The 185752-nt window shown below is 72.1% G+C and carries 207 protein-coding genes, 1 pseudogene and 1 riboswitch (1 of these 209 only partly in view); of the genes and pseudogenes, 58 read left to right on the top strand and 150 right to left on the bottom strand.

The features are described from left to right. Positions 1 to 493: 493 nt before the first annotated feature. On the bottom strand, positions 494 to 1765 hold the full coding sequence (gene tyrS / locus F7Q99_RS20910) for a tyrosine--tRNA ligase (protein WP_326847238.1): 1272 nt from the start codon (positions 1763 to 1765) through the stop codon (positions 494 to 496). A 294-nt stretch (positions 1766 to 2059) separates the two neighbouring features. Between tyrS and F7Q99_RS20905 the strand changes: the two genes are divergently transcribed. Beyond that, the gene (locus F7Q99_RS20905) at positions 2060 to 2575 is read left to right on the top strand and encodes an HNH endonuclease (protein WP_326846931.1); all 516 of its coding nucleotides are present in this window, start codon (positions 2060 to 2062) and stop codon (positions 2573 to 2575) included. A 62-nt stretch (positions 2576 to 2637) separates the two neighbouring features. Here the strand turns inward: F7Q99_RS20905 and F7Q99_RS20900 are convergent, their stop codons facing one another. The 7 genes from F7Q99_RS20900 to F7Q99_RS20870 form a co-directional block, all read right to left on the bottom strand. Beyond that, positions 2638 to 4530 (bottom strand): outer membrane protein assembly factor BamB family protein, encoded by a 1893-nt coding sequence (locus F7Q99_RS20900; protein ID WP_153463573.1) that lies wholly within the window; start codon positions 4528 to 4530, stop codon positions 2638 to 2640. Between the two features lie 78 nt (positions 4531 to 4608). Then, entirely contained in the window at positions 4609 to 4914 is a 306-nt protein-coding gene (locus F7Q99_RS20895; protein ID WP_153463570.1) for a 4a-hydroxytetrahydrobiopterin dehydratase, read from the bottom strand. Positions 4915 to 4952: 38 nt separating this feature from the next. After that, on the bottom strand, positions 4953 to 5132 hold the full coding sequence (locus F7Q99_RS20890) for a DUF1272 domain-containing protein (RefSeq protein WP_153463567.1): 180 nt from the start codon (positions 5130 to 5132) through the stop codon (positions 4953 to 4955). Between the two features lie 35 nt (positions 5133 to 5167). Continuing rightward, positions 5168 to 5926 carry a sulfite exporter TauE/SafE family protein gene (locus F7Q99_RS20885; protein ID WP_153463564.1) on the bottom strand — a complete coding sequence of 253 codons (759 nt, stop codon included), beginning with the start codon at positions 5924 to 5926 and terminating at the stop codon, positions 5168 to 5170. Between the two features lie 172 nt (positions 5927 to 6098). After that, positions 6099 to 7157 carry an SPFH domain-containing protein gene (locus tag F7Q99_RS20880; protein ID WP_326846930.1) on the bottom strand — a complete coding sequence of 353 codons (1059 nt, stop codon included), beginning with the start codon at positions 7155 to 7157 and terminating at the stop codon, positions 6099 to 6101. Between the two features lie 10 nt (positions 7158 to 7167). Beyond that, positions 7168 to 7578 carry an NfeD family protein gene (locus tag F7Q99_RS20875; RefSeq protein ID WP_153466452.1) on the bottom strand — a complete coding sequence of 137 codons (411 nt, stop codon included), beginning with the start codon at positions 7576 to 7578 and terminating at the stop codon, positions 7168 to 7170. A 131-nt stretch (positions 7579 to 7709) separates the two neighbouring features. Further along, the gene (locus tag F7Q99_RS20870) at positions 7710 to 8501 is read right to left on the bottom strand and encodes an ABC transporter ATP-binding protein (RefSeq protein WP_153463561.1); all 792 of its coding nucleotides are present in this window, start codon (positions 8499 to 8501) and stop codon (positions 7710 to 7712) included. Between the two features lie 147 nt (positions 8502 to 8648). On the opposite strand from F7Q99_RS20870, the gene F7Q99_RS20865 reads away from it, so the two are divergent. Further along, positions 8649 to 9452, top strand: a complete 804-nt coding sequence (locus F7Q99_RS20865; protein WP_153463558.1) for a hypothetical protein — start codon at positions 8649 to 8651, stop codon at positions 9450 to 9452. Between the two features lie 97 nt (positions 9453 to 9549). On the opposite strand, the gene F7Q99_RS20860 is transcribed toward F7Q99_RS20865, so the two are convergent. From F7Q99_RS20860 to F7Q99_RS20845, 4 genes are all read right to left on the bottom strand, one after another. Then, on the bottom strand, positions 9550 to 10386 hold the full coding sequence (locus F7Q99_RS20860; protein WP_153463555.1) for a hypothetical protein: 837 nt from the start codon (positions 10384 to 10386) through the stop codon (positions 9550 to 9552). 181 nt (positions 10387 to 10567) lie between these two features. Beyond that, positions 10568 to 11224: a response regulator transcription factor gene (locus F7Q99_RS20855; protein ID WP_326846929.1), complete on the bottom strand. Its 657-nt coding sequence runs from the start codon at positions 11222 to 11224 to the stop codon at positions 10568 to 10570. After that, positions 11217 to 12314 (bottom strand): GAF domain-containing sensor histidine kinase, encoded by a 1098-nt coding sequence (locus F7Q99_RS20850; RefSeq protein WP_153466451.1) that lies wholly within the window; start codon positions 12312 to 12314, stop codon positions 11217 to 11219. Before F7Q99_RS20850 ends, F7Q99_RS20855 begins: the two co-directional genes overlap by 8 nt. Before the next feature lie 355 nt (positions 12315 to 12669). Beyond that, a complete protein-coding gene (locus tag F7Q99_RS20845) occupies positions 12670 to 15225 on the bottom strand; it encodes an FHA domain-containing protein (RefSeq protein WP_326846928.1) in 2556 nt (851 codons plus the stop codon). 322 nt (positions 15226 to 15547) lie between these two features. Between F7Q99_RS20845 and serB the strand changes: the two genes are divergently transcribed. Next, positions 15548 to 16804 carry a phosphoserine phosphatase SerB gene (gene serB, locus F7Q99_RS20840; protein WP_153463548.1) on the top strand — a complete coding sequence of 419 codons (1257 nt, stop codon included), beginning with the start codon at positions 15548 to 15550 and terminating at the stop codon, positions 16802 to 16804. A gap of 72 nt (positions 16805 to 16876) precedes the next feature. Here the strand turns inward: serB and F7Q99_RS20835 are convergent, their stop codons facing one another. The 3 genes from F7Q99_RS20835 to F7Q99_RS20830 all read right to left on the bottom strand — a co-directional run bounded on the left by F7Q99_RS20835 (position 16877) and on the right by F7Q99_RS20830 (position 19053). Then, a complete protein-coding gene (locus F7Q99_RS20835) occupies positions 16877 to 17404 on the bottom strand; it encodes a SixA phosphatase family protein (RefSeq protein ID WP_153463546.1) in 528 nt (175 codons plus the stop codon). A gap of 158 nt (positions 17405 to 17562) precedes the next feature. Further along, positions 17563 to 17685: an SGM_5486 family transporter-associated protein gene (locus F7Q99_RS42655; RefSeq protein ID WP_268267556.1), complete on the bottom strand. Its 123-nt coding sequence runs from the start codon at positions 17683 to 17685 to the stop codon at positions 17563 to 17565. 81 nt (positions 17686 to 17766) lie between these two features. After that, positions 17767 to 19053 carry a CynX/NimT family MFS transporter gene (locus F7Q99_RS20830; protein WP_230210272.1) on the bottom strand — a complete coding sequence of 429 codons (1287 nt, stop codon included), beginning with the start codon at positions 19051 to 19053 and terminating at the stop codon, positions 17767 to 17769. Between the two features lie 130 nt (positions 19054 to 19183). On the opposite strand from F7Q99_RS20830, the gene F7Q99_RS20825 reads away from it, so the two are divergent. After that, positions 19184 to 19858: a FadR/GntR family transcriptional regulator gene (locus F7Q99_RS20825; RefSeq protein WP_326846927.1), complete on the top strand. Its 675-nt coding sequence runs from the start codon at positions 19184 to 19186 to the stop codon at positions 19856 to 19858. 64 nt (positions 19859 to 19922) lie between these two features. On the opposite strand, the gene fabI is transcribed toward F7Q99_RS20825, so the two are convergent. Then, positions 19923 to 20690 (bottom strand): enoyl-ACP reductase FabI, encoded by a 768-nt coding sequence (fabI, locus tag F7Q99_RS20820; protein WP_153463540.1) that lies wholly within the window; start codon positions 20688 to 20690, stop codon positions 19923 to 19925. A gap of 2 nt (positions 20691 to 20692) precedes the next feature. After that, positions 20693 to 21412: a 3-oxoacyl-[acyl-carrier-protein] reductase gene (fabG, locus tag F7Q99_RS20815; protein WP_153463537.1), complete on the bottom strand. Its 720-nt coding sequence runs from the start codon at positions 21410 to 21412 to the stop codon at positions 20693 to 20695. Between the two features lie 316 nt (positions 21413 to 21728). Between fabG and F7Q99_RS20810 the strand changes: the two genes are divergently transcribed. From F7Q99_RS20810 to F7Q99_RS20785, 6 genes are all read left to right on the top strand, one after another. After that, positions 21729 to 22874 carry an MBL fold metallo-hydrolase gene (locus tag F7Q99_RS20810; protein ID WP_195911127.1) on the top strand — a complete coding sequence of 382 codons (1146 nt, stop codon included), beginning with the start codon at positions 21729 to 21731 and terminating at the stop codon, positions 22872 to 22874. A 127-nt stretch (positions 22875 to 23001) separates the two neighbouring features. After that, entirely contained in the window at positions 23002 to 24558 is a 1557-nt protein-coding gene (locus F7Q99_RS20805; RefSeq protein WP_153463536.1) for a TldD/PmbA family protein, read from the top strand. Further along, on the top strand, positions 24558 to 25955 hold the full coding sequence (locus F7Q99_RS20800) for a metallopeptidase TldD-related protein (protein ID WP_153463533.1): 1398 nt from the start codon (positions 24558 to 24560) through the stop codon (positions 25953 to 25955). Before F7Q99_RS20805 ends, F7Q99_RS20800 begins: the two co-directional genes overlap by 1 nt. 31 nt (positions 25956 to 25986) lie before the next feature. Continuing rightward, the gene (locus F7Q99_RS20795) at positions 25987 to 26535 is read left to right on the top strand and encodes an RNA 2'-phosphotransferase (RefSeq protein WP_153466447.1); all 549 of its coding nucleotides are present in this window, start codon (positions 25987 to 25989) and stop codon (positions 26533 to 26535) included. A 126-nt stretch (positions 26536 to 26661) separates the two neighbouring features. Next, entirely contained in the window at positions 26662 to 27045 is a 384-nt protein-coding gene (locus tag F7Q99_RS20790; protein WP_153463531.1) for a DUF3099 domain-containing protein, read from the top strand. Positions 27046 to 27337: 292 nt separating this feature from the next. After that, the gene (locus F7Q99_RS20785) at positions 27338 to 27562 is read left to right on the top strand and encodes a hypothetical protein (RefSeq protein WP_153463528.1); all 225 of its coding nucleotides are present in this window, start codon (positions 27338 to 27340) and stop codon (positions 27560 to 27562) included. Here F7Q99_RS20785 and moaA read toward each other — a convergent pair. From moaA to F7Q99_RS20765, 4 genes are all read right to left on the bottom strand, one after another. Further along, on the bottom strand, positions 27559 to 28548 hold the full coding sequence (moaA, locus tag F7Q99_RS20780; RefSeq protein WP_326846926.1) for a GTP 3',8-cyclase MoaA: 990 nt from the start codon (positions 28546 to 28548) through the stop codon (positions 27559 to 27561). The two genes, F7Q99_RS20785 and moaA, sit on opposite strands and share 4 nt — an antisense overlap. Positions 28549 to 28628: 80 nt before the next feature. Continuing rightward, the gene (locus tag F7Q99_RS20775) at positions 28629 to 30239 is read right to left on the bottom strand and encodes a solute symporter family protein (RefSeq protein WP_153463525.1); all 1611 of its coding nucleotides are present in this window, start codon (positions 30237 to 30239) and stop codon (positions 28629 to 28631) included. Then, on the bottom strand, positions 30236 to 30562 hold the full coding sequence (locus F7Q99_RS20770) for a DUF485 domain-containing protein (protein WP_153463522.1): 327 nt from the start codon (positions 30560 to 30562) through the stop codon (positions 30236 to 30238). The genes F7Q99_RS20775 and F7Q99_RS20770 overlap by 4 nt, the downstream gene beginning before the upstream one ends. A gap of 334 nt (positions 30563 to 30896) precedes the next feature. After that, positions 30897 to 31940, bottom strand: coding sequence for a zinc-dependent alcohol dehydrogenase family protein (locus F7Q99_RS20765; RefSeq protein ID WP_153463519.1), 1044 nt, complete (start codon positions 31938 to 31940; stop codon positions 30897 to 30899). A gap of 159 nt (positions 31941 to 32099) precedes the next feature. Between F7Q99_RS20765 and F7Q99_RS20760 the strand changes: the two genes are divergently transcribed. Together F7Q99_RS20760 and F7Q99_RS20755 are read left to right on the top strand one after the other, a co-directional pair. Beyond that, complete coding sequence (locus F7Q99_RS20760; RefSeq protein ID WP_153463516.1) at positions 32100 to 33095, top strand: DEDDh family exonuclease; 996 nt, start codon at positions 32100 to 32102, stop codon at positions 33093 to 33095. A 31-nt stretch (positions 33096 to 33126) separates the two neighbouring features. Beyond that, the gene (locus F7Q99_RS20755; RefSeq protein ID WP_326846925.1) at positions 33127 to 33927 is read left to right on the top strand and encodes an SURF1 family cytochrome oxidase biogenesis protein; all 801 of its coding nucleotides are present in this window, start codon (positions 33127 to 33129) and stop codon (positions 33925 to 33927) included. A gap of 38 nt (positions 33928 to 33965) precedes the next feature. Here the strand turns inward: F7Q99_RS20755 and trxA are convergent, their stop codons facing one another. The 3 genes from trxA to F7Q99_RS20740 form a co-directional block, all read right to left on the bottom strand. Then, positions 33966 to 34298, bottom strand: coding sequence for a thioredoxin (gene trxA / locus F7Q99_RS20750; RefSeq protein ID WP_153463513.1), 333 nt, complete (start codon positions 34296 to 34298; stop codon positions 33966 to 33968). A gap of 3 nt (positions 34299 to 34301) precedes the next feature. Further along, a complete protein-coding gene (locus tag F7Q99_RS20745) occupies positions 34302 to 34727 on the bottom strand; it encodes a MerR family transcriptional regulator (RefSeq protein ID WP_153463510.1) in 426 nt (141 codons plus the stop codon). 87 nt (positions 34728 to 34814) lie between these two features. Beyond that, positions 34815 to 34964: a hypothetical protein gene (locus F7Q99_RS20740; RefSeq protein WP_153463507.1), complete on the bottom strand. Its 150-nt coding sequence runs from the start codon at positions 34962 to 34964 to the stop codon at positions 34815 to 34817. Between the two features lie 52 nt (positions 34965 to 35016). On the opposite strand from F7Q99_RS20740, the gene F7Q99_RS20735 reads away from it, so the two are divergent. Beyond that, positions 35017 to 35781: an SDR family oxidoreductase gene (locus F7Q99_RS20735; protein ID WP_153463504.1), complete on the top strand. Its 765-nt coding sequence runs from the start codon at positions 35017 to 35019 to the stop codon at positions 35779 to 35781. Between the two features lie 10 nt (positions 35782 to 35791). Here F7Q99_RS20735 and F7Q99_RS20730 read toward each other — a convergent pair whose 3' ends face one another. From F7Q99_RS20730 to F7Q99_RS20690, 9 genes are all read right to left on the bottom strand, one after another. Continuing rightward, the gene (locus tag F7Q99_RS20730; RefSeq protein ID WP_153463499.1) at positions 35792 to 36439 is read right to left on the bottom strand and encodes an alkaline shock response membrane anchor protein AmaP; all 648 of its coding nucleotides are present in this window, start codon (positions 36437 to 36439) and stop codon (positions 35792 to 35794) included. Continuing rightward, on the bottom strand, positions 36436 to 37050 hold the full coding sequence (locus F7Q99_RS42650; protein WP_153463496.1) for a DUF6286 domain-containing protein: 615 nt from the start codon (positions 37048 to 37050) through the stop codon (positions 36436 to 36438). Before F7Q99_RS42650 ends, F7Q99_RS20730 begins: the two co-directional genes overlap by 4 nt. Beyond that, positions 37047 to 37391, bottom strand: a complete 345-nt coding sequence (locus F7Q99_RS20720) for an Asp23/Gls24 family envelope stress response protein (RefSeq protein WP_153463491.1) — start codon at positions 37389 to 37391, stop codon at positions 37047 to 37049. Before F7Q99_RS20720 ends, F7Q99_RS42650 begins: the two co-directional genes overlap by 4 nt. Beyond that, positions 37391 to 37582, bottom strand: coding sequence for a hypothetical protein (locus tag F7Q99_RS20715; RefSeq protein ID WP_153463488.1), 192 nt, complete (start codon positions 37580 to 37582; stop codon positions 37391 to 37393). Before F7Q99_RS20715 ends, F7Q99_RS20720 begins: the two co-directional genes overlap by 1 nt. A 70-nt stretch (positions 37583 to 37652) precedes the next feature. Further along, positions 37653 to 38159 carry an Asp23/Gls24 family envelope stress response protein gene (locus tag F7Q99_RS20710; RefSeq protein WP_153463485.1) on the bottom strand — a complete coding sequence of 169 codons (507 nt, stop codon included), beginning with the start codon at positions 38157 to 38159 and terminating at the stop codon, positions 37653 to 37655. A gap of 157 nt (positions 38160 to 38316) precedes the next feature. Then, positions 38317 to 39123 carry an enoyl-CoA hydratase/isomerase family protein gene (locus F7Q99_RS20705; protein ID WP_153463481.1) on the bottom strand — a complete coding sequence of 269 codons (807 nt, stop codon included), beginning with the start codon at positions 39121 to 39123 and terminating at the stop codon, positions 38317 to 38319. A 264-nt stretch (positions 39124 to 39387) separates the two neighbouring features. Further along, a complete protein-coding gene (locus F7Q99_RS20700) occupies positions 39388 to 39621 on the bottom strand; it encodes a helix-turn-helix domain-containing protein (protein WP_030059940.1) in 234 nt (77 codons plus the stop codon). A gap of 327 nt (positions 39622 to 39948) precedes the next feature. Continuing rightward, positions 39949 to 41547: an ABC-F family ATP-binding cassette domain-containing protein gene (locus tag F7Q99_RS20695; protein ID WP_153463478.1), complete on the bottom strand. Its 1599-nt coding sequence runs from the start codon at positions 41545 to 41547 to the stop codon at positions 39949 to 39951. Between the two features lie 222 nt (positions 41548 to 41769). Further along, positions 41770 to 42801: a hypothetical protein gene (locus F7Q99_RS20690; RefSeq protein WP_153463475.1), complete on the bottom strand. Its 1032-nt coding sequence runs from the start codon at positions 42799 to 42801 to the stop codon at positions 41770 to 41772. A gap of 389 nt (positions 42802 to 43190) precedes the next feature. Between F7Q99_RS20690 and F7Q99_RS20685 the strand changes: the two genes are divergently transcribed. Further along, entirely contained in the window at positions 43191 to 44273 is a 1083-nt protein-coding gene (locus F7Q99_RS20685) for a glycoside hydrolase family 26 protein (protein WP_153463472.1), read from the top strand. Positions 44274 to 44280: 7 nt separating this feature from the next. Here the strand turns inward: F7Q99_RS20685 and F7Q99_RS20680 are convergent, their stop codons facing one another. From F7Q99_RS20680 to F7Q99_RS20640, 9 genes are all read right to left on the bottom strand, one after another. Beyond that, positions 44281 to 45453, bottom strand: a complete 1173-nt coding sequence (locus F7Q99_RS20680; protein WP_153463471.1) for a GNAT family N-acetyltransferase — start codon at positions 45451 to 45453, stop codon at positions 44281 to 44283. Next, positions 45450 to 46154 carry a YveK family protein gene (locus F7Q99_RS20675; RefSeq protein WP_153463470.1) on the bottom strand — a complete coding sequence of 235 codons (705 nt, stop codon included), beginning with the start codon at positions 46152 to 46154 and terminating at the stop codon, positions 45450 to 45452. Before F7Q99_RS20675 ends, F7Q99_RS20680 begins: the two co-directional genes overlap by 4 nt. 40 nt (positions 46155 to 46194) lie before the next feature. After that, positions 46195 to 47313, bottom strand: coding sequence for a glycosyltransferase (locus tag F7Q99_RS20670; protein WP_407697811.1), 1119 nt, complete (start codon positions 47311 to 47313; stop codon positions 46195 to 46197). Further along, positions 47307 to 48206 carry a polysaccharide deacetylase family protein gene (locus tag F7Q99_RS20665; protein WP_153463468.1) on the bottom strand — a complete coding sequence of 300 codons (900 nt, stop codon included), beginning with the start codon at positions 48204 to 48206 and terminating at the stop codon, positions 47307 to 47309. Before F7Q99_RS20665 ends, F7Q99_RS20670 begins: the two co-directional genes overlap by 7 nt. Next, positions 48196 to 49929, bottom strand: a complete 1734-nt coding sequence (murJ, locus tag F7Q99_RS20660; protein ID WP_153463466.1) for a murein biosynthesis integral membrane protein MurJ — start codon at positions 49927 to 49929, stop codon at positions 48196 to 48198. The genes F7Q99_RS20665 and murJ overlap by 11 nt, the downstream gene beginning before the upstream one ends. Beyond that, on the bottom strand, positions 49926 to 51290 hold the full coding sequence (locus F7Q99_RS20655) for an O-antigen ligase family protein (protein ID WP_326846924.1): 1365 nt from the start codon (positions 51288 to 51290) through the stop codon (positions 49926 to 49928). Before F7Q99_RS20655 ends, murJ begins: the two co-directional genes overlap by 4 nt. Before the next feature lie 7 nt (positions 51291 to 51297). Next, positions 51298 to 52818, bottom strand: coding sequence for an exopolysaccharide biosynthesis polyprenyl glycosylphosphotransferase (locus F7Q99_RS20650; RefSeq protein ID WP_195911126.1), 1521 nt, complete (start codon positions 52816 to 52818; stop codon positions 51298 to 51300). A gap of 333 nt (positions 52819 to 53151) precedes the next feature. Then, positions 53152 to 54306, bottom strand: coding sequence for a glycosyltransferase (locus F7Q99_RS20645; protein WP_153463453.1), 1155 nt, complete (start codon positions 54304 to 54306; stop codon positions 53152 to 53154). Positions 54307 to 54516: 210 nt separating this feature from the next. Further along, positions 54517 to 54957, bottom strand: a complete 441-nt coding sequence (locus tag F7Q99_RS20640) for an SRPBCC family protein (protein ID WP_153463451.1) — start codon at positions 54955 to 54957, stop codon at positions 54517 to 54519. A 113-nt stretch (positions 54958 to 55070) separates the two neighbouring features. On the opposite strand from F7Q99_RS20640, the gene F7Q99_RS20635 reads away from it, so the two are divergent. Continuing rightward, entirely contained in the window at positions 55071 to 55964 is an 894-nt protein-coding gene (locus F7Q99_RS20635; protein ID WP_326846923.1) for a HipA family kinase, read from the top strand. A gap of 110 nt (positions 55965 to 56074) precedes the next feature. Here F7Q99_RS20635 and F7Q99_RS20630 read toward each other — a convergent pair whose 3' ends face one another. The 3 genes from F7Q99_RS20630 to F7Q99_RS20620 form a co-directional block, all read right to left on the bottom strand. Next, the gene (locus F7Q99_RS20630; protein WP_153463449.1) at positions 56075 to 57565 is read right to left on the bottom strand and encodes a S8 family peptidase; all 1491 of its coding nucleotides are present in this window, start codon (positions 57563 to 57565) and stop codon (positions 56075 to 56077) included. Between the two features lie 243 nt (positions 57566 to 57808). Next, positions 57809 to 58927, bottom strand: coding sequence for an amidohydrolase family protein (locus F7Q99_RS20625; RefSeq protein ID WP_326846922.1), 1119 nt, complete (start codon positions 58925 to 58927; stop codon positions 57809 to 57811). 3 nt (positions 58928 to 58930) lie between these two features. Beyond that, positions 58931 to 60385 (bottom strand): type I glutamate--ammonia ligase, encoded by a 1455-nt coding sequence (locus tag F7Q99_RS20620; protein ID WP_153463447.1) that lies wholly within the window; start codon positions 60383 to 60385, stop codon positions 58931 to 58933. A 471-nt stretch (positions 60386 to 60856) separates the two neighbouring features. Here F7Q99_RS20620 and F7Q99_RS20615 point away from each other — a divergent pair, with 471 nt between their 5' ends. The 9 genes from F7Q99_RS20615 to F7Q99_RS20575 all read left to right on the top strand — a co-directional run bounded on the left by F7Q99_RS20615 (position 60857) and on the right by F7Q99_RS20575 (position 72439). After that, on the top strand, positions 60857 to 62632 hold the full coding sequence (locus F7Q99_RS20615; protein ID WP_153463444.1) for a 3-hydroxyacyl-CoA dehydrogenase family protein: 1776 nt from the start codon (positions 60857 to 60859) through the stop codon (positions 62630 to 62632). Between the two features lie 194 nt (positions 62633 to 62826). Further along, positions 62827 to 63744, top strand: a complete 918-nt coding sequence (locus F7Q99_RS20610; protein ID WP_153463442.1) for a TetR family transcriptional regulator — start codon at positions 62827 to 62829, stop codon at positions 63742 to 63744. 371 nt (positions 63745 to 64115) lie between these two features. Continuing rightward, on the top strand, positions 64116 to 65453 hold the full coding sequence (gene ccrA, locus F7Q99_RS20605) for a crotonyl-CoA carboxylase/reductase (RefSeq protein ID WP_153463440.1): 1338 nt from the start codon (positions 64116 to 64118) through the stop codon (positions 65451 to 65453). A gap of 10 nt (positions 65454 to 65463) precedes the next feature. Next, a complete protein-coding gene (locus tag F7Q99_RS20600; RefSeq protein ID WP_153463438.1) occupies positions 65464 to 67512 on the top strand; it encodes a protein meaA in 2049 nt (682 codons plus the stop codon). Between the two features lie 27 nt (positions 67513 to 67539). Continuing rightward, the gene (locus tag F7Q99_RS20595; protein WP_153463436.1) at positions 67540 to 68520 is read left to right on the top strand and encodes an HpcH/HpaI aldolase/citrate lyase family protein; all 981 of its coding nucleotides are present in this window, start codon (positions 67540 to 67542) and stop codon (positions 68518 to 68520) included. 3 nt (positions 68521 to 68523) lie between these two features. Then, positions 68524 to 69027: a MaoC family dehydratase gene (locus tag F7Q99_RS20590; protein WP_045704019.1), complete on the top strand. Its 504-nt coding sequence runs from the start codon at positions 68524 to 68526 to the stop codon at positions 69025 to 69027. 170 nt (positions 69028 to 69197) lie between these two features. Then, positions 69198 to 70400, top strand: a complete 1203-nt coding sequence (locus F7Q99_RS20585) for an acyl-CoA dehydrogenase family protein (protein WP_153463434.1) — start codon at positions 69198 to 69200, stop codon at positions 70398 to 70400. A 481-nt stretch (positions 70401 to 70881) separates the two neighbouring features. Then, positions 70882 to 71574: a phosphatidylserine decarboxylase gene (locus F7Q99_RS20580; RefSeq protein ID WP_153463432.1), complete on the top strand. Its 693-nt coding sequence runs from the start codon at positions 70882 to 70884 to the stop codon at positions 71572 to 71574. Next, the gene (locus tag F7Q99_RS20575; protein ID WP_407697810.1) at positions 71561 to 72439 is read left to right on the top strand and encodes a CDP-alcohol phosphatidyltransferase family protein; all 879 of its coding nucleotides are present in this window, start codon (positions 71561 to 71563) and stop codon (positions 72437 to 72439) included. Before F7Q99_RS20580 ends, F7Q99_RS20575 begins: the two co-directional genes overlap by 14 nt. 75 nt (positions 72440 to 72514) lie before the next feature. Here F7Q99_RS20575 and F7Q99_RS20570 read toward each other — a convergent pair whose 3' ends face one another. The 3 genes from F7Q99_RS20570 to F7Q99_RS20560 form a co-directional block, all read right to left on the bottom strand. Then, positions 72515 to 73738 carry an IS30 family transposase gene (locus F7Q99_RS20570; RefSeq protein WP_153460101.1) on the bottom strand — a complete coding sequence of 408 codons (1224 nt, stop codon included), beginning with the start codon at positions 73736 to 73738 and terminating at the stop codon, positions 72515 to 72517. Positions 73739 to 73881: 143 nt separating this feature from the next. Then, positions 73882 to 75315, bottom strand: a complete 1434-nt coding sequence (locus F7Q99_RS20565; protein WP_326846921.1) for a hypothetical protein — start codon at positions 75313 to 75315, stop codon at positions 73882 to 73884. Positions 75316 to 75601: 286 nt separating this feature from the next. Beyond that, a complete protein-coding gene (locus tag F7Q99_RS20560) occupies positions 75602 to 76717 on the bottom strand; it encodes an alpha/beta hydrolase family protein (protein WP_153463430.1) in 1116 nt (371 codons plus the stop codon). 544 nt (positions 76718 to 77261) lie between these two features. Next, positions 77262 to 77390, top strand: a riboswitch (cobalamin riboswitch). 108 nt (positions 77391 to 77498) lie between these two features. Here F7Q99_RS20560 and F7Q99_RS20555 point away from each other — a divergent pair. Genes F7Q99_RS20555 through F7Q99_RS20525 form a run of 7 tightly spaced genes read left to right on the top strand, consistent with a single transcriptional unit; the run spans position 77499 to position 84676 of the window. Next, positions 77499 to 78470: a cobalamin biosynthesis protein gene (locus F7Q99_RS20555; RefSeq protein WP_153463428.1), complete on the top strand. Its 972-nt coding sequence runs from the start codon at positions 77499 to 77501 to the stop codon at positions 78468 to 78470. After that, positions 78467 to 79987, top strand: coding sequence for a cobyric acid synthase (locus F7Q99_RS20550; RefSeq protein WP_153463427.1), 1521 nt, complete (start codon positions 78467 to 78469; stop codon positions 79985 to 79987). The genes F7Q99_RS20555 and F7Q99_RS20550 overlap by 4 nt, the downstream gene beginning before the upstream one ends. Further along, complete coding sequence (locus F7Q99_RS20545) at positions 79984 to 82026, top strand: putative cobaltochelatase (protein WP_153463426.1); 2043 nt, start codon at positions 79984 to 79986, stop codon at positions 82024 to 82026. The genes F7Q99_RS20550 and F7Q99_RS20545 overlap by 4 nt, the downstream gene beginning before the upstream one ends. A gap of 5 nt (positions 82027 to 82031) precedes the next feature. After that, positions 82032 to 82637 carry a cob(I)yrinic acid a,c-diamide adenosyltransferase gene (gene cobO, locus F7Q99_RS20540; RefSeq protein ID WP_153463425.1) on the top strand — a complete coding sequence of 202 codons (606 nt, stop codon included), beginning with the start codon at positions 82032 to 82034 and terminating at the stop codon, positions 82635 to 82637. A 4-nt stretch (positions 82638 to 82641) separates the two neighbouring features. Then, complete coding sequence (locus F7Q99_RS20535; protein WP_153463424.1) at positions 82642 to 84012, top strand: cobyrinate a,c-diamide synthase; 1371 nt, start codon at positions 82642 to 82644, stop codon at positions 84010 to 84012. Further along, positions 84009 to 84167, top strand: coding sequence for a phosphotransferase-like protein (locus F7Q99_RS20530; protein ID WP_153463423.1), 159 nt, complete (start codon positions 84009 to 84011; stop codon positions 84165 to 84167). The genes F7Q99_RS20535 and F7Q99_RS20530 overlap by 4 nt, the downstream gene beginning before the upstream one ends. Before the next feature lie 38 nt (positions 84168 to 84205). Then, entirely contained in the window at positions 84206 to 84676 is a 471-nt protein-coding gene (locus F7Q99_RS20525) for an OsmC family protein (RefSeq protein ID WP_326846920.1), read from the top strand. Between the two features lie 243 nt (positions 84677 to 84919). Here F7Q99_RS20525 and F7Q99_RS41250 read toward each other — a convergent pair whose 3' ends face one another. After that, the gene (locus F7Q99_RS41250) at positions 84920 to 85429 is read right to left on the bottom strand and encodes a TetR/AcrR family transcriptional regulator (protein WP_153463421.1); all 510 of its coding nucleotides are present in this window, start codon (positions 85427 to 85429) and stop codon (positions 84920 to 84922) included. Positions 85430 to 85435: 6 nt separating this feature from the next. On the opposite strand from F7Q99_RS41250, the gene F7Q99_RS20515 reads away from it, so the two are divergent. Beyond that, a complete protein-coding gene (locus F7Q99_RS20515) occupies positions 85436 to 85723 on the top strand; it encodes a hypothetical protein (RefSeq protein ID WP_153463420.1) in 288 nt (95 codons plus the stop codon). A gap of 86 nt (positions 85724 to 85809) precedes the next feature. Here the strand turns inward: F7Q99_RS20515 and F7Q99_RS20510 are convergent, their stop codons facing one another. Further along, positions 85810 to 85995, bottom strand: coding sequence for a hypothetical protein (locus F7Q99_RS20510; RefSeq protein ID WP_153463419.1), 186 nt, complete (start codon positions 85993 to 85995; stop codon positions 85810 to 85812). 8 nt (positions 85996 to 86003) lie between these two features. Beyond that, complete coding sequence (locus F7Q99_RS20505; protein WP_153463418.1) at positions 86004 to 86510, bottom strand: MarR family winged helix-turn-helix transcriptional regulator; 507 nt, start codon at positions 86508 to 86510, stop codon at positions 86004 to 86006. Positions 86511 to 86636: 126 nt separating this feature from the next. Here F7Q99_RS20505 and F7Q99_RS20500 point away from each other — a divergent pair, with 126 nt between their 5' ends. Continuing rightward, on the top strand, positions 86637 to 87563 hold the full coding sequence (locus F7Q99_RS20500; RefSeq protein ID WP_153463417.1) for an EamA family transporter: 927 nt from the start codon (positions 86637 to 86639) through the stop codon (positions 87561 to 87563). An 84-nt stretch (positions 87564 to 87647) separates the two neighbouring features. On the opposite strand, the gene F7Q99_RS20495 is transcribed toward F7Q99_RS20500, so the two are convergent. From F7Q99_RS20495 to F7Q99_RS20480, 4 genes are all read right to left on the bottom strand, one after another. Continuing rightward, positions 87648 to 88421 (bottom strand): hypothetical protein, encoded by a 774-nt coding sequence (locus F7Q99_RS20495; protein WP_153463416.1) that lies wholly within the window; start codon positions 88419 to 88421, stop codon positions 87648 to 87650. Between the two features lie 65 nt (positions 88422 to 88486). Then, positions 88487 to 89521 carry a TolB family protein gene (locus F7Q99_RS20490; protein ID WP_326846919.1) on the bottom strand — a complete coding sequence of 345 codons (1035 nt, stop codon included), beginning with the start codon at positions 89519 to 89521 and terminating at the stop codon, positions 88487 to 88489. Continuing rightward, positions 89518 to 90873: an MFS transporter gene (locus tag F7Q99_RS20485; RefSeq protein WP_326846918.1), complete on the bottom strand. Its 1356-nt coding sequence runs from the start codon at positions 90871 to 90873 to the stop codon at positions 89518 to 89520. The genes F7Q99_RS20490 and F7Q99_RS20485 overlap by 4 nt, the downstream gene beginning before the upstream one ends. Before the next feature lie 5 nt (positions 90874 to 90878). Further along, positions 90879 to 91793 carry an alkaline phosphatase family protein gene (locus tag F7Q99_RS20480; RefSeq protein ID WP_153463415.1) on the bottom strand — a complete coding sequence of 305 codons (915 nt, stop codon included), beginning with the start codon at positions 91791 to 91793 and terminating at the stop codon, positions 90879 to 90881. Positions 91794 to 92023: 230 nt separating this feature from the next. Here F7Q99_RS20480 and F7Q99_RS20475 point away from each other — a divergent pair, with 230 nt between their 5' ends. Beyond that, positions 92024 to 93241, top strand: coding sequence for a cobalamin biosynthesis protein (locus F7Q99_RS20475; protein WP_153463414.1), 1218 nt, complete (start codon positions 92024 to 92026; stop codon positions 93239 to 93241). Next, positions 93238 to 94284, top strand: coding sequence for an Rv2231c family pyridoxal phosphate-dependent protein CobC (gene cobC, locus F7Q99_RS20470; RefSeq protein ID WP_326846917.1), 1047 nt, complete (start codon positions 93238 to 93240; stop codon positions 94282 to 94284). The genes F7Q99_RS20475 and cobC overlap by 4 nt, the downstream gene beginning before the upstream one ends. A 55-nt stretch (positions 94285 to 94339) precedes the next feature. Here the strand turns inward: cobC and F7Q99_RS20465 are convergent, their stop codons facing one another. From F7Q99_RS20465 to F7Q99_RS20435, 7 genes are all read right to left on the bottom strand, one after another. Continuing rightward, entirely contained in the window at positions 94340 to 94864 is a 525-nt protein-coding gene (locus F7Q99_RS20465) for a hypothetical protein (RefSeq protein ID WP_153463413.1), read from the bottom strand. Between the two features lie 180 nt (positions 94865 to 95044). Continuing rightward, positions 95045 to 96067, bottom strand: coding sequence for a glutamine synthetase GlnII (gene glnII, locus F7Q99_RS20460; RefSeq protein WP_326846916.1), 1023 nt, complete (start codon positions 96065 to 96067; stop codon positions 95045 to 95047). A 177-nt stretch (positions 96068 to 96244) separates the two neighbouring features. Next, positions 96245 to 97204 (bottom strand): SCO1860 family LAETG-anchored protein, encoded by a 960-nt coding sequence (locus F7Q99_RS20455; protein WP_153463412.1) that lies wholly within the window; start codon positions 97202 to 97204, stop codon positions 96245 to 96247. A gap of 187 nt (positions 97205 to 97391) precedes the next feature. After that, complete coding sequence (locus tag F7Q99_RS20450; protein ID WP_153463411.1) at positions 97392 to 98069, bottom strand: uracil-DNA glycosylase; 678 nt, start codon at positions 98067 to 98069, stop codon at positions 97392 to 97394. Between the two features lie 46 nt (positions 98070 to 98115). Further along, on the bottom strand, positions 98116 to 99207 hold the full coding sequence (locus tag F7Q99_RS20445) for an amidohydrolase family protein (protein ID WP_153463410.1): 1092 nt from the start codon (positions 99205 to 99207) through the stop codon (positions 98116 to 98118). Positions 99208 to 99314: 107 nt separating this feature from the next. Next, a complete protein-coding gene (locus tag F7Q99_RS20440; RefSeq protein ID WP_153463409.1) occupies positions 99315 to 100955 on the bottom strand; it encodes an APC family permease in 1641 nt (546 codons plus the stop codon). Between the two features lie 254 nt (positions 100956 to 101209). After that, a complete protein-coding gene (locus F7Q99_RS20435) occupies positions 101210 to 101989 on the bottom strand; it encodes a GntR family transcriptional regulator (protein ID WP_326846915.1) in 780 nt (259 codons plus the stop codon). 350 nt (positions 101990 to 102339) lie between these two features. Between F7Q99_RS20435 and F7Q99_RS20430 the strand changes: the two genes are divergently transcribed. The 6 genes from F7Q99_RS20430 (at position 102340) to F7Q99_RS20405 (ending at position 107486) form a co-directional block, all read left to right on the top strand. Continuing rightward, complete coding sequence (locus F7Q99_RS20430; RefSeq protein ID WP_326846914.1) at positions 102340 to 103506, top strand: ABC transporter substrate-binding protein; 1167 nt, start codon at positions 102340 to 102342, stop codon at positions 103504 to 103506. A gap of 7 nt (positions 103507 to 103513) precedes the next feature. Next, positions 103514 to 104497, top strand: a complete 984-nt coding sequence (locus tag F7Q99_RS20425) for an ABC transporter permease (RefSeq protein ID WP_153463406.1) — start codon at positions 103514 to 103516, stop codon at positions 104495 to 104497. Beyond that, positions 104497 to 105306: an ABC transporter permease gene (locus F7Q99_RS20420; RefSeq protein ID WP_407697868.1), complete on the top strand. Its 810-nt coding sequence runs from the start codon at positions 104497 to 104499 to the stop codon at positions 105304 to 105306. Before F7Q99_RS20425 ends, F7Q99_RS20420 begins: the two co-directional genes overlap by 1 nt. 28 nt (positions 105307 to 105334) lie before the next feature. Further along, a complete protein-coding gene (locus tag F7Q99_RS20415; protein ID WP_153463404.1) occupies positions 105335 to 106420 on the top strand; it encodes an ABC transporter ATP-binding protein in 1086 nt (361 codons plus the stop codon). A gap of 65 nt (positions 106421 to 106485) precedes the next feature. Then, on the top strand, positions 106486 to 107160 hold the full coding sequence (locus F7Q99_RS20410) for an HAD family hydrolase (protein ID WP_153463401.1): 675 nt from the start codon (positions 106486 to 106488) through the stop codon (positions 107158 to 107160). 5 nt (positions 107161 to 107165) lie between these two features. After that, entirely contained in the window at positions 107166 to 107486 is a 321-nt protein-coding gene (locus tag F7Q99_RS20405; RefSeq protein ID WP_153463399.1) for a DMT family transporter, read from the top strand. A gap of 82 nt (positions 107487 to 107568) precedes the next feature. Here F7Q99_RS20405 and F7Q99_RS20400 read toward each other — a convergent pair whose 3' ends face one another. The 4 genes from F7Q99_RS20400 to F7Q99_RS20385 all read right to left on the bottom strand — a co-directional run bounded on the left by F7Q99_RS20400 (position 107569) and on the right by F7Q99_RS20385 (position 111548). Continuing rightward, positions 107569 to 109047: a hypothetical protein gene (locus F7Q99_RS20400; RefSeq protein ID WP_153463397.1), complete on the bottom strand. Its 1479-nt coding sequence runs from the start codon at positions 109045 to 109047 to the stop codon at positions 107569 to 107571. Positions 109048 to 109551: 504 nt separating this feature from the next. After that, entirely contained in the window at positions 109552 to 110064 is a 513-nt protein-coding gene (locus F7Q99_RS20395; RefSeq protein WP_153463395.1) for a pyridoxamine 5'-phosphate oxidase family protein, read from the bottom strand. Between the two features lie 147 nt (positions 110065 to 110211). Then, positions 110212 to 110880, bottom strand: a complete 669-nt coding sequence (locus tag F7Q99_RS20390) for a phosphatase PAP2 family protein (protein ID WP_153463393.1) — start codon at positions 110878 to 110880, stop codon at positions 110212 to 110214. Then, positions 110880 to 111548: a DedA family protein gene (locus F7Q99_RS20385; RefSeq protein WP_230210271.1), complete on the bottom strand. Its 669-nt coding sequence runs from the start codon at positions 111546 to 111548 to the stop codon at positions 110880 to 110882. Before F7Q99_RS20385 ends, F7Q99_RS20390 begins: the two co-directional genes overlap by 1 nt. Positions 111549 to 111663: 115 nt before the next feature. Here F7Q99_RS20385 and F7Q99_RS20380 point away from each other — a divergent pair, with 115 nt between their 5' ends. Together F7Q99_RS20380 and F7Q99_RS20375 are read left to right on the top strand one after the other, a co-directional pair. After that, positions 111664 to 112053: a BlaI/MecI/CopY family transcriptional regulator gene (locus F7Q99_RS20380; protein WP_153463389.1), complete on the top strand. Its 390-nt coding sequence runs from the start codon at positions 111664 to 111666 to the stop codon at positions 112051 to 112053. Positions 112054 to 112271: 218 nt separating this feature from the next. Next, positions 112272 to 113792, top strand: coding sequence for a GAF domain-containing protein (locus F7Q99_RS20375; protein WP_326846913.1), 1521 nt, complete (start codon positions 112272 to 112274; stop codon positions 113790 to 113792). Here F7Q99_RS20375 and F7Q99_RS40460 read toward each other — a convergent pair. Next, positions 113711 to 114211, bottom strand: coding sequence for an SsgA family sporulation/cell division regulator (locus tag F7Q99_RS40460; protein ID WP_195911125.1), 501 nt, complete (start codon positions 114209 to 114211; stop codon positions 113711 to 113713). The two genes, F7Q99_RS20375 and F7Q99_RS40460, sit on opposite strands and share 82 nt — an antisense overlap. 292 nt (positions 114212 to 114503) lie before the next feature. Here F7Q99_RS40460 and F7Q99_RS20365 point away from each other — a divergent pair, with 292 nt between their 5' ends. The 4 genes from F7Q99_RS20365 to F7Q99_RS20350 all read left to right on the top strand — a co-directional run bounded on the left by F7Q99_RS20365 (position 114504) and on the right by F7Q99_RS20350 (position 118426). Continuing rightward, positions 114504 to 115790 carry a hypothetical protein gene (locus tag F7Q99_RS20365; RefSeq protein WP_195911124.1) on the top strand — a complete coding sequence of 429 codons (1287 nt, stop codon included), beginning with the start codon at positions 114504 to 114506 and terminating at the stop codon, positions 115788 to 115790. Between the two features lie 229 nt (positions 115791 to 116019). After that, positions 116020 to 117264, top strand: a complete 1245-nt coding sequence (locus F7Q99_RS20360) for a TerD family protein (protein ID WP_153466435.1) — start codon at positions 116020 to 116022, stop codon at positions 117262 to 117264. A 64-nt stretch (positions 117265 to 117328) separates the two neighbouring features. After that, positions 117329 to 117904, top strand: coding sequence for a GNAT family N-acetyltransferase (locus F7Q99_RS20355; protein ID WP_326846912.1), 576 nt, complete (start codon positions 117329 to 117331; stop codon positions 117902 to 117904). A gap of 33 nt (positions 117905 to 117937) precedes the next feature. Next, on the top strand, positions 117938 to 118426 hold the full coding sequence (locus F7Q99_RS20350; protein WP_153463379.1) for a GNAT family N-acetyltransferase: 489 nt from the start codon (positions 117938 to 117940) through the stop codon (positions 118424 to 118426). Between the two features lie 18 nt (positions 118427 to 118444). On the opposite strand, the gene F7Q99_RS20345 is transcribed toward F7Q99_RS20350, so the two are convergent. The 10 genes from F7Q99_RS20345 to F7Q99_RS20305 all read right to left on the bottom strand — a co-directional run bounded on the left by F7Q99_RS20345 (position 118445) and on the right by F7Q99_RS20305 (position 126324). Beyond that, positions 118445 to 119137, bottom strand: coding sequence for an RraA family protein (locus tag F7Q99_RS20345; RefSeq protein WP_153463377.1), 693 nt, complete (start codon positions 119135 to 119137; stop codon positions 118445 to 118447). Between the two features lie 121 nt (positions 119138 to 119258). Next, entirely contained in the window at positions 119259 to 119387 is a 129-nt protein-coding gene (locus tag F7Q99_RS42645) for a hypothetical protein (RefSeq protein WP_268267555.1), read from the bottom strand. Between the two features lie 487 nt (positions 119388 to 119874). Further along, a complete protein-coding gene (locus F7Q99_RS20340; protein ID WP_153463375.1) occupies positions 119875 to 120390 on the bottom strand; it encodes a hypothetical protein in 516 nt (171 codons plus the stop codon). A gap of 163 nt (positions 120391 to 120553) precedes the next feature. Then, positions 120554 to 121729 carry a helix-turn-helix domain-containing protein gene (locus tag F7Q99_RS20335; protein ID WP_195911123.1) on the bottom strand — a complete coding sequence of 392 codons (1176 nt, stop codon included), beginning with the start codon at positions 121727 to 121729 and terminating at the stop codon, positions 120554 to 120556. A gap of 366 nt (positions 121730 to 122095) precedes the next feature. Next, complete coding sequence (locus tag F7Q99_RS20330) at positions 122096 to 123184, bottom strand: DegT/DnrJ/EryC1/StrS family aminotransferase (protein WP_195911122.1); 1089 nt, start codon at positions 123182 to 123184, stop codon at positions 122096 to 122098. 22 nt (positions 123185 to 123206) lie between these two features. Further along, on the bottom strand, positions 123207 to 124370 hold the full coding sequence (locus tag F7Q99_RS20325) for an NAD(P)/FAD-dependent oxidoreductase (protein WP_153463368.1): 1164 nt from the start codon (positions 124368 to 124370) through the stop codon (positions 123207 to 123209). A gap of 43 nt (positions 124371 to 124413) precedes the next feature. Then, on the bottom strand, positions 124414 to 125412 hold the full coding sequence (rfbB, locus tag F7Q99_RS20320; RefSeq protein WP_153463366.1) for a dTDP-glucose 4,6-dehydratase: 999 nt from the start codon (positions 125410 to 125412) through the stop codon (positions 124414 to 124416). A 185-nt stretch (positions 125413 to 125597) separates the two neighbouring features. Further along, complete coding sequence (locus F7Q99_RS20315) at positions 125598 to 125783, bottom strand: hypothetical protein (protein ID WP_153463364.1); 186 nt, start codon at positions 125781 to 125783, stop codon at positions 125598 to 125600. Further along, complete coding sequence (locus tag F7Q99_RS20310; protein ID WP_153463362.1) at positions 125780 to 125998, bottom strand: hypothetical protein; 219 nt, start codon at positions 125996 to 125998, stop codon at positions 125780 to 125782. Before F7Q99_RS20310 ends, F7Q99_RS20315 begins: the two co-directional genes overlap by 4 nt. Continuing rightward, a complete protein-coding gene (locus F7Q99_RS20305) occupies positions 125995 to 126324 on the bottom strand; it encodes a hypothetical protein (protein ID WP_153463360.1) in 330 nt (109 codons plus the stop codon). Before F7Q99_RS20305 ends, F7Q99_RS20310 begins: the two co-directional genes overlap by 4 nt. Before the next feature lie 131 nt (positions 126325 to 126455). Here F7Q99_RS20305 and F7Q99_RS20300 point away from each other — a divergent pair, with 131 nt between their 5' ends. The 4 genes from F7Q99_RS20300 to F7Q99_RS20285 all read left to right on the top strand — a co-directional run bounded on the left by F7Q99_RS20300 (position 126456) and on the right by F7Q99_RS20285 (position 129103). Then, the gene (locus F7Q99_RS20300) at positions 126456 to 127673 is read left to right on the top strand and encodes a helix-turn-helix domain-containing protein (protein ID WP_326846911.1); all 1218 of its coding nucleotides are present in this window, start codon (positions 126456 to 126458) and stop codon (positions 127671 to 127673) included. Between the two features lie 10 nt (positions 127674 to 127683). After that, positions 127684 to 128154 (top strand): hypothetical protein, encoded by a 471-nt coding sequence (locus tag F7Q99_RS20295; protein WP_153466433.1) that lies wholly within the window; start codon positions 127684 to 127686, stop codon positions 128152 to 128154. 46 nt (positions 128155 to 128200) lie between these two features. Further along, a complete protein-coding gene (locus F7Q99_RS20290; protein ID WP_153463359.1) occupies positions 128201 to 128455 on the top strand; it encodes a hypothetical protein in 255 nt (84 codons plus the stop codon). A gap of 393 nt (positions 128456 to 128848) precedes the next feature. Further along, positions 128849 to 129103, top strand: coding sequence for a hypothetical protein (locus F7Q99_RS20285; RefSeq protein WP_195911121.1), 255 nt, complete (start codon positions 128849 to 128851; stop codon positions 129101 to 129103). A 120-nt stretch (positions 129104 to 129223) separates the two neighbouring features. Here F7Q99_RS20285 and F7Q99_RS20280 read toward each other — a convergent pair whose 3' ends face one another. The 37 genes and pseudogenes from F7Q99_RS20280 to F7Q99_RS20105 form a co-directional block, all read right to left on the bottom strand. Continuing rightward, on the bottom strand, positions 129224 to 129496 hold the full coding sequence (locus F7Q99_RS20280; RefSeq protein WP_153463358.1) for a hypothetical protein: 273 nt from the start codon (positions 129494 to 129496) through the stop codon (positions 129224 to 129226). Next, complete coding sequence (locus F7Q99_RS20275) at positions 129493 to 129780, bottom strand: hypothetical protein (RefSeq protein WP_230210270.1); 288 nt, start codon at positions 129778 to 129780, stop codon at positions 129493 to 129495. The genes F7Q99_RS20280 and F7Q99_RS20275 overlap by 4 nt, the downstream gene beginning before the upstream one ends. A gap of 1 nt (position 129781) precedes the next feature. Further along, the gene (locus tag F7Q99_RS20270) at positions 129782 to 131377 is read right to left on the bottom strand and encodes a GH25 family lysozyme (protein WP_153463356.1); all 1596 of its coding nucleotides are present in this window, start codon (positions 131375 to 131377) and stop codon (positions 129782 to 129784) included. Positions 131378 to 131528: 151 nt separating this feature from the next. Beyond that, on the bottom strand, positions 131529 to 131978 hold the full coding sequence (locus F7Q99_RS20265; protein WP_230210269.1) for a hypothetical protein: 450 nt from the start codon (positions 131976 to 131978) through the stop codon (positions 131529 to 131531). Positions 131979 to 132395: 417 nt separating this feature from the next. Continuing rightward, complete coding sequence (locus tag F7Q99_RS20260) at positions 132396 to 132932, bottom strand: hypothetical protein (protein ID WP_153463354.1); 537 nt, start codon at positions 132930 to 132932, stop codon at positions 132396 to 132398. Between the two features lie 12 nt (positions 132933 to 132944). Continuing rightward, a complete protein-coding gene (locus tag F7Q99_RS20255; RefSeq protein ID WP_153463352.1) occupies positions 132945 to 135779 on the bottom strand; it encodes a hypothetical protein in 2835 nt (944 codons plus the stop codon). A 9-nt stretch (positions 135780 to 135788) separates the two neighbouring features. Beyond that, positions 135789 to 138620 (bottom strand): phage tail tape measure protein, encoded by a 2832-nt coding sequence (locus F7Q99_RS20250; RefSeq protein WP_153463350.1) that lies wholly within the window; start codon positions 138618 to 138620, stop codon positions 135789 to 135791. Positions 138621 to 138638: 18 nt separating this feature from the next. Continuing rightward, positions 138639 to 139073: a hypothetical protein gene (locus F7Q99_RS20245; protein WP_153463348.1), complete on the bottom strand. Its 435-nt coding sequence runs from the start codon at positions 139071 to 139073 to the stop codon at positions 138639 to 138641. Between the two features lie 16 nt (positions 139074 to 139089). Continuing rightward, positions 139090 to 139311, bottom strand: a complete 222-nt coding sequence (locus F7Q99_RS20240) for a hypothetical protein (protein WP_153463346.1) — start codon at positions 139309 to 139311, stop codon at positions 139090 to 139092. A gap of 26 nt (positions 139312 to 139337) precedes the next feature. Beyond that, positions 139338 to 139682 carry a hypothetical protein gene (locus tag F7Q99_RS20235; RefSeq protein WP_153463344.1) on the bottom strand — a complete coding sequence of 115 codons (345 nt, stop codon included), beginning with the start codon at positions 139680 to 139682 and terminating at the stop codon, positions 139338 to 139340. Positions 139683 to 139792: 110 nt separating this feature from the next. Continuing rightward, positions 139793 to 140974 (bottom strand): hypothetical protein, encoded by a 1182-nt coding sequence (locus F7Q99_RS20230; protein WP_153463342.1) that lies wholly within the window; start codon positions 140972 to 140974, stop codon positions 139793 to 139795. A gap of 3 nt (positions 140975 to 140977) precedes the next feature. Further along, positions 140978 to 141217, bottom strand: coding sequence for a hypothetical protein (locus F7Q99_RS20225; RefSeq protein WP_153463340.1), 240 nt, complete (start codon positions 141215 to 141217; stop codon positions 140978 to 140980). Between the two features lie 67 nt (positions 141218 to 141284). Beyond that, entirely contained in the window at positions 141285 to 141788 is a 504-nt protein-coding gene (locus F7Q99_RS20220; protein WP_153463338.1) for a hypothetical protein, read from the bottom strand. Continuing rightward, positions 141785 to 142249 (bottom strand): NUMOD3 domain-containing DNA-binding protein, encoded by a 465-nt coding sequence (locus tag F7Q99_RS20215; RefSeq protein ID WP_195911120.1) that lies wholly within the window; start codon positions 142247 to 142249, stop codon positions 141785 to 141787. Before F7Q99_RS20215 ends, F7Q99_RS20220 begins: the two co-directional genes overlap by 4 nt. Before the next feature lie 194 nt (positions 142250 to 142443). After that, positions 142444 to 143112 carry a hypothetical protein gene (locus F7Q99_RS20210; RefSeq protein WP_153463336.1) on the bottom strand — a complete coding sequence of 223 codons (669 nt, stop codon included), beginning with the start codon at positions 143110 to 143112 and terminating at the stop codon, positions 142444 to 142446. A gap of 52 nt (positions 143113 to 143164) precedes the next feature. Further along, positions 143165 to 144168, bottom strand: a pseudogene (locus F7Q99_RS20205) (IS5 family transposase). Then, positions 144165 to 144425: a hypothetical protein gene (locus tag F7Q99_RS20200; protein WP_153463334.1), complete on the bottom strand. Its 261-nt coding sequence runs from the start codon at positions 144423 to 144425 to the stop codon at positions 144165 to 144167. Before F7Q99_RS20200 ends, F7Q99_RS20205 begins: the two are co-directional and overlap by 4 nt. 70 nt (positions 144426 to 144495) lie before the next feature. Next, on the bottom strand, positions 144496 to 145872 hold the full coding sequence (locus F7Q99_RS20195; protein ID WP_153463332.1) for an SU10 major capsid protein: 1377 nt from the start codon (positions 145870 to 145872) through the stop codon (positions 144496 to 144498). 129 nt (positions 145873 to 146001) lie between these two features. Then, positions 146002 to 147498: a DUF6582 domain-containing protein gene (locus F7Q99_RS40455; protein ID WP_195911119.1), complete on the bottom strand. Its 1497-nt coding sequence runs from the start codon at positions 147496 to 147498 to the stop codon at positions 146002 to 146004. Between the two features lie 2 nt (positions 147499 to 147500). Then, positions 147501 to 147890, bottom strand: a complete 390-nt coding sequence (locus F7Q99_RS20185; RefSeq protein WP_153463330.1) for a hypothetical protein — start codon at positions 147888 to 147890, stop codon at positions 147501 to 147503. A 12-nt stretch (positions 147891 to 147902) separates the two neighbouring features. Then, on the bottom strand, positions 147903 to 148703 hold the full coding sequence (locus tag F7Q99_RS20180; protein WP_153463328.1) for a structural protein: 801 nt from the start codon (positions 148701 to 148703) through the stop codon (positions 147903 to 147905). 117 nt (positions 148704 to 148820) lie between these two features. Then, positions 148821 to 150422, bottom strand: a complete 1602-nt coding sequence (locus F7Q99_RS20175; protein WP_153463326.1) for a phage portal protein — start codon at positions 150420 to 150422, stop codon at positions 148821 to 148823. Then, the gene (locus F7Q99_RS20170) at positions 150401 to 151999 is read right to left on the bottom strand and encodes a terminase family protein (protein ID WP_153463324.1); all 1599 of its coding nucleotides are present in this window, start codon (positions 151997 to 151999) and stop codon (positions 150401 to 150403) included. Before F7Q99_RS20170 ends, F7Q99_RS20175 begins: the two co-directional genes overlap by 22 nt. Continuing rightward, positions 151923 to 152381 (bottom strand): hypothetical protein, encoded by a 459-nt coding sequence (locus tag F7Q99_RS20165; RefSeq protein WP_153463322.1) that lies wholly within the window; start codon positions 152379 to 152381, stop codon positions 151923 to 151925. The genes F7Q99_RS20170 and F7Q99_RS20165 overlap by 77 nt, the downstream gene beginning before the upstream one ends. Positions 152382 to 152396: 15 nt before the next feature. After that, positions 152397 to 152708 (bottom strand): hypothetical protein, encoded by a 312-nt coding sequence (locus tag F7Q99_RS20160; RefSeq protein WP_153463320.1) that lies wholly within the window; start codon positions 152706 to 152708, stop codon positions 152397 to 152399. Between the two features lie 32 nt (positions 152709 to 152740). Then, a complete protein-coding gene (locus tag F7Q99_RS20155; RefSeq protein ID WP_153463318.1) occupies positions 152741 to 153016 on the bottom strand; it encodes a hypothetical protein in 276 nt (91 codons plus the stop codon). Positions 153017 to 153148: 132 nt separating this feature from the next. Continuing rightward, positions 153149 to 153526, bottom strand: a complete 378-nt coding sequence (locus F7Q99_RS20150; RefSeq protein ID WP_153463316.1) for a DUF6221 family protein — start codon at positions 153524 to 153526, stop codon at positions 153149 to 153151. Further along, positions 153523 to 153750, bottom strand: coding sequence for a hypothetical protein (locus F7Q99_RS20145; RefSeq protein WP_153463314.1), 228 nt, complete (start codon positions 153748 to 153750; stop codon positions 153523 to 153525). The genes F7Q99_RS20150 and F7Q99_RS20145 overlap by 4 nt, the downstream gene beginning before the upstream one ends. A 266-nt stretch (positions 153751 to 154016) precedes the next feature. Then, positions 154017 to 154211, bottom strand: coding sequence for a hypothetical protein (locus F7Q99_RS20140; protein ID WP_153463312.1), 195 nt, complete (start codon positions 154209 to 154211; stop codon positions 154017 to 154019). Next, positions 154193 to 155023 carry a hypothetical protein gene (locus F7Q99_RS20135; RefSeq protein ID WP_153463310.1) on the bottom strand — a complete coding sequence of 277 codons (831 nt, stop codon included), beginning with the start codon at positions 155021 to 155023 and terminating at the stop codon, positions 154193 to 154195. The genes F7Q99_RS20140 and F7Q99_RS20135 overlap by 19 nt, the downstream gene beginning before the upstream one ends. Further along, positions 155023 to 155430, bottom strand: a complete 408-nt coding sequence (locus F7Q99_RS20130; protein ID WP_153463308.1) for a hypothetical protein — start codon at positions 155428 to 155430, stop codon at positions 155023 to 155025. The genes F7Q99_RS20135 and F7Q99_RS20130 overlap by 1 nt, the downstream gene beginning before the upstream one ends. 15 nt (positions 155431 to 155445) lie before the next feature. Then, complete coding sequence (locus F7Q99_RS20125) at positions 155446 to 156207, bottom strand: hypothetical protein (protein WP_153463306.1); 762 nt, start codon at positions 156205 to 156207, stop codon at positions 155446 to 155448. Next, the gene (locus F7Q99_RS42640) at positions 156204 to 156332 is read right to left on the bottom strand and encodes a hypothetical protein (RefSeq protein ID WP_268267554.1); all 129 of its coding nucleotides are present in this window, start codon (positions 156330 to 156332) and stop codon (positions 156204 to 156206) included. Before F7Q99_RS42640 ends, F7Q99_RS20125 begins: the two co-directional genes overlap by 4 nt. A gap of 2 nt (positions 156333 to 156334) precedes the next feature. Next, positions 156335 to 156484, bottom strand: a complete 150-nt coding sequence (locus F7Q99_RS20120; protein WP_153463304.1) for a hypothetical protein — start codon at positions 156482 to 156484, stop codon at positions 156335 to 156337. Between the two features lie 11 nt (positions 156485 to 156495). Next, a complete protein-coding gene (locus tag F7Q99_RS20115) occupies positions 156496 to 157515 on the bottom strand; it encodes a protein transporter Sec31 (RefSeq protein ID WP_153463302.1) in 1020 nt (339 codons plus the stop codon). Positions 157516 to 157584: 69 nt separating this feature from the next. Next, on the bottom strand, positions 157585 to 158058 hold the full coding sequence (locus F7Q99_RS20110; RefSeq protein WP_153463300.1) for a hypothetical protein: 474 nt from the start codon (positions 158056 to 158058) through the stop codon (positions 157585 to 157587). A gap of 50 nt (positions 158059 to 158108) precedes the next feature. Beyond that, on the bottom strand, positions 158109 to 158447 hold the full coding sequence (locus tag F7Q99_RS20105) for a hypothetical protein (RefSeq protein WP_153463298.1): 339 nt from the start codon (positions 158445 to 158447) through the stop codon (positions 158109 to 158111). A 169-nt stretch (positions 158448 to 158616) separates the two neighbouring features. On the opposite strand from F7Q99_RS20105, the gene F7Q99_RS20100 reads away from it, so the two are divergent. Beyond that, entirely contained in the window at positions 158617 to 158925 is a 309-nt protein-coding gene (locus F7Q99_RS20100; protein WP_153463296.1) for a helix-turn-helix domain-containing protein, read from the top strand. A 119-nt stretch (positions 158926 to 159044) separates the two neighbouring features. Here F7Q99_RS20100 and F7Q99_RS20095 read toward each other — a convergent pair whose 3' ends face one another. From F7Q99_RS20095 to F7Q99_RS20065, 7 genes are all read right to left on the bottom strand, one after another. Further along, on the bottom strand, positions 159045 to 159689 hold the full coding sequence (locus F7Q99_RS20095) for a hypothetical protein (protein WP_153463294.1): 645 nt from the start codon (positions 159687 to 159689) through the stop codon (positions 159045 to 159047). A 33-nt stretch (positions 159690 to 159722) separates the two neighbouring features. Then, the gene (locus F7Q99_RS20090; protein ID WP_153463292.1) at positions 159723 to 159908 is read right to left on the bottom strand and encodes a hypothetical protein; all 186 of its coding nucleotides are present in this window, start codon (positions 159906 to 159908) and stop codon (positions 159723 to 159725) included. Beyond that, positions 159905 to 160138, bottom strand: a complete 234-nt coding sequence (locus tag F7Q99_RS20085; RefSeq protein WP_153463290.1) for a hypothetical protein — start codon at positions 160136 to 160138, stop codon at positions 159905 to 159907. The genes F7Q99_RS20090 and F7Q99_RS20085 overlap by 4 nt, the downstream gene beginning before the upstream one ends. Continuing rightward, positions 160135 to 160458: a response regulator transcription factor gene (locus F7Q99_RS20080; protein ID WP_153463288.1), complete on the bottom strand. Its 324-nt coding sequence runs from the start codon at positions 160456 to 160458 to the stop codon at positions 160135 to 160137. Before F7Q99_RS20080 ends, F7Q99_RS20085 begins: the two co-directional genes overlap by 4 nt. After that, entirely contained in the window at positions 160455 to 160649 is a 195-nt protein-coding gene (locus F7Q99_RS20075; RefSeq protein WP_153463286.1) for a hypothetical protein, read from the bottom strand. Before F7Q99_RS20075 ends, F7Q99_RS20080 begins: the two co-directional genes overlap by 4 nt. 96 nt (positions 160650 to 160745) lie before the next feature. Beyond that, positions 160746 to 160895 (bottom strand): hypothetical protein, encoded by a 150-nt coding sequence (locus F7Q99_RS20070; protein ID WP_153463284.1) that lies wholly within the window; start codon positions 160893 to 160895, stop codon positions 160746 to 160748. Positions 160896 to 160947: 52 nt separating this feature from the next. After that, complete coding sequence (locus tag F7Q99_RS20065) at positions 160948 to 161247, bottom strand: hypothetical protein (protein ID WP_153463282.1); 300 nt, start codon at positions 161245 to 161247, stop codon at positions 160948 to 160950. 99 nt (positions 161248 to 161346) lie between these two features. On the opposite strand from F7Q99_RS20065, the gene F7Q99_RS20060 reads away from it, so the two are divergent. Further along, on the top strand, positions 161347 to 161520 hold the full coding sequence (locus F7Q99_RS20060) for a hypothetical protein (protein WP_153463280.1): 174 nt from the start codon (positions 161347 to 161349) through the stop codon (positions 161518 to 161520). A 62-nt stretch (positions 161521 to 161582) separates the two neighbouring features. Here F7Q99_RS20060 and F7Q99_RS20055 read toward each other — a convergent pair whose 3' ends face one another. The 23 genes from F7Q99_RS20055 to F7Q99_RS43675 form a co-directional block, all read right to left on the bottom strand. Continuing rightward, a complete protein-coding gene (locus tag F7Q99_RS20055) occupies positions 161583 to 162518 on the bottom strand; it encodes a hypothetical protein (protein WP_326846910.1) in 936 nt (311 codons plus the stop codon). Between the two features lie 142 nt (positions 162519 to 162660). Further along, positions 162661 to 163452, bottom strand: coding sequence for a hypothetical protein (locus tag F7Q99_RS20050; RefSeq protein WP_153463278.1), 792 nt, complete (start codon positions 163450 to 163452; stop codon positions 162661 to 162663). Further along, on the bottom strand, positions 163449 to 163682 hold the full coding sequence (locus tag F7Q99_RS20045; RefSeq protein WP_153463276.1) for a hypothetical protein: 234 nt from the start codon (positions 163680 to 163682) through the stop codon (positions 163449 to 163451). Before F7Q99_RS20045 ends, F7Q99_RS20050 begins: the two co-directional genes overlap by 4 nt. Then, positions 163679 to 163942 carry a hypothetical protein gene (locus tag F7Q99_RS20040; protein WP_153463274.1) on the bottom strand — a complete coding sequence of 88 codons (264 nt, stop codon included), beginning with the start codon at positions 163940 to 163942 and terminating at the stop codon, positions 163679 to 163681. Before F7Q99_RS20040 ends, F7Q99_RS20045 begins: the two co-directional genes overlap by 4 nt. A 10-nt stretch (positions 163943 to 163952) precedes the next feature. Continuing rightward, positions 163953 to 164174: a hypothetical protein gene (locus F7Q99_RS20035; protein WP_153463272.1), complete on the bottom strand. Its 222-nt coding sequence runs from the start codon at positions 164172 to 164174 to the stop codon at positions 163953 to 163955. A 15-nt stretch (positions 164175 to 164189) separates the two neighbouring features. Then, positions 164190 to 164366 carry a zinc finger domain-containing protein gene (locus tag F7Q99_RS20030; protein WP_153463270.1) on the bottom strand — a complete coding sequence of 59 codons (177 nt, stop codon included), beginning with the start codon at positions 164364 to 164366 and terminating at the stop codon, positions 164190 to 164192. A gap of 11 nt (positions 164367 to 164377) precedes the next feature. Next, complete coding sequence (locus tag F7Q99_RS20025; protein WP_153463268.1) at positions 164378 to 164920, bottom strand: zinc finger domain-containing protein; 543 nt, start codon at positions 164918 to 164920, stop codon at positions 164378 to 164380. Beyond that, positions 164917 to 165852 (bottom strand): hypothetical protein, encoded by a 936-nt coding sequence (locus F7Q99_RS20020; RefSeq protein WP_153463266.1) that lies wholly within the window; start codon positions 165850 to 165852, stop codon positions 164917 to 164919. Before F7Q99_RS20020 ends, F7Q99_RS20025 begins: the two co-directional genes overlap by 4 nt. Before the next feature lie 88 nt (positions 165853 to 165940). Then, a complete protein-coding gene (locus F7Q99_RS20015) occupies positions 165941 to 166396 on the bottom strand; it encodes a hypothetical protein (RefSeq protein ID WP_153463264.1) in 456 nt (151 codons plus the stop codon). A 139-nt stretch (positions 166397 to 166535) separates the two neighbouring features. Continuing rightward, positions 166536 to 166715 (bottom strand): hypothetical protein, encoded by a 180-nt coding sequence (locus F7Q99_RS20010; protein ID WP_153463262.1) that lies wholly within the window; start codon positions 166713 to 166715, stop codon positions 166536 to 166538. Continuing rightward, positions 166712 to 167593, bottom strand: coding sequence for a UBA domain-containing protein (locus F7Q99_RS20005; protein ID WP_153463260.1), 882 nt, complete (start codon positions 167591 to 167593; stop codon positions 166712 to 166714). Before F7Q99_RS20005 ends, F7Q99_RS20010 begins: the two co-directional genes overlap by 4 nt. Further along, a complete protein-coding gene (locus F7Q99_RS20000) occupies positions 167590 to 168342 on the bottom strand; it encodes an exonuclease domain-containing protein (protein ID WP_326846909.1) in 753 nt (250 codons plus the stop codon). Before F7Q99_RS20000 ends, F7Q99_RS20005 begins: the two co-directional genes overlap by 4 nt. Beyond that, on the bottom strand, positions 168339 to 168866 hold the full coding sequence (locus tag F7Q99_RS19995; protein WP_153463258.1) for a hypothetical protein: 528 nt from the start codon (positions 168864 to 168866) through the stop codon (positions 168339 to 168341). The genes F7Q99_RS20000 and F7Q99_RS19995 overlap by 4 nt, the downstream gene beginning before the upstream one ends. Further along, the gene (locus F7Q99_RS19990) at positions 168863 to 170032 is read right to left on the bottom strand and encodes an ATP-binding protein (RefSeq protein WP_153463256.1); all 1170 of its coding nucleotides are present in this window, start codon (positions 170030 to 170032) and stop codon (positions 168863 to 168865) included. The genes F7Q99_RS19995 and F7Q99_RS19990 overlap by 4 nt, the downstream gene beginning before the upstream one ends. A gap of 52 nt (positions 170033 to 170084) precedes the next feature. Next, positions 170085 to 170207, bottom strand: a complete 123-nt coding sequence (locus F7Q99_RS42635; protein WP_268267553.1) for a hypothetical protein — start codon at positions 170205 to 170207, stop codon at positions 170085 to 170087. Beyond that, a complete protein-coding gene (locus F7Q99_RS19985; protein ID WP_153463254.1) occupies positions 170204 to 170365 on the bottom strand; it encodes a hypothetical protein in 162 nt (53 codons plus the stop codon). Before F7Q99_RS19985 ends, F7Q99_RS42635 begins: the two co-directional genes overlap by 4 nt. Continuing rightward, on the bottom strand, positions 170362 to 170805 hold the full coding sequence (locus tag F7Q99_RS19980) for a hypothetical protein (RefSeq protein WP_153463252.1): 444 nt from the start codon (positions 170803 to 170805) through the stop codon (positions 170362 to 170364). Before F7Q99_RS19980 ends, F7Q99_RS19985 begins: the two co-directional genes overlap by 4 nt. Beyond that, entirely contained in the window at positions 170802 to 171125 is a 324-nt protein-coding gene (locus F7Q99_RS19975) for a hypothetical protein (RefSeq protein ID WP_153463250.1), read from the bottom strand. The genes F7Q99_RS19980 and F7Q99_RS19975 overlap by 4 nt, the downstream gene beginning before the upstream one ends. After that, entirely contained in the window at positions 171122 to 171562 is a 441-nt protein-coding gene (locus F7Q99_RS19970) for a hypothetical protein (protein WP_153463248.1), read from the bottom strand. The genes F7Q99_RS19975 and F7Q99_RS19970 overlap by 4 nt, the downstream gene beginning before the upstream one ends. Beyond that, the gene (locus F7Q99_RS19965; protein ID WP_153463246.1) at positions 171559 to 171912 is read right to left on the bottom strand and encodes a hypothetical protein; all 354 of its coding nucleotides are present in this window, start codon (positions 171910 to 171912) and stop codon (positions 171559 to 171561) included. Before F7Q99_RS19965 ends, F7Q99_RS19970 begins: the two co-directional genes overlap by 4 nt. Then, positions 171909 to 172679, bottom strand: coding sequence for a phage antirepressor (locus F7Q99_RS19960; protein WP_326846908.1), 771 nt, complete (start codon positions 172677 to 172679; stop codon positions 171909 to 171911). Before F7Q99_RS19960 ends, F7Q99_RS19965 begins: the two co-directional genes overlap by 4 nt. Before the next feature lie 103 nt (positions 172680 to 172782). Continuing rightward, complete coding sequence (locus F7Q99_RS41245; RefSeq protein ID WP_230210950.1) at positions 172783 to 173031, bottom strand: hypothetical protein; 249 nt, start codon at positions 173029 to 173031, stop codon at positions 172783 to 172785. Positions 173032 to 173057: 26 nt separating this feature from the next. After that, entirely contained in the window at positions 173058 to 173270 is a 213-nt protein-coding gene (locus F7Q99_RS43675) for a helix-turn-helix domain-containing protein (protein ID WP_407697867.1), read from the bottom strand. Positions 173271 to 173549: 279 nt separating this feature from the next. Between F7Q99_RS43675 and F7Q99_RS19950 the strand changes: the two genes are divergently transcribed. The 3 genes from F7Q99_RS19950 (at position 173550) to F7Q99_RS19940 (ending at position 176024) form a co-directional block, all read left to right on the top strand. Continuing rightward, positions 173550 to 173975: a hypothetical protein gene (locus F7Q99_RS19950; RefSeq protein WP_153463240.1), complete on the top strand. Its 426-nt coding sequence runs from the start codon at positions 173550 to 173552 to the stop codon at positions 173973 to 173975. A gap of 135 nt (positions 173976 to 174110) precedes the next feature. Continuing rightward, positions 174111 to 174416, top strand: a complete 306-nt coding sequence (locus F7Q99_RS19945; protein WP_153463238.1) for a hypothetical protein — start codon at positions 174111 to 174113, stop codon at positions 174414 to 174416. A gap of 18 nt (positions 174417 to 174434) precedes the next feature. Further along, on the top strand, positions 174435 to 176024 hold the full coding sequence (locus F7Q99_RS19940) for a tyrosine-type recombinase/integrase (protein ID WP_153463236.1): 1590 nt from the start codon (positions 174435 to 174437) through the stop codon (positions 176022 to 176024). A gap of 131 nt (positions 176025 to 176155) precedes the next feature. Here the strand turns inward: F7Q99_RS19940 and F7Q99_RS19935 are convergent, their stop codons facing one another. From F7Q99_RS19935 to F7Q99_RS19920, 4 genes are all read right to left on the bottom strand, one after another. Beyond that, positions 176156 to 177085 (bottom strand): proline dehydrogenase family protein, encoded by a 930-nt coding sequence (locus tag F7Q99_RS19935; RefSeq protein WP_153463234.1) that lies wholly within the window; start codon positions 177083 to 177085, stop codon positions 176156 to 176158. A 137-nt stretch (positions 177086 to 177222) separates the two neighbouring features. Next, entirely contained in the window at positions 177223 to 178851 is a 1629-nt protein-coding gene (gene pruA / locus F7Q99_RS19930; RefSeq protein WP_153463232.1) for an L-glutamate gamma-semialdehyde dehydrogenase, read from the bottom strand. Between the two features lie 212 nt (positions 178852 to 179063). Continuing rightward, on the bottom strand, positions 179064 to 180341 hold the full coding sequence (locus F7Q99_RS19925) for an FAD-dependent oxidoreductase (RefSeq protein WP_153463230.1): 1278 nt from the start codon (positions 180339 to 180341) through the stop codon (positions 179064 to 179066). Next, positions 180338 to 180934 (bottom strand): PadR family transcriptional regulator, encoded by a 597-nt coding sequence (locus F7Q99_RS19920; protein ID WP_153463228.1) that lies wholly within the window; start codon positions 180932 to 180934, stop codon positions 180338 to 180340. Before F7Q99_RS19920 ends, F7Q99_RS19925 begins: the two co-directional genes overlap by 4 nt. A 155-nt stretch (positions 180935 to 181089) precedes the next feature. Between F7Q99_RS19920 and F7Q99_RS19915 the strand changes: the two genes are divergently transcribed. Further along, positions 181090 to 182691, top strand: a complete 1602-nt coding sequence (locus F7Q99_RS19915; RefSeq protein ID WP_153463226.1) for a PucR family transcriptional regulator — start codon at positions 181090 to 181092, stop codon at positions 182689 to 182691. Between the two features lie 12 nt (positions 182692 to 182703). Here the strand turns inward: F7Q99_RS19915 and F7Q99_RS19910 are convergent, their stop codons facing one another. Then, on the bottom strand, positions 182704 to 183867 hold the full coding sequence (locus tag F7Q99_RS19910) for a hypothetical protein (RefSeq protein WP_153463224.1): 1164 nt from the start codon (positions 183865 to 183867) through the stop codon (positions 182704 to 182706). A 137-nt stretch (positions 183868 to 184004) separates the two neighbouring features. Between F7Q99_RS19910 and F7Q99_RS19905 the strand changes: the two genes are divergently transcribed. Then, positions 184005 to 184448 (top strand): VOC family protein, encoded by a 444-nt coding sequence (locus F7Q99_RS19905; RefSeq protein WP_153463222.1) that lies wholly within the window; start codon positions 184005 to 184007, stop codon positions 184446 to 184448. 8 nt (positions 184449 to 184456) lie between these two features. Here F7Q99_RS19905 and F7Q99_RS19900 read toward each other — a convergent pair whose 3' ends face one another. Continuing rightward, a protein-coding gene (locus F7Q99_RS19900) for a hypothetical protein (protein WP_326846907.1) crosses the window boundary here: on the bottom strand, positions 184457 to 185752 show its 3' portion. It continues 393 nt past the right edge of the window; only the last 1296 of its 1689 coding nucleotides appear in the window; its start codon lies off the right edge, out of view; it ends in the stop codon at positions 184457 to 184459.

Here is a 185752-nt window from a genome sequence, read left to right as displayed (position 1 = left end):
GACCGAGGCCGGGGATGTCAACATATCTGGCGTTGACTTTTGGCACGCTGTTGAGTTCTCAAGGAACGGACACTTCCTTCAGGCCGCCTTCCAGCGGGCCCTCCGGGCGCTTCGTTCTTTCGTGTTTCCAGCTTATCAGATGTTTTCCGCTCCGTTTTTCCGGAGTTTCATTCATCCGACTTTCCCGAACTGGTCGGGCCCACTTTCTGCGGCGGCTCCTACATTAGCGTATTCAGGCTGTCACCTGAAATTCACTCCCACCAACCGTCGACGGGAACGCCAACGAACCCAACCGAATGGGCGTTGAGGGTGAGAGTGGGACTTGCCGAGTAGGTGGCCGCTTCAGCGACTCGTTCAACACTAGGCCACTCGGACGTCATCGTCAAACGTCGGGAAACATCAAGGGCGGGATCCGGCTGGATCCCGCCCTTGGTCGACAAAGCCGCAGGTCAGCGGCGTCGGGTTTCGGTCACACCGTCGGTCATACCTGCGGTCACGCGCCGGCCGGGGCCAGCTCCGCCGCCGCCAGGTTGCGCTTGCCGCGGCGCAGCACGAGCCAGCGGCCGTGCAGCAGGTCGGCCTCGGTCGGGACCGCCTCCTCATCCGTCACCTTGACGTTGTTGAGGTAGGCGCCGCCCTCCTTGATCGTCCGGCGGGCGGCCGAACGGCTCGGCGCCAGGCCGACGGCGACCAACAGGTCGACCACCGGCTGGAGTTCGGCGACCTCGGCCTTCGGGACCTCGGCCAGCGCGGCGGCCAGGGTCGGGGCCTCGAGGTCGGCGAGGTCACCCTGGCCGAACAGCGCCTTCGACGCGGCGACCGCACGCTCGTACTGGTCGGCGCCGTGGACGAGGGTGGTGAGCTCCTCGGCGAGGGCGCGCTGGGCGAGGCGGGCGGCGGGGCGCTCGGCGGTCTCGCGCTCCAGCTCGTCGATCTCCTCCTTCGAGCGGAAGCTGAAGATCCGCAGGAAGTTGGAGACGTCCCGGTCGTCCGCGTTCAGCCAGAACTGGTAGAAGGCGTACGGGGTGGTCAGCTCGGGGTCGAGCCAGACCGTGCCGGACTCGGTCTTGCCGAACTTGGTGCCGTCGGCCTTGACGATCAGCGGCGTGGCCAGCGCGTGCACGGACTTGGCCTCGGCCTTACGGATCAGGTCCGTGCCGGCGGTGAGGTTGCCCCACTGGTCGCTGCCGCCGGTCTGCAGGGTGCAGCCGTAGCGGCGGTTCAGCTCCAGGTAGTCCATGCCCTGGAGGATCTGGTAGCTGAACTCGGTGTAGCTGATGCCCGCGTCGGAGTTGAGCCGCCGGGAGACAGCCTCCTTGGCGATCATGTTGTTGACGCGGAAGTACTTGCCCACGTCGCGCAGCAGGCTGATGGCGGACATCCCGGACGTCCAGTCCAGGTTGTTGACCATCCGTGCCGCGTAGGGGCCCTCGAAGTCGAGGAAGCGGGAGATCTGGCCCCGCAGGCGCTCGACCCAGCCGGCCACCGTCTCCGGGTCGTTGAGAACGCGCTCGGCGGTGGGCTTCGGGTCGCCGATCAGGCCCGTCGCGCCGCCGACCAGGCCGAGCGGGAGGTTCCCCGCCTGCTGGATGCGGCGCATGGTGAGGATCTGCACCAGGTTGCCGAGGTGCAGGCTGGGGGCCGTCGGGTCGAAGCCGCAATAGAACGTGACCGGGCCGTCCGCGAACGCCTTGCGCAGTGCGTCCTCGTCGGTGGACAGGGCGATCAGCCCACGCCACCGCAGCTCGTCGACGATGTCCGTCACGGTCACGCTTCTCCTTCGATCGGGCGCCCGCCCCGGTGCTGGCCCGGTTCGGTCGGGCCCGGGTCGGTACGACTCCAGCCTGATAGAGCCTACGCGGTCCCGGCCAGCGAGTTTTCCCCGAGGTTCCGCGTCGGCCCCGCGCCCGCCCGTCCTCGGGCCCCGCGCCGACACCGGAAATTCCGTTGTTCGTCGGCTATGGGCCCATTCAGAGTGGTCCCACCGCCGTGCGGCGGCAGTGACGTGTGTGGAGACGGTCGTGCCGCCGTGGCACGCCCGGGGAAAGGGTGTGCCGAGGTGCGCAACACGCTGGTTCTGAACGCGAGCTACGAGCCTTTGACAACGGTGTCGCTCCAGCGCGCCGTCGTCCTGGTGCTCCAAGACAAGGCCGTGGTGGAGCAGGCGCACCCGCTACGCACGGTCCGCGGTACGGGCATCACCGTCCCGGTGCCCCGGGTGATCAGACTGCAGCGGTACGTACGGGTGCCGTTCCGACAACAGGCGCCGTGGTCGCGGCGGGGAGTCCTGGCCCGGGACCAGCACCTGTGCGCCTACTGCGGGCGGCGGGCCACCACGGTGGACCACCTGCAGCCCCGGTCGCGCGGAGGCGAGGACAGCTGGCTGAACACGGTCGCCGCGTGCGCCGAGGACAACCAGCACAAGGCGGACCGGACGCCGGAGCAGGCCGGGATGAACCTGCTGCGCCGGCCCTTCGTGCCGACTCCGCAGGCGACCCTGATGCTGGCGCTCGGCCTGCGCGACTCGGAGGCCCGAGAGCTCGCCGACTGGCTGCCGGCCGTGCCCGCGGCCTGAGGGTGCCTCGAACCGGATCGGCGGCCGGCCTGCCCCTCGCCTCGGTCGGCCCTTCGCCTCGGTCAGCCCTTCGCCTGGTAGCCGGCCGCCGTGCCGAAGTTGGCCGAGTGCTCGGGTATCACGAGGACCTTGCCGGCGCCGATCAGCACCCGGCCGGAGATCAGCAGCGAGCCGGTGCCCTGCGGGAAGTTGCCGCCGGTCGACTCGTGGCCGCCGGTCAGCGAGAAGCGGCTGAGGTGGGCGGGCTGGTCGCGGCGTTCGTCGGCGGCGAGCACCAGGGAGCCGCCGTCGACCGCGACCGCCCGGACCGCGCCCTTCTCGGTGGCCGGGGCCTTCCAGCTCTGCTTGCCGCTGTCGAGGTCGTAGCCGACCGCGGCGACCGCTCCGCCGCCGTTCGACGGGACGAGCGTGGTGACCATCGTCCGGTCCTGGAAGAACACCCCGGGTGTGGCCGAAAACGTGCCGTGGGCGACGTCCAGCCGGCCGCCGTCGCCCACGACCGGGATCTCCGCGGCCGGGTCGCCGCCCGCGCCCCACGCGAAGACCCGGTCGTTGGCCGGCTTCTCGCCGGTGGTGAGGACGACGGCGGGCTCGGCGGAGAGCACCGTCACCGTCTTCGGCTTGTTGTTCAGGCCGCGCCACCAGCTGACCTTGCCGTCCGCGGTGTTCAGCGCGACGGCCTGGTCGGCGGGGGTCGAGTCGGCGCAGGAGGAGGCGACCAGCACGGTCTTGCCGGTGACGCCGCCGGAGAGCGTGCAGAACTTGCCCTGTCCGGTGTACTGCCAGACGTCCTTGCCGTCGGCGGCCCCCCAGGCGATCGCGCGGTCGTCGCCGACGGCTATGACCTTGTCCTCGGTGACGCCGATCCGCGCGGTGTAGGCGCCCTTGGCGTCCGAGACGCTCTTCGTCCAGGCGGTCTTGCCGGTCTTGGTGTCCACGGCCGCGACCAGCGTGCACGGGCTCTTCGGGTCGGCCTGCGGCCGGAACAGCGCCGCGCCCAGGCCGGACGGGTTCACGCCCGTCGACAGGCCGCACGGCACGGCCCCGGCGGCCGGCGGCTCGACGGACCAGACGGGCTTGCCGGCCGCGAGGTCGTACGCGCGCACGCCGGTGGCGTCGGCCCGAACCACCGCGTCGGCCAGCAGCCAGCTGCCGACCAGCGTGTCATCGCCCCCCGGCTGCCCGGCCGCCGCGGGCTGCGCGGCCCACGCCTTGGTGTGGGCGACGGTGAAGCCGGGCTCGCCGCCCCCGCCGGCCTCCGTGGACGCGCTGCCGCTTCCCTCGACGCCCACCGTCAGAGCGGCCACGACGAGCACACCGAGCGCGGCGACTCCGGCCCCGGTGCGCACCAGCAGCGCGCGCCGGCTGGGCACGTGCTCACCGGAGACGACCGCGTCGGCCGCGGCCCGGGCCTTGGCCGCGAGCGAGGAACTCCCGTTGCCGTCACCGGCACCCCGGCGGGCGCCGCCGCGGGACGAAGTGGCGGGCTCGGGGGCGGTCGGTGCCTCCGGCTCCTGCGGTACGACGGGCTCCGGTTCGGCCGGCTCGGCCTGCACGTACCCGTCGGCCGAGTACTCCGCGCCCGCCGGGACGTACAGGCCGTCCCCCGCGGGCTGCTGCGGGACGGCGTACTGCGCGTACTGCTGCTGCCCGGGGTCCGTGTACTGGTAGTACGGCTGGTGCTGCTCCTCGGCGTAGCCGCCCTGGGCGTAGCCGCCTTGCGTGTACTCGCCCTGCGCGTACCCGGTCTGGCCGTACTCGGACTGCCCGTACCCGGTCTGCCCGTACTCGGCCTGGGCCTGGCCGTAGCCGGCGGTCGTCTGCCACTGCTCCTGATACGGCTGGTGCGACTGCGGCACCTGCTGGGGCTCGTGGTACCCACCGTTCTGCCAGTCCTGCTGCTGCGCCTGGTGGTACCACGGCTGCTGGGCGTCTTCGAAGGGCTCCTGCGCCATCCGTTCCGTCCTCCCGCGCCGCCTGCACTGCGGCAGTCAGCATCTCACGCTCGCCGGAGTGCCCTGCTCCGGCCTCCGTCAGGCGGCGGACTCGGCGCGCAGGGCCTCGTCGATCCGGGCGGCCATGGTGAAGTCCAGGCCGGTGAGCCCGCCGGCGCTGTGGGTGGAGAGGACGAAGCGCAGGGTGCGCCAGCGGATGTCGATGTCGGGGTGGTGGTCCAGCGCCTCGGCCTGTTCGGCGACGGCGACGACCACCCGGACGGCTGCCGGGAAGTCGGGGGCATCGGCGGTGCGGGCGATGCTGTCGCCCTCCCGGGACCACTGCGGAAGCGCGGCCAGGGCCGCCGTGATCTCGTCCTCGCTCAGCCGTGCTCTGCTGCTCATCGAAGCGCTCCCGGTGCGTCGTCGGGTCGGGGTGCGGGTCAGGCGGCCTTCCGGCGCGGGCGGGTCACCAGCTCGCCACCGCGGTTGGGGCAGGTGGCCGCCATGGCATCGGTGCAGTCCGGGCAGAAGGTGCACTCGTAGGAACATATCGAGGCGGGGCCGTCCGCGGTGAGCGACACCTCGCAGCGCTCGCAGGTCTCGCGCATCTCCAGGGCCATGACGCGCTCCTCCACTCGGATCTTCTGACAGACGTTCAACTCATCAACAGCTTGGTGACGGCCGCCAGGCCCACCACCACGATGACCCCGCGCAGCACGGCCGGCGGAAGGCGGCGGCCGACCTTGGCGCCGAGCAGACCGCCTACCAGCGAGCCCGCCGCGATCAGCCCGGCTGCGGCCCAGTTCACCGTCGCGGTGAACAGGAAGAAGAGCGCGGCGACGGCGTTGACGGTCATGGCGAGCGCGTTCTTCACGGCGTTGATCCGCTGGAGGTCCTCCTGGAGCAGCATGCCCATCAGCGCCATCAGCAGGACGCCCTGCGCGGCGCCGAAGTACCCGCCGTAGACGCCGGTGAGGAAGACGCCGCCGAGCAGCACCAGGCTGCCGTCCGGGTCCCCGTCGGGGTGCCGGCGGGCGGCGACGGCCCTGGCCACCTTCGGCTGGATCACCACGAGGACGAGGGCCAGCAGGATCAGCACCGGGACGATCGCGTCGAAGGCGCCGCTCGGCAGGGTGATCAGCAGCATCGCGCCGACCAGACCGCCGAGCAGCGAGGCACTGCCCAGGCGCAGCAGGCGGCGGCGCTGGCCGGCCAGCTCGCGGCGGTAGCCGATCACGCCGCTGAGCGAACCCGGCACCAGGCCGAAGGAGTTGGAGACGTTGGCGGTGACCGGCGGGATGCCGACGGCGAGCAGCACCGGGAAGGTGATCAGGGTGCCGGAGCCGACGATCACGTTGATCATCCCGGCACCGACGCCCGCCACCAGGACGGCGATCGCCTCCCAGAGCGTCATGGGTCACCTCTCCTCTCGGTCCTGTCCGTCCCGTCCGAGAGGATCATGCCGGACGGTCCGCCGACCGGACCAGGGCCGACCACGATGCGAAACGTTCGTCCCGGACGCAGGGGGCCCGCCGGCGTACGTCTCGCGTACGGCGGCGGGCCCCTGGGCCGGAACGTTCAGCCGGTCACTCCGGGTCGATCTCGCGGTACTCGCGGCCCTGGTCCGCCCGGGGGCGGGCGGCGCCCTTCTCGGTGTCCACCGGGCGCGGGCCGGCCGCCGGGTCGAGCGGCACCTGGGTGGCCGACGGGGCCGAAGAAGCCGGCGCCGGAATGCTCGGGGCCGCGACCGCGCCGCCGTTCACCCCGCCGTTGCCGGTCAGGCCGTTGAACGCGCCGCCGAGGCCCTTGAGCGCGTCGCCGACCTCGCTCGGGATGATCCACAGCTTGTTGGAGTCACCCTTGGCCAGCTCGGGCAGGGTCTGCAGGTACTGGTAGGCGAGCAGCTTCTGGTCGGCGTCGCCGTCGTGGATCGCCTCGAAGACCGTCCGGATCGCCGCCGCCTCACCGTCGGCGCGCAGCACCGCGGCCTGGGCCTCACCCTCGGCCTTGAGCACCTCGGCCTGCTTCTCACCCTCGGCCTTGAGGATCTGCGCCTGGCGCTGGCCCTCGGCGGTGAGGATCGCGGCGCGCTTGTCACGGTCGGCGCGCATCTGCTTCTCCATCGAGTCCTGGATGGAGGTCGGCGGCTCGATCGCCTTCAGCTCGACGCGGTTGACCCGGATGCCCCACTTGCCGGTGGCCTCGTCCAGGACGCCGCGCAGGCCGGCGTTGATGACCTCGCGCGAGGTCAGGGTGGATTCGAGGTCCATCGAGCCGATGATGTTGCGCAGCGTGGTGACGGTCAGCTGCTCGATCGCCTGGATGTAGCTGGCGACCTCGTAGGTGGCCGCGCGGGGGTCGGTGACCTGGTAGTAGATGACGGTGTCGATGTTGACGACCAGGTTGTCCTGGGTGATCACCGGCTGGGGCGGGAACGGCACGACCTGCTCGCGCAGGTCGATCCGGTTGCGCACCCGGTCGATGAACGGGACGACGATGTTCAGGCCTGCGTTGAGCGTCCGGGTGTAGCGGCCGAAGCGCTCCACGATCGCGGCGCTGGCTTGCGGGATGACCTGGATCGTCTTGATCAGCGCGATGAAGGCCACCACGACCAGGACGACCAAAACGATAAGGACGGGTTCCACGGACTCTCCCCTAGACGACCAGGGCGGTCGCGCCCTGGATTTCGACGACGTCGACCTGCTGCCCCGGCTGGTACACGCTGCCCGGGTTGAGCGCGCGGGCCGACCAGATCTCGCCGTTCAGCTTGATCCGTCCGCCCTCCCCGTCGACGGTTTCCGCGACGACCGCGGTGGCGCCCTGGAGCGCCTCGATGCCCATCTTGATGTGCGGGCCCTTTTTGAGTTCCCGGTAGGCGATCGGGCGCAGGACGACCAACTGGGCGACCGAGACCACGACGAAGGTCAGGGTCTGCCAGACCACCCCCGCCCCGAGCCCGGCCACCCCGGCCGCGGCCAGCGCGCCGACGGCGAACATGGCGAACTCCGGCATCGCGGTGAGCACCAGCGGTATGCCGAGCCCGACGGCGGCCAGGAGCCACCACATCCAGCTGTCCACGAGTCCATCCTAGGGACGAAGGGCCTTCGTGGCGGACAGTTCCCGCAGGTCGAGGGGCGGAAACCGGTCGCGCGTGCGACCGGTTCCGGCGGCGTGCGGGACGGCGGCCTGACGGGGGCTCAGCCCAGCGGCAGACCCTGCGCCGACCAGCGGTCACCGTGGCGCTCCAGGGTCAGCGGCAGGCCGAAGCACTTCGACAGGTTCCGGGCGGTCAGCTCGGTGTCGATCGGGCCGGCGGCCAGCACCTTGCCCTGGCGGATCATCAGGACGTGGGTGAAGCCGGGGGCGATCTCCTCGACGTGGTGGGTCACCATCGCCATCGCCGGCGCGAACTCGTCCTGGGCCAGCGCGCCGAGGCGGCGGACCAGGTCCTCGCGGCCGCCGAGGTCCAGACCGGCGGCCGGCTCGTCCAGCAGCAGCAGCTCCGGGTCGGTCATCAGGGCGCGGGCGATCAGGGTGCGCTTGCGCTCGCCCTCGGACAGGGTGCCGAACTTGCGGGCGGTGAGCTTGGCCATGCCGAGGCGGTCCAGCAGCGCGAGCGCGCGGGACTCGTCCGACTGCTCGTAGGTCTCCTGCCAGCTGACCGTCATGCCGTAGGCGGCGGTCAGCACGGTCTGCAGCACCGTCTGCTCGGCCGGCAGCTTGTCGAACATCGCGGCGCCGGCCAGGCCGATCCGGGAGCGCAGTTCGAAGACGTCGACCTCGCCCAGCTTCTCGCCGAGCACCGAGACCTTGCCCGCGGTCGGGAACAGGTAGGTGGCGGCGATCTGCAGCAGGGTGGTCTTCCCGGCGCCGTTGGGGCCCAGGATGACCCAACGCTCGCCCTCGGAGATGGACCACGAGACCTGGTCGACCAGCGCGCGCCCTTCCCGGACCACGGATACGTCCACCAGCTCCAGCACGTCGCTCATGCCTACGCCTTCCCCAATACAAAATCTCGGCCGTCGGGTGCGGGCGGCGAGCCTACTCCGGCAGCCGGTGGGCACGGGTGGGTGCGCCGCACACGCATGGGCAAACCTACGCCACGCGGATGACCGCCGATTCCGTAGGCTGGCCGGATGCTCCCGACTCCTGCCGACAATCCGTACGAAGAGCCCCGCTCGGGGCGGCTGACCGCGTGGGGCAACGCCCTGCTCGCCGGACTGGTCCCGCCCGACAACGCCGCCGCGGCCGTCCTCGGCGACGACGAGAGCCATCGCGTGACCGGCCTGCCCGGGGACGCACCGGGCGAGCAGCACGGGCTCACTTGGGCCCTGGGTCGGCTTCGGGTGCTCGGCGTGCAGGGCCTGCGCCTGGCGCTGCCCTCCGCCGGACACCCCCTCGGGCTGACCGGCCCGGCGCCCTTCAACGAGCGCGCGATGGGCGCGGGCGAGGCCGTCCTCGCGGTGGGCGTGCCACTCGGGCTGGTGCCGGAGGTCGAGGTGTTCGGCCCGGCCGGGGACCGTTCGGCGACGGTGCTGTGGCGCTGCTCGGCGATCGAGGACGCACCGCCGGCGGACGTGCCGTCGCTGCACGAGGCCGAACGCGAGCTCGCCGACGGGCTGCGCGAGGCGACCGTCCTGCTCACCCGGCTCGACGTGGCCGGCGCCGGACCGGAGGCGCTGCGCTCGCTGGACGCGTACCGCCGGCGGGGCCACGCCGAACTGCTCGCCCCCGGTTACCCGCCCCGCGCCGTCCGCGTGCTGGAGTCGGCCCGCCAGGTGTCCGCCCTCCTGTCGATCGCCTCCGGCGGCCACGGCGCCGCCGTCAGCGCCTCGGAGATGGCCGCACGTCAGTCCGTCCTCGCCCCGCTGTGGCGCACCGCCCGCCGCGCCCAGGTGGCCGCCTACAACGCGCTCGTCGACGAACGCGAGGACCGCTGACGCCCGGTGGCCCTCCGGCCGCTCCGCCGGGACGAGCACCCTGCGGATGCGGCCGGGCGCACCCGGCGGGCCCGGCGTCATGCGGTGCCCGGGCCGCCTACCGCCATGGGTCGGCCGCGGCCAGCGCCATCACCTCCGCACGCTCGTACCGGCCGTCAGGCCCGCGGGTCAGGCCGCCCTTCTCCGTGACCGCCGCCAGGCGGCGGACGGACCAGCCCAGCTCCTCGGCCGCCTCCTCCGCCGACAGGCTCTCGGCCAGCCGGTGCCGCAGGGCCTCGGCGGCGGCCTCCGCCTCCGCCTCGGCCCGGCGCAGACGGTCGGTGACGACCTCCTCGACCGCGGCCTCCGGCACCGCCGCCAGGGTCTCCCGGCTGTACGTGGGATGGCCCCGGAACTCGCCGGAGGCCCGGAGTATGCCCGCCTCGGCGAGCCGCCGGACGTCCTCGGCCGCGACCGGCAGGCCGGTGGCGTGGCCCAGGACGAGGGCCGCCTTGCTCGCCCCGACCCGGGGGACGGCGCCCAGCGCGGCCGTGATCTCGGCGGCACGGGCCCGCAGCTCGGCCTCGACGGCGGCCGACCAGGCGTGGCCGTCGGTGTCGGGCTCGGGGATCAGCCCGCGCTCCCTGGCCTCGTCGAACTGCCAGCGCACCAGCCCGAGCCGGCGGCGCAGCACTTCCGGGCCGTAGGCCTCCCGCTCCCGGGCGGTCTCCCGCGCCAGCTTCGCGGCCCGCTCGGCGGCGTCAGCCGCCAGGGCGGCGCCGATCTCCGCACGGCGCTCCAGCAGCGGCTCCACCACCGCCCGGGACCACCGCCGGTCCTCGACGTCCGGTGGCGGCACCAGGCCCAGGTGCCTGGCCCGCTCGAACAGGCGGTACGTCAACTCCAGCCCGTTGGCGAGCACGACGGGCCCGTACTCACTGCGTGGCGCGTTCATCCGGCCTCCCCGAAGATCGATGTCGGCGCTCAGCCTGGCACACCGCCCTGACGGCCCGTCACCTCCGTGCGGCCCGACCCCTGCCGAACGACCCACGCACAGACCCCGCCTGACGCCCGCCCCGCCCGAATACCTGCCGAACGGCACAGCGCCCGCGAGAGCCACGTACGCCCCGAGCGCGCTACCTCTCCCGGGCCTCGCCGTGCCGGACGGCCCAGAGGGCGGCTTGCGTACGGTCCGCCAGGTCCAGCTTCATCAGGATGTTCGACACGTGCGTCTTCACCGTCTTCTCCGACAGGTTCAGGCTCCGCGCGATCTCCCGGTTCGAGCGGCCGTCGGCGATGTGCCCGAGCACCTCGCGCTCGCGCTCGGTCAGGGTGCCGCCGCGGCCCTGGGGGGCGCGGGGGCCGTCTTCGGAGAGCAGGGCCTCCGCGAGTTCGGGCTGGAGCAGGACGTGTCCGGCGTGGACCGAGCGGATGGCACCGGCCAGGGCCTCGGGATCGACGTCCTTGTACACGTACCCGGCGGCACCGGCCCGCAGGGCGGGGACCATCGTGCGGTGCTCGGTGAAGCTGGTGACGATCAGGATCCTGGCCCGGCTGCCCTCCCCCTTGAGGGTGCGCAGCGCCTCGATGCCGTCGACGCCGGGCATCTTGAGGTCCATCAGGACGACGTCGGGGTCGAGCTCCCGGGCGCGGTCGACGCCCTCCGCCCCGTCGGCGGCCTCGCCGACCACCTCGATGTCGTCCTGCACCTCCAGGAAGGTGCGCAGACCGCGCCGGACGACCTGGTGGTCGTCGACCAGCAGGACGCGGATCGGTGGCGTGCTGTCAGGCACCGGGGACCTCCATCTCGACAAGCGTCCCCCGGCCGGGGGCGGATTCCAGGGTGAGCGTGCCGCCGACGGCCGCGGCGCGGTCGCGCATCGAGGCGAGGCCGAGGTGCTTGCCGGCCCGGCGGACGGACTCCGGGTCGAAGCCGCGCCCGTCGTCGTGCACCCGCAGGACGGCCCCGCGCGCGGGCGTCCCGAGGAGGGTGACGGTGACGCGACGGGCGCCGGAGTGGCGCAGCGCGTTGTGCAGGGCCTCCTGGGCGACCCGCAGCAGCGCGGCCTCCTGGGCTGGCGGGAGGGCGCGGACGCCGTCGGCGGCGAACGCGACGTCGGCGGTGTGGGCTCGGTCGAGGACCTGGACCTGGGAGGCGAGGGTGGCGCTGAGCCCGTCCTCCTCCAGGGCGGCGGGCCGCAGTTCGACGACGACGGCGCGCAGTTCGTCGGCGGCCTCGGCGGCGAGCCGGGCGACTTCGGCGAGTTCGGCGCGGGCCCGGGCGGGGTCGCGGTCGACGAGTTTGGCGGCGGCCTTGGCGGTGAGCCGCAACGAGAAGAGCTTCTGCGAGACGGCGTCGTGCAGGTCGTGGGCGATCCGGGCCCGTTCGCCGGCGAGGGTGAGCTCGCGGCTGCGCTCGTACAGGCGGGCGTTGGACAGGGCGAGGGCGGCGTGCGCGGCGAGTATCCGCAGCAGTTCCTCGTCGTGGTCGGTGAACAGGCCGCCACCGCGCTTGTTGGCGAGGAAGATGACGCCCATCACCTGCGGTTCGTCCTCGGCGGCGTCGGTGTCGAGGATGGGCATGCCGAGGAAGGCGCCCATCTCGGGGTGGGCGGCGGGCCAGCCGCCGAACGCGGGGGCCTTGCGGACGTCGGCGAGCCGGGTGGGCCCGGTCTCGTGGAGCATCTTGGCGAGGACGCCGTGCTGTCGGGGCAGCGGGCCGATGGCGTGCCACTGCTCGTCGGTGATGCCGTCGACGACGAACTGGGCGAAGCCGCCGTGGTCGTCGGGGACGCCGAGGGCCGCGTACTCGGCGCCGAGGAGGTCGCGGGCGGAGGCGGTGATCCGGCGCAGCACCTCGCGGACCTCAAGGTGCCGGCTCATCGCGAGCAGCGCCTGGCTGACCGCCTCGATGCCGGCCAGGCAGGGTTCACAGGCGGGCAGCGGGCCGGTGTGCGGATGGACGTCGGGCCGGGCGGCAGGTTGGCCGACCGGTATCCGTCCGTCGGAGATCCGGCCGTCCGGGATCCGGCCGTCGGTGACGGGACCGACCGGCGGGCGGTGGTCCATGGGCGCGCTGGGCATACCGCCAACCTACCGCCGCCCCGCCCGCCTCCGCGTCCGTCCGCAGCCGCGCGGGACGCAGGTCCGGGGACCTAGGTCCGAGGGCCCCGGACACGCCGAGGGGCGGCCCTCCCGCGTGTGGGAGGGCCGCCCCTGGGACGGACGGTCGAAGGCCTCAGCCCTTCTGCATGACCTCGGGCTCGTGCCGGCGCTGGAGCCGCGTCACGAGGATGCCGATGACGACCGAGATCACGATCAGCACGCCCGCGTCGATGGACCACTGGGCGACGCTGTGCTTCCACAGCGGGTCGTAGTTCGGGTTCTGGAAGTCCTTGTTCCAGGGACCCAGGAGGTGCGACAGGTCGAGCGTGGTGGCGACGATGCCGGTGCCCCAGCGGGCGGGCATCAGCCAGGCGAGCTGCTCCAGGCCGGGCTTGCTGAAGATCTGGAAGAGGCAGCCGGTGAAGACGACCTGGACGATCGCGAACATGACCAGCAGCGGCATGGTCTTCTCGGCGGTCTTCACCAGCGCGGAGATCATCAGACCGAACATCATCGCGGCGAAGCTCAGCAGGATCATGCCGATGGCCATCTCGATGACCGGCAGGTTCTTCACCAGCAGGCCGCCGTGCTCGGGGAGCTTGCGCGGCAGGAAGCCGACGGCGGAGATGACCGCGCCCTGGATCACGCTGAAGAAGCCCAGCACGATGATCTTGGACATCATGTACGCCGAGCGGGAGAGGCCGGTGGCCCGTTCCCGTTCGTAGATCGCCCGTTCCTTGATCAACTCGCGGACGGAGTTGGCCGCACCGGAGAAGCAGGCGCCGATCGCCATGAGCATGATGATCGTCGCGGCCCCGTTGTTGAGACCCAGTTGCGACTTCGGATTCGGTGCGAGCCCTGGCGCGTTCGGCACCAGGACACTCACCGCGCCGATGACGGCGGGCAGGAGCACCGACAGCGCCAGGAAGCCCTTGTCCGAGGCGATGACGGACATGTAGCGGCGGATCAGCGTCCACAGCTGCGAGCCCCAGCTCTGCGGCTTCGGCGGCCTGATCGCCTCCTGGTTGATCTGGGCGTGCTGGACGTCGCCCGCCTCCACGTCGGCCGCGGAGTACTGCTGGTAGTGCACCGAGCCGCGGTAGCGGCCGGCCCAGTCGTGGTCGGGGTAGTTCTCAAAGGCCTGGAAGACGTCCGCCCAGGTCTCGTAACCGAAGAAGTGCAGCGCCTCGTCCGGCGGGCCGAAGTAGGCCACCGAGCCGCCCGGCGCCATCACCAGCAGCCGGTCGCAGAGCGCGAGTTCGGCCACCGAGTGGGTGACGACCAGGATGGTGCGGCCGTCGTCGGCGAGGCCGCGCAGCATCTGCATGACCTCGCGGTCCATGCCCGGGTCGAGGCCGGAGGTGGGCTCGTCCAGGAAGATCAGCGACGGCTTGGTGAGCAGTTCCAGGGCGACCGAGACGCGCTTCTGCTGGCCGCCCGAGAGTGCGGTGATCTTGTTGTCGGCGCGCTTGTCCAGGCGCAGCTCGTACAGCACCTCGTCGATCCGCGCCTCGCGCTCGCGGGCCTCGGTGTCGCCGGGGAAGCGCAGCCGGGCCGCGTACTTGAGGCCGGTGCGGACGGTGAGTTCCTTGTGCAGGATCTCGGACTGCGGCACCAGGCCGATGCGCGAACGGAGTTCGGCGAACTGCTTGTAGAGGTTGCGGCCGTCGTAGAGGACCTCGCCGCGGTCGGCGGGGCGGTAGCCGGTGAGGGCGCGCAGCAGCGTCGACTTGCCGGAGCCGGACGGGCCGATGACGGCGACCAGGGACTTCTCCGGCACGCTGAAGCTGACGTCGTTGAGCAGGACCTTCTTGGCGCCCTTGTGCTCGACCTCGACGGTCAGGTGGCGGGCGGAGAAGGAGACCGCGCCGGTGTCGACGAACTCCTGCAGCTGGTCGCCGACCAGGACGAACGTGGAGTGACCGACGGTCAGCCGGTCCTGCGCGCCCATCAGCTGGCGCTGCACCCGCTGGCCGTTGAGGAAGATTCCGTTGTGGCTGCCGAGGTCGACGATCTCCCAGCGGCCGTCGGGCAGCTGGCGCAGCTCGGCGTGGTGGCGGGAGACCTGGAGGTCGGAGACCACGATGTCGTTGTCGAGCGCACGGCCGATGCGCAGCGTGCGGGTCATCTCGGCCAGGCTGCGGATCATCGTCGGCTGCGCACCGCCACCGCCGTGCTGCGGAGCCTGCGAGAAGCCCTGTTGCTGCGGGAAGTCCTGGGGACCGCCCTGCTGGTGCGGGAAGGCGTTCGGCTGGCCCGCCCACGCGTCGGGCTGCTGCTGGTAGGCGGCCTGCGGCGTCCAGTCCTGCTGCGGGCCCGGCTGCTGCGGAGCCGGGGTGGCGCTGCGGCTGGTGGCGGCCTCGTGCCAGGCGGGCGCCTGCGGGGCGGCGGCCTGGGCGGGTGCGGAGAAGGCGAGCCTGGGGCCGTTCTCCGGGTTGCCGAGGTTGACGACGGCCCCCGGGAACAGCTGGGCCTGCTGGGTACGGGCACCGGCGACGTAGGTGCCGTTGGTGCTGCCGTGGTCGTCCAGCTGCCAGCCGGACCCGTTGAAGGACATGGTCCCGTGGTGCCAGGAGACGCGTGCGTCGTCGAACGGGAAGTCCGACTGCGGGTTGCGCCCGATGGTGTAGGACAGCCCCGGCTCCAGAGTCCGCTGTTGTCCGTTGATCTCAATGACGAGTTGCGGCACTGCTCGCCTGCCCCGCTCTCTCGGTCCCCCGATTGTGGCCCCCGGCCGGGGTGCTCTGTTCCTGCTAACTGACGGGGGGAATCATTCCAGCCCGCCGACCGCTGACGAAAGTCGGGCCCGGGGACTGTGACCAGGCGGCAACGATTCGCCGACCACCCGATGACCGGGGTTCGCCGCACCGCCACGGCGCCTCCCCGCCACCTGCACGTCAGCCGGTTTCCGCACACACCGTCCGGGCGTCCAGCTCGTTCCGGCCCCGCGCGTCCGCGAGGTGGGACGGGTGCCCTGCGTTCGCCGCCCGACGGGTAGCGTGGGAGACACCATGAACGCATCGCCCTTGGCCGCTGAGCCTCTCCCCGCCTCGCAGCCCCGGACCGAGGACGAGCGCACCCTGCTCGTCAAGGTGTTCGGCAAGGACCGCCCCGGCATCACCGCCGGCCTCTTCGCCACCCTGGCCGGCTTCGGCGTCGACGTGATCGACATCGAGCAGGTCGTGACCCGGGGCCGGATCACGCTGTGCGCCCTGGTCACCCCGCCCACCGAGCCCGGCGCCGAGGGCGGTCTGCGGGTCACCGTGCACCGCTGGGCGGAGGAGCAGAAGCTCCAGGCCGAGGTCATCTCCGGCATCGGCGACAACCGGCCGCGCCGGGAGGGCCGTTCGCACGTCACGGTGCTCGGCCACCCGCTGACCGCCGCCGCGGTGTCCGCGCTGACCTCCCGGATCACCGCCGCGGGCGGCAACATCGACCGTGTGTTCCGGCTCGCCAAGTACCCGGTGACGGCGGTCGAGCTGGCCGTGTCGGGTGTGGCCACCGAGGAGCTGCGGGGCGAGCTGGCCCAGGAGGCGGCCGCCCAGCGGGTGGACGTCGCGGTGGTGGCGGCCGGGCTGGAGCGCCGGGCCAAGCGCCTGGTGGTGATGGACGTGGACTCCACGCTCATCCAGGACGAGGTGATCGAGCTGTTCGCGGCCCACGCGGGCTGCGAGGAGGAGGTCGCCGAGGTGACGGCCGCGGCGATGCGCGGCGAGCTGGACTTCGCCGAGTCGCTGCGCGCCCGGGTGGCGCTGCTGGCCGGGCTGGACGCCTCCGTGACCGACAAGGTGCGTGAGGAGGTCCGTTTCACGCCGGGAGCGCGGACCCTGATCCGTACGCTCCAGCGGCTGGGCTTCCAGGTGGCGGTGGTGTCGGGCGGGTTCACCCAGGTCACCGACCATCTGGTGGAGCAGCTGGGGCTGGACTTCGCGGCGGCCAACACCCTGGAGGTGGTGGACGGCCGGTTCACCGGCCGGGTGGTCGGCGAGATCGTGGACCGGGCGGGCAAGGCCCGCTGGCTGGCCCGGTTCGCCGAGCAGGCCAGGGTGCCGCTGGAGCAGACGGTGGCGATCGGCGACGGCGCCAACGACCTGGACATGCTGAACGCGGCCGGGCTCGGGGTGGCGTTCAACGCCAAGCCGGTGGTCCGCGAGGCCGCCGACACCGCGGTGAACGTGCCGTTCCTGGACACCGTGCTGTACCTGCTGGGCATCACCCGCGAGGAGGTCGAGGCGGCGGACGCCCTGGACGGCAGCGTGACCGAGTAGGGCCCACCGACCTACGCGAGGGGCGCGCGGACCTGGTCCACACGCCCCTCACGTCTGCCGTCACGTCCGTCGTCAGTCCTGCGGCGTGTGGTACGAGACCAGCTCGGCCGCGCCCGGCTCGACGCCCTTCCACGAGCCGCTGAAGCTGAGCACCGCGATCGCCGCGGTCGGGAAGCCGCCGAGGCGCAGCCGCTCCAGCGCGTCCCGGTCGCCCGCGTCCCCGGCGAGGATCTGCGTCAGGCCCAGCACGCCGGGGTTGTGCCCGACCACCACCACGTCCGCGTACTCCTCCGAGGTCTCCTGGAGGACGGCGATGATCTCCCCCGGGCTGGCCTCGTAGATCCGGTCCTCGTAGACGGTCCTGCGGGCGCGCTTGGGCAGCTCGTGCGCGGCCAGCTTCCACGTCTCGCGGGCGCGCAGGGCTGTGGAGCAGAGCACGTAGTCGGGGTTGATGCCGGAGTCGGCGAGCCAGCGGCCGGCGTCCGGGGCCTGGTGACGGCCCCGGTCGGCCAGCGGCCGATCATGGTCGTCGACGCCGTTCGGCCAGTCGGCCTTGGCATGACGGAGAACGATGATCCTGCGGGGCGTGTCGGCGCTCATATCCAGCAAGCTTGGCAGAAAAGCCGCTGCGGGGCGCGACGCTCCCGGTCGCCGCCACCCCCAGGGGTGGCGGGTGCCATCATGCGCCGTTCACCCGGGCTTCACCCGGTGTACGGCGTCAGTGTGTACGGCGTCAGTGCGGAGTGAGCGGGGCCGGGTCAGCCCATGGCCGAGGCGGCGGAGGCGATGATCGCCACCAGCACCACGATGGCGGCGATCGCCAGGGCGATCCGGCCGAGCTGCTTGCGGCCGTCGGTGGGGTTCGGTTCGAGAACGGGCATGTCCGGAATTCTCCCATCCCGAACACGCCCGTTTGCGTCCGGCCCCGCGTGCTTGGCGAGCCCTTGACCAAGACCGACCGCTCAGGCCTCGACCTCGGCCGGCTTCGGGCGCACGGCCTCGTCCTCGATGTGCCGGGCCATCGCGGCCCGCAGGCCGAACAGCATCTGCGGCACCAGCAGCAGGGCGAGGAACCCGAGCGGCCCGTACCACTCGCCCGTCACCTGGTAGATCCGGCCGATCAGGATCGGCCCGGGGATGGAGATCAGGTAGCCGACGCCCTGGGCGAAGGCGGACAGCTGCACCACCCCGCCCGCCGTCCGGGCGCGCAGCCCGATCATCGTCAGCACCAGCGGGAAGGCGCAGTTGGACAGGCCGACCAGGATGGCCCAGACCCACGACAGCGTGGCGGGGGCCAGCGCGAGGCCCGCGTACCCGGCGATGCCGCAGGAGCCCAGCACGAGGACGAACAGCCGCTGGTCCCCGCGGCGGGCGGCCAGGTTGGGCAGCACGAAGGAGACCGGCACGCCGATCACCATGGTCAGCGCGAGCAGCACCCCGGAGGTGCCCTTGTCGACGCCGGAGTCCTGGAAGATCTTCGGCAGCCAGCCCATCGCCACGTAGGCCCCGGTGGCCTGGAGGCCGAAGAAGCAGGCCATGGCCCAGGCCGTGCGGCTGCGGGTGATCGGCAGCCGGTCGGCGGCGGGGCCGCCGGCCCGGTCCCCGCGCTCGCGCTTGACCAGCGCGATCATCACCCAGAGCACCAGCGCCAGCGCGCCGAGAGCGGCCCAGATGCCCAGGCCGTAGCGCCAGTCGCCGCCGAGCGCGCCGGTCAGCGGCACGGTGACGGCGGCGGCCAGCGAGGTGCCGGCCGACAGGGCCATGGAGTACAGGCCGATCATCGGACCGACCCGGTCCGGGAAGTAGCGCTTGATCACCACCGGGATCAGCACGTTGGAGACCGCCACCCCGGCCAGTGCGAGCGCGGTGAGCAGCAGGAACACCGCGGTGCCGCCGGCGAAGGACCGGGCCAGCACGCCCGCGGTGATCGCACCCATTCCCGCGGTGACCACCGCGATCGGGCCGACCCGCCGGGCCATCGCGGGCGCGGCGAATCCGAACAGGCCGAAGCACAGCGAGGGGACGGCGGTGAGCAGCCCGGCCACGGTCGGGTTCATCCCGAGGCCGGCGCGGACCTGGTCGAGCAGCGGCCCGAGGCTGGTTACGACGGGGCGCAGGTTGAACGCGGCGACGGCGATCGTGACGGCGAACAGCCATCCGGAGTACGTGCCGGACGCCGGGGAGGGCCGCTCGGTCTGCGACCGGGCCCCGGTTCGTGGGGAGGCGGTGGTGTCTGCTGCGGGAGGCATGGGCGCCATCATAGAATGATGGGATGAATTGACGCACCTCGAAATTGGCATGATGGGCCGACCGTTCATCCACCGGCCGCTTCCATCCCGGAGCCCGCTGCCCGCCGACCCGTAGCCGCAAGGAGTCCCCGTGGCGCTGTCCTCGCCGAGGCGCACCCCGCTGTCCGACCAGGTGATCGCGCAGCTGCGCGCCCAGATCACCTCCGGCGAGTGGCCCGTCGGCTCGCGCATCCCGACCGAGGCCGCGCTGGTCGAACAGCTCGGCGTCGCGCGCAACACCGTCCGCGAGGCCGTCCGCGCCCTGGCCCACAACGGACTGCTCGACATCCGGCAGGGTTCCGGCACCTACGTCCTCGCCACCAGCGAGCTGGCCGGCGTCATGCACCGCCGCTTCGCCGACGCCGACCACGCGCAGGTCGCCGAGCTGCGGGCGGCCCTGGAGAGCTCCGCCGCCGGTCTGGCCGCCGTCCGCCGCACCCGCCGCGACCTCGACCTGCTGGACGCCGCGCTGGCCCGTCGCGAGGCCGCCTGGCAGTCCGGCGACACCGAGGACTTCGTCCAGGCGGACGCCGCGTTCCACCAGGCCGTGGTCGCCGCCGCGCACAACGACGTCCTCGCCGCCGTCTACGCCGACCTCGGCGAGGTGACCCGCGCCCACCTGCGGCACGACGTCGGCCCCGAGCTGATCGCCGAGCGCTACCTCGGCCACGACACCATCGTGGACGCCATCCGGGCCGGCGACGCCGCACGCGCCTCCGTCGAGGCCGGCCGCGCGATCGGCGCCTGCTCCCCGACCGAGGCCTGACCCCGCAAAACGCCGCTGCCCGGCACCCCCTTCGAGGGAGTGCCGGGCAGCGGCGTCGGGCTGATCAGGCGCCGATGGCGTGCAGACCGCCGTCGACGTGGACGATCTCGCCGGTCGTCTTCGGGAACCAGTCCGACAGCAGAGCGACGACGCCGCGGCCGGCCGGCTCCGGGTCGCTCAGGTCCCACTTCAGCGGGGAGCGGCTGTCCCAGGTGGCGGCGAGGTCCGGGAAGCCCGGGATGGACTTGGCGGCCATCGAGCCGATCGGGCCCGCCGAGATCAGGTTGCAGCGGATATTCCGCTCGCCCAGGTAGCGCGCCAGGTAGCGGTTGGTCGACTCCAGGGCGGCCTTGGCCGGGCCCATCCAGTCGTACTGCGGCCAGGCGAACTGCGCGTCGAAGGTCAGGCCGACGACCGAGCCGCCGTCCTGCATCAGCGGCAGCAGCGCCATGGTCAGCGACTTCAGCGAGAACGCCGAGACCTGCATCGCGGTGGCCACGGACTCCCACGGGGTGTCCAGGAAGTTGCCGCCCAGGGCGTCCTGCGGGGCGAAGCCGATCGAGTGGACGATGCCGTCCAGCGTCGGCAGGTGCTCGCGGACCTGGTCGGCGATGCCGGCCAGCTGCTCCTCGCTGGAGACGTCCAGCTCCAGCACCTTGACCGGCTTCGGCAGCTTCTTGGCGATGCGCTCGGTCAGGCTCGGCCGCGGGAAGGCGGTGAGGATGATCTCCGCGCCCTGCTCCTGGGCGAGCTTGGCGGTGTGGAAGGCGATGGAGGACTCCATCAGCACACCGGTGATCAGGATCCGCTTGCCCTCAAGGATTCCACTCATGATCAGTGACCCATGCCCAATCCGCCGTCGACGGGAATGACGGCTCCGGTGATGTACGCGGCCTCGTCCGAACCGAGGAACCGCACGGTGGAGGCGACCTCGGCGGGCGCTGCGTAGCGGCCCAGCGGCACGCCCGAGACGATCTCCGCACGGCGCTCGTCGCTGAGCACCGCGGTCATGTCGGTGTCGACGAAGCCGGGGGCCACCACGTTGACGGTGATGTTGCGCGGGCCGAGCTCGCGCGCCAGCGACCGGGCGAAGCCGACCAGGCCCGCCTTGGACGCCGCGTAGTTGGCCTGGCCCGGCGAGCCGGAGAGGCCGACCACGGACGAGATCAGGATCACGCGACCCTTGCGCGCGCGCATCATCAGCTTGGAGGCGCGCTTGACCACCCGGAAGGTGCCGGTCAGGTTGGTGTCCAGGACGGAGGTGAAGTCCTCCTCGGACATGCGCAGCAGCAGGGTGTCGTTGGTGATGCCCGCGTTCGCGACCAGCACCTCGACCCCGCCGTGCTTGGCCTCGATCTCGGTGAAGGCGGCGTCCACCTGCGCGGCGTCGGTGATGTCGCAGCGCACCGCGAGGGCGTCATACTTCGCCAGGGCCTCGGGCAGCTCGCCCGAGCGGCTGGTGATGGCGACCTTGTCACCCGCCTCGGCGAAGGCCAGGGCGATCGCGAGGCCGATGCCCCGGTTTCCTCCGGTGACGAGAACCGAGCGGCTCAACGATCCACCTCTCTCCGTTGGGGTGCGCGTACGGCGGGATGCGCACGCAGTGTGACGGTATCGGTCGGTCGGCGGTGTCGACGAATCGTTCTCCCACAGCGCCTCACCGAAGGTTCTGTGGCAATCCGACAATCCTTACCCTGGCCTGCCCCGTAGCTCGCTGCGCACCGCACCGGAGGCAGGCCCTCGGCACCCGGAGCACCCCGGACGGGAACACCCGGGCCGGTGCGCCCGTTGCCCCCGTGGTGCGGGCCGACCCGGGGCCGGCCGTACCCTCTTCCCCGAACAGTCCCGGCGAGGAACGAAGGCAGGGCGCATGACCAAGGCACGGCCCGGGAGCACCCACCGGCGCGGACGACTGCTGGCCCTGACCGCCCTGGCGGCCGCCGCGGGAGCCGCCGCCTGGTCGCTGCGCGACCTGCCCGCCGCGTTCGGGCGGCGGCCGGACGGCGAGCGCGAGGAGCGGGTGCGCAACTCGCCGCAGTACCGCGACGGCGTCTTCCACAACGCGCCCTCCACCCTCGCCCGGGCCACGACCACCCCGGACTTCGACCGCGACACCGTCCGCCGGATGCTCTTCCAGCGTGAGGGCCGCGTCCCCGCGCACCCGGTGCCCACCGTCCGCCCGGCCGGCGGTCCGCGCCCGGCCGCCGAGGGCGTCGAGATCACCTGGTACGGGCACGCCTCCGCGCTGGTGGAGATCGAGGGCTCGCGCGTCCTGCTGGACCCGATCTGGAGCGAGCGCTGCTCCCCCGCCGCGCACGTCGGCCCCAAGCGGCTGCACCCGGTGCCGGTGGAGCTGGAGGAGCTGCCGCAGGTCGACGCGGTGCTGATCTCGCACGACCACTACGACCACCTGGACATGGCGACGGTCAAGCGCCTGGTGCGCACCCAGTCCGCGCCGTTCGCGGTGCCGCTCGGCATCGGCGGCCACCTGCGCCGCTGGGGCGTCCCCGAGCACCGGATCATCGAGCTGGACTGGGACGAGACCTGCACGCTCGGCGAGCTGGTGCTCACGCTGACGTCGGCGCACCACTTCTCCGGCCGCGGCCTGGCCCGCAACACCACCCTCTGGGGCTCCTGGGTGATAGCCGGCCCCACCCGCAAGGTCTTCTACACCGGCGACTCCGGCTACTTCGAGGGCTACACCAGGATCGGCGAGCAGCACGGCCCGTTCGACGCCGCCCTCGTCCAGATCGGCGCGTACGACGCGGCCTGGGCCGACATCCACATGACCCCCGAGGACGCCGTCCTCGCCCACCGGGACCTCAAGGCAGGCCTGCTGGTGCCGGTGCACTGGTGCACCTTCAACCTGGGCCTGCACCCGTGGGCCGAGCCGGTCGAGCGTCTGCTGAAGGAGGCCAAGGTGCAGGCCGTCCCGCTGGCGGTGCCGCGCCCCGGCGAGCGGGTCGACGTCGACAACCCGCCGGAGCTGGACGGCTGGTGGGAGACCATCGCCTGAACGCCGCGTCAAAACGGCGGCGCACCGGCCGAAATGAGCTGGCCGAAAGTGCGTGGACGGGCAATGATGCGGTGCGGGCGCCCCTGTGCGGCGCCGCACCGCCACCCCCCGCGACCAGGGAGCTCGCTTGCCTCCGATCCCTCCGGCCGACGGCGCCGAGCCCGCCCACGCCGTCGACCCGCTGTTCCTCGCCCTCCCGCTGCGCACCCTCGCCGACGCCGCCCTCACCCGGGCCCGTGAACTCGGCGTCAGCCACGCCGACTTCCGCCTGGAGCGGGTCCGCAGCGCCTCGTGGCGGCTGCGCGACGCCCGCCCGGCCGGCACCTCCGACAGCGTGCAGCTCGGCTTCGCCGTCCGGGTCCTGCTGGACGGCGCCTGGGGCTTCGCCGCCGGAGTCGACCTGACCACCGAGGCCGCGGCGAGGGTCGCCGAGCAGGCCGTCGCGGTGGCCCGCCTGGCCGGCGGGATCAGCCGGGCCGCCGGCTCCACCGAGCGGGTCGAGCTGGCCGACGAGCCGGTCCACCGGGACGTCACCTGGGTCTCCTCGTACGACGTGAACCCCTTCGAGGTGCCGGACGCCGAGAAGACCGCCCTGCTCGCCGACCGGAGCTCGCGGCTGCTCGCCGCCGAGGGCGTCTCGCACGTCCTGGCGAGCCTGATGACCGTCCAGGAGAACAAGTTCTACGCGGACACCGCGGGCACCGTCACCACCCAGCAGCGGATCCGGCTGCACTCGGATCTGGAGGCCACCTCGGTCGACGAGCGCACGGGCGCCTTCGACTCGATGCGCACCCTGGCCCCGCCGGTCGGCCGCGGCTTCGAGTACGTGCGCGGCACTGGCTGGGACTGGGACGCCGAACTCGCCGAACTGCCCGTCCTGCTGGCCGAGAAGATGCAGGCGCCGAGCGTCGAGGCCGGCCGCTACGACCTGGTCATCGACCCGTCCAACCTCTGGCTGACCATCCACGAGTCGATCGGGCACGCCACCGAGCTGGACCGCGCGCTCGGCTACGAGGCCGCCTACGCCGGCACCTCCTTCGCCACCTTCGACAAGCTCGGCTCGCTGAAGTACGGCTCCGGGCTGATGAACGTCACCGGCGACCGCACCGCCGAGCACGGCCTGTCCACCATCGGGTACGACGACGAGGGCGTCGCCACCCAGTCCTGGGACCTGGTCAGGGACGGCGTGCTGGTCGGCTACCAGCTCGACCGCGGCATGGCGAAGCTGAAGGGCTTCGACCGTTCCAACGGCTGCGCCTTCGCGGACTCCCCCGCGCACGTCCCGGTGCAGCGGATGGCCAACGTCTCGCTCCAGCCGGTCGCCGGCGGCCCCGACACCGAGGGCCTGTTCGCCGGGGTGGAGAACGGCCTGTACATCGTCGGCGACCGTTCGTGGTCGATCGACATGCAGAGGTACAACTTCCAGTTCACCGGCCAGCGCGCCTACGCCATCAGGAACGGCGAACTCGCGGGCCAGGTCAAGGACTTCGCCTACCAGGCGACCACCACCGACTTCTGGGGCTCGATGGCGGCGGTCGGCGGCCCGCAGACCTACGTCCTCGGCGGCGCCTTCAACTGCGGCAAGGCGCAGCCCGGCCAGGTCGCGGCGGTCAGCCACGGCTGCCCGTCGGCGCTGTTCCGCAACGTCAACGTGCTCAACACCCAGCAGGAGGCGGGTCACTGATGACCGGGATGCAGCCCCACGAACTCGTCGAGCTGGCGCTCGGCCTCTCCCGCGCCGACGGCTGCGTGGTGATCGCCGACGAGGAGTCCACCGCCAACCTGCGCTGGGCCGGCAACTCGCTGACCACCAACGGCGTCACCCGCGGCCGCCGCCTCACCGTGATCGCCACCCTGGACGGCGCAGAGGGCACCGCCTCCGGCGTGGTCTCCCGCGAGGCCGTCACCCCGAACGAGGTGGAGGGTCTCGTCCGGGCCGCCGAGGAGGCCGCCCGCGCGGCCGGCCCGGCCGAGGACGCCCAGCCCCTGGTCGCCGGGCAGCCGTCCTCGCCGCACTTCACGCAGCCGCCCGCCGAGACCTCCATCGAGGTCTTCGACGACTTCGGCCCCGCCCTCGGCGAGGCCTTCGCACGGGCCGCCGCGCAGAACGAGCTGCTGTACGGCTTCGCCCGGCACGAGCTCGTCTGCAGCTACCTGGGCACCTCCACCGGCCTGCGGCTGCGCCACGACCAGTCGACCGGCATGGTCGAGATCAACGCCAAGACCGCCGACCTGTCCGGCTCCGCCTGGGTCGGTGCCGCCACCCGGGACTTCTCCGACGTGGACGTCGCCGCCCTGCACGCCGAGCTGACCAAGCGGCTCGGCTGGGGCGCCCGCAAGGTGGACCTGCCTGCCGGCCGGTACGAGACTCTGCTGCCGCCCTCCGCCATCGCCGACCTCATGGTCTACCTGCACTGGTCCTCCGGCGGCCGGGACGCCCACGAGGGCCGTACCGTCTTCTCCAAGCCGGGCGGGGGCACCCGCGTCGGCGACAAGCTCGGCGGGCTGCCGCTGACGCTGCGCGCCGACCCGCGCGAACCCGGCCTGGAGGCCGCGCCGTTCGTCCTCGCGCACGCCACCGGCGGGGACCTCTCGGTGTTCGACAACGGCCTGCCGATCACCGCCACCGAGTGGATCCGCGAGGGCGTGCTCACCAACCTGGTCACCAGCCGCCACGCCGCCGGCCTCACCGGCCTGCCGCTGCGCCCGGCCGTCGACAACCTGGTGCTGGAGACGGCCGACCAGGAGTCCGCGCCGACCCTGGACGAGATGATCGCCCGCACCGAGCGCGGCCTGCTGCTGACCTGCCTCTGGTACATCCGTGAGGTGGACCCGGCGACGCTGCTGCTCACCGGCCTCACCCGGGACGGCGTCTACCTGGTCGAGAACGGCGAGGTGGTCGGCGCGGTGAACAACTTCCGGTTCAACGAGTCCCCGGTCGACCTGCTCGGCCGGATCACCGAGGCGGGCCGCACCGAACGCTGCCTGCCGCGCGAGTGGAGCGACTACTTCACCCGCACCGCGATGCCACCCGTGCGTGTCGCGGACTTCAACATGAGTTCGGTCAGCCAGGCCTCATAGCCGCTGACCTACGGGGGATACGAGAGACATGATGGACGAGAAGCGGCTGGTCAAGACCAGCAAGATGCTGTCGCGCATCCTGCGGCACGAGCCCGAGCGGGTGGGGATCACCCTCGACGGGGCCGGCTGGGTCCGGATCGACGCGCTCCTCGCCGCGCTCGCGGCGAAGGGCAACCGGCTGACCAGGGCCGATCTGGACCACGTGGTGGCCACCAACAACAAGCGCCGCTTCGGCTACTCCGCGGACGGTCTCTCGATCCGCGCCAACCAGGGCCACACGGTGGCGGTCGACCTCGGCCTGACCGCCACCGTGCCGCCCCCGGTGCTCTACCACGGCACCGCCGACCGCCACCTGGCGTCGATCTTCCGCGAGGGTCTGCTCCCGATGGCCCGCCAGGACGTCCACCTCTCGGCGGACACCGAGACCGCGGTGCGGGTGGGTGCCCGGCACGGCCGCCCGGTCGTGCTGACCGTGAACGCCGCCGCGATGGCAGCGGCCGGCCACGAGTTCCGGATCAGCGAGAACGGCGTCTGGCTCACCGAGGCCGTCCCTCCGCAGTACCTCTCTCGGCGGCCCTGAGGCCGGCTGCCGTCCCCCGTCTGCACGCGTCCTCCCGCCCCGGTCTCGTCGCGGGCCGGGCCGCGGCGTACGGTGAACTGGCCGCGCCGTGAGACGCGCGGGGTGCTGGGACGAGGGCGGTAGGACATGCGCAAGAGCGCCGGCGATGAACAGGTCTTCCGGATCACGGGAGCGCGGAGCAGCCTCACCGAGGACGTCCGCGGACGGCAGCGCCGCTATGTGATCTCGATGCTGCTGCGGACGGTCTGCGTGCTGCTCGCGGTGGTGCTGTGGGACGTGCAGCGCTGGCTCGCCATAGCGGCACTGGCGGCCGGCGTGCTGTTGCCGTACTTCGCGGTGCTGATCGCCAACGCGGGCCGGGAGCGGGCGCCGGGCCTGCCGAGCACCTTCGACATCCCGCTCGACACCCCGCTGATGCTCGGCCCCGGTGGTACGGGTGGGGCGGGCGCGGCTGCTGGTGCGGCAGGGACGAAGACCGCCAACACCGATTCTTCACAGAGCCCGAACTGACTGCCTGGATTGCCCGCCTTCATGGCGATTTGACCGGGGGAAAGCTCAAAACAAGCTCAGATTAATCATGCAAGACCTCCCCATCCGAGGGTCCGGGCGTGACATACTGCGTACGCGCTCCGCATCCCCCGTCGGAGCGACGGACCGACGCCGGGCGGCTCCCCCCGTGGCTGCCCGGCGTCGCCATGCCCGGATCCGGACGGCCGGAGAAGCGGCGGGCGACCGCGGCGTGACGTACCGCGCGTGAAAGACTGGCGGTGCAGACCACCCGCCAATCGCTGAGGACGGCCCGATGGACACCCCGCAGACGCCGATCTGCTCCGCCAAGGGCTGCCGGGCGGACGCCCGCTGGGTGCTGGTGTGGAACAACCCCAAGCTGCACACCCCGGACCGCCGCAAGACCTGGCTCGCCTGCGACGAGCACCGCGAGCACCTGTCCCAGTTCCTGGGCGTGCGCGGCTTCCTCAAGGAGGTCGTCGCCTTCGCCGACTGGACCCCGCAGACCGCCGAGGCCTAACCGCCGATCGCCGACATCGGCCGCTCGGGCTGGTGGAACGCCGGATCGTCGATCCCGGCCCCGGCCTTCTTGCCCCACATCGCCGCGCGCCACAGTGCGCCGATCTCGGCGTCGTCCGCGCCCGAGCGCAGGGCGCTGCGCAGGTCCGTCTCGCCGGTCGCGAACAGGCAGTTGCGCACCTGCCCGTCGGCGGTCAGCCGGGTGCGGTCGCAGGCCCGGCAGAACGGCCGGGTGACGGAGGCGATCACGCCGACCCGGGCCGGCCCGCCGTCCACCAGCCAGCGCTCCGCGGGCGCCGCGCCCCGGCGGGCGGACGGCTCCGGGGTGAGCGTGAAGCGCGTGGCGAGCCGCTCCAGGATCTCACCGGCGGTGATCATCTCGGAGCGGTCCCAGCCGTGCTGGGCGTCCAGCGGCATCTGCTCGATGAACCGCAGCTCGTAGCCGTGCTCCAGGCACCAGGCGAGCAGGTCGGGCGCCTCGTGGTCGTTGACCCCGCGCATCAGCACCGCGTTCAGCTTCACCGGCGCCAGCCCGGCGGCCTCGGCGGCGGCCAGCCCGTCCAGGACGTCCTGGTGGCGCCGCCGGCGGGTGAGGGTGTGGAACACCTCGGGGTCGAGGGTGTCCAGGGAGACGTTGACCCGGTCGAGCCCGGCCTCGCGCAGCGCCGTCGCCGTCCGGGCCAGGCCTATGCCGTTGGTGGTGAGGGACAGCTCGGGGCGCGGTTCGAGCTCGGCGCAGGCGGCGACGATCGCGACCAGCCCGGGGCGCAGCAGCGGCTCACCGCCGGTGAAGCGCACCTCGCGCACGCCCAGGTCGCGCACCGCGACGGTGACCAGCCGGACGATCTCCTCGTCGGTGAGCAGGTCGGGCTTGCCGAGCCACTGCAGCCCCTCCTCCGGCATGCAGTAGGTGCAGCGCAGGTTGCACCGGTCCGTGAGGGAGACGCGCAGGTCGACGGCCTGTCGTCCGAACGTGTCGAGCAGCACGGCGGTCCCTTCACCAGAAATGCGGCCGGCCCGGCCCACCGTCACGGCGGGGCCGGGCCAGCATAGTCATCGCCGGATGATCAGTGGGCGCCCAGTCCGGTGAGTGAGCGGACCTCCAGTTCAGCGTACTTCGCCGGGTCGGGGCGGTCCTTCGACAGCAGGGTGGCGATCCACCCGGCCAGGAAGCCGATCGGGATGGAGACCAGACCGGGGTTCTCCAGCGGGAACCAGTGGAAGTCGGCGTCCGGGAAGAGCGAGGTCTTCCCGCCGGAGACCACCGGGGAGAAGACCACCAGCACCACCGAGCTGATCAGGCCGGCGTAGACCGAGCTGACCGCGCCGGTGGTGGTGAAGCGCTTCCAGAACAGCGAGTAGAGCAGGGTGGGCAGGTTGGCCGAGGCGGCCACCGCGAAGGCCAGGGCGACCAGGGCCGCGGTGTTGAGCTTGCCCGCGAAGAGGCTGAGCACGATGGCGACCGCGCCGATCGCCACAGCGGCCCACTTCGCCGAGAGCACCTCCTCCTTCTCGGTGGCCCTGCCGCGCCGGATCACGTTGGCGTACAGGTCGTGCGCGAAGGAGGCCGAGGAGGCCAAGGTGAGTCCGGCGACCACGGCGAGGATGGTGGCGAAGGCGACCGCGGAGATCACGGCGAGCAGGATCGCGCCGCCGGTGGAGCCCGCGCCGCCGCCGAGTTCCTCGGCCAGCTGCGGGGCGGCGGTGTTGCCGGCGGCGTTGGCCGCCTTGATCGCCTTGGGGCCGACCAGTGCCGCCGCGCCGAAGCCGAGCGCCAGGGTCATCAGGTAGAAGCCGCCTATGATGCCGATCGCCCAGAGCACCGACTTCCGGGCCGCCTTGGCGGTGGGCACGGTGTAGAAGCGGACCAGGATGTGCGGCAGGCCGGCGGTGCCGAGCACCAGCGCGATCCCGAGGCTGATGAAGTCGAGCTTGCTGGTGTTGCTGACGCCGTACTTCAGCCCCGGTTCGAGGAAGGCCGCGCCTTTGCCGCTCGCGTCCGCGGCGGCGCCCAGCAGCTCGGACGGGTTGAAGTGGTACTTGGCCAGTACCAGGACGGTCATCAGCGCGGTGCCGGCGATCAGCAGCACCGCCTTGACGATCTGCACCCAGGTGGTGCCCTTCATCCCCCCGATCACGACGTAGACGACCATCAGGGCGCCGACCGCGACGATGGTCCAGCGCTTGGCTGCGTCCCCGCTGACGCCCAGCAGCAGGGCGACGAGCGTCCCGGCACCGACCATCTGGGCGAGCAGGTAGAAGATCGACACCACGATGGTGGACACGCCCGCGGCGGTGCGCACCGGGCGCTGCCTCATCCGGAACGCCAGCACGTCCGCCATGGTGTAGCGGCCGGAGTTGCGCAGCGGCTCGGCGACCAGGAGCAGCGCGACCAGCCAGGCGACCAGGAAGCCGATCGAGTACAGGAAGCCGTCGTAGCCGGAGAGGGCGATGGCGCCGGCGATGCCGAGGAACGAGGCGGCGGACATGTAGTCGCCGGAGATGGCCAGGCCGTTCTGGAAGCCGGTGAACCCGCGACCGCCGGCGTAGAAGTCGGCGGCGTCCTTGGTCTGCCGCCCGGCCCAGACGGTGATGCCGAGGGTGGCCAGCACGAAGAACCCGAACAGGGTCATCGTGAGGCCGCGGTGCTCGGTGGCGGAGCTGGCGAGCAGGATCATTCGGCGGACTCCCGGGGAGCGTGGACGGCGGCGCCGTGGGACTCGCGGATCGCGGCGGCGGGCGGATCGATCCGCCGGTCCGCGTACCGGGCGTACCACGCCGCGATGGCGAAGGTGGAGACGAACTGCAGCAGCCCCAGCACCAGTGCGACGTTGACGTGGCCGACGACCTTGGTGCCCATCAGGCCGGGCGCGTAGCCGGAGAGCAGGACGTACAGCAGGTACCAGAGCACGAAGCCGATGGTGACCGGGAAGGCGAAGCTCCGGAACGAGCGCCGCAGCGTCCGGAACTCCTGGCTCTCGTCGATGAGTTGGGCATCCATGGGGGGTGTGGTGATCGGCGGCGGTTCCACTCTGTACTCCTCACTCCTTCGGCACGGCGGGTCGCACAAGGGGGACGGTCGAGGGTGACGATCGGAAGTGAGGGCCGTCACAATCCGTATGCGCGCCGCGCAATGCTAGGAGCGTCACGCCCGCCCCGGAAGGGGTCGGGAGCGATCAGTCGGGTGTTCACCCCATCCCACTATCCAATTGGCCGAAAATCACCACTGGCGTCACATCGAAAGACCTCCATCCCATGCGTGAGGGGCGCCACCGCTCAGCGGTGACACCCCTCATGACGAACTATCAGTTTCGGAGATATCCGATCACGGTCGATCAGAAGGCGATACGGACCTTCAACGCCGAACGGTCGTCCATCGCCCGGTAACCGTCCGGAACGCCGTCCAGATCCACCGTCCGGTCGAACACGAGGCCCGGCTCGATGGCGCCCGAGAGAACGTCCGGCAACAGCTCGGGGATGTACGCGCGGGCCGGCGCCACCCCGCCGTTCAGCGAGACGTTACGACCGAACATCTGGCCGATGTCGACCCCGGCGCTCCCGCCGTGCGGCACCCCGACGTACCCCACCGCGCCGCCGTCCCGCGCGATCGAGACGGCCGTCCGCATCGACTCCTCCGTCCCGACCGCCTCCAGCACCGCGTGCGCGCCCTGCCCGCCGGTCAGCTCCTTCACCGCCTCGATCGCGGCCTCCCCGCGCTCGGCCACCACGTCGGTCGCACCGAAGCGCCGGGCCAGCTCGGTGCGGGCGGTGTGCCGGCCCAGCGCGATGATCCGACCCGCGCCCAGCCGGTGCGCCGCCAGCACGCCGCACAGGCCCACCGCGCCGTCGCCCACCACCGCGACCGTCGCCCCCGGACGCACCCGCGCCGAGACCGCGGCATGGTGCCCGGTGGCCATCACGTCGGACAGCGCGAGCAGGCCGGGCAGCAGCTTCTCGTCCCCCGCCGCCTCCTTCGGCAGCTTCACCAGCGTCCCGTCCGCGAACGGCACCCGCACCGCCTCGCCCTGGCCGCCGTCCGAGCCCACCTGGCCCCAGAAGCCGCCGTGCGCGCAGGAGGTCTGCAGACCCTCGCGGCAGAACTCGCACGTGCCGTCCGACCAGACGAACGGCGCGACGACCAGGTCGCCCTTCGCGAAGCCGCGCACCTCGGAGCCGACCTCCTCGACGACCCCCAGGAACTCGTGCCCGATCCGCTGCCCGGCCACCCGCTGCGCCACCCCGCGGTACGCCCACAGGTCGCTGCCGCAGATGCAGGCGTTCACCACCCGGACCACCACGTCCGTCGGATGCTGGATCACCGGGTCCGGCACCTCTTCGATCCGGATGTCGTTGGGGCCGTGGATCACGGTGGCACGCATGGGATCTTCGTCCTTACGGAGACGGCCTCCGGGGCGTCCCGGCGGCCGGTGGATGTTGTCGACCGGATGTACGACGCCGATGCGGACCACTCTATTCCGGCCGGTCGGACGGAACATGTCGACCGGCGGCGCCCCGAACGGCGCTTATCCTGTTGGACCATGCAACCGATCCAGCCCGAGACGTACGGCGCGCCGCGGACCGCCCCGGTCCCCGCCCAGCGCACCGCCGCCCCCGCCGAGGGCTTCGCCGTGGTCGACGTCGAGACCACCGGCCTCGGCCGCTCCGACCGCGTCATCTCGGCGGGCGTCTACCAGCTGGACCACGACGGCGAGATCACCGACTACTGGTACACCCTGGTCAACCCCGAGCGCGACCCGGGCCCGGTCTGGATCCACGGCCTCACCGCCGAGCTGCTCTCCGGCGCCCCTACCTTCCCGCAGATCGCCGACGAGTTCGCCGAGCGCCTCGACGGCCGGGTCATGGTCGCCCACAACGCGCTCTTCGACTGGAACATGATCTCCCGCGAGTTCTCCCGGGCCGGCCGCCGCGCCCCGGTCGAACACCGGCTCTGCACCATGGTGCTCTCCCGCGACCTGCGGCTGCCGCTGCCCAACGGCAAGCTCGCCTCGCTCGCCGCCCACTTCGGCGTGCAGCAGCGCCACGCGCACAACGCCCTGGACGACGCCCGGGTGCTCGCCGAGGCGTTCCGCCCCAGCCTGCACCTCGCCCGCCTGGGCGGCGTCCCGCTGCCGTTGCAGGCCTGCGTCGCGGTCACCGACCTCGGCGAGGACGAACCCGCCGCCCCCGGCCGCAGCACCTGGACCGGCGCCAACTACCGCCAGGCCAGGAAGCGCCCGCCGTGCCCGTACCCCAACCCGGGGCGCTGGCAGGACGGCAAGCCGCTGGTGCAGGGCATGCGGGTGGCCTTCACCGGCGACACCGCCACCGACCGCGAGCTGCTGGAGGACCGCGCCGTCGAGGCCGGCCTGCACATCGCCACCTCCGTGAGCCGGCTCACCAGCCTGCTCGTCACCAACGAGCCGAACAGCTGGAGCGGCAAGGCCCGCAGGGCCCGCGAGGTCGGCACCCCCGTGGTCGGCGAGGACGCCTTCCTCCAGCTCCTGCGCGAGGTCGCCCCGCACCCCGGTGCGTGAGCCGCTTGTGAGGTCGGCGTACCGTTCCCATGTGTACCGTTTTCTGCTGACCCGACAGTGGCTGATCACCATGCTGATCGCGCTGCTGCTGATCCCCGCAACGATCAAGCTGGGATTCTGGCAGCTGCACCGCCACGAGGCGCGGGTGGCCCGCAACGAGCTGATCGGCAAGGCGCTCACCGCCGCGCCGACGCCGTTCGACAGCCTGTCGACCGCCCCCGGCTTCGCGGTACCCAAGGACCTCACCTGGCACGCGGTGACGGCCACCGGACAGTACGACCCGGCCCACGAGTTCGTGGTCCGCAAACGGACCGACTCCAGCGGCGACAAGATCGGCTACTTCGTCGTCACCCCGCTGAAGCTCTCCGACGGCAAGGGCACCGTCCTGGTCAACCGCGGCTGGGTGGCCTCCGGCGACACCGCCACCGTCTACCCGCCGGTCCCGGCCGCCCCCACCGGCGAGGTCACCGTCACCGGCCGGCTGCGCGCCGACGAGACCTCGGCCGGCAGCGGCATCAAGGACAGGGGCGGCCTGCCCGACCGGCAGTTCAACCTGATCAACACCGACCAGCAGGCCAAGGAGACCGGCGCCGCCCTGCTCGGCGGCTACCTGGAGCTCGCCGCCACCACCCCGGCCCCGGCCGACCAGCCCGAACTGCTGCCCGAGCCCAACCACTCCGACATCGGCCCGCACATGGCGTACGCGATCCAGTGGTGGCTGTTCACCGCGATGATCCCGGTCGGCGTCTGGATCCTCGTCCGCCGCGAGGTCAAGGACCGGGCCAAGCAGGCCGCCGAGGCCGAGGCGTCCCCGGAGCCCGTCCCCGCCTGACGCTCGCCCGCAGGACGCCCAGGACCGCCCGAAGGCACCTAAAGGACGTCGTCCAACTCCCGCAGCAGCCGCGCCTTGGCCCGCGCGCCCACCACCGACCGCACCGGCTCCCCGCCGCGGAACACCATCAGCGTCGGCATCGACAGCACCCCGTACGCGGCCTGCGTCTGCGGGTTGCGGTCCACGTCCAGGCTCACCACCGTCAGCCGGTGCGCCTCCTCCCGGGCGATGTCCGCCAGCACCGGCGCCATCATCCGGCACGGCGGGCACCAGTCCGCCGTGAAGTCCACCAGCACCGGCCCCTCGGCCGCCAGCACCTGCGCGGCGAACGTGTCGTCCGTCACCGCCGGCACTCCCGGAATCCCCGCCATCGCCTACTCCTTCGCCCACTCGGTCGCCAACTCGCACAGCGGCGGCTGCGCGGAGGCCCCGGCCGCCAGCTCGTCCCGCGCCCGCACGGCCCGGTCGAACTGCCCGGCCACCTGCGCCCGGACGTCCTGGAGTCGCGCAATGCACTCGTCCAGCTCGGCCAGCTTGCGCCGGTACACCTCCAACGAGGCCGGGCAGGAGTCCCCTTCGGGGTGCCCCGCCTGCAGGCACTCCACGAACGGCCGGGTCTCCTCCAGTTCGAAGCCGAAGTCCTGCAGCGTCCGGATCTGCCGCAACAGCCGCACGTCGTCCTCGCCGTACGACCGGTACCCGTTGCCCGCGCGCCGGGCCGGCAGCAACCCGAGCTGCTCGTAGTACCGCAACGCCCGCGTGGTCGTCCCCGCCCGCTGCGCCAACTCCCCGATCCGCATGCACCGCTCCTCCCGGCTCGCCTGCGCGCGCCGCCGGAACCGACGGTAGACCTTGACGCGGACGTCAACGCCAGCGGCCGGCACGCCTCAGTGCCGCGAGTTGTAGAAGCCGATCAGCACGGCGCCCCACCAACCGCCCTGCGGGACCAGCGCGGACACCGCCCCGCGGGTCAGCAGCCGTGCCGGCGGACGGAGTTCACCGTAGGCCGCGAGCTTGGGGTGCAGCGTGCCTGCCAACTTTCGTCCACGTCCACCCCTGCCACTCCGGCCGCCAGGCAAGATGTCCCTCATGGATCTAGGACTGAAGGACAAGGCGTACATCGTCACCGGCGCCACCCGCGGGCTCGGCCTCGCCACCGCCCGGGAGCTGGCCGCCGACGGCGCCCGCGTACTGGTGACCGGCCGGACCAAGGAGTCCGTGGACGCCGCCGTCACCGAACTCGGCGCCCTCCCCGGCACCGTGCACGGCCTGGTCGCCGACAACGCGGACCCGCAGACCGCCGAACGGCTCGTCGCGGAGGCGACCGCGCACTTCGGCCGGCTCGACGGCGTGCTGATCAGCGTCGGCGGCCCGCAGGCCGGCCCGGTTGAGACCGTCCCCGAGGAGGCCTGGCGCAGCGCCTTCGAATCGGTCTTCCTCGGCGCCCTGCGGATCGCCCGCGCCGCCGCCGCGGCCCTGGGCGAGGGCGGCGTGATCGGCTTCGTCCTCTCCGGCTCGGTCCGCCAGCCGATCCCCGGCCTTGGCATCTCCAACGGCCTGCGCCCCGGCCTGGCGATGGCCGCCAAGTCGCTCGCCGACGAGCTCGGCCCGCGCGGCATCCGGGTGGTCGGCCTGCTCCCGGGCCGGATCGACACCGACCGGCTCCGCGAGCTCGACGCCCTCGGCGGCGACCCGGACGGCGCCCGCGTCCGGGCCAGCGCCACCATCCCGCTCGGCCGCTACGGCGCCGCGGAGGAGTTCGGCAGGGTCGCGGCCTTCGTGCTCTCCCCCGCGGCGTCCTACGTGACGGGCGTGATGATCCCGGTCGACGGCGGCGCCCTCCGCAGCCTCTGACCCGTCTGCCTCACTCGACCCTCGGATGCCTCCGCCGCCGTCGCGGCAGCCAGTGCCGCGGCTCGGCGGGGGCGGCCTGGAGCACCCGGATCCGCAGGTCGGCGGGAAGCTCCGGCACGCCGAGGCTGCCGAGGGCATCGGCCCTCGGCCCGGTCTCGAAGTGCTCCACCAGCGCGGCCGGGTCCCCGCCGGGGGTGAGCCGGACGGCGCCCCGCAGGCGCGGATGCCCCGGCGCCCGTACCAGGCGGACGCCAGCGCGCTCGACCTCGGGGAGCACGGCGGTACCGGTCTCCAGCGCCTCCTCCAGAGTCCGGGCGCTGACCCGCACCCGAAGCCCGGTCACGCCGGACGTCGGAACGGCGATGCTCGAAAGGCCTGTGCGGCGCAGCTGCACCACCAGCCACGAGACCATGACCACGACCAGCACGGACAGGCCGCCGATCACGGTCGGCCACCACCAGGACGACTCCACCCAGCGCGTGCGCGACGTCGCGCTGACCACCGGCTGATCCGGCGAGGTCAGCGGCCACCAACCGGGCGGGTCCGCCCCGAGCCGCCCGTACAGGTCGAGCCCCCCGGCCAGCACCAGCACCCCGGCCGCCAGCAGCGCCGCGCCGACGATCCCGAGCAGCACCCGGTTGACGATCCCCCGCCTCATCCCGCCGCCCTTGCCGTCCTACGCGACGACCGGACGTCCAGCGGGATCGGCCGGGCCAGCGTCACCCGCGCCAGCTCGTCCCGCAGTTGCCGCTCCAAGGCCGCCGGGTCGGCCGGCCCGATCAGCGTGACGCGGACGCGGCGGCGGCCGATCCGGATCTTGAGGTGCTCGATGCCGGTGAGCCCGGCTGCGCGGTCGGCGAGCAGATGGCCGATCCCGGCCCGCTCGATGGTGGCGCCGGTGCCGCCGTGCGGGCGCAGCGGCAGCCAGCGCCGCATGCCGGGCGCGAACGCCAGCCAGAGCAGCCAGCCGCCGAGCAGCGTGGCCGCCCCCGCACCGACCAGTACCCACAGGTCGTCCAGGTGACGGGTGGCCAGCTCATCGGCGATCTCGGCGCGCCACCGGCGAGCCGGGTGCCCGGTCCGGACGGCGATCACGTCGTAGAGCAGCGCCCCCGCGACCACGAGGACGGCGGTGGCCACCATCGCCGCCACCACGGTCCGCGCCGCCCGAGGCCGGTGCACCTTCACCGCCACCACGTCGGCGTCGGGCCCGGCTCCACCGCCCTCGGGCTCCGCCTCCGGCTCCTCTCCTCCTGCCGGTGTGCTCACGCCCGACCTCCCGTCACCAGCCGCTCCACGACCACCACCACCTCCGACACCCGCGTCCCCGTCAGCCCGTTGACCTGCGTGACGACGCGGTCCCGGACGGCACGGGCGAGGCCGGCGACGTCGGCGGGGAAGGGCAGTTCGACGGCCACCCGGACGGTCACCGTGCTGCCGGGGACGGCGACGGAGACCGTGGGCGGCTTGCCCCTGGCCGTGCGGCCGATCCAGGCGCCGGCGAGGGCCTCCCGGGCGGCGCGGGCGGCGATGCGGGCGTAGACGCGGTCGGCGAGCCGGAGGCGGCCGCGGATGGCGGACTCGCGGCGCGGGGCGGTGAGGGCCGCCATCAGCGGCGCCGGTCGCGGCCGCGGAACAGGTCGCCGAGCTCGCTGATGTCGATGTCGCCCTCCAGCAGGCGTCCGAGCACGAAGCCGGCCAGCCCGAGCGCGGCCACCAGCAGGAAGGCGGCGAACCCGCCGAAATACCCGGCGAAGCCGAGGGCCATGCCCGCTACCAGGCCGACGATGGCCAGGTTCATCCGCTACTCCTCGTCCTGCGCAGTCTGCCGCTTGTCTGCCGCTGTGATCCGATGGGATCCGCGCTACGCGCTACTTGAGCTTGGGCCGCTGCCCGGGGGCGAGCACCTGCTCCTCCTCCTCGAACTCCGGCTCGTCGGGGAGGTGGACGTCGTTGACCGCGATGTTGACCTCGACGACTTCGAGACCGGTCATCCGCTCGACCGCGTCGATGATGTTCTCCCGTACCTGGCGGGCTAGTTCGGGGATGACCACGCCGTACTCGACGACGAGGGCGATGTCGATGGCGGTCTGCTTCTCGCCGACCTCGGCCTTGATGCCGCGTCCGATGCTGGACTTGCCGCCGGGCACCCGGTCCCGCATCGCGCCGAAGGTGCGGGCGAGGCCGGAGCCGAGGGCGTGGATGCCGGCGACCTCGCGGGCGGCCATGCCGGCGATCTTCTCGACCACGCCGACGGCCATCGCCGTCCGGCCTCGCTCGGCCAGCGGCTTGCCTCCGTCCGACGGGGACGAGGCGGCGTGGGCCGGGGCGTTGGCGGGGTTCTTGTGGATGCTCGCGGGCGTCGGAGTGTCAGGCATGGGGCGGGTCTCCCGTCGTACGGCTCCAGCTATATCGCAGATCCCCACAACTCTGACATTTCGCCACGTTTCGCGCCTGCCGGGAAGGCCGAAGGCCCGGCTCCGGGGTGGATCCCCGGGGCCGGGCCTTCGACGGACGTGCCCGAAAGGCGGGAGGTCAGTCGCCGATCCCGGCGAGGTCCCGCAGGCGGCGGGCCTGGGCCACCCGTTCGGCGGAGCGCTGCTCCTCGAAGGAGCGTCCGGAGGCACCCTGGAGCAGGGCCTTGGTCTCGATGGCGGCGCCCCGCGGCGCGGCGAGCAGGGCGGCCGCGAGGTCGCGGGCGGCGGCGTCGAGCTCCGCGCCGGGGACGGCCAGGTTGGCCAGGCCGATGGCGACGGACTCCTCGGCGCCGACCCAGCGGCCGGTCACGCAGATCTCCAGCGCCCGGGCGTAGCCGACGAGGTCGGTGAGCGGCTTGGTGCCGGCGAGGTCGGGGACGAGCCCCAGGGACGTCTCCTTCATGGCGAACTGGACGTCGTCGGCGACGACCCGCAGGTCGCAGCCGAGGGCGAGCTGGAAGCCGGCGCCGACGGCGTGGCCCTGGACGGCGGCCACGGAGATGAGGTCGGGGCGGCGCCACCAGGTGAAGGCCTCCTGGTAGGAGGCGATGGTGTCGTCGAGGTCCTTGTCCTCGGCCGCGGCGAGCTGGAGGAAGTTGGGCTCGCCGGGGATGCCCTCCGCGGTGAACATGGCCCGGTCCAGCCCGGCGGAGAAGGAGACACCCTCGGCGCGCAGCAGCACGACGCGGACGGTGCCGGGCAGTTCGCGGCCGGCGGCGGCGAGGGCGCGCCACATCGCGGGCGACTGGGCGTTGCGCCGCTTGGGCTGACACAGGGTGACGACGGCGAGCTCGCCGTCGATCTCCAGGCGGACGCCGTCCTGCTCCCCGCTCGGGGTCTGCGGGTCGGTGGCGGGGGCGGTCATGCGGGGACCTCCGGTGGCGAGGGGCTTGGCTACCGGAGAGTAACAAACCTGGGCGCGCAGTGGCAGACCACTGGGCGGAAAGAACCGACGAAATGAATGCGGAAGGAATACGAAAGGAACCCGGCGGAAACGAGAAGCGGTCCGGACATGACGATCGGCGGCCGGTCCACTCGACCCGAGGGCGGACGATCAGCTGACGATCAACTGACGTCTCCTCGACCGGCGCCCTGCCGCCGCGTCATCCAGCCGTAAACTGACGGACCGTCAGGAACCGGCCCCGGCAGTCGCCTTGTTCTTGCCCCGCGTGGCACCGCCGCGGCCCCGGAGGATCACTCCGGACTCGCTCAGCATCCGGTGCACGAAGCCGTACGAGCGACCGGTCTCCTCCGCGAGAGCGCGAATGCTCGCCCCGGAGTCGTACTTCTTCTTGAGATCGGCCGCGAGCTTCTCACGCGCGGCACCGGTCACCCGGCTGCCCTTTTTCAGAGTCTCGGCCACCCGTGCCTCCTCGTAGCGTTGCTCGGTCAGATTCCCATGATCACCCATCCACCGCGTCCTGGCCACCCATTCGACAAGGTCGATGTCGGGAATGCGCAGTCCTTCGGTGGTGATCAGAGCGCGCCAGGGCGCTCACTCAGAGTGCACGCCCCCGGGGCGCTTCCACCGTCCGCCGAGAAAGGGCTGATCAGCAGCGTCGGCCCGACCACGATCGAGTGGCGGGCCGACGGAAGCTCCTTAAACGGAATCCGGGACTGCTTCATTCCCGGACACGCCGTAAGGACTAGATTTTCTGGTCCGGAAAGCGGATGTGGCGTCTACTCCCGATCAGGCGAGAGAGACCAGGTCGGCGTAGGCCGGACTCCACAGGTCCTCCACGCCGTCCGGCAGCAGGATGATCCGCTCCGGCTGGAGCGCGTCGACCGCGCCCTCGTCGTGGGTGACCAGCACGACCGCACCGGCGAACTCGCGCAGCGCACCGAGGATCTCCTCGCGGCTGGCCGGGTCCAGGTTGTTGGTGGGCTCGTCGAGCAGCAGCACGTTGGCGCTGGAGACCACCAGGGTGGCCAGCGCGAGCCGGGTCTTCTCACCGCCGGAGAGCACCCCTGCCGGCTTCTCCACGTCATCGCCGGAGAACAGGAACGAGCCCAGGATCTTGCGGATCTGGACCAGGTCGGTGTCCGGCGCGGCCGAGCGCATGTTCTCCAGGACCGTGCGGTCCGGGTCGAGCGTCTCGTGCTCCTGGGCGTAGTAGCCGATCTTGAGGCCGTGGCCCGGGATGACCTCGCCGGTGTCCGGCTGCTCCACCCCGGCGAGCATCCGCAGCAGGGTGGTCTTGCCGGCGCCGTTGAGGCCGAGGACGACGACGCGCGAGCCGCGGTCGATCGCCAGGTCGACGCCCGCGAAGATCTCCAGCGAGCCGTAGGACTTGGACAGGTCGCTCGCGGTGAGCGGGGTCTTGCCGCAGGGGGCCGGGTCCGGGAAGCGCAGCTTGGCGACCCTGTCGCTCTGGCGCGCCTGCTCCAGCCCGGAGAGCAGCTTCTCGGCGCGGCGGGCCATGTTCTGCGCGGCCACCGTCTTGGTCGCCTTGGCACGCATCTTGTCGGCCTGGGCGTTGAGGGTCGCGGCCTTCTTCTCGGCGTTGGCCCGCTCGCGCTTGCGGCGCTTCTCGTCGTCCTCGCGCTGCTGCTGGTACTGCTTCCAGCCCATGTTGTAGACGTCGATGCGGGAGCGGTTGGCGTCCAGGTAGAAGACCTTGTTGACGACCGTCTCGACCAGGTCGACGTCGTGCGAGATGACGATGAAGCCACCCTTGTAGGTCTTCAGGAAGTCCCGCAGCCAGGCGATCGAGTCGGCGTCCAGGTGGTTGGTGGGCTCGTCGAGCAGCAGCACGTCGGAGTCGGAGAACAGGATCCGGGCGAGCTCGACGCGGCGGCGCTGACCACCGGAGAGGGTGTGCAGCGGCTGGGCGAGGATGCGGTCCGGCAGGCCGAGGGCGGCGGCGATGGTGGCGGCCTCGGCCTCGGCGGCGTAGCCGCCCTTGGTGAGGAACTCGGTCTCCAGGCGGGCGTACTTCTTCATCGCCTGGTCCCGGGTGGCGCCCTTGCCGTTGGCCATCCGGTCCTCGTTCTCGCGCATCTTCTTCAGCACGGTGTCGAGGCCGCGCGCGGAGAGGATGCGGTCCTTGGCGAGGACGTCGAGGTCGCCGGTGCGCGGGTCCTGCGGGAGGTAGCCGACCTCGCCCGAGCGGGTCACCGTGCCGGCGGCGGGCAGGCCCTCGCCGGCCAGCACCTTGGTGAGGGTGGTCTTGCCGGCGCCGTTGCGCCCGACCAGGCCGATCCGGTCACCGGCGGCGACCTTGAAGCTCGCGGACTCGATCAGAATGCGGGCACCGGCGCGCAGCTCTAGGGCGTTGGTGGAAATCATGGCCGGGTACTACTCCTGGGACGTGGGCGGGCGCCTGGGCGGAGCACAGGGCCGGGCGGCGGGTTGGTGGGCTCGTCGGCGGTCGGCACAGCGCACGGGGCGGCGCCGCTCGCCCGCTATTGCCCGGAGAGAACAGCCATGGCGGCAAGTCTACCGGGCCGCGCGGCGACCCCCGGAGGATTACCGTCCCGGGGTACCGGCGGCCCGGCAGAAGCTCCGGCGCTACTGCGGCTGGTCCGTCGACTGCGCGCTGGGCTGGTCGGTGGCCGGAGCCGACGGCTGCACGGTGGGCTGGTCCGCCGGTGGGGCCGGCGTCGGCGTCGCGTCCGCCGTCGGGGTCGTCCCCGGGTCCGCGCAGGCGCCCCGCGGACGGACGGCGGCGAACGGCGCGGCCGGGCTGCCGCAGGCGACCTCGGGGGCCGCGGCCTTGGTGTCGAACACCTTGGGCGGGACGATCGGACCGTCCGTGATCAGCACCCGGCTACCGTCCACCGCCTTGATCTGCACGGCCGGGCCGGCGTTCAGCTGCCAGCCGGTGCTGTCCAGCCGGTAGCCGCTGATGCCGCCGGAGACGGGCTGCCCGTTGCTGCCCGGGCAGCTGCGCGGGATCAGCACCGCGTAGTCGGTGCCCACCGTACGCAGCGGGTCGTAGACGCAACTGCCCGGCGGCTTGGAGTTGTAGCGCAGGTCGCCGTCGGCGTCGCGCAGACCCATGGTCAGGTTGGGGGTGACGACGGCCACCCACGGGGAGTTCTTCTGGACGGTGTGCAGCGCCGCCGCGGCCCGCGCCTGGGCGAGCTGCCTGCGCTGCTCCTCGGTCCGCTTCTCGGCGCCCGGCTCGCCGTCACTGCGCAGCCAGTCCGCGAGGCCGGGCACCGCCCGGTGCCAGCGCACCTCGTGGTCGCCCGGGCGCACGGACGTGACCAGGCCGTCGTCCCAGAGCACGATGGCGTTCTCCCCGGCCATCGCCAGGTACAGCGCGGTGGCGCCCTCGCGGCGGTACGACCACGCCTGCTCGCCGCTCTGCTTGTGGTAGGCCTCCAGGCCGGGGCCGACCTTCAGGTCCAGGTCCGCCGCGTTCAGCGACTGGGAGTTCACCGGGGTGGCCTCCGCGTCGCCCGGCCCCGCCACCCGGTCGCCGAACGGCACCGGCTTGTTGGCGTGCGCCGCCGCTCCGGCCGCAAGGACCAGCATCACCGCCAGGGCGGGCAGGATCGAGCGGGGGGTCAGTACACGCAGCGGCTTCCAGGACACGTGCGGAGGTTACCTTTCGGCGGGCACGCCAGTCAGCCGGGAAACGCCACCGGTCCGTCGTACGGACCGCACGTCCCGGCGCTCGCGCCCGCCGCGCGCACCCGCCCGCCGACCTGCGCCGTCGGGACCGCCCGGGTCCGGCGCCGGCCGGTACGGCCCGCCGGGTGTAGGGGCTGAAGCCGGTCCGGACTGTTACCGAGGTGATACACGACGGGCGACCGGCCGCCGTCACATCAGCAGCCGTTCGAATATATCGCCCACTTTAGGGTGACATTCGGCCATTCGGACGCCCGCCGGGCCTACTGTCGGCGAGCGGGGCGCCACGGTCCGTCCACCCCTCGACCGGCCCCGCCCGCCCAGCCCCGCTCCGCTCCGCCCGAGGAGAGACCATGCGATTCGGCCGCCTGACGCTGGCCGCCGCCGCCCTGCTGTTGCTGATGGCCACCGCCAGCGTCCCGGCCGGGACGCCGCTCAGCCGGACGGAAGGGCAAGCCCTCTCCTCGGACGCCTTCGAGCCGCGCGGCGCCGCGCCCCGCCCGGCCGTCCAACGGCCCCACCACGAGCCGCCGTTCGGCGCCTTCGTCGGCTCCTGGGACGACCACATCCCGCAGATCGGCCAGTACGCGCAGTGGCTGGGCGACGCCAACCTCCAGGTCGGCCACACCTATCTGGCGGGCAACAGCTGGGCGGACGTCGAGGGCGAGCCGGTGGTGCTCGGCATGTGGTCGCAGTGGCGGCTGGCCGACCCGTTCCGGGTGCTCGTCCTCGGCGTGCCGATGCTGGTGCCCAGCGAGGCGAACGTGCCGGACGGCGAGGTCGCCAGGCTGCTCGGCCAGGGCGCGCGCGGCGACTTCGACCGGCACTTCCTCAAGCTCGCCTACCGGCTGGTCGCGCTCGGCGGCGCGGACACCGTGCTCACCCTCGGCTGGGAGATGAACGGCGTCACCTACACCCACCGCTGCAAGCCCGACCCGGCCGCCTGGAAGGCGTACTGGCGGCGGATCGTCACGGTGATGCGCTCGGTGCCCGGGCAGCGCTTCCGCTTCGACTTCACCCCGAACCGGGGGCTGGACGCCATCCCGTGGACCAGGTGCTACCCCGGCGACGACGTGGTCGACATCATCGGCATGGACAGCTACGACCAGCCGGCCGGGGGCACCTTCGACGACTACGTGCGCGAACCCTACGGGTTGCAGGACCAGGTGGAGTTCGCCGCCAGGCACGGCAAGCCCGTCTCGTACCCCGAGTGGGGACTGTTCCGGAACGGGGACAACCCGGAGTACGTGCAGCGGATGGTCGAGTGGATGCGCACCCACGACACCGCCTACCAGACCGTCACCGACTACTGCCCGCACGGGTTCTTCCAGTGCGACCGCAATCCGCGCTCCAGCGCCCGCTTCCGGGAGCTGATGTCGGGCTCGAAGGGCGCGTCCTCGACCGGCCCGGAGACGGCGAAGCCGGCCCGCCCGTAGCGGGCCGTCAGCTGAGGCGGTGGGCCACCAGCGCCTCCTTGAGCCGCGGGAAGCGGGTCCGCAGGACGTGCACCGCCGACTGCCGGGCCCGTACCGTGGCGGCCCGGGCGGTGGTTGCCGGGGCCGGCCCGGCGGGCCCGAACAGCAGCCGCTGGTTGGACAGTTGCTCCGGCCGCCAGCGCTGCTTGTACGGCTCCTGGCCGCGCAGCAGGCTGAGCACCGGAATGCCGGCGCCGACCGTCGCGTCCAGCGCCGCGCCGAAGAGCAGCCCGGCGATGTCCAGCCGCTCGCGCAGCGCCGGGTGCACACCGTAGAGGTACAGGCCGCCGAAGGACGGGCAGAGCAGCAGCAGGGTCACCGCCATCAGCTCGCCGTCCAGCCGGAACTGGTGGACGGCGGCGCCGCCGGAGGCGACCAGTGCGGTGGTGGACTCGGCCAGGTGCCGGGCGAAGCGCTCGGTCCGGTGCTCCGGTGTCACGCCGCGCTCCCGCCACTGCAGGAAGTGCAGCCGCAGCAGGCTCTCCACCGCCGCCGGCACCTCTTCCACCGGCGTCGAGCGGACCTCGACCCCGGCCTCGGCGATCTTGCGCAGCTTGACCCGGTTGCGCTGGGCGGTCTTGCCGGGCAGCCGCTTGAGCAACTGCTCCATCGGGACGGCCGGCAGGTACTGGCAGAGCGAGTCCTGGAACCGGCGGCGCCGGCCCCGCCAGTGCTCGAACACCCGCTGCACCGCCGCCTCGGGGTGGACCTCGCGCAGTTCCAGGGTGTGCCAGGGACGGGTGAGCGGGAGGGCGGCGGCGAACTCGGCGGCGGCCCGGTCGGCGCAGTCGTCGTCGAGCAGGACGTCGGTGAAGTCGATCAGCCCGTCGCCGAGGCCGGTCAGCCCGCCGAGCGGGCCGCCGAGCCGCCGGAAGGCGCCCGCGCCGACCAGCAGGCCGCCCCGGCGGACCAGCACCACCAGCAGGCCGCCCGGGGTGCCGTAGTGGCGCCACCAGGAGCGCTGCCAGTGCGTGGACTGGAAGAAGGTGGCCGTCCGGCAGCGGGCGGCCAGGGCGTCCCACTCCTCGGCGAGGGTCTCGAGGGCGTCGTCCTCGCGGCGCAGCTCGGTGGTCCAGCGGGCCCCGCGCGCCGGCTCGCCGGCCGGGGCGGGCAGGGCGGCGGGCCGTGCCCCGGTGTTCATCGCCCGCTCCCGGCGGCGGCCTCGTCCTCGGCTGCGGCGGCGGCCCTGGCGACGGGTACGGCCGCCGTCCGCGGGCGCGGGGTGCTCGGGGCGGCCGGGGCAGCGGTGGCGGCGAGCGTCTCGGGCACGTCCGCGGCGCCGGCCTCGCCGCGGCGGCGGGCCATCATCACCAGTGCGCCCAGCAGCAGTCCGGCCGCGCCGCCGACCGCGACGTCCAGCTGGGCGGACGGCGTGGTCGGCTTGTCCGGTTCGGCGGCCGGGGCCAGCGACACCAGCCGGACGTTGGTGTCCCTGCTGCTGGTGTTGGCGAAAGCCACCAGCGACCGGGCCACCGCATCCGCGGTCCTGGCGGCCTCCTGCGGCCGCGCGCCGGTGCCGGTGATCTCGATCATCGGGGCGTCCGGCGAGGTCGTCCCGTGCACCACGGACGCCAGCTCGGCCCGGGTGTGGCCGGTCTCGGCGGCCGCCGCGGCGAGCACCTGCGGCTGCCCGGCCAGCCGCCCGTACGCCTGGGCGAAGCTGGTCGCGGTGGCGGCCTCGCCCGGGCTCTGCGGCACCACGAGCACGTAGGAGCTGGCGGCGTACGAGGGGTGCGAGACGGCGGCGTACCCGCCGCCGGCCACGGCGCCCAGCGGCACCGCGAGCGCCACCGGCCACCAGCGGCGGGCCAGGCGGCGCGCGCTTCCGTGCGGTGTGGTCATGGGTGTGACTCCTTGGAGATGAGGGCCGGCGACCGGCCGGTCAGGCGCGCGCCAGGCGGTCGTACAGGGCGCCCAGGTCGGCGGCGACCCGGGCGATGTCGTAGTGGCCGACCGCGGGCGGGTGCGGCAGGGGGTCGGCGGTGTGGTCGTTGAGGTGCCGCAGCTCGCGCAGCGCGGTGACGTACGCGGCGGCCTCGGACGGGACGCGGCGGGCCTGCGGGGCGGCGCTGGGCGGCAGTTCGTCGAGCGCCGGGCAGGCGCTGTGCCGCACCGGCAGGCCCGCCGCGAGGCCCTCCAGGACGCCGAGGCCGAAGGTCTCCTCGGTGGAGGGGGCGGCGAGCACGTCCAGCGCGGCGAGCAGGTCGGGCACGTCGTCGCGCTCGCCGGTGAGCACCAGGCGGTCCCGGACGCCGAGTTCGGTGGCTCGTCGCTCCAGGGCGGCGCGTTCCGGGCCCTCGCCGATCAGCACCAGCCGGGTGGCCGGGTCGAGTTCGGCGAGCGCCTCCAGCAGGACGTGGAAGCGCTTGCCGGGCACCAGCCGGCCGATCCCGCCCACCGCCCAACTCCCCTGCGGCAGGCCGAGTTCGGCCCGCACCCGGTGCCGGGCGGCGACTCGGTCGGCGTCCGGGCGGCGGTAGCGGGCGGCGTCGATGCCGTTCGGGATCAGCTCGACCCGGGCCGGCGGGACGCCCCAGGAGTGCAGCGTCTGGGCGACCTGCCGGGAGACCGCGACGGTCGTGGTGCCGAGGCGTTCGGCGGCCAGGTAGAGGCCCTTGACGCCGCGGGTGACCGGGCGGCCCTCGATCACCCCGGCGTGCAGCGAGTGCTCGGTCGCGACCACCGCGCGGACCCCGGCCAGGCGCGCCGCGAGCCGGCCGTACAGCTGCGCCCGGTAGAGGTGGGTGTGCACCAGGTCGTAGCGGCCGGTGCGGACCAGCCGGACCAGCCGGGGCAGCGCACCGAGGTCGCGGTTGCCGCGCATGCCCAGGTGGTGGACGGTGACGCCGTCGGCGCGCAGCGCGGCGGCGACCGTGCCGGGGTTGGTCAGCGCCAGCACCTCGCACTGCTGGTGCGGCGGCAGGTGCCGGATCAGCAGGTGGAGTTGGCGCTCGGCGCCGCCGGAGGCGAGGCCGGTGACGATGTGCAGGACTCTCACCACGCGGCCCTCCGGCGGGCGGCGAGGCGGCTGCGGCGCAGCTCGGTGACGGTCTCGCGCAGCTGGTGCCGGCCGCGTTTGGCGCGCAGCCGCCAGGCGCCGTCGCGGTCCCCGACGTAGCAGCGGGGCAGCGCGTAGCGGCCGGTCAGCTGGGAGTGGGCGATCGCGACGGCGTAGTCGTAGCCGGCGTCCCGGACGGCCAGGGTGGCGGGCAGGTCGACGTGGCCGTACGGGTAGCAGAAGCCGGTGACCGGTCCGCCGACGACCTCCTCCAGGACCCGGCGGCTCTCCCGGGTCTGGACGGCGAGCACGCGGGCCGGCAGGCCGGGCAGCGACCGGTGGCCGAGGCCGTGCGAGCCGATCTCCCAGCCGGCGGCGGCGAGTTCGGTGACCTCCTGGACGGTGAGGAGCTTCTTGCGCGGCCCTTCCGTGTCCCAGTCGTTGGCCCGGCCGAGCAGGTCGGCGACGACGTACGCGGTGGCGGTGAAGCCGTACGCCTGCAGGATCGGCGCGGCGTGCCGGGCGAAGTCGGCGTAGCCGTCGTCGAAGGTGAGCCCGACCAGCTTGTCGTCCCGCCCGGCGGCGCGGGCCCGCATCAGCTCGCGGACCGAGACGCCGCGCCGGCCGCGCCGGTGCAGCCAGGCGATCTGCTCGGCGAACCGGTCGGGGCTGACGGTGAGCCGGTACGGGTCGTCCTTCTCGACCGCCACCGAGTGGTACATCAGGATCCACGGCCAGGAGGAGCCGTGGCCGGGCGGTTCACCAGGCGGACGGTGGCTTCCGGGCAGGCGCGCCTGAGGGTTCCGGGCCTCGCGGGGGGCGGCTGCTGCGGCCGGCACGGCGGCGCGGCGTACGCCCGCCCGGGCCGAACGGACGGTTCCCCGTTCAGTGTCCATGGGGAAGCTTCCCTTCATCGGCGGCAGTTGGCGGTTTCAGGGCCCGGACGGCGGCGAGGACCGGGTCGCGCACCTCGCGGGCACCGAGCGCGGTGCCGAGGGCGGCGAAGGCCAGCGCCACGGTGAGGCCCCCGAACAGGGTCGAGAGCAGAGGATCGGCGAACAGCCCGGCGGCGGCCGTGCCGAGGACGGCGGCTCCGGCGGCGGTGGCCAGCAGCCGGGCGTGGCCGCCGAGCACCCGGTGCAGCCGCAGCGGGATGCCGCGCAGGACCAGGCCGCGCAGCAACAGCGCCGCGGTCGCGGTGATGCCCGCCGCGTTCCCGGCGGCGAGCCCGACGGCGCCGAAGCGGGGGGTGGCGAGCAGGCCTACGGTGACGGTGACCACCAGGCCCAGCGCCATGGCGGCGACCGGGTACCAGTCGAGGAGGCGCCGCCCGCCGCCGTCGGGCCCCGGGTCGCCGGCCCGGCGCACCACCGGGCGCATCGAGAAGAAGGGCCGGATCATGACGCCGATCAGGGCCTGGGCGGGCAGGCCGAAGCTGTAGACCCGCATGACCGCGGCGGTGGCGGCGGTGTCGTGCGCACCGAACTGGCCGTGCTCGAAGACCATCGCGACGACCGACGGCGCGCAGGCCATCAGGAAGGCGGTGCCGAGCAGGACGAGCGCGGCGCCCTGGCCGAGGTCCTTCTCCACCCGGTCGCGGGCGGCTTCCATGTCCCCGGCCGCGAGCGCGCGGGCGACCAGCGGGAAGGTCACGGTCACCAGCAGGATGGCCACGGTCATGGCCAGTTGGGAGATCTTGGCGGCGTAGTTGAGGTGCGAGATGCTGCCCGGGGGCAGCGCCGACCCCAGGTACCGCTCGACGAAGACCTGCGCCTGACGGGTCAGGGTGAAGGCGACCATCGGGAGGACGGCCAGCGGGATCAGTACCAGGCCCTGGTCGGCGAGCGAGGACCGTACCCGGGTGCGGCGCCCCTGGCGCAGCCGGCGGCCGATCGGCACGGCCACCACGCCGGCCATCAGCACGCCGCCCACGGCCACCCCGATCGCGGCCGACTTCACCCCGAGCAGCTCGTGGCCGCTGAGCAGCGCGGTGAGGATGGTGAGGTTGTACGCCACGTAGATGCCGGCCGGTGCGAGGAAGCTGTGGTGCGCACGCAGGGCGGAGCCGAGATAGCCGGCGAGGCCGAACGGCAGGATGGTGAGCGCGGTGATCCGGGTGCAGGTGACGGCGAGGCCCGGGTCGGCGAGCCCGGGGGCGAGCAGTTCGACGAGCCGGGGGGCACCGAGGGCGGCGCCGAGGGTGAGGGTGCACAGCACCAGCAGCAGACCGGGCAGCGTGACGCGCGCCAACTGCCGTACCGGGTCGGGGCCTTCGGGCCGCTCGTCGCGCAGCACCAGGGCGAGGCTGAAGGCGGGCACCATCAGGAAGGCCATGCAGTCCTCGATCAGCAGCGGCGCCGCCGTCTCCGGCACCGTCCAGGCGACCAGGAAGGCGTCGGTGCCCTGGTTGGCACCGAAGAAGCTGGCGAGCAGCAGGTCGCGGAGCATGCCGAGGACGGAGCCGGCCGCGGTGAGCACGGCGGTGACGCCGAAGGCCCTGGCGACGAAGCCGCGCCTGGGGGCGGCCGCCCGGGGCTCCGCGGCGGCCGCGGCACGCGGCCCGGGGACCGGTCCCGTGGTGGGTTCGGCCGCGACTGCCGCGGGTTGTTCGGTGGTCATGTCGCTTGCACCCCGGTGGACTTGGGAGTGGAGTCGGCCGACCGCTCCGCGGCGGGCCGGGCCGCACGCGCGGCGAGGCCGAGGACGACCGAGGTCAGCACGGTGGTGGTGCCGCCGATGTCCGCGTACAGGAAGTCGACGAGCACCCAGGTGAGCAGGGCCTGCGCCGCCAGGCCCGGGCCGCGGGAGCGGCGCAGGCAGCCGAGCAGCAGGCCGAGGAAGAGCGCGCCGTAGGCGACGATGCCGATCAGGCCCTGCTCGCTGAGCACCAGGAAGTACATGTTGTGCGGGGAGAGCAGCGGCTCGCGCTGGAAGCCGATGGTGGAGTCGGCGGCGTCGCTCCCGGAGGAGAGCCGCAGCGGGGCGTGGCTGTCGCGCAGCTGCTGGAAGGCCTTGGGGCCGGCGCCGTGGACGGGGTGGTCCTGCCAGATCCGTCCGGCGGTGGCCCACAGGTCGTAGCGATCGGAGACGGACTGGTCGGGGGCGGCGGAGACGGAGCCGATCGAGCTGAGCCGCCGGGTGACGCCGGAGGCGTCGAGGCCGAGGCCGCCGATCAGGACGACCGCGGCGGCCAGGCCGAGGACGGCGCCGCGGACGAGGAGGCGGGCGTCGGCGCGCAGCAGCAGGACGGTGGCGGCGACGCCGGTGGCGATCCAGCTGCCGCGGCTGAACGAGACGGCGAGCGGGAGGACGAGGAAGGCGGCGGCGCCGAACATCGCTCGGCGCAGCCGGGCGTTCCCGCCGGGGTGGCGCTCGCCGAGGGCGACGGCCAGCGCGGCGAGCAGGCCGTAGCCGACGACCGTGGACATCGCCATGATGTCGAGGGCGCCGAAGGTGCCGACGGCCCGGATCGGTTGGCCGGTGTAGGAGGCGCCGGTCCGGGTGAGGTACTGGTGGGCGCCGACCACGCCCTGGATCAGCGCGGCGGCCACGAAGGAGCCGAGGACCAGCCGCTGGTCGGTGCGGTCGCGCAGCGAGCAGAGCACCGCGGCCGGCACCAGGACGAACACCTGGGTGAGCCGGACGAAGCCGGTGACGCTGGCGGCCGGGTCGATCGAGCCGACGGTGGCGACGGCGGCGGCGACCACAATCCCCGCGAACTTTACACAGGTGGCCGTGCTGACGGCGGGCAGCCGCCCGCGCAGCAGGTTCAGCGCGGTGAGCGCGACCAGCGCCAGCGAGGCGAGGTCGGCGGCGGTGACGTGGACGGCCGCGGTGACGTCCTTCTCGCCGGTGGGCACGCAGACCAGCAGCACGGTGGCGGCGGCGAGCAGGCTGGGCCGGTCGGCGAGCGCGGGCAGCGCCTTCCGCAGGGCCGGCCCGCGGCAGGCCCCGAGGACGGTGGGGATGGTGAGGGCCACGCGCTGGTCAGCTTCCGTCCGGGTGGAGCATCAGGGCCGCGGTGCGGCACAGGATCTTGACGTCCTGCCAGAGGCTCCAGCTCTCGATGTAGCGGTTGTCGAAGCGGGCCCGGTCCTCGATCGAGGTGTCCCCGCGCAGGCCGTTGACCTGGGCGAGGCCGGTGAGGCCGACCGGGACGCGGTGGCGGTCCGCGTACTCGGGGTAGGCCTGGCCGAACCGCATGACGAAGTAGGGGCGTTCGGGGCGAGGCCCGACCAGGCTCATGTCGCCGCGCAGGACGTTCCACAGCTGCGGCAGTTCGTCCAGCGAGCTGCGGCGCAGCAGCCGGCCGACGGCGCCCATCCGGTGGTCCTGGGCGATGTTCCAGCGGGTCGCCGACTCGTGCTCGTTGCTGGGGCGCAGGGTCCGGAACTTGAGGACGGTGAAGACCCGGCCGTCCAGCCCGGTGCGCTGCTGGCGGAAGAGCACGCCGGGGCCGGTGTCGAAGCGGACGGCGAGCGCGCACAGGATCAGGACGGGGGCGAGCAGCAGCAGGCCGAGCGCGGCGGCGGTGACGTCCAGGGCGCGCTTGGCGGCCCAGCCGGGGCGGCGCATCGCCGGGCGGCCGACCTGCAGGCAGGGGAAGCCCCACAGGTGGTCGCCGCCGGCCGGCCCGCCGATGGGCAGCGAGCCGTACTCGCGCAGCGCTGGCACCAGCCAGACCTCGCAGCCGAGCCGGGCGGCGTCGCGCAGGGCGGCGGCGGTCTCGGCCTCGTCGGCGGCGCCTCCGGTGGCGACGACGTGCTGGACGCGGTGGCGGCGGATCTCGCGCTCCAGGACCTCGCGGCCGCCGAGCACGGGCAGATCGGTGTCGCCACCCAGCAGTGGCGGGTCGGCGTCGAGGAAGCCGACCGGGCGCATCCCGTACTCGCCGCGCTCGCGCAGGGCGGCGGCGACCCGGCGGCCGAGCCGGCCGGCGCCGAGCACCAGCACCGGGCTGGGGCGGCTGCAGCGGACCCGCCGGACGAGGTGGTAGAGCACGGCCCGGCCGAGGGCGGCGATCAGCAGCAGGGCGCCGAGCAGGGCGGTGAGCCGGGCCGGGGTGGCCGGGCCGGAGTCGGGCCAGCGGCCGTCCAGGCAGCCGGTGAGGGTGATGGCGAACGCGGTGGCGACCACGGCCCGGACGGCCAGCGCGGGCAGTTCGTCGAGGACGGACAGGGTGAGCCGGGTGCGGTAGAGGCCGCCGGCGAGGTTGAGGAGCAGCAGCAGGGGGAGCACGCCGGCGGCGCCGGCCAGGGGCGCGACCCGCAGGGCCGGGTCGAGCACCCGGTTGGCGATGCCGATGGCGGCGCAGAGCGCGATCGCGTCGACCTGGACCAGCGCGAGCGGCAGGGCGAGCCGGGAGGGGACCGCCCTGCGATGCCGGCGTGGCGGCGGCACCGCCTCCGTGGGCGCCGATCGGGCCGGGCGGTCGAGCAGCCCGGTGCCCGGCCGCAGGCCGGAGAGGGTCCGGTCGGATCGCGGCACGCTGTCGTGGTCAATGGTCATCAGCGCACGAACTCCCCTGCTGTGTGCCCGGGGTGACGACGCCCCGGCTCCGGCTGGCGCGCAGCGGCCGTCCCGGCCCGGCGGGCGCGGTCCCGACAGCACTCGCTGCCTTCGGCGGCTCTCGGTTCTCTCGCGAACTTCCGACATGACATCGACACGAAGCAGGCAGAATCAGACGGTGCCGAATCGGGACTTGCATGCCGGAAGTCGACTTGCCATTTCATGCCAGCCGCCCATGAATAGGTCAATTCGGATGTGACGCCTCGCCCTTGTCCGGCTGAGGGTGGAATACGACAGCGCCTGAGCGGCGGGCATTCACGGCATGTGAAACGATCAGATTCGCTCCGGGACACGGGTGCGGCGACGCCCGGCCGCCGGACCGGCCCCCAGCAGGTGCCGGTACAGAGCATCCACCTGTTCGACCACCGTGCGGACGTCGTGCCGGGCGACCACGTGATCACGCAGACGGGCACCGCGCCGCCCGCACTCGATCGCGTCGGACAGCGCCTCGGCCATCCGGACGGCCAGCGCCGTCGCGTCCCCGGCCGGGACGACCGCGTGCTCGCGCTCGGCCGGGGGCAGGCACTCGCGGGCCCCGGGCACGTCGGTCAGCAGCACCGGACGGGCGGCCGCCATCGCCTCCAGCGGGGCCAGCGCCATCCCCTCCCAGCGCGAGGGCAGCACCACCAGATCGGCCGCCGCCAGCCACGGCCGCGGATCCGGCACGTCCCCCACCAGCCGGACCCGGGACGGTTCGGCCGACTCCCGCACCAGCTCCGCCAGCCGCTGCTCCTCCGGCCCACCGCCGACCAGCGCCAGCCGGGCCTGCGGCACCCGGCCCAGCACCTCCGGCCAGGCGGCCAGCAGCACGTCCTGGCCCTTCTGCCGGCACAGCCGCCCCACGCAGACCGCCAGCGGGGCGTCCAGGTCCAGGCCGAGCGCGATCCGGGCGGCCCGACGGTCGGCGGGCGCGTAGTGGCGGACGTCCACACCGTTGGGCACCACTGCCCAGTCGGCGTGCACCCCGGCGGCGACGCCGTCGGCCCGCTCCTGGACGCTGACGCAGAGCACCCGGTGCGCCCAGCGGGTCGCGAACCGCTCCCAGCGCAGGGTGGCGGTGGCGAGCGCGCCGTCCACGGCGGCGAAGGACCAGGCGTGCGGCTGGAAGACGGTCGGCACCGCACCGCGGACGGCCAGCCGGCCCGCCAACCCGGCCTTGGCGCTGTGCAGATGGACGACGTCGGGCGCGGCGGCCCGGACGATCCGGCGAAGCCGCCAGGCCTCGGCGACGGTGCGCGGCCCGGGCGAGCGCTCGGCGGGCCAGTCCCGGACCAGCGCGCCCACGGCGGCGGCCTCCTCGGCCAGCCGCCCGCCTCGCGGACAGGCCACCAGCACCCGGTGACCGGCCTCCCGCTGGCCCCGGACCAGATCGACGACGACGCGGGCGACTCCGCCGTCCACCGGCTGCGAAATGTGAAGGATCGTCATATGCACGGCGGCGAGCCTAGGCTCGCTCCCCCGCACCGGGCCGCCCCCGTCACCCACAGGTGGCGGCCCGTCCACCCGTACGGCTCGTGGCTCGTACGGGTGGGCGAACTCCTCGAATCGCCAAGCGAATTACCGGCTGGATTCCGGCCGGATGGAACGGCCGGATCAAAGGGCCGGATCACCGCGGAACTTCCGGACGGTACCGCGGGCTCAGCGAACCTCGGCGGCCAGGTTGGCGAGCACCTGGTCGTGGATCCGGTTCAGGCCCTTCGGGGCGAAGGTGCGCTCGAAGAAACCGCCGATGCCGCTCGCGCCCTGCCAGGTCGCCGAGACGGTGACCTTCGACCGGCCCTCGCCGGCCGCGGCGACGGTCCAGGTGATCACCATGCTGGAGTTGGCGTCCGTCTCCACCAGCTGGTCGGGCTTCGGGGCGGAGACGGTGAACAGGCAGTCCCGCACCCGCTTCTCGGTGGCCTGGAGCCTCCAGTGCACCTGGGTGCCGGCGCCGGTGCCGCCGGCCCGGACCTCGTACTCGCTGTACTGCGCGGGCAGCAGCTTCGGGCGGGTCACCTGGTAGTCGGCCAGCGCCTCGTACACCCGCTCGGGGGCGGCGTCGTAGACCCGCTCGGTGGTGGCCAGCACCTGTCCCATGACCTTGCTCTCCTCGTGTGGTGGTTCCGTTCTCAGCGGCAAGCCAACCACAGCGCCCGGCTCCGGGCCTTCCGGGGCTCGCACTCCGGCGGGCAGGCCGTAGGGTGGCCGGTGTGCTCGAACAGGTGACAGCAGTGCGCTACGTCGACCCCCTGCGGGCCGGCGGCTCGGTGCCCGGCGTCGTGGAGACGGACGACCTCGGCACGTACGTCGTGAAGTTCACCGGCGCCGCGCAGGGCCGCAAGGCGCTGGTCGCCGAGGTGATCGTCGGCGAACTCGCCCGACGGCTCGGCCTGCGCGTCCCGGAGCTGCGGCTGGTGGACTTCGACCCGGCGGTCGCCGCGGACGAGCCGGACACCGAGATCCAGGACATGCTCAAGGCCAGCGGTGGCCTCAACCTCGGGATGGACCTGCTGCCCGGCGCGCGGGACTACCGGCCCGGCCTGGCCCCGGTGGACTCCGCCGAGGCCGGACGGGTGGTCTGGCTGGACGCCCTCACCGGCAACGTCGACCGCACCGTGCACAACCCCAACCTGGTGGTCTGGCACGGGCGGCTCTGGCTGATCGACAACGGCGCCGCGCTGATCTTCCACCACCGCTGGGCAACCGCCGAGGCGGCCGTCGGCAAGCGGTACGACCTCAGCGCGCACGCGCTGGGCGGCTGCGCCCCGGACGTCCGGCTGGCCGACGAGGAGCTCGGCCCGCTGGCCACCGTCGGGCTGCTGGAGGAGGTACTGGCGCTGGTCCCGGACGAGTGGCTGGCCGACGAGCCCGGCTTCGACTCGGTGGACGCGGTGCGGCACGCGTACGTCACCCACCTGGCGGCGCGGGCGGTGCTCTCGTCCCAGTGGCTGCCGGAGGGCTTCGCCACGCCCGAGCAGCTGCGCGAGGCGGAGCGGCGGCGGGCGGCGCGGACCAGGGCCGGACGGCCTGCCTGGCTCCAGGAGGTCCCGGACCTGCACGGCAAGCCGTCCGTCGAGACGGTGTGGGAGCACCGTTTCGAGTGAGTGCCGGGGTCTGTCCGACCGTGGGCACGGGTGCCTAAAGAACGGCCGGGGAGCGGGACCAAAGGGCCCGCTCCCCGGCTCAGTGTTCAGGTGTCGCCGCGGTCAGCGCGTCAGCGCCACCACTGGACCGCCTTCTCGGCGTTGATGATGCCCGCGCCGTAGAAGCCGTTGTCGTTCTCGCCGCCCTCGCAGGTGGCCTTCCACTCGCCGGTGCCGCCCGGGCTGAACGCGCCGGTCGGGCACGGGTGCGACTCGGCCTGGCTGGTCAGCATCTCGGTCAGCTCCTCCGGGCTGGCCCACGGGAAGGTGCTGGCGAGCAGGGCGAGCACACCGGTGGCGTGCGGGGAGGCCATCGAGGTGCCCTGCATGTAGCCATACTTGCCACCGGGGATGGTGGACAGGATGCGGCCGTTCTTGTCCGGGGTGTCCGGGATCTGGAAGCGGCGGTCGCCACCCGGCGCGGCGACGGTCACGACGCCCTTGCCGTAGCTGGAGTAGTAGGCCTTGTCGCCCTTGACGCCCACCGAAGAGACGGCGATGACGCCCGGCAGCTCGGTCGGCAGCGACAGGCAGTCGTTGGTGACCGGGCGGGTGCCCGGGGTGGTGTCGTCCGGGCTGCTGACGTCGGTGGTCTTGTGGGCGAGGTCGATGTTCTCGTTACCGGCCGCGGCCACGTTGAGGACGCCCTTGCGCTGCGAGAACGCGACGGCCTTGCGGACGGCGTCCGAGATGGCCGCCTGGTCCTTGTCGTTCGGGCAGTTGAACATCCACGGGTCGACGTAGTAGCTGTTGTTCGTCACCTTGAACTGGTGCTCACCGGCCCACACGAAGCCGCAGATCGCGTACTCCGGGTAGATGAACCCGCCGTTGTCCACGACCTTGACCGCGGCCAGCTTGACGTTCGGCGCGATGCCGACGATGCCCTTGCCGTTCTTGGCGGCGGCGATGGTGCCGGCCACGTGGGTGCCGTGGTCACCGTCGGGGCCCGGCTGCCAGGCCTTCCAGTCGGTGTTCGGCTTGCCGCCGTCGATGCAGGAGACCGACTGCGAGGCGTCCACGTTGGCGGCCAGGTCCTCGTGCGTGGCGTCGATGCCGGAGTCCAGCACGCCGACGGTGACGTTGCGGCTGCCGAGCGAGATCTTGTGCGCCTTGTCGACGCCGATCATGCGCATGTCCCACTGGTTGGCCTCGTACGGCTCCTGACCGGGAGCGGGCGCGGCGGTGGGGGCGTCGGCGACCTCGGCCTTCTGCGAGTCCGCGGCGGTGATGCCCTTGGTGCGGCTGGCGCCGACGGAGTCGACACCCTTGGCCAGGCGCAGCTTCTCGGCGAACTTGGTGTCGTTCGAGCGGGCGATGACGACGCCGATCTGCTCGTACGAGTACACCACCGTGCCGCCCAGCGAGGTGACGGCCTTCTCGACCTTCTGCACCTGGCCGTGGTTGGCCTTGGTGTTGACCACGTAGCTGAGCAGCGGACCGGTCGTCGAATCGGCCGCCGGGGCCGCGACGGCGGTGCCCGCCGGCAGCGCGAGGGCGCCGGCGGTGGCGAGCACGAGGCCCACCGCCGCGTACCGGGTCCGGCTGATCCGGGAAACACTCATAGGGGTTGGCCCTCCCGCGTCGTCATGCAGCTGCGTTGGCAGGTGCGATGGAATGATCGGGACGCTAATGAATATGCGTTGATATGCGCAAGAGGTAGTCATCCAATCGTCACAACCAGATTGGCAACAGAGGCCTGACGACTGCGGATTAACAAGGCAAACAGCACGTCATATTGTTAAAAAGTGATGGCCCGCCATGCGCCAGGGTCGCACTGGCACGGCGTCAGGCGCCGCAGGGGCACTCTAAAGCGCGTACAGCCGACGTGCGTTGTCCGCGGCGACCAGCCGCACCACCCGCTCGGCGTCCGCCTCCGAACAGGCGCCGACCGCCCGCCAGCGTGTGAGCAACTCGCCTATTCCGTGTCGGAACTGAGCCGAGCCCACCAGGTACAGCTCGGGCAGCCCGTACGCGTCGGTGGAGAACAGGAGTTTGCCGAACGGCGCCAGCTCCAGCATCTCGCCGAGCACCTCGGCCACCCGGGGCCCGGTGTAGGAGGCGGTCAGCCCGAGGTCGGTGTACACGGTCGGGAAGGCCTGCGCCAGCCAGGCGGCCTGCCGGTGGTAGGGGTAGCCGTGCAGCAGCACCAGCGGGACAACGCTCGGCTCGGCCGCCCGGACGAAGCCGGTGAGCAGCGACGGGTCCGCCAGGTGCAGGGTGAGGTCCGGATCGCCGAAACCGGTGTGGAGTTGGAGCGGCAGGCCCAGCTCGGCGCACACGTCCACGGCGGTCCAGAGCAGGTGGTGCAGCAGGACCGGGTCGGTCAGCCGGCCGTGCCCGGAACGCAGCCATGCCCCGGCCGCGGCCACCACGGCCGCCGTCGCGGGCCGTTCGGGCGGGACGGCCAGGCCGTGCCGGTAGGCGAGCACCGACTTGACCGCGACGGCCCCGGCGGCGGCCCCCGCCAGCGCCTCGCGGACGGCCCGCGGCCAGTCCCCGGCCGTCGCCGGCACCGCCTCGGCGACCGACTCCAGCCGCACCACCTCGCGCACCCGGGCCCCGGCGGCCTCGGCGAACTCGGTGAGCGGGAGCAGCGGACGGCCCGCCGCGGCGGTCAGCCCGGTGTCCACCAGGCAGGTGTCCAGCGCGGCGGCGGCCAGCAGCCGGCGGGTGGCCTCGGCGGCGCCCAGCTCGCGCCGCCGCGCCAGGTAGTCGGCGGCCGGGGCGTGCACCGGCAGGCCGAGTGCGGGCGGGCACCAGCGCCGGACGGCCAGGCCGAGCGCGCTGTCGAACGGCGAGGTGCCGGGCGCGGGCGGCCGGTCGGACTCGGTGAGCAGCCCGGCCAGGGCGTCGTCCGCGAGGTCGGCCGCGACCACGCTGTGGCAGTGGTGGTCGACGAGCGCGGGAACGTCCAGCGGCGGCACCGGTCAGAACCGCCAGCGGGTGGCCGCGACCAGCTGCTCGGGGGTGGCGTCGGCGTACTGCTCGGCCTCGGCCCGGCGGACCGCCAGCACCGCCTGGTACAGCGGCTCGCCGAGCGCCTCGCGGAGCACCGCCGAGTGCTCGTACGCGGCCAGCGCCTCGGCCGGGCCCGCCGGCAGCCGGGGCACCGTGCCGGGTGCGGCGGCGGCCGGGTCGCCGGTGAACTCCGGTGGCAGGGCGAGCCGTTGGTCCAGCCCGGCGAGGCCGGTGGCGACCACGGCGCCGACCGCGAGGTAGGGGTTGGCACTGGCGTCGAAGCACTTGATCTCGGCGTTGGCGGTGGCGGACCGCTCTCCCGTCGAGCCGGTCACCAGGCGCAGGGCCGCCTCCCGGTTCTCCAGGCCCCAGCACTGGTAGGCGCCGGCCCAGCGCGAGGGCACCAGCCGCAGGTAGCCGGCCGGGCTGGAGCAGCCGAGCACCAGCAGCTCGGGCATCGCGCCGAGCACCCCGGAGAGGAAGCCCTCGGCCTCGGCGGTCAGACCGTGCGGGCCGGAGCCGCCGCGGCCGAGGTTCTGCCCGTCCCGCCAGAGGCTCAGGTGGAGGTGGCCGCCGTTGCCGACCGTGCCGGCCTCGACCACGGGGGCGAACGAGACCCGCAGGCCGTACCGGGCGGAGACCGCCCGGATGGTGTGCCGGACCAGGACGGAGGTGTCGGCGGCGCCGACCAGGTCCTCGGGGGCGAGCGAGACCTCGAACTGGCCCGGGGAGTACTCGGGGTGGATCTGCAGGACGTTCAGCCCCTGCTCGCCGAGGGCGCGCAGGACGTCCCGCAGGTAGTCGGACAGGTCGGTGAGCCGGTGCATCCCGTACGCCGGGCCGTGCGTGGGGTACTGCGGTTCGTCCTGCGGCGCCCCGGCGAGGGCGACCACCCACTCGATCTCGATGCCGGCCTTGAGGCCGAGCCCGCGCGCGGCCGCGGCGGCCGCCATGCGGCGGGCGAACAGCCGCTGGCAGCCGGGGTGCGGGGCGCCCTCCTGGGTGTGGCGGTCCCCGGGGGCCCAGGCCCAGCCGGGCTGGGCGGCCAGCGGGACGGCCCGGTCGACGTCCGGGTAGAGCCGCAGGTCCCCGGTGGGGCCGCCGATCACCGGACTGGTGGTCATCGCGTCGTCGGCGAGGAACACGTCGAAGCAGGGTGCGGCGCCGATGCCCCACTGGGCCGCACGCACCAGGCCGCTCAGCGGGACGGCCTTGACCCGGGCGATGCCCGCGTTGTCCACCCAGGTGACGGCCACCGCCTCGACGCCGGCCGTGCGCAGCCGGTCGGCGGCGGCCTCGGCTCGTTCGGCGCGCTCGGCGCGCGGGGGCAGCGCGACGGCGGCGAGGTGGCCGTCGAGGCCTCCGGTGGGACCGGAGGAGGACGCGCCCGCGGCGGAGTCGGCGGTGACGGTTCCGATGCTCATGTCTTCATGCTGCCCCGCGCGCCGGGTCCGCGTAACTCCCCTATCGAGTGATGGGAACGGACGCCCGTGCCCCCGTTCACCCGTTCGGGGCGGCCGCACTCTTCGCGGCCGCCCCTCTTCCTACTCGGCAGTAGCTTCGCTACAGTGGCCGCACGCACCGCCGTCGGGCTTCGGGAGCCGCACCGACGGGTACCGGGTGCGTCTTTCACCGGCCGGTGCCGCCAACCGCGGCGGCCGGATTCTCTCCTCGTATCAGCGTCGCTTCCTTTCACCTCGAGCGCCTGAGCACCACGGCACACCCGCAGTTCGGCCGGAGCGGACCGGCCGCTGCGCCGGTGGGCCGTAACCGTCACCTCCCCAGCCCCCGCGCGCGGACCCTCCTCCGGCGGCGGCCGCCCCCGGCATGCGTACGGGCGCGGCGGCGTGCCCGCCGGAGCGCGCGCGGCCCCTCATGACTAGGAGTCAGGACAGATGGAGCGTCCCTTCCCCACGGTCGCCGTGGTCGGCCTCGGCACGATGGGTGCCGGTGTCGCCGTGGCGGTCGCCAAGAGCGGCCGCCGGGTGATCGGCATCGAGGCCACCGAGGACTCGGCCGCCCGGGCGCTGGCCCGGATCGAGGAGGCCACCGCGCACGCCGTCGACCGGGAGCGGATCACCGCCGAGGAGCGCGCCGCGCTGCTCGCGCTGATCTCGGTCGGCCACGAGCTGCCGGCCGCCGCCGGGGCCGACCTGGTGATCGAGGAGGTGCCCGAGCAGCTGGAGCTGAAGCGGGAGATCTTCGCCGAGCTCGACCGGATCTGCCCCCCGGAGACGGTGCTGGCCACCGGCACCACCGCGCTCTCGGTGACCCGGATCGCCGCCGCCACCGCCCGCCCGGACCGCGTGCTCGGCCTGCACTTCTTCAACCCGGTGCACACCATGAAGCTGGTCGAGGTGGTCCGCACCGTGCTGACCGCCCCGCAGGTGGCGGTGGACGCCGCCGCGCTCGCCCGGGACCTCGGCAAGGAGCCGGTCGCGGCCGGCGACCGGGCCGGGTTCGTGGTGAACGGCCTGCTGTTCGCGTACCTGAACCAGGCCGCGGCGATGTACGAGTCCAAGTACGCCTCCCGCGAGGACATCGACGCCGCGATGCGGCTCGGCTGTGGCCTGCCGATGGGCCCGCTGGCGCTGCTCGACCTGATCGGCGTGGACACCGCGCGGACCGTCTTGGAGGCGATGTACGAGCAGTCCAAGGACCGGCTGCACGCGCCCGCGCCGATCCTCGGCCAGCTGGTCTCGGCCGGGCTGCTGGGCCGCAAGTCCGGCCGCGGCTTCTACACCTACGAGGCGCCCGGCTCGTCCAAGGCCGTCGACGCGGCCACCGGGCCGGCGCAGCCCAAGGTGGCGGGCCGCGAGGTGCGGACGGTCGGCGTCTGCGGCTCGGGCACGATGGCGACCGGCATCGCCGAGGTGTTCGCCAAGTCCGGCCACCCGGTGCTGCTGGCCGCCCGCAGCCAGGAGAAGGCGGAGAAGGCCAAGGCGCAGCTGGCGAAGTCGCTGGATCGCTCGGTCGCCAAGGGCCGGATGTCCGAGGAGCAGCGGGACGCCACGCTGGCCCTGGTGACGCCGGTCGGCCAGTACACCGAGCTGGCCGAGGTCGACCTGGTGGTCGAGGCGGTGGCCGAGGACCTGGCGGTCAAGCGGGAGCTGTTCGCCACCCTGGACAAGATCGTCAAGCCGGGTGCGGTGCTCGCCACCACCACCTCCTCGCTGCCGGTGATCAGCTGTGCGACCGCCACCTCGCGGCCGCGGGACGTGGTCGGCATGCACTTCTTCAACCCGGCGCCGGCCATGAAGCTGGTCGAGGTGGTCTCCACCGTGCTGACCGCGCCGGACGTCACCGCGACCGTCCTGGAGCTGTGCGCCAAGGTGCGCAAGCACCCGGTGGAGTGCGGCGACCGGGCCGGCTTCATCGTCAACGCGCTGCTCTTCCCCTACCTGAACGACGCGGTGCGGATGCTCCAGGAGCACTACGCGACGGTGGACGACATCGACACCGCGATGAAGCTCGGCTGCGGCTACCCGATGGGCCCGTTCGAGCTGCTGGACGTGGTCGGCCTGGACGTCTCGCTGACCATCGAGCAGGTGCTGCACCAGGAGTTCCGCGAGCCGGGCCTGGCCGCCGCGCCGCTGCTGGAGCACCTCGTCGCGGCCGGCTGCCTGGGCCGCAAGACCGGCCGCGGGTTCCGCGACCACGCGCGCCGGTGACCACGTCGCCGACCGGGGGCGCCGCTCCGCGTGGAGCGGCGCCGGCCGGGATCGCCGCAGGCCAGCCGAGGACCGCCTGGAGCCCCGGGGCGGGGACCGCCCACTGGCCCAGACCGGCCGTGACCGGCCCGGTCGCGCCGGTCCGCCGGGGAAGGGCGGCCGGCACGCCGCCGGGGCCGTGTAGCGTTCCGGACATGGATCGGGTTCAGTCAGCCACCCCGCAGCACACCGCCGTACCGCGCGGCGCCGACCGGCCGGCGTCGGCCGGGGGCACCGGGCCGGACGGCGGGCCGGGCAGCCGCCGGGCCGCGGCGCAGCGCCAGCAGATGCGCCAGGACCTGGCCACGGCCGCGATGGACCTGTTCGCCTCGCAGGGCTACGAGGAGACCACGGTCGACCAGATCGCGGCGGCGGCCGGGGTGGCCCGGCGCACCTTCTTCCGGTACTTCCGGTCGAAGGAGGAGGCGATCTTCCCGGACCACGACGACACGCTCGTCCGGGTGGCCGACCTGCTGGCCAGCGCCGAGCCCGAGGAGCACCCGCTGGACGTGGTCTGCCGGGGCATCAAGGAGGTGCTGCGGATGTACGCCTCCACCCCCGGGGTGTCGGTCGCGCGGTACCAGCTGATCCGCCAGGTCCCGGCGCTGCGCGAGCGGGAGATCGCCGTGGTGGCCCGGTACGAGCGGCTGTTCACCCGGTACCTGCTGGGCCGGTTCGACACCGGCGAGGAGATCCCCTCGGGCTGGCAGCGCGGCAGCGAGGACGACTCGATGCTGGCCGAGGTGTCGGCGGCGGCCGTGGTGGCGGCGCACAACCACGTGCTGCGGCGCTGGCTGCGGGCCGGTGGCCGGGGGGACGTGGAGGCGCAGCTGGACCACTCCTTCGAGGTGATCCGGCGGACGTTCTGGGCGTCCAGCGCGCCGGGTGCCAGGCGCCGGGGGCCCCTGGTGGCACCCGGTGCCAGTGGGGGCACCGATGAGGCTGTGGCGGCGAGCGCACTGAGTGCCACCCCCGGAGGTGAGGTGCTCATCACAGTCGCCCGGACGGACGCTCCGCTGGACGTGGTGGTGGACAGCATCCGGGCCGCGCTGAGCGGCTCCCAACCAGCCTGACGGCCGTATTTTCGCAGGTCGAAGCGGTATCGAGGGCCCGCGCCGAGGAATCGGCGCGGGCCCTTTTCGTACCCCTTCGACACCTCTCGACCGGCACTCGAACTCGCCGGAATTCATGACACCCGGTGTCTTTACGAGTGGCACAGGGTGCCAGTAACTTGTTACCCACCAGTCAGCGGCGCCGCGGCTCCCCACCTCGGCGCGCCGTCGTCCGGCGTTCCCACACCCCGGGAGCAGAGCCAGTCCCGTCGGCCCACCCGGGCCGTCCGCCTGACCCGCCCACCACCCACCTCAGCGAAGCCGGTGTCCGCTCCCGGCTCCCCCAGACGCCCTGTGCGCCCTCACACAGGTACGCCTTCGGAGGCAGAGCCATGCAGCAAATCCTCGACGCGATCCTCAGCAACGACGCCACGTCGGAGGACTACGCCGCCATCAAGCTCCCCGAGTCCTACCGAGCGGTGACGCTCCACAAGGACGAGGAGCAGATGTTCGCGGGACTCGACAGCCGCGACAAGGACCCCCGCAAGTCCCTCCACCTCGACGACGTCGCCCTGCCCGAGCTGGGCCCCGGCGAGGCCCTGGTCGCCGTCATGGCCAGCGCGGTGAACTACAACACCGTGTGGAGCTCGATCTTCGAGCCGGTCTCCACCTTCAACTTCCTTGAGCGGTACGGCCGTCTGTCGCCGCTCACCAAGCGCCACGACCTGCCGTACCACGTCGTCGGCTCCGACCTGGCAGGCGTCGTCCTGCGCACCGGCGCCGGCGTCAACGCCTGGAAGCCCGGCGACGAGGTCGTCGCGCACTGCCTCTCGGTCGAGCTGGAGTCCCCGGACGGCCACAACGACACGATGATGGACCCGGAGCAGCGCATCTGGGGCTTCGAGACCAACTTCGGCGGTCTGGCCCAGCTGGCCCTGGTGAAGACCAACCAGCTGCTGCCCAAGCCCAAGCACCTCACCTGGGAGGAGGCCGCCTCCCCCGGTCTGGTCAACTCCACCGCCTACCGCCAGCTGGTCTCCCGCAACGGCGCCGGCATGAAGCAGGGCGACAACGTGCTGATCTGGGGCGCCAGCGGCGGCCTCGGCTCGTACGCCACCCAGTACGCGCTGGCCGGCGGCGCCACCCCGATCTGCGTGGTCTCCAGCGCGCAGAAGGCCGAGATCTGCCGCGCCATGGGCGCCGAGGCGATCATCGACCGCTCCGCCGAGGGCTACAAGTTCTGGAAGGACGAGAACACCCAGGACCCGCGCGAGTGGAAGCGCCTGGGCTCGAAGATCCGCGAGTTCACCGGCGGCGAGGACGTGGACATCGTCTTCGAGCACCCGGGCCGGGAGACCTTCGGCGCCTCGGTGTACGTCACCCGCAAGGGCGGCACCATCGTCACCTGCGCCTCCACCTCCGGCTACATGCACCAGTACGACAACCGGTACCTGTGGATGTCGCTCAAGCGGATCGTCGGCTCGCACTTCGCCAACTACCGCGAGGCCTTCGAGGCCAACCGCCTGATCGCCAAGGGCAAGATCCACCCGACCCTGTCGAAGGTCTACTCCCTGGAGGAGACCGGCCAGGCCGCCCTCGACGTGCACCACAACAAGCACCAGGGCAAGGTCGGCGTGCTCTGCCTGGCCCCCGAGGAGGGTCTGGGCGTGCGCGACGAGGAGTTCCGCGCCCAGCACGTCGACGCCATCAACCGCTTCCGGAACGTCTGAGGCCCTTCCGATGACCGATCAGCAGAAGCGCGACCGCCCGTGGCTGATGCGCACCTACGCCGGGCACTCCACCGCGAGCGACTCCAACGCGCTCTACCGGCGGAACCTGGCGAAGGGCCAGACCGGCCTCTCCGTCGCCTTCGACCTGCCGACCCAGACCGGCTACGACTCCGACCACATCCTCGCCCGCGGCGAGGTGGGCCGGGTCGGCGTCCCGGTCGGCCACGTCGGCGACATGCGCACCCTGTTCGACGGCATCCCGCTCGAACAGACCAACACCTCCATGACGATCAACGCCACCGCCATGTGGCTGCTGGCGCTCTACCAGGTGGTCGCCGAGGAGCAGGGCGCCGACATCGCCAAGCTCACCGGCACCACCCAGAACGACATCGTCAAGGAGTACCTGTCGCGCGGGACGCACGTCTTCCCGCCCGGCCCCTCGGTGCGCCTGATCACCGACATGATCGCCTACACGGTCGGCAACATCCCCAAGTGGAACCCGATCAACATCTGCAGCTACCACCTGCAGGAGGCCGGGGCCACGCCCGTCCAGGAGATCGCCTACGCGATGTGCACCGCCATCACGGTGCTCGACGCCGTCCGCGACTCCGGCCAGGTGCCGGCGGAGCGGATGGGCGAGGTGGTCGCCCGGATCTCCTTCTTCGTGAACGCCGGCGTGCGCTTCATCGAGGAGATGTGCAAGATGCGCGCCTTCGCCCAGCTGTGGGAGAAGGTCACGCTGGAGCGCTACGGCGTCCAGGACCCGAAGCAGCGCCGCTTCCGCTACGGCGTCCAGGTCAACTCGCTCGGCCTGACCGAGGCGCAGCCGGAGAACAACGTCCAGCGGATCGTCCTGGAGATGCTCGCCGTCACGCTCTCCAAGGACGCCCGCGCCCGGGCCGTCCAGCTGCCCGCCTGGAACGAGGCGCTCGGCCTGCCCCGGCCGTGGGACCAGCAGTGGTCGCTGCGCATCCAGCAGGTGCTCGCCTACGAGTCCGACCTGCTGGAGTACGGGGACATCTTCAACGGCTCCGAGGTGATCGAGGCCAAGACCGCCGAGCTGCTGGCCGGCGCCGAGGCCGAGATCGCCAAGGTGCTGGAGATGGGCGCAAAAGCCGGCGATCGAGGCATCATCCCGGCCGTGGAGTCCGGCTACCTGAAGTCCAACCTGGTCGCCTCGCACGCCGCCCGCCGGGCCCGTATCGAGTCCGGCGAGGACAAGATCGTCGGCGTCAACTGCTTCGACACCACCGAGGAGAGCCCGCTCACGGCCGACCTCGACACCGCGATCATGGTCGTCGACCCGGCGTCCGAGCAGTCCGTCCTCGCCGCCCTGGAGGCCTGGCGCGGGGCCCGCGACGAGGTCGCCGTCCAGGAGTCGCTGGCCGAGCTCAAGGCCGTCGCCGCCACCGACGCCAACCTCATGCCGGCCACGCTCGCCTGCGCCCGCGCCGGCGTCACCACCGGCGAGTGGTCCTTCGCCCTGCGCGAGGTCTTCGGCGAGTACCGCGCTCCCACCGGCGTCGGCGGCGCCCCCGTCGCCGTGGCCGCCGAGCCCGGCGGCGAGCTGGCCGCCGTGCGCGCAGCGGTCGCCGCCACCGCCGAGGAGCTGGGCGCCGGCAAGCTGCGCCTGCTGGTCGGCAAGCCCGGCCTGGACGGGCACTCGAACGGCGCCGAGCAGATCGCCGTCCGGGCCCGCGACGCCGGATTCGAGGTGGTCTACCAGGGCATCCGGCTGACCCCGGAGCAGATCGTCTCCGCCGCCGTCGCGGAGGACGTGCACTGCGTGGGCCTGTCCATCCTCTCCGGCGCCCACTGCGAGCTGGTGCCCGACGTCCTGCAGCGGCTGCGCCGGACCGGGGTGGAGGATGTCCCGGTGATCGTGGGTGGCATCATCCCGGCAGCGGACGGCGAGGCTCTCAAGGCCGCCGGCGTCGCCGCCGTGTTCACCCCGAAGGACTTCGGCATCACGACCATCATCGGCCGGATCGTGGACGAGATCCGGCTGGCCAACAAGCTTCAGCCCTGGACGCCCGCACCCACCGCGACCACCAGCTGACCACTGGGAAGGAACTGAACCACCCTCATGAGTACCGTCAACCGCCTGCGCCCGCGCCGCTCCTGCCTCGCCGTACCGGGCAGCAACCCGCGCTTCCTGGAGAAGGCCCAGGGCCTGCCCGCCGACCAGGTCTTCCTCGACCTGGAGGACGCCTGCGCCCCCCTGGTGAAGGAGAGCGCCCGCCACAACATCGTCGACGCGCTCAACAACGGCGACTGGGGCGGCAAGACCCGCGTCGTCCGGGTCAACGACTGGACCACCCACTGGACCTACCGCGACGTGATCACCGTCGTCGAGGGCGCCGGCCCCAACCTCGACTGCATCATGCTGCCGAAGGTCCAGGACGCCGAGCAGGTCAAGGCGCTCGACCTGCTGCTCACCCAGATCGAGAAGACCATGGGCTTCGAGGTCGGCAAGATCGGCATCGAGGCGCAGATCGAGAACGCCAAGGGCCTGATCAACGTCGACGCCATCGCCGAGGCCTCGCCCCGGCTGGAGACCATCATCTTCGGCCCCGCCGACTTCATGGCCTCGATCAACATGAAGTCCCTGGTCGTCGGCGAGCAGCCGCCCGGCTACCCGGCCGACGCCTACCACTACATCCTGATGCGCATCCTGATGGCCGCCCGCGCCAACGACCTCCAGGCGATCGACGGCCCGTACCTGCAGATCCGCAACCAGGAGGGCTACCGCGAGGTCGCCGGCCGCGCCGCCGCCCTCGGCTTCGACGGCAAGTGGGTGCTCCACCCGGACCAGGTCGCCGCCGCGAACGAGATCTTCTCGCCCTCGCAGGAGGACTACGACCACGCCGAGCTGATCCTCGACGCGTACGACTACTGCACCTCCGAGGCGGGCGGCGCCAAGGGCTCCGCGATGCTCGGCGACGAGATGATCGACGAGGCCAGCCGCAAGATGGCCCTGGTCATCGCCGGCAAGGGCCGGGCCGCCGGCATGCAGCGCACCAGCAAGTTCGAATTGCCCGAATCCGAGAAGAAGGCGGAGAGCTGAGCCATGCAGTTCGGACGCACCTACGAGGAGTTCGAGGTCGGCGCGGTCTACAAGCACTGGCCCGGCAAGACGGTCACCGAGTACGACGACCACCTCTTCTGCCTGCTGACCATGAACCACCACCCGCTCCACATGGACACCAACTATGCGGAGAAGACGACGGACTTCGGCAAGAACGTCGTCGTGGGCAACTACATCTACTCGCTGCTGCTCGGCATGTCCGTCCCGGACGTCTCCGGCAAGGCGATCGCCAACCTGGAGATCGAGTCGCTGCGGCACGTCGCGCCGACCTTCCACGGCGACACCATCTACGGCGAGACCACCGTGCTCGACAAGTGGCCGTCCAAGTCCAAGGACGACCGCGGCATCGTCTACGTCGAGACCAAGGGGTACAAGCAGGACGGCACGGTCGTCTGCATCTTCCGCCGCAAGGTGATGGTGCCGACCGAGACGTACATCAAGGAGCGCGGCGGCGAGCAGCCCGGCCGTCCCACTCCTCTCTCCTGACCTCCTCAGACCCCGGAGGGGCAAGCCGCCGTCATCGGCCGACCCCCACCCGGAACGGGGGCCCTGCTGCCGCAGCCACGCCGGCAGGGCCCCCGGCAATCCCCCCCCCCCGGATCTTCGGGGGACCCCCGGACTTTCCCCTGACCCTCAGACCTTTTCGGAGCCGCACGATGGGACGCCTCGCACAGACCGACGGCCTCACCGAGATCCAGCGGGACATCCTCGCCACCGTGCGGGATTTCGTCGACAAGGAGATCATTCCGGTCGCGACCGAGCTGGAGCACAAGGACGAGTACCCGACCGCCATCGTCGAGGGAATGAAGCAGCTCGGCCTCTTCGGGCTCACCATCCCCGAGGAGTACGGCGGCCTCGGCGAGTCGCTGCTCACCTACGCCCTCGTGGTGGAGGAGATCGCCCGCGGCTGGATGTCCGTCTCCGGCATCGTCAACACCCACTTCATCGTGGCGCACATGATCAACGCCCACGGCACGCAGGAGCAGAAGGACTACTTCCTGCCGAAGATGGCGGCCGGCGAGATCCGCGGCGCATTCTCGATGTCCGAGCCGGGCCTCGGCTCCGACGTTTCGGCCATCTCCACCAAGGGTGTCAAGGACGGCGATTTCTACGTCCTCAACGGCCAGAAGATGTGGCTCACCAACGGCGGCACCTCCACCCTCGTCGCGGTCCTCTGCAAGACCGACGAGGGCGGCAACAGCCCGTACAAGAACATGACCACCTTCCTGATCGAGAAGGAGGCCGGCTTCGGCCCGAACCCGGCCGTTCCCGGCCTCACCGTGCCCGGGAAGATCGAGAAGATGGGCTACAAGGGCGTCGACACCACCGAGCTGGTGCTCCAGGACGTCCGGATCCCGGCGAACCGGATCCTCGGCGGCGTCCCCGGCCGCGGCTTCTACCAGATGATGGACGGCGTCGAGGTCGGCCGCGTCAACGTCGCCGCCCGCGGCTGCGGCGTCGCCCGCCGCGCCTTCGAGCTCGGCATCTCCTACGCCCAGCAGCGCTCCACCTTCGGCAAGAAGATCGCCGAGCACCAGGCCATCCAGTTCAAGCTCGCCGAGATGGCCACCAAGGTCGAGGCCGCCCACCAGATGATGGTCATGGCCGCCCGCAAGAAGGACTCGGGCGAACGCAACGACCTCGAGGCCGGCATGGCCAAGTACCTCGCCTCCGAGTACTGCAAGGAGGTCGTCGAGGACGCCTTCCGCATCCACGGCGGCTACGGCTTCTCCAAGGAGTACGAGATCGAGCGCCTCTACCGCGAGGCCCCGATGCTGCTCATCGGTGAAGGAACTGCGGAGATCCAGAAGATGATCGTCGGACGCCGGCTCCTGGAGGAGTACCGGATCGCGGAGTGAACCTCCGGGTCGTCCCGGCTCCACGGGGCGGCCCTCCAAGCGCCGGTCGACGGGCGTGCGGGCCCGTCCCGGCAGTGCGCCGTGCCATCGAGGCCCCGGCCTGGTCCGCCAGGGGTCCGGCACGGCCCCGGAAGCGGCCGCAGGGCGTAAAGCTGTAGGAACGCGCCCTGCGGCCGCTTCCGCACACCCTGCCGGGGCTCTTGCCACGGCGCCCTGCCGTCCTCCGGTTCCAGCCGGGTGTCCGCTGAGAGAAGCGTCACCAGCCCCGCCCGGACCCTTGGGAACCGGACCGGGTCGAGCTACGGTCGTATGCGTGGGTGGCGCAGCCGCACCTCCCACCGGACACATGAACGAGCAGGCGGGTTGCCCACCCACCGTGTGCTCCCGATAGCATCCACCGGGACAGCAGCCGTCCCTCTCTTACCCGATCCCGCGGTGGCCCCCGTCCAGCGGCCATGATCCCCCGCGACAAAGGTCTTCGATGCCCATCAGCCCGTCCCCTCACACCTCCGTCACGGACCGCGATGCCCTCGCAGGCCCGACGGCCGGTCGGCGACCCCGCGTGACCATCGCGCGCGGAGCCACCCCCTGGTTCGTCCCCACCCTCGCCACGGCCGCCGTGACCACCGCCCTCACCCGGCGCAGCGGCAAGTGGGCCCTGGCGGCGGTACCCGCCTGCGCGCTCGGCGCCGGCATGCTGTGGTTCTTCCGCGACCCCGAGCGTGAGATCGGCACGGGCAGAGTGATCTCCCCCGCCGACGGCGTGGTGCAGAGCATCGACGCCTGGCCGGACGGCCGCACCCGGGTCGCGATCTTCATGAGCCCGCTCAACGTCCACGTCAACCGCGCGCCGCTGCCCGGCACGGTGACGTCGGTCGAGCACGTCGCGGGCGGCTTCGTGCCCGCGTTCAACAAGGACAGCGACCAGAACGAGCGGGTCGTCTGGCACTTCGACACCGAGCTCGGCGACATCGAGATGGTGCAGATCGCGGGGGCCGTGGCCCGCCGCATCGTGCCCTACGTGGACGCCGGAACCAAGGTCGAGCAGGGCGACCGGATCGGCCTGATCCGGTTCGGCTCCCGGGTCGACACCTACCTGCCGGCCGGCGTCGAGGTCGGCGTCGAGGTCGGCCAGAAGACCACAGCCGGGGTGACACGCCTTGACCGTGACTGATCCTGAGACGATCGTCGGCCTGGACGACGAGGAGACGGCCCTGCGCCGCCGCCGCTGGGCACGCGACCGCGAACTCCGCGCGCCGCGCTCGCCGCAGCACCTGTCCACCGCCGACCTGCTGACCCTGGGGAACGCCGTCTGCGGCTTCCTGGCGATCTACTCGATCACCACCGGGGTCCTGGTCCCGCACATCACCAATCCGGACGCCGCTCCGGACCGGCACAGCGCCGCCACCGCGGTCACGCTGCTGCTGATCGGCTCGATGTGCGACCTCTTCGACGGGCTGGTGGCGCGCAAGCTGCGCTCCTCCGCCCTCGGGGCCGAACTCGACAACCTGGCCGACCTGATCAGCTTCGGCATCGCGCCGGCCTACTTCGTCGCGGTCTGGGGCATGGTCTCCCAGGGGTCCAACCGGACCCTCTCGGCCCTCATCGCGCTCACCGTGCTGCTGTCGGTCGTCCTACGGCTGGCCCGCTTCTCCGCCGTGAAGATGCGGCCCGGGGTCTTCCAGGGCATGCCCTGCCCGATGGGCGCCATGACGGTCATCGCGATCGTGCTCCTCGACCCGCCGTTCCTGCCCGGTCTGCTCGCCATCTTCGGCGCCGCGTACCTCATGGTCAGCCGGATCGAGTACCCCAAGCCGCAGGGCCTGCTGGCCACCGCCACGCTCTGCTGGATCGTGGTCTCCATCGGCTGCCTGGCCGCGTGGGCGACCGGCCTGCCCGGCGGCGACTCGCTCCTGCACGTCGGCGCCTTCGCGCAGATCACGCTCGCCGCGATGGCCCCCCTGCTGGTCATCCGGCGCAAGGTCGGCCAGAAGGTCGGCGACGTCCGCGCCCGGCGCGCGGAGTCGCGGATCGGCTGAGGCCGCTCCTGACACCGGAAGGGCCCGGATCCGTTTGGCGGTTTCTAGTGGTCGTTGCAACACGTGGTCGGTTGTCTAGGCCGCGAGGAGTTTAGCCAGACGCTCGGCTGGGGTTTCCCAGCCGAGCGTTTTGCGTGGGCGGCGGTTGAGCTGGTCGGCGACGGCGGCCAGGTGCTCGGGCGTGTGGACCGACAGGTCGGTGCCCTTGGGGAAGTACTGCCGCAGCAGGCCGTTCGTGTTCTCGTTGGAGCCGCGCTGCCAGGGACTGGCCGGGTCGCAGAAGTAGACCGGGATGTCGGTGGCCAGGCTGAACTCCGCGTGCCTGGCCATCTCGCTGCCCTGGTCCCAGGTCAGGGACCGCTTCAGCTGGACCGGGAGTGTCCGGGCGGTGGCCACTAGGGCGTCGCGGACGGTCTCGGCGGTGTGGTCGCCGGGCAGGTGCAGCAGCATCACGTAGCGGGTCGAACGCTCGACCAGGGTGCCGATCGCGGACTTGTGCTCCTTGCCGAGGATCAGATCGCCCTCCCAGTGGCCGGGGACGGCCCGGTCCTCGGCCTCGGCGGGGCGCTCGCTGATCATGACCATCGGGTCGGTGAAGCGGGAACGCCGGCAGTTGGCCTGCCGCTGGGGCCTGCGGCGGGCCCGGCCTGAGCGCAGGGCACCGGCGAGCTCGCGCCGCAGCTCGCCGCGGCCCTGGACGTAGAGCGCCTGGTAGACGGTCTCGTGGACCACGTGCATCTCCGGCCGGTCGGGGAACTGTCGACGTAGAGCGTGGCAGATCTGCTCCGGGCTCCACTGCTCGTCCAGCATCGCCTGGACGGCGGCGTGCAGCTCGGGGTTCTCGGTGATCTTGCGGGCCTTGGGGCGGGGCCGGCGAGCGTCCGCCCTGGCCTGGGCGGCGTGCGGACGGTAGTGCCACTGCCCGCGAGTGCCCTCGGTGCGGTTGCGGCGGATCTCCCGGCTGATGGTGGACGGACTGCGGCCCAGCTCCGCGGCGATGGCCCGCACGGTGGCCTTCTCCCGCAGCCGGTCGGCGATGTGGATCCGCTCGTCCTCGCTCAGATACCGGGAGACACCGGAAGGCGGCACCACCATGCGAATCGGTGGTGCCGCCTTCTGCCGCTGCTCGGCTCCGCGGCCGTGACGCCACTTCTGGCCGGTCCGGCGGGCGATGCCGACGATCCGGCACGCCTCGGTGTTCGTGTAGCCCTGCTGCATGAGCCGGGAGTATGCCTCCCGTTCCCGGCGCAGCTTCACAGGCCCCTGGGCCGTCCGGTCCTTGCGGATCTCGAAGTCCAATGCATCCCCTGAACTGGGGTGTTGCAACGACTCCTAGAACCCAAGTTTCGTACGGATCCGGGCCCTTTCGCGTTCTCGGGGGTTCTCGGGGGTCCCAAGGTTCTGGGAGCCCGAGGTTCTGGGCGTTCTCGGGGCTTTCCGCGTCACGCCCCGCCGGTGTGGACGCTGAAGGCCGAGCGGCGGGCCGCCCGGGCGACGCCCGGGTCCGGGTGCACGCCCGACACCGCCGTGAGCACCGACGCCGCCCGCGGGTGCCCCGACTGCCGGGCCCGGGCGAACAGCCGGACCGGATCGCCCGCCGAAGCGCCCTCCACGTGGCCGACCAGCAGCTCCGTCTCCCCGTGGTCCAGCACCGCCGCCGCCGTGTCCACCCACAGCCAGGCCGCGTCCTCGGCGCCCAGCACGTCCGCCGGCGACACGCCCTCGTCCGACTGCTCGGCCAGCCACAGCAGCGCGTACGGGCGCAGCACCGGCTCGTCGACGGCCGCCCGCACCGCCTGCTCGGCCGTGCCGCCCGCCACCCGCAGCGCCTCGAAGGCCAGACCGCGCACCAGCGCGTCGTCGCCCTGCGCCGCGTCCAGCAGCTCCGCCACCGCCCGGTCCGCCGGACGGGCCGCCACCCAGGCGCGGAACTCCGCCCGGGCCGGGCCCGGCGAGTAGTCGGCGCAGGCGTTCAGCAGCTCGAAGGCGCTCTGCTCGATGTGGCCGGCGGCGGTCTGCGCGACCGTGCAGATCTCCTCCAGCTTCGCCCGCACCGCCCAATGCCCCAGCGGCGACAGCTCGGCCGCATCGTTCCTGCGGACCACGGCGCCGACCGCCGCCAGGCCGTCCAGCATCCAGTCCAGGACGGCGGCGACGTCCGCGGGCGAAGCCGGGGTGTCGATCTGCGGCTCCCGGCAGGTGCCGCGGACGGCGGAGACGGCGGAGGCGGCGTGCGGGACGGGCGACAGGCTCGGGCCCCCGTTGCCTCCGCCGACACGGCGCTCGTCCAGGCCGCGGCGCAGCAGCTCCAGCAGCTCGCTGTCGGCGACCGGGCCGTCCACCAGGTGGAGGAAGGAGAGCAGCTGCGGGGCCTGGTCCACGGCCTGCCCGGCGAGCACGGCGAAGACGCCGCGCAGGGCGGCCGGCGGCACCGGGGCGAGCAGCGTCCAGGCGTCGAACAGCGCGGACCAGCCGCGCACCACGGCCTCGTCGTCGTGGTCCCAGGCGTGCAGTCGCCAGCCCGGGCCGGCCCCGCCGTCCCGGGCCTCCACGAGGCCGACCAGGAGCGCCTGCCCCCACGCCTTGGCCGCGGCGCCGACCGTCATGGCCAGCGCCCTGCCCGCCGCGCGGGCATCCTCCGCGAGCAGTTCGCCACGCTTGTCGACCTCGGCCAGCTCCCCCGCCCAACGGGCGATGCGAACGGCGTCCACCAGCATCCGGCGGGCCAGCGGCGCCAGCTCGGCGGGCGCGGGGAAGCCGTCCGGCACGGGAACCCGGCCGCGGCCGGGCGCGGGTGCGGGGCCTCGTCGGCGGGGTACGCCGCCGCCCGGCCCGGCCCCGGCGGGCCGGTGGGCCGTACCGGGGAGACGGGTCACCGTCGCACCGGTACCGATCGTCGGTGGGAGCGGGGCATCACGGTCGCGCGGGTTCCGAGACGTCACGTCGAGCAGTCTTCCCCTTGCACGGGCCTTCTGTCACATCCGGTTGGCCGTACGGACGGGCCGGTGCGGACGGCGCCTCCGCAAGATCGGGCAACAGCGGCAAACCGCCTGGCCGGAATCGTGTGGCGGTGCCATGCCAGGGCGGTCGGCGGGGCGTCGAGCGTGGTCACGGCGGGCGACGGATCGAACACGGACAGCCCGGAGAAGCGGTACGGGGCGGTCACAGGAGAGGGGTGAGCCAGCGGCGGAGGAGTTCGGTGTAGTGGGCCGGGGCGGAGTTCCAGAGGGCGGTGTGGTCGGCGCCCGCGAAGGAGTGGAGGCTGACCACGTCGGGGCGGCTGGCGGCGAGGTGTTCGGCGGCGCGGAACGGGGCGACCGGGTCGTCGGGGCTGTGCAGGACCAGGGTGGGCGCGCGCAGGTCGGCGCCCTCGGCGATGCGGGTGAAGTCGGCCAGGTCGACGCCGGTGCGGCCCTCGGCGGCGAGGGCGCCGAGTTCGGCGGCGGCGCCGGTGTAGCCGGCCCGGGCCGCGCCGCGGCGGGCGGTGGCCGGGAGGTCGAGGACGGGCGAGTCCAGGACGAGGCCGCGGACGGCGTACGCCCAGGCGGAGCGGGCGGCGGTCTGCAGGCACATCGTGGCGCCGAGCGACCAGCCGTACAGGACGACCCGGCCGGCGCCGCTGTCGAGGGCGAGCCGCACCGCCGACTCGACGTCCCGCCATTCGGTCTCGCCGAAGTGGCCGAGCCCGCCCGGGGAGGCGGGGGCGCCCTGGTCGCCGCGGTAGGTGACGGCGAGGGCGGGCAGGGCGAGGCGGTCGAGGACGGGCAGGACGGCGAGGGCCTGCTGGCGGTCGGCGCCGGGGCCGTGCACGAGGATCACCCAGGTGCCGCGTTTGCCGTCGAGCCGCCAGGCGGGCAGGGCGCCGAGTTCGCCGTCGACGGTGGTCTCGGCGTAGTGGAGGCCGAGTGCGGAGGTCGGGTCGCCGAGGTGGACGCGCGGGGTGAAGCGGACCTCGGTGCCGGGGACGAGCGTGCCCCGGTCGGCGCGGACGAGGCGGCGGGTGACGCCCTGTTCGTCGCTGCCCAGGATGTCGTCGACGACGGCGTGGCCGTTGTCGTCCCACTCGACGGCCCAGCGGCCGGGGCGCAGGCTCTCGGCGCTGCGGGTGAAGGTGATCCGGCCGGCGGCGACGCTCCGTACCCGGACGGGGCGGGACTGCGGCACGACGGCGGTCTCCGGGTGGACGATCCGGTCGGACGCCCGGCGGCCGATCACGACGACGGCGACCCCGGCGCCGACGGCGGCTGCCGCCACGACGGCTGCGGTTCCCCAACGCATATCGCTCCCCGCTCTGTGAGTCGCTGGCTCGGTGAGTCCCCGCTCGGTCCGCCCCGGTCCGGTCGGTGTTCGGTCACCAGTTCACTGGGGGCCGGGGCGTGCGGCCAGCCGGCTGGGCCGTCCGGGGTAGAAGGAGGGGGCCGGGGTCACACGGGGAGGTCGGTCCGGCGGCGGCCGAGGAGTTCCCAGAAGCGGTCGGCGAGGGGGCGGTCCCGCGGGGTGTCGGTGCGCGGGGTCGAGGATGGGGTGCCTCAGGTGCCGGCGCCCCAGTGGGTGGAGATTTTGTTCTCCTGTTGCAGGACCGTCAGGACGGCGGCGAGATCGTCCTCGTCGACGGGGACGAGACGCGCGACGGCGTGGACGTGGGCCTGCCAGTCGACGCACCGGCGGGCCGCTGGGCGATCGCACAGGGTGTCATGCCCCTGCGGCGGGGCGGATCGGAGGTGGCGACGACGGGTGCGACTGTGACCAACCCCTCCGTGACCTCGGTTGACTCCCGCTCCGGCCGCGTGATGGGATCCCAGGGCCAAACGGAGGCATGCAGAGGAAGCCGGTGCGAGTCCGGCGCGGTCCCGCCACTGTCACCGGGGAGCACGCCCGGAAAACGCCACGGCGGACCGTCAGTTGCCGCTGGAAGGCCCGGGGGTGCGTTCGACCCGGAAGCCAGGAGACTCTCGCCCCCGCTACGTCGATCCAGGGCGCGGACCCTGAGTGAGGACTCGCACGCGATGCAGGCTGCCCCGACCCGCCGAGCCCTCTGCTGCTCCCCGCCGTGCGCCCGATGACCACGAGACCGCTGACCCGCGCCGCCGCGTTCGCGCTGGGCGCCGTCGCGGGCTACCTGGCGGACGCCCGCTTCGCCGATCCGCGCCGCGGCCACCCGGTGGCCGTCTTCGGCGACGCGGCGGCGCGCCTGGAGCGGCGGATGTGGCGGGACGACCGGGCCGCCGGGGCCGCCTACACGGCGCTGTGCGTGGGCACGGTCGCCGCGGGCGCGGTGGCGCTGGACCGGACGGTCGGCCGCCGCCCGCTGGGCCGGGCCGCGCTGGCCGCCGCCGCGACGTGGACGGTGCTCGGCGGCACCTCGCTGACCCGGGAGGCGCGCACGATCGGCCGCTCGCTGGCGGCCGGGGACCTGACGGCGGCCCGGGAACGGCTGCCGCACCTGTGCGGCCGGGATCCGAGCGCGCTGGACGGGCAGCAGATCGCCCGGGCGGTGGTCGAGTCGGTGGCGGAGAACACCGCCGACGCCGTGGTGAACGCGCTGACGTGGGGCGCGCTGGCGGGGACGCCGGGCCTGCTGGCGTTCCGGGCCGTGAACACCTTGGACGCGATGGTGGGCCACCGCTCGCCGCGCCACGCCCGGTTCGGCTGGGCGTCGGCCCGGCTGGACGACGTGGCGGGCTGGCCCGGCGCCCGGCTGACGGCGCTGCTGACGGTGGCCGCCTCGCCGGAGCCGCGAACGGCCTGGCGGGTGTGGCGGCGCGACGGTACGGCGCATCCGAGCCCGAACGCGGGCCAGGCGGAGTCGGCGTTCGCGGGCGCGGTCGGCGTCCGGCTGGGCGGCACGCTGCAGTACGGGGAGCGCGTGGAACACCGGCCGGTACTGGGCGCGGAGCTGCGGCCGGTGACGGTGGACGACATCGAACGGGCGTGCACGCTGTCGAGGCGGGTGGGCGCGCTGGCCGTGGGTACGACCGTCGCGGGGCACCTCCTGCTGCGGGCGGCCCTGAGCAGGAGGGGAAGGGCATGAGCAACGCGCTGCTGGTCGCCGGGACGACCTCGGACGCGGGCAAGAGCGTGGTCACGGCGGGCATCTGCCGCTGGCTGGCCCGGCAGGGCGTCCGGGTGGCGCCGTTCAAGGCGCAGAACATGTCGCTGAACTCCTTCGTCACCGCGGACGGCGCCGAGATCGGCCGCGCCCAGGCGATGCAGGCGCAGGCGGCCCGGGTGGCGCCGGAGGCGGCGATGAACCCGGTGCTGCTGAAGCCGGGCGCGGACGGCCGCAGCCAGGTGGTGCTACTGGGCAGGCCGGTCGCCGAGGTGGGCGCGCTGGACTACCGCGAGCGCAAGCCCGTCCTGCTGGAGCGGGCGCTGGAGTGCCTGGCGGACCTGCGCCGCCGCTACGACGTGGTGGTGTGCGAGGGCGCCGGCTCGCCCGCCGAGATCAACCTGCGGGACCGCGACATCGCCAACATGGGCCTGGCGACGGCCGCCGGACTGCCGGTGGTGGTGGTCGGGGACATCGACCGCGGGGGCGTCTTCGCGGCGATGTACGGGACGCTGGCGCTGCTGTCGGCCGAGGACCAGCGGCACGTGGCGGGCTGGTTCGTCAACAAGTTCCGCGGCGACGCGCGGCTGCTGGCGCCCGGGCTGGAGATGCTGCACGACCTGACCGGCCGTCCGGTGCTCGGCACGCTGCCGATGCTGCCGGGGCTGTGGCTGGACGCCGAGGACTCCTTGGACCTGTCGACGGTGGTGGACCGGGTGGACGGCCGCGGGCCGCTCGGCGCGGACGTGCTGCGGGTGGCCGTGGTGCGCTTCCCCCGGCTGTCGAACTTCACCGACGTGGACGCGCTGGCGCAGGAACCGGGCGTGCTGGTGCGCTGGGCGACCCGGCCGGAGGAGCTGGCCGACGCCGACCTGGTGGTACTGCCCGGCACCCGGGCCACCGTCGCCGATCTGGCCTGGCTGCGCGAGCGCGGGCTGGAGCCGGCGCTGAAGGCGCGGGCGGCGGCCGGGCTGCCGATCCTCGGGGTGTGCGGCGGCTACCAGATGCTGACGCGCTCGATCGTCGACGAGGTGGAGTCGAAGGCCGGGTCCGTCGACGGTCTGGGCCTGCTGCCGGCGCACGTGCGGTTCGGCGCCGAGAAGGTGCTGGCGCGGCCGGTCGGCGAGGCGTACGGGCAGCGGGTCGAGGGCTACGAGATCCACCACGGGGTCGTGACCGTCGAGGGCGGGGAAACCTTCCTGGACGGCTGCCGGGTGGGCGCGGTGTGGGGCACGACCTGGCACGGCGCGCTGGAGAACGACGGGTTCCGCCGTGAACTGCTGTGTGAGGTAGCTCAGTTGGCCGGGCGGGCGTTCGTCCCGGCGCCGGACACCTCGTTCGCCGCGGCGCGCGAGGCCCGGCTGGACCGGCTGGGGGACCTCATCGAGGAGCACGCGGACACCGACGCGCTGTGGAAGCTGATCGAGGGCGGGGTGCCGGCGGCCGGATCGCTGCCGTTCCTGCCGCCCGGGGCGCCTGAGGAGGCTGGCAAGGCATGAGTGACGTCCGGTACCCGTTCACCGCGGTCGTCGGGATGGCGGACCTGCGGCTCGGGCTGCTGCTCAACGCGGTCTCCCCGGCCGTCGGGGGCGTGCTGGTGCGCGGCGAGAAGGGCACCGCCAAGTCGACGATGGTGCGCGCGCTGGCCGGCCTGCTGCCGTCCATCGCCACCGTCGACGGCTGCCGCTTCGCCTGCGACCCGGCCGCACCCGACCCGCAGTGCCCGGACGGTCCGCACTCCGGCTCGTCCGCCTCCGAACGGCCTTCGCAGCTGGTCGAGTTGCCGGTCGGCGTGGCCGAGGACCGGATCGTCGGCTCGCTCGACCTGGAGCGGGCGCTCGCCGAGGGCGTCAAGGCCTACGAGCCCGGGCTGCTCGCCAAGGCGCACCGCGGGGTGCTCTACATCGACGAGGTGAACCTGCTCCAGGACCACGTGGTGGACCTGCTGCTGGACGCGGCCGCGATGGGCCGCTCGTACGTCGAGCGCGAGGGCGTGTCGGTGCGGCACGCGGCCCGGTTCCTGCTGGTCGGCACGATGAACCCGGAGGAGGGCGAGCTGCGTCCGCAGCTGCTCGACCGGTTCGGCCTGACGGTGGAGATCGCCGCCACCCGGGATCCGGTGGAGCGCGCCGAGGTGGTGCGGCGGCGCCTCGCGTACGACGCGGATCCGGCGGGCTTCGCGGCCCGGTTCGCCGACGAGGAGCGCGCGCTCGCCGAACGGATCACCGCCGCACGGGAGTTGCTGCCGAAGGTGGAGCTCACGGATGTGGCGCTCCGTCAGATCACCGCCGTGTGCGCAGCGTTCGAGGTGGACGGGCTGCGCGCGGACATCGTGATGGCGCGCACCGCCGTCGCGCTGGCCGCGTGGGACGGCCGGACGGAGGTGGAGGAGGAGGACGTCCGCAAGGCCGCCCAGCTGGCGCTGCCGCACCGGCGCCGCCGCAACCCGTTCGACGCGCCCGGCCTGGACGAGGAGCAGCTGGACCGGACGCTGGAGGAGCACGCGCAGTCGGAGCCCGAGGGCGACGGCGACGGCGACGGGCCCGAGGACGACGGCCCGGGCCCGGACGGCGGCCCCGGGGGCGGTCCGGACGGCGGCGGGGCTCCCGAGCCCGCCGACGGTCCGGCGGAGGCCGCCTCGGAGACGGGAACCCCCGAGCAGCCCGTCCCCGCCCAACACCCCTCCCCCGCCCGGGAGTCGGCGCCGGTCTCGGCCGGCGATCCGTACCGCACCCGACTGTTCACCGTGCACGGCACCGGCCGCGGCGCCCAGGGCCGCCGCTCCCCCGCCGAGACCGACGGCGGGCACACCGTCCGCTCCCGGCGCCCGCGGGGCACGCTCAGCCGGCTGCACCTGACCGCCACCCTGCAGGCCGCCGCGCCGCACCAGGTGGCGCGCGGGCGCGCCGGCCGCGCGCTGGTGCTGCAGAAGGACGACTTCCGCGAACAGGTGCGCCAGGGCCGGGAGTCCAACCTGGTGCTGTTCGTCGTCGACGCCTCCGGCTCGATGGCGGCCCGGCAGCGGATGACCGCCGTCAAGGGCGCCGTGCTGTCGCTGCTGATGGACGCCTACCAGCGGCGCGACAAGATCGGCATGATCACCTTCCGCGGCGCGGGCGCCGAGCTGGCGCTCCCGCCGACGTCGTCCGTCGAGGTCGGCGCGGCCCGGCTGGAGTCGCTGCCCACCGGCGGGCGCACCCCGGTGGCCGCCGGGCTGCTGCGCGCGCACGAGGTGCTGCGGGTCGAGCGGCTGCGCGACCCGAACCGCCGCCCGCTCGTCGTCGTCGTGACCGACGGCCGGGCCACCGGCGGCCGCGACGCGCTCGCCCGGTCGCACCGCGCGGCCGAGCTGTTCGCCGCCCAGGGCGTCGCGTGCGTGGTGCTGGACTGCGAGTCCGGGCCCGTCCGGCTCGGCCTCGCCCGTACCCTGGCCGGGCGCCTCGGCGGCACCGCCGTCACCCTGGACGAGCTGCGCGCCGAGGGCGTGGCCTCGCTCGTCCGCGAGAACCGTGCAACCACGATGCGAAAGGCGGCCTGAGCGCCATGCCCAAGGGAGTGCCCGAGAACGTCCCCGACGACGGCATGACGACCCGTCAGCGCCGTACGCTGCCGATCACCGCCGTGCACACCGGCCCCGGCAAGGGCAAGTCCACGGCCGCGTTCGGCATGGCGCTGCGGGCCTGGAACCAGGGCTGGCCGGTCGGGGTGTTCCAGTTCGTGAAGTCCGCCAAGTGGAAGGTCGGCGAGGAGAACGCGCTGCGCGTGCTCGGCGCCTCCGGCGAGGGCGGCACCGTCGACTGGCACAAGATGGGCTCCGGCTGGTCGTGGATCCAGCGCTCCAGCGAGATGGAGATGGACAGCGAGGCCGCCGCCAAGGAGGGCTGGGAGCAGGTCAAGCGCGACCTCGCGGCCGAGACCTACCGCTTCTACGTGCTCGACGAGTTCACCTACCCGATGCACTGGGGCTGGGTCGACCCGGAGGAGGTCGTGTCGGTGCTCAGGGAGCGTCCGGGCAGCCAGCACGTCGTCATCACCGGCCGGTACGCGCCCGAGCCGCTGACCGAGTTCGCCGACCTGGTCACCGAGATGACCAAGGTCAAGCACCCCATGGACGCCGGCCGCAAGGGCCAGCGCGGTATCGAGTGGTAGATCGTTGAGCACCGTCCCCCGCCTCGTCGTCGCCGCGCCCTCCTCGGGCGCCGGCAAGACCACCGTCGCCACCGGCCTCATCGCGGCGCTCGCCGCGCGCGGGCTGGCGGTGTCGCCGCACAAGGTCGGCCCCGACTACATCGACCCGGGCTACCACGCGCTCGCCGCCGGGCGCCCGGGCCGCAACCTGGACGCCTTCCTGTGCGGGCCGGAGCGGATCGCGCCGCTGTTCCTGCACGGCGCGGCGGGAGCCGACGTCGCCGTCGTCGAGGGGGTCATGGGCCTGTTCGACGGGGCGTCCGGGCGCGGGGAGCTGGCGTCCACGGCGCACGTGGCCAAGCTCCTGCGGGCACCGGTGGTGCTCGTCGTGGACGGCAGTTCGCAGTCGCGGTCGGTGGCCGCGCTGGTGCACGGCTTCGCCTCCTGGGACCCTCAGGTGCGGCTCGCCGGGGTGATCCTCAACCGGGTCGCCTCCGACCGGCACGAGCAACTCCTGCGCGAGGCCCTGGAGGAGGGCTCCGGCGTGCCCGTCCTCGGCGCGCTGCGCCGCTCGGCGGCGGTCGCCACACCCTCGCGCCACCTCGGGCTGATCCCGGCCGTGGAGCGGTCGGCTGAGGCGCTGAAGGCCGTCGCGGACATGGGCGAACTCGTCGCCTCCTCGGTCGACCTGGACGCCGTGCTCGAACTCGCGCGGACCGCGCCCGAGTTGGACGCGCAGCCGTGGGATGCGGCGGCCGAGGTCACCCCGGTTTCCGGGCGGCCGCGGATCGCGGTGGCGGGCGGTGCCGCGTTCTCCTTCTCGTACGCCGAGAACGCCGAACTGCTGGGCGCGGCGGGCGCGGAGGTGATTCCGTTCGACCCGCTGCACTCCGCGTCGCTGCCCGAGGGGACGGCCGGCCTGGTCATCGGCGGCGGCTTCCCCGAGCTGTACGTCCGGGAGTTGAGCGGGAACACCGAACTGCGGCGATCCATCGCCGAGTTCGCGACATCCGGCGGTCCGGTTGCCGCCGAGTGCGCCGGACTGCTCTACCTGGGGCGGGAGTTGGACGGCAAGCCGATGTGCGGCGTACTCGACACCACCGCCCGGATGACCGAACGGCTCACCCTCGGCTACCGGGAGGCCGTCGCCCTGCACGACTCCCCGCTCGGCCCGGCCGGCACCCGGCTGCGCGGGCACGAGTTCCACCGGACGGTCTGCGAGCCCGGCGCGGGCGAACTCCCCGCCTGGGGCTGGCGGTTGCCCACCGGACCGCGCACCGAGGGCTTCGCCGGCGGCAACGTCCACGCGTCCTACCTGCACCTGCACTGGGCCGGATCACCGGAGCTGGCGGCCTCCTTCGCGGCCGCGGCGGCGCGGTTCGCCGGAGCCCGGTGAACGTCATCGCGCTCAACGGTGCCGTCGGACCGGCCGCGGCGCAGGCGTGGGCGGTGCACGTGGGTGTCACGTGCGACCTGCTCGTCGACACCTCGCGAGCCTCCGCGGCCGAGTGCGCCCGGATCGCCGTCGGCCGGGTGGCGTCCTGCGGTTGACTGGTCTTCAAGGAGTCCACAAGAGAAAGGGCACGAGCGTGGCCAAGCTGCACACCTACACCACCGAGATCACCTGGACCGGCAACCAGGGCGCCGGCACCAGCGACTACCGCTCCTACGCCCGCGACCACGACGTCGCCGCCGACGGCCGGCCCACCATCCCCGGCTCCTCCGACCCCGCCTTCCGCGGCGACCCGACCCGCTGGAACCCCGAACAGCTGCTGCTCGCTTCCGTCTCGCAGTGCCACCTGCTCTGGTACCTGCACCTGTGCGCCGTCAACGGCGTCGTCGTGACCTCGTACGTCGACAACCCCGTCGGCACGATGGCCGAGACGCCGGAGGGCGGGCACTTCACCTCGGCCGTCCTGCACCCGCGGATCGAGGTCGCGTCGGACGGCATGGTCGAGAAGGCGCTCACCCTGCACGCCGAGGCGCACCGGTCCTGCTTCATCGCCAACTCGGTCAACTTTCCGGTGCGGCACGAGCCGGTGGTAACAGTCGCGGGATGAGGCTTTTACACCGGCTTCTACAGCGGCTCCGCGGCGGCTTTCACAGCGCGAGGGCCTGCCAGCCCCGGGTGGCGGCGCAGAGGAGACTCACCGCGAGCTCGCGGTGATCGCACCCGGGCCACCCTGCTCGCCAACACCAGAGGCCACCAACACCCGTCGGCTCATGACTCTTTGGGCACGCAGCAACAGAGGCAGTGTCGCCGGCTGCAGGAGCAGCGCCGGGCCGGCGGCGACCGGCGGTTCCTACTCCTGCTCCTGCCGCGCGAGCAGCGATGCGAGGTAGCGCGTCACCTCGTCGTGCAGATCGGCCGGGGTCAACGGGTGGCCATGTCCGCTGCCGGCCGTCGCGTTGAACAGCACGCCGTCGCACCAGCGGATCAGGCGACGGGCGTCGGCGGCGGGCTCGGGCGAGCCGCAGCGGGCGAGGAGCTGCACCGCGAAGTCGAGGAAGCGCGCTCCCAGGCGGTCGTAGACGTCGCGCAGTTCGGGCCGACGGGCCGCCTCCAGGGCGAGCTCGATGCGCGCGATGGTGAGGGTGCGGCCGGTGGTCAGCGCCTGGTGCAGGCCGTCGGCGGCGACCTGGGCGAGCAGTTCGCGCGGCGGTGCCGCGCACTCGGCCAGGGCGTCGGCCGGGTCGAGGAACCCGGCCGACTCCAGTTCGGCGATCCGGGTCAGTGCGAGTTCGAGCAGGGCGGCCCTGGTCCGGGCGAGGTTGGACGTCGAGCCGGTGGGCAGCCCCGCCGCCTCGTCCACCGCGCGGTGGCGTCGCTCCTGGCCCCCGGCAGCGATCCGGCGGCACCCCTCCCCGCCTACACCGTCGCCCGCCTCCCCCGCACCACCCGCATCGTCACCGGCTCCCGCCGCATCGGCGCCCTCGTCACCCTCCGCTCCCCCGCCGCCGTCCTGCTGCGGGACACCGCCCTGACGATCGGCGGCCTCCTCCCCGACCGCTTCCTGCTGGGCCGCTCCGCCCCCACCTACAACTGGCAGGCCCCGGCGCTCGGAGGCCAGGCGTCAGTGCCCTTCGAATGCCAGGGCGGGGCATAAATCGTCGAATTCATGGCGATCGAACAGCCTGCGGCCCGCCGGGGCTGGAGTCCGCGTTCCGCTCGGTCGCGGAGCAGCTCAGCCGGTTACGACCTGTCGCCGGCGAAGGTGCCGTGCAGGGGATCGGCTCGGTAGCAGGCCTCGCAGCGGAGGCGGGTGTAGATCGCGACCGGGCCCATGAAGACGTCCTCCCGGCCGTCCACCGAGGAGGCGGAGGCTGCAGCCTTGCCGACAGGGGCGTGAGAAGTCGACCCCTCCGACTTCTCACGCACCGGCCGCCCTACAACCGCTCGGTGTCGCCGTGGGCGATGAGCAGCTTCTTCAGCAGCGCCTTGAGCTGGTCGCGCTCCTGCGGATCGAGGGCGGCGAGGATGCGTTCCTCGTTGCGGACGTGGCCGGGCATGGCCGCGTCGATCAGTTCCTTGCCGGCGGGGGTGAGGCGGACCAGGACGGCGCGGCGGTCGTTCGGGCAGGGGCTGCGCTCGACGAGGCCCTTCGCCGAGAGCCGGTCGACGCGATTGGTGATCGCGCCGGACGTCACCATGGCCGACTTCAGCAGTGCGCGGGCGTTGAGTTCGTACGGCTCGCCGGACCGCCGGAGCGTCGCGAGGACGTCGAACTCGGAGGAGTCCAGGCCGTGTTCGGCGAAGTACTCGCGCAGGGCGGTGTCGACGCGGACGTTCAGGCGGCGCAGCCGGCCGATCACGGCGATGGGCTCGCTGTCGAGCTCGGGGCGGGCCCGGGCCCACTGGTCGACGATGTCGTCGACGGTGTCGCGTTCCTGCATGGCCCTCCGCCTTCCCGCAGCCTGTATCGACGGGATTTATCTTAACCTTCACATACTTGACGTTCACAGACCCTCGAGCGTAGAACTTATCTCAACGTTCAGATAATCAACGTTGAGGGGGATGTCATGGATCGGAAGCGCGTCGCAGTCGCCGTCACCGCGGCCCTCGCCCCGGCCGCCTGGGGCACGACCTACCTGGTCACCACCCAGTTCCTGCCCGAAGGCCGTCCGCTGCTGCTCGCCGCCCTGCGCGCGCTCCCGGCCGGGCTGCTCCTGCTGCTCCTCGGCCGCAGACTGCCCAAGGGGCGCTGGTGGGGGCGCGCCGCCGTCCTCGGCATGCTGAACATCGGGCTCTTCTTCCCGCTCGTGTTCGTCGGCGCGTACCGGTTGCCCGGCGGGGTCGCGGCGACCATCGGCGCGATCCAGCCGCTGCTGGTCACCGGATTCTCGATCGGCGTGCTCGGTGTGCGGCCCGGACGGCGGGCCGTCCTCGCCGGACTCGCCGGGGTCGGCGGCGTCGCGCTCCTCGTCCTCAAGAGCGGCGCGCGGCTGGACGGCGTCGGCATCGCCGCGATGGTCACCGCGATCGCGCTCATGGCCATGGGCACCGTCCTGACCCGTCGCTGGGGCCGGCCCGACGGCGCCACCCTGCTCGACCTGACCGCCTGGCAGCTCCTCGCCGGCTCGCTCTTCCTCGTACCGCTCGCAGCCGCCGTGGAGGGCGCGCCGCCCGCCCTGAGCGCCACCAACCTGGCCGGCTTCGCCTACCTCGGGCTGTTCGGCACCGCCCTCGGGTACGTCCTCTGGTTCCGCGGCATCGACCGCCTCGGCGCCGGCCCGGCCTCCTTCCTCGGCCTGGTCAACCCGGTCGTCGCCACGGTCGGCGGCCTCGTCGCCCTCGACCAGACCCTCACCCCGTGGCAGGTCCTCGGCCTCCTCATCGCTCTCGGAGCCCTCGTCGCCGGCCAGTCCCCCACCCGCAGGCCCTCCCCGGCACCCCAGGCACCCCTCGCCCCGACCCCCACCCCCGAACCGGCCCACGCCGGCCGCTGAACCCCTGCCCCGCCGAGCTCCCCGCTCGGCGCGGCACGGCGTCGAGGCGACACCGAGGGGGGACGGCGCATTGCCGATGGGGTGTCACCCCGTGGCGCGGACGTAGATGTCGGCGGCGCCGGGGAGACCGCCGGGGATGGTGGATACGTAGATGCGGCGGGTGGTGGGGGTCGCCGTGGTCGGGGCCGCCGTGGGGGTGATCGGGGTTGCCGTGGGTGTGATCGGGGTTGCCGTGGGTGTGGCGGATGGGGTGGGTGACGGCTCGGGGGCGTCCGTGGTGTCCTCGCCGGGGGCCTGGTCGGCGGCTGGGAGGCTGTCGGCGGCGAAGTCTGCGGTCGGCGAGGCGGTGGGTGAAACGGCCGGCGAAGCGGCTGGCGAAGCGGTGGCAGTAGGCGACGGCGACGGCTCGGGGAGTTCGGGGGCCTCATCCGGTTCGTCGCCGCCGAGGGCGGTGGCGAGGTCGGGCGGAAGCGGAGCGGCGGGGCCCGGGGCGGGGAGGTCGTAGGCGCGGAGGAAGTCGCCGAGGCCGACGTCCTTGCCGCCGGCGACCCGGTAGTGCAGGTAGGCGACGGCGGCGCCGTCCGCGGTGTGCGCGTACACGGCGCCGACCGGGACGTAGTAGCGGTCGGCGCCGGGGTGCTGGGAGGGGTGGAGGCCGGCGAGGCGTTCGGCGCGGTCGCGGTCGGTTTCGCGCACCCCGCGGCCGAGGGTGAAGGTGTTGATGCCGCGTACGAGCAGGGCCGCCGCGACGGACACGCACAGCACCAGACCGACGGCGACGGTGCGGCGCAGCACCGGGCGGCCGTGCAGGGCCGGCCAGGAGTCGGTGACCATGCGCTCGGGCGGGATCCCGTCCACCGTTGTCGCTCCCCGTTCGATCCGGACGTCACTGCGTTCGACGAGGGACGGTAGCCGAGAGTTCCTCAGCCCACGTAGGCGGGTGCGACGGCGGCCCCCGTGACCCGTCGGGCGGCGCCGCCGCCGTCGGCCGGGACGGTCCACAGGTCGGCGCCGTAGTCGCCGGGGAGGGCGTACAGCAGGGCGCCGTTGTCGGTCCAGACGGCCTGGTCGTCGATGTCGCGCTGTTCGGCGGTGGGGGTCTCGGTCATGGTGGCGAGGTCGAGGACGTAGAGCCGCCAGGGGGCGTCGTCGGGCAGGCCGGGGACGCGCTTCTTGTAGGCGACGCGGGTGCCGTCCGGGGAGAGGGAGGGGCACTCGACGTTGTCGTGGAGGGTGGTAAGGGTGCGGGAGGCGAGGTCGCCGCGGACGAGGTGGGTCCGGCCGGCGGTGGCGAGGGTGGCGTAGAAGGTGTTGTCGTCGGCGAAGGTGACGCCCCAGATGTTGACGTCGTGCGCCTGGTAGGGCCGGCCGTCCTTGACGATGTCGAAGCTCTCCAGGTTGTCGCGCAGGTTCCAGTCGCGGACGTCGACGACGGAGGTACGGGTGGAGAAGTTGGTGCCGGCGTAGGAGTCGCCGCTGACGAAGACGGTCCATGCGGCGAGGTGGCCGGAGGGCGAGACCCGGGAGCGGGTGGGGATGCCGGCGACGGGGAAGGAGCGCTTCTCCTTCAGGTGGTCGTCGAGGACGACGGCCCGGTAGGTGTCGTCGAGGGCGCCGTGTTCGGCCTGGAGGCAGATGCCGGTGCCGCCGGCGGCGTGGAAGCGCAGGCAGTGGACGCCGGAGGCAGTGCGCGGGCCGTCGGGGCGGTCGGCGGGGACGGCGGTGAGTTCGTCGCGGTGCGGGCCCCAGGCCATGTTGCGGAACACCAACTGCCGTCCGCTGGTGGGTTTCTGCAGCGAGACGTCGCCGGAGTCGACGGCCGGCGCGCCGGGCTGGGCCTGGTCCCGGCGGGCGGTGCGGTCGGCGGCGTGGAGGACGGCTCCGGTGCCCACCGCGCCGAGCAGCAGGACGGCGATCAGGAGGATGAGCACTCTGGTCCGGTTCCGGAGCTGGTTCACGAGGACACCTCACGGGCGGGTTCGCGGAGGACGGCGGCCGCGCCGAGGACGCACAGCGCGAGCGCGCCGGCCGACCAGGCGAGCGCGGTGGTGCCGCCGACTGCGGACCACAGCGCGCCGAACAGCAGCGAGCAGGCGAACCGGGCGAGCGCCTGCCCGGTGCCGACCAGGGCGAGGCCGGCGCCGCGCTGTTCGGCGGGCACGGCGTCGGCCGCGGCGGCGGCGAGCACGCCGTCGGTGGCGGCGTAGAAGGCGCCGTGCAGGACGAGGACGCAGACGGTGGCGGGCAGTCCGTGGAGCGGCGAGAGCAGCAGCCCGTACGCGAGGAGGAGCACCGCGTGCCCGGCGGTGAAGAGCCGGCGGCGGCCGATCCGGTCGGCGAGCGCGCCCAGCGGAACGGCGAGCAGCAGGAACGCCGCGGCCGTGCCGAGCGGCAGCAGCGGGAAGAGGTCGGTGGCGAGGCCGAGGCGGCGCTGGACGAGCAGGTAGAGGAACGAGTCGCTGACGGTGGTGAGTCCGAGCAGGACGGCGCACAGGGTGAGCCGGCGCAGTCCGGGCAGCCGCAGCAGCGACAGCCCGTCGCGCAGCGAAGGAGCCGAGGTTGACGTCGCATCACCGCCGAGCCGGCTCGGCACGAACAGCAGCAGCACCAGCACCCCGAGCGCGGCGATGCACGCGCTGACGGTGAACACCGCGTCGTAGCCGTGCCGTTCACCGCCGTCGGCGAGCAGCGGGCCGCCGGCCAGCCGGAGCACCAGGAACGCGGTGAGCGGCCCGAGCAGGGCGCCGGCGGTGTCCATCGCGCGGTGCACGCCGAACGCCCGGCCGCGGTGCTCGGGTTCGGTGGCGAGCGAGATCATGGCGTCGCGCGGGGCGGTGCGCAGGCCCTTGCCGGTGCGGTCGACGGCGATGACGGCGCCGATCAGCGGCACGGTGTGGGCGAACAGCAGCAGCGGCTTGCACAGGGCCGACAGGCCGTAGCCGACGGCCGCGACCGCCTTGTGCCGGGCCGCGCCGTCGCCGCCGCGCCGGTCGGCGAGGTGGCCGCCGGCGAGACGGACGAGCGCGCTGAAGCCGTTCTGCAGGCCGTCCAGCAGTCCGAAGCCGAGCGGGGAGAGGCCGAGCCCGGTGAGCAGGTAGAGCGGGAGGACGGCGCTGACCATCTCGGAGGAGATGTCGGTGACGAGGCTGACGGCCCCGAGGGCGACCACCGCCCCGGGCACGGCGGCACGCAGGGCGGCCCTCCCCCCGTGCCCGCCGTCGGCCTCCTGGCAGGGGGAGGCGGGCCCGTGCCCCGGCGCGGTGGCCGGGGCGACGGGAGCCTTGGAGCGTCGGGAATCCGCGACGTACACGGGCGTCAGTTCCAGATGCCGGTGATGTCGTTGGCGGTGGCGGCGTTGCCGGCGTGGGCGTTGACGCCGGTCAGGTCCTCCAGGGTGCGCAGCACGTCGTAGTGGTTGTACGAGGTGGCGGTGCTGCTGCCGGGGGCGACGTGCGCGCCGTAGACGACGGTGGGGATGCGGTTGCCGGACAGCTTGTTGTCCTCGTCGAAGGTCATGACGAGCAGGCTGTTGTTGTTCTTCGCCCAGTCCGCGTAGGCGGCGAGGTTGGCCTTGATCCAGGAGTCGCCGGTGGCGACCGAGCAGTCGTGCATGTCGCTGCAGAGGTCCGGGATCACGAACGACACCTTGGGCAGGGTGGTGAAGTCGGTGGGGAACGCGTCCATGCCGTAGGCGCTGGAGGTGGGGACGTTGCCGAAGCCGAACCACGGGTTATGCTTCTGCGCGTAGTTGTCGACGCGGCAGTCGGTGGCGCCGACGCCGGGAATGCTCTCGTTGTAGCTGGCGAAGGTCTGGCCGGTGGCCAGGAGTTCGGAGGCCAGGTTGGGCCCCTGGAGGGCGCCGACGTCGACGCAGCTGTCGTCGGTGATGCCCTGGGAGCTGCCCGAGAACAGCATGTAGTAGTTGGGCTGGCTGGGGTGGGTGAGCGCGTACGACTGGGTCAGGGTCGCGCCACCGGCCACCAGGGTGTTGTTGATGTAGGGCGCCCTGGAGCTGCCGATCACCTGCGAGTAGGCGTGGTTCTCCATGACCACGACGACGATGTGGTCGGGCGTCGGCAGGCCGGCGGCAGTGTCGGCGGCGGCGCTGCCGCTCGCGGCCCAGAGGCCGAGTGAGCCGGCGGCGAGGCCGAGTGCGGCGGCGAGAGCGGTGAGGGTCCGGCGACGGGGGGTGCGGGGCGTGCCGGCGGTGCGGAGTCGTGCGAAGGCCATGGGGGTCCTCCGGGCGTCGAATGTGCTTCGGGCTTCCTGGGGGTGGAGCGCCGAAAACAGTAGGATCGCCCCATGTCGTGTACGGCACAAGACAAGTGAAGAACAGAAGAACAGCTGTCACTCGCGGGCGGGCGGCAGCCGGTCGACGTCACAGCCGCGCCGATTGACCCGTTCCGGCCGGGCATGGTGGGATCACCTGGGCTTTTGGGCGCCGAGTGAAGGAGCGGGACGTGATCGGGCTGGTGGCCGTCGACGGGACGGTCGGTCCGCTCGCCGACGAACTGCACGCCGCCTGGCCGGACAGCAGCAAGGCCTACAAGGCGAAGCGCGGCAGCTGCTTCGGCCCGCCCGAGGCGCTCGGGTTCGCCCTCCACGAGTCCGAGCACGTGATCCTCTTCGCGCCGCTCGCGACGGCCCTCCACCTGATCGATGATGTGGGCCTCGGCAGGACGAAGGACAAGGGCCTGCTGTGCGTCGACCCGCAGCGGCGGTACGTGATCCCGCTGAGCGCTGACGCCGGCACGAAGGAACTGGCCTGGGAGGTGGCGGCCGTCCTCGGCGTCCTGCCGGTGTTCACGGACCGCCCGTCACCGCGCGAGAGCGCCCTCGCCGAACTGGCCCGGCAGGCCCCGCGGCCACCTCTCGACACCCCCACGGCCACGCCTCCCGCGCAAGAGCCGATCCTGCGGCTCCCCGACCCCGAGGACCCGGAGTACGGCGACGACCTCGAAGTGCTCCCGCGCACGCTCGTCCTCGGCATCGGCGCGAGCAGCCGCACCGAACAGACCGAGGTGATGCGGCTGCTGGGCGCGACCCTGAAGGAGACCGGTCTCAGCCGGACGTCGATCGCCCGCATCGCCACCATCGCCGGCAAGGCGGACCACCCGGCCGTGATCTGGGCCCACTGGTGCCTCGGCCGGGCGCCGGTGGACGAGCACCTTGCGGACGCGCTCGCGGTCGTCCCCGTGCCGAACCCGTCCGCCGCGGTAGACTCCGCCGTCGGCACCGCGAGCGTCGCCGAGGCGGCGGCCCTGGCGAGCGCGCCGGGCGGCGAACTCGTCGTCGCCAAGCGGAAGTCGGCGACGGCGACGATCGCGATCGCACGGACGGCACTGCGCGGACGGCTCACACTGGTCGGCCTCGGCCCTGGCCCGCACGACCTGCTGGTGCCGCGCGCACTGGAGGAACTGCGCAGCGTCTCGGCGGTGGTGGGCCCGGAGGCCGCCGTCACGGCAATCGCCGCACTGCTGCGGCCCGCCACGCGACGCGTCGCGACGGACGACTTCACCGAGGCCGCCGTCACCCTGGCCTCGCACGGCCACGCCGTCGCGCTGGTCGCCCTCGGCGACGGCACTGCGCTGGACGCGCCCCCCGGCCCGTACGACGTGCTCCGTATCCCCGGCCTGCCCGCCGCTCCCGAGAACAGCCGCCAAGGAGACCCCGCGTGACCGCCGCCGAACCCGACCTCCGCCACCACGGCGACGCCGAGGTGCGCGCCGACGGGCTCGGCCTCGTCGACCTCGCCGTCAACGTGCGCACCGGCACGCCCCCGCTCTGGCTGCGCGAGCGGCTCGCCGCCACCCTCGGCGAGCTCGCCGCCTACCCCGACCAGACGGCCGCGCGCGCCGCCGTCGCCGCGCGGCACGGGCGGCCGACCGACGAGGTCCTGCTCACCTCGGGCGCCGCGGAGGCGTTCGTCCTCCTCGCCCGTGTTCTGACGTCACGCCATGTCGCCGTCGTCCACCCGCAGTTCACCGAACCCGAGGCCGCCCTGCGCGATGCCGGACACGAGGTGCACCGGGTGCTGCTGTCACCGGAGGACGGCTTCCGCCTCGGCGCCGTCCCCGAGGAGGCCGACCTGGTCGTCCTCGGCAACCCGACCAACCCCACCTCCGTCCTGCACCCCGCCGCCGCCGTCGCCGCGCTGGCCCGCCCCGGGCGCACCCTGGTGGTGGACGAGGCGTTCATGGACACCGTGCCCGGCGAACGCGAATCCCTGGCCGCCGTACGGGACTTGCCGGGCCGGGTGGTCGTGCTGCGCAGCCTCACCAAGACCTGGGGCCTGGCCGGGCTGCGGATCGGCTACGTGCTCGGGCCGGCCCCGCTGGTCGCCGCGCTCGGCGCCGCGCAGCCGCTGTGGCCGGTCTCCACCCCGGCCCTGACCGCCGCCGAGGCGTGCAGCACGCCGGCCGCGCTGGCCGAGGCGGAGGAGGCGGCCGCGGAGCTGGGCCTGTGGCGCGCGCACCTGCTGAAGGGGCTGGCCGGGTTCCCGTCCGTACGGGTGTACGGCGAGCCGGCCGCGTCGTTCGTGCTGGTCCGGCTGCCGGGCGCGGCGGCCGTCCGGGAGCGGCTGCGCGAGCACGGCTTCGCCGTCCGGCGCGGGGACACCTTCCCGGGGCTGGGCGAGGAGTGGCTGCGGATCGCCGTCCGCGACGAGGCCACGACGGACCGCTTCCTGGACGCGCTCGCGGCGGCGATCACCACGGCGTGACGCAGTCACCCGCCGAAATCCGCCCGGCGCAGGCGTTCCACCGCGCCGACGGTCCTCACTCCTGCGCCCATTCCCGGAGCAACGCGAAGTGCAGATCCCCGAGGCCGGCCCGGGGGTCGACCCAGAGGGGCAGGGCCGGGGCCGGGTGGTTGGCGGCTATCCACTCGATGTCCTGCGGCCCGAGTTCGTCGTCCAGCCAGACGAACGGGCGCCCGGCCGCCCAGGCGACCAGGTCCCGGGTCTTCCAGTGCAGGCCGTCCGGGTCGTCCCGGAAGACCTCCGTCCAGCGGACGTAGGGGAGTTCGGGCAGGCCGATCCGCGGGCCGATGAAGGTGTTCGCCTCGTCCATCCACGTGGTGGCCCACACGAGTTCGTACGGCAGCGCCAGCAACTGCGGCCCGTGCTGCGGGTTGAGCCACACCCGCAGCGGCTTCACGCGCTGCCCCGGCTGCTGGGCCTGACGGGCCACCCAGGACGCGGGCCGGACGCGGTGGGTGTCGTAGCCGTCCGGCCGGCGCTGCTTCGGCGCGGCGTAGGGGTTCAACGGTCCGTCGACGTCGATCAGGAGAAGGGGCGTCATACCTGTTCATCCTGGCCCGTGACGGGCGGGTTGACTACTGGCTTTCCGGCCTCCGGGTGCTGGCGTCACCGCGGCCCCGACGTCCGGGCTCATCCGTGCGCACAACGGCCGCAGGCCCTTCCCCGGTGCGGGGAAGGGCCTGCGGCCGTACGCCACTTCGTGCGGACCGGATCTACCGGATCAGACCTGGCCGGCCTTCTCCAGGGCCTCGCAGCAGGTGTTGATCAGGAGGCGGGTGACGACGTAGGGGTCGATGTTGGCGTTCGGGCGACGGTCCTCGATGTAGCCCTTCTGCTCCACCTCGACCTGCCACGGGATGCGGACGGACGCACCGCGGTTGGAGACGCCGTAGCTGTAGACGTTCCACGGGGCGGTCTCGTGCTTGCCGGTCAGGCGGGACTGGATGTCGTCACCGTACTGGTTGACGTGCTCCAGCACCTTCTCCTGGGAGGCACCGAGCGACTCGCAGGCGGTGATGATGGCCTCGTAGCCCTCGCGCATCGCCTTGGTGGAGAAGTTGGTGTGCGCACCCGCGCCGTTCCAGTCGCCACGGGCCGGCTTGGCGTCGAGGGTGGCGTCGATGCCGAACTCCTCGGCGGTGCGGTACAGCAGGTAGCGGGCGATCCACAGGTCGTCCGAGACGGTCAGCGCGTCGACCGGGCCGATCTGGAACTCCCACTGGCCGGGCATGACCTCGGCGTTGATGCCGCAGATGGCGAGGCCCGCGTCGATGCAGCGGTCCAGGTGCAGCTCGACGATCTCGCGGCCGAAGACCTCCTCGGCGCCGACACCGCAGTAGTAGCCACCCTGCGGGGCCGGGTAACCGCCCTCCGGGAAGCCCAGCGGGCGGGAGCCCTTGAAGAAGGTGTACTCCTGCTCGATGCCGAAGATCGACTCCTGGCTGGCGTACTTCTCGGCGACCTCGCGCAGCAGGGCGCGGGTGTTGGACTCGTGCGGGGTACCGTTCGTCTCCAGGACCTCGCACAGGACCAGGATGTTGTCACCGCCGCGGATCGGGTCCTTGACGACCTTCACCGGCTCCAGCACGCGGTCCGACGCGTGGCCCTCGGCCTGGTTGGTGGAGGAACCGTCGAAGCCCCAGGTGGGGATCTTGTCCGCGTTGGCCAGGACACGAGTCTTGGAACGGAGCTTCGCGGTCGGCTTGGTGCCGTCGATCCAGATGTACTCGGCCTTGATTGCCACGGCGGTGTACCTCGCATTGCTGGGTGGTGGGTGCCCGCGTAGCGTCGCAAGCCGCCGTTTCCCGGTTGTTCCTCTCATGTAACGCGCATGTGAACCAACCGTCCGCGTTGGCACCATCACGGTGCGGGAGTGCCGGGGGCGGCACTCCCGCACCGGTGCCGGCCCTTCGGGCGTGCCTCAGTGCCGGCGGGCGTGGGCGGCCCGGCGGCGCCGGGTGGCCCACAGGGCGCCGGCGCCGCCCGCGACCAGGGCGGCGGCCCCGGCGGCGAGCGGGCCAGTGGCGCTGCTGCCGCCGGTCGCGGCCAGTCCGGCGGCGGGCTTCCCGGTGGCGGCCTGCGGGGCGGCGGCGCGCGTGGTGGTGTCGACCACCGGCTGGACGGTGGGCGCGGACGTGGCGGCCGTCGGAGTACCGGACGGCGCGGACGGCTTCTCGCAGCTCACCGAGGCGACGGTGATCGTACCCGTGACCTTGGCGACGTTCAGGTTCAGCGGGTTCACCTCCACCTTCACCTCCAGGGCGGAGGCCGCGGCCGTCGTCGAGGTGGTGGTGCGCTTGGAGAACTCCACCGAGACGCTGCCGATCATCGGCACGTCCACCTTGGTCGGCCCGTAGAGGCCGACGGTGACCGGCTTGCCGAGGACGGTCAGCCCGGCGGGCGCGACGACGTTCGCGGTCGGCCGCCCGTCGACCGGGCAGGTCGCCTCGGCGCTCATCGCCTCCAGGCCGAGCAGTGCGGTGGCCGGCAGGCCCGGGGCGTGCACGTCGGCGTTGACCAGCTGGACGGAGGCGGCGGTGCCCTTCGCGTCCGAGCGTGTCACGGACTTGCCGACGTCCGCCTTGACCAGGGTGACCGGGCCCTGCTGGGCCACGCCGTCCACCTTCGCGGTGAGCATCGACGTGTCGCTCTGCGCTGGCGTCTCCACCTTGTTCAGCGCGATGTTCACCGGGACGTTCACCGCCTTGTTCAACAGGCTGACGTCCAGGGCGAGTTCGGCCGTGACGGCACGCGCCTTGCCGGGCGACGGCGACGGGGCCGGGCCCGACTCGGCGGCCCGCGCCGGCGGGACGGTGAGCAGCGTGCAGGCCGCGACGGCGGCGGCTGCGGAAACGGTTCGGCGAGAAGGCCGGGAAGACATGGCGGTACCCCCACAGGTGCGTGTTGCTCCGGAGCGCGCCCACGACGTCACCCGCGACAGGGCGGGGATGGGCAGGCGCTCCGAACGGTGAGCCGCCAGTCTTCTCTAACGGTGCGTCACATGCGCCACACGGACCGCCATTTCACCCGTCAGGGTGAGTTTGACGGCTGCCGGTGGCAGGTGTCTGCTACGGCAGCCGCCAGTCCACCGGCTGCGCCCCCTGCCGCACCAGCAGCTCGTTCGCCCGGCTGAACGGCCGCGAGCCGAAGAAGCCGCCGTTCGCCGAGTACGGGCTCGGGTGTGCCGACTCGATCGCCGGGACGTCCCCGAGCAGCGGCCGCAGGTTCCTGGCGTCCCGGCCCCACAGGATCGCCACCAGCGGGCCGCCGCGCGTCACCAGCGCACGGATCGCCTGCTCGGTGACCTCCTCCCAGCCCTTGCCCCGGTGCGCGGCGGGCTTGCGCGGCGCGGTGGTCAGCGCGCGGTTGAGCAGCAGCACGCCCTGCTGCGTCCACGGTGTCAGGTCGCCGTTGGACGGCTGCGGGAGGCCGAGGTCGTTCCCGTACTCCTGGAAGATGTTGATCAGGCTGGCCGGGATCGGCCGCACCTCGGGCGCCACCGAGAAGCTCAGCCCGACGGCGTGGCCGGGGGTCGGGTACGGATCCTGCCCGACGATCAGCACCCGCACGTCGGCGAAGGGCTGCTGGAACGCGCGCAGCACGTTCGGCCCGGAGGGCAGGTAGGTGCGGCCGGCGGCCAGTTCGGCGCGCAGGAAGTCGCCCATGGCGGCGACCCGCCCGGCGACGGGCTCCAGGGCGGTGGCCCAGCCGGGCTCGACGATCTCGTTCAGTGGACGCGGTGCCATGGTCGCAACCTTATCGGCCTACGCCGACAACGCGTTCAGCGGATGATCATGCGACCGGCCGGCCCCGCAGGACCACCAGCCGGGGTGCGGCCAGCACCCGCACGTCCGCCCGCGGGTCCTCGTCGTACACCACGAAGTCCGCCGGCGCGCCCTCCACCAGCGCCGGCCGTCCCAGCCACTCGCGCGCGCCCCAACTCGCCGCCGACAGCGCCTCGGCAGGGCTCAGACCGGCCTTCACCAGCTCGGCCACCTCGTCCGCGACCAGCCCGTGGGCGAGCGAGCCGCCCGCGTCCGTCCCGACGAAGATCGGGATGCCCGCGTCGTGCGCGGCACCGACCGTGTCGTAACGGCGCTCGTGCAGCCGGCGCATGTGCGCGGCCCAGGCCGGGAACCTGCCCTCGCCGCCCGTCGCCAGCTCCGGGAAGGTGGCGATGTTGACCAGCGTCGGGACGATCGCGACGCCGCGTTCGGCGAACACCGGGATCAGCTCCTCCGTCAGCCCGGTGGCGTGCTCGACGCAGTCGATTCCGGCTGCCAGCAGGTCCGGCAGCGACTCGGCCGAGAAGCAGTGCGCGGTCACCCGCGCGCCCTCCTCGTGCGCCGCCGCGATCGCCTCGGCGAGCGCGTCCCCCGGCCAGCAGGCGGCGAGGTCGCCGCGCTCGCGGTCGATCCAGTCGCCGACCAGCTTCACCCAGCCGTCCCCGCGGCGGGCCTCGGCCCGGACGTACGCGATGAGGTCGCCGGGCTCGATCTCGTGCGCGTAGTTGCGGATGTAGCGACGAGTGCGGGCGATGTGCCGCCCGGCCCGGATGATCCGCGGCAGGTCCTCGCGCTCGTCGATCCACCGGGTGTCGGCGGCCGAGCCGGCGTCGCGGATCAGCAGCGTGCCGGCGTCACGGTCGGTGAGCGCCTGCTTCTCGCTGGTCTCGGCGTCGACGGCGCCGTGCGCGTCCAGCCCGACGTGGCAGTGCGCGTCCACCAGGCCGGGCAGCACCCAGCCGGTCACCGTCCGGACGTCCTCCGCGCCCGACGGGCGGGTGAAGGTCACCCGGCCGTCGACCACCCAGAGATCGTCCCGGACGTCCTCCGGACCGACCAGCACCCGACCCCGGACGTGCAGCACCGCGCCATCGCTCATGGCCCGCACTCTACCGACGCGGGCGCCGCGTGTAAGGGGGCGCCGTGGGCGAGCAGCAGGAGAGCGGCCCCCGAGCCCTCGGAGGCCGCTCTGCCGCAAGGCCGGCGTCAGTGACCGCCCGCCTCCACCACCTCGACGCCGCGGATGTTCCGGTCGATCTCCTCCGCGGGCAGGGCGACCGCCAGGGCCCAGTAGTAGATCACCAGGGCGAACACCACGACGACGAGGATGTCCCACCAGAGGGGCAGGTTGCCCTGCGAACCCTCGCCGAAGGTGCCCTGCCAGGAGATCAGGCCCATGCCGACCAGGTAGACCGGCAGCCACTGGCCCGCCCTGAAGTCCATCCGGGGCGCGTGCGGCACCCCCTTCGACACGGCGTACGCGGAGTACGAGCCGAGCAGCACGTAGCCGATGATGATCGCCAGGCCCAGCCGCCACAGCGTGTCCCAGCCGGACCAGTAGATGACCAGGCTCGCCACCGCGAAGGCGATCGGCGAGATGATCGTTCCGGCCGGCAGGTGGTACGAGCGCTCCATCGCCGGCAGCCGCTTGCGCAGCACCCCGAAGGCCAGCGGCGCGCCCGCGTACATCAGGACGACGGCCGACGTGATGAACCCGACCAGTCGCTGCCAGCTCGGGAACGGCAGGAAGCAGAGCACCCCCGCGACCCACGCGACGACCAGGCCGAGCCACGGCACCGAACGCTGGTCCGTGTACTGCAGGGTCTGCGGCGCGTAGCCGTTGCGGCTCAGGCCGTACGTGACCCGCGAGCTGGAGGTGATGTAGACCAGGCCGGTGCCGGCGGGCGAGATCACGGCGTCGACGAAGAGGATGGTGGCGAGCCAGCCCAGGCCGATCAGCGTCGCGAGGCCCGCGAACGGTCCGCTGATGCCGGGGTAGGTGAGCTTGTCCCAGCCGCCGGCGAAGGTCGACGGCGGCAGGGCCCCGATGAACACCACCTGGAGCATGACGTAGACGATCGTGCCGATCACCACCGACCCGAGCACGGCCCGGGGGATGTCCCGGCGGGGGTTGCGGCTCTCGCCCGCCCACTGGATGGCCTGTTCGAACCCGAGCAGCGCGAAGATCACCCCGCTGGTGCTGATCGCCGCGAGCACACCCTTGGCCCCGGCCGGCGCGAAGCCGTGGACGTTGAAGTTGGAGCCGTGGAACTCCGTGATGCCCAGGGCGAAGATGGCCAGGACCGGGACGGCGACCTTCCACACGGTGGCCACGCTGTTGGTGTGCGCGAGGATCCTGACGCCGAGGAAGTTGATCGCGACGAAGGCGGCGAGCAGGGCGGCCGCGACCACGAACCCGCTGCCGGTCAGGGTCAGGTCCTCGTTCAGCAGGCCGCGCGCCCAGGACCAGTGCCGGGCGTAGTTGATCATCGCCTGCACCTCGATCGGCGCGATGGTCGCGGCCTGCAGCCAGGTGAACCAGCCGAACGACATCCCCGCGAAGCCGCCGAAGGCGTAGTGCGGATAGCGCGCGGTGCCGCCGGCCACCGGGAACAACCCGCCCAGCTCGGCGTGGACCAGCGCCAGCAGGATGATCGCCAGAGCACCGATGCCCCAGGACACCAACGCCGCGGGACCGGCCGCCACCGCCGCCTTCTGCGCCCCGAACAGCCACCCGGAGCCGATGATCGCCCCGACCGACGCCCAGAGCAGGCCGATGACCCCGACCTCGCGCCGAAGGCCGGTATGCCCCGAACCAGTCGGGGTCGAAGTAGTGGAGTGAGCCATGCACGGCCGCCTCTCGCATGTCGGGAAAATCCACCCCGACAGTGCCGCAGCTCAGCTGTCTCACCCGCGCCGAAACGCGCTCCGAACCGCCCCCCTCACCTGAACGGCCGACACCGCCGCACGACGCGGCCCGCCCCGGGAACGTTTCGGGGCGGGCCGTCAGCTGCTCGGAGGAATCGGCCGACGGCGGCGACCGGTCCCCTTCCGCGGCGATGCCACCGGGGTGGTCCGTTCCCGCCCCGACGGCACCAGGCTCAGTCCATCTCCCGCGCGTGCCGCGAAAGCGCCGACGTGGCCAGCGAGTTGTGCACGCTGAACGCCACCGTCCCGGGCAGGTAACGGTCCTGGGACCACTCGACCGGGGTGCCGGTCGGGTCCGTCGTGCGCCGCCGTTCGCGCAGCAGCGGGCCGCCGCGGCGGCAGCCGAGCAGGCGGGCGTCCTCCGCGTTGGCGGCGACGATGTCGATGGTGTGGTCGGCGTCCGTGAACAGGATGCCGTGCTCGCGCAGGACCTCGGTGTGGGAGACGACGTCCGGCGGAAGCTCCGCGATGATCTCGCCGACCCGCGGCGGGTAGACGGTGCGCTCGACCATCACCGGCGTGCCGGAGAGCGTCCGCAGACGGACCATCACGTACACCTCGGCGCCCGGCTCCAGCCGCAGCTGCTCGCGCTCGGCGGCGTCGGCCGGGCGGCGCACCAGCGAGTCGAGGATGCCGCCGGGCTCCTCGCCCATCGAGTACGCCCAGTGCGTGAAGCTGAGCAGTTCGGAGAAGCTCTGCACCCGCGCGCCCCCGAGCACCACGCGCCGGGTGCCGCGGCGGGAGGTGACCAGGCCGTCCGAGCGGAGCACGGCCAGCGCCTGCCGGACGGTGCCGCGGGAGACGCCGTACTGCTCGGCCAGCGCGCCCTCGGCGGGCAGCCGGCCGGCCTCGCCGTACACGCCGGTGGTGATGGCCTCGCGGAGGTCGGCCGCCACCTTCCGGTAGAGCGCTCCGGCGGTGCGTTCGGCGGGGCGCTCGGGCTCAAGTGCCACGTCAGTCAATGTCCCTCCTGGGGCGGTGTCCTGCGCAGCCGTACCGGCGCGGACGGCCCGACCGTATCCCGCTGCGCCTTCGCAGCATCGCACCGAACGGATCACGCGCCACCTGCCGGATTCCACCGTTCCCACAGCCGACCCCGGTTCTGGGCCGCCCGTTCACCTTCCCGTCACCGAACTCCGGCGTACTTACCCCCGTCAGCGAAGTTGGCTAGTCAACTCGGACGAATCCGAACGGCTTTCGGACAACTCCGCAGAACGTCACTCGCACGATCCCCCGATCCGACACCGCTGTACCTCACCCCGCAGCAGCCCTCGCAGTACACCCCCGATCAGGAGACTGACCAGTGTCCGTGCACCGCGCCCGTTCCGCCGCCTTCGCGGCCGTCCTGACCGCCGCCGCGCTCTCCCTCACCGCCTGCGGCTCCGCCGGCTCGTCCACCGCGAAGTCCGGCGACGCCGCCGGCGGCAAGGACGCGAAGACCGCCAAGTCCCTCGCCGACTTCGGCGGCATGGACGCCCTGGTCGCCGCCGCCAAGAAGGAGGGCAAGCTGCACGCCATCACGCTGCCCCGGGACTGGGCGAACTACGGCAAGCTGATGGACGACTTCAAGGCGAAGTACGGCATCGAGATCGAGGACGAGAACCCGGACGGCTCCAGCCAGGACGAGATCAACGCGGTCACCTCCCGCAAGGGCCAGGACCGCGCCCCCGACGTCGTCGACCTCGGCTCCGCGTTCGCGCTCAGCGCCGCCAAGCAGGGCCTGCTGGCCCCCTACAAGGTCGCCGACTTCGACAAGATCCCGGCCACCATGAAGGACCCCGAAGGCCTGCGCTACAACGACTACGGCGGCTACATGTCGATCGGCTGCGACGCCAAGAAGGTCGCCGCCTGCCCGAAGACCTTCGCCGACCTGCTGAAGCCCGAGTACAAGGGCATGGTCGCCCTGAACGGCAACCCGACCAAGGCCGGTGCCGCGTTCGGCGCCGTCTACGCCGCGGCCCTCGCCAACGGCGGCTCGCTGGACAGCATCCAGCCCGGCATCGACTTCTTCGGCAAGGTCAAGCAGGCCGGCAACTTCAACCCGGTCGAGGTCACCCCGGCGACCATCGAGAAGGGCGAGACCCCGATCAGCATCGACTGGTCGTACCTGAACGCCGGCTACGCCGTGAAGTTCAAGGACAAGGGCATCGACTGGCAGGTCGCCATCCCGTCGGACGGCTCCTACGCGCAGTACTACAACCAGGCGATCAACAAGGACGCGCCGCACCCGGCAGCCGCCCGCCTGTGGGAGGAGTACCTGTACAGCGCCGAGGGCCAGAACGGCTTCCTCGGCGGCTACGCCACGCCGGCCCTGTTCGACGCGATGAAGGCCGCCGGCACCCTCGACGCGGCCGCCGCCTCGAAGCTCCCGCCGGTCGAGAAGCCCTTCACCACCTTCCCGACCCAGGAGCAGACGGACGCGGCGAAGAAGACCGTGACCGAGAACTGGGCCAAGGCGATCGCGGGCTGACCTGACGATGACCACGGCTCCCACCCCGGTGCCGGCCCCCGCCTCCGCCGCCCAGAGCGGCGGGGGCGCCCCCGGCTCCGTCACCCCCGTTCCCACGGCCGCCACCGACGCGGCCACCGAGGCCCCTCGCCCCGGCAGGCGCCGCGGCACCCGCGGGCGCGCCTGGCTGGCCGCCCTCCCCCTCCTGCTGTTCTTCGTGATCGGGTTCGGCCTGCCCGCGATCGCGATCGCCATCGGCGCGTTCACGACCTCGACGGACGCCCTCGACGGCGGCGGCACCTTCACCACGGACAACATCACCGGCTCGCTCCAGGGCGCGTACTTCACCGCCCTGTGGGGCAGCGTGAAGCTCTCGCTGCTGACCGCCGCGATCGCCACGGTCGTCGGCCTGCCGCTGGCCCAGGCGGTGGCCACCTCGCGCTTCGGGATGTTCCGCGAGGCCGTGATGTCCGCCTCCGGCGTGCTCGCCAACTTCGGCGGTGTGCCGCTCGCGTTCATGTTCGTCGCCACCCTCGGCAACTCCGGTGAGATCACCAAGCGGTTCGGCCTCGCCAAGCACGGCTGGAGCCTCTACACCTTCTCCGGCCTCTCCGTGGTCTACCTGTACTTCCTGGTGCCGCTGATGGTCATCACCATCACCCCGGCCCTGGAGGGCCTGCGGACGCAGTGGCGCGAGGCCGCGTACAACAACGGCGCGACGGCCGTGCAGTACTGGCGCCACGTGGCCCTGCCGGTGCTGGCGCCCTCGCTGCTCGGCGGGTTCGTGCTGCTCTTCGGCGCCTCGTTCGCGGCGTACGCCACCGCCGAGGCCATGGTGGGCAGTTCGGTGCCGCTGATCTCGATGCAGATCGGCGACGCACTGTCCGGCAACGTGCTGGTCGGCCAGGGCAACCTCGCCCTCGCCCTCGGCCTCGACATGATCGTGGTCGCCTGCCTGGTGATGGCCGTGTACCTGCCCCTTCAGCGCCGGAGTGCCAAGTGGCTCGCCTGATCAATCGCATCCGTTTCGGCCGCGGCCTCGTCCTGCTGATCTGCGGGATCTACTTCGCCGTCCCGATGGCCGCGTCGCTGTGGTTCAGCATCGACGACAACAAGGGCGGCACCACCTTCCGCGCCTACACCGAGCTGCTGAACGCCCCCGGCTTCAGGGACAGCCTGGTGCTGAGCCTCGAACTCGCCGGCGTCTCCGTGGCCGTGCTGCTGCTCCTCCTGGTGCCGGCGATGCTCGCCGCCCGGCTCGGCGCGCCGAAGCTCCGCCCGGTGATCGAGATCATCTGCTCGATGCCGCTGGTCGTCCCGGTGGTCGCGCTCACCACCGGCATCATCGGCGTGCTGCGCTGGGGCCCTGACTACCTCCAGGACACCCCGTTCTTCCAGACCATCGTGGCCGTCCAGGACCCGAACTTCCCGATCGTCCTGGTCATCGCGTACGTGCTGATGGCGCTCCCGTTCGCCTACCGGGCACTGGACGCCGGGCTGCGCGGCGTGGACGTCGTCACCCTGGTCGAGGCCGCCCGCAACTGCGGCGCCGGCTGGCTGCGCGCGGTGTTCACCGTCGTCCTGCCGAACCTGCGCAGCGGGCTGCTGAACGCGGCCGTGCTCACCGTCGCCCTGGTGCTCGGCGAGTTCACCACCGCGTCGATCCTCGGCTTCGCCCCCTTCTCGGTGTGGATCAACTCCAACGGCAAGAGCGACGGCCAGATGTCCGTCGCCGTCTCGATGCTCAGCCTGCTGATCGTCTGGCTCGTCCTGCTGCTGATGTCCGCCGTCGGCCGCGGACGCAAGACCGCGCGGTCCTGATCACCTTCGCTTTCCAGGAGCTTCCCCCATGACCACGGTTACCGCCCCCGCCCCCGGCACGGCCTCGGCCACCGGCGGCGCGACCGTCGAATTCCGTTCCCTCCGCCGCTCGTTCGGCGCCACCACCGCCCTGGACGGCCTGGACCTCACCGTCCGGCCCGGCGAACTGCTCGCCCTGCTCGGCCCGTCCGGCTGCGGCAAGACCACCGCGCTGCGCATCCTGGCCGGCTTCGAGCAGCACGACTCCGGCGAGGTCCTGGTCGACGGCCGGGACATCACCGCGATCCCCGCGCACAAGCGCGACGCGGGCATGGTGTTCCAGTCCTACAGCCTCTTCCCGCACCTGACCGCGCTCGACAACGTCGCCTTCGGCCTGCGGATGCGCGGCACCGGCAAGGCCGCGCGCCGCAAGCGCGCCGAGGAGCTGCTGGAGCTCGTCGGCCTGCCGCACCGCGCCGAGCACTACCCGCACCAGATGTCCGGCGGCCAGCAGCAGCGCATCGCGCTCGCCCGCGCGCTCGCCCTGCAGCCGCGCGTCCTGCTGCTCGACGAGCCGCTGTCCGCTCTGGACGCCAAGGTCCGGCTCTCGCTGCGCGAGGAGATCCGCCGGCTCCAGCAGGAGCTGGGGATCACCGCCCTGTTCGTCACCCACGACCAGGAGGAGGCGCTGTCCATGGCCGACCGCGTCGCCGTGCTGCGCGCGGGCCGGCTGGAGCAGTGCGCCTCGCCGAACGAGCTGTACTCGCGCCCGGCCACCGCGTTTGTCGCCGAGTTCGTCGGCACCATGAGCCGGATCCCGTGCACCCGCACCGCCGACGGCGTCGAGGTGCTCGGCCGCCGGCACGCCGTGGACGGCACCGTGCCGGCCGACGGCGAGCTCCAGGTGCTGGTCCGCCCCGAGAACGTCACCCTGACCCCGGCCGCGGACGGCCCGGCCCTCGTCGTCACCGCGTCGTTCCTGGGTGCCGTCACCCGGCTGACCGTCCGCCTCGACGACGGCACCGAGGTCAAGGCGGACCTGCCCACCGAGGCCGCCGCCGCGCTGCCGGCCGGCTCGCGCGCCGGGCTCACCCTGCCGGAGCGCCCCGTCCTGGTGGACCGCCGTGCGGCCTGACGGCTGCCGTCGCATACCCTCCGAACACGCCGAGAACCCTCCGAGGATCCACCGAAGGTACCGCCATGCCTGAATCCCGCTTGCCCGCAGCCGTCCTCTTCGACATGGACGGCACCCTGGTCGACACCGAGCAGCTCTGGTGGCAGGCCGCCGCCGAACTCGCCGACGAGCTCCACCACGCGCTCACCGACCAGGACGCCCCCGAAGTGCTCGGCCGGGCGATCGAGCACACGGCCGCCCACCTGCACAGGGTCAGCGGCACCGAGCGCACCGAGGCCGAACTCGCCGACCGGCTCGGCGACTCCTTCGCCGGCAAGGTCGCCGCCGAGACCGTGCCCCGCCCCGGCGCGCTCGCCCTGCTCGCCTCGCTCCGGGACGCGCGGGTGCCCACCGCGCTGGTCTCCGCCTCCCCGCGCCGGGTGGTCGAGCTCGTCCTCTCCGCCATCGGCCGGGACTGGTTCACCACCACCCTCGCCGCCGAGGACACCGAGCGCACCAAGCCCGCGCCCGACCCGTACCTCGCCGCCGCCGAGCGCCTCGGCCTGGACCCGGCCGCCTGCGTCGCCGTCGAGGACACCCCGACCGGCGTCGCCTCCGCCAGCGCGGCCGGCTGCGCGGTCCTCGCCGTCCCGTCCACCGCGACCCCGATGCCCGACGGCTCCCGGATCACGCTGCTCGACAGCCTGGAACAGGTCGATCTCGCCCTGCTCGGCAAGCTCGCCGCGCACCAGGCCGTCTGATCGTCATGTCGTATCTCCTGCTCTCCCTCGCCATCCTGAGCGAGGTCTGCGCCACCAGCTGCCTCAAGCTCACCGAGGGTTTCTCCCGGTTCTGGCCGAGCGTCGGCGTCGCCGTCGGCTACGTGCTCTCCTTTGCGCTGCTCGGCCGTGCGCTCAAGCACATACCGGTGTCGGTCGCCTACGCCGTCTGGTCGGGCGCGGGGACGGCGGCGGTCGCCGGGATAGGCGTCGTCGCCTTCGGCGAGTCGCTGGAGCGGCTCCAGCTGCTGGGGATCGCGCTGATCATCGTCGGGGTGGTCGTGCTCAACCTCAAGGGCGGTCACTGAGGTTCACCGGCGGCGCGGAAAGTCGGCGGGCCCGACTTTCCGCGCCGACGCCAACTTCCCGCTCCCGTGAGGTGGCGCGTGGTCAGTGCTTACGGTGCTGGGCGGTCCGGCGGCGGCGGAGCAGGATCGTGGCCGAGCCTCCGACCGCGACCAGAGCCGCGCCGATCAGTCCCGGGGTGGCGACCTTCGCACCGGTGGACGCGAGTGCGGAGTCACCGTTGGCGGTGGGGCTCGCGGACGCGGTGGTCGGGGCGGCGGGCCGCGGGCTGCCGGTGACACCGATGGCCGTCACGTCCTCGGCCGGCTTCGTCGCCGAGGTGGGCGCGGGCGCGGTCGGGGCCTGCTGGGTCGGCGTCGCGGAGCCCGGCTTGGGGGTGGCAGTGGCGGTCGCCGTGGCCGTCGGAGCCGGCGCGGTGGGCGAGGCCGTGACCGAGGTCGGGGTCGGGGTGGGGTTCGGGCCGGCACCCAGCTGGATGCGGACGTCCGCGCCGTCGGCCGTCATCCCCACCACGCTGACGGACAGCCCCGAGGCCGTGTCCGTCAGGGCGGCGGAGCCCGTGAACGATCCGACGACGGACTTCTCGTCGTGCCGGCCGTTGCCGATCATGACGGAGTGCTCGTAGTTCCCGTGCGGGGCACGGAAGACGTCGACGCCCTGCGCGACGTCCTTGTCCAGCGTGCCGGCGTCCGGCGTGCGGTACTCGACGACGATCCGGTCGCCGGTCGTGCCCAGCGGCAGGTCGACGGCCCGCACCCCGGAGGCGCCCGCGGCGTGCAGCGGCGTGAGGTGCACGGTCGTGGTGGACGTGGGCGCGGCGATCTGCTGCTCGGTCAGCCACTTCCGGGACATCAGCTCGGGCGCCGACAGGCCCTTCTTCTCGCCGCCCCCGCCCATCGGGGTGCGGTCGCTGTAGCCGTCCTCGCTGCACGAGGTGAAGGCGCCGGCCGGGCACACCTGCCGTTCCTCGTGGGCGAAACCGAGGTTGTGGCCGATCTCGTGGAAGATGGCCGCCTGGGACTCGACCGCCCCTTCCTGGAACCAGGTGACGTTGCCAGGCTGCATGCCGAGACCCCACCACTGGCACGCGTCGGTGCTGGGCATGACGATCGACAGGTGGTCGTAGGTCACGTCGGGGATGGTCTTGCGGGCGAGCTCGGCCATCTTGCTCGTCTCGCACCCGGAGCCGTCCATGTCCAGGGTGAACGGCCCGAACACGCCGTCCCCCTTGGCCGGCACCACGCCGAACCGGTTCCCGGAGTTGGCCGCGTAGTAGGTGGTGAGGGAGTCGGCGGAGCCGAAGAAGTTCTTCCGGGCCGCCTCGCGGTCGGCGTCGGCGTGGGCCAGGCTCGCGTTGCGGAAGTTGACCAGGACGACGACGTGCCGGTCGGTGGTCTGCGGGCCGGGATCGGCCAGTGCGGGGGTGGTGAGCACGGTACCGGAGAGCGTCAGCACGGCCGCGGCGGTGGCGGCGAGGAGCGGCGCGACCCCGCTCTTCCGGCGCTGCGAGAGCTCGGCGGAGCGGCCGGCTGCACTGCGATGCGAGGACGTGCTATGTGACATTGCTCTGGTCCCTTGACTCGTCGGGTGGTCTGTACGGGGCGGCTCCCCGTGCTGCGGACTGTCTCTCACCTGCCGTGCGCGGCAGGCGAGTTCACCGGGTCCGGGACTCTCCCCGGACCTCCGGTGGACGGCCGCCCCGGCAGTCCGCGGCCGCAGGAGTGCCCCACGGACTGCCGGGGTGTGCCGACCGAAACGGGGAAACCGGACGGCACGGCGGACGACGAACACGGTCGCGGGCGGCGCTGCCCGGTGGCCGCCCCCTTCCGGCGGAGCGGCCCGGCTCGAAGCCCCGCACCTCGTCGCCGCCTTGCCTGCGGCGACGGCCCGTGTTCGTTCCCACGCCTCGGAGACCACCCCCGGCCGGCCGGATAACACTTTTCTCGGCACGCCTCGCGTCAGGCCGGGGCGGGGCGACTTCGAAGCACGAGTGCCCCGGGGCCGTCGGATCGTCGTCCGCGGATGAATCAGCCGAAACGTCGTACGGCCGACATGAGCCCGCCGGGCTCAGCGCACCACCCGGGCGCGCAGGTAGTTGCGCCGCCCGAAGTTCGGCTCGTCCACCGCCGTCAGCTCGTCCACCTCGAAGCGGTACAGCGCCCCCGCCCCGGCCCCGGTGAGGTACTGCCGCCGGACGTCCTCGTCCTGCGCGAAGGACGGGTACCGGCCCTGGTACGCGGCCAGCGCCGCCTCGGCCTGCCTCCCCCACGCCTCGCCCGCGCTCCCGGTGAGCTGGAGGCCGCGCAGCTGCTCGCCGAAGACCGGCGGCGGCAGGAAGACGGTGGCGGCGGCCCGGGCCTCCTCGGCGAGGTGGTGGCTGTGTCTGGTGGAGCGCTCGCTGACGAAGTACAGGACGAGGTCGTCGTCGTACGCGAAGAAGGCCAGGTTGGCGTGCGGCCCGCGCTCGTGGCCCGAGGTGGCGAGGGTGAGCACCATGGCCTCGGCGAGCAGGCCCTCGACGCCCTTGCGCAGCAGGTCGGCCGGCCAGTCCCCCTGCGTGATGTCGAGTCGGTACGGCATTGGCGCTCCCTCCGCTGGCACGTCCGAGGCGCTCCCCGCGCCCGGACACGACTGAGCCGGGCGGGTTCCCCTCAGGAGGGGCCCCACGCCCGGCTCACATGCTCCACCCGCCACCCCGTACGGACAAGGGTCGGGCGAGCCGCGGAATCAGTACCGTCGCGCCTCGTACGACGCCTGCCCACGGATCACGACGGGCAGCGCGCCCGGGCCGAGCAGCGGGCGCAGCGCCCCCGCCCGCATCCGGTCGACGAGCGGCGCGCAGCGCCCGGCGAGCGGAGCCAGCACCACGGCGGCCACGATGCCGACCAGCGCGCCGACCGCCACGTCGTGCGGGTAGTGCACGCCGACCCAGACCCGGGAGGCGGCCATCAGGGCGGCGAAGATCCCGGCGATCCAGCCGAGCCGCCGGTCGGCGAACCAGAGCGCCCCGGCGGCGGCGAAGGCGATCACCGAGTGGTTGCTCGGGAAGGACCAGTCACCGGTGCCCGGGCAGGTCTCCAGCGAGACGCTGCCGGGGATCTGGGCGCACGGCCGGACCTCCTCGACCAGGCTCTTGAACACCGAGTTGACGGCGTACGCGACGACCACGATCGCCGGCGAGGCCAGCACCTTGGCCATCACGGCCGAGTCGGCGCCGCGCGCCCGCCACCAGGCGAACACCATGAAGACCGCGAACAGGCCGAGGCCGATCGCCGACCAGATCCTGATCAGCTCGTCGAGCCAGTACGGGGCGGCCTCGGCCCAGCGGTTCACCTGGCTGTAGAGGCTGCCGTCGATACCACTGCCGTCGTACACGGCGAGAGCCCGGTAGGACATCACGCGTCACCTCCGTGACGGCGCGCCTTACGGGCGCGGAACAGTTCGAGAACAATGGGGAGCACGGAGACAACTACTACCAGACCGACGATCGGTAGCAGATAACGGTCGATGTTGGGGACCGAGGAACCGAGGGCGTACCCGGCCAGCACGAGCCCGACGGTCCACACCGCGCCGCCGACCACCTGCCAGACGGTGAACGTGCGCACCGGTACGTCGAGCACGCCGCACAGCGGGTTGAGCACCGTCCGGACCACCGGGATGAAGCGGGCTAGCACGATCGCCTTGCCGTGGCCGTACTTGGCCAGCAGCCCCTCCGCCCGCTCGACGCCCTGCAGCAGGCTCTTGCGGCTGGTGCGGCGCAGCAGCGCTCGCCCGCCGCGCCGTCCGATCAGGTAGCCGGTCTGGGCGCCGGCCACCGCCCCGACCAGGGCGGCGGGCAGCACCTGCCACAGCTCCAGCTGCGGGCCCTTGGTGACGCCGGGCGCGCAGAGCACGCCGGCGGTGAACAGCAGCGAGTCGCCGGGCAGGAAGAAGCCCACCAGCAGGCCGGTCTCGGCGAACAGCACCACGGCGATGCCGAGCGCGCCGAAGGCGGCGAGCAGCGAGGAGGCGTCCAGCGGGTTCACCGCGAGGTGAACGGCCGGATCGCCGGGGAACTGGAGCAAGGCTGGCGGACCTCCCGTACGTTGGAGGGCGGCTCGCAGCGGGGACCGCCCCGACCGTCTACAGTGACGTAGACGGTCTACGTGACTGTAGACGACATCTGGAGGAAACGCCGTCATGTCCGACGCACCGTCCGCCCGCCGGCCCGCCGGCGAGCTGGAGGCCGAGGTGCTGGCCGCCCTCTGGTCGGCCCAGCACCCGATGACGCCGCAGGACGTCCAGACGGCGCTCGGCGGGGACCTCGCCCGCACCACCATCGCCACGATCCTCGCCCGGCTGCACGACAAGGGCACCGTGGAGCGCACCCGGGCGGGCCGCGCCTACGCCTACACCCCGACCGTCCAGGACCCGGCCGGCCTCGCCGCCCGCCGGATGCACACCGAGCTCGGTCGCGAGGCCGACCGGTCCACCGTCCTGGCCCGCTTCGTGTCCGACCTCTCCGCCGAGGACGAGCAGCTGCTCCGCGAACTGCTGGGCGACGGCGCTCCCGGGGCGCACGCGCCGTGATCCTCGCCGTCCGGACCCCGCCGCCGCTGACGCTCCCGGCCACCCGGCAGCCCGAACCCCGCGCCACCGGTTAGTCATAGCTCCTTGGCATGCCCACTCTCATACCGGCCGGTATGCCGAGTTCGCAGACCCCATCCCCAGAAACCCACCGCACCCGTACTCTTTCGTCAGCGCGTCGGCCCCGGCGCGACCTCGATCGGCGGCGAGGAGCAACCCGAGTGCGGCAGACCGGACGGCAGACCCGGCGAGCAGAACGTCGAATCCCGCCGACCGCGGCCGAACTGGCCCAGGTCCACGACCACACCCTCGCCGAAACCGCCGCCCGCGAACCCGACCACGACGGCTTCCCCGAACCCGCCGGCCCTGGCCCGCTCGCACCCCGCCCCGAGATCGGCGACTCATGGGCCCGGCTGCGCCGCCTCGGCCTCGACCCCGACGCCGGCGCCGCCGCCGTCCACCTCAGCCCTGCCGAGATCGAGTTGCGCCGCCGTGCGAGCGGCCTCGAAGCGGTCATACCCGTCCTGCGCGAGACCCTTGTCCAGCCCCTCGACCAGACGCCGCTGATCCTCGCCATCGCCGACGCTGAGGGCCACGTGCTCTGGCAGGACGGCGAACGCACCCTGCGCCGCAGCGCCGACCGGATCGGCTTCCTGGTCGGCGCCCGCTGGGTGGAGGAGAACGTCGGCACCAACGGCATCGCCGTCGCCCTGCGCACCCAGCGCCCGATGCACGTCCACTCCGCCGAGCACTACCTGCGCAGCCACCACTCCTGGACCTGCGTCGCCGCCCCCGTCCACGACCCCGGCACCGGACAGCTGATCGGCGCCGTCAACCTCAGCGGCCCCGCCCACAGCGTCCGCCCCTACCTGCTCCGGCTCACCGCCACCGCCGCCCGGCTCGCCGAGACCGAACTGCGCGCCCACCGGCTGGAGTCCCTCCACCAGCTGCGCACCCTCGCCGCCCCGCTGCTCGCCCGGGTGGCCGGACCGGCCCTGGTCGTGGACGGGGCCGGCTGGACCGCCGCCGCGGCCGGGCTCCCGCCGCCCACCCGGCTGCGGCTGCCCGCCGAGGGCTGGGGCGGCGCCGCCGTCCAGTGGGTCCCGGGCCTCGGCGAGTGCGTCCTCGAACCGCTCGCGGACGGCTGGCTGGTGCGGCCGGTCCGGCCGCCGGAGGAGGGCGGCTCCGGCGCGCCCGGCGCCGAGCAGGCCGAGGGCGCCCGGCTCCGGCTCGACCTGCGCCGCGCCGACCGCCCCCGGCTCTCCGTCGAGGGCGCGGCCGGCGGCTGGTCGCACACGCTCAGCCCGCGCCACGCCGAGTTACTGCTCCTGCTCGCCACCAGGCGCGACGGCAGCACCGCCGCACAGCTCGCGGACGCCCTGTTCGGCGATCCGGCCCGGACCGTGACGGTCCGCGCCGAGCTGTCCCGGCTGCGCCGCTACCTGGGCGGCCTGCTCGCCCACCGGCCGTACCGGTTCGCCGAGCCGGTGCTGGTCACCGTGCTCGGGCCGGACGACCCCTACGACCTGCTGCCGTCCTCCTCGGCCCCGGCCGTACGCCGGCTGCGGGCCGGACTGGCCGCGGGGACGGTCCGGCTGCCGGGCGCGCCGGTGCCGGCGCCACGCGGTCCGAGGAGCGCGGCGCTCCCGCCGGCGGCGCCTCAGCCGCCCGCGAGCAGCGCGGCCAGCTGGGCGTCGGTAGGCCCGCAGGCGCGCTCCGCCTCCTCGGAGACCAGCGCGTAGGTGCGGTCCAGCCAGTCCTGCACCCGGGGCCTGGAGACCTCCAGCAGCGCGCTGCCGTGCGGGGACTCCAGCGCGAGGTGCAACGTCGAGCCGTGGCACGGGCAGTAGGCCGGCCACAGCTTGACGTCGCCCTGGCCGCTCAGCGTCCGCAGGCCGTCGCGCAGCAGTTCGCGCGAGAACACCCAGTCGGCCTCGTCCGGCCGGCCCAGATGGAAGGTCAGCAGCACCTCGTACGGCCGCGCGGCGTCGAACCGGAACCTGGTGCGGACCTCGCCGACCACCTCCTCGCCCAGCGAGATCCGCAGCGTCAGAACCTCCTCCACCGCCGCCGGGGCGGCGGTGGAGCGTTCCCCATCGCCGCCCGTGGGGGTGGCGGCGAGGGGTGCACTGGAGGCTGCAGACAGCGGGTCGGGCGGCATGACGGTCTCTCCGGGACGGCGTGGGATGACCTCAGCGTGCGCCACCTCCGGCCCGGCGGGCAAGGGTTGCAAGGAGGTTGCAATAACCCTCGCCCACGAGCGCCGGTCCTTACCGGTCCTTGTCAGACGGTATGTCAACTTCCGCTTGTCGAACGGGTGTCCACGAAATGGATGGAATCCGTCCGAAGCGTGGCCGTCCGCTGGTACGCTCGCCCCCTCCCAGCGCGGGCGCCGCGCGGCACATGGGAGAATGCGGCGACCGCGACGGCGACTTCGGGGAGGGAGGGGTCCGGTGGCTGTGCGCGAGGACGCTGTGCACAAGGGTGCTGTGCGCGAGGATGCCGTGCACCAGGGCGCGACACGGGACGTGCACCACGAGCCCGCACCGCACGGCCGGCACGGCCGGCCACGCCCGTTCGGCGGCCGGCTCCGGCTGCCCACCCTGCGCTTCTCCGGCGCCGCGATGGCCATGTCCACCGTCGTCGGCATCAGCATCGCCACCACGCTGCTCCTCCACGAGCAGCAGGGCATCGGCCGGCGGGCCGGGGTCGCCCGGGTCGGCACCACACCGCCGCCCACCCCGACCGGCGGCGAGCAGGCCGACGCGTCCGCCGACCGGGCCCCGACTGCGCCCCCGACCACTGCGGCGACCGCTCCCGCAACCACTCCCGCGACCGGCGGACGGCCGTCGGCGGCCCGCTCGGCGGCGCCGCTGTCCGGAACGGCCTCGCCCGGCGCCTCCGGGTCCCGCAAGCCCACGCCCGGCCCGACCGGCACGCCGTCGGCGGGCAACGAGCCCGGCACGCACGACGGCGGGCTCGCCTCCACGGACGACCCGTCCGCCCAGGCCCACGGCCCGGCGGCTGCCCAGCAGCAGCCCGTCCCGCAGCAGCCCGCGCAGCCCTGCGAGCAGCCGTCCCCCTCGCCGCACGCGAACCGGCCGTCCCTCGGCACGCCTCTTGCGCCCACCCTTCCGAGCGGCCCGTCCGTCCCGCCCGCTCCGACCCCGGCCACCGCACCCGGAGCCGGAGCCGCCGGGACGACCGACACCCCCGACACGGGCGGCGACCACGAGGCCGACCAGGTCCTGACCGGCACCGCGCTGGTCACACCGCTCGGCCCCGACGGCACCCGGCACGTGCTCGGCCTCGGCGTCACCGAGCCCGTCACCGCACTGCAGGCCGAATTCCGGCTCACCGCAGGCGAGTTGGCCCCCGGCAGCGGCACCGCCTGGACCGACCTGCCCGGCGCCGTCGTCACCGCCCACCAGGAACGCGGCACCCTGGTCTACCGGTTCACCACCCCGGCCGGCACCGACGTCCGCCCCGGCCACTACACCTTCGCCGTCCGCGGCACCCGCCCGGCCGTCCCCGCCGGCGCCGTCACGGTCACGGGAGCGCGCAAGCCGGCGGCGGCGGAGAGCTGGAACGCCGCCGCCTTCGGCCTCACCCACCCGCGCGCCGTCGCCGCCCTCGGCTCCTTCGCCACGGCCGACGCACATCAGACGGCCCCGCAGCCCGCCACCGCGCAGCAGCCGGCACCCCGACCCGGCGCCCTGAAGCCCCCCGCCGCCCGCTGAAGCGACACCGCTGTCGCACCGCTCGGCCCTTCGCACCGGCTCCTGCCACGACCAGCAGTCGGCGCAGCGCTTCGACCCGACGGGCCGACAGGTCACACCAGGTCACCGCGGAGCCGGGGCTCATCTCCGCCACCCCGTTCGTTACTGTGGGCAGCATCCGGCACGGCGGCCCGATCGGCCCCCGCACGGCCGCAGTCCCGCATTCGAGGAGGAGTCCGTGTCCACCGTCCTGACCCAAGGCGGCAACGCACCGCTGACCGCCGCGCGGGTGACCGTCGAGGTCACCGCCCCCAAGGCGCTGGACGTCTCCGGCCTGCTGCTGACCGCCGCCGGGAAGGTCCGCTCGGACGCCGACTTCGTCTTCTTCAACGCCCCGCACGGCCCCGGCGTCAGCCACCGCCCGGCCACCGCCGACGTGCCGGACGCGATCACCGTCGACACCCGGGCCGTCCCGGACGGCATCACCACGGTCGTGGTCACCGCCAGCCCCGCCGACCAGGACAGCACCTTCGCGGGGATGGAGCCGACCGCGACCGTCCGCGACGCCGACACCGGCGAGGTCCTGGCGTCCTTCACCCCGCCGCCGCTCAGCCGGGAGACCGCGCTCATCGTGGTCGAGATCTACCTGCGCAACGGCGCCTGGAAGGTGCGCGCGGTCGGCCAGGGGTACGCCGACGGCCTCGCGGGCATCGCCACCGACTTCGGCGTCACCGTGGACGACGCCCCCGCCGCCCCGCCGGCGCCCGCGGCTCCGCCCGTCCCGCCCGCGGCCTCTCACGCGGCTCCTGCGGCTCCGCCCGCCGCCCCGCTCGACCCGCGGATCGCCCTCGCCACCGCTCCCCCGATGCCCCCGGCCCCGCCCGCTCCGGCCACTCCGCCCGCCCCGCCCGCCCCCGCGAAGGTCACCCTGGACAAGGGCCGGGTCAGCCTGGTCAAGGGCAGCTCGGTGTCCCTGGTGAAGAACGGCCGCCCGTTCCTCTCCTCCGTCCGGATGGCGCTCGGCTGGGAGCCCGCCGGCCGGGGCCGCAGCATCGACCTCGACGCCTCCTGCATCGCCTTCGACGACCGGCACCGGAAGCTGGAGACGGCCTGGTTCATGAAGCTCACCGTCTTCAACGGCGCGATCGCCCACTCCGGCGACAACCTCACCGGCGACGGCACCGGCGACGACGAGTCGATCACCGTCCACCTGGAGGGCCTGCCGCCCGAGGTCGCCGGCCTGGTCTTCGTCGTCAACTCCTTCTCCGGCCAGCGCTTCACCGAGGTGCAGAACGCCTACTGCCGCCTGCTGGACGCCTCCACCGGGCAGGAGCTGGTCCGCTTCGACCTCACCCGCTCCGAGCCGCGCACCGGCGTGGTCATGTGCAAGCTGGTCCGCCAGGCCTCCGGCGAGTGGGTGATGACCGCGCTCGGCGAGTACGTCGACGCCAGGACCGCCCGTGCGATGGTCGAACCCTCGGCCGCCCTGCTCTGACCCGCCGGACCGGGCGGGGCGAAACCCGTTGCCCCGCCCGCCCCGCCGGTGCTCCAATCCCCCGGTGCCGATCCTCATCACCGACCGCCTGATCCTCCGCCACTTCACCGAGGCGGACGCCGACGACCTCGCCGCCCTGCACGCCGACCCGGCCGTGATGCGCCTCATCGACGACGGCCGGCCGGTGCCGCCCGCCGTCACCGCGACCGTGACGCTTCCTTCGATCCTCCGCGACTACCGGGAACTCCCGCCCGGCCAGGGCCAGTTCGCGGCCGTCACCCGCACCGGGTACCGCTTCCTCGGCTGGCTCTCGCTCCGCCCGGCGAGCAGCGTCGGCCTCACTGCCGCCACCGGCGACCTCGAACTCGGCTACCGCCTCCACCCGGCCGACTGGGGCCGCGGCTACGCCACCGAGGGCGCGCGAGCCCTCGTCCGGCACGCCTTCCTGAACCTCGACGCGGCCCGGGTCGTCGCCACCACCATGACCGTCAACACCGCCTCGCGCCGCGTCATGGAGAAGGCGGAGCTCCGCCACGTCCGCACCTTCCACGAGGACTGGCCGGACCCGCTCCCGGGCGCCGAGCACGGCGACGTCGAGTACGCCCTCGCCCGCGCCGACTGGTCGGCCGAAATCCGGTAGCGGCCCCACGCCGCCGGAGCCCAAGCTGTCCGCATGCAGATCAGAGAAGCCACCGCCGAGGACTGGCCGGCCATCTGGCCGTTCTTCCACACCGTCGTCGCCGCGGGCGAGACCTTCCCCTACCCGCTGGACCTCTCCTCCGAGCTCGGCCGCGAGTGGTGGCTGCTGCCCGCGCCCAACCGCACGGTGGTCGCGGTGGACGACGCGGGCACGATCGTCGGCACCGCCAACATGTGCCGCAACCGACCGGGCAACGGCGCACACGTGGCCAGCGCCAGCTACATGGTCGATCCGGCCCACCACGGTCGGGGCATCGGGCGGGCCCTGGTCGAGTACACCCTCGACTGGGCCCGCCGCAGCGGCTACCGCGCCATGCAGTTCAACGCGGTGGTGGCCAACAACCGCCACGCCGTGAAGCTGTACGAGTCGCTCGGTTTCCGGATCGTCGGCACCGTCCCCGAGGCCTTCCACCACCCCACGGACGGCTACGTCGGCCTGCACGTCATGTACCGGCCGCTGTAAGGCACTTGCTCGACGGGCCTACTCCTCGATCGCCCCGCCGACCCGGCGCAGGTGCTGCCGGAAGCTGTACGACGGATCGGCGGCGCGCCGCTCCAGGTACTCGTCGAACGCGGTCTGCCGGCGGAGCGTGTCGCCGGAGCGGATCCGCTCGGCCTGGGCGCGCTCGGTGCGGGCGATCCCGGCGGCCGTCGCCAGGACCTCCTCGACGCGGTCGAACGGGACGAACAGCACGCCGTCGGCATCCCCGAACACCACGTCGTCGGCGCCCACCAGGTGCGGTCCGAACCGCGCCGTGACCAGCGCCTCCGGCTCCCGCCCGTCCAGCCGCACCGGCCCGAGCGGCAGAGCGCCGTAGCTGAACACCGGCAGCCCGATCTCCACCAGCTCCGGCGTGTCCCGGTGCAGCCCCCACACCACGATCCCGGTTACCCCGGCGGAGCGCGCCTCGAGCACCGCGAGGTCCCCGATGCAGGCCTCGTCCGTCCGCCCGCCGTTGTCGATCACCAGCACGTCCCCGTCCCGGGCCGCGCCGTACGCCTCCAGGAACACGTCCACGCTCCCGTAGTGCCGCACCGGCAGCACCCGCCCCGCGACCCGTCCCCCCGCGACCACCCCGGAAACCCCCGCCGGCGCGGCCCGCAGCTCCACTCCCAACCGCACACAGGCATCCGCCACCAACGGCGTCGACAGCCCCTCGAACTCCTTCAGCATCCCCAACTCCTCCCACCGACAGCGCAGTTCACGACACCGCTGATCCTAAGGCGGGGGAACGCGTACGGCCCGCACCCCCCTTCCACAAGGGGTGCGGGCCGTACGGGTCGTGCGCAGCGCGTCAGTTGCGGGTGGCCATGGCGCGCAGGAAGAAGGTGAGGTTGGCCGGGCGCTCGGCGAGGCGGCGCATGAAGTAGCCGTACCACTCTACGCAGCGCCCCCGCTTTCCTCGGGCGATGTCATCGATCATGGTGCCGACGGTGCAAAGTGGCTTTGACCTGCTGTGATGCAGTGAGACGTCTTGAGACGCAGTACTACCGTCCTATGACCGCTGAGCCCCTATGGGCCCCCTACGGGAAGCTCCACCCTACGTAGGCTCTACGGCGACTGCTCCCCTGGGACGTACGGCCAGCCGTACCGGTGAGCGGCCGCCTCTCGCTGGCTCTCAAGGGAGACCGTGCAGTCCTCGCAGGCTCGGATCGGTACGCGACCGTGCTGCTGCACGAGCTGGCCGACAACCGCGCTCCGCCCAGCCGCCCGGCATCGGTAGCACTTGCCCGGCGACCACTCGTAGGCAGCAATCACCTCGTTACGGGATGTGAGGGTCAGGTCGCGCACTTGTCCGTCCCTTCGGTTCCGTCGTTAGGCCGCGTGGCCGAGTTGCATGATTTCGAGATCGCCAGCCAGGCAGTCCTGTGGGCCGCATCGCCAGCCCCACCTGCCAGGAGCGCCAGGTGTTACACGCCCGACGTGGGCGCCACGAGATCGCCGAACTGAGCCTCCAGGCCGACGACGCCAAGCTCGGGCTGGCTGCTGATGATGACCAGGTCCGCGACGGCGTCCAGGATCGGCTCGCAGGCCAGTCGGCTGCGGTGATCGAGGACGGCGGGCGCGGTCGCAACGAGGATGCCGCGGAACTCGGCGAGCGGGGCGGTGACGCGGGTGATGCCGTGCCGTTCTGCTCGCGCGGCGATGGCGGTGTCCTCGCCGGCGGCCGGGCCGAGGTCGAGCCAGTGGGTGCCGGGATCCATGGCGGGCAGTGCGCTCGCCATGGACGCCGCCACCGCCGCGGCGGAGTCGAACACAGCGAGGACCGCGACAGCACCCGCCACGGCCTCCTGGACTGTCGACGCGGTGGATGAGTCGTCAGTGCCGAGGAGGCCGTGGGTGCGTACGGTGTGGCCGGCGCGCGTGAGGCGGTTGGCGATCTGGGTCGTGAGGGTCGTGTTGCCGAGGACTGCGAGCGTGCTCACCGTATGCCTCCAGGCTGGCTGAGATTCATTGATCTCCTGCGCGAGGGATCTACGGTAGGCGCACACACCCGGCACGCGAAACGGCGTTTATGCACCACTTTCGGGGTGCCCGACCGTCGTTTATGCACCATTTACTACCATGAGTGACAGTCGAGGGGCGTAGCTAACTCTTCGTATCGGCTTGTTGTGAACATTTCGGCCACTGCGCCATCGTGATGTCCCCGAGAACCACGAGAGCCAGATAGACGTCATGGGCGCCTGAGGTCTCACACGGCTTCGGATCATGCCCGTGAACGAGACGACGCGCGAGCAGCCTCTCCGCGATCCGGATGTGCTCGCGCACGGTCGCATCCCTGAGGCACAGGTCCTTGGCCGCACCCGTCGCGTTGCCGTCATGCTCCAGCCACGCGATCAAGGTCCGGCGCAGAGGGCGCTTGCTCCGCTCCATACGCCGCATCAGCGCTTCCGCCCACCCGCGAACCGCAGGGGTGTCAAGGAGACCGGTTCCGTCCGGGCTCGTCAGGTGGACGGGCCCGGGCTCAGGGTCCTGGGTGTTCGTGCCCACGGCCTCCACGTCCAGGGCGAGGCTGACCACGGCGCGGTCCGGGTAACCGTTGAGATCCAGGTGAAGGAGCTCCCCGACCGTGGACATGTGCCGGCCGATCGTGTTGCGGTGCCGCCCGAGGAGCTTTCCGGCGCCATCAGCTCCGAACGCGAGCCCGTTCAGCACACCAGACATCAGTTCATCGCGGCGGCCTCGCCTCAGACGGAGCAACGGCTCCAGAACGCCGGTAGCCCATGCATCCGCGCGATGATCGAGGACGTGTGCCAGTCGCGTCTCGGTGATGGACAGAGCTATCCGGCCGGGGGTGACCTGTGCGTGGAGGATGCCGCTGGCGGCGTCCTGGTAGGCGCTGGCGGTGTCCGCGAGAGTGGACGGCCCGGAGCCGCCGAGGTACCGGGCGGCGGCGGCCTCAACCACGGTTACCAGCGCCGTCTCGACCGCGGCTCGGTACTCCTCGCTGGCCACCACGATGGTGTCCTCATCGTCGGCCGGGCACCTGGTGACCAGGGCGATGGTGCCGATGGCGGCGTGGCACGTCGTGGCGATGCGGTCGCGCTCGCCGGCGGGGCCCTTCAGGATGTAGACGCGAGAAGCGCCGGCGTCGAACGCGTCGAGGTTCAGGTGGCCGGTGATGACGCGTCGAAAGGCGTCGACCTGGCCGAGCATGAGGAACTGCAGGGCCGATGCTCGTACAGTTGCCGCGCTTGCTTCGAGCGCTTCTTCCTGCTGTCGAAGGATGGCCTGGAGGCGGGCCGCCTCGTCTGTCGTTGGCATCGTGTTGCTCCTTCTGGCTGGTGAGAGGGTCCGTCCTGCCGGGGTGTTGGGGCCAGCGGTAACAGGCGACGGCTCTGTAGCCAGTAGGTGTGAGGTGGCGTGGTGGCTGCGGTCTGTGGGGCGAAGCAGCCTGTTGTCAATGGGTCTCCTGTGACATCGGGACCTGCGGACATGCGCTGGAGTTCGAACAGATATTCCCATGCGTCTGGTGTCAGTGCCTAGTGATCTTCCAAACGAATGATCAAGATTGAGGGGTTCATCTGGTAACAGCTGGGCGAACGGCGGGTGCTGCCCGCAACAACGGGGGCCGTCCAGCTGTATCGGCTCGGAGTTGTCCTTGTCCGGCCGCTGACGGCCGGACAAGGATCACGCGGCGGGCGGGTTCCAGGCGTTGACGGTGTCGATGACGCGATGCTGCTGGTCGGGCGTGAGACCGAGCCACAGGGGCAGGCACAGATGGGTGTCGGCGAAGTGATCGGCGAGGGGATAGGCGCCGGTGAGGCCGAGGGCAGGCTGGTGGTGGAGGGGGTTGTCATAGACGCCGCGGGCCGGGGTGATTCCGGCCGCAGTGAGGTGGCGGCGCAGGTGGTCGCGCAGGGTGCGGCTGGGGAGTTGGATGATCGCCTTGTGGCCGCTGTAACGGTGTCCGGGTTCGAAGGGGACGGAGACCTGGGGGTGGCGGATGCGCTGGGCGTAGGTGCGCAGGAGGTCGTGGGCGCGCTGCATGGGGGTGGGGGTGGTGGTGAGCTGGACGAGGCCGAGGGCGGCGGAGAGTTCGGGCAGGCGCCAGGCGCTGCCGAAGACCGTGTTGTGGCCGTCCTCGTTCTTGCCCTGGTCGCGGTACTGGCGGGCAAGGTCGGCGAGGTGGGGGTCGTCGGTGGTGATGAGGCCGCCTTCGCCGGTGGTGAGGATCTTGGTGGCGAAGGTGGAGAACGCGGCGGCGGCGCCGAGGGAACCGGCCGGGCGGCCACCGGTGCTGGAGCCGTGGGCGTGGGCGGCGTCTTCGACGACCAGGAGGTTGTGGGTGGTGCAGTAGTCGGTGATCTTGTCGAGGTCGGGGGTGATGTGGCCGCCGAGGTGGACGAGGATGACGGCGCGAGTGGCCGGGGTGCGGGCGGCGTCGATCGCGTCGAGGGTGGCGGCGAGTCCGGCGTCGTACAGGACCGGGCGGGCACCGGCACGCAGGACGGCTTCGGCGGTGGCGTAGTTGGTGTTCGCGGGGACGAGGATGTCGGCGCCGGTGAGGCCGAGGGCGCGCAGGGTGATCTCGATGGCGGTGGTGCCGGAGGAGACCGCGATCGCGTACTGGGTGCCGGCGGTCGCGGTGAAGGCCGTTTCGAGGCGGCGGGTGTAGGGGCCGAGGGTGAGGCGGCCGCTGTCGACGATGCCGGCGGCGGCGGTGAGGAAGTCGGCCTTCTGCGCGGTGGTGAACTCGGTGCGGAACGGCGGAATCACGGTGCTGTTCTCCTTGCCGGGTTCAGGCGGCCAGGGCCGGGGCCCACGGCTCGACGGCGACCAGGCCGGCGGGCACGTCAACGGCGGGCCGGGGCTGGATGAGCAGGGGCACGGGGTGGCCGAGGATCTGCGCGGCGCAGTCGGCGGAGGCGCGACCGGCGAGGGTCATCTTGCCGGGGAAGACGGTGTGCAGGCCGGTGATGCCTTCGCTCTCGGCGTGGTTGATGATGTGCCAGCCTGGGTTGAAGCGGCCCGCGAGGGCGTCGGCGGTGGCGACGTAGTCGGTCTTGCCGACCGTGTAGGCGGTCGCGGAGGGCAGGTCGACGGTGCCGGGCTCCAGCAGCTGGCCGAGCTGGTGCAGGAGCAGCTGGGTGCGTTCCAGGGTGACGGGGTAGCGGCGGCAGCCGGTGACGGGGGGCTGGATACCGCCGTAGAGGGAGGCGAGGACGGCGCCGTGCGCGGGCATGGCGACGGGGCCGGACTGGTTGGTGAAAATGATGCCGCAGGGCAGGTTGCCGGGCAGGTGCATCATCATGTCCAGGCGTGAGCGTAGGTCGGCGGCGTGGGCGGAGTCGAGGCCGGCGAGGAGTCGGGCGGTGCCCAGCCCTGCGGCGAGGACGATGTGGTCGGCGGCGAGGTGTTCGCCGCCGCCGGTGATGACGGCGGTGGCGCGGTTGCCGGTGCGGTGGATGGTGTGGGCGGCGGTGCCGAGGATGAAGCGCACGCCGGCGGCCAGGCATTGGGCGGTGGCGGCGGTCAGCAGGCGCCGGGAGGAGATGGCGCGTTCGGCGACGGCGATCAGGTGCTGTCCGGCGACGGCGTCGGGGCGCAGGTGGGGGAGGTCGGCGGGCTTGACGGTGTGGTGGGGCAGGTGGTGGGTGTCGAGGGCGGTGCGGAAGGCGCGTTCGTCGGCGTCGTTGAGGACGTAGACGGCGTCGGCGGCGGTGACCTGGGCGTCGGGGGCGAGGAGGGTGAAGAACTCCTGGGCGTTGCGGCAGTCGGCGACGACGTGCGGGGACTGGCGGGCGTACATGGCGCCGGAGTGGAGCATGCCGTGGTTGGCGCAGGTGGCGCCGGAGCCGATGCGTTCGGCGTCCAGGACCGTGACCTGGTGGCCGGCGTGGGCCAGGCGCAGGGCGGTGAGCAGGCCGGTGATGCCGGCGCCGACGATGAGGGTGGAGGACACGGGGACGGTTCCTTTCCCGGGCGCCGTCCCCGCGCCTTGGGGGTCAGCGTCCGATCTCGGTGTACTTGGTCTCGGTGGTGGTCTTCTGGGCCTGCCACCAGGGCTGGTTGTCCTGGTACCAGGCGATGGTGTCGGCGAGGCCCTGGCGGAAGTCGCCGTAGACCGGGGCCCAGCCCAGGGCGCGGAGCTTGGAGCTGTCGTTGGCGTAGCGCAGGTCGTGGCCGGGGCGGTCGGCGACGTGGTCGTAGGCGTCGGCAGGGTGGCCGAGGAGTTCAAGGATGAGCTGGACGATCTCCCGGTTGGAGCGCTCGTCGCCGGAGCCGATGAGGTAGGTCTCGCCGGGGGTGCCGCGGTCGATGATCGCGTGGACGCCAGCGTTATGGTCGTCGACGTGGGTCCACTCGCGGACGTTGGTGCCGTCGCCGTACAGGCGGGGGCGGGCGCCGGTGAGGAGGTTGGTGACCTGGCGGGGGATGAACTTCTCGGGGTGCTGGTACGGGCCGTAGTTGTTGGCGCAGTTGGAGATGGTGGCCTGGACGCCGTAGGAGCGGGCCCAGGCGCGGACCAGCATGTCGGAGCCGGATTTGGTGGCGGAGTAGGGGCTGGAGGGGTTGTGCGGGCTGTCCTCGGTGAACAGGTCGGTGCTGTCGACGGGCAGGTCGCCGAAGACCTCATCGGTGGAGATGTGGTGCAGGCGCTTGCCGTGTTGGCGGACGGCCTCCAGGAGGCTGAAGGTGCCGTGGACGTTGGTGCGGACGAACGGTTCGGGGTCGTGCAGGGAGTTGTCGACGTGGGACTCGGCGGCGAAGTGCGCCACCACGTCGGCTTCGGTGACGAGCCGGTCGACGAGTTCGCGGTCGCAGATGTCCCCGACGACCAGGTCGACCTCGTCGAGGCCAGCGAGGTTGTCCTTGTTGCCCGCGTAGGTGAGCGCGTCCAGAACCCGGATGCGGTACTCGGGGCGGTGGGCGGCGGTGTAGCGGACGAAGTTGGCGCCGATGAAGCCGGCTCCGCCGGTGACGAGGATGTTCTTCAGGCTCATGGGGCCGCATCATATGCTGTCGTCGACGAATCTGATTTCCAGTCATATATGCGTTTAGCTATGGAAGTTGTGCTGAAAATCTGCGCGCTTAGCCCGACCGGGAAGGTAGGCGAACATGGGGTGTGCGCCCGCAGGGGAGAGTCTGCCGGGTGCCGCCGGCGCGACCGTTCTGGGCGTCGCGACGGTCAGCCGTTGTACGTACAGGCCCGGACCTCCGTCGGCGGCGATCCCGGGCAGTCATCGTGCTGGATCAGCTCGCGCCGCTCGTCCACCGTCCTGAGCAGGCGCCCGCGGGTGTACGCGTAGCAGCGCGGGCAGTGCCCCATCGTCGTGTAAGTCGACTCGCTGGGCGTCCCGCCGACGACGCTCACTCGGCATCACCGCCGGGCAGGTTGCGGGCGCAAGAGCATCCGGCGTGGCCGCAGAGGCACACCAGCACCCGGGCGCCGCCCTCGTCCCAGATCCCGCCAGGGCACCCGTGGTGGGCGTCCAGCTGGCATTCGGCCGAGATGTACCGGCCAGCCTTGGACGTGTCCAGAGTGATGACGATGCCCGTTGGCGTGTCGGGCCTGACAACCGTGGTCACGGCGTCTCCAGCCCTTCCGCCCCCGCACGGCAGACACGGACGACAGCAGTACCGCCTCCAGTGAGGTCGAGCCGCAGTTCCATCGAGCCAGTGCCGTCGAGCAGACGCTCCATCTCCAACGTGCGACCCGCGCCCAGCAGGCGGTGCATCGCCCGGTGCTGATATTCGCCGATCGGAAGCTGGCGCACGACCTGCCACAAGGTGGTCAATGCCACGTCGAACGGCAGCATCATCGGCTCCAGGTACCCGTCCACCGTGACCGTCAGGTCACTGGTGCCTGCCAATTCACGCGTCCACGGGCGGCTCGGCTGGTTGGCAGTCGTCATGCGCGCTCCTCTGTGCTGGGCGGCTGCGTGACAGACAGTCAACTAGCGATCACCTCCGTGGGAGAATCGCATAGGCGGTACACGCATGCGGGTATGCGGGAGGCGCATACGGGCACAGGCAACCAAGGGGCGTGCTGGTGGACTGGCGGAGCGCAATTCAGGCAGCGTCGCGGAACGGGGACTACGGCAGAGTGGTGGAACTGTGTCGCCAGGAACGGCGTCTCACTCAACGCCAACTCGGCGACGCCATCGGTCTGTCCCAGTCGGCAATCTCCCGCCTGGAGAAGCGCGGTGCGGGCGGCGCTTACGACATGGCGTTACTCGGACGCGCAGCAGCCCATCTGAACATCCCCGCCGGCCTCGTAGGCCTGGCGGGCGCCCCAGCAGGATCGGCAGTGGAACGACGCGAGTTTCTCGGCGGTGTCGCCGCAGCGGCGGCGGCACCCGTCCTTGCAGCGCTCCCCGCTCAGCCTGAGACCGGCCAGCCAGCAGCCTTGCGGCTGGGTACCGCCGCATACCGCCGCCTGGACGGATCGACACCGTCCAGGGATCTTGCCGACGCCGTCCGCAGCCACATTCAACTGATCCAGCGGCTAAGCGTCGGCGGGGACCGGGCCCGCCTGGCCGCAGTAGGGTCCGAGGCAGCCTCGTTCGCGGGATGGCTGGCCTGGGATATGGGTGACCACGGCTCTGCCCGATCCTGGTATGGCCAGGCAATCAACTCCGCCCGTACGGCGAAGAACTCCCTGCTAGCCGCCTACCAGATCGGCAGCCTTGCCCAGTTCGAGGCCCACGCGGGCAACGCCGCTCAAGCGCTCAACCTCGTTGGGAAAGCTCGAACGGTGCAGGCCGAGGAGGCGCCAGCCATCGCGGACGCCTGGCTCACCTCGGTGGAGTCGTTGGCGCACGCAGCAGGCGGGGACCGCGAACGTGCGGACCAAGCGCTCGACCGCAGTCGGAAACTCGCGCTTCGCCTCGACCGCGCGCATACACCTCCGTGGCCATGGGTCTTCACGTTCGACGAGTCCAAGGTCGCAGCCGTCCGCGTGACGTGTGGGGCGCGGCTGGGCCTGTCGGACTGGGTGCTGTCCGCCGACACACAGGCTCTGGCCACGGGTCACACGAAACAGCGAGCCCTACTGATGCTGGACATCGCCGCTGGCCACCTGGCCGCCGGGCGCATCGACGGCGCATTCGCTATCGCCGACCGAGCCCTTGACATCGGGCTCACCTACCGGTCCGGACGGATCGTGGAACGTGCCAGAGCTCTGCGGCGTACCCTCACCACCACGACACCGCCCCGCGTAGTGCGGGACTTCGATGACCGTCTACACGACGTGTACCTGTAGGAGGGGCAGCATGCGGATCGGAATCACTGGCCATAGGGGTCTCAACGGCGATGTGGAGCGGAAGGTCCGCCAGTTCCTCGCTGCGGCTCTGGACGAGCAGATGGGGCCACTTACGGGAATTTCCTGTATCGCGGACGGGCCCGACGCCTGGTTCGCAGAGATGATCCTGGACCGGGGCGGATCACTTGAGGTCGTCGTCCCCGCTGAGGAATACCGTGACTCACTCCCCGCTGACCATCATCCGCTGTACGACCAGCTGCTGAACCGGGCGGCGGAGGTCCACCACACCGGCATCACCGTCTCGGACTCAGCTGCCCACATGGCAGGCAGCGAAGTCTTGGTCGGATTGGCGGACCTTGTGCTGGCCGTGTGGGACGGACTCCCCGCGCGCGGCTACGGCGGCACAGCAGATGTCGTTGCCTACGCCGAGCGCTGCGGAGTCCCAGTCCGGATTCTCTGGCCAGAAGGCGCGAAAAGGTAGGAGCACCGCTCCAGGCCAGTTCGATCACAGTCGTACGATGGGCGCCATGGCCGATCTTGATCTCCCCGCCGACCTGCTGCCCCTCCATGTCGCCGCGCTGCGGGCGGACCGGGCGATGACGACGGCGCGGGAGCAGGGCGGGGACGTCGACGCCGCGCGGGATGCGTACGTGGAGGCGGCGCTCGCCCTCCGCGCCCACCCGATCTGGGAGCCGGCCCGGCAGAACGGGAAGCACCACAGGCTGTGGCAGGCCAGCCTCGACGCGGCCAAGGCAGCGCTCGACGCCGAGACCGCTGCCTAACCGAGCACGATGAGAGCGCCCCCGCCCTCCTGAAGGAGAGCGGGGACGCTGGCATGTCAGCTGGCCGGCCACCCCGCGCTGCCTGTCGATGTGCGGCGACGTCGAGTTTCTCGTCGACACGCGGCCACTGCGGGCGGAATTACGGGCAGCGCCATGACGCAGGGCAACTGCCTAGAAGGCATCGTGGTTGACCCGAGCCGAGCCGAGTGGCGTCCTGAAAGTAGGGCTACTCGCATTCGACTGGAGGCGGCCATGTCCGACCATCAACCTTCTGGAGAGCCTCAATCCAAGACCCCGCTGCCTCCCCGTGGCGGAGGCGGCGATGGACGGTGGACTCGCCGGGACGAGGAAGCCCATCCCTCACAGCCCGCGCCCCGCACGAGGCCCCGCAGGGTGTTCTTTTGGATCTTCCTCGCTGTTCAGGCGCTGTTCGTGATCTGGATCATCGCCGGAACCGTGAGCAGTACCAAGTCGGCCAGCAGGAGCTGCGCCGGCTTGACTGGCCAGGACTTCACCAACTGCATCAGCGCAGGGCACGCGGGCACAACCATCGGCATCGGTCTGATCATCGGTCTTTGGGCTGCAGTCGACATCATCCTCGGAATCACCTACCTCATCTATCGCCTCAGCCGCAGAGACCGGACATAGCTCGCGGGGTCCCAGCCGGGCCGCCGTTGCCGCAGCTCTGCCCCGGGTTCATGCGGCGGCTCGCCGCCACTCACGACGAAGCGCCCCCGCCCGGCCGGAGCCGAGCGGGGGCGTGGTGGTTCAGGGGTGGAGCGCCGCGTACACAGCTGCGACTGCCCCGACGACGCCGCCGAGCGCGCCGATGGTGGGCAGCGGCCAGCGGTGGCGCTTGAGGGCTTCGACGTCGGCCCGGAGCTGGGCGATGTCCGTCTCGGTGACGGCGGACTGCTCGACCGTGCGGAGCCGAATCTCGTGATCGGCGATACCAGCCGTGGCGGCGTCGAGCTTCGTTTCGAGTCGAGTCAGCACCACCAGCAGATCCACCGTCGTCGGGGTAGGGGCCGGGCTGGTCACTCGCGGCTCCCGGGCGAGGGCTCGGTCGTCGTCGGCACGGTGGTGGCCGTCGGGTCGAGCAACGGCGCCTTGGTCGGCGTCATCTGGAGCCAGTCGGGCAGCCGCCCGTTGACCTGCGGCAGGGCCATGGCACGGGTGATGGCCGCGGCGACGGCCAGCACGGTGCCAAGGCCGGGCAGCGTGTCTGGCAGGGCCGCGGTGCGGACGAGCAGAGGCAAGCCGGCGAGGAGCGCCAGGGCGACGGCGACAACCGTACGGATCGTGCGACGTGCGGAGTCGGACATGTCAGTTTCCCTTCGGAGTGGTGGGGGTGCCGGCCACGTCCACCTGGACGTGCACCGTCGCGCTCGCGATGGCCTGCTGCACAGCGGCAACGACCGCGGCCGTGTCGACGCCCTGGTGCTGCTCGCCGAGCTGCGAGGCGAGGGTGGTGATCGCGGCGGACTGGGCGGCCAGCGTCACCTGGAGCTCGGCGAACGCCCGCGCCGTGGCCCGGTCGCTGACGTCCTTCCCAGCGACGTACCAATACGCCTCCAGGTCGCCGTCCGCCGTCCAGTCGTCCCGCAGGTGCGGGAGCTTGTGGTCCCAGACCTGCTGGGGCAGCGAGCGGATCAGGGTTCGGATGCCGTCCGGGTTGTCGTCGGTGTAGTGGACGGCGAAGGCGATGGCGTCGCGCACGGGCTGGCTGCTGACGGTGCTGGCGACGGCAGCGCTGATGCGCGCGATGTCAGCGTCGCTGAGGGGCATGTCGTCCTCCGAGGCGGGAGCGGGTGCGGTGGGGCGGGGGGCGCCGGCCTGCACCCACGCATACAGGGGCCCGCCGGGGCAGTCGGTCTGGTAGCCGTCCTTGTGGCCCTTGATCTCGGGGCCGGCAGGGCCGTGCTGCTGGCAGTACTCGATGGCGTCACGCAGCCCCTGAAGCTGTTCAGGCGTGGGCTCGGTGGAGCCGCTGGAGCCGAGGAGCGCGCACACGGCGTAGTGGGCTTCGTTCAGCGGGACGTCGCCGTTGGCACTGTTGCGGCGGGTGAGCCCGCGGCCCTCGAACGTGTAGCCGTGCTCGCAGATGACGAACGAGTAGCCGATGTCGGACCAGCCATTGCCGTCCATGTGCTCGGCCTGGATCTTGCGGACGTAGGCGGGACAGGTGGAGTGGTCGCCGAAGTCATAGGGACTGCCCAGGTAGTGGATCTTTACGCCCTGCCGGGGGCCCGCGTACGGGATCGAGCCGTTCGGCTCCCGCCACGGGCGGGCGCCCCACTGATCACGGGTGACCAACTGCAGGCCCTGCCACGGGGCGGCGTGCGGTGGAACCGGGACAGGCGCCGCAGCACCGGCCCATGCCCGCAGGTCGTCGGTCGTGCCGTTGTACACGTCGCTGTCGAGCGGGCTGTCGGTGTACTGGTGGAACCGCCAGGGTGCCTGGATCCGCGGAGAGCCGGCCTGGACGTAATCGGCGATCCACAGGAAGTCCCCACAGCCGTCGTTCGTCCTGCGCCACCAGTCGACGCTCGTGTACAGGCCCACCTTGTTGTTCGGGTAGCGGGCTTTCACCGCCGCGAGCCAGGCGTTCTTCGCCGCCGTCGCCTGGGCGTCTGAGACCGGCTGGCCGTACGGCTCGAAGTCCAGCACCAGGAGTTCTCCGGGTGGAACATCGCCGACCACCCGGCAGAAGTGTTCGACCTCGCCCGCAACATCGTTCTCGGCGTGCAGGAAGTGGTAGTGCCCTAGGAGGATCCCACGGCGGCGGGCCTTGTCCCGCTTGGCCACGTAGCCGCTCTGCTCGGTGCGAGCCCCTTCGGAGGCCTTGATGAACACGAAGTCGGCGTCCGACGGGATTGAGGACTGGTAGTCGGAGACGTCGTAGCCCCGCGCGTTCGTCATGACGACTCCTCCCCCTTGGCCAGGGCCGCATGAATGCGCCGCAGGTGACGCCGGACGAGCAGGTGGTGGGTGACGACCGCAGGCGTGGCCCAGATCGCGGACGCGGCAAGGTTGGGCCAGATCTGCGACCACGAGCTCAGGAGCCAGGCCATCAGCTGATCAGCCCCCGGACGTAGACCGACGCCTCGAAGTCCGAGGCGCTGGCCGTGTGGACGCCACCGTGGCCGCGGTGGTGCCGTTCGCAGTACCAGACCAGGTTCGCGGCGGACTCCACCCACTCTCCGACCTGGTCCGGATTGCTGATACCCGGGTAGTCGGCCTCCAGGACGGCGAGATCGACCCCATTCTGCAGGCTGAACTCGACGTGTGCATGGTGCAGTTCGAGGCCGCCAGCACACTCGGAAGTGTCACCGCGCCGACGTTCGGCGAAGCGGCAGACCGCGGTGTCCTTGGTGGCCTTCCGGTAGTGCTCGAAGTCGCGGTAGTGCGGGTCACCCTCGCGGGGCGGATGGGCGGGGTAGTGGACCGTGTAGTGATGGGCGACGGCCTGGCCGTGGGCTGCGATCTCGCCGTGGTGGGCGGTCATTGTGACTCCGGACATGGGAAAGCCCCCGGCCGACGGCGCGGAGGCGTGAGCTGATGGAGGGACCTGAGCTACGGAGCCATGCCGGCCGGCCTGGGGGGCTGGGCAGGAGAGGGCGACGGCGGCTTTTCAGCCTCCGACTTGGCCGGTATCGACCAGCCGGTCGGCAGGGTGACCGATGCCGGAGGTGCCGGCGGGGCGGGCAGCGGCTCCGGCGTGCACCCGCATGACGGGAGGCGCGCAGGGTCCGGGACGCACGATGGCTGGTGGACGTGTCCGGCGCCGTCACGGGAGATGGCGTGAGCCGCGCACGCGTACACCGGCGTGGTGTCCGCCGAGTTGACGTTGGCGCGCTGAGCCCACTGCACCGCCACCTGGCCGGTGCAGGCATGGGCCCAGCAGGCGGGCATTGCGTTGGCCATGTGGACCTCCCGATCAGGCGTGGATGAACCAGACGACCATGCCGGACCCCTGCCCTGAGCCGACCGCGGTGTTGAGGGCGGTGCCGGAAGACTGGTAGGCGACGGTCTCGACGTAGTCGCCTACGGCCATCAGAACCGGCACGGCGACCGAAACGGTCGTGTAGTAGGCGGTGTTGCCGCCATTTGAGCCGAAGCCGCCGGCAACGGTGGAGCCGTTCTTGTTGATGGCTGCCGTACGGATGCCGGTGGAGTTGGTCGAGTACGAGATGTTCCCGTAGACCCAGTACCAGCCCGCGACCTGCGCGGTGTAGCGGCTGCTGTTCGTGGTGTTGGAGTGACCGCCGTAGGTGTCCAGGTTGGTGGAGTCGAAGAGGATCGGGGTGTTCGTTGCGTTGGGGACCGACTGCGCCGCGTTCTGCCACACACTGCACAGCGGCCGGTTGAGCAGAAACGTCAGGCCGTTGTAGACGTTGGTGTTCCAAAGCGCTCCGGTGACGAGGTTGCCGGGAACCTCGTTGGCCGGGATGGGGACAGGGAGGTTGGGCACCATGACCTCCTCTCGTTAGTAGGCGAATGCAGCGGAGTCGAACTTCGCGATGGCGTCCCAGGTGGTGGCGCTGGTCACGCCGGATGGCAGTGGCTCACAGACCGTGTCACCTGCCGTGTGGGCCTGGGTGGTGGCTGCAGTGAGGGTGATGGTTGCCGTCGTCCATCCGGCCGTGGTGGTGCCGACGGACTGGATGGTGACGGTCTCCTGGGTGGCGGTGCCGAGCCCGAGGACGAGCTGCTGGCCGGGGCCGAGTTGAGCCGCCGCGGGATTGGTGTTGTCTGATCCCGCGTTGATGGTGATGGTGGAGACGCCAGCGGCCGGTGACGTCGCGAGGGTGGTGTGGAAGGCGGCGAACAGGCCGTACGGGGTGAGGTCGGCTGGGCTGCACTGGAGGGTGACATAAGCGTCGCCTGCGTCACTGAACTCCCAGCTGATGCTCTCGACAAAGCACTCGACCTGGATCGGGGCCGCGGGTGCTGGTGGACGGCGCATCACCCTGATTCGGGTACCGAGTTCGAGGCCCAGGCAGACCGGCCAGAGCGCTGTCGGGTTGGCGCTCGGGTGGAGTCTGACCGACGCGACGCGCACAGCGGGGCTTCGGTACCGCGACAGGAGATAGTTGGCGGCGTCCTGGCACTCCTGTGTAGAGGCGGAGTTGATCGTCCGGGCGAACGAGCGGGGGAAGAAGTTGGCCTGCGATGTTGCGTCCGATGCGGTGAACGCCTGGTTGGTTGACGCCTGTGTGATCTTGACGATGTTGGCGAGCCGGGTGGGGTCGAGATCGAGGTGACACTCCTCGTAGGGGATCTCTCCCAGCGAGGCCATCTCTCCGAACGTGTACACCGGCACCAGGGCGTTGTAGCGGGCGCTGCGGGCCCTGAACGTCACGGTGCCGTCGGCCGCCACGAAGTGCTCGCCGTTCTCGGTATCGACGACGGCTTGCAGCGCCGACATCGCGTCCTGGCCGGCCACTGCGGCAGGACCCATGGTGGTGGTGACCCCGGTCTGGATGCTCTTGGGGCCTGTGTATCCGGCCCAGCCGAGGATCCGCTTGTAGCGTGCGTCTGAGGAGTCCCCGGCGAAGCTGTTTTTCCAAGCGGTGTAAACCGCTGTGATGTCGCTTGCGCCGAATACGATGGGCCATTCAGCGGCGAATGAGATATCCCCTTGATAGTTCCAGAGGGTTTCGTTTCCGTAAACGGGGTCGACCCAGTTTCCCAGGGAATCAAACTGAAGGCCGGTTGGGGTGCTGCCCGCTCCGACCGGGGCTATGGAGTAAAAGCCGTCCTGAGAGAGGACCATCTGGCTGCTTGATTGCGAGTAGCCGAAGATCAAGAGATGCCAGTTTCCGTCGGCACAGTTCGTTGCTCCGCCGAAGTAGTAGTTGGATACCACTCCGGTGGGGCCGCTGAGGTAGACGGCTGGCCAGCCGTTGGAGGTGATCGAGACGGTGACCGCCGAGCCAGACGAATAGTGGCCCGAGCGCTGACTGTCGCTGGAGCACCAGATGACGGCGTGGTCGGCGGGAATCGGCCCCGTGTAGCGGAACGCAATCATGCGGGTCCACGCTCCGGGGTTTGCTGGCCCCTTGATCCCGGCCTGATCGAGGGAGATCAGGGTTGCCGGGTTGTATGAGAATGCCCCCGCGCCGGGGTTGTTGATGGTGACCACGGTGCCGGTGCTGCCCGTGTATGTACCGCCGGACGTCGTGGAGGTGATCTGGTTTCCGAAAGTCAGGCTCCCCGGACCCGACTTGGAAACGACCAGCGGCGCCGCAGGATTGGCGCCCACTGCGTCCGCGCAGGATTGAGAGTTCTGCGGGTCCCCGAGGGTGTAGAGGAATCGGGGGTTCCGCGAGTAGATCTCCTCTGTCAGAGGATCCCGTAGGACGCGCTGGCTGAGCAGGGAGATGGCGTCGACCGAGGTCGTGTTCACGGTGCCGTAGGTGCCCGACATCGTCCACGACGACGGGTACCTCTCCACGAACCCGGCATAGACCGGATACCACACACCGGGCGCCGTCCACGACGTGGCCGTGCTGCCCCGTTCCAACTGCCACCCGTCAGCCTGGATGATCACGTCCGCAGTGGCTGCGGACGTCAGGACCACGCCCACCGACATGTAGGCCGTGGCCGCGCCCAGCGTCCCGGTGACAGTCAGTTGGGTCCACGGGGCGGTGTATGAGCCGGTAAGCGTGGTTGGTGTGCCCAGGATCCGGGTGGCGGTGCCTGCCGCCGTACTCCAGGAGATGAACGCCGCTACCTGCAGGGTCGTTGACGGCGTGACGTTCCTGACCCTGATCTGCGCGGTATAGGTGGCAGACCGCTCGCCGCTGACGGTTTGCGTGTAGAGCGGGGCCGCGCCGGAAGCGCTCCCGTTGGGGACGGTGGCCTGGAACACGCGCTGGCCCTGCCAGGCGAGCGCCGAGAAGGCGATCGCGCTGCCGGTGTCAGTGTCCGAGAGGACTCCGACGCCTGGCTGAGAGGCGATGCTGCCGATGGCGTAGCCGCCGAGGTCTCCACCAGTGGCCTGACACTGCGTGAGGAGATTGGCGGTCGGCGGCCACTGCGCACGTACCCTGACCGGCTGGTACGGCATGATGTGCCCGTACCACGGGCCGGACACGCTGGCCGGGTCGAGACTGCCATCGGTGTTGACGACGGACATGCTCATGGTGCCGGCACGGATCTGATCAAGTTCATACTGCCGTCCCCGCTGGATCCCAACGCGGCCTCTGGTGCGGGAGGTGAGATCGGTGAACTTTCCACCGGGAGCGGCGGCGCCGTTGGCGTTCCAGAACGGCCCCCAGTCGTACATGAGGACCGGCCAGTTCGGGTTGATCGCCACTGAGTCCTCCTATCGGCGCGCGTAGGGCTGCCAGGTCATGGAGTTGCGCATGCCGATCTGGTACATCTGCCGTTCCAGGGTCTGTCGCAGGTCGTCCTCGGCGAGGACGCTGCCCTGCACGGTGACGTTGACGACGTACACCGGCGAGCTGCCGCCGGCACCGGCCATGGAGAGGGCCTGCGTGCCGGCAACTGGCGTCAGGGCCCTGCCCGCCCCCCGTCCGGTGACAGAGACCTGCGCGTCCACATTGCCGAAGGTAGAGGCGATGTCGCTGGTAATCCCTTGGAGTTGGCCCTTGAGAGCGGGGATCCGACTGTCGAAGCCGACCATCAGCCCGTCGATGATCACCTTGCCGGCGCCGGTCAGCAGCGTTGCGTCCTTGTCGGGCGGGCCCTTCCAGGACTTGATCGAGTCGGTCAGGTCGCTCAGGTAGTTCTTCACGCCGCCGACGGCCGACTTGATCCCGTTGAGCAATCCGTTGATCAAGTTCTTTCCAGCGTTGACCAGGAGCGTTCCGAAGTTGCCGGCCAGGTTGGAGACCAGGTTCATGGCGTCATGTAGACCCTGGCTGGCGAGATTCTTGAGAGATTGCCAGGCCTCACCCCAGCGCCCGGTGAGCAGATTGAGAACGAACGACACGACGTTGTGGACGGCATGGATCGCCATCGTCACCTCGTCGCGGATCAGATCCCAGGCAGTTCGCGCAGTGTCGCGGATCAGGCCCCAGCCGAAGCGCCAGGCCCCGCTCATGACCTGCAGCCCGGTCGAGATGATGTCCCAGACGAACCGCGCCTGGTCGGCGACCCGGTTCCATACCGACGACCAGACCTCGTGGATCTGCTGGCTGTTGCCGCGCCACCAGGCGATCAGCTCCGCGACCTGCGTGATCACCCAGTCGACGACGTGCTGTTTGAACCACACGGCGCTGTCGCGAACGCTCTCGAATGCCGAGTGGAAGGCGGCCGAGAACTCGGCCTTGTGAGCATGCATCCATGCCCACAGGTCGCCGAGCCGCGCGACCAGCCAGTCCAGCACGCTGCTCTTGAACCACGCGGCGATCGCGGCGACGGTCTGCACCAGGGTGCGCCAGGCCGAGGCGAACTCGGCCTGGTGAGCCTGGAACCAGGCGAACAGGTGCTGGATGCCGGCGATGACGTGCGGCAGCACGCTGGCCCGGAACCAGTCGACTGCCTGACCAGCCATGCGCCAGGCGGCGGCGAACGCGGTGGACAGGTAGCGGCCAAGTGCGTCGACGGCGTCGTGGAAGCCCTGGAAGTGCTTGTAGGCGTAGACGACGGCACCGACGATCGCCATGATGGCGCCGGCGAGCAGCAGTTCCGGGCCGATCGCGGCTGCCGCGGCGCCGGCGAGGGCAAGGAGCGCGGCGACGAGCGTCGTGCCGATCACCGCCGCCGCGACCTGCACAGCGGCCTTGTGCTGGGTCAGCCAGTCGACGCCCGTCTTCAGCCAGGCGATGAACCGCTCCGCGTACGGCATCAGGGCCGTGCCGAGCCTGATAGCGAGGGTGATGACGGTCTGCTTCAGCTGGTCCAGCTTGAAGTTGAACGTCTGCTGGATCTCGCCCCAGCCCTCGACGTCCTGGCCGCTGTGCTTCGCGGCCTCGCCGACCGCCGCGACGTTGTTGCGGAAGTCGACCATGTTCTCGCCGCCCAGCATGAGGGCGGTGTTGAGGCCGGTCGCGCCGCCGAGCATGCGCTTCATGGCGTCGTTGAAGGACTGCTCGGCCGGGCCGCCATTCTTGAGCTGCTGGTTGAACCCTTCGCTCTTGTTGATCAAAGTGGCGAACTGGCTGGCCAAGTTGGCCTGGTCGACGGGAAGTTCCTTCAGGGCCTTCCGCCAGTCGCCCATCGAGATCTTGCCCTGCTGGAACTCCTGGGCCAGCCCCTGCAGGCTCTTCGGCATCGCGGCGATCATGCGGTTCGCGTCATCCGCGGCCTGCTTGCTGCGGTTGAACACATCCAGCAGCACGGTCCCGGCCGGGCCCATGTGCTGCATGATCGCCCGCTGCAGCAGGTCGATCGTGCCGGTCAGCCCTCGCTCACCGAGGTGCTGCTGAATGTCGATCGAAGAGAGCCCGAGGCGTTGCATCTCCTGGATCGCCACGTTGTTGGGCGCCTGGAGGTTGCGGATCGTGTTGGCCAGCTCCTGCGTGGCCTCACGCGCGCTGGTGCCGTGGTTGGTTAGCGTGGCAATCGCGCCGCCGACCTGGTCGAACTGCAAGTGGGCGGCGGACGCGATCGGCAGCACGGTCGACAGGGAGCCCGCGAACTCCCCGAACGTCATCTTGCCGTGGCCGACCGCGGCGATCATCTGGTTGGTCATCGTCGTCGCCTGGTCGGCGCCGAGGTGGTAGCTCTTCAGGGCGCTCGTGACGGCGTTGCTGACCTCGGCGAGCGGCGCCTGCTCGGCACGTGCGCCCTCAGCGGCGGCCTTGAGTACGGTCAATCCCTCGGCGCCGTGATACCCCGCCGACTCGACCATGTACATGCCGTCGGCGAGTTCCTTGGTACCGGTGCCCGTGTCCCGTGCGAGCTGAAGGACCCCGTCCGACACCATCTTCAGCGCGCTTTGCGACTCGCCAGCCGTGCTGACGAGCTTCTGCATGGAAGCCTGGAAGTCGCCGGCGAGCTTGATACTCGCGGCGGCGACGCCAATCCCGACCGCGCCCGCCGCCACACCGATCTTGGACAGAACACCCAGCGGGCCCGCCATCCGGCCGCCGAACGCCTCACCCTCCTCGCCAGCAGTCCGCATGCCAGCGAGAAACGGCGCCGTCTCCGCCCGCAGAACAACGAAGAGATCTGCAACCTCGGAGGCCACGGCACCCCCCTGAAGTTGTCAGGCCAGACGCTTCCAGCCATCGCCGTACGCCTTGCGGTAGATCGCGGGAGCGGCGACGTGCACGCCGAAGACGAACGCCGTGGTCAGGAACGGATACCTGGCGCCGTTCTTCAACCCCTGTTCCAGGTAGGAGCCGTACTTGCTGCTCGGGGTCCGGCTGTACGGCGGCGCCATGCCGGGCTGGGTTCCGACGCGGACCTCGGCGCCGGTCACCGTGCGGTTGACCGATGTGCGGGCCAGCGAGCGCACCAGGGTTCCGGAGATCCGTGCCGGCCCCTCGCCGGGTCGGGCCGGTGTGGGGGTTCCCCAGGCGTGTGAGCCGTTGCTGGCGTTGGTCTTGGCTTGTTTGAGGATCGCGTCGGCCAGGTCCGCCAGGGCGATGGGTGTCCGGGCGATGCCTTGTGCGCTGACCTTGGTGAAGACGGCGGTCATCACCCCTGGTCGGAGTTCAGGCACCGTTCCTCCGGTTCGCTCGTTCCTGGGCGTCCTGCTCGGCCTGGCGGCGGGTGAGCATCAGGTCCCAGGTGTACCGGCGCACGTACCAGGGCGTGTTCTGCAGCTCCTGCCACGTCCAGCCGGTGGCCAGCATCAGCTCGAAGTCCACGACCTCGTCCGGCGGCGGGCCGGATGACCACGTCCCGTCGTAGATGCTCTCGGCTGCCCAGAGCACATCGACGAGGTACGGGTCATCCGGCCCTAGGCTCCCGCGCCGGTCACCGCCTTGAGCTCGGCGGCCATCCGGTTCTGGATCTCCATCGGTAGCCGTCCGACGCTGTCGGCCGTTGCGGGCATCGGCAGCGGTGGCTGGTCGTCGGCGGTGCTGGTGGCGTCGTAGACGTGCCAGCCGACGATGAGCTTGGCGAGGATGGCGAGGCCGGCCTGGAAGGCCTGCTCGGAGGTGACGTTATCGGGGGTGTCGGCCATCAGCTCGGGGCCGGGTACCGTCTTGGGGTTGCGCATGACGACGCGGATCATCTCGTCGCCTGGCTCGGTGAGTTCGGGGAAGTCGAGGGTGACGATGCGGTTGGCGTAGCCAGCCATGTTGTGCTCCTTGAGGGGTGGGGAGGGGGTCCCGGCGCGGCGTGGGCGCGTCCCCGCGCCCTCAACGCTCGCGCGCCCGCCGTCGCGCCGGGACGTTCGAGGGACCGCCGTCAGTAGGCGGTGGTCTGCCAGTTCAGCAGCGTGGCCTGCACCGCACCGCCGTCCGTCGAGTTCCAGATGCCGCTGATGCTGAAGTCGGCCTGCGCGTAGCTGCCGGACATGTCGCGCTTGCCCTTGTGCCAGGCGGTCTTGGAGGCGGTCAGTGTGAGGGACTGGCCGCCGCGGGTCAGTGGCTGCTGCATGCTCGCAGTCAGGGGCTGCTGGGAGTTGTTGAGGAACAGGTTGAGGTCGGTGCTGTTCTCGAAGATCGCTTTCAGCGTGGCGTCGTACTCGATCGCGCCGGCGAAGATCTCGCGCGGGACCTGGGTGCCGTCGCTGCTCTCGATCGCCTCGACGGCGCGTTTGATCGTCGCGTCCAGGCTCTTGCCGCGGGTGCTGGAGGCCCCGGCGTTGGTGAGGTTCCAGGACCAGCCGAGCAGCGGATCGTACTGGGAGTAGGTCTCGCTGACCGTGGAGGCCGCGACCGAGGGGAAACTGGTGGCCTTGGTGCCGAGCGTCACCGCACCCTTGGGATCGATCTTGATCTGAAGCTCGGAGAACCGGACGTAGCTGCAGCTGACGTAGCTGACGGTGTCGAAGTACGTCAGCGAGTAGGTCGGCAACGCGATGGCCGGGTTCTGCTTGAACGTATGAGTGGTCGCCCCGACCACGGGGTCCGACGAGGAGTGCGCGTTGGCGAAGCCGACGCGGTTGACGCCGGTCTTGCCGAGCACGGTGGTCACGTTCGACGTGTAGGGGCCGGTGCCTGTCGGAGCGCCGTCGGTGATCGCGTACTCGATCGCCGCGCCGGTACCGACCTTGACGATCGTGCCGGCCGCCAGCGATACCGGCACTTGGATCGCTGTCGCCCCGACAGTGGTGGCCGCGGACAGCGTGGTGCTCGTGCCAGCGGTGACGGTGTCCGGGCCGACGGTCGCCGCGAGGAAGTGGCCGGTCAGGTCGGGGTAGGCGAGGCAGTCGATGGTCCACTCGGCGTGCGCGGGCCCCTGGTACGAGCCCTGCAGAATCGTGTCGTTACCGCGAACGCTCTCGTCCTTGATCTGCGCGATCATGTCCTCGAAGCCGGACGAGCCGGTGTACGGGATGCCGACCGTCGGCGCCGCGTAGGTTCCCGGCGTACCTGACCCTTCCTTGCCGAGGCCGAGGGTGCCGTAGCGGGCGAGCTGGGTCATCGTCTACTCCTCGCCGGCCACGGCGGTCCGGGCCCGAGTGGTGGTCTTGGCCGGGACGTCCGGCGCGGGGTCGGTGGCCGCCTCTGGCGACGGGGCCGGAGCGTCATCGGGGACGAGTTCGAAGCCGGCGATGGGGATGTGCCAGGCCACAGATTCGCCGGCGCCGACGGTTGCCGGGATCGCCGGTACGTCCACCGGGTCCGGCCCGGGGTTGCGCTGCAGGTAGGGGGCCGTGTCGGACACGGAGGGCCTCCGGAAGGACGAAGGCCCCCGTGCGGTGCCGGGGGCCGGGGCTGCTGGGGAGCGGGCGTCAGGCCGTGTAGTCCTGGTCGTCCGCGGTGTAGGTGACGGTCGCGGTGAGGAAGCCGGCGCTGATGGCGTGCGCCGGGTCGCCGTACTCGACGTCGATCACCGTGGTCGGTGGCGCCTCTGCCACGGACAGGAAACGGCCGCCGTGAGAGTGGTCGGTGGCGAATCCTTCGATGCGCTGCACCAGCAGGTAGAGCGCGTTGTCGAACGCGGCCTGCTCGGTCTCGGCGATCTGGGTGCCGGTGGTGGTCGCGCCGATCGGCCAGTACGCCACCAGGTGGAAGTGATAGGAGGGCAAGCGCCGGCCGATGGAGAGCCGGTCGGTCTGCCAGCGGCGCCGCAGCACGTACAGCTGTGTCTTCTGCGCGGCAGGAGTGCGGGGCATGTACGCCTGGATCACGTCCCACGGCCCGCCGTTCGCCTTCAGTAGGGCGGGCAGTCCGTCCCCGAAGGTGGTAAGCCACGCGGCCTCACGAGTGACGGCGTTGGCCGGCGTGTTGGTCACCGTCGCCTCCGGCGGGTCTGCTTGCGCTGGTGGGCGCGTCTGGTGACGGCGGCCTTGGCGCGCGCGGCAGCAGACATCGGGTGCCCGCGGCGGTGCTTGCCGCGCATCCGCGCGGACAACTTGGCTTTCGCGGCGGCCGACATGGGCTTGCGGTGGCCGGGCCTGTGGTGGCGACCGCGCATCCGGGCGGACAGCTTCGCCCGAGCGGCCGGGCTCATCTTGTGGCGCGAGCCCTTGTGATGGCGGCCCTTCATCCTCGCGCTGAGCTTCGCCCGGGCTGCGGCCGAGAGCGGCTTGTGCCGGCGCGCCTTCAGCTTGGCGCGGGCGGTGGCCGACAGGGTGCGATGCCTGCCCTTGAGCTTGGCGGAGAGCTTGGCCTTCGCGGAGGCGGACAGCTTGTGGCCAGGGTGGTGACGCCCCTTGAGCTTGGCGGACACCTTCGCCCTGGCGGTCGCCGACATCCTGTGGCCCGCGGGGTGCCGTCCCCGGAGCTTCGCACTGATCTTCGCGCGTGCTGATGCGGAGAGCGCATGGCCCCGGTGGGGTCGCTTGCGGCCCTTCATGCGGGCGGACAGCTTCGCGCGGGCTGCAGCAGACAGGTGGCGCCGGGTTGTGTGCCGTGCGCCGGACGGCTGAGGAGTGCCCCACACGGCCGTCAGCCCTGGTAGTCGGCGCAGATGGCGTGGGCGTCTGCGGCGAGCGCGTCCGGGTCGTGCCCGTGGCCGGCCATCGTCGGGTCCAACTCGCGGACTGCGATGGAGGCGGCCATGTACTTGCAGGCCCTGACCAGGTCGGCGGGGACTGTGCTGTAGCCGCCGCCGTACACGTACGTCACGTAGCTCCCGATCGGCAGGAACGTGCCGATCGGGTACCAGATGTGTCCCGTGTCGGGGTCCGGGCCCCGCACGTTCGCGAGGTTCACCACCTGGTCGCCGCCGTAGGAACGGTGGATGGTGATCGACTGGAGGCTGTAGGTCCACAACTCCGGGTAGTGCGGGGCGAACTGGCGTAGCCAGCCGTGCCGGACCAGGCTGGTGGTGCCCATGGCGTAGGCGTAGGAGCGGCCCAGTGTCCCGGCGAGGTCGAGTGGCACGTTGCCGGCGTCGATGTACTCGTCCGGGTCGATGCCGGTGGCGCGCTCGGTCTCCGTCAGGCCGGTGAACGGCGCGAGGCGGCGGCCGGCGGCGCGTTCGCACAGCCGGGTGGACTCGAACATGAGGTCCTGCTGGACTTGGGGGCTGGTGTAGGAGCGTACGAGGTCCGCGAACGCGCCTTCCTGGAGCTGCGCGAACGTCGCGAGCGGGGTGGGCGTGTCGGCGGCCACTGGTTACTCCTCCACGACGGTGTCGGCGGCTAGGGAGCGTATTCGGTCGCGATCAAGGAGTGGTCCTGCTGAGGTCTTTGATCCAGATCATCGCGCCGCGGAGGTGGAGGCCGGCGAGGTAGCTGGCGGGCGTCTTGTCGTAGCGGGTGGCGATGCCTCGCCAGGCTTTCAGCTTGTTGATCAGGCGCTCGACGGTGTTGCGCTCTTTGTAGAGGTCGGCGTCGTGGCTGACGGGCCGGCCGCCACGGCTGCCCTTCTTCGTCCGGTTGGCGGCCTGGTCCTTCTTCTCCGGGATGACGGCCTTGATCGCGCGTTGACGCAGGTGGGCGCGGTTGCCGCGGGACGAGTAGGCCTTGTCCCCGGCGACCGCGTCGGGCCGGGTGCGGGGACGGCCGACCGGCCCGCGGACCCGTAATTTCTTGAGCACGGGGATGAACTGCGGGCTGTCGGCGGCCTGCCCCTCGGTCAGCACGAACACCAGCGGTCGGCACTTCCGCTCGCCGGCAACATGGATCTTGCTGGTTTGCCCGCCTCTGGAGCGTCCGAGCAGTGCGGCCTTCAGGCGGAGCTTGCGCCGCCGCCGGGCACGTCGTCGTTCTTCGCGTTCTGGATCATTTGCGGTGCACTGTCCGTCTTGTTCTTCCGGGCCGCCCCTTTTTGCCGGGCCTTCTCCGCCTCGTCGGCGGCCTTCTCCAGGGCCGCCAGGGCGTCGGGGCGCAGGTGCATCCCGGCGGCGTCGTGGTGGGCCCGAACGGTGGTGGAATCCACGCTGACCAGCGACAAGTCCACCTCGCCCCGCCTCGCGGCCTCCGCGATCGCGCCCTCGAGCAGGGCTTCGAAGACGCCCGCGTCACGCCACTGCCGGAAGCGGTTGGAGACGGTCGACCACGCGCCGAACTCCGCCGGCATCTCCCGCCACTGCCCTCCGGTCCTGAACCGCCAGATCACGCCCTCGAACTGCTGCCGCAGCCGCTCCGGATACGGGCCGTACTCGCCGATCGGCAGGTAAGGCCCGATGAACTCCCACTCTGCATCAGTCAGTTGCACTCGCGTCACGCGACATGGTCTACCTGATCAGGCCTCGCCGTGAGAGCGAATCCCACAGATTGATCACGACCCGATACCCGCCCTAGGGCGGTCGGCGGCACGTGGGCCTTGGCGCCCTTCGGCAGCTCGGGTACGGCCTCGAACTCGCCCGGCTGGATGGTGACCAGCTCGTGGGCGTGCTCGGGGCTCATCTCGATGAACTCGCCGCCCTTGGGCCACTGGTAGCCGTGCGAGCTGCCGCCGGGATGCTTCTTGGTGACGAACACAGGGACTCCCGCCGGGTGTTGGGGCCGGCCGTCACGCGAAGTAGTTGCGACGGCCAGCCAGCAGAGGGGGTTACAGCGCCGGTGTGACGCGGGACAGACGGCCGATCCACTCCGCGCCTCGGACTGCGAGGCAGGTGTCCGAGACGACGGCGAACGGCATCGAGTCGGGGCTGCTGGTGGTCGGGTACACGTCCTTGGGCATCAGGTCACGCACGTACGGCCGCAGCACGTTGTCGCGGTCACGGGACATCAGGTAGATGTCCTCCTGGCCCACGCTGCGGGGCTTGAGGCCGGTGTTGGTGCCGACGTACGTGGCGGGGGTCTGGGCCGGGACGGTCGCGCCGTTCTGCGGCACCAGAGCCGTGCCGGTGTCGACGATGCTGGTGGTCAGGATCGGGGTGATCCCGTCGGCGGCCAGGCCCACGGTCGCGTCCACGGCGCCGAGGAGGGTCTCCTGGCCGGTCGCGGTCGCCCGGTACACCATGTAGTGCTGCGGGGTGCTGGACTGGAAGCCGGTCGGCGGGGTGAACGCCAGCGTCGCCGTTGAGGTCGACCCGGTGGTGGTGACGGTCACCTCGGCCGATGCGGCGGCCTCGCCCTGGCGGGACATGACCGGCGCGACCTTGTAGTAGTAGGTGCCTGCCGCGAGGGTGCCGCCGGTGGTGGCCGGGGTCCCGGTGACGGTACCCATGCTGGTGCCCTTAGTCCCGAGGTAGGAGGACCGGATGATCGGGATGTTGCGGTAGCTCGGGACGACGAGGCCGGGGGTGACCTCCACGTCCATGAACCGCTGCTGGTTGGTGAACAGGCTCGCGAGCGCGCCCTCGGCGGTGCTCGACATCACGAGCATCCAGTCCGAGCCGCCGGTGGTGACCTGGGCGGCGGTGTACGACTCGACCAGGTCGATCAGCTGGTTCAGCAGCGAAAGGGAGACGTTGCCACCACCGGCATCGATGCTGTTCTGGCCGGCGCTGCCGGTGGCCGTGTACTGGTTGATCAGCGATGCGAGGCCGTCGAACTGCGGGTACGGCCCGAACTGGGTCGCGCCCGCGTTGCCGGCGACGAGCTGCTGCTCGGTGTCCCAGCGCAGGCCCTTGATGGCGCCCATGATCTCGCGGGCCCGCAGGTCACCGATGACATCGGCGGTGACCTCCTCGGCGTAGCCGGTGACCGCGCCGACGACCTGGAGCTGCTTGATCGTGAACTTGTTCTGGAAGTACGTGCCGACGGACACCTGTCGGGCGCCGCCGTCGGTGACGGCACCACCGGAGGCGAGGCCGTTGCGGGTGTTGAAGTAGTAGTCCGTGGTCTTGATCTTCTGCGAGGGCAGGGCCTCGATCAGCGGCGAGTACCGCCGGATCCTCTCGAAGAGGTTCGGGTCGATGACCTTCGGGACGAGCGCGGATGCGCCGGCCGCGGTCAGTGCCTCGCGGAGCTCGGCAGACATGGGGGTGCCTCCAGGGCGGGAGATGGAAGTGAGAAGGCCCCCGGCGCGGCGCGCTGCGGGGGCGGGGACCATTCCTGCCGTGGCCGGCACCACCCTGCTGCGGGTGGCGGTCAGAAGCTGCGGGTTTGGTCAGTCGGCCAGCGAGTAGCGGCCGTTGGAGACCCAGCTGAGGAGCGCTTCGTTGGTATTGCGGCGGATCTCGTCCTGGCTCGGGCCTCCGACGGCCGCACCGCCGGGCGTCTCGGTACGCAGGCCCTTGCGGGCGGGGCCGGTCTGGCGGACCTCGTCGCGCAGCGACTCCATGAGCTGCTCGCGTTCGGCGGCGAGGCGCTCGGCGACGATGCGGGCGATGCGCTGCTCGTCGGTCTCCTCGACCGGAGCGGCGGCGGCCGGGGCCGGCGAGGCCGTCTCGGTGGCGGGGGCAGGGTTGGTGCGGGCGAGGAGCTGCTGGAACTGCTCCTGGGTGAGGGCGATCATCGGGGTGCTGGCCGTCTCGACGGCCGGGGTGGGCTCGCTCACGGCGGGCACCTCCTGAGGGGTGGTGGGTTCCCCGGCCGGGATCGGCGGGGCGGTCTCGGCGAGGGGTGGGGACGGAGTGGTCTCCATCTGGTCGTCGTCCGGACGCCGGCTCTCCATGTCGCCGTCGTTGTCGGCATTCGGGGCGCCGGGCCCGTCGATGTCCGCGTCCATGTTCGGGTCGAGGCACTGCAGCGCGTCCACCGCGGCATCCATGGCGGCTGCTGCGATGACCCGCAGCTCGGCCGGATCGATCCCGCAGCACCGAACGGTGACGCTCACAGGCCCGTTGTGGGCGTCGATGCAGAACCCGCCACCCGTCCCGGCTGGCTCGTCCCCGTAGAACTCGGTGACGTCACCGAAGCTGGTGGTCTCAGACACGCTCACTCCGAACTTCTTCAGGGCCGCCTTGATCCGCGAGCGGATCCGCTTTAGCTGCTGGGGGGTGTAGTCGGCCGCGTTGGAGGCCTCGTTGATGTAGGACCAGGCGGCGCGGGCGTGCTTGGCGGTGTCGATCGGGTAGCGCTTGACGCTGTCCCGGTAGCCGGGGTCGGCGTACTGCACGGGCCCGTACGGAGCCTTGACCTTGGCGGCGATGGCCTCGGTGACCGACTCGTACACCAGCCGGCCGGGCTCGGCGGACTCCGTCCGGGCCGCGCCGCGCTCGATTCGGGCGGCCAGTACCCCCGGGGTCTTGGTGAAGTCGAGGCCGAACAAGTCGAGATCGTCGGCGGTTTCGACGGTGCGGTCCTCGTACTTCTCGCGGCGGATCGGGCCGCGCCAGGCTCCCCGGATGGACACGCCGTCGAGGAACGGCTGGTCGCCGGTGACGAGGGCAGCGATGTCGCGGCCGTGCGCAGTGTCGGCGATCTCCGCCTCGAACGCGACCGATCCGTCCTCGCGCTGTGACAGGGAAGTGACACGGCCGACGATGCGGGTGGAGTCGTCCTCCGCGCCGTGGTGGGTCAGCATGGTGTGGGGCTCGCCGCGTGCGATCGCAGCACTGGCCCGCTCGACGGCTCGGCCGAGCATCTCGGCGGTGTACAGGCGACCGTTGCGGGAGACGCCCGGCGCGATCGCCGTGCCCCGGATCTTGGCGATGGCTGCCACCGTCACCTCCCGACCACGGAGAAGTCGACGCCCGTGAACGAGGGGCTGGTGCCCGACACGACCCACCGAAAGCGGCCGACACCGGTCAGCACGTAGCCGGAGCCGGAGACCGGGCCGAAGTTGCCGAACGTGAAGTTGGGGCCGCTCGTGAGAGCGACGCCCACGGTGGCGATCTGGTACCAGTGTCCGTTGGCGTCCTGGACGTCGATGTAGCAGGTCAGGGACGGTGTGGTCCCGGCGGCGCCTGTGACGAACACACTGGCGAGCCCGGAGCTGATCGCGGTGAAGTCCAACGGGCCGGAGTCGCCGGAGGCCGTGACGGTCTGCCCGGTCGCAGAGTAGACCGTGATTGGGTCCCGGGGGCCGGCGTTGATGAGCGGGCCGTGGGGCATCGGGACCTCCGGTCAGGTGGCGCGGGTGGGCTGGAGGGTGCAGCGGCAGCGCGGGTGCAGCGGCGGCAGGGGCACCGAGTTGGCCGGGTGCGGGTTGCGGTCCTCGACGTTTGAGCAGGCGGCGCACACGCGGCCGTCTCCGGCGGTCACGTAGTCCAGTTGCTGGACGTCTCGGGTTTGGTAGGCATCGGCCATGCCGGTTGTGAACGCGGCGGCCGAGGCTGTGGCGGCGGCGATGGACCAGGCCGCGCCGGTGGTGAGGTCGGCGTCGGCCTGGTCCTGCATCGCCTGCTCGTCGTCCCCCTGCTCTGCCGCGGACAGGAGGTTGCTGGCGATGGTCTGTGCAGTGCCGCGCAGGGCCGCGGCGGTGATGGTGTAGGCGGCGACGAGGTCCTCGTCCGGATCATTGAGGTCGTCGCCGTCGTCGGGGAGGTCGGTGTCGCCGGTGTCATCGATGACGGCGTCGGCGGCGCTCCGGCCGGCCTTCCGGGCGCGACGCAGCACGCTGGTGATCGCCGTGATCAGGCCGGGCCACGCCGGGCGGCGGGCGAGGGCGGCGAGCCGGGCGAGTACCGCGGCGGCGGTGACCTGCCGCAGGTGCCGACGCCTGTCCTGGTCGGCGGTCTCGGCGGGGCCGACCTGGTCCCGCAGGACGGTCACGATGTCCGCCAGGTCCAGGCCGGCAGCGACCGCCCGCCATGCGGCCAGGACCTGCTCACTTGCGTCGGCCTCCAGTTGGTCGCGGCGCCGGTAGACCGCCGCCCAGGTCCCGGCCAGCCGGCCGAGTGCCAGAGTCGGCGCTCGGTCGGCCATCAGAAGACCTGCTTGCGGATCAGCGGCCAAGCGCCGGCGGCGGTGAGTGCCCCGTCCGGTGCCTGGTGCGATCCGGTACGGGGCGGCTCGGGTTGGTCACTGGTGGGGCCGGGAGGGTCAGGCGGCTGCGAGGGCTCGCCGGAGACGGGAGGCGAAGTCATTGGGCTCCTCCTCGTCTGACGTGTCCTCGTAGTGCCGCCAGTCGTACAGGGATTCCTGCGGGCTGCCCGGTGGCGTGGGCGGCTGCCCGGGCAGCGGAGGCTGCTGACCGCCGGCCGTCGCCGCAGCGTGGGCGGCCAACTCCGGTGGCACCGGCTGCGGATCCGGTTCGGGCGCCATGTCGATGCCGTCGATCTGTGCCCCTGCCTGAAGGCCGGGAGCCGCGTTGCGCGCGATGACGGCCTTCGACATGACAGCGATGTCCGACCAGAGCACCATGTTCTGGCGATCAATCAGCACTGGATCGGATCCGCCCTCGACCGGCGGCTCGCCGATTTCGGCGCGAGCGCGGTCCAGGGTCCACAAGCCGTTGCGGATCCGCATGTCGCGGATCTCCTCGATGGTCTTGGAGTCCCGCATGTCGACGTCACGGAACTTGAGCGTCCAACCGTCGATGCCGAAGCCCTGCTTGGTCAGGTGGAAGTTCAGCTTCTCCAGGATCAGCGCCGCGACCGGTCCGCAGGTGTTGGTCTTGAACGTCTGCCGCTGGGACTCGCCGGTACCTCCGCCGAGGTTGCCGGACTCGATCACGCCGACCTGGGCCGGCGGGACGCCGTACTCGGAGAGGATCTCGTCTCGGGCCTGGTTCTTCGTAGCGTGCAGGTCGGGGACACGGGAGGGCTGGAGCTCTGTGACCTTGCCGCCGCCGATGGTGGTGACCGGCTCGCCCTTGTTCTTGGGGCCGAGGTTCCGCACCCTGAACTGGCTCAGCCACCGCTTGATCGCGTTCTCGGACATCGACTCGGGGAAATCGACGTGCAGCGTGGGCGGGTCGCCCTTGCGCATCGTCTCTTTGAGCAGCCCGGACGCGTACAGCCAAGTCGTGATCGGCAGCAGGGCCTTCTCGGTCGGGCTGGTTCCGTGCAGTCCGGACCGGGGGGTGTCCATGGTGATGTGGATGATCTCGTGCGGTTCGAAGTAGGCCTTCTGGCCGTCGTCGGTAATCTGCACGTACTGGGTGACCTGGCCGTGCGGGTCGGAGATGATCCGCATCGATGCGGCATCAAGGCTGTAGAGGGCGATCGGCTCGCCGAGGAACCACACCAGCTCGATGTACGCGTCAGCGGCGACTTCGAGGTCCGTGACGGCGCCGCGCACCAACTGCTGCATGTCCTCGTACGGGTTGCAGTAGTCGATCAGCTGCTGCAGACGTTGGACGTTCGGCGACCGTTCCGGCGCTTTCTTCGTGCCTTCCTGGTCGTTGCTTTCCCAGTCGATGTAGAGGCCGCCAGCGGTGACGGTGCGGGCGATGGCGTCCACGCACGCCGAGGCCCAGGTGCAGGTGTTGTACACCTGGTAGAGCTGCTGGAGGAGTTCGCGCCGGTCGCCGCCGAGGTCTCCGCCGCCCTGGTTGTGCTCGGTGGTGCCGCCGCGGGGGATGCCGTACTCGTAGCCGCGGCGTGCGGCCTGCTGCGGGGTCGGGCCGGCGGGGGCTGTCGTCGTGGTGGCGGCCTCTTCGATGGGCTCGGGCCGGCGGGTCAGTCGGGACCAGAAGCCCACGGAGACCTCCTCACCGCCCCTCGCTCGGGGGTCTCATCGTCGTAGCCGGGCGCCGTCGAGTCGGCCGTGTGGGCGAAGACGCCAGCGAACGGCGCCTTCAGTGTCTCTGCCGCTGGGTGTGGCGTGGCCTCGTCGAACACCGGGAACTTCGGGCCGCTGCCGAGGTTGATCAGTGCGTACCTGAGGGCGTCGGCCGCGTGGTCGGAGGCGTTGCTGTCCACGTCCTCTGGGTCGCCACTGGTGGCGAACGGCAGGGCCGGGATTTCGCGGATCAGGTTCTCGCAGGTCCGGAACACGTGCAGTCGCGGGCAGGTCTCCCAGCCCTGGGCGCGGTGGTGTGGGCAGGCCGGGCCGTCGGCGAGGTAGGAGCGCAGGCGCTGCCATCCGGCTACTCGTCCGCCCTTGCCGGCCTCGGTGAGGTGTACGCCGTGGTCGGCGTAGACCCGGGCGATTGGTTTGGCGTCGCCGCGGGTGGCCCACATGGCGTCGTCGGCCCAGCGCGGCCCGACGGTCTCGCCCGCCTCGGCTGCCAGGATCCGTTCGGCCTGCTGCTGTTCGCCGACCTGCCGGGCGTAGAGCTCCCGGTATACCCAGGCCCGGCCGTCCTCGTCGACGGCGAGCCACAGGGCCGCCCAAGGGGCGGCGTAGCCCCAGTCGATGCCCATGACGCGCCGCCACTCGGCGGGGATGGTGATCGGGTCGAGGGTGTGTCGGTCGTGGCTCCACTCGCCGAAGGCCTGGCCCATGAAGCTGTCCCAATCCCCGTCCACGAATGCTTTGCGGAGTTGCTCGGGCAGGTTGCGAAGGTCGTCGGCGTATTCGGCGTTGACGTGCGGGTTGTCCGCCAGCTTGGACGGGATGAAGCGGACGGTGCGGTCTCGCTGGTCGGTGATGACCTTGCTGCCGTAGGCGGTTGAGTCGATGTAGCGGGCCTTCACGGTGCCGTGGCCGGGGCCGCCAGGGTTGGTACCCGAGCGGATGCCGAGCACCGGGAGGTCCTCCCGGCCGGAGCGCAGGCGGCTCTCTAGGAAGGCACACACCTCGGGCGCGGTCAGGGTCCGCTCGTCGAACAGGATCAGCTGGTACTGGCCGCCCTGCCTCCGTGTCGCGTCCTTGAGGGACTCGGCGTACCGGAACATCAGCAGGCTGCCGTTGGGGAAGCGCAGTTCGTACTCGCTGGCGTTCCACACGGCGCCGAGGGGTGCGGCGTATTCGGCCTGGGCGAGTTCGGCGAGCAGGCTCTCTTTCAGCTCCGGGTAGGTACGTCGGAACGCACCAACTCGCAGCCCGGGGTAGCGGATGCAGGCCCGGATGCCTTCCATGAGCAGGGCCTTCGTCTTGCCGCCGCCGGCCGCTCCTCCGTATAGAACGTCGAACTCGGCGGCGTTGTGGAACTCCCGCTGCCGACCTGTCGGTTCATAGCCGAGCAAGGCGAACACGTCGACGTTGCGGAGGCGTTCGGCGTGGAGCCGGTCGCGCTCGGCGATGAGGCTGCGGAGTTCAGTCAGCCGGGCCAGTTTGTGTTCGAGCAGCGTCGACCTGGGCTGTGAGCTGGGCGATGCTGGCGTCGATGACATCGAGGCTCAGCACCCCCTCGGTGCGGGTCGGGGCATCGAGGCCCAACAGCTTGGCGCGGCGGTCCATGAGTCGCAGGGCAGTGTCGATGGCTCGGGTGTCGCCGTCGAGGACCTTGGGCCAGAGGGCGTTCTGCATGGCGTCGAGACGGTCGAGTTCGAGCTGCCGGTACTCCTCCAACGGCAGGGCGAGGTCGGTGACGGCCTTCTGCAAAGCCCTGGAGACGTCCTTGCAGGCGCCGCCCTTGGAGTCGTAGCCGAGGAGGTCGGCGATCTCCTGCCACGTCTTGCCCCCGATGCGGAGCTTGACCGCTTCGCGCCGGCGCTCGACGACGGAAACTTGGTGGGCGTCGCGGTGGTTGGCGGGCGGCCGACGGGAGGCCATGGTCACCCCCTGCGGTCAGGCCTGCGGGTTGGGCTTCTCGACGGCCACGGCCACGGCCGCGGCCTTGAGGTCGGCGACGGCTTCGGCGCCCATGGCCTTGGTCTCCTCGGCGACGTCACCGCCGATGGATGCGGCGTCGGTCTTGATCTCGGCGACGACGGGGCCGGCGTCGATCGCCACCTTGTGTGCGTCGGCGCCGACTTCGGACGTAAGGGCGGTCTCGTCGCTGCGAAGGCGGAGCCAGAGCCGGTGTGCCTCGTCGGCGAGGTGGTGCCCCTCGGCCTGGAGGCGGTCGGCAAGGGCATGGAAGTCATCGGCGCGCGACATTGGCTTCTCCTGGTCAGTGAGGGTGGGGATGGTCAGGCGGCTGCTTGTCCGACTCGCCAGCCGGGGCGTCGGCCGCCACGTGCGGGCCGGTCGGCGCCGTTGAGCCAGCAGTGGCGCTCGGCCAAGGCGACGGTCGGCAGGTGGTAGAGGAGCGGGCCGCCGGGGATCGGCAGGGCCTCAATCAGACCGAGCATCACCCACTTCTTCACCGCGGACTCGGAGACCCCGAACGCGGCGGCGGTGCCAGCTCGGTCGGCGATGTCGACCGGATCGATCAGGTCGAGTGGCGGGTTGGGGTAGACAGGCACGGCACCTCCCCGGGCAGCACGAAGGCCCCGCTGCTGCTCGGCTGCGGGGCCTTCGGGGCGTTTCTGGGCAGGGGCTACCTGCTGCAACGCAGGTTACGACGCGCGCCGATCAAGCGCAAGCGGCATGACCAGTCAGGCGTCTGGCGCCCACTCGGACCGGTAGTCGGAGTGGTTGGCGTACGGCAGCGCGAGCCTCTGCAGGATGCTCTCAGCGAGCGAACTCATGCCCCAGTTGTCATGGTTCGGTGCGGCCGCGCACTCGGCGAGGATGCGCTGCTTGGCATCGACCTCGGCCAGCACCCGCGCCGGATCGTAGCGGGCGATGTACTCCATCTGCTCGCCGGACGGCCAACCCTCGTCATACACAACTGGCTCGCGACGTGAGTCGTAGATCGCAACTGTGTCTGCGGTGTGCTCGCGGACCGTCCACGAGTCTCCACCGGCTGCCCGCGCTGCCTGCTCGTCGTCGGCGATGCGGGCGCGGAGGAACTCGATCAGGCCATCGGTCATTCGTTCATCTCCGGGTACAGGTTGTCGAGCGTGCCGTTGATCTCCTGAAGGTCAGGGTGCCAGTCGAACACCAAGTTGGCTTGTGCCTGCCGGACTGCGGTGAGGAACGGACTTGCATCGGATGCGAGAGTGACCATCACGTTGGCAGCGGCTGGTCTGCGCGGTCCGTGTCGCCACAGCTGGTGGAGTGCCTTGTTGCGGTCGGGGTACGGACGACGGCTCATGCTGCTGATCCTCTCGCGCGGGCGCCCGCCCGGGTAGGTCCTGGGGCGGGCGGTTCGGTCATCGGCTGGGCTCAGTCGGCGGCTGCGGATCGGCCTGGCGCCATTCGAGGCTGATGCCGCCACCCCTCTCGACGACGACGGGTTCGGGCTGCTGGTCGGAACCGTTGGCGAACGCCATGATGGTGCTCCTCTGCTGCTCTGGTGGGTGGTGGAGGCCCGGGGCGGCCGGCGGGCTGGCAGGCTGTGACGGCCGCCCCGGGGCGTGGTCAGGTGGTCGGCTGGAGCGTGGACAGGCGGTCGATCTCGCGGCGGGTCGCGCGGATCTGGTCGAAGATTCGGCCGCGCTCGTCGGCGTCGGAGGCGTACTCGATGAGACGCTGCTGGAGTTCGGTGAGTCGGCCGTTCGCGGCGTCAAGCTGCTCGGCGATCTGCTCGTCGGCGATCATGATGCGTTCTCCCATTGGATGATCGTTCGATTCGGCTGGTCGGGGTGGGCCTTGGTCCAGAACCCCTTCTCGGCGGTTGCCGCCGAGCGTTGTTGCTGTTGTTGTTGCTGGTCAGGCCCGGCAACAACACCCGGATGGGGCACCCGAGAGGGGTCGGGGAGTGGGGGCACGTCCCGGAGGTAGACGCCCTTGGAGGGGCCGCGGCCGGGTACTCGGCAGTCGGTGATGGGGATGCCGAGGTCGGCGAGGAGGGCCCGGACGGGGGCGGTGTCGGCGCCGTTGTCGGCCCACTCGTGGGCGATCTGGACGAGGTGGATCCGGTCGTCCCTGCCGGGGGTGGCTCCGGGCATGAGGCGGTGCAGCAGGGTGAGGAACTCGGCCTGCTCGTCGACCGCTTCGGGTTCGCCGGTCGCTTCGGTCGCTTCCGGGTGCCCGTCCTCCTTCGGGGGGGTCCCCTTGGCCGGCTCGGCACGCTGGTCGGTGTTGCCCAGGACGAGCGCGGCCAGGACCCAGAGGGTCAACCCTCCGGCGATGATGGCCGCGTGGTGGCCGTGGAGCATCGGCCACACGACCACGGAGGCGACGACTGTGCATCCGGTGGCGACGAGTAGGGGGTGGGTGGGCCGCTCCCCCTTGAGGGCTTCGAGTGCGGCGGACCGCTGCTCGGGGTCCTTGACCTCCGTAATCTTGGCGCGGCGTTCCTTCCAGGCGGCCAGTGCTTCGGCGTGGCTGGCCTTGGCGTCGGCGTGCCGGGTCTTGAGCGGGGCCAGCATGCGCCGATTACCCCGGGCGAACGCGGCCACGGAGACCCCTTCGAGGTAGCGCATCAGTTCACCACGGTGTGGATGAGGGAGGTGACGATGCCGACGGGGATCGCCCACACGCCAGCGGCGGCGCTGAGGACGCCGGGGGCGGCGATCCCGCAGATCAAGTCCTTGACGAACGAGGGCTTGAACCAGAAGGCGACGCCGACCAGGAACGCGGCGACGGCGGCCGGGCCGACGGTGCCGAACGTCTCGGACTGCTTGGTGAGCGTGTCGGAGAACTGGGTGCCGACCAGGCTGATCTTCTGGAGGGCTGTGCCCGCGCTGGCTGCGACGATCCCGATGACCGCACCCCAGTAGAAGACGTGGTGGCCCTTGACCGGCTGGAACTTCCCGCCGCCGCGCTTGTGGGCGATGAGAGCGAGCGCGACGACGATGAGGACACCGCCGGCGCCGAAGGTGCCGAGCATGGTTGGTGACTCCTGTCAGTGGTGGGGGCCGGTGAGGGCGAGGAGGGGGGCGAGGCCGAGGACGGCGACCAGGGCGGAGGCGACGGGGACGCGGACCAGGCAGAGGTAGAGCACGGCGGGGCCGCGGACCTGGGTGACGCGGATGTGGCCCCATCCGCGCATCTTGAGGTCGAAGGCCCAGGCGAGGCTGAGGGCGCCGATGCCGACCGGGAGCGGCAGGTGAGCGAGGGCCTGGGGCAGGTGCACGGCGTATCCGGCGGAAGCGGAAAGGGTGGTGAGGATGCACCAGCGCCGGAATCTCTTGGTGCGTTCGGCGTGGTCTTGGTGCCACAGGGCGTCGGCCTTGTGGCGGCGGGCCAGGGCCTCGCGCCGGTGGCGGGCTTTGCGCTGGGAGTCGGTTTCCTCGGCGGCCTCGTACGCGGCCTCGCGTTCCTCCCGCTGGCGGTTGGCGCGTTCTTCCGGTGTCTCGGTGAGGATCGTGCCGATCTCGGAGCCCAGCCTTTTGGCGAGGTTGTCGGCGAACTCGGACACCCAGATTCGGGGGTCGTTGTCGGTCTCCCCCGTGGCCTGCGGCTCGGCGGCCTGGTCGTTGCCGGCGGGTTCGGTCTCGGCGGCGGCCTGGTCCCCGGATTCGCTGGAGACGTCGGGCTTGTGGAGGTCGACGGGCTCGGGCTCGGGAGCGGGCTGGCTCCATGGGCCGCCCTTGCTCCACCACTTGGCGCCGGGAGGGTCGCCGATGGTGGGCGGCCGGGTTGGCGGCGGGGGCGGCGGGGTCACAGCCAGGTCTCCTTGCGGGGGCCGCGGCCGCCGGTGCGCTCCCAATCAGTGCAGCCGGTACCGATGGCGGTGCTGGTGGTCTTGCTGCCGCCGAGTGCGGCGGTGAGCTTGGACACGAGGCCCATGGCTATCTCCAGGTGGTGATCAGGACGATGCAGGTGGCCCAGAGGGCGATGACGCCGGCGAAGCGGAGCGTCTGGCGGACCGGGTGGTCGGAGACGCGGTAGACGCCGGCGAACGCAAGTGCGGCGGTGAGCGCGAGGAGCCAGGCGGACACGGGGCGCCCCTTCAACCGACGCGCTGTGCCAGGCGTCGGACGGTGTCGGGCTTGACGTCGTCGCCGTGGACGTAGCGGACGAGCACGAGGAGCGCGTCGTCGTCGGTGACTCCGGTCCGGACAAGGTGCCGGACGGTGTCCGAGATGTTGTCCTTGCCCCGGCGCTCGTCGAGGTCGTGCAGGGTCGCTGACCTGCTGTCCGTCTGTCCGGACACGGTCCGGACAGTGTTCTCGTCGGTCGTGATGCGGGCGTGGACGAGCTGGTCGACGATCTCGCGGGGCGTGGCGCCGGGCATGGTGGCGATGGCGGCGAGGATGGCGCCTCGGACAACCGGGTCCACGTTGTCCGGACGCTGTCCGCGGGGCCGGTCGGGGCCGGGCCAGGGCTCGACCGCGGTCGTCTGGTAGGCGGCCTGCATGTCTGCGGTGTTGCCGTCAACGCGCGCAAGTTCGCGGTGGACGGCGGCGGTCGCGAGACGGGCGTGGGCGGCGGAAAACCGGGCTTCCACCCACTGCTGGGAGCGGTCGTCGAGTTCCACCGAGTGGTGCCGCATGGTCATCGTCCACATGCCCTTGGCGAGGGCGGATACGAGGGCGCCGATGATGCCGACGACGATCGCGCCGTGGCCGCCCTGGAGGATGCCGTGGGCGCAGACGGCGGCCATGGCGATGACGAGCGCCACGTGGCCGGCCTTTCGGGGGCCTGCGGCCTTGCGTCGGTCGTAGCGGGCGAGCCACTCCAGGGCCATGCAGCTGATCCACGCGAGGTCGAAGACTCCGGCGGCGCCGTAGCCGATGACGGGGTGAACGGTGCGGGAGAGCAGGTCGCCGATGCTGGCGGTGGACCACGCGATGCTGCCAGCCACGGTGAGGGCGGTGGCTCCGGTGACGGCGCCGCGGACGATGCGGTCCCAGTCGCGGGGCGGGATGGGTACGGCGGTGGCGTACTTCTCGGTGACCATCTCGGTGATGCCGTTGATGGTGTGCGGGACGAGCTGCTCGTGCTGCTCAGTGCGGGTGCGGCGAATCATGGTGGTTGTGCTCCGGGGAAGCGGGGCGGGTCGTGGTGGGTCCGGCGGCCGCCGGACTGGCCTGCACTGTCAGGCCGAGGTGGTCCAGCGGTTGACCCAGGCGGTGTGAAGCGCGTTCCGGTAGGCCCGGTCGGCGTCCGGGCAGTCCTCCCAGCCGTGACAGGCCGGGCATTCCGTGGGCGGGTGGGCCTGGTCGGCAGCGGTCTGGATGGCCGCGGTTGCTGCAGCGATGGCCTGGCGGGCGCGGTACTGCTGCTGCTCGGTCGGGATCGGGTAGCCGTGGGCGGCGAGGAGCCTGTTCTCGGACTGGTCGCGGAGCCGGAGCTTGTGGTCCAGTGCGGCGAGGCCGTGCTGCTGCCAGGCGGGAAGCCACGTCGTGATGTGGTCGATGAGCCTGAGGTCGGCGGTGACCTCGGCGGTCTGCTCGAAGGGGGCATCGGGGTCGAGCGTGCGGAGGCTGGCGCGGACGGCGGCCGGGTCGATCGGGGCGAGGGTGATGAGGGTGCCGGTGACGGTGGCGACGAGGGCGAGGCTGGGGGTCACGACGTTTGCCTTTCTAGTGGTGGTGTTTGGGTGGGTGGGTCTGGGCAGCGTCAGGCGGCGAGGGCGAGGCGGGCGGCGGCGGTCTTGTAGGCCGGCTTGCGGGGCCGGTACATGACGGCGATGAGCGCGACCTGCGCGGGCGTGTAGCGGTGGGTCGTCCGCATCTGGCGGCGGACGTGGACGCGGTGCTCGCTGCCGTCGATCCACAGGGCTGCGGCCTCCTTGCGGAGGGTGCCGGCCATGCTGCGGGCCTCGGCCGGGCGGAGGCCCTGGGCGATGCCGTGGGTCGCGAGGGAGGCCTCGCCGCGGCGGTTGATGCGGGCGGCGGCCCGGGTGGTGCGGGCGCGGTCCCGGAGGTTCTGGCGGCGGGTGCGGGTACTCTGCTGCATGGTCCTGCTCTCCTCGGCTTAGCGGCGTGAGGGTGGGACTGGCCCCGGCCATATGGCGTCGCAAGCGCCGGCCGGGGCTTTCTTGTTGGAGCAGCACGGGCTGCCTTCCATCACTGTAGGGGATCCCCCTACAGTTGGGAAGTAGCCCACCCATGGGAAGGGGCCGGGCATGACCGAGGAGGCGCGACGAGTGTTCGAAGCCATCGATGCGCTCGAAGGGATCAGCGATCCCAAAGAGAGAGCGCTCGCCGTGGGCGAGGTACTGAAGGCACTGCCCGACCGGAACAAGCAGCTGAAGGAGCTCCGCCAGCGAGCAGTCAACGAACTGCTTGCCCGGGACGGCGCGTCACTGCGATCGGTCGGCGCAGAGCTCGGCATCAGCTTCTCGACCGTGCAGGACATCTCCAAGGGCTACTCCGGATCCGGCAAGAGTCGGCCGAAGAAGGCGGCGCAGGATCCCAACGCATCCGAGGCATAGCCGGACGCATCATGGCCCCACCCGGCGTCTCGGGTGGGGCCGTTGTCATGCCGCTGACCTGCGGCGTATCAGCCGCGCATCACCGGCGCATCACCGGTTGGCCCGGCGTTCGTTGGCAGTCACGCCGCGGCGAGCTCGGCAAGGGTGCACTCGGCGCGGTCGGCGTACTCGTCGGCGGACAGAACTGCGCGGCAGTCGAGGGTGGAGCACTCGCGCATCCCGTCTGGGCGGACGGTGACGGTCATGAGCTGGCAGCGGGGGCAGACCTGCCGGGGCTGGGGAGTGGGCGCTATCGGGTAGCCGGCCGCCCGGTTGAGGTGGCCGTGGAGTCGGCCGATTTCGTCGGCCATGTCACGGGCGTACGGGCGGGTGGCGGCCCAGTCAAGGTGCAGTAGCAGCACCTTCACGGCGACGCTGACGGTGCGCTCCCGCTCGTGGCCGGCCGGTCGGGTCCAGCCGGTCCAGTCGTTGGCGCGTTGCCGGTCGTCGATGACGGTCCGGGCCCAGGTGGAGAGGAGAGAGAGGCCGGGGGTCTGGTCCTGGTCGCCGTACTCGTCGTGGACGGTGTCGGTCGCGGTCGGGCCGATGAGGGAGAGCGTGCCGGGGTTGCACGGGAGGGGTGCGGTGCGGGTGGCGCCGGAGACGCGGGCCCCACGCCGACCGGAGCCAGGGGCGAGCGCGAGGTGGGCGAGGGTTATCAGCTCCGGCATCTGGGCGAGCTGGGTGCGGAGGCGGTCGACGAGCGGGGCGGGCAGGGAGTACATGTCCGGTCTCCTGGTGCGCTGTGCGGGCGTCGTTCAGCTGGTGGGCTGGTAGGTGGCGATGTCGGGGAGGGCGGGGAGGGCGCGACTGGTGTCGCGGTAGACGGGCCAGGGCCGACGCCACCACGGCGGGTAGGCCGGGACGAGGTCGAACTCAGCGTCGTCGTCGAACAGGCAGGCCTTCTCGTCCCAGCCGTCCCACAGGTCGTCGGGGCAGGTCACGGCTGGGCCTCGGGCGCCCCGTCGAGGGCGCGGATGGTGGAGCAGGGCCACCAGGCGGCGTATTCGTCGGGGGTGCCGCAGGTGCTGCACGCCAGGCGGTCGCCTTCGTACCTGCCGTCCTCGTGGTAGCCGAGGCCGTCAACGGACTGGTGGAGCGCCCGGACGGCGGCTATGCGGGCCTCGGAGTCGCGGAGTTGCTGGACGAGCTGCTGCTGGTAGGCGCTGGTCATGCGGCTCTCCTGGTCTGGGCGCGTCGGATGGCGCTGTGGATGCGTTCGGCTTCGCGGCAGTCGGTGCAGGCGGGTTCGCGGCGCTTCTGGTGGCGGCGGTAGCCGTTGTGGGTGCCGCATTCGACGTGGGTGAGGAGTCGGTGCTGGTGGGCGATGTGGACGAGGTTGGCGCGGTCGCGGGCGCCGAGTTTGGCGAGGAGTCGGGCGACGGCGGATCCGGCGGCTTGCTCGGTGATGTTGAGGCGGCGGCCGATGGCGGCGTTGGTGTGGCCTTCGGCGACGAGGCGGAGGATCTGTTGCTGCCGGCTGGTGAGGGTCACCACGTCGTGTCCTCCTGGTCGGTGAGGTCGGGGTCGAGCTGGGCGATGAGGGCGGCGAACTCACGGTCGACGGCGTCGCGTTCGGCGATGGTGTCGGCTGCGGCGGCGAGGTTGCGGCGGATGTTGCGGAGCCAGAGCAGGCCGATGATGGTGGCGGGTCCGCAGGTGGCGAGGACGGTCCAGGCGGTCATGGCGCGTCTCCGGGTGTGGGTGGGTGGATGGCAGAAGGACGGTCCCGAGGCCGGCGCCGAGGAGGGCGCCGGCCAGGACCAGCCAGGGGCTGACGGTCACCACTCGCTCTCGGGGCTGTAGGTCCGGGCGGGGCAGTTGTCGTCGTGGCTGTCGGGGTCACTGGGGAACATCGGGTCGCAGGGCGGCTGGCAGAGTTCGCGGAGGGTGTCCTCCAGACTCCAGGGGTCGCCGACGTTGAACGGCAATGTGGATCCTCGGGTTGTGGCCTGCCGCCGGGTGGGCGGCAGGCCGGGGCGGTCAGTAGTCGGGGTCGCCGGGCTGGACGTCGCACGGGCCGTCGTGTCCGGCCGGGTGGATGCAGCCGGCGCCGTACTTGTCCTCGCCGGTCGGGCAGTACTCCACCTCCACGGGCTGGAGCCGCTCCGGGATGCGGCCGGCCTTCAGCTCGGCGCGTTCGGCGGGGGTGATGTGTTCGCAGGCTCGGCGGTCAACGGCGTCGGCGATGAACTCCGCCTGGCTGGAGTGGATGCCGAAGGTGGCGGCGGGGAGTCCGTCGTGCAGTTCGGGGCACTGCCAGCGGATGGACGGGACGGTCAAGGTGGTCTCCTTGGTGGGTGGTTGGGGCTGCCCGCGGTCACGGGCGGCGTTGACGGGTGTCGGTGGTGTGGGCGGAGAATGCGGGCGGAGGTGGTTGGGGTGGACGGTGGGCATCACGGTGGTGACGGCGGTGACTCGTGGTTCGGCGGCGCCGGCGGGGGCGGCAACGGGCCTTTTGGCAGCGGTGGTGGAGGCGGTCCGCTGGGGACGTTCCTCGTGATCCTGCTGGTCTTCGGGTTGCCGATCCTGGTGGTGCTCCTGCTGGCTGACTGACGGCCAGCGGTGGCCGGCGTCCCAGCAGTCGGGGCAGATGTCCCGGCCGCCCGGGCTGGTCGTCAGGCGTCGCTACCGGAGCGGCAGGACCAGGGCGAGCATCCGGGCTTGTCGTCCTCGTCGTTCTGGTCGGCGAGCGCGTCGAGCAGGTCGCCTTGCCGCTGGTTCCACTCGCCCCTGGTCACGCGGTCGATGGGTGCCTGGTCGAGCGGCAGGAGGCTGCGGTGCAGGTACGGGGCGCCCTTGATGCCGCGCAGTGTGGCCGCCCTGAGCTGGTGGTCGAAGTCGACGGCGTCGGCCCATTCGGCGGGGTGGTTGTCGCGCAGGTCGCGCCAGGCGGCGTTGCCGTGGAAGGGGCAGCCGATGCAGGCGCTCTTGGGGGTGGTTCCCCAGCCGTTGGAGCGCAGGTAGCGCTGGCAGTCGGTGCGGGTCCAGCCGGTTCCGACGCCCGAGGGGGAGGGCAGGTCGAGGAGGGGGAAGGTGTTGCGCAGGTAGCGGACCATGGCGTCCTTGGCGCGGTGGAACTCGTCGCGGCTGATGCCGATGGCCTGCTCGACCACGACGCCCGCGGGGACGGGCTTGGGGTGGGGGTAACCGATGAGTCGCCGGACGGCTGCCTTGACGGGCTTGACCTTGTACTCGTCCGTGCATTGGCGCCGCACGACGGCGGCCTTGGCGCCGGTGCGGTCGGGGACGAAGACGGGCATGCGCACGAAGGAGCCGGGGGCGAGGGAGTCGGTGCGCAGGTTCCCGTTGACGCGACTGCCGCCCTTGCTGGCCTCGGCCCGAACGCGGTGGATGGGGATGCCTGCGGGTGCGGCGACCTCCTGCTCCAGGCGGTCGAGGTGCGCGTAAACGGCGGCGGGTTCCCAGCCGGTGTCCGCGAAGATCGCGGCGTCGAAGGTGGGGATACGGCCTTCGGCGGCGAGCAGGAGGAGGGTGGTGGACTGCACGCCGGCGCCGAGCGAGAGGATCCGCAGGGCGGGTTCGGTGGTCACGGCAATACTCCCGGGGGTATAGGGCGAGGGGCCTGTGTGGCGTGGCGACCCTTGTGGGGGCCTGTGGCTGTTGGGTGGCGCTGGGTGTCGGGTGGGGCGTGCGCGGCCGTTGTGGGTCCGGTCCTGGCCGCGCACGGGGCCTCTACGTCTGCGGGGTGAAGGGCCAACTGGCGTGGGGCCAGGCGCCGACGTGGGCGGCGTGCCAGCCGGGGTGCTGGATGATCAGCTCGCACCGGGCGTCATCCGCGACGGGGTGGGGCGCCTGGCAGCGGGGCATCTGGCTGAGGGTGGTCTGGAGCTGCTCGATGGCCTCGGTGGCGCAGTCGCGGCCGTGTTCGGCGAGTTCGAGGTGCTCGCGTGCGGTGCGGGCGCGGGTCTTGGCGGAGTGCCAGGCGGTGCGGAGCCGCTCGTACTCGGCTTCGAGCCGGTCGATCTCGCTGCTGCGGTAGGCGAGTTCCTGCGCAATGGTGGGTTCGACGCCGACGTACAGGGCGCGTTCGGCCTCCAGCTCCCGGACCCGGGCGAGGAGCTGCTCGACGTCCGTGCGGGCGCGTTCGGCCAGGTCCTCGGGCGTGAACACGTCGGAGCCGTGCTCGGCAGCCGTCGGGCAGGGCCACTGGGTGACCCATCCGTCTCCCCAGCAGACAGCGCACAGCCAGGCGTTGGGTTCGGCGTTGCCTTCCCAGACGGGCGTGTGAAACCGGGTGGGCAGGCCGCGGCGCTGGGCGTCGGTGAGGTCGAGGAGCGTTTCGTAGTCGGGGGCGTCGGGGGCGGGCAGAAGGGTGGCACGCCGCTCGCAGCCGTAGTGGATGGGCTTCTGTCCGTCGCGGGCTCGATCGCGGCAGGTGCCGCAGCCGTTGGGTTCCACGGGGAGGGTGTGGCGGGCCTGGATGGCGTCGAGGTCGAGGGGCTCGGCGGGCTGGGGCTGGCTCATCGGCTGGTCTCCTCGGTGGTGTCGGTGGTCGTGCAGGGCCACCGGGCGGTGTGCAGGATCCGGTTGCCGTCGACCGTGGAGTGGGTCTCGCACGCCTGCTCGGTGTCGAGGTGAGTGCAGGTGTCGATGCCGAGCGGCTCGCCGTCCTCATCGAGGTAGTCGTCGCATTCACCGTCGAGGCATTCCTCGGCGCCGACGTGGGCGGTCATCGGGACGCAGGGCGCGCTCATCGGGCGGTCTCCGCGGCGGTGTTGGCGCGCTCGGCGGCGACACGGGCGACCTCACGGATCGCGGCGATGAACTCGTCGATCGCGTCGAGGGGCACGTACACGCCGTTGTCGCTGGTGTCGATGTAGACGGCGGCGCAGGTCTGGCCGTCGGCGATGAAGCTGGCCGGGACGATGGTCGCGGCGTCACCATCGAAGTCGACGAACTGAACGCGGCCGAGTCCGTTGAGCGGGAGGAATCTGCTGGCACTGGGCGTGGTCACGGTGATCTCCTCAGGCGGCGGGCTGGTTGGCGCGGGTGATCCAGCTGGCGATGGGGGCGACGGTGGCCCACTCCCAGGAGGCGAGCCAGGTGACGAGGCGCTCGTCGTACTTGCCGAGCTGGACGCCGGCGGCGGCCAACGCGGCGAGGAGGGCGGTCTCGTTGTCGGCGTCGTCGCGGTAGCCGACGGGGGCCTTGTCGAGGGGGCCGGTGGGGATCGGGAAGTCGGTCACTGGGTGCTCCTGGGGTCAGGCAGCGTGCGGGCGGGTGAGCCAGGCTTCGAGCCGGCTGGGGTGGCTGCCGGCGGCGAGGCGGCGGCCGGTGGGGGTGTGGCAGGGGGTGCCGGGCTTGGCACGGCAGTGCTGGATGGGGCAGGGGATGGCCCACTCGGGCGGGCGCTCGTTGCGGCGGAGGCCGGCGGGCATCGGGGCGCCCATCAGGCGGCCCGGGATGCGTCGAGCCGGGACGGGTGGACGTCGGCCATTCGCTTGGCGAAGACGTTGGTGCGGCAGGCGTGCCCGATCGGGGCGTGGCAACGAGGGCACTCGACGCCAAGCGGGCCGGGACGGCGTACCGGCTGGTGCTCGGCGGGGATCTCCTTGCCGACGCCGGCGGTGAGTTCGGCAACCGATCGGGGCCGAAGGTCCGCGCCGATGGCGGCCCGGTACCGCTGCCGCCGAAGTGCCTCAAGGTAGGCGGGAACGTCGTCGGGGTCGGCGTCGGGGATTTCGGCGGGCAGACCGGGGCCCTGAATGTCGGCGGCGGCCTGGTCCCGTTGCTTGCGAACCCGGTGGCGAATGTCGGACGGCATGATCCAGTCGCGGGTATCGGCGTAGTGAGCCGCTACGGCAGCCTGGGCCTGCTCGAAGTCGACGTCGCGGAGGACGAGGTGCCAGGCCATGACGTCGGTCTTACCGACGGTGCGTCGGTCGAAGGCGGATGCCATAGTGAGGAGTTCGGCTACCTGGGACGGGGTCACTGGTGCTCTCCTTCGAGCGCGCGGAGCTCCTCGACGAGGGCGAGGCCTTGCTGGACGCGCTGGTCAGTGGTGGATGGCCGGTGGCCGCCGGTGCCGGTCGGGGCGAGGCTCGCGCCGGGCTGGTTGCGCATGGCCTGGAGGCGCATCTGGTCGTACTGCTTGCGGAGCTTGGGCATCGACTGGACGGCGGCCCGCCAGAAGTCGTTGTTCTGCGACCACTCGATGGCGCCGAGGACCTGCTCAACGGTCCGGCCGTCCTTGTCGATCAGCAGCCGGGCGGAGTCCCGCCACTGCTTGGTGATGGTGGGCCGCTTGGAGCCGTTGGCTTCGACGGCGTCGGCGAGGGCTCGGCAGACGCGTTCGACGTCGGCCCTCGGCGGCTCGTCGTGGCCGGTCTTGCGGCGCGTACGTGAAGAAGTACGTAGTACTTCTTCTACCTCTGTCTCTGTCTCTGTCTCTGCTTCGGTTTTGGTTCGCGTTTGCTTCGGTTTTGCTGAAGCACTTGCTTCACCGTTTGCTTCGGCGCTGGAGGCGGCCCGACGGGACTCGCCCGAGCGCCTTCCACCCCGCTGACCTGCGGCGGAGCGCTTCTCGCGGAGCTCTGTCACCTCCGCAGCGGACCTCTGGTGGACGAGGTAGTCGTGCACGACGTACATGTCGGGCCCTCCGACGGGGCATCGAGGGCAGTCGTGTTCGCCCTCGTGAAGCAAGCCAACGCGAAGCAGTGCCGAAGCACTTGCTTCGGGTTGGCTTCCGTCGGTCAGTCGAGGGATCAGACGCTTCGGAACCAGGCCGTCGGTCAGCTGACGCGACGAGTAGCAGAGCGCGCTGACGTACAGCCACGCGGCCTCCCCGCCCACCTCGATGATCTTCGGGTGGTCCGTCAGCCCGTCGTGGACACGGACGTAAGTGCGCCGGTCCTTCTCGGCCATGTGCTGGTCTCCGGTCAGTTGGTGCGGGGAGGTGGGTTGGTGGCCTGGGGCGGGGGCGGTGACACCCCGCCCCAGGCAGTCAGGCGGGTTAGGCCGGCAGGCGTCCGGCGGCCTTCTCGTCCAGCGCGAGGCGGACCAGCTTGGCGACCGCCGTCAGCAGAGCGCAGACCGAGGAGACGTACTGTTCGCCGCCCGCCTTCAACGCGGTCTCGAACAGGGCCAGGCAGGTGTCCGTGTCGCCGTTGCTGTAGGCCACGAGGAAGCGCATCGCGAACGCCTCGGCCGGGTCGGCCGCGAACGCGCCGGGCGTGAGTTCGGTCGTCGCCCACATGGCGCCGTTGTCGGCCGTGGGGGCCTGCGATCCATACAAGAGCCGGAGGGTGTGGGTGCCGGTGGTGGCGATCGCGCAGCACACCCCGTACATGCGGTTGTTGTCGCTGGCCTGGCCAAGGGATTCGAGGGCGCGCGCGGCGGTGTCGATGTCACCGTGGGCGGCGCTGCCGATGGCCTGCTGGATCAGGGCGACGGTCTGGTCGTCGTTCACTGAGCGTCCTTCGGGTCTGGTGGTTCGGGGTGTCCGGCCTGCTTGGCCGGCGTGTGGTCGGGGCAACGGGGCCCCGGAAGGTAGGGCCGGGCGGGCTGCCCGCAGTGCTTGCCGACTGCGGGCAGCCACTGGCCGCAGGTCACGCGGGCGGCTGGTCGAGGCCGAGAGCGGTCAGCAGCAGCGCCTTATCCGCCTCGTCCCGGGCTCGACGGGCGACGTACCGGCGGGCCCGTTCCCGGTCCTCCTCGGCGACCGGCGTGAGCGTCAGCGACGCGATCGTGGCGTCCGGCTTGGCCGCTGGGTCCCGGTAGTGGCTCATGCCGCCACCGATCCCGAGCTGAGGATCGGCGGGATGCGGACACCGGCGCGGCTGTGTGCCCGCTGAACCGCCTCCCAACTGACGCCGAGCCGGACGGCGATCACCTCACGCGTGCATCCCTGGCTGGCCAGTTCGGCGGTGTCGTCGACGATCGCCTGCCGACGGTCGCCGGCCGACGGGCTTGAGTAGCGGCGGCCCTCCGGCGGGCCCGGCTTCGCGTCCGGGTCGTCGATGTCGCTGCTGAGCCAGCAGTTCGGCGCCGCCCAACCTGAGCGAGCCGCCCAGGTGATGGCCTTCCGAGTCGATTCGTCGGGCACGCCGTGACGGCGCGGGTCCTGGTCCTTCAGGTCGTCGTACAGCTCGACGACTGCGGTCCTCGTGGTCTCCTGCACCATGGCCTGGCGCATCGCGCCAGTCAGCGCGTGCCGGGACAGACCGGACCGTTCCGTGAGGACCGGCAGCGGCCAGCCGATCGCCCGCAATCCCTGGACTCGTCGAGCCGTCCCGACGGACGGGACCAGCGCCTTGGGCGTGGTCGGCGCGACGTCGAACTCGACGGCCAGCAGTAGTTGGGCGCGCTCGCGCCGGATCCGTTCCGGCGGCTGGTGGCTGCCCATCGGAATCCGCAGCCGTCGCAGCTCCGTGACCGGGACACCGGACACGCGGGCGATCTGCTCCCATGCCATGCCGCGGGCGTGCAGGGCCTCCAGGTGCTTGCGTGCCGGGGCGGCGTCGACCAAGGGCTGCCAGGTGCCGTAGGCGCGCTTCCGGTTTCGGGTGCGCTGGTAGGCGGCGTACGCGTTGCAGCAGGCCAGGCACTTGCAGCCGCGGTACTTGTAGCCGGTCACCGTGCCGTGCTCGAACGTGACGGTCTTCACCGCGCCACCCCCTGCCGGGGGATGAGCGGCCAGTGCCCGTGCACGCCGGAGACGTCGCGGTTCTGCCGGGCCAGGTACTGCCGCAGGTTGTCGGCCTGCTCGCCAGCCCAGGCGGTCTGGGCCGTGTGGAGGTCAGCGATAGAGGCTCCGCCGATCGCGGGGTGGCGCTCGGCGATCGCGACGGCGACCCGGATCGCGGCGAGCGCGTCGGCCGCGGCCTCGTGCGCGTCGTCGAGCTTCACGCCGTAGTGCTGGCACAGCGCGGTCAGGGTGCGCTTCCCGCGCCGGTACCGGTCAACCTGCCGGTCCAACACCAGCGGGTCCACGACGACCGGCTCCCGGCCCGCCTGCACCGCGAGCGGGCGGTGACCGTGGCGCTGCAACTCCCGGTCCAGCATGGTCAGGTCGTAAACCGCGTTCATGGCCACGATGGGCGTGCCCTCGGCGATGCGCTCGGCCAGGGCGATGCCGATCTCCTGCACCACCCGCGCGGCCGGGCGGCCGACTGCGCGGGCGTGCTCCGTCGTGATGTTGTGCAGCTTCGCGGCGCCCTCGGGGATCTCCACCCCCGGATTCGCGACCCACCCGTACCGGTCGATCGCCTTCCACCGGATCGCGTTGTCCTCCGCGTTGGCCGACCGCTGCGGGCCCACCCACAGGACCGCGGCCGTCACGATTCGGTCCGACTCCGGGTCCACGCCCGTACTTTCCACGTCGAAGCCGACAAGCGGCGTCAGGTGCCAGCTCACTCGGCACCCCCGGCGGTCAGCTCCGGCAGGACCAGCGCGGCCAACTCACCTGCGCGCCAGGCTTCGGCGACGCGGTCCCGGCCACCCTTGTCGAACCGAACCGAGTGCGAGCGGGCCCGCGTCGCCCGGATCTCCACGCCCGGCACGGTGTGCACCTCGCCCGTCTCCGTGTCGCACCACTGCGGCACCCCGGCGGCGGTCATCTCCGCCAGCAGCGCGGCCTGCGTGGCCGGCCGGACCTCGATCACGAACCGCCGAGTGACCGCGTTCTCATCGGGGTGATGGTCACGGACCCAGGCAACGAACGCCTCCTGGTCGGTCACGACGGCGGCCGGCGCCGGGTCGGTCAGGCTGACCTTCGCCACCTGCCGCCCGTCCGGCAGGACCGCCGCAACCTGCTGCACGCCCCGGTTCTCGTCCAGCTCTGCCTGCACCGCGGCTCGCACGGCCTTCAGCTGGTCACCGATCTCATCGGCGAGGGCCTTCAACACCGCCTCACGGGCGGCCAGATCCGCGAGGTTCACGCCGCACCTCGCAGCAGCTCGGTCATCTCGCGGATGGCCGCGACGGGAGCGTCCTCGACCGTCACGCCGTACGACTGCCGGAAGTCCGCTTCGATGGTCCGCTCGACACCGGTGGCCAGCGCAGCCGACCGCAGTGCATCGATGGCCGCCTGTCGGTCAGGGGCTCCAGGCCCCGCAGCAGGAGCCGTCACACCGGCCCCCGTCGTGCCAGGTCCGGGCATGGGCCTGGGCGGTTGAGTAGGCCCCTGCGTTCCGGACGGACGGCCGCCGTTGGCCCGCAACTGCCGGCCCCGCTCAACGATCAGGTCCCCCAGGGACATCGGGGCGCCGGTCTCCGGGTGCAGGATCGCCGCGCCCAGCAGCCTGTGCCGCTCGGTCTTCGCGTGCAGGGCGAGCGCGCCGTCCACGGTCAGCGCCGGACTCATCGCCTCGGCCACCAGGTCCACGGCGTCCGGGACCTCGACGCCGTCCTCCAGCCACGCGAGGACCGTGGCGGCCATGTCCGACCCGGGCCGGTTGATCACGGCGCCGGACAGCTCGTCGCACCGGCTCTTGGAGATCACGAGGGTGTTCTCCAGGTCGAGGTCACCCACGATGTCGAACTCGTACTCGATGCCGTCGCGCTGCTCGGCCTTCGTACCGACCTTCTTCGGCTGCTGCTTGCCACGCTCGTTCGTCTCGATGACCCACTCGGACTTCGTTCGCATCGTGACGATGACGTGCCCGGGGTACGACAGCAGGGCGTCGATCATGGCCCGTTCGAAGGGCCGGGCATCCTTCCAACCGCCCCACTGGCCGCCACCGCCAGAGCGCTTGCCGATGGAGTCGACGAGCTCGAGCATGCCGCCCGTACCCATCCAGAAGTGGGAGAGGCTGTCGACGATCACGGCCCCGTAGCCGGCCTGCCCGGCGGCAGCGAGGGCCTTGACCAGGTCACGGGGGTCGTACTTGGACATCTGCAGGGTGTCGAAGGTGAAGCCGGCGCCGAGCTTGCCAGCGGCGTACTTCGACGCGGATCCGCGCTCAGTGTCGATCAGCGCGACGCGGGGGGCCATGTTGGTGGCCAGCGACAGGGCGGTGTAGGTCTTGCCGGACCCGGACGGCCCGGCGAGGGCCACGCGGGCCTTGGCCTGCTCCCGCGTGGCGGGGGCGAACGTGAAGCTCATGGGTGTCTCCGTTGGAGAGCGGCCGGGGCGCCGTGGCCCCGGCCGGGGTTGATCAGTTCTTGGGGTGGGGGAGCCGGCAGATCAGCCAGCCACGGCCGTCGGGCCGGGCCAGCTCGAGCGCCGGGTACGGCCAGGCGACGCGCAGGGCGATCAGCGAGCGGAGGCGGCGGATCACCGGCCGTCCTCCTCGGTGTGGAAAGTCGCGTACCGGATCTGCTCCGGCGTCACCTCACGGGCCGGCACCGACCGCACCCGGTGGCGCGCCCGCCAGTCCAGCCACAGCAACACCGCGAACACCGCGAGCGAGGCGCCGATCACCAGGGCGAGCATCACGCCACCCCCTTGCGCTGCTGCGGGACGTGGCCCCCGGCTGCGACCAGCAGCCGGTCCGCCAGGTGCCGTGCGTCGGCCGCCGTCAGCAGCATGTTCGCGCCGCCCAGCCGGTCAACCAGCTTCTGCACCAGCTCGTCCCGCTCCGGGCCCGACGCCCCGTACAGGTCCGCCAACTCCTGCCCGACGCCCTCCGGGTCCTCCGCCGCCTCCGCCGCGAGCGACACCACCAGCGCGGACACCAGCGGCGTCACGTCCAGCTCCACACCCACCGGCCGCCGTCGCACCCACACCGGGAACGCGCCATTGATCCGGTCCGCCGCCCGGGCCAACAAGCCCTCGCCGTCCAGGACCGCGACCACACTGCGAGCCAGCGGGACCCCGTACGTGCGGGCCAGCAGTGTGGTCGCACGACGGGCAACCGAGCTCGAGAAGTCACTCACCGGGCACCGCCCGACGCGATCGGGACGTGCTTGTGGAACGGATAGCCGCAGCCACACGGGCACAGAACCGCGCCCCGCAGGACCGCCACCACCCACTCCGCAGCCGCCTGCACCGACTCGACGTGCCGGGACACCGTCCCAACCACCGCGTCCGCCGTGCCGTCCGCGTGCTCCGTCACCACGCCCGCCCGCACATCGGCCGGCGTCACCAGCGCCCAGAACCGGCCGCACCCGTTCACGCCCGACGACGCCCACAACCGCTCACCGTCAACGACGATGTCCGCCACCCCGGTGACCGAGGTCAGATCCATCGTGATCACGCCGCTACCTCCAGCCTGGCTGCAGCCGCGGCCTCGCGGTCCTCGATCTCCCACAGTCGCGGCATCCACGGGCACATCGCCCGCACCAACGCCGACCGCGGCAGCACCTCGAACTCGCCGGACACCGCGGTCAACTCGACCCGCACACCCGGCAGCTCGACCAGCGGCGGCAGGTCCACGAACCACGACAGCCCGCCCACGTCCCGCGAGGCCACCCCGCCCGACGCCCGGCCGACCAGGTCATGCCAGGCCGACAGCGCCGTCACCGACGCCACCTGCAAACGGACGACCCGGCCATCCGGGCTGACACCCACGTCCGTCACCGACCCGGCCAGCACCCGAGCCACCAGGCCGGCCACCGCCACGCGCACGGCTCCCACGTCGGCCGGCTCCGGCAGCCCCCGCAGCACCGACACATCCACCAGCGGGGCACTCATCGGGCACCGCCCGTCCAACGGCCGCGCATCTCCGCGCGGAACTGCTCCGCGTGAGCCCGCCGCTCGAACGTCCGCGAGCGCTGCGAGCCGTCCTCACGCCAGCGCACCGCCCATTTCCCGGACGCCGTCGGCGAGATCGACGCCGACAGCGCCTTCGGCTCGACCTTCGCCCGCAGCCGCTCGGCCTCGGCCCGCCAGTACTCGACCTCGTCCTCCGACTCGGTCAGCAGCCGGTCCAGGACCTCAACCTCGGCCACCAGGCGCATGATCGTCCGCGCCTCCTCGGACTCCTGGCCCTTGTACACGGCCCGGAACCCGTCTAGGGCCTCGATGCTCAGACGCTCGCTCACGCCGCACCGCCGATCGCGTCACGCTCGGCCTGCCGCTTGGCGATCCGCCGCTGGATCAGGTCCACACCCGCCGGCCGCACGTACAGCGTGTAGTGCGAGCACAAGCCACGGGTCCGATGCGTCACCACGGTCTCCGCCGACCTGAAGTGCCGCTCGTGCCCGGCGTAGAAGTCCCACTGAGTGCTGCCGCAGTCTGCGACCCGGGCGAAGATCAGCCGCTCCGCGATCAGGAACTGCCGCAGGTCCTGCTGCCGCCAGCCAAGGAGCTTCGCCACCTCGCGCACCAACCGGTCACCCGAACCGACCGACAGGTACGTGTCGTGGGCGAGCGCCTTCGGCTCCAGCTCCATGACGCGCGCCTCGGCTGCGTCCGCCCGGTCCGCCTCCGCGATCACCAACGCCGCCAACTCCCGCGGCGACGGCAGCGCCGGCGCAACCGGCGCCGAGTACGAGCCCGTACGACGGATGCTCGGGATCACCTCGTGCGTCATCCAGCGCTTGAACGCCTTCGCCTGGGGCACACGGCTGGCGAGGACAGCGGAGTAGAGGCCGGGCTCACTGATGATGGCGAGCTTCTGGGTGCCACCGGGGGTACGCACCGGGCGCGTACCCTTCTCGTCGTCGTCCAGCCGGCGCGTCATGTCCGACGCCATTCGGTAGCCGAGGATGTCGGCGACGTCGGCCGCGACGAACCACGGCTCGTCGCCGATGGTCACGACCCGGACCGCAGTGGCGGTCTCCGGGAACGTGTAGGGGATGATGGACACAGGTCCACCTCTCTTTCGTGATGATCGTTGATGCACGGGTGGGCTCAGGGCCTTCGTCCGGCGGCATCCGGGTGGGGGCCCGACCCATGTCAGGGGTGGTAGATCAGGCGGCGCGGCGGACGTGCGGCCGCGGGACGCGAGTCGGCTTGAGCTCGGGGTTCGCGAGGCTCTCCCAGTAGCTCTTGATCCCCGACTTCGCGTAGATGAGGCGCCCCGCGTGCAGGGCAGCTGCCGGGCCGATTCCGCGGTAGCGCCACTTGTGGAGGGTGCAAACCTGAACGCCGAGCTCCTTGGCGGCATCCTCGATCCACATGAATCCGGCCGGAGCCGGTGTTCCCGCCTTGGGGGGCATATGCCAATTCCTTCGTGTCGGTCTTACTATCCGGTCGATTCGTCTAGATCCGTAGACGGAGGTAGCGCAAAAAGAGCGGTGGGCTCGCATCCGAGCACCTCTGCTATGCGCCGAGCCCTCTCCTCGCTGGTCCGCCGGTATCGACCGGACACGAGGTGCCCGATGGCGGCCGGCTTGCATCCAGCTGCAGCAGCCAGAGTGCGCACCGAGAAGGGGCTTCCGCACCCTGGATGCTTCATGATCCACCGAAGGGTGGCTGGATCATGGAGCTGTGCGCGGTTCGACAAGGGGGTCGTCTCCAGACTTGGACGTTCCGTCTCTCGATGTCTCCATAGTTGCACAACTTGAGACGCCACGTCTACCAATCTGGACGATGACGCAGGGGTGATTTCAGGCCCACCTGGGGTGACGTTCTCGCTGTATAGCCGAAGCGTCTCTAGACTGGGACGCCAGAGCGTCCTTGGCCTGCGACGATTTGGCTCGAACGCAGGCGCTATGCGCATACAGGAGAGGTGGCTGTGACTGGCATCAACGCCAAGTCGGGGCAGGTGCTGACCGGCAAGCTGTCTGACATGGTCGCGGCAGCGCAGCAGGCTGGCACGTCCTACGGCAAGATGGCGGCCGACTCAATCGGCCCGGCCGGCGAGCGCGGTATGTCAAAGGCCTTCTTCCAGCGGCTCGCGACGGGCGGCGTCCTAACCGCGCCCAAACCTGAAGAGCTCGAAGCAATCGCCAGAGGCATTCGCAAGCCAATCCGGCTCGTCAAGGAAGCCGCAGCCTCTCAGTGGCTGGCGTGGGAATCGGTCGAACTCTCCGGCTATGACGAGGACATGCGACACATCATCATCCGTGCCGCAGCGATGGCTCCCCGGGACCGCCGACGCCTCCGCGTCATGCTCGACGCCGCCGAAGAGGCTGAGCGCGAAAGTCCGGCCGCCAGCTAACGAACGGCCATACCGCATCCCTTAGTGACCTCTTTGTTGACTTTGCCCCAAGTCTTGTTGTGGCGCTCCAGTGTGACTAGTGTGCTTCTCTCCGCACGTGGGAATGCCTGGAAGAGCACAGCACGGGAGTGGCGCGTGATCACGATCAGGTACGAACTGGTGGACCCCGAAGAGATCGAGGGCGCCGACATCGACGTGACGGAGGACCGCGGCAGTCTTCTCCTCAAGATCAGCCGCGCACTCACCCCTGAACAGATCGTGAGCGCTCTCAACGAAGCCAGCAGGGCCATTCTGTCCGGCGGTCACTGGTTCCAGGAGTGGAAGGGCGACATCATCAGTGTCGACCCTCGCGAGGTCCGCGGCGCGGACGACCCCAGCACCATTCCGACCGAGCGCTCTAGTCTCTACGACGTCAACAAGCCGCAGAGCGGCGCCGCCTAGGAACGCGAGGGGGCCCAGGTGCCGGGATACATCGAAGACCGGTGGATGAGGAAGAAGCCGCACCCCGTCACCGGAGAGATGAAGAAGTCGACCTACGGGGTTGGCATGCGGTACCGGGTCTGCGGAATCCCAGGCGTCAAGGACGAGTCATTCGTCAAGCTCAAGGATGCCAAGGACTGGCTGGCTTCTGCACAGACCGACTCCCGCCGTGGCGTCTTCGTCGACCCGGAGCTCGGCCAGATCCTGCTCGCCGAGTACTTCACGAAGGTCTACTGGCCAGGTGTGTCGGTGGCCCTCGGGACCGAGCGGACGATGCTTCAGAAGATCCGTTCGCACGTGCTCGCACACCTTGGCCACCTGCAGATCGCCGTCATCGACGAGGAGCATCTGCGGATCTGGGTGGCCACTCTTCTGAAGAAGCTGGAGCCATCGACGGTCCGCGTCATCTACGACTATCTGTCAGCGATCCTCAATAGCGCGGTTCCGAAGCGCATCACCCGCAACCCCTGCTCAACCCGCGGGATCAAGCCGAAGGCGCCGGAGGTCAAGGCGCGGGCCTTTACCCGGCCCCAGAGTGAAAGCGTCCGAGAAGGCCTTCGTTCGCGCAACCGGATCTCCTTCGACCTGGGCGTGGGCGCAGGCCTCCGTCAGGGTGAGGTGTTCGGCTTCTCTCCCGTCGACGTTGACGAGGCGGCCGAAGAGCTTCACATCCGCCGTCAGCTCCAGATCGACAAGCACGGGCGCCCGTACTTCAAGCTCCCCAAGGGCGAGAAGGAGCGTCGGGTGCCGCTGTCCTCCGGGCTCGCGCTCGCTCTTGATGAGTATGCGGACAACTTCACACCGGTGAAGGTCACGCTCCCCTGGCGTGGGCCCGGCGGCCCCGAAAGCGGCGAGCTGACCGCGACGCTGTTGATGACGACCCGGTTCGGCAACCCGATCAACCAGTCGTCCTGGAACTACGACGCCTGGAAGCCGGCCCTCGCCCACGCAGGGCTGATCGGGCAGTGGGACAGCTCAAGGGCCTCGCACCACCGAGGCGGCTGGGAGTCCGCGCGCGAGCTCGGCTTCCACATCACTCGGCACACGTACGCGTCCGTGCAGCTGCAGGCCGGCGAGTCTATCGTCGCGCTGTCCCAGTGGCTGGGCCACGACGACCCCGGGTTCACACTACGCCGGTACACCCACTTCATGCCGGAGGACGGCCGCCGCGGGCGTTCAGCGGTGGACGCCTGGCTGGGCATCGACCCGATGGCCGGCGGGCTTCCGTTCGAGGTGCTGAAGCCGCTGGACAGCCAGCAGCGCGTGGTGGTGGGCGAGTTGGCCCTGCTGTACCTGGCGGCAGTCCCGAAGGGGCGGGAGTGGACGGTGTCTCTCCTGCGGTCGCCTGACGAGCCTTCGCTGGGACAGATCCTCGTACGACGCGGTCACGCCGACCACGTGCTGAACACAGCAGCCGCCTGGCTGCGTGGAAACGCGGCTGCACTTGGCGGACAGGTCGTCGAGGTGAAGAATATGAACGTGCCGTCGGAGCATGGCGGCCGTGCACTCGGCCGGGTCGTCCTGGCCGCAGACGTCGCCGGGGACTTCCTCGCCGCGCTCGCAGCGTGAGTTGAAATGGATCTCTACCAGCACTCTACGGGGCCCGGACTGACCTCAAAGGCCGACTAGAGGCGTAGACCAATCGAAGCACTGAGCGGCGGAGCCGAAATAGGCTCCGCCGCTGGTCATGTGGCCTACGGTCAGTTGCGGGTGGCCATGGCGCGCAGGAAGAAGGTGAGGTTGGCCGGGCGCTCGGCGAGGCGGCGCATGAAGTAGCCGTACCATTCCTGGCCGTACGGGAGGTACACGCGCATGGTGTTGCCCTCGCCGACGAGGCGCAGCTGCTCCTCGGGGCGGATGCCGTACAGCATCTGGTACTCGTACGAGTCGGGCGTGCGGCCGTTCCACTCGGCGAGCTGGCCGGCGATCTTGATCATGTTGGGGTCGTGCGAGGCGATCATCGGGTAACCCTCGCCGGCCATCAGGATCTTCAGGGCGCGGACGTACGCGAGGTCGACCTCGCGCTTGCCCTGGAAGGCGACCGACTCGGGCTCCTTGTAGGCGCCCTTGCACAGCCGCACGCGCGAGCCGGCGCCCGCGAACTCGCGGCAGTCGGCCTCGGTGCGGCGCAGGTAGGCCTGGAGCACGACGCCCAGCCAGGGGAAGTCCGCCCGCAGCTCGCGCGCGATGGCGAGGGTGGAGTCGGTGGTGGTGTGGTCCTCCATGTCGAGGGTCACCGTGGTGCCCGCGTCGGCGGCGGCCTCGCAGATGCGGCGGGCGTTCTCCAGCGCGATCTTCTCGCCGTCGACCGGCAGGAACTGGCCGACGGCCGACAGCTTGACGGACACCTCGGCGCCGGCGGCGAGGCCGGTCTCCTTGAGCGCCTTGAGCAGGTGCTCGTAGGCCTCGGCGGTGCCGGCGGCCTGGGCGGCGTCCTGGGTGTCCTCGCCGAGGTGGTCGAGGGTGACCTTGCGGCCGGTGGCGACCAGGTCGTCGCAGGCGGTGATCGCGTCGTCGAGGGCCTCACCGGCGACGAAGCGCTCGACTATCGCGTGGGTCGGCGGGAACTTCTCGACCACGGTGCGGACCTGCGGCGACCGGGAGGCCGCGAGAAGGGCGGAACGGAGCATCGTGACTCCTGGGCTGGTGCTTCCAAGGGTGGCAGAAGGCCGGGGCGGCGGTACGGGGGTGGCCCGCCGCCCCGGCGGGGGCGACGCCCGGCTGCGGGGCCGGGCGTCGCGGGTGACCGAGTGGTCCGAGGGGCTGGTCAGCCCATGTGCGGGTAGCGGTAGTCCGTCGGCGGGACGAAGGTCTCCTTGACCGAGCGGGTCGAGGTCCACCGCGCCAGGTTCTGCTTGGCACCGGCCTTGTCGTTGGTGCCGGAGGCCCGGCCGCCGCCGAAGGGCTGCTGGCCTACGACGGCGCCGGTCGGCTTGTCGTTGATGTAGAAGTTGCCGGCCGCGAAGCGCAGCTTCTCCATCGCGTGCTCGACGGCCGCACGGTCCTGGGCGATGATCGAGCCGGTCAGGCCGTACGCCGACACGGACTCCATCTGCGCCAGCATCTCGTCGTACTTCTCGTCCTCGTAGACGTACACGGCGAGGACCGGGCCGAAGTACTCGTCCCTGAAGTACTCGCTCGCCGGGTCCTCGCAGACCAGGACGGTCGGGCGGACGAAGTAGCCGACCGAGTCGTCGTAGGTGCCGCCGGCCAGCACCTCGACCTTCGGGTCCGCCTGGGCCCGGTCGATGGCGGCCTTGTTCTTGGCGAAGGCGCGCTCGTCGATGACCGCCGACATGAAGTTGGACAGGTCGGTGACGTCGCCCATGGTGAGGCTCTCGACCTCGTCGCGGAACCCGTCCCGCAGGCCGGCCCACAGCGACGCCGGGACGTACGCCCGCGACAGCGCCGAGCACTTCTGGCCCTGGAACTCGAAGGCACCGCGGGTCATCGCGGTCTTCAGCACGGCCGGGTCGGCGGACGGGTGGGCGACCAGGAAGTCCTTGCCGCCGGTCTCGCCGACGATCCGCGGGTAGGTGCGGTACTGCGAGATGTTGTTGCCGACCTCGCGCCACAGGTGCTGGAAGGTGGCGGTGGAGCCGGTGAAGTGGATGCCGGCGAGCGCCGGGTGCTTGAGCGCCACGGCGGAGACGTCCAGGCCGTCGCCGGTCACCATGTTGATGACGCCCTTGGGCAGGCCGGCCTCCTCCAGCAGCTGCATCAGCAGGTGCGCGGAGAACTGCTGGGTCGGGGACGGCTTCCAGAGCACCACGTTGCCCATCAGCGCGGGCGCGGTCGGCAGGTTGCCGGCGATCGCGGTGAAGTTGAACGGGGTGATGGCGTAGACGAAGCCCTCCAGCGGACGGTGGTCGCTGCGGTTCCACACGCCGTCCGAGGAGATCGGCTGCTCGGCCATGATCTGGCGGGCGAAGTGGACGTTGAACCGCAGGAAGTCGACCAGCTCGCAGGGGGTGTCGATCTCGGCCTGCTGGGCGGTCTTGGACTGGCCGAGCATGGTGGCGGCGGCCAGGGTCTCGCGCCAGGGGCCGGCCAGCAGGTCGGCGGCCCTGAGGAAGATCGCGGCGCGGGAGTCGAAGGAGAGCGCCTGCCAGGCCGGGGCGGCGGCCAGGGCAGCGTCGATGGCGTCCTGCGCGTCGGCCTGGGTGGCGTTGCGCAGGGTGCCGAGCCGAGCCGCGTGGTTGTGCGGCTGGACGACGTGGATCTCGGCGCCGCCGCCCATGCGGCGCTCACCGTTGATCGTCATGGTCAGCTGGACCGGCTCCTGGCCGCCCAGCTCCTTCAGCTTGGCCTCCAGGCGGGCCCGTTCCGGGCTGCCGGGGGCGTAGCTGTGGACCGGCTCGTTCACCGGCGCGGGGACCTGGGTCACAGCGTCCATAGAGCGCACGCTCTCCTTCGTTGATGCGGGGGGACGCCGGCGCGGGTCGCACGCCGGCCACAGCACGAACGCTATTCCTGCACCCGAGGCCACTTGATTGGCCGGGCGGCTAAAGTCCCCCGTACGGCGTTGTCCGGGCCGACGAAAGCGGTCACGCGAAGGTCACGGCCGGCCCCACGCGCCCCACCGGCCACACGGTCGCGACCGCCCCGTCAGGCGGCCCGCCCGTGACGGCTCGTCCCCCGAACCGGGGCCACCCGCCGGTCCCAGTCGATCCGGTAGCCGTGCACCGGCCGGAGCATCCTCTCCGGGCTCATGAAGGTCCGCATCGCGATCGGCGCGACCAGTCGGAACATCATCCGCCCGACCGGCCCGGAGGACTTCTGGCTGTTGGTGCGCGCCGCGTCGGCGGCGATCTTCTCGACCCGCGGCCGGCGCATCGCCTCGTACGCGGCGAAGGCGGCGGTGTGGTCGGGCAGGTCGCGCAGGCAACGGGCGAGTTCGACGGCGCTCTCGACGGCCAGCGAAGCACCCTGGCCGGAGCTGTTGGACGGCGCGTGCACCGAGTCGCCGACCAGCACCATCCGGCCGCGGTACCAGCGCGGGACGGACGGCATGATCTCCAGCCGCGGGAAGGCCTCCATGGTCTCGACGTCGGCCATCCGCAGCACGTCCCGGGCGGGCACGTCGTCGGCGTGCAGCTCGCGGCAGCGGCCCAGCCACTGCGCCATGCCGACGGAGCGGACGTACTCCGCGGTGAGCGGCTCGGCTTGGGGGATGTTGCTGAACCAGGCGGTACCGCTGCCGTCGGCCAGGCTCCAGTAGCCGAAGAAGGCGCGGGCGCCGTTGGCGAAGTGCACGGTCTCGCCGCGGCCGGCCCGGCCGGACAGCCGGTGGGCGCTGTAGCCGCCGATGCCGAGCAGGCCGGTGTACCGGGCGGCGGGCGCGGCCGGGTCGATCAGGGTGCGGACGGTGGAGCCGGTGCCGTCGGCGCCGATCAGCAGGTCGCCGGTGGCGCTGCTGCCGTCGGCGAACCGGGCGGTGACGCCGTCGGGGCCCTCCTCGGCGCCGACCAGGCGTTTGCCGTGGTGGACCGCGATGCCGCTCTCGCCGAGCCGCCGCTGCAGCACCTCGTAGAGTTCGGCGCGGCGCATCAGCCGTCCGCGCGGCAGGTCGGCGAGGCCGGAGAACTCCGCCAGCACGCCGCCCTTGCCGTCCTCGATCACCATCGGCCCGACCGGCTGCCCGATCCGGCCGACCTCCGCCTCCAGCCCGACGACGGCCAGGGCGCCGAGCCCGTTGGGGGCGATCATGAAAGTTCCGCCGATGCCCTCGGCGGAGGTCCGGTAGGCCTCGAAGATCTCCGCCTCGATGCCGGCCTTGCGCAGCGCCAGTGCCATCACCGGGCCGGCGATGCCGCCGCCGATGATCAGCGCCTTCCCGGGGGTGCCGGTCGTGCCGGTCGTGCCAGTGGTGCGGGTGGTGCTCATTCCAGGCTCCTCATGAATTCCTGCAGGGTCCGGTTGAACTCCGGCTCCCCGAGCTGACGGATGAGGTTCTCGGCGTAGCGGCGCTCGGCCTCCAGCAGGGCGAGGGCGTAGTCGTCCTCGATCACGAACATCGGGTGGACGCCCATCTCGGCGGCCTTGCGCAGTTGGGCGCGCTCGTCGTCGATCCGCTCGTCCAGGACAGCCAGCCGCCGGCCGAGCAGTTCGATCGACTCCGCGGTGGGGAGCACCACGAGCAGGCACAGCGCCACCCCGAAGGCCGGGTACTCCTCCTGCGGTTCGGCGACCCACTCGCGCATCCAGTCGAGGAGCTCCGCCCGGCCCTCGGAGGTGAGGGCGTAGACGGTGCGCTCCGGGCGCTGGGTGTCGCGGACGGTCTCCTGCTCGGCGACGAACCCGGCCTTCCTCAGTTGCTCCACGACCATGTAGAGCGAGCTGCGGTTGTACTTGATGTTGCGGTCCTTGCCGTGCTCCTTGAGCCGGCGCCCCATCTCGTACGGGTGCATCGGCTCGGCTCCGAGCTCGGCCATGACCGCGAGGGCCAGCGGGTTCGACACCTTGCGTCGCTTCGCCATGAGAACGTTCCTCACCACTTGGTCAGTACTGACTATCCAGTGTCGAATAGTCAGAGTCAACTATTCAGGACTGACGATCGCCGGGCGGGCCACAACTCTGTCCGCCCGGCTAAAATCAACCACACGACATTGTCCGAGCGGATGAAGGAGGCCCGATGACGACCCCCGGCCTCCCGCTCCGCCAGCTGCTCATGTCCCTCGGCGAACCCCTCGTCGAACTCCAGGCCGCCCCACAGGGTTTGGACGTCCCGGTGCGCGACGTCGCCATCCTCGACCCGGAGGACCCGCCGACCGCCGCCCCCGGCGAGCTCGTGCTCGCGATCGGCGCCCGCGGCCGGGCCGCCCTCCCCGCCCTCCGCGCGGCCGGCCGGGCGAACGCGGCGGCGGTCGCGGTCAAGCTGGACGGCCCCGGACAGGCGGACGCCCTCCGCGAGGCCGCCACCGACGCGGGCGTCGCCCTGCTCTCCGTCCGCCGCGAGACCCGCTGGGAACACCTCGACTCCCTCGCCCGCGCGATCATCGCCGGCCCCGACGCCCCGGACACCGCCGGCACCCCCGAGCACAACGCCGGCGACCTCTTCTCCCTCGCCCAGACCGTCGCCGTCCTCACCAACGGCATCGTCTCCGTCGAGGACACCTCCAGCCGGGTGCTCGCCTACTCCCGCTCCTCCGACTCGGACGAGGTGGACGACCTCCGCCGGCTGTCCATCCTCGGCTGGCAGGGCCCCGAACCGTACCTGTCCAAGCTCCGCGAGTGGGGAATCTTCCAGCACCTGCGCACCTCGGACGCCCCGATCGCGGTCGAGCCGCACCCCGAACTCGGCCTTCGCCGCCGCCTCGCGATCGGCATCCGGGCCGGGGCACAGCCGCTCGGCACCATCTGGGTGCAGGAGGGCGCGCAGCCGCTGGCGCCGCTCGCCGAGCAGGCCCTCATCGGCGCCGCCCGCGTCGCCGCCGCCCAACTGGTGCGCCGCCGCCGCGAGTTGTCCGCCGACGTCCGGCTGACCCAGACCCTGCTCACCGGCCTGCTGGAGGGCTCGACCGGCCCGCAGTCGCTCGCCACCCACCTGGGCCTGGACCTGCGCCGCCCGGCCACCGTGCTCGCGTACAGCGCGCACACCACCGAGGCGCTGCACCGCTCCGACGTCACCGGCCTGATCTCGGTGCACACCGCCGCCCGGCACCGCACCGCGCTGCTCGCCCCGATCGACTCCCGGGTGTACGTGCTGCTGCCCGAACTCCCGCCCGGCCTGCCGATGACGACGGTCCGCGACTGGGCGTCCGAGGTGGTCGAGGCGGCCTGGGACCACCTGGGGGTGCCGCTGCGCGCCGCGATCGGCTCGACCGTGGACGGCCTCGCCCAGGTACCGGACTCCCGCGCCCAGGCGGACCGCATCCTGGACGCGATGGGCCGCGGCGGGGTCGAGCTCGACGTCGCCGCGCTGATCGACGTGCAGGCCGAGGTGCTGGTCAGCGAGATGCTCGCACTGCTCCAGGAGCGGACCGGCCTGCGCGACCCCCGGCTGACCGCGCTCACCGCCTACGACCTGCGGCACGGCACCCGGCTCGCCGAGTCGGTGCTGGCCTGGCTGGACGCGCTCGGCGAGGTGCGAGTGGCCGCCGACGCCCTGCACATCCACCCCAACACCCTGCGCTACCGGGTGCGCCGCGCCGAGCAGTTGACCGGCATCGACCTCACCCAGCCGCAGCAGCGCCTGCTGGCGATGCTGCAACTGCGGCTGCCCGCGGAGGACTGAGGCCCGCGGCCGTCACACCGTCCGCGCCGCCCGCCACTGCTCCCAGGCCGACAGCCACAGTTGCTCCGCGAGCCGCTGCTCCTCCCACTCCCCGGGCCCGCCGCCCGCCCGGTCCCGCCACAGCTGCTCCCAGGCCCGCTGGGCCGGCAGGCTCGCCACCTCGCTCGCGAACACCGTGTAGCGGACGACCTCCTCGACCGCCGCCGCCCCCTCCGGCGTGCCGATCACCCAATGTGTCTGCTGCGCAAGCCGGTTGAGGTGGTTGACCATCGACGTCACGGCCGCCAGCGCCTCCTCCCGGGTCTCCGAGGCGAGCCGCATCTGCTGGCGCACCGCGGCCTCCCAGCGCAGCGCGCCCGCCTCCCCGCGCAGCCCGCGCGGCGGCCGCGGCGGCCGCCCGGCCCGCACCTGCGCCTCGATCGCGGCGGACTCGACGATGTTCTGCCCGATCAGCTCCCGGTGCGCCTCCAGCCCGCTGACCGGTGGCAGTTCGCGCTCCTCGACCGGCACCCGCGTCGCGTGCCGGGAGGCCAGCCCGCGCAACAGCTCGGTCCGGCCACGCAGGTACGGCTCGACGTCCCCGATCCGGCCGAGCTCCAGGCCGCCGGGCGCCACCCCGCGCCCGCACACCGTGACGGTCAGCCCGCCGATCCGCAGCCGGCCGGCCCAGACCGGCCCGGCCCCGTCCGCCAGCGATCCCGGCCACAGCACCGGCCGGTCCTCGTGCACCTCGACCGCGCACGGCTCGCCCTCGACGGTGATCCACTCGCGCAGCGCCCGGACCCGCCCGGGCCCGTCGCCCTCGTCGATGCCCAGGTGCTCGAAGACCCGGTCGCGCTCGTCCTCGACCACGTCCTCCAGTTCGGGCAGGGCGACACAGCGCTCGGCGCCCGGCCGGTAGGTGCGCACGGTGACGTACGGGCCGGCCGCAGAGCTCCAGTCGCCGGACTGCACCTCGACCCAGTCCAGTCGGCCGCCGGTGGTCTCGAACGCGGCCAGCGCACCGCCCTCCCCGGCGAGCCCGGCGGCGACGCCGTACACCGGGAAGTCGGCGCCGGCCAGGGTCCGGCGGGAGAAGGCCTCCTGCTCGGCGAAACGATCCTCCCGACCGGGCGCGTCCGAAACGCCTCCGTCCGGTCCACGCCGGTCGCTCTCCCGCATCATCCTGTGCCGCACCCCCGAGTCCTCGCGCCCGCACCGCCTCCGCCACCTTACGTGCCGGGGACCTGCCGGGTCATCAGCTCCGCGCCCCCGCACGGGCACCCGCCGTGTCAGGGCGCCCGGTTGTCAGCCGCCCTCCCTACCCTGGCGGCATGACAGCACAGAGCAGCTTCCCCGCCCGCATCAGCATCGTCACCCTCGGCGTCTCCGACCTCGACCGCAGCGCCCGCTTCTACGAGGACCTCGGCTGGCAGCGGTCCTCGGCCTCCAGTCCGGAGATCGTCTGGTTCCGCACCGCCGACTCGGTGCTCGGCCTGTTCCCGGCCGATGAGCTGGCCGCCGACGCGGGCGTGCCGGGCGGCGGCGAGCCGTCCTTCCGCGGCGTCACCCTCGCGGTGAACCTGGAGTCCCCCGCGCTGGTGGACGCCGCCCTGCAGACGGCCCTCAAGGCCGGCGCCGTGGTGGTCAAGCCACCGACGACGACCAGCTGGGGCGGCTACTCCGGCTACTTCGAGGACCCGGACGGCCACCTCTGGGAGCTGGCCCACAACCCGTTCTTCCCTTTCACCGAGGACGGCTCGCTGGATCTTCCGTAAGCCGCCACTCAGTTCCGGGACCGCGCCTTGAAGGCCGCCTTGCGCGCCTCCTTGGCCACCGCACGGTCCGGGTGCAGCTCCCCGATGGCCTCCAGGACGTCCGCCGTGTACGGGTGGTCGACCCGCCACAGCTCACCGAAGTAGCTCGCCGGATCGCCGATGGCCGGCAGGTCGTCGATCAGCTCGCGCAGCAGCTCGGCGTCGCCGCCGCTGTCCAGCAGCTGGGCGGCGAAGGTGTCGACCACCGTCCACAGCGCCATCTGCCGCTCGGGCACCGGCACGTCCGCCGCGCCGAGCGCGGTCAGCCAGGCCCGGGCGCCGCCGCCCAGCTCGGGGTCGTCCAGCACGTCCCGGACGGCCGGCTCGGCGGGCGCGCCCAGCAGGTTCAGCGCGGACACGCAGAGCATCCGCCGCATCGGGGCGTACGCGTCGTCGCCGCGCGCCGCCGCCAGCAGCTCGCGCGCCGCGGCCACCGGCTCCTTGCCGGTGATCCAGACCCGTAGCTCCTCGTCCGGCAGGACGTTGGTGGACTCGCACACGCCGCGCAGCAGCTCGGCCGCGTCCCCCTGGGCCAGCTCGCCGACCAGCGGCGCGTCGTAGCCGTCCTCCAGCAGCCACTGCCGGATGCCGTACTGGCCGAGCGGGGTGAGCCGGACCAGTCCGAAGCGCGCCGACTCCTCCTCGTCCAGCGGCGCCTCGCCGACGGCCGCGCCCTCGGGCCCGGGTTCGGCGCCCTCCTCCTCGTCGAACAGCTCCGGGTCGATCGGACGGTAGTCCACCAGGCCCAGCTCGGCGAGGTCGCCCAGCATCGGGTCCAGCGCGACCATCACGTCGGTGATGTCGCCCAGCAGCTCCTCGCTCGGCTCCTCGCCCTCCGGCACCACCAGCAGCGCGGCCAGCACGCCCAGCGGCACGGTCTCGTTGCCCGGCTCGGCGAAGGCGGTGGTCTCGTACAGCACCTGCAGCGCCTCGTCCAGCAGCTCGGCGGCGGCGTCCCGGGCCTCCTCGACCTCGGAGAGGCCGTCCTCGTCCTCCTCGCCGGCCGCCGCCTCTTCCTCCTCCGGCGGCGCTCCCTCCTCCGGCAGCGAGTCGGCCTCCACGGCCAGCTCCCGGACGATCCCGGCGGCCGTCAGCCACAGCTCCAGGACCGTCTCCGGATCACCCTCCTCCGCGGGTTCCAGATCCGGACCGGGAACGGCGACGTGCTCGCCGGCCGCGGTCGTGCCGAGCTCCACCAGGTCCAGGTCGCAGGCCAGCGACCAGGCCCGCATCGCCTCGACCTCCGCCTCCTCCGGCACCTCCCC

The sequence above is a fragment of the Streptomyces kaniharaensis genome (genome assembly GCF_009569385.1).
Taxonomy (GTDB): Bacteria; Actinomycetota; Actinomycetes; order Streptomycetales; family Streptomycetaceae; genus Kitasatospora; species Kitasatospora kaniharaensis.
The sequence above is the reverse complement of the archived record's forward strand: the minus strand, read 5'-3'. Positions and strand labels throughout refer to the sequence as shown.

Bases quoted from the DNA above. Each gene is read 5' to 3' on its own strand.
- F7Q99_RS20610 (WP_153463442.1), top strand. From the start codon at position 62,827: ATGGATCGGGTTCAGTCAGCCACCCCGCAGCACACCGCCGTACCGCGC.
- F7Q99_RS20170 (WP_153463324.1), bottom strand. From the start codon at position 151,999: ATGTCATCGACGCCAGCATCGCCCAGCTCACAGCCCAGGTCGACGCTG.
- F7Q99_RS20895 (WP_153463570.1), bottom strand. From the start codon at position 4,914: ATGAGCAGCAGAGCACGGCTGAGCGAGGACGAGATCACGGCGGCCCTG.
- F7Q99_RS19915 (WP_153463226.1), top strand. From the start codon at position 181,090: ATGACGACCCCCGGCCTCCCGCTCCGCCAGCTGCTCATGTCCCTCGGC.
- F7Q99_RS19920 (WP_153463228.1), bottom strand. From the start codon at position 180,934: ATGGCGAAGCGACGCAAGGTGTCGAACCCGCTGGCCCTCGCGGTCATG.
- F7Q99_RS20630 (WP_153463449.1), bottom strand. From the start codon at position 57,565: ATGAGTGTTTCCCGGATCAGCCGGACCCGGTACGCGGCGGTGGGCCTC.
- F7Q99_RS20885 (WP_153463564.1), bottom strand. From the start codon at position 5,926: ATGACGCTCTGGGAGGCGATCGCCGTCCTGGTGGCGGGCGTCGGTGCC.
- cobO (WP_153463425.1), top strand. From the start codon at position 82,032: ATGCCCAAGGGAGTGCCCGAGAACGTCCCCGACGACGGCATGACGACC.
- fabI (WP_153463540.1), bottom strand. From the start codon at position 20,690: ATGAGTGGAATCCTTGAGGGCAAGCGGATCCTGATCACCGGTGTGCTG.
- F7Q99_RS20770 (WP_153463522.1), bottom strand. From the start codon at position 30,562: ATGGATGCCCAACTCATCGACGAGAGCCAGGAGTTCCGGACGCTGCGG.
- F7Q99_RS20405 (WP_153463399.1), top strand. From the start codon at position 107,166: ATGTCGTATCTCCTGCTCTCCCTCGCCATCCTGAGCGAGGTCTGCGCC.
- F7Q99_RS20875 (WP_153466452.1), bottom strand. From the start codon at position 7,578: ATGTGGTGGCTCCTGGCCGCCGTCGGGCTCGGCATACCGCTGGTGCTC.
- F7Q99_RS20335 (WP_195911123.1), bottom strand. From the start codon at position 121,729: ATGCCAACGACAGACGAGGCGGCCCGCCTCCAGGCCATCCTTCGACAG.
- F7Q99_RS20465 (WP_153463413.1), bottom strand. From the start codon at position 94,864: ATGACGCCCCTTCTCCTGATCGACGTCGACGGACCGTTGAACCCCTAC.
- F7Q99_RS20775 (WP_153463525.1), bottom strand. From the start codon at position 30,239: ATGATCCTGCTCGCCAGCTCCGCCACCGAGCACCGCGGCCTCACGATG.
- F7Q99_RS20785 (WP_153463528.1), top strand. From the start codon at position 27,338: ATGGACACCCCGCAGACGCCGATCTGCTCCGCCAAGGGCTGCCGGGCG.
- F7Q99_RS20615 (WP_153463444.1), top strand. From the start codon at position 60,857: ATGGAGCGTCCCTTCCCCACGGTCGCCGTGGTCGGCCTCGGCACGATG.
- F7Q99_RS20545 (WP_153463426.1), top strand. From the start codon at position 79,984: ATGAGTGACGTCCGGTACCCGTTCACCGCGGTCGTCGGGATGGCGGAC.
- F7Q99_RS20720 (WP_153463491.1), bottom strand. From the start codon at position 37,391: ATGGCGGCCCTCACCGCCCCGCGCCGCGAGTCCGCCATCCGCGGCCGC.
- F7Q99_RS20580 (WP_153463432.1), top strand. From the start codon at position 70,882: ATGCCCATCAGCCCGTCCCCTCACACCTCCGTCACGGACCGCGATGCC.
- F7Q99_RS20115 (WP_153463302.1), bottom strand. From the start codon at position 157,515: ATGATTCGCCGCACCCGCACTGAGCAGCACGAGCAGCTCGTCCCGCAC.
- F7Q99_RS20695 (WP_153463478.1), bottom strand. From the start codon at position 41,547: ATGATTTCCACCAACGCCCTAGAGCTGCGCGCCGGTGCCCGCATTCTG.
- F7Q99_RS20440 (WP_153463409.1), bottom strand. From the start codon at position 100,955: ATGGCTCACTCCACTACTTCGACCCCGACTGGTTCGGGGCATACCGGC.
- F7Q99_RS20095 (WP_153463294.1), bottom strand. From the start codon at position 159,689: ATGTACTCCCTGCCCGCCCCGCTCGTCGACCGCCTCCGCACCCAGCTC.
- F7Q99_RS20795 (WP_153466447.1), top strand. From the start codon at position 25,987: ATGGACGAGAAGCGGCTGGTCAAGACCAGCAAGATGCTGTCGCGCATC.
- F7Q99_RS20600 (WP_153463438.1), top strand. From the start codon at position 65,464: ATGACCGATCAGCAGAAGCGCGACCGCCCGTGGCTGATGCGCACCTAC.
- F7Q99_RS19925 (WP_153463230.1), bottom strand. From the start codon at position 180,341: ATGAGCACCACCCGCACCACTGGCACGACCGGCACGACCGGCACCCCC.
- F7Q99_RS20020 (WP_153463266.1), bottom strand. From the start codon at position 165,852: ATGGCCGAGAAGGACCGGCGCACTTACGTCCGTGTCCACGACGGGCTG.
- F7Q99_RS20710 (WP_153463485.1), bottom strand. From the start codon at position 38,159: ATGCCTGACACTCCGACGCCCGCGAGCATCCACAAGAACCCCGCCAAC.
- F7Q99_RS20650 (WP_195911126.1), bottom strand. From the start codon at position 52,818: ATGACCATTGACCACGACAGCGTGCCGCGATCCGACCGGACCCTCTCC.
- F7Q99_RS20850 (WP_153466451.1), bottom strand. From the start codon at position 12,314: ATGAGCCGGCACCTTGAGGTCCGCGAGGTGCTGCGCCGGATCACCGCC.
- ccrA (WP_153463440.1), top strand. From the start codon at position 64,116: ATGCAGCAAATCCTCGACGCGATCCTCAGCAACGACGCCACGTCGGAG.
- F7Q99_RS20295 (WP_153466433.1), top strand. From the start codon at position 127,684: ATGCGGATCGGAATCACTGGCCATAGGGGTCTCAACGGCGATGTGGAG.
- F7Q99_RS20270 (WP_153463356.1), bottom strand. From the start codon at position 131,377: ATGACGAACGCGCGGGGCTACGACGTCTCCGACTACCAGTCCTCAATC.
- F7Q99_RS42655 (WP_268267556.1), bottom strand. From the start codon at position 17,685: ATGCCCGTTCTCGAACCGAACCCCACCGACGGCCGCAAGCAGCTCGGC.
- F7Q99_RS20380 (WP_153463389.1), top strand. From the start codon at position 111,664: ATGTCCGACGCACCGTCCGCCCGCCGGCCCGCCGGCGAGCTGGAGGCC.
- F7Q99_RS20715 (WP_153463488.1), bottom strand. From the start codon at position 37,582: ATGAACCTGGCCATCGTCGGCCTGGTAGCGGGCATGGCCCTCGGCTTC.
- F7Q99_RS20860 (WP_153463555.1), bottom strand. From the start codon at position 10,386: ATGAACGCGCCACGCAGTGAGTACGGGCCCGTCGTGCTCGCCAACGGG.
- F7Q99_RS20745 (WP_153463510.1), bottom strand. From the start codon at position 34,727: ATGCGGATCGGGGAGTTGGCGCAGCGGGCGGGGACGACCACGCGGGCG.
- F7Q99_RS20030 (WP_153463270.1), bottom strand. From the start codon at position 164,366: ATGCCCGCCGGCCTCCGCCGCAACGAGCGCCCGCCCGAGTGGGCCATC.
- F7Q99_RS20165 (WP_153463322.1), bottom strand. From the start codon at position 152,381: ATGGCCTCCCGTCGGCCGCCCGCCAACCACCGCGACGCCCACCAAGTT.
- F7Q99_RS20590 (WP_045704019.1), top strand. From the start codon at position 68,524: ATGCAGTTCGGACGCACCTACGAGGAGTTCGAGGTCGGCGCGGTCTAC.
- F7Q99_RS20550 (WP_153463427.1), top strand. From the start codon at position 78,467: ATGAGCAACGCGCTGCTGGTCGCCGGGACGACCTCGGACGCGGGCAAG.
- F7Q99_RS19990 (WP_153463256.1), bottom strand. From the start codon at position 170,032: ATGAGCTTCACGTTCGCCCCCGCCACGCGGGAGCAGGCCAAGGCCCGC.
- F7Q99_RS20350 (WP_153463379.1), top strand. From the start codon at position 117,938: ATGCAGATCAGAGAAGCCACCGCCGAGGACTGGCCGGCCATCTGGCCG.
- F7Q99_RS20135 (WP_153463310.1), bottom strand. From the start codon at position 155,023: ATGCGCTACCTCGAAGGGGTCTCCGTGGCCGCGTTCGCCCGGGGTAAT.
- F7Q99_RS20275 (WP_230210270.1), bottom strand. From the start codon at position 129,780: ATGTCCGACTCCGCACGTCGCACGATCCGTACGGTTGTCGCCGTCGCC.
- F7Q99_RS20705 (WP_153463481.1), bottom strand. From the start codon at position 39,123: ATGACCGCCCCCGCCACCGACCCGCAGACCCCGAGCGGGGAGCAGGAC.
- F7Q99_RS20145 (WP_153463314.1), bottom strand. From the start codon at position 153,750: ATGAGCCGTCGTCCGTACCCCGACCGCAACAAGGCACTCCACCAGCTG.
- F7Q99_RS20260 (WP_153463354.1), bottom strand. From the start codon at position 132,932: ATGGTGCCCAACCTCCCTGTCCCCATCCCGGCCAACGAGGTTCCCGGC.
- F7Q99_RS20150 (WP_153463316.1), bottom strand. From the start codon at position 153,526: ATGACCGATGGCCTGATCGAGTTCCTCCGCGCCCGCATCGCCGACGAC.
- F7Q99_RS20105 (WP_153463298.1), bottom strand. From the start codon at position 158,447: ATGCAGCAGAGTACCCGCACCCGCCGCCAGAACCTCCGGGACCGCGCC.
- F7Q99_RS19905 (WP_153463222.1), top strand. From the start codon at position 184,005: ATGACAGCACAGAGCAGCTTCCCCGCCCGCATCAGCATCGTCACCCTC.
- F7Q99_RS20290 (WP_153463359.1), top strand. From the start codon at position 128,201: ATGGCCGATCTTGATCTCCCCGCCGACCTGCTGCCCCTCCATGTCGCC.
- F7Q99_RS20235 (WP_153463344.1), bottom strand. From the start codon at position 139,682: ATGGCTGGCTACGCCAACCGCATCGTCACCCTCGACTTCCCCGAACTC.
- F7Q99_RS20790 (WP_153463531.1), top strand. From the start codon at position 26,662: ATGCGCAAGAGCGCCGGCGATGAACAGGTCTTCCGGATCACGGGAGCG.
- F7Q99_RS20830 (WP_230210272.1), bottom strand. From the start codon at position 19,053: ATGCCTCCCGCAGCAGACACCACCGCCTCCCCACGAACCGGGGCCCGG.
- F7Q99_RS19970 (WP_153463248.1), bottom strand. From the start codon at position 171,562: ATGAGTGCCCCGCTGGTGGATGTGTCGGTGCTGCGGGGGCTGCCGGAG.
- F7Q99_RS20595 (WP_153463436.1), top strand. From the start codon at position 67,540: ATGAGTACCGTCAACCGCCTGCGCCCGCGCCGCTCCTGCCTCGCCGTA.
- F7Q99_RS40460 (WP_195911125.1), bottom strand. From the start codon at position 114,211: ATGCCGCCCGACCCGCTGTCTGCAGCCTCCAGTGCACCCCTCGCCGCC.
- F7Q99_RS42645 (WP_268267555.1), bottom strand. From the start codon at position 119,387: ATGATCGATGACATCGCCCGAGGAAAGCGGGGGCGCTGCGTAGAGTGG.
- F7Q99_RS20395 (WP_153463395.1), bottom strand. From the start codon at position 110,064: ATGCCGTACCGACTCGACATCACGCAGGGGGACTGGCCGGCCGACCTG.
- F7Q99_RS20045 (WP_153463276.1), bottom strand. From the start codon at position 163,682: ATGAGCGCGCCCTGCGTCCCGATGACCGCCCACGTCGGCGCCGAGGAA.
- F7Q99_RS20620 (WP_153463447.1), bottom strand. From the start codon at position 60,385: ATGAGCATCGGAACCGTCACCGCCGACTCCGCCGCGGGCGCGTCCTCC.
- F7Q99_RS20585 (WP_153463434.1), top strand. From the start codon at position 69,198: ATGGGACGCCTCGCACAGACCGACGGCCTCACCGAGATCCAGCGGGAC.
- F7Q99_RS20835 (WP_153463546.1), bottom strand. From the start codon at position 17,404: ATGAGCGCCGACACGCCCCGCAGGATCATCGTTCTCCGTCATGCCAAG.
- F7Q99_RS20680 (WP_153463471.1), bottom strand. From the start codon at position 45,453: ATGAACACCGGGGCACGGCCCGCCGCCCTGCCCGCCCCGGCCGGCGAG.
- F7Q99_RS20555 (WP_153463428.1), top strand. From the start codon at position 77,499: ATGACCACGAGACCGCTGACCCGCGCCGCCGCGTTCGCGCTGGGCGCC.
- F7Q99_RS20215 (WP_195911120.1), bottom strand. From the start codon at position 142,249: ATGTCGGCGACCGCCAGGGCGAAGGTGTCCGCCAAGCTCAAGGGGCGT.
- F7Q99_RS20230 (WP_153463342.1), bottom strand. From the start codon at position 140,974: ATGACCCAGCTCGCCCGCTACGGCACCCTCGGCCTCGGCAAGGAAGGG.
- serB (WP_153463548.1), top strand. From the start codon at position 15,548: ATGAACGCATCGCCCTTGGCCGCTGAGCCTCTCCCCGCCTCGCAGCCC.
- trxA (WP_153463513.1), bottom strand. From the start codon at position 34,298: ATGGCGGGGATTCCGGGAGTGCCGGCGGTGACGGACGACACGTTCGCC.
- F7Q99_RS20760 (WP_153463516.1), top strand. From the start codon at position 32,100: ATGCAACCGATCCAGCCCGAGACGTACGGCGCGCCGCGGACCGCCCCG.
- F7Q99_RS20765 (WP_153463519.1), bottom strand. From the start codon at position 31,940: ATGCGTGCCACCGTGATCCACGGCCCCAACGACATCCGGATCGAAGAG.
- F7Q99_RS20130 (WP_153463308.1), bottom strand. From the start codon at position 155,430: ATGCTCGGCACCTTCGGCGCCGGCGGTGTCCTCATCGTCGTCGCGCTC.
- F7Q99_RS20425 (WP_153463406.1), top strand. From the start codon at position 103,514: ATGACCACGGCTCCCACCCCGGTGCCGGCCCCCGCCTCCGCCGCCCAG.
- F7Q99_RS20345 (WP_153463377.1), bottom strand. From the start codon at position 119,137: ATGCTGAAGGAGTTCGAGGGGCTGTCGACGCCGTTGGTGGCGGATGCC.
- F7Q99_RS20810 (WP_195911127.1), top strand. From the start codon at position 21,729: ATGACCAAGGCACGGCCCGGGAGCACCCACCGGCGCGGACGACTGCTG.
- F7Q99_RS20505 (WP_153463418.1), bottom strand. From the start codon at position 86,510: ATGCAGGAACGCGACACCGTCGACGACATCGTCGACCAGTGGGCCCGG.
- F7Q99_RS20160 (WP_153463320.1), bottom strand. From the start codon at position 152,708: ATGTCGCGCGCCGATGACTTCCATGCCCTTGCCGACCGCCTCCAGGCC.
- murJ (WP_153463466.1), bottom strand. From the start codon at position 49,929: ATGACCACCGAACAACCCGCGGCAGTCGCGGCCGAACCCACCACGGGA.
- F7Q99_RS20265 (WP_230210269.1), bottom strand. From the start codon at position 131,978: ATGTCCGGAGTCACAATGACCGCCCACCACGGCGAGATCGCAGCCCAC.
- F7Q99_RS20500 (WP_153463417.1), top strand. From the start codon at position 86,637: ATGGATCGGAAGCGCGTCGCAGTCGCCGTCACCGCGGCCCTCGCCCCG.
- F7Q99_RS20735 (WP_153463504.1), top strand. From the start codon at position 35,017: ATGGATCTAGGACTGAAGGACAAGGCGTACATCGTCACCGGCGCCACC.
- F7Q99_RS20450 (WP_153463411.1), bottom strand. From the start codon at position 98,069: ATGGCACCGCGTCCACTGAACGAGATCGTCGAGCCCGGCTGGGCCACC.
- F7Q99_RS42640 (WP_268267554.1), bottom strand. From the start codon at position 156,332: ATGGGCCTCGTGTCCAAGCTCACCGCCGCACTCGGCGGCAGCAAGACC.
- F7Q99_RS20455 (WP_153463412.1), bottom strand. From the start codon at position 97,204: ATGTCTTCCCGGCCTTCTCGCCGAACCGTTTCCGCAGCCGCCGCCGTC.
- F7Q99_RS41245 (WP_230210950.1), bottom strand. From the start codon at position 173,031: ATGCCCCCCAAGGCGGGAACACCGGCTCCGGCCGGATTCATGTGGATC.
- F7Q99_RS20180 (WP_153463328.1), bottom strand. From the start codon at position 148,703: ATGGCCGACCGAGCGCCGACTCTGGCACTCGGCCGGCTGGCCGGGACC.
- F7Q99_RS19935 (WP_153463234.1), bottom strand. From the start codon at position 177,085: ATGCTCCGTTCCGCCCTTCTCGCGGCCTCCCGGTCGCCGCAGGTCCGC.
- F7Q99_RS20140 (WP_153463312.1), bottom strand. From the start codon at position 154,211: ATGGGAGAACGCATCATGATCGCCGACGAGCAGATCGCCGAGCAGCTT.
- F7Q99_RS20480 (WP_153463415.1), bottom strand. From the start codon at position 91,793: ATGGCCTTCGCACGACTCCGCACCGCCGGCACGCCCCGCACCCCCCGT.
- F7Q99_RS20245 (WP_153463348.1), bottom strand. From the start codon at position 139,073: ATGACCGCCGTCTTCACCAAGGTCAGCGCACAAGGCATCGCCCGGACA.
- F7Q99_RS20870 (WP_153463561.1), bottom strand. From the start codon at position 8,501: ATGAGCGACGTGCTGGAGCTGGTGGACGTATCCGTGGTCCGGGAAGGG.
- F7Q99_RS20445 (WP_153463410.1), bottom strand. From the start codon at position 99,207: ATGAGCGATGGCGCGGTGCTGCACGTCCGGGGTCGGGTGCTGGTCGGT.
- F7Q99_RS20640 (WP_153463451.1), bottom strand. From the start codon at position 54,957: ATGGGACAGGTGCTGGCCACCACCGAGCGGGTCTACGACGCCGCCCCC.
- F7Q99_RS20560 (WP_153463430.1), bottom strand. From the start codon at position 76,717: ATGCGTTGGGGAACCGCAGCCGTCGTGGCGGCAGCCGCCGTCGGCGCC.
- F7Q99_RS20675 (WP_153463470.1), bottom strand. From the start codon at position 46,154: ATGACCACACCGCACGGAAGCGCGCGCCGCCTGGCCCGCCGCTGGTGG.
- F7Q99_RS20665 (WP_153463468.1), bottom strand. From the start codon at position 48,206: ATGGACACTGAACGGGGAACCGTCCGTTCGGCCCGGGCGGGCGTACGC.
- F7Q99_RS20010 (WP_153463262.1), bottom strand. From the start codon at position 166,715: ATGAGCCACTACCGGGACCCAGCGGCCAAGCCGGACGCCACGATCGCG.
- F7Q99_RS20100 (WP_153463296.1), top strand. From the start codon at position 158,617: ATGACCGAGGAGGCGCGACGAGTGTTCGAAGCCATCGATGCGCTCGAA.
- F7Q99_RS20730 (WP_153463499.1), bottom strand. From the start codon at position 36,439: ATGAGGCGGGGGATCGTCAACCGGGTGCTGCTCGGGATCGTCGGCGCG.
- F7Q99_RS20390 (WP_153463393.1), bottom strand. From the start codon at position 110,880: ATGTCCTACCGGGCTCTCGCCGTGTACGACGGCAGTGGTATCGACGGC.
- F7Q99_RS20075 (WP_153463286.1), bottom strand. From the start codon at position 160,649: ATGACCGCCTGGACCGTCCTCGCCACCTGCGGACCCGCCACCATCATC.
- F7Q99_RS20685 (WP_153463472.1), top strand. From the start codon at position 43,191: ATGCGATTCGGCCGCCTGACGCTGGCCGCCGCCGCCCTGCTGTTGCTG.
- F7Q99_RS20305 (WP_153463360.1), bottom strand. From the start codon at position 126,324: ATGACGACTGCCAACCAGCCGAGCCGCCCGTGGACGCGTGAATTGGCA.
- F7Q99_RS43675 (WP_407697867.1), bottom strand. From the start codon at position 173,270: ATGAAGCATCCAGGGTGCGGAAGCCCCTTCTCGGTGCGCACTCTGGCT.
- F7Q99_RS20800 (WP_153463533.1), top strand. From the start codon at position 24,558: ATGACCGGGATGCAGCCCCACGAACTCGTCGAGCTGGCGCTCGGCCTC.
- F7Q99_RS20085 (WP_153463290.1), bottom strand. From the start codon at position 160,138: ATGACCAGCGCCTACCAGCAGCAGCTCGTCCAGCAACTCCGCGACTCC.
- F7Q99_RS20900 (WP_153463573.1), bottom strand. From the start codon at position 4,530: ATGGCGCAGGAGCCCTTCGAAGACGCCCAGCAGCCGTGGTACCACCAG.
- F7Q99_RS20195 (WP_153463332.1), bottom strand. From the start codon at position 145,872: ATGTCTGCCGAGCTCCGCGAGGCACTGACCGCGGCCGGCGCATCCGCG.
- F7Q99_RS20865 (WP_153463558.1), top strand. From the start codon at position 8,649: ATGCTCCCGACTCCTGCCGACAATCCGTACGAAGAGCCCCGCTCGGGG.
- F7Q99_RS20645 (WP_153463453.1), bottom strand. From the start codon at position 54,306: ATGACGATCCTTCACATTTCGCAGCCGGTGGACGGCGGAGTCGCCCGC.
- pruA (WP_153463232.1), bottom strand. From the start codon at position 178,851: ATGGACGCTGTGACCCAGGTCCCCGCGCCGGTGAACGAGCCGGTCCAC.
- rfbB (WP_153463366.1), bottom strand. From the start codon at position 125,412: ATGAGCCTGAAGAACATCCTCGTCACCGGCGGAGCCGGCTTCATCGGC.
- F7Q99_RS20890 (WP_153463567.1), bottom strand. From the start codon at position 5,132: ATGGCCCTGGAGATGCGCGAGACCTGCGAGCGCTGCGAGGTGTCGCTC.
- F7Q99_RS20050 (WP_153463278.1), bottom strand. From the start codon at position 163,452: ATGAGCCAGCCCCAGCCCGCCGAGCCCCTCGACCTCGACGCCATCCAG.
- F7Q99_RS20185 (WP_153463330.1), bottom strand. From the start codon at position 147,890: ATGCCCCACGGCCCGCTCATCAACGCCGGCCCCCGGGACCCAATCACG.
- F7Q99_RS20415 (WP_153463404.1), top strand. From the start codon at position 105,335: ATGACCACGGTTACCGCCCCCGCCCCCGGCACGGCCTCGGCCACCGGC.
- F7Q99_RS20410 (WP_153463401.1), top strand. From the start codon at position 106,486: ATGCCTGAATCCCGCTTGCCCGCAGCCGTCCTCTTCGACATGGACGGC.
- F7Q99_RS20400 (WP_153463397.1), bottom strand. From the start codon at position 109,047: ATGTCACATAGCACGTCCTCGCATCGCAGTGCAGCCGGCCGCTCCGCC.